At 71.4% G+C, this 191,471-nt stretch carries 165 protein-coding genes and 5 pseudogenes (1 of these 170 running past the window's edge); 82 read left to right on the top strand and 88 right to left on the bottom strand.

The annotated features are described in order from the left end of the window. Positions 1-231 carry the 3' portion of a selenide, water dikinase SelD gene (gene selD, locus IPJ59_RS34765; protein WP_463673388.1) on the top strand. Its footprint begins 864 nt before the window's first position, so only the last 231 of its 1,095 coding nucleotides appear in the window; its start codon lies off the left edge, out of view; it ends in the stop codon at positions 229-231. 59 nt (positions 232-290) lie between these two features. Here the strand turns inward: selD and IPJ59_RS34770 are convergent, their stop codons facing one another. Beyond that, positions 291-689 carry a PilZ domain-containing protein gene (locus IPJ59_RS34770; protein WP_293246842.1) on the bottom strand — a complete coding sequence of 133 codons (399 nt, stop codon included), beginning with the start codon at positions 687-689 and terminating at the stop codon, positions 291-293. A 19-nt stretch (positions 690-708) separates the two neighbouring features. Continuing rightward, positions 709-1,482 carry a Stp1/IreP family PP2C-type Ser/Thr phosphatase gene (locus IPJ59_RS34775; RefSeq protein WP_293246845.1) on the bottom strand — a complete coding sequence of 258 codons (774 nt, stop codon included), beginning with the start codon at positions 1,480-1,482 and terminating at the stop codon, positions 709-711. A 107-nt stretch (positions 1,483-1,589) separates the two neighbouring features. Here IPJ59_RS34775 and IPJ59_RS34780 point away from each other — a divergent pair, with 107 nt between their 5' ends. After that, positions 1,590-2,906: a CinA family nicotinamide mononucleotide deamidase-related protein gene (locus tag IPJ59_RS34780; protein WP_293246848.1), complete on the top strand. Its 1,317-nt coding sequence runs from the start codon at positions 1,590-1,592 to the stop codon at positions 2,904-2,906. 139 nt (positions 2,907-3,045) lie between these two features. Further along, positions 3,046-4,230 (top strand): recombinase RecA, encoded by a 1,185-nt coding sequence (gene recA, locus IPJ59_RS34785; RefSeq protein ID WP_463673389.1) that lies wholly within the window; start codon positions 3,046-3,048, stop codon positions 4,228-4,230. 111 nt (positions 4,231-4,341) lie between these two features. Here recA (IPJ59_RS34785) and IPJ59_RS34790 read toward each other — a convergent pair whose 3' ends face one another. Continuing rightward, positions 4,342-5,814, bottom strand: coding sequence for a carotenoid oxygenase family protein (locus IPJ59_RS34790; RefSeq protein ID WP_293246854.1), 1,473 nt, complete (start codon positions 5,812-5,814; stop codon positions 4,342-4,344). A gap of 150 nt (positions 5,815-5,964) precedes the next feature. Here IPJ59_RS34790 and IPJ59_RS34795 point away from each other — a divergent pair, with 150 nt between their 5' ends. Further along, positions 5,965-6,960: a hypothetical protein gene (locus tag IPJ59_RS34795; RefSeq protein WP_293246857.1), complete on the top strand. Its 996-nt coding sequence runs from the start codon at positions 5,965-5,967 to the stop codon at positions 6,958-6,960. Between the two features lie 16 nt (positions 6,961-6,976). Here IPJ59_RS34795 and radA read toward each other — a convergent pair whose 3' ends face one another. Further along, on the bottom strand, positions 6,977-8,395 hold the full coding sequence (gene radA, locus IPJ59_RS34800; RefSeq protein ID WP_293275550.1) for a DNA repair protein RadA: 1,419 nt from the start codon (positions 8,393-8,395) through the stop codon (positions 6,977-6,979). 30 nt (positions 8,396-8,425) lie between these two features. Beyond that, positions 8,426-10,558: a TIGR04551 family protein gene (locus IPJ59_RS34805; RefSeq protein ID WP_293275650.1), complete on the bottom strand. Its 2,133-nt coding sequence runs from the start codon at positions 10,556-10,558 to the stop codon at positions 8,426-8,428. Positions 10,559-10,674: 116 nt separating this feature from the next. Between IPJ59_RS34805 and nagZ the strand changes: the two genes are divergently transcribed. After that, the gene (nagZ, locus tag IPJ59_RS34810) at positions 10,675-11,811 is read left to right on the top strand and encodes a beta-N-acetylhexosaminidase (RefSeq protein ID WP_293246863.1); all 1,137 of its coding nucleotides are present in this window, start codon (positions 10,675-10,677) and stop codon (positions 11,809-11,811) included. 351 nt (positions 11,812-12,162) lie between these two features. Here nagZ and IPJ59_RS34815 read toward each other — a convergent pair whose 3' ends face one another. The 3 genes from IPJ59_RS34815 to IPJ59_RS34825 are packed head-to-tail and all read right to left on the bottom strand — an operon-like array spanning position 12,163 to position 14,173. Beyond that, positions 12,163-13,257 carry a hypothetical protein gene (locus tag IPJ59_RS34815; RefSeq protein WP_293275551.1) on the bottom strand — a complete coding sequence of 365 codons (1,095 nt, stop codon included), beginning with the start codon at positions 13,255-13,257 and terminating at the stop codon, positions 12,163-12,165. A gap of 50 nt (positions 13,258-13,307) precedes the next feature. Continuing rightward, entirely contained in the window at positions 13,308-13,817 is a 510-nt protein-coding gene (locus IPJ59_RS34820; RefSeq protein WP_293246869.1) for a hypothetical protein, read from the bottom strand. 20 nt (positions 13,818-13,837) lie between these two features. Continuing rightward, the gene (locus IPJ59_RS34825) at positions 13,838-14,173 is read right to left on the bottom strand and encodes a hypothetical protein (RefSeq protein WP_293246872.1); all 336 of its coding nucleotides are present in this window, start codon (positions 14,171-14,173) and stop codon (positions 13,838-13,840) included. A gap of 142 nt (positions 14,174-14,315) precedes the next feature. Here IPJ59_RS34825 and IPJ59_RS34830 point away from each other — a divergent pair, with 142 nt between their 5' ends. Together IPJ59_RS34830 and IPJ59_RS34835 are read left to right on the top strand one after the other, a co-directional pair. Continuing rightward, a complete protein-coding gene (locus IPJ59_RS34830; protein WP_293275552.1) occupies positions 14,316-16,001 on the top strand; it encodes a bifunctional metallophosphatase/5'-nucleotidase in 1,686 nt (561 codons plus the stop codon). Positions 16,002-16,059: 58 nt separating this feature from the next. Beyond that, positions 16,060-17,067, top strand: coding sequence for a hypothetical protein (locus IPJ59_RS34835; protein ID WP_293275553.1), 1,008 nt, complete (start codon positions 16,060-16,062; stop codon positions 17,065-17,067). On the opposite strand, the gene IPJ59_RS34840 is transcribed toward IPJ59_RS34835, so the two are convergent. Then, positions 17,034-17,540 (bottom strand): HIT family protein, encoded by a 507-nt coding sequence (locus IPJ59_RS34840; RefSeq protein ID WP_293275554.1) that lies wholly within the window; start codon positions 17,538-17,540, stop codon positions 17,034-17,036. The genes IPJ59_RS34835 and IPJ59_RS34840 overlap by 34 nt on opposite strands. Before the next feature lie 99 nt (positions 17,541-17,639). Between IPJ59_RS34840 and IPJ59_RS34845 the strand changes: the two genes are divergently transcribed. Both IPJ59_RS34845 and IPJ59_RS34850 read left to right on the top strand, forming a co-directional pair. Continuing rightward, entirely contained in the window at positions 17,640-19,787 is a 2,148-nt protein-coding gene (locus tag IPJ59_RS34845) for an SUMF1/EgtB/PvdO family nonheme iron enzyme (protein ID WP_293246884.1), read from the top strand. 1 nt (position 19,788) lies between these two features. After that, positions 19,789-20,541: a hypothetical protein gene (locus tag IPJ59_RS34850; protein WP_293246887.1), complete on the top strand. Its 753-nt coding sequence runs from the start codon at positions 19,789-19,791 to the stop codon at positions 20,539-20,541. A gap of 13 nt (positions 20,542-20,554) precedes the next feature. On the opposite strand, the gene IPJ59_RS34855 is transcribed toward IPJ59_RS34850, so the two are convergent. Further along, entirely contained in the window at positions 20,555-20,842 is a 288-nt protein-coding gene (locus IPJ59_RS34855; RefSeq protein WP_293275555.1) for a hypothetical protein, read from the bottom strand. 11 nt (positions 20,843-20,853) lie between these two features. Then, positions 20,854-22,458 carry an alkaline phosphatase family protein gene (locus tag IPJ59_RS34860; protein ID WP_293275556.1) on the bottom strand — a complete coding sequence of 535 codons (1,605 nt, stop codon included), beginning with the start codon at positions 22,456-22,458 and terminating at the stop codon, positions 20,854-20,856. A 65-nt stretch (positions 22,459-22,523) separates the two neighbouring features. Between IPJ59_RS34860 and IPJ59_RS34865 the strand changes: the two genes are divergently transcribed. Then, a complete protein-coding gene (locus IPJ59_RS34865; RefSeq protein WP_293275557.1) occupies positions 22,524-23,777 on the top strand; it encodes a DUF4056 domain-containing protein in 1,254 nt (417 codons plus the stop codon). Between the two features lie 42 nt (positions 23,778-23,819). Here the strand turns inward: IPJ59_RS34865 and IPJ59_RS34870 are convergent, their stop codons facing one another. Then, complete coding sequence (locus IPJ59_RS34870) at positions 23,820-25,469, bottom strand: hypothetical protein (protein ID WP_293275558.1); 1,650 nt, start codon at positions 25,467-25,469, stop codon at positions 23,820-23,822. A gap of 343 nt (positions 25,470-25,812) precedes the next feature. Between IPJ59_RS34870 and IPJ59_RS34875 the strand changes: the two genes are divergently transcribed. Further along, positions 25,813-27,999, top strand: coding sequence for a laminin G domain-containing metallophosphoesterase family protein (locus IPJ59_RS34875; protein WP_293246902.1), 2,187 nt, complete (start codon positions 25,813-25,815; stop codon positions 27,997-27,999). Between the two features lie 53 nt (positions 28,000-28,052). Here IPJ59_RS34875 and IPJ59_RS34880 read toward each other — a convergent pair whose 3' ends face one another. Together IPJ59_RS34880 and IPJ59_RS34885 are read right to left on the bottom strand one after the other, a co-directional pair. After that, positions 28,053-29,297 carry a DUF4215 domain-containing protein gene (locus tag IPJ59_RS34880; protein WP_293275559.1) on the bottom strand — a complete coding sequence of 415 codons (1,245 nt, stop codon included), beginning with the start codon at positions 29,295-29,297 and terminating at the stop codon, positions 28,053-28,055. Positions 29,298-29,304: 7 nt separating this feature from the next. Continuing rightward, positions 29,305-30,942, bottom strand: a complete 1,638-nt coding sequence (locus IPJ59_RS34885; RefSeq protein ID WP_293275560.1) for a serine/threonine-protein kinase — start codon at positions 30,940-30,942, stop codon at positions 29,305-29,307. 109 nt (positions 30,943-31,051) lie between these two features. Between IPJ59_RS34885 and IPJ59_RS34890 the strand changes: the two genes are divergently transcribed. The 4 genes from IPJ59_RS34890 to IPJ59_RS34905 all read left to right on the top strand — a co-directional run bounded on the left by IPJ59_RS34890 (position 31,052) and on the right by IPJ59_RS34905 (position 38,581). Beyond that, the gene (locus IPJ59_RS34890) at positions 31,052-32,098 is read left to right on the top strand and encodes a hypothetical protein (RefSeq protein WP_293275561.1); all 1,047 of its coding nucleotides are present in this window, start codon (positions 31,052-31,054) and stop codon (positions 32,096-32,098) included. Between the two features lie 171 nt (positions 32,099-32,269). Further along, positions 32,270-35,665 (top strand): WD40 repeat domain-containing serine/threonine protein kinase, encoded by a 3,396-nt coding sequence (locus tag IPJ59_RS34895; protein WP_293275562.1) that lies wholly within the window; start codon positions 32,270-32,272, stop codon positions 35,663-35,665. Between the two features lie 108 nt (positions 35,666-35,773). Continuing rightward, positions 35,774-36,907, top strand: a complete 1,134-nt coding sequence (locus tag IPJ59_RS34900) for a Type 1 glutamine amidotransferase-like domain-containing protein (protein ID WP_293275563.1) — start codon at positions 35,774-35,776, stop codon at positions 36,905-36,907. Positions 36,908-36,952: 45 nt separating this feature from the next. Then, entirely contained in the window at positions 36,953-38,581 is a 1,629-nt protein-coding gene (locus IPJ59_RS34905) for a hypothetical protein (protein ID WP_293275564.1), read from the top strand. 534 nt (positions 38,582-39,115) lie between these two features. Here the strand turns inward: IPJ59_RS34905 and IPJ59_RS34910 are convergent. Beyond that, on the bottom strand, positions 39,116-40,096 hold the full coding sequence (locus tag IPJ59_RS34910) for a hypothetical protein (RefSeq protein ID WP_293275565.1): 981 nt from the start codon (positions 40,094-40,096) through the stop codon (positions 39,116-39,118). 107 nt (positions 40,097-40,203) lie between these two features. Here IPJ59_RS34910 and IPJ59_RS34915 point away from each other — a divergent pair, with 107 nt between their 5' ends. Beyond that, on the top strand, positions 40,204-41,217 hold the full coding sequence (locus tag IPJ59_RS34915) for a metallophosphoesterase (protein WP_293275566.1): 1,014 nt from the start codon (positions 40,204-40,206) through the stop codon (positions 41,215-41,217). Positions 41,218-41,288: 71 nt separating this feature from the next. Here IPJ59_RS34915 and IPJ59_RS34920 read toward each other — a convergent pair whose 3' ends face one another. From IPJ59_RS34920 to sulP, 4 genes are all read right to left on the bottom strand, one after another. Beyond that, the gene (locus IPJ59_RS34920; RefSeq protein WP_293275567.1) at positions 41,289-42,449 is read right to left on the bottom strand and encodes a hypothetical protein; all 1,161 of its coding nucleotides are present in this window, start codon (positions 42,447-42,449) and stop codon (positions 41,289-41,291) included. Then, complete coding sequence (locus IPJ59_RS34925; protein WP_293246935.1) at positions 42,446-42,778, bottom strand: SEC-C metal-binding domain-containing protein; 333 nt, start codon at positions 42,776-42,778, stop codon at positions 42,446-42,448. The genes IPJ59_RS34920 and IPJ59_RS34925 overlap by 4 nt, the downstream gene beginning before the upstream one ends. A 29-nt stretch (positions 42,779-42,807) precedes the next feature. Continuing rightward, complete coding sequence (locus IPJ59_RS34930) at positions 42,808-44,538, bottom strand: AAA family ATPase (RefSeq protein ID WP_293275568.1); 1,731 nt, start codon at positions 44,536-44,538, stop codon at positions 42,808-42,810. A gap of 92 nt (positions 44,539-44,630) precedes the next feature. Next, positions 44,631-46,331 carry a sulfate permease gene (gene sulP / locus IPJ59_RS34935; protein WP_293275569.1) on the bottom strand — a complete coding sequence of 567 codons (1,701 nt, stop codon included), beginning with the start codon at positions 46,329-46,331 and terminating at the stop codon, positions 44,631-44,633. Positions 46,332-46,521: 190 nt separating this feature from the next. Between sulP and IPJ59_RS34940 the strand changes: the two genes are divergently transcribed. From IPJ59_RS34940 to IPJ59_RS34955, 4 genes are all read left to right on the top strand, one after another. Beyond that, complete coding sequence (locus IPJ59_RS34940; RefSeq protein ID WP_293275570.1) at positions 46,522-46,947, top strand: DUF302 domain-containing protein; 426 nt, start codon at positions 46,522-46,524, stop codon at positions 46,945-46,947. A 106-nt stretch (positions 46,948-47,053) separates the two neighbouring features. Continuing rightward, complete coding sequence (locus IPJ59_RS34945) at positions 47,054-47,482, top strand: YeeE/YedE family protein (RefSeq protein WP_293246947.1); 429 nt, start codon at positions 47,054-47,056, stop codon at positions 47,480-47,482. A gap of 17 nt (positions 47,483-47,499) precedes the next feature. Further along, on the top strand, positions 47,500-47,889 hold the full coding sequence (locus tag IPJ59_RS34950) for a DUF6691 family protein (RefSeq protein ID WP_293275571.1): 390 nt from the start codon (positions 47,500-47,502) through the stop codon (positions 47,887-47,889). Beyond that, a complete protein-coding gene (locus IPJ59_RS34955) occupies positions 47,886-48,773 on the top strand; it encodes an MBL fold metallo-hydrolase (protein WP_293275572.1) in 888 nt (295 codons plus the stop codon). Before IPJ59_RS34950 ends, IPJ59_RS34955 begins: the two co-directional genes overlap by 4 nt. Positions 48,774-48,787: 14 nt before the next feature. Here IPJ59_RS34955 and IPJ59_RS34960 read toward each other — a convergent pair whose 3' ends face one another. After that, positions 48,788-49,774: a sigma-54 interaction domain-containing protein gene (locus IPJ59_RS34960; protein ID WP_293246953.1), complete on the bottom strand. Its 987-nt coding sequence runs from the start codon at positions 49,772-49,774 to the stop codon at positions 48,788-48,790. Positions 49,775-49,841: 67 nt separating this feature from the next. Between IPJ59_RS34960 and IPJ59_RS34965 the strand changes: the two genes are divergently transcribed. Continuing rightward, positions 49,842-50,645, top strand: coding sequence for an MBL fold metallo-hydrolase (locus tag IPJ59_RS34965; RefSeq protein WP_293275573.1), 804 nt, complete (start codon positions 49,842-49,844; stop codon positions 50,643-50,645). A gap of 51 nt (positions 50,646-50,696) precedes the next feature. On the opposite strand, the gene IPJ59_RS34970 is transcribed toward IPJ59_RS34965, so the two are convergent. Then, positions 50,697-51,497, bottom strand: coding sequence for a ketopantoate reductase family protein (locus IPJ59_RS34970; RefSeq protein WP_293275574.1), 801 nt, complete (start codon positions 51,495-51,497; stop codon positions 50,697-50,699). Between the two features lie 70 nt (positions 51,498-51,567). Here IPJ59_RS34970 and IPJ59_RS34975 point away from each other — a divergent pair, with 70 nt between their 5' ends. Further along, positions 51,568-51,963 (top strand): hypothetical protein, encoded by a 396-nt coding sequence (locus IPJ59_RS34975; RefSeq protein ID WP_293246962.1) that lies wholly within the window; start codon positions 51,568-51,570, stop codon positions 51,961-51,963. An 81-nt stretch (positions 51,964-52,044) separates the two neighbouring features. Further along, entirely contained in the window at positions 52,045-52,914 is an 870-nt protein-coding gene (locus IPJ59_RS34980) for a hypothetical protein (RefSeq protein ID WP_293275575.1), read from the top strand. A 22-nt stretch (positions 52,915-52,936) separates the two neighbouring features. On the opposite strand, the gene IPJ59_RS34985 is transcribed toward IPJ59_RS34980, so the two are convergent. After that, positions 52,937-53,635, bottom strand: a complete 699-nt coding sequence (locus IPJ59_RS34985; protein WP_293246967.1) for a peptidoglycan recognition protein family protein — start codon at positions 53,633-53,635, stop codon at positions 52,937-52,939. Positions 53,636-53,959: 324 nt separating this feature from the next. Here IPJ59_RS34985 and IPJ59_RS34990 point away from each other — a divergent pair, with 324 nt between their 5' ends. The 4 genes from IPJ59_RS34990 (at position 53,960) to IPJ59_RS35005 (ending at position 57,965) form a co-directional block, all read left to right on the top strand. Beyond that, entirely contained in the window at positions 53,960-55,351 is a 1,392-nt protein-coding gene (locus IPJ59_RS34990; protein WP_293246970.1) for a hypothetical protein, read from the top strand. 96 nt (positions 55,352-55,447) lie between these two features. Further along, positions 55,448-56,809, top strand: coding sequence for a hypothetical protein (locus IPJ59_RS34995; RefSeq protein ID WP_293246973.1), 1,362 nt, complete (start codon positions 55,448-55,450; stop codon positions 56,807-56,809). A gap of 18 nt (positions 56,810-56,827) precedes the next feature. Further along, a complete protein-coding gene (locus IPJ59_RS35000) occupies positions 56,828-57,181 on the top strand; it encodes a hypothetical protein (protein ID WP_293246976.1) in 354 nt (117 codons plus the stop codon). A 58-nt stretch (positions 57,182-57,239) separates the two neighbouring features. Further along, complete coding sequence (locus tag IPJ59_RS35005) at positions 57,240-57,965, top strand: hypothetical protein (RefSeq protein WP_293275576.1); 726 nt, start codon at positions 57,240-57,242, stop codon at positions 57,963-57,965. Between the two features lie 10 nt (positions 57,966-57,975). Here IPJ59_RS35005 and omp85 read toward each other — a convergent pair whose 3' ends face one another. After that, positions 57,976-59,322 (bottom strand): Omp85 family outer membrane protein, encoded by a 1,347-nt coding sequence (omp85, locus tag IPJ59_RS35010; RefSeq protein ID WP_293275577.1) that lies wholly within the window; start codon positions 59,320-59,322, stop codon positions 57,976-57,978. Between the two features lie 60 nt (positions 59,323-59,382). On the opposite strand from omp85, the gene IPJ59_RS35015 reads away from it, so the two are divergent. After that, a complete protein-coding gene (locus tag IPJ59_RS35015) occupies positions 59,383-60,714 on the top strand; it encodes an MFS transporter (RefSeq protein ID WP_293275578.1) in 1,332 nt (443 codons plus the stop codon). Positions 60,715-60,754: 40 nt separating this feature from the next. After that, positions 60,755-62,251 (top strand): pyridoxal phosphate-dependent decarboxylase family protein, encoded by a 1,497-nt coding sequence (locus IPJ59_RS35020; RefSeq protein WP_293246988.1) that lies wholly within the window; start codon positions 60,755-60,757, stop codon positions 62,249-62,251. On the opposite strand, the gene IPJ59_RS35025 is transcribed toward IPJ59_RS35020, so the two are convergent. The 3 genes from IPJ59_RS35025 to IPJ59_RS35035 form a co-directional block, all read right to left on the bottom strand. After that, complete coding sequence (locus IPJ59_RS35025; protein ID WP_293275579.1) at positions 62,224-63,312, bottom strand: TauD/TfdA family dioxygenase; 1,089 nt, start codon at positions 63,310-63,312, stop codon at positions 62,224-62,226. The genes IPJ59_RS35020 and IPJ59_RS35025 overlap by 28 nt on opposite strands. Before the next feature lie 125 nt (positions 63,313-63,437). Continuing rightward, positions 63,438-63,884 carry an AAA family ATPase gene (locus IPJ59_RS35030; protein WP_293246994.1) on the bottom strand — a complete coding sequence of 149 codons (447 nt, stop codon included), beginning with the start codon at positions 63,882-63,884 and terminating at the stop codon, positions 63,438-63,440. A gap of 40 nt (positions 63,885-63,924) precedes the next feature. Next, entirely contained in the window at positions 63,925-64,845 is a 921-nt protein-coding gene (locus tag IPJ59_RS35035; protein ID WP_293275580.1) for a hypothetical protein, read from the bottom strand. Positions 64,846-64,972: 127 nt separating this feature from the next. Here IPJ59_RS35035 and IPJ59_RS35040 point away from each other — a divergent pair, with 127 nt between their 5' ends. After that, entirely contained in the window at positions 64,973-65,542 is a 570-nt protein-coding gene (locus IPJ59_RS35040; protein WP_293247000.1) for a protein kinase domain-containing protein, read from the top strand. Between the two features lie 18 nt (positions 65,543-65,560). Here IPJ59_RS35040 and proS read toward each other — a convergent pair whose 3' ends face one another. Continuing rightward, entirely contained in the window at positions 65,561-67,096 is a 1,536-nt protein-coding gene (gene proS, locus IPJ59_RS35045; protein ID WP_293275581.1) for a proline--tRNA ligase, read from the bottom strand. A 203-nt stretch (positions 67,097-67,299) separates the two neighbouring features. Between proS and IPJ59_RS35050 the strand changes: the two genes are divergently transcribed. Next, positions 67,300-67,893, top strand: coding sequence for a DUF4215 domain-containing protein (locus IPJ59_RS35050; protein WP_293275582.1), 594 nt, complete (start codon positions 67,300-67,302; stop codon positions 67,891-67,893). A gap of 156 nt (positions 67,894-68,049) precedes the next feature. Here IPJ59_RS35050 and IPJ59_RS35055 read toward each other — a convergent pair whose 3' ends face one another. The 4 genes from IPJ59_RS35055 to IPJ59_RS35070 form a co-directional block, all read right to left on the bottom strand. After that, positions 68,050-68,733 carry a carbonic anhydrase family protein gene (locus IPJ59_RS35055; protein ID WP_293247012.1) on the bottom strand — a complete coding sequence of 228 codons (684 nt, stop codon included), beginning with the start codon at positions 68,731-68,733 and terminating at the stop codon, positions 68,050-68,052. Between the two features lie 62 nt (positions 68,734-68,795). Beyond that, positions 68,796-69,437: a glutathione S-transferase family protein gene (locus IPJ59_RS35060; RefSeq protein ID WP_293275583.1), complete on the bottom strand. Its 642-nt coding sequence runs from the start codon at positions 69,435-69,437 to the stop codon at positions 68,796-68,798. A 192-nt stretch (positions 69,438-69,629) separates the two neighbouring features. Continuing rightward, positions 69,630-70,799, bottom strand: a complete 1,170-nt coding sequence (locus IPJ59_RS35065) for a metallophosphoesterase (RefSeq protein ID WP_293275584.1) — start codon at positions 70,797-70,799, stop codon at positions 69,630-69,632. A gap of 181 nt (positions 70,800-70,980) precedes the next feature. Further along, positions 70,981-72,147 (bottom strand): class I SAM-dependent rRNA methyltransferase, encoded by a 1,167-nt coding sequence (locus tag IPJ59_RS35070; RefSeq protein ID WP_293275585.1) that lies wholly within the window; start codon positions 72,145-72,147, stop codon positions 70,981-70,983. A gap of 207 nt (positions 72,148-72,354) precedes the next feature. Between IPJ59_RS35070 and IPJ59_RS35075 the strand changes: the two genes are divergently transcribed. Genes IPJ59_RS35075 through IPJ59_RS35085 form a run of 3 tightly spaced genes read left to right on the top strand, consistent with a single transcriptional unit; the run spans position 72,355 to position 76,432 of the window. Next, positions 72,355-75,306, top strand: a complete 2,952-nt coding sequence (locus tag IPJ59_RS35075) for a serine/threonine-protein kinase (RefSeq protein WP_293275586.1) — start codon at positions 72,355-72,357, stop codon at positions 75,304-75,306. Further along, on the top strand, positions 75,303-75,515 hold the full coding sequence (locus IPJ59_RS35080; protein ID WP_293247030.1) for a hypothetical protein: 213 nt from the start codon (positions 75,303-75,305) through the stop codon (positions 75,513-75,515). The genes IPJ59_RS35075 and IPJ59_RS35080 overlap by 4 nt, the downstream gene beginning before the upstream one ends. Next, on the top strand, positions 75,515-76,432 hold the full coding sequence (locus IPJ59_RS35085) for an FHA domain-containing protein (protein ID WP_293247033.1): 918 nt from the start codon (positions 75,515-75,517) through the stop codon (positions 76,430-76,432). Before IPJ59_RS35080 ends, IPJ59_RS35085 begins: the two co-directional genes overlap by 1 nt. 5 nt (positions 76,433-76,437) lie before the next feature. On the opposite strand, the gene IPJ59_RS35090 is transcribed toward IPJ59_RS35085, so the two are convergent. The 4 genes from IPJ59_RS35090 to IPJ59_RS35105 form a co-directional block, all read right to left on the bottom strand. Then, positions 76,438-76,926, bottom strand: a complete 489-nt coding sequence (locus IPJ59_RS35090) for a hypothetical protein (protein ID WP_293247036.1) — start codon at positions 76,924-76,926, stop codon at positions 76,438-76,440. Positions 76,927-77,195: 269 nt separating this feature from the next. Continuing rightward, entirely contained in the window at positions 77,196-77,696 is a 501-nt protein-coding gene (locus IPJ59_RS35095) for a hypothetical protein (protein WP_293247039.1), read from the bottom strand. Positions 77,697-77,909: 213 nt separating this feature from the next. Then, positions 77,910-78,860 (bottom strand): SMP-30/gluconolactonase/LRE family protein, encoded by a 951-nt coding sequence (locus IPJ59_RS35100; protein ID WP_293247042.1) that lies wholly within the window; start codon positions 78,858-78,860, stop codon positions 77,910-77,912. A 390-nt stretch (positions 78,861-79,250) separates the two neighbouring features. Further along, positions 79,251-80,030 carry an alpha/beta fold hydrolase gene (locus IPJ59_RS35105; protein WP_293247045.1) on the bottom strand — a complete coding sequence of 260 codons (780 nt, stop codon included), beginning with the start codon at positions 80,028-80,030 and terminating at the stop codon, positions 79,251-79,253. 57 nt (positions 80,031-80,087) lie between these two features. Between IPJ59_RS35105 and IPJ59_RS35110 the strand changes: the two genes are divergently transcribed. Beyond that, positions 80,088-85,175, top strand: a complete 5,088-nt coding sequence (locus tag IPJ59_RS35110; protein ID WP_293275587.1) for a sensor histidine kinase — start codon at positions 80,088-80,090, stop codon at positions 85,173-85,175. 34 nt (positions 85,176-85,209) lie between these two features. Here IPJ59_RS35110 and IPJ59_RS35115 read toward each other — a convergent pair whose 3' ends face one another. Together IPJ59_RS35115 and IPJ59_RS35120 are read right to left on the bottom strand one after the other, a co-directional pair. Further along, complete coding sequence (locus tag IPJ59_RS35115; protein ID WP_293247051.1) at positions 85,210-86,742, bottom strand: AMP-binding protein; 1,533 nt, start codon at positions 86,740-86,742, stop codon at positions 85,210-85,212. 79 nt (positions 86,743-86,821) lie between these two features. After that, the gene (locus IPJ59_RS35120; protein ID WP_293275588.1) at positions 86,822-88,717 is read right to left on the bottom strand and encodes a bifunctional metallophosphatase/5'-nucleotidase; all 1,896 of its coding nucleotides are present in this window, start codon (positions 88,715-88,717) and stop codon (positions 86,822-86,824) included. 265 nt (positions 88,718-88,982) lie between these two features. Between IPJ59_RS35120 and IPJ59_RS35125 the strand changes: the two genes are divergently transcribed. Both IPJ59_RS35125 and IPJ59_RS35130 read left to right on the top strand, forming a co-directional pair. Beyond that, complete coding sequence (locus IPJ59_RS35125; RefSeq protein ID WP_293275589.1) at positions 88,983-90,677, top strand: Ig-like domain-containing protein; 1,695 nt, start codon at positions 88,983-88,985, stop codon at positions 90,675-90,677. Next, positions 90,677-92,977: a c-type cytochrome gene (locus tag IPJ59_RS35130; protein ID WP_293275590.1), complete on the top strand. Its 2,301-nt coding sequence runs from the start codon at positions 90,677-90,679 to the stop codon at positions 92,975-92,977. The genes IPJ59_RS35125 and IPJ59_RS35130 overlap by 1 nt, the downstream gene beginning before the upstream one ends. A 47-nt stretch (positions 92,978-93,024) precedes the next feature. Here the strand turns inward: IPJ59_RS35130 and IPJ59_RS35135 are convergent, their stop codons facing one another. Then, positions 93,025-93,294: a hypothetical protein gene (locus IPJ59_RS35135; RefSeq protein WP_293247062.1), complete on the bottom strand. Its 270-nt coding sequence runs from the start codon at positions 93,292-93,294 to the stop codon at positions 93,025-93,027. A gap of 1,191 nt (positions 93,295-94,485) precedes the next feature. After that, the gene (locus IPJ59_RS35140; protein WP_293275591.1) at positions 94,486-95,178 is read right to left on the bottom strand and encodes a hypothetical protein; all 693 of its coding nucleotides are present in this window, start codon (positions 95,176-95,178) and stop codon (positions 94,486-94,488) included. An 87-nt stretch (positions 95,179-95,265) separates the two neighbouring features. Between IPJ59_RS35140 and IPJ59_RS35145 the strand changes: the two genes are divergently transcribed. Further along, positions 95,266-96,270 carry a lectin-like protein gene (locus IPJ59_RS35145; RefSeq protein ID WP_293275592.1) on the top strand — a complete coding sequence of 335 codons (1,005 nt, stop codon included), beginning with the start codon at positions 95,266-95,268 and terminating at the stop codon, positions 96,268-96,270. Between the two features lie 70 nt (positions 96,271-96,340). Here the strand turns inward: IPJ59_RS35145 and IPJ59_RS35150 are convergent, their stop codons facing one another. From IPJ59_RS35150 to IPJ59_RS35165, 4 genes are all read right to left on the bottom strand, one after another. Continuing rightward, on the bottom strand, positions 96,341-96,727 hold the full coding sequence (locus tag IPJ59_RS35150; RefSeq protein WP_293247069.1) for a hypothetical protein: 387 nt from the start codon (positions 96,725-96,727) through the stop codon (positions 96,341-96,343). 61 nt (positions 96,728-96,788) lie between these two features. Next, on the bottom strand, positions 96,789-98,279 hold the full coding sequence (locus tag IPJ59_RS35155; RefSeq protein ID WP_293275593.1) for a hypothetical protein: 1,491 nt from the start codon (positions 98,277-98,279) through the stop codon (positions 96,789-96,791). Positions 98,280-98,307: 28 nt separating this feature from the next. Next, entirely contained in the window at positions 98,308-98,673 is a 366-nt protein-coding gene (locus IPJ59_RS35160) for a VOC family protein (RefSeq protein WP_293275594.1), read from the bottom strand. Positions 98,674-98,687: 14 nt separating this feature from the next. Next, positions 98,688-100,538, bottom strand: coding sequence for a DUF2254 family protein (locus tag IPJ59_RS35165; protein WP_293247082.1), 1,851 nt, complete (start codon positions 100,536-100,538; stop codon positions 98,688-98,690). A gap of 114 nt (positions 100,539-100,652) precedes the next feature. On the opposite strand from IPJ59_RS35165, the gene IPJ59_RS35170 reads away from it, so the two are divergent. The 4 genes from IPJ59_RS35170 to IPJ59_RS35185 all read left to right on the top strand — a co-directional run bounded on the left by IPJ59_RS35170 (position 100,653) and on the right by IPJ59_RS35185 (position 104,730). Then, the gene (locus IPJ59_RS35170; RefSeq protein WP_293247085.1) at positions 100,653-102,131 is read left to right on the top strand and encodes a hypothetical protein; all 1,479 of its coding nucleotides are present in this window, start codon (positions 100,653-100,655) and stop codon (positions 102,129-102,131) included. A 351-nt stretch (positions 102,132-102,482) separates the two neighbouring features. Beyond that, the gene (locus IPJ59_RS35175) at positions 102,483-103,271 is read left to right on the top strand and encodes a TlpA family protein disulfide reductase (RefSeq protein ID WP_293275595.1); all 789 of its coding nucleotides are present in this window, start codon (positions 102,483-102,485) and stop codon (positions 103,269-103,271) included. Between the two features lie 125 nt (positions 103,272-103,396). After that, entirely contained in the window at positions 103,397-104,182 is a 786-nt protein-coding gene (locus IPJ59_RS35180; protein ID WP_463673390.1) for a cell surface protein, read from the top strand. Further along, on the top strand, positions 104,179-104,730 hold the full coding sequence (locus tag IPJ59_RS35185) for a DUF6939 family protein (RefSeq protein ID WP_293247094.1): 552 nt from the start codon (positions 104,179-104,181) through the stop codon (positions 104,728-104,730). The genes IPJ59_RS35180 and IPJ59_RS35185 overlap by 4 nt, the downstream gene beginning before the upstream one ends. Before the next feature lie 146 nt (positions 104,731-104,876). Here the strand turns inward: IPJ59_RS35185 and IPJ59_RS35190 are convergent, their stop codons facing one another. The 3 genes from IPJ59_RS35190 to IPJ59_RS35200 form a co-directional block, all read right to left on the bottom strand. After that, positions 104,877-105,092 carry a hypothetical protein gene (locus IPJ59_RS35190; RefSeq protein ID WP_293247097.1) on the bottom strand — a complete coding sequence of 72 codons (216 nt, stop codon included), beginning with the start codon at positions 105,090-105,092 and terminating at the stop codon, positions 104,877-104,879. A 138-nt stretch (positions 105,093-105,230) separates the two neighbouring features. After that, the gene (locus IPJ59_RS35195; protein ID WP_293275597.1) at positions 105,231-108,080 is read right to left on the bottom strand and encodes a serine/threonine-protein kinase; all 2,850 of its coding nucleotides are present in this window, start codon (positions 108,078-108,080) and stop codon (positions 105,231-105,233) included. A gap of 56 nt (positions 108,081-108,136) precedes the next feature. After that, positions 108,137-108,646: a hypothetical protein gene (locus IPJ59_RS35200; RefSeq protein WP_293275598.1), complete on the bottom strand. Its 510-nt coding sequence runs from the start codon at positions 108,644-108,646 to the stop codon at positions 108,137-108,139. 177 nt (positions 108,647-108,823) lie between these two features. Between IPJ59_RS35200 and IPJ59_RS35205 the strand changes: the two genes are divergently transcribed. Next, positions 108,824-109,813 (top strand): trypsin-like serine peptidase, encoded by a 990-nt coding sequence (locus IPJ59_RS35205; protein WP_293247104.1) that lies wholly within the window; start codon positions 108,824-108,826, stop codon positions 109,811-109,813. A 117-nt stretch (positions 109,814-109,930) separates the two neighbouring features. On the opposite strand, the gene IPJ59_RS35210 is transcribed toward IPJ59_RS35205, so the two are convergent. Continuing rightward, complete coding sequence (locus IPJ59_RS35210) at positions 109,931-111,262, bottom strand: restriction endonuclease subunit S (RefSeq protein ID WP_293247106.1); 1,332 nt, start codon at positions 111,260-111,262, stop codon at positions 109,931-109,933. A 58-nt stretch (positions 111,263-111,320) separates the two neighbouring features. After that, positions 111,321-113,303, bottom strand: a complete 1,983-nt coding sequence (locus IPJ59_RS35215; RefSeq protein ID WP_293275599.1) for a class I SAM-dependent DNA methyltransferase — start codon at positions 113,301-113,303, stop codon at positions 111,321-111,323. 241 nt (positions 113,304-113,544) lie between these two features. On the opposite strand from IPJ59_RS35215, the gene IPJ59_RS35220 reads away from it, so the two are divergent. Beyond that, positions 113,545-114,060: an RNA recognition motif domain-containing protein gene (locus tag IPJ59_RS35220; RefSeq protein WP_293247112.1), complete on the top strand. Its 516-nt coding sequence runs from the start codon at positions 113,545-113,547 to the stop codon at positions 114,058-114,060. A gap of 235 nt (positions 114,061-114,295) precedes the next feature. Here the strand turns inward: IPJ59_RS35220 and rpsI are convergent, their stop codons facing one another. Continuing rightward, complete coding sequence (gene rpsI / locus IPJ59_RS35225; RefSeq protein ID WP_463673391.1) at positions 114,296-114,694, bottom strand: 30S ribosomal protein S9; 399 nt, start codon at positions 114,692-114,694, stop codon at positions 114,296-114,298. 16 nt (positions 114,695-114,710) lie between these two features. Continuing rightward, complete coding sequence (rplM, locus tag IPJ59_RS35230) at positions 114,711-115,145, bottom strand: 50S ribosomal protein L13 (protein WP_293247118.1); 435 nt, start codon at positions 115,143-115,145, stop codon at positions 114,711-114,713. Positions 115,146-115,402: 257 nt separating this feature from the next. On the opposite strand from rplM, the gene IPJ59_RS35235 reads away from it, so the two are divergent. Both IPJ59_RS35235 and IPJ59_RS35240 read left to right on the top strand, forming a co-directional pair. Next, positions 115,403-116,323 carry a GGDEF domain-containing response regulator gene (locus IPJ59_RS35235; protein WP_293275600.1) on the top strand — a complete coding sequence of 307 codons (921 nt, stop codon included), beginning with the start codon at positions 115,403-115,405 and terminating at the stop codon, positions 116,321-116,323. Continuing rightward, positions 116,323-117,204, top strand: a complete 882-nt coding sequence (locus IPJ59_RS35240; RefSeq protein WP_293247124.1) for an NAD(+)/NADH kinase — start codon at positions 116,323-116,325, stop codon at positions 117,202-117,204. Before IPJ59_RS35235 ends, IPJ59_RS35240 begins: the two co-directional genes overlap by 1 nt. Positions 117,205-117,276: 72 nt before the next feature. Here IPJ59_RS35240 and IPJ59_RS35245 read toward each other — a convergent pair whose 3' ends face one another. Then, a complete protein-coding gene (locus tag IPJ59_RS35245) occupies positions 117,277-117,573 on the bottom strand; it encodes a hypothetical protein (RefSeq protein WP_293275601.1) in 297 nt (98 codons plus the stop codon). A 202-nt stretch (positions 117,574-117,775) separates the two neighbouring features. On the opposite strand from IPJ59_RS35245, the gene recN reads away from it, so the two are divergent. Further along, complete coding sequence (recN, locus tag IPJ59_RS35250; RefSeq protein ID WP_293247130.1) at positions 117,776-119,518, top strand: DNA repair protein RecN; 1,743 nt, start codon at positions 117,776-117,778, stop codon at positions 119,516-119,518. Here the strand turns inward: recN and IPJ59_RS35255 are convergent, their stop codons facing one another. Both IPJ59_RS35255 and IPJ59_RS35260 read right to left on the bottom strand, forming a co-directional pair. Beyond that, on the bottom strand, positions 119,519-120,025 hold the full coding sequence (locus IPJ59_RS35255; protein WP_293275602.1) for a hypothetical protein: 507 nt from the start codon (positions 120,023-120,025) through the stop codon (positions 119,519-119,521). 851 nt (positions 120,026-120,876) lie between these two features. Continuing rightward, a complete protein-coding gene (locus IPJ59_RS35260; RefSeq protein WP_293247136.1) occupies positions 120,877-121,428 on the bottom strand; it encodes a GNAT family N-acetyltransferase in 552 nt (183 codons plus the stop codon). Between the two features lie 157 nt (positions 121,429-121,585). On the opposite strand from IPJ59_RS35260, the gene IPJ59_RS35265 reads away from it, so the two are divergent. After that, positions 121,586-122,950 carry an MATE family efflux transporter gene (locus tag IPJ59_RS35265; protein WP_293275603.1) on the top strand — a complete coding sequence of 455 codons (1,365 nt, stop codon included), beginning with the start codon at positions 121,586-121,588 and terminating at the stop codon, positions 122,948-122,950. 17 nt (positions 122,951-122,967) lie between these two features. Further along, positions 122,968-124,572 carry an inositol monophosphatase family protein gene (locus IPJ59_RS35270; RefSeq protein WP_293247142.1) on the top strand — a complete coding sequence of 535 codons (1,605 nt, stop codon included), beginning with the start codon at positions 122,968-122,970 and terminating at the stop codon, positions 124,570-124,572. A 3-nt stretch (positions 124,573-124,575) separates the two neighbouring features. Here IPJ59_RS35270 and IPJ59_RS35275 read toward each other — a convergent pair whose 3' ends face one another. The 7 genes from IPJ59_RS35275 to IPJ59_RS35305 form a co-directional block, all read right to left on the bottom strand. Further along, positions 124,576-125,124, bottom strand: a complete 549-nt coding sequence (locus IPJ59_RS35275) for a non-canonical purine NTP pyrophosphatase (RefSeq protein WP_293247145.1) — start codon at positions 125,122-125,124, stop codon at positions 124,576-124,578. Then, positions 125,121-125,975 (bottom strand): SIR2 family protein, encoded by an 855-nt coding sequence (locus IPJ59_RS35280; RefSeq protein WP_293247148.1) that lies wholly within the window; start codon positions 125,973-125,975, stop codon positions 125,121-125,123. The genes IPJ59_RS35275 and IPJ59_RS35280 overlap by 4 nt, the downstream gene beginning before the upstream one ends. 109 nt (positions 125,976-126,084) lie before the next feature. Continuing rightward, entirely contained in the window at positions 126,085-127,485 is a 1,401-nt protein-coding gene (locus IPJ59_RS35285; protein WP_293275604.1) for a DUF4215 domain-containing protein, read from the bottom strand. A gap of 296 nt (positions 127,486-127,781) precedes the next feature. Beyond that, the gene (locus IPJ59_RS35290) at positions 127,782-130,706 is read right to left on the bottom strand and encodes an MYXO-CTERM sorting domain-containing protein (protein ID WP_293275605.1); all 2,925 of its coding nucleotides are present in this window, start codon (positions 130,704-130,706) and stop codon (positions 127,782-127,784) included. Positions 130,707-130,878: 172 nt separating this feature from the next. Further along, the gene (locus IPJ59_RS35295) at positions 130,879-132,375 is read right to left on the bottom strand and encodes a c-type cytochrome (RefSeq protein ID WP_293275606.1); all 1,497 of its coding nucleotides are present in this window, start codon (positions 132,373-132,375) and stop codon (positions 130,879-130,881) included. 29 nt (positions 132,376-132,404) lie between these two features. Further along, positions 132,405-132,776 carry a hypothetical protein gene (locus IPJ59_RS35300; RefSeq protein ID WP_293275607.1) on the bottom strand — a complete coding sequence of 124 codons (372 nt, stop codon included), beginning with the start codon at positions 132,774-132,776 and terminating at the stop codon, positions 132,405-132,407. 445 nt (positions 132,777-133,221) lie between these two features. Continuing rightward, positions 133,222-133,965: a hypothetical protein gene (locus IPJ59_RS35305; RefSeq protein ID WP_293275608.1), complete on the bottom strand. Its 744-nt coding sequence runs from the start codon at positions 133,963-133,965 to the stop codon at positions 133,222-133,224. A 37-nt stretch (positions 133,966-134,002) separates the two neighbouring features. Here IPJ59_RS35305 and IPJ59_RS35310 point away from each other — a divergent pair, with 37 nt between their 5' ends. After that, entirely contained in the window at positions 134,003-134,377 is a 375-nt protein-coding gene (locus tag IPJ59_RS35310) for a hypothetical protein (protein ID WP_293275609.1), read from the top strand. On the opposite strand, the gene IPJ59_RS35315 is transcribed toward IPJ59_RS35310, so the two are convergent. Then, positions 134,323-135,102: an NAD(P)-binding protein gene (locus tag IPJ59_RS35315; RefSeq protein ID WP_293275610.1), complete on the bottom strand. Its 780-nt coding sequence runs from the start codon at positions 135,100-135,102 to the stop codon at positions 134,323-134,325. The two genes, IPJ59_RS35310 and IPJ59_RS35315, sit on opposite strands and share 55 nt — an antisense overlap. A 138-nt stretch (positions 135,103-135,240) precedes the next feature. On the opposite strand from IPJ59_RS35315, the gene IPJ59_RS35320 reads away from it, so the two are divergent. Together IPJ59_RS35320 and IPJ59_RS35325 are read left to right on the top strand one after the other, a co-directional pair. Further along, entirely contained in the window at positions 135,241-136,182 is a 942-nt protein-coding gene (locus IPJ59_RS35320; RefSeq protein ID WP_293275611.1) for a hypothetical protein, read from the top strand. 345 nt (positions 136,183-136,527) lie between these two features. Beyond that, entirely contained in the window at positions 136,528-137,481 is a 954-nt protein-coding gene (locus IPJ59_RS35325) for a hypothetical protein (RefSeq protein WP_293275612.1), read from the top strand. Here the strand turns inward: IPJ59_RS35325 and IPJ59_RS35330 are convergent. Both IPJ59_RS35330 and IPJ59_RS35335 read right to left on the bottom strand, forming a co-directional pair. Continuing rightward, positions 137,430-137,990, bottom strand: coding sequence for a CAP domain-containing protein (locus IPJ59_RS35330; protein ID WP_293275613.1), 561 nt, complete (start codon positions 137,988-137,990; stop codon positions 137,430-137,432). The genes IPJ59_RS35325 and IPJ59_RS35330 overlap by 52 nt on opposite strands. Before the next feature lie 269 nt (positions 137,991-138,259). Further along, positions 138,260-139,669 carry a DUF4215 domain-containing protein gene (locus IPJ59_RS35335; RefSeq protein ID WP_293275614.1) on the bottom strand — a complete coding sequence of 470 codons (1,410 nt, stop codon included), beginning with the start codon at positions 139,667-139,669 and terminating at the stop codon, positions 138,260-138,262. A gap of 453 nt (positions 139,670-140,122) precedes the next feature. On the opposite strand from IPJ59_RS35335, the gene IPJ59_RS35340 reads away from it, so the two are divergent. The 4 genes and pseudogenes from IPJ59_RS35340 (at position 140,123) to IPJ59_RS35350 (ending at position 143,643) form a co-directional block, all read left to right on the top strand. Continuing rightward, on the top strand, positions 140,123-141,199 hold the full coding sequence (locus IPJ59_RS35340) for a toll/interleukin-1 receptor domain-containing protein (RefSeq protein ID WP_293275615.1): 1,077 nt from the start codon (positions 140,123-140,125) through the stop codon (positions 141,197-141,199). 27 nt (positions 141,200-141,226) lie between these two features. Beyond that, positions 141,227-142,531 (top strand): WD40 repeat domain-containing protein, encoded by a 1,305-nt coding sequence (locus IPJ59_RS35345; protein ID WP_293275616.1) that lies wholly within the window; start codon positions 141,227-141,229, stop codon positions 142,529-142,531. Further along, a pseudogene (locus IPJ59_RS38520) lies at positions 142,458-142,658 on the top strand (hypothetical protein); the annotation flags it as partial. The gene IPJ59_RS35345 and the pseudogene IPJ59_RS38520, both read left to right, overlap by 74 nt. 565 nt (positions 142,659-143,223) lie before the next feature. Further along, the gene (locus tag IPJ59_RS35350) at positions 143,224-143,643 is read left to right on the top strand and encodes a hypothetical protein (protein ID WP_293275617.1); all 420 of its coding nucleotides are present in this window, start codon (positions 143,224-143,226) and stop codon (positions 143,641-143,643) included. Positions 143,644-143,665: 22 nt separating this feature from the next. Here the strand turns inward: IPJ59_RS35350 and IPJ59_RS38525 are convergent, their stop codons facing one another. The 4 genes and pseudogenes from IPJ59_RS38525 to IPJ59_RS38530 all read right to left on the bottom strand — a co-directional run bounded on the left by IPJ59_RS38525 (position 143,666) and on the right by IPJ59_RS38530 (position 146,216). Next, a complete protein-coding gene (locus tag IPJ59_RS38525) occupies positions 143,666-143,992 on the bottom strand; it encodes a DUF1761 domain-containing protein (RefSeq protein ID WP_366524755.1) in 327 nt (108 codons plus the stop codon). A 377-nt stretch (positions 143,993-144,369) separates the two neighbouring features. Continuing rightward, complete coding sequence (locus IPJ59_RS35360) at positions 144,370-144,768, bottom strand: DUF6597 domain-containing transcriptional factor (RefSeq protein ID WP_366524761.1); 399 nt, start codon at positions 144,766-144,768, stop codon at positions 144,370-144,372. Between the two features lie 42 nt (positions 144,769-144,810). Beyond that, positions 144,811-145,569 carry a hypothetical protein gene (locus tag IPJ59_RS35365; protein WP_293275620.1) on the bottom strand — a complete coding sequence of 253 codons (759 nt, stop codon included), beginning with the start codon at positions 145,567-145,569 and terminating at the stop codon, positions 144,811-144,813. A gap of 60 nt (positions 145,570-145,629) precedes the next feature. After that, a pseudogene (locus IPJ59_RS38530) lies at positions 145,630-146,216 on the bottom strand (DinB family protein). An 82-nt stretch (positions 146,217-146,298) separates the two neighbouring features. On the opposite strand from IPJ59_RS38530, the gene IPJ59_RS35375 reads away from it, so the two are divergent. After that, positions 146,299-147,273, top strand: coding sequence for a hypothetical protein (locus IPJ59_RS35375; RefSeq protein WP_293275622.1), 975 nt, complete (start codon positions 146,299-146,301; stop codon positions 147,271-147,273). Between the two features lie 207 nt (positions 147,274-147,480). Then, positions 147,481-148,590, top strand: a complete 1,110-nt coding sequence (locus tag IPJ59_RS35380) for a serine/threonine-protein kinase (RefSeq protein WP_293247197.1) — start codon at positions 147,481-147,483, stop codon at positions 148,588-148,590. A 15-nt stretch (positions 148,591-148,605) separates the two neighbouring features. On the opposite strand, the gene IPJ59_RS35385 is transcribed toward IPJ59_RS35380, so the two are convergent. After that, positions 148,606-148,812 carry a hypothetical protein gene (locus IPJ59_RS35385; RefSeq protein WP_293275623.1) on the bottom strand — a complete coding sequence of 69 codons (207 nt, stop codon included), beginning with the start codon at positions 148,810-148,812 and terminating at the stop codon, positions 148,606-148,608. 205 nt (positions 148,813-149,017) lie between these two features. On the opposite strand from IPJ59_RS35385, the gene IPJ59_RS35390 reads away from it, so the two are divergent. The 5 genes from IPJ59_RS35390 to IPJ59_RS35410 all read left to right on the top strand — a co-directional run bounded on the left by IPJ59_RS35390 (position 149,018) and on the right by IPJ59_RS35410 (position 152,981). After that, positions 149,018-149,662, top strand: coding sequence for a TrmH family RNA methyltransferase (locus IPJ59_RS35390; RefSeq protein ID WP_293275624.1), 645 nt, complete (start codon positions 149,018-149,020; stop codon positions 149,660-149,662). Positions 149,663-149,743: 81 nt separating this feature from the next. Continuing rightward, complete coding sequence (locus IPJ59_RS35395) at positions 149,744-150,736, top strand: zinc-dependent alcohol dehydrogenase family protein (RefSeq protein WP_293275625.1); 993 nt, start codon at positions 149,744-149,746, stop codon at positions 150,734-150,736. Between the two features lie 17 nt (positions 150,737-150,753). Beyond that, positions 150,754-151,092: a PilZ domain-containing protein gene (locus IPJ59_RS35400; RefSeq protein ID WP_293247207.1), complete on the top strand. Its 339-nt coding sequence runs from the start codon at positions 150,754-150,756 to the stop codon at positions 151,090-151,092. Then, the gene (gene rpe, locus IPJ59_RS35405; RefSeq protein ID WP_293247210.1) at positions 151,089-151,796 is read left to right on the top strand and encodes a ribulose-phosphate 3-epimerase; all 708 of its coding nucleotides are present in this window, start codon (positions 151,089-151,091) and stop codon (positions 151,794-151,796) included. The genes IPJ59_RS35400 and rpe overlap by 4 nt, the downstream gene beginning before the upstream one ends. A 102-nt stretch (positions 151,797-151,898) precedes the next feature. Beyond that, entirely contained in the window at positions 151,899-152,981 is a 1,083-nt protein-coding gene (locus tag IPJ59_RS35410) for a DUF481 domain-containing protein (RefSeq protein ID WP_293247213.1), read from the top strand. Between the two features lie 13 nt (positions 152,982-152,994). Here IPJ59_RS35410 and IPJ59_RS35415 read toward each other — a convergent pair whose 3' ends face one another. Genes IPJ59_RS35415 through IPJ59_RS35425 form a run of 3 tightly spaced genes read right to left on the bottom strand, consistent with a single transcriptional unit; the run spans position 152,995 to position 155,853 of the window. After that, entirely contained in the window at positions 152,995-154,110 is a 1,116-nt protein-coding gene (locus IPJ59_RS35415; RefSeq protein WP_293275626.1) for a hypothetical protein, read from the bottom strand. 10 nt (positions 154,111-154,120) lie between these two features. Then, a complete protein-coding gene (locus tag IPJ59_RS35420) occupies positions 154,121-155,335 on the bottom strand; it encodes a hypothetical protein (protein ID WP_293247219.1) in 1,215 nt (404 codons plus the stop codon). A 32-nt stretch (positions 155,336-155,367) separates the two neighbouring features. Next, a complete protein-coding gene (locus IPJ59_RS35425) occupies positions 155,368-155,853 on the bottom strand; it encodes a tetratricopeptide repeat protein (protein WP_293275627.1) in 486 nt (161 codons plus the stop codon). Between the two features lie 396 nt (positions 155,854-156,249). On the opposite strand from IPJ59_RS35425, the gene IPJ59_RS35430 reads away from it, so the two are divergent. Beyond that, complete coding sequence (locus IPJ59_RS35430) at positions 156,250-158,505, top strand: NHL repeat-containing protein (RefSeq protein WP_293275628.1); 2,256 nt, start codon at positions 156,250-156,252, stop codon at positions 158,503-158,505. Between the two features lie 112 nt (positions 158,506-158,617). Here the strand turns inward: IPJ59_RS35430 and IPJ59_RS35435 are convergent, their stop codons facing one another. Together IPJ59_RS35435 and IPJ59_RS35440 are read right to left on the bottom strand one after the other, a co-directional pair. Beyond that, positions 158,618-162,529, bottom strand: coding sequence for a M36 family metallopeptidase (locus tag IPJ59_RS35435; RefSeq protein ID WP_293275629.1), 3,912 nt, complete (start codon positions 162,527-162,529; stop codon positions 158,618-158,620). A 158-nt stretch (positions 162,530-162,687) separates the two neighbouring features. Further along, on the bottom strand, positions 162,688-163,749 hold the full coding sequence (locus tag IPJ59_RS35440; protein ID WP_293275630.1) for an arginase family protein: 1,062 nt from the start codon (positions 163,747-163,749) through the stop codon (positions 162,688-162,690). A gap of 77 nt (positions 163,750-163,826) precedes the next feature. Here IPJ59_RS35440 and IPJ59_RS35445 point away from each other — a divergent pair, with 77 nt between their 5' ends. After that, positions 163,827-164,363, top strand: a complete 537-nt coding sequence (locus tag IPJ59_RS35445) for a hypothetical protein (protein WP_293275631.1) — start codon at positions 163,827-163,829, stop codon at positions 164,361-164,363. A 7-nt stretch (positions 164,364-164,370) separates the two neighbouring features. Here IPJ59_RS35445 and IPJ59_RS35450 read toward each other — a convergent pair whose 3' ends face one another. After that, complete coding sequence (locus IPJ59_RS35450) at positions 164,371-165,270, bottom strand: endonuclease/exonuclease/phosphatase family protein (RefSeq protein ID WP_293275632.1); 900 nt, start codon at positions 165,268-165,270, stop codon at positions 164,371-164,373. A gap of 188 nt (positions 165,271-165,458) precedes the next feature. On the opposite strand from IPJ59_RS35450, the gene IPJ59_RS38535 reads away from it, so the two are divergent. Next, positions 165,459-165,800: a DUF4258 domain-containing protein gene (locus tag IPJ59_RS38535; RefSeq protein ID WP_366524762.1), complete on the top strand. Its 342-nt coding sequence runs from the start codon at positions 165,459-165,461 to the stop codon at positions 165,798-165,800. Beyond that, positions 165,797-166,321 carry a type II TA system antitoxin MqsA family protein gene (locus IPJ59_RS35460; RefSeq protein WP_293247243.1) on the top strand — a complete coding sequence of 175 codons (525 nt, stop codon included), beginning with the start codon at positions 165,797-165,799 and terminating at the stop codon, positions 166,319-166,321. Before IPJ59_RS38535 ends, IPJ59_RS35460 begins: the two co-directional genes overlap by 4 nt. Positions 166,322-166,401: 80 nt before the next feature. Here the strand turns inward: IPJ59_RS35460 and IPJ59_RS35465 are convergent, their stop codons facing one another. Further along, the gene (locus IPJ59_RS35465; protein ID WP_293247246.1) at positions 166,402-167,313 is read right to left on the bottom strand and encodes a hypothetical protein; all 912 of its coding nucleotides are present in this window, start codon (positions 167,311-167,313) and stop codon (positions 166,402-166,404) included. A gap of 169 nt (positions 167,314-167,482) precedes the next feature. Here IPJ59_RS35465 and IPJ59_RS35470 point away from each other — a divergent pair, with 169 nt between their 5' ends. From IPJ59_RS35470 to IPJ59_RS35490, 5 genes are all read left to right on the top strand, one after another. Next, entirely contained in the window at positions 167,483-168,100 is a 618-nt protein-coding gene (locus IPJ59_RS35470) for a hypothetical protein (RefSeq protein WP_293275633.1), read from the top strand. Next, positions 168,097-168,993 carry a hypothetical protein gene (locus IPJ59_RS35475; protein WP_293275634.1) on the top strand — a complete coding sequence of 299 codons (897 nt, stop codon included), beginning with the start codon at positions 168,097-168,099 and terminating at the stop codon, positions 168,991-168,993. The genes IPJ59_RS35470 and IPJ59_RS35475 overlap by 4 nt, the downstream gene beginning before the upstream one ends. A gap of 44 nt (positions 168,994-169,037) precedes the next feature. Then, the gene (locus tag IPJ59_RS35480) at positions 169,038-169,745 is read left to right on the top strand and encodes a CoA transferase subunit A (protein WP_293247255.1); all 708 of its coding nucleotides are present in this window, start codon (positions 169,038-169,040) and stop codon (positions 169,743-169,745) included. Between the two features lie 108 nt (positions 169,746-169,853). Next, positions 169,854-170,642, top strand: coding sequence for a hypothetical protein (locus IPJ59_RS35485; RefSeq protein ID WP_293247258.1), 789 nt, complete (start codon positions 169,854-169,856; stop codon positions 170,640-170,642). A 22-nt stretch (positions 170,643-170,664) separates the two neighbouring features. Continuing rightward, positions 170,665-171,318 (top strand): CoA transferase subunit B, encoded by a 654-nt coding sequence (locus IPJ59_RS35490; RefSeq protein ID WP_293247261.1) that lies wholly within the window; start codon positions 170,665-170,667, stop codon positions 171,316-171,318. 176 nt (positions 171,319-171,494) lie between these two features. Here IPJ59_RS35490 and IPJ59_RS35495 read toward each other — a convergent pair whose 3' ends face one another. Both IPJ59_RS35495 and pyrF read right to left on the bottom strand, forming a co-directional pair. Next, the gene (locus IPJ59_RS35495; RefSeq protein WP_293275635.1) at positions 171,495-172,718 is read right to left on the bottom strand and encodes a hypothetical protein; all 1,224 of its coding nucleotides are present in this window, start codon (positions 172,716-172,718) and stop codon (positions 171,495-171,497) included. Between the two features lie 257 nt (positions 172,719-172,975). Further along, entirely contained in the window at positions 172,976-173,689 is a 714-nt protein-coding gene (pyrF, locus tag IPJ59_RS35500) for an orotidine-5'-phosphate decarboxylase (RefSeq protein ID WP_293247267.1), read from the bottom strand. Positions 173,690-173,737: 48 nt separating this feature from the next. Between pyrF and IPJ59_RS35505 the strand changes: the two genes are divergently transcribed. After that, the gene (locus IPJ59_RS35505; RefSeq protein ID WP_293275636.1) at positions 173,738-174,898 is read left to right on the top strand and encodes a serine hydrolase domain-containing protein; all 1,161 of its coding nucleotides are present in this window, start codon (positions 173,738-173,740) and stop codon (positions 174,896-174,898) included. 73 nt (positions 174,899-174,971) lie between these two features. On the opposite strand, the gene IPJ59_RS35510 is transcribed toward IPJ59_RS35505, so the two are convergent. After that, positions 174,972-175,280: a hypothetical protein gene (locus IPJ59_RS35510; protein ID WP_293247273.1), complete on the bottom strand. Its 309-nt coding sequence runs from the start codon at positions 175,278-175,280 to the stop codon at positions 174,972-174,974. 88 nt (positions 175,281-175,368) lie between these two features. Here IPJ59_RS35510 and IPJ59_RS35515 point away from each other — a divergent pair, with 88 nt between their 5' ends. Next, entirely contained in the window at positions 175,369-176,178 is an 810-nt protein-coding gene (locus IPJ59_RS35515) for a helix-turn-helix domain-containing protein (RefSeq protein ID WP_293275637.1), read from the top strand. 138 nt (positions 176,179-176,316) lie between these two features. On the opposite strand, the gene recA (IPJ59_RS35520) is transcribed toward IPJ59_RS35515, so the two are convergent. From recA (IPJ59_RS35520) to IPJ59_RS35530, 3 genes are all read right to left on the bottom strand, one after another. Further along, the gene (recA, locus tag IPJ59_RS35520; RefSeq protein WP_293275638.1) at positions 176,317-177,387 is read right to left on the bottom strand and encodes a recombinase RecA; all 1,071 of its coding nucleotides are present in this window, start codon (positions 177,385-177,387) and stop codon (positions 176,317-176,319) included. A 178-nt stretch (positions 177,388-177,565) separates the two neighbouring features. After that, complete coding sequence (locus IPJ59_RS35525) at positions 177,566-179,086, bottom strand: hypothetical protein (RefSeq protein ID WP_293275639.1); 1,521 nt, start codon at positions 179,084-179,086, stop codon at positions 177,566-177,568. Between the two features lie 154 nt (positions 179,087-179,240). After that, on the bottom strand, positions 179,241-180,338 hold the full coding sequence (locus IPJ59_RS35530) for a hypothetical protein (protein ID WP_293247285.1): 1,098 nt from the start codon (positions 180,336-180,338) through the stop codon (positions 179,241-179,243). Between the two features lie 69 nt (positions 180,339-180,407). Between IPJ59_RS35530 and IPJ59_RS35535 the strand changes: the two genes are divergently transcribed. Continuing rightward, a complete protein-coding gene (locus IPJ59_RS35535) occupies positions 180,408-181,409 on the top strand; it encodes a D-alanine--D-alanine ligase family protein (RefSeq protein ID WP_293247288.1) in 1,002 nt (333 codons plus the stop codon). 122 nt (positions 181,410-181,531) lie between these two features. Here the strand turns inward: IPJ59_RS35535 and IPJ59_RS35540 are convergent, their stop codons facing one another. Next, positions 181,532-182,134 carry a hypothetical protein gene (locus tag IPJ59_RS35540; protein ID WP_293247291.1) on the bottom strand — a complete coding sequence of 201 codons (603 nt, stop codon included), beginning with the start codon at positions 182,132-182,134 and terminating at the stop codon, positions 181,532-181,534. 130 nt (positions 182,135-182,264) lie between these two features. Between IPJ59_RS35540 and IPJ59_RS35545 the strand changes: the two genes are divergently transcribed. The 5 genes from IPJ59_RS35545 (at position 182,265) to IPJ59_RS38540 (ending at position 186,977) form a co-directional block, all read left to right on the top strand. After that, entirely contained in the window at positions 182,265-182,738 is a 474-nt protein-coding gene (locus tag IPJ59_RS35545; protein ID WP_293275640.1) for a hypothetical protein, read from the top strand. Then, on the top strand, positions 182,687-183,559 hold the full coding sequence (locus IPJ59_RS35550; protein WP_293275641.1) for a two-component system sensor histidine kinase NtrB: 873 nt from the start codon (positions 182,687-182,689) through the stop codon (positions 183,557-183,559). Before IPJ59_RS35545 ends, IPJ59_RS35550 begins: the two co-directional genes overlap by 52 nt. Beyond that, on the top strand, positions 183,534-184,850 hold the full coding sequence (locus IPJ59_RS35555) for a sigma-54-dependent transcriptional regulator (protein WP_293275642.1): 1,317 nt from the start codon (positions 183,534-183,536) through the stop codon (positions 184,848-184,850). Before IPJ59_RS35550 ends, IPJ59_RS35555 begins: the two co-directional genes overlap by 26 nt. Before the next feature lie 50 nt (positions 184,851-184,900). After that, positions 184,901-185,380, top strand: coding sequence for an acyl-CoA thioesterase (locus IPJ59_RS35560; RefSeq protein ID WP_293275643.1), 480 nt, complete (start codon positions 184,901-184,903; stop codon positions 185,378-185,380). 154 nt (positions 185,381-185,534) lie between these two features. After that, positions 185,535-186,977, top strand: a complete 1,443-nt coding sequence (locus tag IPJ59_RS38540) for a trypsin-like serine peptidase (RefSeq protein WP_366524756.1) — start codon at positions 185,535-185,537, stop codon at positions 186,975-186,977. Positions 186,978-187,074: 97 nt separating this feature from the next. Here IPJ59_RS38540 and IPJ59_RS35570 read toward each other — a convergent pair. Then, positions 187,075-188,034, bottom strand: a pseudogene (locus IPJ59_RS35570) (ferritin-like domain-containing protein); the annotation flags it as partial. Further along, positions 188,031-188,633 carry a TetR/AcrR family transcriptional regulator gene (locus tag IPJ59_RS35575; RefSeq protein WP_293275645.1) on the bottom strand — a complete coding sequence of 201 codons (603 nt, stop codon included), beginning with the start codon at positions 188,631-188,633 and terminating at the stop codon, positions 188,031-188,033. The gene IPJ59_RS35575 and the pseudogene IPJ59_RS35570, both read right to left, overlap by 4 nt. A gap of 101 nt (positions 188,634-188,734) precedes the next feature. Here IPJ59_RS35575 and IPJ59_RS35580 point away from each other — a divergent pair, with 101 nt between their 5' ends. After that, positions 188,735-189,148, top strand: a complete 414-nt coding sequence (locus IPJ59_RS35580; RefSeq protein WP_293275646.1) for a hypothetical protein — start codon at positions 188,735-188,737, stop codon at positions 189,146-189,148. Continuing rightward, positions 189,148-189,597 (top strand): DUF2062 domain-containing protein, encoded by a 450-nt coding sequence (locus IPJ59_RS35585; protein ID WP_293275647.1) that lies wholly within the window; start codon positions 189,148-189,150, stop codon positions 189,595-189,597. The genes IPJ59_RS35580 and IPJ59_RS35585 overlap by 1 nt, the downstream gene beginning before the upstream one ends. 1 nt (position 189,598) lies before the next feature. On the opposite strand, the gene IPJ59_RS35590 is transcribed toward IPJ59_RS35585, so the two are convergent. The 4 genes and pseudogenes from IPJ59_RS35590 to IPJ59_RS35600 form a co-directional block, all read right to left on the bottom strand. Continuing rightward, positions 189,599-190,006 (bottom strand): hypothetical protein, encoded by a 408-nt coding sequence (locus IPJ59_RS35590; protein ID WP_293275648.1) that lies wholly within the window; start codon positions 190,004-190,006, stop codon positions 189,599-189,601. A gap of 135 nt (positions 190,007-190,141) precedes the next feature. After that, positions 190,142-190,486 (bottom strand): annotated as a pseudogene (locus IPJ59_RS38545) (DUF4215 domain-containing protein); the annotation flags it as partial. 26 nt (positions 190,487-190,512) lie between these two features. Then, a pseudogene (locus IPJ59_RS38550) lies at positions 190,513-190,851 on the bottom strand (hypothetical protein); the annotation flags it as partial. 200 nt (positions 190,852-191,051) lie between these two features. Continuing rightward, the gene (locus tag IPJ59_RS35600) at positions 191,052-191,447 is read right to left on the bottom strand and encodes a DUF3817 domain-containing protein (protein WP_293275651.1); all 396 of its coding nucleotides are present in this window, start codon (positions 191,445-191,447) and stop codon (positions 191,052-191,054) included. Positions 191,448-191,471: the final 24 nt, after the last annotated feature.

Here is a 191,471-nt window from a genome sequence, read left to right on the forward strand (position 1 = left end):
GAGTTTGTGGCGGAGCAGCTGCGGGTGCGCGGGGTGGAAGATCGGCGGCGCTTGTTGCTGGCGGCGGACGCCCAGACCAGCGGCGGGTTGCTGCTCACGGTCGACGCGGAGCGGGCGGAGGGGCTGTGTCGGGAGCTCGAGTCACGCGGGCAGGTCGGCGTGGTCGTCGGCGAGTTGCTGGCGGCGGACGAGGCCTTGCCGGTCGGGACGACGATCGTCGACTACACGTAGCTCGCTGCCGACCGGACGGGGCGGACGACGATCGTCGACGACGCGTAGCGAGCCCGTAGCTAGGGCTTGTCGTTGCTGTCGAGGTAGGCGATCGCGCGGACGATCTCCAGCAGGCGCGAGCGGGTCTTGGGCGAGGTGTGGTGGAAGCGGACGCCCATGCCGGGGACGGCGTCGGGGCGGGCGCTGGTGTTCCACATGACCTCGCCGGTGAGCTCCAGGCGGCGGGGCGGCGGGTCGCCCTTGGTGTCGGTGGAGGAGATGGTCGCTGGCGGGGTGAAGCCCAGCTCGAGCATGGTGCCGACCGGCAGCGGGGAGTCGGTGCGGATGAAGATGCCCATCGACGAGATGTCGGTGATGTACGCGTAGAGGAAGGTGTCACCGGAGCCGCCGGCGCTGCAGTCGACCTCGAGGTGGACGGGGTGACGGGTCTCGCTGCGGCGGTTGGTGGGGTCGGTCATCGGCGCAGCACCGGCTCGCTCAGAGGTTGCACTGGATGAGCATGGCGGTGATGTTGTCGGTGCCGCCGGCGCGGTTGGCCTGCTCGATGAGCTCGGCGACGGCGTTCTCGAGGGTGCTGGCTTCGCGGACGATGCGGCCGATGGTCTTGTCGTCGAGCATGCCGCACAGGCCGTCGCTGCACAGCACGAACTGGTCGCCGTCGCGGATCTCGTGCTTTGAGATGTCGACGACGACCGTGTCGCGCATACCGAGCGCGCGGGTGATGACGTTCTTGTGGGGGAAGTTGCGAGCCTCCTCCTCGGACATGTCGGGGCGGGCGTCCTTGTAGTCCTCGAGCAGCGAGTGGTCGCGGGTGATCTGCTTGATGCCGTCCTGTGACACGCGATAGCAGCGCGAGTCGCCGACGTGGGCGACGTAGACGCAGTCGCCGACGAACATGCAGCCGACGAGCGTGGTGCCCATGCCGCGCAGGTTCGGGTTCTTCTGGGCGGCGTCGAAGATGCGCGCGTTGGCCAGGCGGACGGCCGCGACCATGCGGTTCTCCGGATAGGACAGGCCGGGGTCGTAGCGGTACGGCCAGGTCGCGTCCATGTCCTTGGAGTGTTGGTAGAACTCGCTGATCACGTCGCCGGACAGCTTGCTGGCCACCTCTCCGCAGGCGTGACCTCCCATGCCGTCAGCGACGAGGAAGACCTTCTCGTCCTCGATGAGGGAGAAGTAGTCCTCGTTGTGAGCCCGTTTCATGCCCACATCGGTTTTGGCGGCGTAGCGAAGTCGCACAATGGCTTTCATCCTAGCCCAGCGAGCGCTTCGCTGGAAGGGGGCTGCGCACGTTGCGCGAGATCGCGCGAGCGTGCAGCGGGCCTGAAATTGCGGGGAAGGTGTTAGCTTCGCGGGGCATGGTCACGGCACAGATCCTCACCATCGGCGACGAATTGCTGTCGGGCGACACGGTCAACTCGAACCTGGCCTACCTCGGGGAGCGCTGCCGGAGGCTGGGCATCGCGGTGATTCGTGCGCTTTCGGTCCGGGACCGGATCGATGAGATCGTGGCGGCGCTGGTGGAGGTCGGTGACTGGGCCGATCTCTGTCTGGTCTCCGGCGGTCTCGGGCCGACCTCGGACGATCTGACGGCCGAGGCGGTGGCGAGGGCCTGCGGTGTGCCCCTGGAGCGCAACGCCGAGGCCGAGGTGACGGTCGCGGCGATGTTCGCCCGCTTTGGTCGGCCGATGCCGGAGATCAACCGCAAGCAGGCCGATCTGCCGGCCGGGGCCGACATGCTGTTCAACCCGATCGGCACGGCGCCGGGCTTTGCCGTCCGCTTGCCGGAGTCGGCCGCGACTGGCCGACGCTGCTACGTGGCCTGTATGCCGGGTGTGCCGCGGGAGATGAAGCGGATGATGGCCGAGCAGATCGAGCCACGGCTGGCACGGGAGCTGACGCTGCAGACGACACCGCGGCGGGTGTACCGGGCGATCGGTCGCGGCGAGTCGGCCATCGCGGTGGACATCGAGCCGATCGTGGCGGCCGCCCGCGGCCGGTCGCCTGGGCTGACCAACCTCTACCTTCATTACCGGGCCGCGGCGCCGCAGGTGTTGATCATCGCCGAGGGCACGGCGGGCCCGGATGGGGCACGGGCCACGGCCGAGGAGCTGGCCGGGCTCGATGCGCCGTTCGTGGAGGCGCTGCAACCGGCGCTCTACGGGCTCGGTGAGGCCGATCTGCCGGCGCGGGTGGTGGCGGCGCTGAGGGCCGCCGGCAAGACGGTGGCCACGGCCGAGTCGTGCACTGGTGGCCGGGTCGGGGCGCTGCTCACCGAGGTGCCGGGGGCCTCGGCCTGTTATCAAGGCGGGGTGATCGCGTACGACAATCGGGTCAAGCAGGGGCTTTTAGGGGTCGCGGCGGCCGATCTGGCGGAGCACGGGGCGGTGTCCGAGCCAGTCGCGCGGGCGCTGGCCACGGGGGTCTTGCGGGCGCTCGGCACCGACTTCGCGGTGGCCACGACCGGCATCGCCGGGCCCGATGGCGGCAGCCCGGAGAAGCCGGTCGGCACCGTGGACATCGCGGTGGCCGACGCCGATGGCTGCAGCTACAAGCGTCTGCGCCTGCACGGCGAGCGGGGCCTGATCCAGCACATGGCGGCGTTGTGGGCGCTGAAGCTGCTGTGGGACCGTTTGGTTGAGCGGGGCCTGGCCCGGGTCGAGCTGCTCGACTGACTGAATTTTGGCGGACGCGCGGCGGCCGAGCGGGGCCGACGAGTCAAGCGCGGGGCGGGCTTTTACGCTCGACACGGAACACTTGTTCTCCTATAGATCATGCGCCGGCGCTAACTAGCGCGCGAGGACACCAAATTCCATGGCCAACGTACCGACCACTACCCCCCCTGTGAATCAGCGAGACTCCGCGATCGACCTGGCGCTGGCGACGATCGAGAAGCAGTTCGGCAAGGGATCGATCATGCGGCTCAGCAAGGACGGGAAGCTCCCGGCCGGCGATGTCAGCGTGATCCCGACCGGCGCCTTGCCGCTGGACATCGCGCTCGGCATCGGCGGGCTGCCGCGTGGGCGAATCGTGGAGATCTACGGGCCGGAGTCGTCTGGCAAGACCACGCTGACCCTGCACGCGATCGCCGAGGCCCAGCGGCGCGGAGGCGTGTGCGCCTTCATCGACGCGGAACACGCGCTCGACGTGGGCTACGCGAGAAAGATCGGTGTACGCACAGACGATCTCCTCGTCTCGCAGCCGGACTTCGGCGAGCAGGCGCTGGAGATCTGCGACACCCTGGTCCGCTCCGGGGCGATCGACATCATCGTCATCGACTCAGTCGCCGCCCTGACGCCGAAGGCCGAGCTCGAGGGTGAGATGGGCGACAGCCACGTCGGCCTGCAGGCGCGACTGATGAGCCAGGCGCTGCGCAAGCTGACGGGCTCGGTCGCCCGCACGCGCGCCATGGTGATCTTCATCAACCAGCTGCGCATGAAGATCGGTGTGATGTTCGGCAGCCCGGAGACGACCACCGGCGGCAACGCGCTGAAGTTCTACGCGTCGATCCGGCTCGACATCCGCCGCATCGGTGCGATCAAGGACGGCGAGCAGGTCGTCGGCAACCGCACGCGCGTGAAGGTCGTCAAGAACAAGCTGGCGCCGCCGTTCCGCGAGGTGGAATTCGACATCACCTACGGCGAGGGCGTGTCCCGCGAGGGCTCGGTGGTCGACCTGGGCGTTGAGCTCAAGGTGGTCGAGAAGTCGGGCGCGTGGCTGTCGTACAAGGGCGATCGCATCGGCCAGGGCCGCGAGAACGCCAAGAAGTTCCTCAAGGAGAACCCCGACATCTACGCGAAGATCGAGGCGGAGATCCTGGCCAAGAGCAACATCGTGGTGAACACGACGAACCTCGCCGGGGTGTCGGACAACCCGCTGGTCGAGGCGGCCCGGGTCGAGGCGGCGGCGGCGGCCAAGCCGGCGGGGTCGCCGGTGAAGGTCGTGCCCTCGCAGCCGGAGGAGGCCAAGCGCCCGCCGGCCAAGGCCGCGGGCAAGTAGGCGCTACCTGTCGTCCCGGGCAGCTGGTCGAGCTGTCCTGGGGGACAGGTGCGGGCGCTCACCGGCCGAGGCCGTCGAGCTGTCTTCAGGGACAGGTGAGCGCGTGCTGGCTCAGGCTGGGATCCACGTGCCGTGGAAGCCCAGCGGGCTGTGGTGCGGCATGTGGAGGCGGCAGATGGTTCGCAGGTCGGCGGCGTCGAGGACCAGCAGCTCGCCGGTGTGGTGGTGCGGGTCGTAGCCCATCGCCAGCAGCCAGCCGTCGTCCTCGGCGCGGCTGTGCGGGCGGGGCACGAAGATCGGCTCGCCCGTGAGGTGGGGGTCGAAGTCGCGAAACAGCGAGCTGCGGGTCTCGGCGTCGACCTTGAGCAGGCCGGTGCTGAAGGGGGCGCGGCGCTGGAGCGGGCTGCCGATCGACCAGCTGTAGCGGTGCGGGCGGGTCCAGTGGGCGGGGTTGATGGTCGCCAGCTCGCCGCCGTGGTCGCTGAGCTGGCGCTCCTCGACGCGCCCACTGCGGTTGTTGCGGGTGTCGAGGATGAAGCGGGTCAGGCGTGGGTTCGGGAGCTCGTCGGGCTTGCCCTGCAGCTGCTTGCTGACGACGCCGGCGCGGGGCAGACGGTCCATGCGGGCGGCGTCGACGATGATGTGCGGGCCGTCCTCGAAGGCGTTGGTGAAGTGGAAGATGAAGCAGGGGCGGGCGGTGAAGCTGCGGACCTGGGTGCCGCGGCGCGGGAGCACGAGGATCTGGGTCGGGCCGGGGCGCGTGTGGAGGGTGTCGGCGGGCGGGCGCAGGCCGAGCAGGAACTGCGGCAGGTCGAAGGCGGTGGGCGTCAGGAAGAAGACGCGGTGGTGGGCGGTGAGGGTGAAGTCGTGCATGAAGCCCATCGCGGGCAGGACGAGGCGCTCGCGCTGCACGCAGGCGCCGGCGCCGTCGAGGCGGTAGAGCATCAGGGCGGGCTGGCGGCCGGCGACGACGCCGAAGTTATAGAGGTCGCCGGTGTCGGGGTCCTTGCGGGGGTGGGCCGAGTAGGGCAGCTCGGGGGTCATCCAGCGCTCGAGCAGTGAACGGTCGTTGCGCAGGGCGCCGCCGAGGTCGTCGCGGGCGAGGGTGTCGAGGCTGTGCGGGTCGATGCGGTGGGGCAGGCCGCCCTCCCACAGCGCGTGCAGGCGGCCGGCGTGCATGACGACGGAGGTGTTGGCGGCGTTCTTGAAGCGCAAGCGCAGGAGGTTCTTGTGGAAGCCGCCGGGGATGTTGGTGCCGAAGTTGCGGAACAAGATCTTGCGGGCGGACTCCTCGGCGAGGAACTCCCGCGTGCGCACGTAACGGTTGCGATAGGCGACGCCGTGCGGCGAGAACTCGAAGCGGTTGAGGTGGCCGTCGCCGTCGAAGGGGTGGCCGTAGCGCTGGCCGTGGATCTCCATGCGGCCGGGGCCGTTGCGCACCAGCACGCCGCGCAGCTCCGGCGGCAGGGTGCCCTCGACCACGGGCAGCGTGGTGTCGACCTCGTCGAGGACGGGCTCGTTCGAACGGAGGTAGACCTCGGCGAGGTCGAGCGGCGTGTTCTCCTGTGCGCTGGCTGCGGACACGAGTTGGAGCCATAGTCCGTGGGCCGAGAAATTGCCAGGGCGTGGCCTGTGGGGCCGGAATTGGCTGTGCAGGCGAGGCGGCGTACGCGTTCGCGGGCCGGGTGGCTCAGGGCTCGCCGGCCCGGGGGTCTGTGGTAGCGTACGCGGCCGATGCGAGGGCTTCGAAAAGCGGTGTACTGGGGCGTGTTCGCGGTGCTCGCGGGCTGCAATTACGAGAACCCTGGTTTCAAGGTGAAGGGCTCGGACGACGGGGCGGGCGCGAGCGAGACCGGGGTCAGCGTGAGCGGCGCGAGCGAGGCCAGCGTGAGCGGCGTGCCGACCACGGGTGAGCCGCCGGACTCGACGACGGGGCCCGGGACTTCGGTGACGACGACGACCGGCGTGGCGGAGAGCAGCGGCGGCGAGGTCGGGAGCACCGGTGACCCGCCGCCGAAGTTTCCCGCGCAGTGTGGGGCTGACAACCGGGAGCGCGTCGATTTCGTCGTGGCCGCGGACACGTACTTCTACTTCAACGTCAACGACATCGGCCAGTGCGAGGACGTGCAATACCCATGCAAGGACACGAGCGCCGGGCTGTCCGGTTATCAGAACGTGTTCAACCGTGACGGCTACATGAGCTTCTTCGTCGTGCGCTTCGAGCCGCAGGCGGTCGAGTACATGGGCTACAAGGTGCCGGCGGATGTGGTGACCTTGACGCTCCAGATGTTCATCGAGAACCTTGACGATGGCATCCCCGGAGACGTGATTCTGATCCCGAAGCGACTGGCGCCGGAGGACAAGGGCTGGCCCGAGGGCGACAACTACGGGCTGGAGGAGTGCACGCTCGGCGACTCGTCGTACGCGTGCCGCAAGTGCAAGGCGAACACGAGCTGCGCCGAGGAGTGGGTCATGCCGATCGGGGATGTGGTTGCCAGTCCGATGGTCGTTGGCGACGCCCTCGCGGTCGAGACGCCGCTCGACGGCGCGATGAAGGACATGGCGATCAATGCGTCGACGGAGCTCGCCCTGCTGGCGAAGGGGCACCCGGGCTTCTTGATCATGGCCGAGGCTCCTGTGTACGAGGGGACGTTGATCATCAAGTCGAAGGACACGGGGGACGAGATGTACACGCCACGTCTGTTCGCCGAGTTCTGTCGGCCCGACTAGGGCGTGCGGGAGGCGCTCAGGCGAAGCCGAGCTCGATCGCCTCGGCGACGCTGCGGGCGAAGCGGAGCTCGACGGAGGCGCCGAGGTGGAGGCTGTCGAGGCTGTCCTTGAGGGCGCGGGCGGCCTGTTTGGGGGCGGCCGGGAGGATGACGCGCTTGAGGCCGAGGCGGGCGGCCTCCTGCACGCGGGTCTCGCTGCGGGGGACCGGGCGGAGCTCGCCGGTGAGGCCGATCTCGCCGAAGGCGATGGTGCCGGGGGCGAGTGGTTGGCGGCGGTGGCTCGAGGCGATCGCCAGGAGGACGGCGAGGTCGCTGGCTGGTTCCGACAGGCGCATGCCGCCGACGACGTTGACGAAGACGTCCTGGTCGAGGACGAAGAGGCCGGCGTGGCGGTCGAGCACGGCCATGAGCATGGCGAGGCGGATCGGGTCGACGCCGACGCAGGTGCGGCGCGGGTTGCCGAAGCTGGCGGCGAGGAGGGCCTGGACCTCGAGCAGCAGCGGGCGTGAGCCCTCGAGGGTGGCGGTGACGCAGGAGCCGATCGCGGGGGCTTCGCGGTGGGTGAGGAAGGCCTCGGAGGGGTTGGCGATCTCGCGGAGGCCGTCGCCGCGCATCTCGAAGACGCCGAGCTCCTGGGTGCTGCCGAAGCGGTTCTTGGTGGCGCGCAGCAGGCGAGTGGCGCGCTCCTCGTCGCCCTCGAAGGAGAGCACGGCGTCGACCAGGTGCTCGAGCAGGCGGGGGCCGGCGAGCTGGCCGTCCTTGGTGACGTGGCCGACGACGACGACGGGGACGCCGTGGTGCTTGGCGAAGGCGACGAGCTGGCTGGTGACGGCGCGGATCTGGGTGATGTTGCCGGGGAGGCCGTCCTGGGCGGTGCTGTAGACGGTCTGGACCGAGTCGACGATGACGGCGCCGAGTGGGGGTTGGCCAGCAGCCCCGCGTATGCGATCGGTGGCCTGGGCGAGCACCTCCTCGATGCGCTGCTCGGCCATCAGCAGGAGGTTCTTGTGGCTGGCCGCGAGTCGGGCGCAGCGCGAGCCGACCTGGGCGATCGACTCCTCGCCGCTGGCGTAGAGGACGATGCCAGTGCGGCGGGCGAGGCCGACGCTGGCTTGTAGGAGCAGGGTCGACTTGCCGATGCCCGGCGGGCCGCCGAGGAGGACGACGCTGCCGGGGACCAGGCCGCCGCCGAGGACGCGGTCGACCTCGGCGAGGCCGCAGGGGCGGCGGGGCTGGCTGTCGACCTGGGTCTGCGCGTCGGTGGAGGCGACGACGACGGAGCTGCCGGCGGGGCGCTCCCCGGGGTTTGGCGGCGGGAGCTCCTGCTCGATGCTGTTCCAGGCCTCGCAGCTCGGGCACTTGCCGAACCAGCCGGAGCTGACGGCCCCGCAGGCCTGGCAGACCCAGCGCTGCGCGGCTCGCTTCGGCTTGCTCATCGGCTCACCGGCGCATGCATCGGGCCATCGCTAGAACTTGATGCCGATCTGGGCCTGGATCGACTGGGCGGCCTTGGCGTCGCCGCCGTTTTGCGCGGACGGGTACGCGTTGGGGTCGCGGTTGAAGGCGCCGAACGGGAACATCACGCCGTATTGCAGCTGCACGAAGATCGGCTCCTGCTGGTCGTGGTAGCGGAAGGCGGCGTCGATCTCGAGGCCGTAGTTGTTCTTCTGGCCGAAGGTGGCGAGGCGCTGGTGGGCGATCGCGTATTCGATGTCGAGGCGGCCCGAGAAGTTGTTGTCGAAGAAGTAGAAGGCCAGCCAGGGCTTGAAGTAGGCGGCGTTGGAGGCGGTGCCGAGCAGCTCGCGGAACAGCAGGAGGTCCTGCATGTAGGCCGGGTTGAAGCGGAAGTTGGTGAAGCGGCTGTCGGCGCTGTCGGTGATCCGCGGGCTCTGCGGGTTGAAGCTGCCGCTCGGGTCGCCGCTGGCGAAGCCGTGGTCGAGGCCGAGGTGGAAGCGGTCCTTGAACAGGCCGTACTTGAACTCGAGGGCGTAGCCGAGCTGCAGGAAGCCGCGACGGGTGAGGTTGTTGCTGTTGATGCGGGCGTAGTCGAAGCCGGTCTCGCTGGGGCCGCGGGTGAGGTCGCGCTCGTACATGCGGCCGACGACGCCGGAGGCCTCGAGCTCGACGCGCAGGGTCTTCCAGTTGACGCGGGCCCAGATGTCCGGGGTGAGGATGAGGGCGCGGCGGCGCATCAGCAGGTTGGCGTAGTTCTGCAGGCCGCTGTCGCCGACCTCGTCGAGGTCGCCGTTGCCGAGGGCGGCGCCGTGGCGGCCGAGGCCGTCGTCGGTGTTGCTGTCGCCCCAGCTGGGGTTGGTGCCGAGGCCGTCGCCGATGCCCGGGCTGCCGGTGACGCGGTCGACGGCCTGGCTGCGCAGCCACACGATGGCGCCGTAGTTGACGACGGGGCGGCCGAGGGCGAGCTTGCGCTGCAGCATCGCCGGGTCGTCGCGGCGGAGGATCGAGGCGCGCCACTGGTAGACGTTGTCGTAGCGCTCGGCGCTGAAGTCCTGGCCGACCCGGTTGCCGGAGTTCCAGGCCGAGCCGAGCAGCTGCGAGGTGGTCGGGCCAGTGGCGGCCCAGTCCCACGAGAGCTCGAGGGTGTGGGTGTTGCGGCGGTCCTTGCCGAAGTCGAAGCCGAAGCGCAGCGAGTCGACGGAGTCGCCGTAGTCCATGTCGAGCTGGCGGACGATGTCGGACTTGTCGCCGCGGTAGTAGCCGTTGCCGTCGTTGGCGACCAGGCCCATGCCCCACATGTGCGGCATGCGGCCGAACTTGATGTCGAGGCCCCAGCCGAAGCGGATGTGGCCGTACGCGCGCTTGACGACGATGCTGTCGGTGAAGCCGTTCTGGCCGGCGGAGGGCGGGTTCTGGGTGCGGGAGAAGACGTCGAGGGGGGCGAAGGGGGAGTCGCCGAGGTAGGAGTCGGGGGTGGAGCCGAGGACGAGGTTGTCGAGGGCGTCGATGGTCGCGTGGACCTTGATGGTGTCGGTGATGTGGAGCGTGGGCTCCATGCGAAAGCGCATGTTGGCGCTGCCGAAGCCGTTGTGTCGGCCGCAGCGGCGGCCGGCCTTGACGACGTTGACGCCCTGGGCGACCAGGGCGCCGTAGCAGTTGGCGTCGTTGCCGGCGATGGTGGTGGTGGCGGCGGCGGGCTGGCCGTCGATGGTCTCGTTGGCGACGGCGGGGGGCGGGAAGAACTTGGTGCCGGTCGAATCGCTCTGGCTGTAGGTGCTGCCGATGGAGGAGCCGTTGCTCTTGCCGAGGCCGAGGTCGAGGCGGTGGAAGTAGTCGGCGCGCATACGCATGTAGCCGTGGACCTCGAACAGCTGCAGCTGACGCAGGCCGCGGGGCTGCGCCGGCACCGGCTCGATCGGCTGGAGCGCCTGCTTGTCCTTCGGCGCGGCCTCGGCGGGGCCTTCCTTCTTGTCCTTGCCGCCGCCGCCGGGGCCCTGCTGCATGCCGCCGCCGCCCATGCCACCCATGCCGCCGCCGCCCATGCCGCCCATCGGTCCCTGTGCGTACACCGAACGACCCGAGCAGAGGATGAGCGCGAGGAGGCCGAGCGACGGAGCGGCGGTGCGAGGCGTGAAGGTCGGCATCGGCAAGGCGCCGGACGCTAACAACCGCGCCCCAGGGCGTCAACCGCAGGCTTGGGCCTCGCGTGGGGCAGGACGGGAGTTTGCACGGGGCGACGCGATTCCCTACTGTGCCGGCCATGACGAGCCTGTGGCAGCCAGGTCAGCTCCTCTTCGCGGGATTTCAGGGCACCGAGTTGCCGCGTGAGCTGGCCGAATTGCTGGCCGCAGGGCGCATCGGCGGGGTGATCCTGTTTGCCAGGAATATCGGCGAGCCGACGCAAGTACGGGCCCTGACCGCGGCACTGCACGCGGCGGCGCCGCCCGAGGCGCCGCTGCTGCTGGCGATCGACCAGGAGGGCGGGCGGGTGCAGCGGCTGCGGCGGCCGTGGACCGAGTGGCCGCCGATGCGTGCGCTCGGCGAGCGCGACGAGCTAGCGACGACTGCCGCTGTCGCGGCGGCGATCGCCCGTGAGCTGGCCGACCTCGGGATCGGCCTGGACTTCGCGCCGGTGGTCGACGTCGACACCAACCCGAACAACCCGGTGATCGGCGACCGCAGCTTCGCACGTGCGCCCGAGCGGGTGGCTCGGCACGCGTCGGCGTTCATCACCGCGATGCAGGCGGCCGGCGTGGCCGCGTGCGCCAAGCACTTCCCGGGGCACGGCGACACGCTCACCGACAGCCACCTCGAGCTGCCGCGTCTCGAGCACGACCTGGACCGCCTCCGCGAGGTCGAGCTGCCGCCGTTTCGCGCCGCGGTGGCGGCCGGGGTCGCGTCGGTGATGACGGCGCACGTGCTGTTCCCCCGCCTCGACCGCGTCCGCCCGGCCACGCTGGCGCCCGAGGTGATGCAGCTGCTGCGCGGCGAGCTCGGCTACGACGGCGTGGTGTTCAGCGACGACCTCGAGATGAAGGCGGTCGCCGACCACTTCAAGCCGGAGCCGCTGGTGCGCGGCTGCCTCGAGGCGGGCTGCGACGGCGTGCTGGTGTGCAGCCGCATGGACCTGACGCTCGAGGTGCTGCGCCTGCTCGAGCGCACGCCGGACTCGCTGCTCGAGCAGCCGCTGCGGCGGATGGTGGCGATGAAGCAGCGCTACGCGCCGGCGCATCGCCGGCGGGCGCTCGGTCAGCCCGAGCCGACGGCCATAAAGCCGGGGCTGGTGGTCGACCTGTTCGCGGCGCCGGAGCTGCTGCGCACGCCGGAGCCGGTGGTCGAGACGCCGCCCTACGCGGAGCACGCGGAGCTGGCGGAGCGGCTGCGCCGCGATCGCTGATCGCAGCGCCCGCGGCCGGAACGACAGCGGCCAGGAGGCGCGATGCATGCCCCCTCTCGGGGCCGGAACGACAGCCTCCCCAGGAGGCGCGATGCGTGCCCGCATCCAGTTCGCCCCGTCGCCGAGGTTCGCCGTCTTGCTGGCCGTCCGCCCCTCGCCGGCCACCATCGCCACGAACTTCGGCCCGCAGTGTCCCGGCGCCGGTCCCCACTTCGCCCAACAACTGCCTGTCGTGGAGCGCCAAGGACCCCAACTTCGGCAACGTCGGCGAGTCGTCGCAGACGATGCTGGGCAAATATATCGGCGTGGGCGTGCCCCCGGGGGTCGGCGTTGCCGGGGCCCGGCGGGCCTTCAGTAGCTGGCGCCGTGGAGGGTGACGCGGAGGCGCTTGAGGGAGAGCGAGCCGCTGCCGCCGGAGGGCTGGACCTGGACGGCCTGGAAGTCGTCGCCGGGGAGGAAGCAGTCTTGCAGGTCGACGCCGGTGGCGTGGATGGACCAGTCGTTGGCCATCATGCCGTAATCACCGCACTTGGTCTTGGCCTCCTCGACGAAGAATTCGACGGAGGAGCCGACCGAGTAGCTGCGGCCCTCGACGCACACGGTCGCGTAGGTGTAGTTGAGGCCGACCAGGCCGAAGTAGACGCGGACGGCCTTGTTGGTGCCGTCGAGCAGGGCGACGGTGCCGATCTGGTCGTTGATGACCTTGGCGTTGTTGAACAGGTCGACGGCGTAGGGCCAGTTCTTGCCGGCGGGGGCCCACTGCGCCTCGCCCCAGCCGGGGGTCGGCGAATAGCTGTAGGTCGGGTTTGATACGGTGAATGCGTTGGAGTAGTCGATCTGGAACCACACGCCGTCGCCGTCGTTGCCGCAGGCGTCCTTCGGCTGGGCCGGGGTCTTGACGCAGTTGGCCTCGCAGCCGTCGCCGTTGACCTGGTTGCCGTCGTCGCACTGCTCGCCGGGGTCCTGCTTGCCGTCGCCGCACTTCGGCGCCGGCGGGCCGCACAGGCCCTGGGCGCACATGAGGCCGGGGTCGCAGCTGTCGCCCGGGCCGCAGGGGCAGCCGTCCTGTCCCTCGGGACAGGCGGGGCCGGTGCTGCCGCTGGTGCTGCCGTCGCTCGCGCTGCCGGCCCCGGTGCTGGTGCTGCCGTCGCTGGCGGCCGCGCTCGTGCTCGTGTCAGCGGCGCTGGGATCGCTGGTGTCGCTGGCGTCGCTGCTGGAGGTCGGCGTGCCGGTGGCCTCGGTCGCGCTGGCGCTGGCGGGGCCGGTGGTGGGCCCGGTGGTGGGCTGGGCGGTCGTGGTGGGCGTGGTGGCGTGGCCGGTGTCGGCGGCCTCGGTGGTGGCGGTGGGGTCCGAGGGCTGGCTGCTGAAGCTGGCGGAGCCGGTGTCGCTGGAGTCGCCGCAGGCGGGGATCGTGAGGAGTAAGAGCAGTGCGCGGGGGGCTCGCATGGCCGGGCTTATACGGCGCGGATCAGCGCGGCGCAAGCGGCGAACTCGGGCTAAACTACCATGAAAGGCTCGGTCTCGTAGGAGCTGCCGGCCAGGGTCAATTGTATCAAGTGCTCGCCGACATTGTTGGCATGCAGCTCACCGAAGGGGAAGCTCGATTCGCCGGGGGGGATCGACCAGGGCTCGTCCGGGCTGTAGGAATCGGCCGTATCACCGCCAGCGAACGCCTCCTGCAGGGTAAACAGCGACTCCAGGCGCACCGTCTTTTCGCCATTGTTCACGACCATGGTCTGGCCCGAGATCTCCTGCGTGCGCTGGTAGATGAGCTCCCCGACCTTGAACAGGGCGACGATGAGCGCGAGGTCGCGTTTCGCGGTCTGCGGGCTGCAGGCCGGGATCGGGAGCAGGGTGACGGCGATCAGGCCGCTGCCGAGGCGGATCAGCCCGCGCCGCGAGGGGCGCAGGTGGCGTCGTCCGGCCGCGTCGCAGGGAGCGAGGTCCCTCAGGAGGTTGTGTCGCAGCTGGGCTTGGTCGCCGGAGTGGAGGTCTCGCCGTTTCATGGGTCGCTTCGTCCTGGCAATCAAGGCCCCGTGCTCGAGCTCGACGGAGCTTCACATACGCCGGCGTGACAGACGGTGCCGGGCTCACATACGCAAGCGCCGTTGCAGCCGTCGGGGCCGCAGGGCTTCCCCTCGCATTCGGTGTCGCAATCTTCGCACATGTCCGTCTCCGGGTCGTACCGCCCGAACTCTGGATCGCAGACGCAGTAGCCGTCGATGTCGCGGTACTGCGTGTCTGGATCGGGGCAGGCCAGGTCCGAGACGTCGTGCTTCACGATCGTCTCGGAGCGGCAGCCGAGCAGGAGCAGGCAGGCGGCCAGGCGCAGCGCATGCATGCGTTGGGGAGCGGAGCGCATGGCGAGAGCCTGAGCGATGCTACGTTGGCACGGAGGAGGCGGTCAAGCGCGGCCCGGGGCGCGGGCGGCGTCGGCGGCGGTGATTCATGGCGGGTGCGCGTGTTAGGGTCGCGGTGTGCCAGGCCGTGCGCGAGCAGCAGCTGTGGACCGCGGGGCTTGGGCTTGGCTGCTGTCGGCGCTGCTCGGGGCCTGCGCCGGAGGCGAGGCGCCGGCGAGCGCGCGGGTCACGATCTCGATCGTCGGCACCAGCGACCTGCACGGGCACGTGCGGGCGCTGCCGCTGCTCGCGGGGCACCTCGCGGGGCTGCGCAGCGAGCGGGTGGCGGACGGTGGTGCGGTGCTGCTGGTCGACGCTGGGGACATGTTTCAGGGCACCCTCGAGTCCAACCTCGAGGAGGGGGCCAGCGTCGTCGCGGCCTACGCGGCGCTCGGCTACGACGCGGTCGCGGTCGGCAATCACGAGTTCGACTTCGGGCCGGTGGGGCCGCGTGCGACGGCCCGCGAGCCCGGTGACGACCCGCGCGGTGCGCTGCTCGCTCGCATGGCGGAGGCGCCGTTCCCGTTCCTGTCGGCGAACCTGCGGCGCGCGGGCGGCGAGGCGGCGGGGCTCGGCGTGCCGTCGGTGGTGATCGATCGCGCGGGGGTGCAGATCGGGGTGATCGGGGTGACGACCGAGGCGACGCCGCACACGACGATCGCGGCCAACTTCGTGGGGCTCGCGGTGACGCCGCTGGCCGCGGCGATCGCAGCGGAGGCGGCCTCGCTGCGGGCCCGCGGTGCGGCGCTGGTCGTGGTCGTCGCGCACGCGGGTGGTCGCTGCACGGAATTCGCGGACCCCGACGACCTCTCGAGCTGCGCGGAGGGCCAGGAGATCGTGGCGGTGGCGCGGGCGCTGGGGCCGGGTGTGGTCGACGTGATCGTCGCCGGGCACACGCATCAGGCGATGGCGCAGCGGATCTCCGGGATCGCGGTTGTGCAATCTTATGCTCTCGGGGTCGCGTACGGGCGCGTCGATATCACGGTCGATCGCGGCGTCGGCGTCGTCGGGGTGAAGATCCATCCGCCGCGTCGGCTGTGCACGGACCCGGCGGCGAGCCCGGAGGCGGGGTGCGTCTCGCTCGACGATCGCGGCCTCGCGGTCGCGCCAGATCCGTCGCTCGCGCGGGTCATCGCGCCGGCGCTGGCCCGCGCCGACGAGCTCCGCGGGGTCCCGCTCGGTCCGCGTCTGGCCCTGCCCTTCGTCGCGCGGCGTCGCGGTGAGAACCCGCTCGGCAACCTCTTCGTCGATCTGATGCTGCGGGCCAGGCCGGACGTCGACGCGGCGATCCTCAACGGCGGCGGGCTGCGTGCCGACCTGCCGGCGGGGCCGCTGCGCTACGGCTCGCTGTACGAGGCCTTCCCCTTCGACAATCGCTTCGCGCGCGTGCGCCTGCGGGCGGAGCAGCTGGCGGCGATGTTCGTGGTCGGCTTCACGGGCTGGCCCTTCCTGTCGCTCGGTGGTCTGACGGCGGAGGCCCGCTGCGAGGGCCCGAGGCTGGTGGTGACGCTGCTGCGCGATGGCCAGGCGCTCGCGCCGGAGACCGTGCTCGATGTGTTGATGAGCGACTTCCTGGCGACGGGCGGTGACCGGGTGTTCGCGGTGCTCGGTGAGTCGGGGCCGGCGGCGGTGCTGGAGGACGACCCGCCGCTGCGCGAGGCGATCGCCGAGCAGCTGCGGGCGATGGGGGCGGTCGAGCTGGGGCCGGCGAGCTTCCACGAGCCGGCGCGGCCGCGGCTGCGCGTGCCCGGCGAGCTGCCGCTGCGTTGCGGTGATTCGTCGGCGCAGTGAGCAGCGTGACCCGCCTGGGCGATTGACCATTCGTGGCCACTCGCGGCAGGCTCTCGCGGTGCGGGTCACGACGGCGGCGCTGGGGCTGATGATCGTGGCCTGCTCGCGGCCGTCGCCGCCGCTTGCGAGCCCGCCAGCGCCGCCGACGATCGTGGAGCCGCCGGTGGAGTCCGCGGAGCTGCGGGCGCCCGATGTGATCGAGGAGCTGGCGGCGCGCGGCGTGTATCACGACGACTTCGCCCGGGCCGAGCTCTATACGTGGACGACGGCGGAGCAGGTGACGGCGCTGCGGCGAGATCGGCGATTGTTGGTCGCGGAGGGCGGGGCGGGGATGGGGCCGTCGCCGTATCTGCGCGGGCTGACAGCGGTGGCCGAGCGGGGCGGGGCGGGGCGCGAGCTGGCGGCGCTGTTGCTCGAGCATCCGGCGCTGCGGCGGCGGCGATATGCGTGGACGAGCCCCTTTGCGACCACGATGGGGCTCGGGCCGGTGCGCTATGGCGACGCGCTGATCCGGGTCGAGCTCGCTCCGCGGGCGCTGCTGCTGCGCTTTCGCCCGGGCGACGCGGAGCCGTTCGTGGCCGTGGACCTGCGCGGGGCGGCGGTGCCGATCGCGGAGCTGCTGGCGGATCCCGGGCGGCTCGGGGCCGTATATCACGTGCGCGACGGGCCGCGCGACGAGTTGCCGTTTCGCGAATATGTGCTGTGCAACGAGGCGATGGTGCTCGCCTGGTCGGTGGCGACGCCGGAGATCCGGGCCCAGGTCGACGCGGACATCGATCTATTGACGCGGCTGGCCGCGGGCCCGCTGGCGGCGCTGCCGGAGTCGGCGCTGCGCTCGTCGTCGGCGCCCGCGTGGGTCAGCGCGCGCGCCGGGGCGCTGCCGCTCGATCACTGGCAGGCGAGCCTCGCGTTCGACAACCTGCGCTACCGCCCGAGCTCAGGGAACATCGCGGCGATCGTGGCGACGCTGCGGGGATATGACGGGCGCGGTGATCCGCTGACGCAGGGTGGCATGATTCCCGCGGCTGCAGATCAGGGGGCGCAGGCGTCCCAGACCTCGCGATAGCGCTGCTGCAGCTCGGCCCATTCGTGGGCCTCGCCGACCAGCACGCCCTCGGCCCAGCTGAACACGTCGGCGGGTCGGTCGTCGGCCTGGAACAGGGGGATCACGTGCATGTGCAGGTGCATCGAGGTCTGGACCAGCTCGCCGGCGCTGCTGCCGACGGAGGCCATGTAGCAGCGCAGGGGTCGCAGGGCGCGCTCGACCACGCGGGCGGCGTGGTGGGCGACGTGGGTGGTGCGCGACCAGACCCGGGCGTCGACGCCGGAGAAGGTGGTGACGTGGAGCTTCGGGATGACCATGACGTGGCCCCAGCGCCGCACGTAGCGGGGGAGCATCACGAGGATCTCGTCGTCCTCGTGGACGACATGGACCTCGCCGACGCGGCGCTGGAGGATCGCGCACATCAGGCAGGGCGGTCGACCGCCCTCGTCGACAATGCGCTGCAGCGCCTCTTCGCGGGAGATCAGGGTGGGCACGGGTCAGTCGCGGGGGACGCTGGCGCGGTGGATGATCGGGGGGTAGGGCGCCGGTGTCAATGTGGGGCTGGGCGGGCCGGGGCGTGATAATCTGCGCCGATGTTGCGTCTGCGTCCGGAGCTCGGGGTCTTGTGCGTGGGCCTGGCCTGCACGCCGCACGAGCGGCCGCAGGAGCCGAGCTCGCCGTGCGCGGCGGGTATGGTGTTGATCGATAGCGACGCGCTGGGGTCGTTGGGGGTGCCGCGCTTTTGCATGGACGTCATGGAGGTGACGACGGCGGCCTACGGGGCGTGCGTGCAGGCGGGCGTGTGCACGGCGGCGCTGGGGGGCGGCGTGGGCTGCAACCTGACGCGGGCCGATCGCGGCGATCATCCGATCAACTGCGCGAGCTGGGAGCAGGCGCAGAGCTTCTGCGCGTGGGCGGGGAAGCGGCTGCCGGACGACGCGGAGTGGATCGTGGCGGCCCGGGGCGGCTCGGGCAATCAGCTGTATCCGTGGGGCAGCGCGCCGCCGGACGCGACGCGGGCGTGCTGGGATCGCAAGCAGGCGGGGACCTGCGCGGTGGGCAGCGCGCCGGCGGGGGCGAGCCCGGCGGGGCTGCAGGACCTGATCGGCAACGTGGCGGAGTGGACCCGCGGGCGCGACCAGGACATCGGGCGGCGCGGGCAGCTGCGCGGCGGGAGCTGGCAAGATCGTACATATCAGCAGCCGATCGACGAGCGCTTCGCCGACTCGGCGCGCGACGAGCCGAGCGAGGCGGCGAGCGTGGCGAGCGGGCTGCGCTGCGTGACCTCGCCGCACACCGCGGTGCCAGAGATCGACGACAGCGCCTGGACGCCGCAGGCGTTGACGCCGACGCCGGACGGCGGCCTGCCGGTGCTGGCGGCGGCGCCCGTGCGCACGCCGCCGACGCGTCCGCTGGCCAACTTCACGGCGTTGCAGCGATCGCCGGGGGTGGCGGACAGCTTGTGGCCGATCGGTGAGGGATATGTCGCGCTCGACGTGGCGGTCGCCAGCGCGATCGGGCTCACGGACCCGCTGCATCGCCCGACCTTCCCGACCTCGCTGCAGACCTTCGAGGTGCTGCGCTCGCTCGGGGCGACGGTGCTGATGAGCCACGGCTCGTGGAACGAGCGCAAGTACCTCGCGCTCGAGCCGGGCAGCTTCAAGATCCGCTGGCAGGCCGATCTCAAGAGCCGCAGCTACGAGCAGGTGGTCGCGCCGCGCACTCTGGTGGTGCAGGCCTACGGGGCCGAGGTCGACGCGCTGGTGGCCTTCGCGCTCGACAGCGGGCGTGAAGTGTGGCGAATGCCGGGTGGAGCCGATGCGGCGTTCCTGCGGGTGCGGCGATTGTGGCTCGACGGGGAGCGCGGATATCTGCTGGGTGACCGCGGGCTCGCGGCCTTCGACACGGTGACGGGCGCGCTGCTGTGGAGCGGGGTGGCGGTGGCGACGGGCTGCGGGGTGGCGTCGGCGGAGGACCGGCTGGTGGTCGAGGACCCGGGCGCGGGTCACCGGCGGATCGACCCGCAGACCGGGGCGACGCTGTCGCATATCGTCGGGGCGCGCGGCGAGTGTCAGTGGGACACGGGCACGTGGAGCGGCACGGCGCCGGGGGTGATCGAGGGCGACCAATTGTTGGCCTTCGATCCGCCGAACGCAGACCAGGTGGCGACGCTGCGGGCCTTCGATCTCCAGACCGGGCTCGAGCGCTGGCGTCGCGCGCAGCTCGGGGTGGAGCTGTTGCTGGCGGATCACGACGCGGTGTACGTCGCGCGGGCGCCGGAGCTGCTCACGGCGCTGGACGCTGCCAGCGGAGCGACGCGCGCGGAGGTGTCGATCGGCTCGGGGTATACGGCGACGGTGGAGCCCGGGGGCGGGGCCGCGGGCCCGCTGGTGGTGGTGGAGGCCGAGCTCGCGGGTACGTGGATCCTCGGACGCGCGGAGCAGCCGGCGGTGCCCGAGGCGTACACGATCCGCGGGCGACTGGTGCCGCAGGGGATCTCGCGCAAGCGGGTCGCGAACGTGCCGGTGCGGGTCGGTGAGCGCAGGGTCCGGACCGACGTGACCGGCCGGTTCGAGGCGCGCGGCAAGGCGGTCGGTGCGGTCGGGGTGGCGCTCGGGACCAACGTCGGACCGGACCAGGGCGGGTCGCGGGTCCGCTTCGAGGCCAGCGCCGTGGTGCTGACGGGGCAGGGCCGCTACGAGCTGCCGGACATCGATCTGCGCGAGTGGGAGCTGTACTGAAATGTTGGCATCGCGACGTGGCTTCGTCGGGGGCTCGCTGGGCTCGCTGATGGCGTTCGGGCTGCTCGAGTCGCTGTGGTCGCGCGAGCTGCTGGCGGCGGGCGGGCGGGCGCGCTTGGGGCCGTGGTTCGCCGAGCTGGGGGCGCGGACGCGGGAGCTTCGTGGTCGACAGCTGCGCGACGTGGAGTTTCAGGAGCGGCTGGGGGCGCTGCTCGGTCGGGTCGATCTTGCGGAGCTCGAAGAATTGATCGACTTTGACGCGGTCGATCGCCGGCTGGGCGCGCCGGGGCGCGGGCGGGTGACGCAGGATGTCGACCTGCGGGCGGTGCCGGGCGTGCCGACGGCGACGGAGTTCGGGCGCCGGCTGTTCGCATGTCGGTCGGGGCGGGCGATCGTCCCGCACGGGCATCACGACATGTGCACGGGTTTCGTGGTGTTGCGCGGGCGCTGGCGCGGGCGGCACTATGATCGCGGTGAGACCACGCGCGAGCATTGTGTGCTGCAGCCGACGATCGACCGCAGCTTCGGGCCGGGCGAGGGGTCGACGATCTCCGACCATCGCGACAATGTGCACTGGTTCGTGGCGGAGACGGACACCGCGTATCTGTTCAATGTGCACGTGGCGGGTTACGATCCGGAGCTCGGCGGGGCGCCGGGTCGGATGTACGTCGATCCCGCGGGCGAGGTGCTGGCTGGCGGGGCGATCTGGGCGCCGCGCATGAGCTCGGCGGCGTGCCACGCGAAGTACGGCTGAGGCACGTGGGCCGTCAGGGCGGCGCTGTCGCGACCCCGGTGGCGGGGATCAGCGCCCCGCAGCCGGCGCAGGTCGGGGGATCGCGGATCACCGCCACCACCGGGCCGATGCCGAGCATGTAGGCCATCATCAACGGCAGCGAGACGACATAGTCCCCGGCGAGGAAGGGGACCGCCGGGAGCATGAGGATCGGGATGAAGAAGTAGGCCTTCCACCAGCGGCGCATGGCGGGCGAATGTTCGTACTCGACCTCCACGTCGCGGTCGCAGCGGACGCAGTGCTTGGCGGACGACCTTGCCATCGCTGGCGACGCTAGCACGGCGCGGGTGACGGGGGCGAGCGGCGGCGGGGGTGCGCCCGGACGACGCAGGCGAGGGCGATGAGGAGGCCGAGGCCGTTGGCGACGGGGAGGACCAGGGCGGCGAAGTAGGGGAAGAACAGGAGATTCGGCGGTGGCAGCGGGAAGCCGAGCTGCCAGCCGAACGCGGCCGGGTGGGCGAGGGTGAGGAGGGTGCCGGCGAGCGAGAGCACGCCGAGGTCGAGGAGGAGGGCCGATAGGTCGCGGCGTACCAGGAGGTGGAGGCCGACGGCGGCGGTGGTGCTGAGGATGGCGAAGGTGAGGGTGAAGCCGATGAAATCCTCGCGGTGGGCGATCGAGCTGAGGTCGAAGCTGCCGCGCAGGACGACCTGGATGCTGTACAGCGCGAGGTAGAAGAGGACCACGAAGGCGAGGCCGAACAGGGCGGGGCGTGGTCGGCGGTGGCTGCGGGCCTGGACGGCGAGCAGGACGGCGAGGGCGGTGAGGACGGGTGAGGCGTTGCGCAGCTGACGGGCGCGGTGGTGGGCGTAGAAGCGGTCCCAGCTGCCGTCGCTGGCGGGCAGCCAGCGGCGCAGCTGGGCCTGGTTGGCGGCGCGGAAGCGGTCGATGCTGCGTCGGCGGTCGTCGAGGTAATCCGGGGGGAAGGCGGCGGGGTCGACGATATCCCACAGGGTCTCGAGGTCGTCGTCGCCGGCGCGCATTTCGGCCGGGAAGGGCAGGGCGAGGAGGAGGGCGAGGGCCGGGGCGACGCTGGTGGCGTGGAGGGGGCCGGGGGTGTCGAGGTGGCGGACGCCCGGGCCGGCGAAGCAGGTGAGGACGTGGGCGACGCGGTCCTGGCGGCCGCCGTGGCCGCCGCGCAGGGTGTGGCCGTGGTCGGCGGTGACGATGACGAGGTCATGCTGGAGGTCGAGGGTGTCGAAGAATGTGTCGAGTTCGCGGTCGACCCGATCGACGGCGGCGTGATACTGCGGCGAGGCGGCGCCGAACTCGTGGCCGGTCTCGTCGACGTAGAGCGGATGGATCAGCCGCAGCTGCCGTGGTGAGGCGGGCGGTGCGAGGGTGAAGTAATTGCTGGCACGATCGGCGGTGACATAGCGATCGAAGCCGCGGACGAACAGCTCGCCCCACCACGGCAGCTCGCTGATCGCCGAGACCGACATGCCGGCCGCGCGCGCGAGCTCCCAGATCGATGGTGCTGCGACCGGACCGCTGTCGTCGGGGCCGCGGACGCCGTTGCGGTCCGCCTCGAGGCCGGTGGACAGCACGGCGTAGACCGGGCGCGAGAGGGGCAGGGAGCCGACGTCGGTGTCGCGGCACTGCCCGTGCGCCTGCAGGCGCGCGAGGGCGGACATGCTGCGGGCCTCCGCCAGGCCGAGGCCGTCGACGACGACCAGCGTTGCGCCGCGCGGCCGCCGCAGTGGCGGGGAGGCGAGGCTGTGCTGAGATATGGGGTCCGGGATGTGGTCGTCGACGTGGACGGTGTAGAGACCCGCGGGGGCGGAGAGGCGAGCGCCGTAGTTGAGGCCGAGCGCCAGCGGCAGGCCGATGCCGGGCGCGCAGCAGGCGAGGAGCAGCCAGATTCGCGGTCGCGGCGGCATCGCGGCGGCGAGCATAGACCGACCCGACGTGCGCATTGCGATAAATGAGGTAATTGCCGCCTCGCATGCCAGCCTGGTCGATCTGCCGCGGTACCGTTGCGCTCGCCTCGCTGCTGCTCGCGGGTCCGGGCTGCGCGCCGCACTGGAGCTCGGCGCTGCTGGCGAACAGCGAGCAGGTGGCGCGGGCGCTGGGAGATTCGGTGGAGCTGCGGGCGAGCTTCGACCCGGCGTCGGTGCCGGACATCGACCCGCCGACGCGGCTGCGGCCGTGCTGCGCCTTCGGCCAGGACCTGCGGGCCAAGCTCGGGCCGGTGCCGGTGCCCTTCTTCGAGCAGGAGAACATCCTGTCGCCGCGCGAGGTCGGGCCGCATGGCTACGACAAGGGCGACCTGAAGCGCGAGCACAACGGTCTCCTGTACACCTGCCGCGGCGGCTTCATCGACCTCGCGCACGTGCGCGACAACGCCGATCGTACGCTGTATTTGGCGATGCAGGTCGCGCGTGCGCTGCCCGGCGGGCTGACGCTCGAGCTGCCGGAGGAGGGGACGCTGCGGCGGCTCCGCTTGCAGGCGCTGCCCCCGGGGCTGCTGGCGCGGGAGGGGCGGTGGACCACGGCGACGGCGATCGCCAGCTGGGTGAACTATCAGCTGTCGATCTGGCACGAGGTGGTCACGTGGTACGGCTGGGAGAGCATCCCGGGCATCTCGGAGCGGGTGTCGGCATTCTCGCCGGAGGACATGTATTCGAACGTGCTCGGCACCAACCTGGCGGCGGGCATCATCACCAATCGTGAGGCGCGCTCCCGCGATCAATACGACGAATCCATGGAGGCGTGGATCGGCGAGGCGCTGCGGCGGCTGGGGGCGGTGGACAAGGCGCAGGCGCGGGCGGCGATGGCCGCGGTCGACGGGTTATGGTGGGACTCGAGCAAGCGCGTACCGGACTGGCAGCTGGTGACCCGCCGCTATGTGGACATCGATCCGCCGCTGTCGGGCTGGCTGGTGGCCAGGGCTCTGGCGCAGGACGGCGACTCGCGGGTCGCGCGGATGTGCCGCGGGCAGCCGCCGCCGCTGTCCCTGCGGGTGCCCCAGCGGATCGGCAATATCGACATCGCGGAGCTGGCCACGGTCGAGCTCGAGTTTGCGGGCTGGCTGCCCAAGCAATTCCCCCTGCCGGCGAAGCAGGGGGACCTGGTGACCCAGGCCGAATTCGCGGCGATCGTCGCGGACATCCGGCGCGCCGGGGCGGAGCAGCTCGGGCCGGGTTTCGACCGGCCGGGCGTGGTGAAGCAGGCCGGCGCCGGGCCGGCGAAGCGGTGAGGCGCCGCTCGGCCCGTATGGATGGGGGCGATCAGGCGGAGATCAGGGCTCGCAGCTGACGGTGAAGTCCGAGAAGCAGGCGCTGACCTGCGATTTGGTGTACATGGCGAACTCACCGCTCAAATAGGTGGTGTCCATGAAGGTCTTCTCGGCGATCAGCATGTTGTTGTTGGCCTGGGTGACCTTGATCGTGATCTCGCCGGTGTCCTTGTGGGTCAGCTGGAAGTCATAATTGGTGTTGTCGGCCCAGCCGGTGGTGGTGAAGTCGTCGACGGCGACCAGCAGCTTGGAGTTGGCGGTGTCGGCGGGCGCGTGGAGGTCGATGCAGGCGAGCGGGTTCATCATTGCGTCCTGCACGTCGACGACCTTGACCTGCATGCCGGCGGGCACGTCGATGTTGCCGCAGGTGGTGGCGACCTGGGGCAGCTGCTTCCAGGTGAACACGTAGAAGTGCGAGGTGTCCTGGATGCCCCACATAAAGCCGATCCAGTCGTCGTCGGAGGCGGTCTTGACCCCGAAGGTGCCGTTCAGGGTGGCGTTGTTGAGCTCCCAGCCGCAGAACAGGGCCGCGGCCTTGGCGTTCAGCGTCTCGCACAGCTCCTTGGTCTTGTTGTCCCACGCCCAGTTGGACACGGGGTCCATGTTCTCGGGGTTGACCTCGTGGGGGAAGTCGTAGACGGTGCAGATCTTGGGGTCGAGGGTGAGGCTCTGGCCCTTGACGAACACGGTGACCGAGTCCGAGGCCATGTTGCCCTCGCCGTCGTTGACGTCGACGGTGTATTCGGTGGCCCCCATGGGCGAGGCGTTGGGGTTCTGGATCGCCGGGTTGTCGAGGGTCGCCGCCGGGGTCCAGGCGTAGCCGTACATGCCGTCGCCGCCCGTCGCCACCGCGTTGAGGCCGACCGGCATGTTGGGGTCGATGCAGAGGCTCGGGCCGGCGTCGACCGTGAGCGCGTCCCAGCACTTGAGGCCGGTGTCGTCGCAGCCGAACTCGCAGGTCGTGATGTCGTCCATGGTGCCCTGGGCGTTGCACACGTGGAGGTCGTCGCCGTCGCAGCTGGCCGCGTCGGGGCTGCAGGCGCAGTCGACGTGGACCTCGGCGTTGGCGTCGGAGCAGTCGGTGCCGGGGTCGACCCCGGGTGGCGGGTTCATGTCGCCGTAGCCGTCGTCGTCGTCGTCCTTCTCGCAGGCGGTGTCGGAGTCGTTCTCGGCGGCGCCGGGGTAGGTGTTTGGGCCCTGGTCGTCGCAGTCGTCGTCGTTGGGGACCGCGCCAGGGAACATCTCGGGCATGCAGTTGGCCGGGTTGCCGTAGCCGTCGCCGTCGGCGTCCTCGCACCACATGCCGCCGCCGGTGTCCGAGTCGGTGACGGTGGCGGTGGCGGTGTCGGTGGCCGAGGCGGTGTCGGTGGCGGTGACGGTGTCGGTCGCCGAGACGGAGTTGGACTCGGAGTTGGAATTCGAGTTGGTCTCGGTGGCGGAGGCGCTGACCGACTCGGAGTTGGAGGCTTCGGTGGGCTGGCTCGCGGACTCGGTGGCGGACGCGGACTCGGTGGCGCTGGCGCTCTCTGCCTGGCAGGCGTCACCCTGCTGCCAGGCCCAGCCGTCGTCGACGCAGTTGCCGCCGCAGCCGGCGAGCGCCAGGACGCCGATCCCCGTTACACCGATAGTCGCGCTGAACCATGTTTTTATCATCCGACGATGGTCCGTGTTCGCGGCGCGGGAGGTCAAGCGGGAAAAAAGCGCGCAAGCGAACATTTTGAGCTGCGGCGCGGGGCGCTACCTCAGGCGGGGCGCGGGTGCGCGCGGCGCCACAGGCCGGGGAGAATGGCCGGTACGATTATCATCGTACTTTCGACGAATCGGCGGGTCAGGGAGCTACGGAAAGTGCGGGTATCGTGGGGCTGGCGCGGAGCGGTGATTCGGCGGCGATGCTGGTGGTTGCGGAACAGGCTTGTGGTCGACGCACACGAAGCGATGAAATCATGCCGGCGATCGGTGCTTGTACATCGCTCGCCGTTGGTCGCATCATCGCCGCGTGCTCCGCTCCGTTCGCCGCGTCGCCCCCATGTTGCTCCTCGCCGCACCGCTCGCCTGCGGTGACAGCTCCGTCGCCACCGTGAGCACCGGCGCCGAGGCGGGCACCACGGCGCAATCTTCCTCGGACGGCGGCACCGCGGCGCCGCTGCCCACGGGCACGGGCACGGGCGATCTCCCCGGGACGAGCACCGCGGGCGACCCCAGCGGCGATTCGAGCGGTGGCACCGGCCCGGCCCCCGACCTTTGTGCTGAGCTCCCGCCGCTCGCCACCAGCGGCCTCGTATTCTCGGGCGACAGCCGGGTCGCCATGGGCCTCGCGCCTGGACTCGGCCTCGAGCAATTCACCCTCGAGACCTGGGTCCGCCGCGATGGCCCGGGGAAGCTCGCCAGCACCGGCGTCGGCGGCCTCAAGCTGGTCCCGCTCATCACCAAGGGCCGCGGCGAGAGCGACGGCAGCGACGTCGACTGTAACTACGCCTTCGGCTTCCTCGGCGACGTGCTCGCCGCGGACTTCGAGGACATGGCGACCGGCGCCAACCACCCGGTGTACGGCAAGACGGCGGTCCCGCTCGGCAGCTGGCACCACGTCGCCGCCACGTATGACGGCAGCACCTGGCGCCTCTACCTCGACGGCCTGCTGGACGCCGAGCGGGCGGCCGACGCCGTGCCCCGCTTCGACTCGATCCAGCACTTCGGGCTCGGCGCCGCCTTCAACTCGACGGGCGTCCCCGCGGGCGGCCTGCACGGCGCCCTCGACGAGGTCCGCGTGTATCGCCGGGCCCTCGCCGCCGCCGAGATCGAGGCGACCATGAATTCCTCGAGCCCGGCGCCCCGCGACCTCGTCGCCCACTACCGCCTCGACGCCGCCGACAACGACGCCCGCGACCTCGTCGGCGACGCCCCGGGCACGATCGACGGCGCCAGCTTCGAGCTCCCCGGCGCCGTGCTCGACCGCGGCGGCGCGGCGGTCCTCGCCGATCCACGGACCATGGCTGCCGGCGGCGATACCTACACCCTGCTCGTCGATATCAGCGACCCCGAGGGCGACCCCGTGGAGGTCGAGTTCTTCGCCCGCGCGCTGACCCCCGCGGACGACTTCACCCTCGTCGCCCTGCCCGACACCCAATATTACACCCGCAACGCCGACCCGCCGGACCGCCCCGAGCCCGACGACCCCGAGCTGTTCAAGGCGCAGACGCGCTGGGCCTGGGACAACCGGGCGCTGCGCAACGTCGTCGGTTTGTTCCACCTCGGCGATATCATCAACAACTCCGACGAGGACGTGCAGTGGCAGCGGGCCAGCAAGGCCATGGCGATCCTCGAGGACACCAGCGATCCGCAGTACCCGTTCGGGCTGCCCCACGCGGTCAGCTTCGGCAACCACGACCTGTACCCCAAGGACGAGCCCGAGGCCACCGCCGTCGCCAACAGCCACTTCGGCGTCGACCGCTACAAGGACCGGCCATACTACGGCGGCAACTTCGACGGCGACAACGACGAGAATTTCGTCATCTTCCAGGCTGGCGGCCTGCAGATCGTCGTCGTCAGCATGCAGTTCAACCCGGCGCCGACCCCCGAGCTGCTGGCCTGGGTGCGGAGCGTCTTCGAGTCGCACCCGCGCGCGATCGGCATCATCGCCACCCACTATGTCGTGACCGGGGGGGGCAACTTCAGCCCGCAGGGTGCCGCGTTGTGGGACGCGCTGAAGGACATCGACAACCTGCAGCTGATGGCCTCGGGCCACGTCGCCCAGGCCGCGCGGCGCAGCGACGAGTTCGCGGGCAACGTGATCCACTCGATGCTGTCCGACTATCAGCGCAGCGCGCCCGACCCCAACAACCCCGAGCAGCCGATCGTCGTCGAGCAGTCGCTGACCAACGGCGGCCACGGCTACATGCGCATCTGGCAGTTCGAACCGTCGCGCCAGAAGCTCTACGTCGAGTCCTACAGCCCGAAGAACGACGCGGCCTACACGGACGAGCAGAACGAGTTCGAGCTCGACGTCGACATCCTCGGCGCGGGTGGCCCCTTCGTCTCGCTGGGTGTGGTTCCGGCCGTGAACGGCACCGCCAGCGTCGAGCTCCCCGGCGTGGCCGCGGGCAGCGTATTTGAGTGGTACGCCGTCGCCCGCGATTGCTCGCACAGCACGACGCTCGCGCTGCAGCAGATCGACCTCAGCCCCTGACGGGGGGCGCGGGCGCCAGGCCGCGTCTCACGATCGCACGCGCACTCGCGGTGTCACTTTGCGGCGACGAGGTCGAGGGTGAGGCTGCTCTTCTTGACCGCGTTGGCGGGGTCGTCGGGGCCGACCGGGTCGATGACACAGACGTACCACTGCCCTCCCGCGAGGGTGCCGATCACCGCGTTGGGATCGTAGGGGTCGGTGTTGCTGCCGGCGTCGGGGGTGATCTGGCAGGTGCCCTTGTCGCACACGAGGTTGGCGTTGGGCGCCACGCCCTCGCCGACGGATTCGGCGGGGCTCGGCATGTAGAGGCCGTCGGTGCGAAAGAGGAGGTGGGTGTTGGCGAGCAGCGAGGCGTCGTGGCCCCCGGGCGTGCTGTCGAAGGCCGACTGCTCGATGAAGCCGGGCCGGCTCATGAGCAGCACGGTCTGGGTCTGCTGGCCCCGGACGTGGGTGAGGAAGATCGCCAGGTGGCCGACGGTCGGGTGGACGATGGGGAGGTCGACGAGGATGTTGTAGACCACCAGCGGGTAGTCGTTGGCGAGCTGGGTTTCGAACCGGAGGCACTCCTGGGCGAGGCTGATGTCCTCCGGCTTGGTCGCCTTGAGGATCGGGCGCGTCACCTGCACGGCTTGCATCTGGAGGCGATTCAGGGTCTTGCAGGTATCGGTGCAGATCGGGTCGTCGAGGAGCTTGGGCTCGCAGTCCTCGAGCAGGCCGCGCTTCGGGTCGCCCTTGAGGTTCACGTCCTTGTCGCCGCAGACCGCGACGGCCATACAGTCGCTGCGGCAGTCGTCCCCCTTGCTGGTGTTTCCGTCGTCGCAGACCTCGGTCGCCGCGTGGACGAAGCCGTCACCGCAGGCCGGGGCGGCGCACACGGAGGTGCAGTCGTCGGTGTCGTCGGAGTTGCCGTCGTCGCAGGGCTCGACGCCGGTGCGGACGAAGCCGTCGCCGCAGATGGCGTCGAGGCAGAACGAGGTGCACGCGTCGGAGTTGTCGTCGTTGCCGTCGTCGCAGTCCTCACCGGGGTCGACGACGGCGTTGCCGCAGTTCGGGCCCGGTCCGCTCGATCCGCCGGTGCTCTCGGTCGTCAGGGTGGTGGTCGCCTGGGCGGTGGTCGGCTCGATGGTTGTCGGGTCGCCGGATGTGCTCGCGCTCGTCACCAGGCCGCTGCTGGCGGAGCCGACCTCCGTCGCCTCGCTGGTCGCCGCGGTGGTGGTGAGGTTGTCGCCGCCGAAGCCGGGGGTGTCGAAGCTGCAGCTGACGAGCAGGAGCGTGAAGAGGGTGAGTCGGCCGGTCATGGGGTGCTCACAGCGAGAACTCGGCGGAGCCGCGCAGGTCGGCGGTGGGGGGCGGACGGACCGGCGTGGTCTGAGCTGCCTGGACCACGCAGTCGCCGAGGACTGGTTTGTCGCGGTAGAAGCCGCGCGGGGTGGCCGTGCGCAGCAGGCCGGTGTTGGCCGCGACGACGACGTCGAAGCGGACGGTGTCGCCGACCATCGCGCCCTTGCGTGCGAGGCACTCGTGCACGCGCTTGCGGGCCTGCCGGAGCACGGCCTTGAGGTCGCGCGGGGGTGGGCCGCGCTTGGCGGACTTCGTGGTCGTCTTGGGGGTGGGCGGATCGGGTGGTTGCGGGTCGGCGGTGGGCTCGAGCGTGGCTGGTGTGTCGGCGGTGGGCTCGAGCGTGGCTGGTGTGTCGACGGGGATGTCGACGGGGGCAGCGATCGGGGCAGTGATCGGGGCAGCGAGCGGGGCAGCGAGCGGGGCAGCGAGCGGGGTAGCGAGCGGGGCCATGGCGGGCGTGGGGGCCGGCGCCGGGTTGTCCCATGGGAAGGCAAACGCGATGGCGACGGCGACCAGGGCGAGGCCGGCGGTGGCGAGGAGGCGGCCGCGGCGGCGCGGTCGTGCGGCCGGGGTTGCTTCGGCTGCGGCGCGCGCGAGCGGTACGTGGTGCGTGGTGGGCTCGGGGGCTGCGACGAGCTCGCTGAACTGGAGGTCCACGGAGGCGACGCTGGCGGGCAGCATGTCGTCCGAGGTGGCGGCGACCTCGTCGGTCTCGACGATCCGGCAGGCATCGTCGGGGAGCTGCATGAGCGCGGCGTGGAGCGCCTCCATGTCGGGGAAGCGCTCGTCGCGGTCGCGGTGCATGCACCGGCGCAGCAGGCCATCGAGCGCGGGGGATGCTCGCAGCGCGGGGTTGCGAGCGGCGAGCGTGGGTAGCTCGCTGGTGAGGATCGCGGTGAGCACCTGGCGCGGAGTCTTGCCGGGGAAGGGCAGGCGTCCGGTCAGCATCTGGAACAGGATCACGCCGGTCGCGTAGACGTCGATGCGATGATCGATCGCCTCACCGGCGGCCTGCTCGGGGGCCATGTAGGGGGTGGTGCCGATCACCTCGCCGAGGGCGGTGAGGGTGTCGGAGTCGTCCTCGCCGGCCGGGTCGGTGATCTTGGCGATGCCGAAGTCGAGGAGCTTGACGAAGTCGGGGGTGTCGCCGCGCTGGACCAGGAAGATGTTGCCGGGCTTGAGGTCGCGGTGGACGATGCCCTTGTCGTGGGCGGCCGCGAGGGCGCGGCAGATCTGCCTGGTGATCGTCCGTGCCCGGGGCCACGGCTGGGTCTTCTCTCGCCGCAGGCGCTGGTGGAGATCCTCCCCGCGCAGCTGCTCCATCACGTAATAGGTGAGGCCGGCCTCGGTGCTGCCCACGTCGATGCAATCGACGATGTTCTCGTGGTCGATCAAGGAGGCGGCCCGCGCCTCGCGTTTGAAGCGTTCGACCAGCGTGGGACGCAGCGTCACCTCCGGGCGCAGGACCTTGATGGCGAGCTTACGGCGCATCTCCACGTGCTCGCCGGCGTACACGGTGCCCATGCCGCCGCCGCCGATCCGCTCCGTGATGCGGTAGCGCCCGGCCAGCACGGTGCCGGTGAGATCGACCTCGTCTGCCATGCGCCGGGCCATCGTCGCCGATCGCGGCGCGCCTGACAACGCGATGCCTGCTGCAGACGCTGGCGCGCGCGAACGCCCGTCACTTCTTGGTACCTTCGGCGGGCGCCTGGTGTCACGTCGGTCTCACATCGATTCGCAGGTGGTCGCGCTAGCGATCGGGTTGACGATGCTGTTCTCGGGCCCGACGCGGGCCGCCGCGCCTGCGGCGACCTGTGGCGTGGGGCCGGCGGAGCGTACGCAGATCCGCGACCTGAATCGGCGGGCCAAGCAGGACTTCGAGGAGGAGAATTACCTCGGGGCGGCGCAGCAGTGGTTGCTCGCGCAGGCGGTCTTGCGCGGTGACGAGGAGGCCTGCTTCGTCCAGCGCTCGACGCGGGTCGATCTGGCGCTGCGAGCGTATCGCAGCTACCGCGAGGCTCGCAGCTTCAAGCCCGACGATCGCCCGCTGATGGCCGAGGCGGCGCAGCTGCTGGCGAGTTACCTCGAGGCGGAGCGGCGTCGCGGTCCGGACGACGATCGGCTGCGGCAGATCGATGCGAGCCGCGCGGAGCTCGAGTGTCTGGCGAGCGCGGAGCCGGAGGCGACGGCGACGTGTTTGGGAGAGGTGTCGGTCGAGGCGCCGCCGCCGGTTGTGTTTCTCCAGGCGCCCGCGCGAGCGCAGCCGGTGGAGGCGCCGCCGGTGGAAGCGCAGCCGAAGCCGGCGTCGCGCGGGCTGAAGGTCGGCCTAGCGATCGGGCTGGGTGTCGGTGTGGCGGCGACGGCCGCCGCGCTGGCGACCTGGTCGCAGGCTCGCAGCGGCGGGCCGATGCACCGGGGGATCCGCGACGCGGCGGAGGCGAGCCTCGCCGACGGGCGGCCCGACAATGACGTCTCGCCGAACCTGGCCGCGGATCAGGACTATTGCGTGGTCGCTCGTGCGGGCGATGGGGCGGCGCACAACGCCGAGATCGCGGGGCTGTGTGATCGCCACGATCGTATGCGCGACGCGTCGATCGCTATGATGGCGGTCGCCGGGGTGGGCGCGGCGGCCAGCGTGGTGTTCATGGCCTTGCTGCTGCGTCACCGCAAAGCGGCGCGCGCGAGCGCCCGGGCGACGACGCTGCACGCCCTGCCGCTGCGCGGCGGGTTCGTGGTCGGCGGCGGTCTGCGCTTCTGAGCGGTCCGTCGCGGCGATGGACGCGTGTATCCTGTCGGGGCGTGAGGGACGGCGAGGACAGTGGGCTGGACGCGGCGCCGGGGGGGCGGCTGCGGCGCCGGTGCGGCCGGGGCGAGTCCGGTCTCGTATCCGGTCTCGTATCCGGCGGCGCTTAACGAGGTGGCGGCGGGCGTGGAGGACACGCTGCTGGCGGGCGAGCGGCTGGCGTCGCGTGGCGCGGTGGCGGGGTCCGGGCGGACGCCGGCGGCGATCTCCGGGCAGGAGGTGACGCAGGCGGGGCCCGGTGAGGAGGCCGGGATCTCCGGGCAGGAGGCGACGCTGTTCGGGGCGGCGGGCGTGGTCCGGCGCAGTGACGCGGGTCGACGCGAGCTGCCGGCGCGGATCGGGCGCTATCTGGTGATCGAGGCGATCGGTGAGGGCGGGATGGGGGTGATCTTCGCGGCCTACGATCCGCAGCTCGACCGCAAGGTGGCGATCAAGCTGGTGCGGCCGGCGTACACCGAGACCAGCGGCGGCGAGGCGCAGGCGCGGTTGCTCCGCGAGGCGCAGGCGCTGGCCAAATTGCGGCACCCCAACATTGTCACGGTATATGAGGTCGGGGCCTTCGGCGACGAGGTGTACGTGGCGATGGAGTTCGTCGACGGGGTGACGCTGCGGGTCTGGCAATTCGAGGTCGCGCGCAGCTGGCGAGAGGTCGTGCGGGTGTATATCGCGGCCGGGCGCGGGCTGGCGGCGGCGCACCGGGCGGGGCTGGTGCACCGCGATTTCAAGCCCGACAACGTGCTGGTGACGCGGGAGGGTGAGGCGCGGGTGCTCGACTTCGGGCTGGCGTTTCGTGACGTGTCGTCGCCGGTGAAGCTGTTGGATGGGAGCGGGCTGGGAGATTCGTTGACCTTGACGGGGGCGCTGGTCGGGACGCCGGCCTACATGGCGCCGGAGCAGTTTCGCGGCGAGCAGGTCGACCTGCGCACGGACGTGTTCGCGTTCTGCGTGGCGCTGTACGAGGCGCTGTATGGACTGCGTCCATTCGCGGGGACGACGGTGCCGGAGATCTGCGTGGCATTGTTCGCGGGGCAGATCACGCCGCCCCCGCAATTCGTGAAGATCCCGGCGTGGCTGCGGCGGGTGGTGCTGCGCGGGCTGCGGATCGAGGCGAAGGACCGGCCGCGAGACATGGGCGAGGTGCTCGTGGCGCTGGGTCGCGACCCGGCGCGCTACCTGGTGGCGGCGAGCGTGATGCTGGTGGTCGCGGGGGTGATCGCGGGGCTGGTGCTGGCGCTGCGCAGCGCGGAGGGGCGCCAGAACCTGCGCGACCAGGGGGCGCGGGCGCGGGCCGACTTCGACGCGCGGCGGGCCGAGGCGCTGGCGTCGGAGCTGGCGAGCACGCAGCAGCGGGGGGCCCGGGAGCGCTTCAACGCGTGGGTGGTGGCGGCCGCGCGGGGGCGCCTGGAGGGGTCGCCGAGCTCGGCCCTGGCGGCGCTCAAGCATATGTTCGCAGATGGCGGGAGCTTCGCCGAGGCGCGCGGGCTGGCCTTCGAGGCGGTGGCGCAGGGGGTCCCGGCGGCGAGCTGGTCGACCACCGCGCCGCTGACGGCGATCGCGTTCTGCGGCGATGCGGAGTGGTTGGTGGTCGGGGACGGTCGTGGGCGCGTCGAGCTGCGGGGGCGGGCGGATGGTGCGGTGTGGCGGACGGCCGAGCTGGGGGTGGCGGTCGCGGGATTGTCGGTAGCCTCGCGGGGGGTCGCGGGTGACCCCGGGGCTGCGGCTGCGGGGGCCGGTGGCGCGTCGGGGCTGCGGGTGGCCGCGCTCGGGCAGGGTCGGCTGTTGTTGTGGGATCTGGCGAATGGTGAGCCGCGGGTGCAGGGCGACGATTCGGCCCCGATCTCCGCGGTCGCGCTGGCGCCGGGGGGCGAGCGGGTGGCCAGCGGCGGCGCGGACGGGCGCCTGCGGATCGCGGGCTGGGACGGCGAATCGTTGCACAGTTATGTGGGGCACACGGCGCCGATCAGCGCGATCCGCTGGGCCAGCGACGGCTCGCAGATCGCCACTGGTGATGATGACGGGCGCGTGATCGTGTGGGACCTGGCGGGTAACAGTCACCGCGAGGCCGGGGTGCTGGCGACGCGGGTGCGCGAGCTGCAGTTCGATCTCGCGGGGCAGCGTCTGCACGCGCTGGCGAGCGACCGCAGCGGGGCGGTGTACTCGCTCGACCGGGCGGTACCGACGGTCGAACTCCGCGACGTGGCGGCGCTGCGGGTGGTCGGATCGACGCGGCTGCGGCTGGACGGGCGCGGGGTGGCGACGCTGGGGTTTGACGGGGGCGAGGATCGCGGGCTACTCGGCGAGGGACCGGCGCTGGCGATCGACCTCGATATCACGGGGCGCTTCGCGGCGCTGGCTCGCGCGGACGGGGTGGAGATCTGGGACGCGCGGCCGCGGCTGGGGCGGACGCTGACGCAGGTCGGACATCGACTCGCGCGGCTGGAATTTTCGGGGAGCGGGCGCTGGCTGGCGGGGGCCAGCGACGACGGCGGGGTGCAGCTGTGGGCGCTGGCGAGTGAGGAGCGCACGATCGTTCGCGCGGCGGGGCCGACGATCGACGCGATGTTCTTCAGCGCCGACGAGGCCTCGCTGGTGATCGCGGATCAGCGGCCGCGGCTGCTGAGCTGGGACCTGGCGGCGAAGGTGGGACGCGAGCTGCCGCTGGTCGACGAGGCGGCGTGGCGGATCTCGGCGCGTCCGCTGGCGGATGGTGGGGTGCTTCAGTGGTACGGCAACGAGTTCGCGGCGGGGCTCCAGGGGCTGTCGCCGACGGGCGAGCGGCGGTTTGCGATGGCGCTTGATGGCGGCTTCACGCTGGCGGAGCTGGGCGGAGCTGGGCGTCACCTCGCGCTCGCGCCGTTGCGCGGGCGGCCGGAGTTCTGGCGCGTGGACGGCGAGCGAGCGACGCGCGAGGCGGTCGAGATCGGCGACGCGATGCATCGCTGGAAGGCGATCGCGCACAGCGCGGACGGGTCGCGCACCCGCCTGGCGGCGGCGATCGAGGCGGGCGACGAGGCGCGGGTGACGGGCTTTGTGGTGTGGGAGATCGCGTGGGAGGCGGACGGTGAGCCGCCGACGGCGCATCTGCTGCACGAGGAGGGGGAAGTGCGCGACGTGATCGCGGAGCGGGCGGGCGGGGCGGTGATCGTGGTGGGGGAGGCGCGGACAGATCTGTGGCAGCTGGCCAGCGGGGCGACCGATCGCGTGCCGGGCTGCGTCGCGGAGATCCACGGGTTTTCGCTGGCACCGGAGGGCCGGGCGGTGGTGCTGGTGGGCAATGACGGGGCGCGTTCGGTGAGCGAGACGGCCTGCTTCGTGGATCTCGAGAGCGGGGCGCTGCACCGATTACCGACGCGGGGCGACCCGTGGGCGTGGGACGGGCGCGGGACGCTGGCGAGCGTGCATCAGGGCGCGGAGGTCGACCTGTGGGAAGACCCGACGCCGGAGGAGCCGGACGCGTTTCTGCGCTGGCTGGGCGAGCAGACGCCGCGCGAACTATCGCTGGCGGCGCTGGCGGGGCGGTGAGCGGCGAGCTGTCGCTGGCGGCGCTGGAGGGGCGGTGAGCGGCGAGCTGTCGCTGGCGGCGCTGGCAGGGGCGGTGAGCGGCGCGAGCTTTGATATGCTCGCGCGGGCATGCGTGGCGCCATCCTGTTCAACGGCAACGCGGAGACGGTCGACGATCTGATCCAGGCTGCGGCGCCGCTGCTGCGCTCGTCGCGGCACGAGGATCCGGAGGTGGCCAGCTCGAAGCGGGTGCTGCTGGTGACGGCGGCGTGGGCGGAGCGCGAGCACGACGAGGCGCACGTGAAGCGCTCGCTCAACGCGATCGGGCTGCACTCGTACTTCGAGCACGGGTTTGACCGCAGCCTGGTGAATCTCTCGCTGATCCACGAGCTCGGGCTGCTGTCGCGGGCGTCGCCGCGGTTGATCGCGGCGTGGCACGAGCAGCGGCGCGTGGCCGAGATGGCGCGCAGCTTTTACCTCGAGCATAACGCCCACCTGATCCAGCTGTTTCGTCGCACTTTGGCGGTGGGCAAGCGGGCCGACCCGACATTGACGGTGGCGCGGCTGGCGGCGGACCCGGGGTACTACGGAATGAACGCGGGCGATACGGGGGAGCGCCTGCTGCGATATACGCTGTCACGCGAGCTGCGGCAGGCGCTGGCGACGCTCGAGGCGAATGACGATCACCTGATCGACCTGCTCAGCGAGATCGAGCAGCGGGCCTTTGACGCGGCGGGGCTGGCCTACGACGAGGCGTGGCGGGCCGGGCAGGCGCGGCTCGAGCAGCGGATCCTCGCGGCCAACACGATCGTGCTGTTCGGCGGGCGGCTGGACCTGCTGCTCGACGCGCTGCGGCTGTTTCGCCTGCGCGACGCGCTGGCGGAGGCGCTGCGGCGGGGGACGCAGATCGTCGCCATGTCGGCGGGGGCGATGGTGTTGTGTGAGCGGGTGATCATCTACGATGATATGGCGGCGACGCGGCGGGACTTCCAGCTGTACGACCGCGGGCTTTCGCTGGTGCGCGACATCCAGATGTTCCCGCACTGCACCGAGCGGATCCAGACCGAGGACCCCGATAACCTGGCATATCTGGCGCGGCGCTTTCGCCATCACGCCTGCGTCGGGCTTAATCAGCGGTCGTTCATGCTGTTCGAGCCGGGCCAGCGGCGGGCGACCAGCGTGGGCGAGGGGGATAGCGTGTTCGTGTTCGACCCGGAGGGGCGGAAGATCGGGTATCACCGGGGTGAGGTGATCCGAATGTGAGGCCGGGCGGTTCTCGGCGCGGTTGGCTTGCTGTACACTCGGGTAATGTACGCTCGTTCGCGCGCCCCTGCCCTGGTCCTGGGCCTCGCTCTCGTGACCAGCCCGGTGGTCGCGTGGACGGACGTGTTCCCGCCGGAGGAGCTGGACGGGGTGCAGATCGGTGTGTCGGTAGAGATCACGGGGCTGTCGCGCTTCCCGGACCACGTGTTCTATGCGTACCCGGTGTACTGCACGCGCGGGCTGGCGGCGATCTACGAGCAGCAGTTGCTGTGGGACGAGGAGGAGGACGGCGGGCGGCCGAATTATATCGAGCTGCGCGACGGGCCGGTGGCGTCGTGGCTCGGAGCGCGCAGCGAATGTCCAGAGTCGGTGTTGTATGCGCTGGCGCGGGACATCGCGGCCACGGTCGACCTCGCGGCCAAGTCGCCGGCGGCGCTCGACGAGTTCTTCACCACAGATCCGCGGCTGTTTCACGCCTCGTTTCACTTCGTCGACCGGCCGCTGTATGCGACGAAGGGGTCGCCGCTGAATCACGTGCATGAGGTAGTACGGGTGCTGAAGATCGATCCCTACGAGGTCTCGGCGGTGGTCGACGCGGCGACCTACAGCTTCGCCGACGGGACCGAGCAGACGCTGAAGCTCGGGCACACGAAGCGACCGCCGCTGCCGTTCCGGGCGCTCAAGCCGGAGAAGGTCGCGAAGTATGCGATGGTCAATGCGAAGTGGGAGGTGAGGCAGCCGGGGGGGCGGGCAGCGGCGCCGCGGCTGCCGGATGGGGGCTCGGCAGAGGCGGCGGGGGACGGGGCGGAGTCGGGGACGGCGGAGGGGAGCGGGAGCGGGGCGGCGGAGGTTGCGGTGAGCGGTGGGGCGGAGGTTGCGGTGAGCGGTGGGGCGGAGGTCGGGGTGAGCGGGGGGGCGGAGGTCGGGGTGAGCGGGGCGGCGGAGGTCCCGGTTATCGAGGCGCCGGTGGTCGCGGTTATCGAGGCGCCGGTGGTCGCGGTCGGCGGGGCGGTGCCTTTGGAGCCGGTGCGTGCGCTCCCGGTCGCGGTGGTGGCACCGGAGGCGGCGCGGCCCGTGGTGGAGGCCGAGGAGGAGGAGCTGGTGGCCGAGCCTGCGCCGGAGCTCGATCCATTGTCGTCGCGGCTGTGGCCGTTGGGGGTCCTGCTCGTGGGTGTGGTGGTGGTGATCGTCGGGGTCGGGCTGGCGCGGCGGGGGGGGGCGCGTGAGGGCGGCTTACCAGTCGCAGCCGTCCTTGTGCGCGTAGTCCTGCCATTTCCCGTCCGCGGCGAGGCGGGCCCAGGCGTCGGTCTTGGGGTCCCACCGCCAGCGCCGCTCCTCGACGACCGGCGGCTGCCCCTCGTCCTGGGTGCGATATTCGATCTTCAGATCGCGGTGGCCGTCACCGTCGAGGTCCTCGTGCATCACCTTCGTTTTGGTCTGGACGGCGCCGTTGCTGAGGGCGTGGTCGATCTCCGTCGTGAGCGCGATGCGGGGCGGCGTCTCGGCGAATTCGACGAGCATCAATGTGGTGACTTCGTTCTCGCCGCCGCCGCCGCACATGATCTGGTTGCGAACGCGGACCAGCAATTCGAGCTCGCCGTCGTCGTCGTGGTCGTCGACGGCGATGGTGGTGGGGATCGTTCCGGCCTCGGCGTCGTCGGCCCATTCGCGTGACCAGCGTAATAGCTCGATCGAGCTGGCGATGGTCCAGTCGGCGCCCTCGGTCGCGGGCAGGTTCAGGAGCAGTGCGTGCAGGCCGAAGTGGGGCGGGGCGGCGCCGGAGCGGGTGCGGACGATCGCTATATAGTGGCGCGGTCCGAAGGGCTCGGGCGTGGTCGCCGATGCCGGCGCCGCGAGCTTGGCCGCGCGGGCGAGGGCGAGGATCGTCTTGCTCGCGGGCGCGGGCACGCCGGCCTCGCGAATGGCCGGGGTTGAGGGTGGGGTGGGTGTCGGCGTTGCTGCGGTGGCGGGGATCGGCTCGGGCTGGGTTGGCGGGGCGGGCTGCGCTGGTGGGGCGGGCTTGCCTGGCGGCTCGGGTTGCGCTGGCGGCTCGGCCTGCCTGGTCGGCTCCGGTGTGGGGGTGCTGCAGCAGGCGAGCACGCAGCAGAACGAGAGCGCGACGGTGGTTCGCATCGAGCGAGGATACGGAAGCGCGGGCCGAGGCTCAAGCGGTGTTGCGGCGCGAATGAGGGTAGTTTGTCTGTTGTTTCAGCCGCGGTCGCGTTCGGAGGCGGCGCAGCGGGCGAGGAGGGTGGCGTCATCGAGGGCGCGGGCGATCGCGCTGGCGCGCTGACGGGCCTCGTCGCCCTCGGGGCTGCGTGGGCTGACGCGGGCGATCATCAGGAGGGCCATGGCTCGCAGGCGGACGTGGCCGGCGTCGCCGGCGTGACGGGCGGCGAGGCGGGCGTGGTGGAGCGCGGCCTCGCGGTCGCCGTGGCGGTGGCGGCCGTAGGCGATGCCGTTGGCGCGGCGGCTGCGGGCGAAGGGGTGGACCTCGGGGCCGTCGGGGAGGGCGCGGTGGAGGGCCTCGGCCTCGTCGACGGCGCCGGCGTGGTTGAGGGCGTGGCTGCGCTGGCCGATGTAGCGGGCGCGCAGGCAGTCGGCGTCGTCGCCGTGAAGCTGGGCGAGCCAGGCGGGGACCTCGGCGAGCACATCGGCGGCGACGTTCGGACGCTCGCGGCTGACGAGCAGCGATTCGCCGAGGGCGACCTCGACCTGGGCCGCGGGCTCGCCGGTGGCGCTGGCCTTCGCGGTGTGCAGGTGGACGCGGGCCTCCTCGGGTTGTTGTGCGCGCAATGCCAGGGTGGCGCGGGCGAGGGACAGCCACAGGCGGCCGGGACGGCTCTCGCTGGTGGGTGGTCGGTCCCACAGCTGGACGAGGTCGGAGCAGAGGGGGACGGGGAGGTCGACGAAGCGGGAGTGGTAGCTGCCCATGAAGCGGAGGCGGGCGTCGACGCTGTGTGGGAGGCCGAAGGTGCGGAGCAGGCGGTCGCCCCATTTGCCGCCGGGGAGGCTGCCGCGGTCCTTGAGGCGGCGGAGCGCGCGGGTGATGCTCTCGACCTCCTCGCGCCAGTTGTGGGTGGCGGCGAGGCGTTCGCTGACGGCGGCGAGGGAGCCGTGTTCGCCGACGAGGTCGTCGAGGTAGGCGCCCCAGGAGGGTTGTCCCGAATTCTGTCCGCGCGCCGACATCGAGAGATCGGTATACCGGATGCGGCTCGCGGCGGTGAAGCGGCGGGCGGGAGCCGGACGACGGCGCGGCGCACACGCGCGCGGTGTCGGCCGGGAGGAGCAGGGTCATGCGCAATACATTCATCATCGGTGATATCCACGGTTGTTACACGGAGCTGCTCGATCTGCTCGACAAGGCGGGGGTCGGCGACGACGACCTGGTGGTCAGCGTCGGCGACCTGGTCGACCGCGGGCCGGAGCCCGGGGAGGTGGTCGACCTGTTCCGGGCGCGGGCCAACAGCATGGTGATCATGGGGAATCACGAGCGCAAGCACGTGCGCGGGGTGCTGTCGTATTCGCAGCAGGTCACGCGGCTGCAGCTCGGCGATCGCTACGAGGAGCAGGTGCGCTGGATGGCGGAATTGCCGTACCACTGGGAGCGCGAGGATGTGCGCGTGGTCCACTGGGGGCTGTATCCGGGGGTACCGCTGGACGAGGTGCCCGAGGACGTGCGCGCCGGGACGACGTCGGGCGACGCGCGGCTCAAGGAGCGCTTCGGCGAGGGACCCTGGTACGATCATTACACCGATGACGTGCCGGTGGTGTTCGGGCACGCGGTGGTCGGGCCGGAGCCGCTGGTGATCCGCGACCGGATCTTCGGGATCGACACCGGGGCGTGCCACGGGATGCGCCTGACCGGGTTGCTGCTGCCGGCGCTGAAGCTGGTGTCGGTGCCGGCGCGCCGCGATCACTGGGCCGAGGTGCGCAACGCCTGGCAGGCGCCGGTGTTGCGGACATTGCCGTGGGCCGGGATGACCTTCGAGCAGATCGAGAAGAAGGTGCGATCGCTGCGCGACCCGGAGCTCGACGATTCGGTGCTGGCGCAGATCACCGCGTGGACCGCCGCGCTGCGGGCGGCGGTGCCGGGGCTGAACGAGCGGCTCGACGCGGAGGTGGCACGGATCGCGGAGGCGGCGGGGGCGGAGTTCGGCCGGGTGGCGGCGACGCATCCGGCGGCCTCGTGGCTGCAACGGCGACGGGCAGGGAAGCTGTCGCCGACGCACCTCGGGTGCGCGACGCCGCAGCAGCTCATCGAGCTGGGGCGGGCGCTCGGGGTGGATCTGGTGGCGACGCCGGTGTGATCAACGAGGGCCCAGGAGCTCGCCCGCGTATACGCGTATACGCGGGCGAGCTGGCGGGGACGCCGGTGTGATCAAAGGAGCTCGTCCGCGTATGCGCGGGCGAGCTGCCTGTGTTTGTCATTCTTTGCCTTGAGGAGCTTGTCGATCCACGCGCTTCGTTGGCGCCGCGGGAGCGTGCGGAGCAGGTCCTTGAGCTCGCCGGCGCGGAACGCCCGGAACGCTGCGGCCTCGAGGGCGCCCTTGAGCTCGAGATTCGCCGCGGCCACGTGAGGGACGATCGCCGGGAGCACGCGCTGCATCGCGTCGTGGCCGGCGTCGCCGTGGGCCTTGGCGAACGCGGCGATCGACTCGGCGAGGGCGATGCGATCGGCGAGTGGTTCGGGCCGCGCGAACAGGCGCGACAGGCTACGATGCTGGCGCTCGCCGGACTCGAGGCGATGCAGCGAGGTCGCCTCGACGTGCACGACGAGCTCGGGCCACGGGCGGGTCTCGATCGCGGGTGGGGTGCTGTCGCGATTGAACATCTCGCGCAGGCCCAGAGTGCCGTCCCAATTCATGGCCGACCACGCGGTGAACAGGGTGTCGACCTCCGCGGGCGTCAATCCCACGAGCGGATCTTCCTTGCCGATCGCCTCGTCGATGCGGTCGACGAAGCGGAGATCCTCGCCGGGGAGCACCGCTTCGAGGCCGCGGGGCGTCGTGCCGCGCAGGGCCATGAAGCGGACGCGCCGGAACATGAGGCGCAGCAGCGCCCCGACGCTGCTGGTGGCGAAGCGGTCGAGTTTGGCGAGCTCGGCGAGGGCGCGGTCGAATATTGCGACGGCGTATACACTACCGCCGAGGGCGTCCCGGAACATCGACGTGAGCGTATGATACGCGGTGTAGAAATTCTTGGTGCGCAGGGCCTCGCCGGCGTTGCGTACGATGTCCGCGATCCATTGCTCCTCGAAGGCTGGCTCGTGGACCCACTCGGCGAACGCGAGCTCGGTGCTGTCGGGGAGCTCCTTCTCGCGGGCGGTCAGGGCCTGCTGCAGCTGCTCGCTGAAGTGGGCGAAGCGCTCGGGCGGGAGGCGGTGCAGGGCAGCGTTGACCTCGGGGCGCAGGCCGTGGCGGTGACGGTAGTAATACAGCAGTTGCTCGTCGATGGTCTCGGGGACGGGCTGGTTGGCAGCGTCCGCGGCCAGGAGGATCGCCTCGACGGCTTCCAGGGATATTTCGGGCTTGTGGGTCATGGGCGGGATGACAGACTGGGGGCGTTGTCTTGATCGTGGCAGAACTTCTTGTATTTTCGTCCGCTGTCGCAGGGGCACGGCTCGTTCGGCCGTGCCTTCGGCGACGCTCTCTGACTCGATTGGGCGCGGGCGAGCAAGTTGGCCCGGGCGGGGTTTTGCGGGTCGTCCGTGATCTGCTTCCACATCGTGTAGTGGCGGACGAGTCGTGCGTGGTATTCGGGGTCCTCCCGCACCATCTGGCGGAACAGGCTAAAGAGCCCATTGGCGAGCGGAGACTGCAGATTGAGGGGGTCGAGGAAGACCTGGGGCTCGTCGTCGTAGGGCGACACGGGCGGCTCGAAGGCGTACGAGATCGTGGCTACCTGCTTGCGGGCCTCGACGTCGAAGACCTGCAGCAGGGTGCGGCGGCAGTCGCCTTGCCATCGAACGCGAACGCCAGCTTGTGGATCGGGCTCGCCCCCACCGCGCGCAGCTCGGCCGCGTAGTCCTGTGTCTCGATCTGCTGCAACGCCTTGGCGAGCGCCTGCTTCAGGGTCTCGCCCTTCTTCTTGACCTTGAGCTCCAGCACCACGCCGGGGCCGCCCGCGCTGCGCGGCACGATCATCACGTCGAAGCGGCCCTGCCCCGATTCGCGGTTCGACCGCACGAGATACTGCGGCTGCAGGTGGACCAGCAGGCCCAGCACAAACGCATGATAGACCTGCTCTGGCGGCATCTCCACAGCATTGCCGGCGGTATCGAAGTAGGAGGCGGACTCGGTGAGCAGCCGCGCCAAACGCTGCTCGACCGCCTCTGTGTCGCCGGCGAGCAGCGCCCGCGTCAGCCCTTCCACCTCGCGTTCGCCGCCGAGCCCGCGGCGGAGCCACGTACGAAACAAGCCATGAAAGACCTCGCGCACCTCGGAGTTGGGAATGGACAGCGTGGCGATCTCCCGGACCTCCTCCCGGCGGACCTCGCTGGCCTTGAGATATCCGCAGAACAGCAGGAAGCTCCACATCGCGTCCTCGTCGAGGTAGACGTCGCGCAGCACCGTGTTCTCCACGATCGGCTTGCGGATGCCCTCCCCTCGCAGCAGGCGCTCGATGTCCTCGTGCGGCGACGCGCCCTGACGCATCAGCAGCTCGTCGATCAAGTCGTTGGACCCGGTGTTCACCCAGTAGACCGAGCACCGGCCGTCGGCCAGCGCGTTGAGGATCGACCAGGGATTGTAGATCACTGTGTCCCCGAACAGGTAGCCATTGTACCAGTCCCGGAGCTCAGCGAGCTCCCCGCGGTAGCCAGCGCGCGCGGCGAGGTCCGCCACCTCGGCCTCGGTGAAGCCGAACGAATCACCGTAGCGCGGGTGCAGCAGCGAATAGACCCGCAAGTTGTTGAGCCCCGAGAAGATGCTCTCCTTGGCGATGCGGAGGATGCCGGTCAGCACTCCCTTAAAAAGGTCCTCATTGTCCTTGAGGGCGGCCCCGAGCAGCGTGCGAAAGAAGTCGATCGCCTGGTCGTAATAACCAGCGCTGAAGGCGGCGTGGATCGGCGTGTCGTACTCGTCGATCAGGATCACCACGGGTTGCCGGTGATGCCTCCGCAGGAAACGACACAGGTTGCGCAGCGCGAGCTCGCAATGCGACGGCGCGGCCCGCTGCGCGAGGAGCTCGCGGAAGATGGCGGCCTCGTCCGACGTCAGCAGCTCGTCGTCGAGCAGATATCGGTGCTGGGCGTAGAGCTCGCCGAGCAGCTCGCGCGTGAGGGCGAAGCAGGCGTCCCAGGTCGGCTTCTTCACGTCCTTGAAGGTCAGCCACAGGACCGGGTAACGCCCGAAGTGCTCGCGCAGCCGGGTCTCTCGCCAGACCGCCAGGTCGGCGAACAGCGGCGAGCGGTCGTCGTCGGCCTTCTCGAGGAAGTAGCGGAGCGTCGACAGGTTGGTCGTCTTGCCGAAGCGCCGCGGCCTCGGCAGCAGGATCACCGCGCCCGGATCGTCGAGCACGCGGGCGATGAACGCGGTCTTGTCGACGTAGAGGCGCCCCTGTTCGCGCAGCGTGCGGAAGTCGGACGCGCCGATCGAGAGGGCGAGCGACGGGCCGGAGGCGCCGGACATGGCTGCTCTATATCACCAAATCGCGCCCGCTGGAGGCCGAGTTGGCCCCGTCGATGCCGGGCACCGAGCTCTCGTACACGCTGCAGGGCGGCTCACCAATGTTGCAGGGCGCGGGGGTCATGCGGCACGGGCTCGCCCTGCGCGTGCTGGACGGCCTCGTGGACCGTGAAGCTGAAGTGGTCCTCGCCGAGCTCGTGCTGGAAGCCGGAGCGGGCGAGGGCGTCGCGGACGGGGCCCTTGACGTCGGCGAGGTGGAGGGCGATGCCGCGGGCGCGGAGGGTGCGGTGGACCTCGCGGAGGGAGGCGAGTGCGGAGATATCGATATCGTGGATGCTGCTGGCGTCGAGGATGACGGCGCGCGTGGGTGGGGGTGCCAGGTCGACGTGGCGGAGGATGGTCTCGCGGAGGAAGGCGGCGTTGGCGAAGTAGAGCTGGGCGTCGAGGCGGAGGATGAGGAGGCCGGGGATCGCCAGGGCCTCGGGGAAGCGGTCGCGGTTGCGGTAAATGGTGGTACCTGGGAGGCGGCCGAGCAGGGCGGTGTGCGGGCGGGTGGTGCGGAGGATGAAGAGGGCCAATGACAGCAGGACGCCGATGCCGAGGCCGGTGGTGATGCCGAGGGTGAGGGTGGCGATGAGGGTAACGAGCAGGGCCGGGAGCTCGCGTCGGCGCAGGCGCCAGAGCGTGCGTGGGAGCTTGTGGTCGACGAGGCCGGCGACGGCGACGATGACGATCGCGGCCAGGGCGGCGCGTGGGAGGTCGTGGAGGACCGGCGTGAGGAGCAGCAGGGTGGTGGCGACGAGCACGGCCGTGAACACGCCGGCGAGGCCGGTGCGGGCGCCGGCCTGGGCGTTGACGGCGGTGCGCGACAGGCCGCCGGCGATCGGGTAGCCGCGGGTGAAGCCGGTGGCGAGGTTGCACAGGCCGAGGGCGACGAGCTCGCGGTCGGCCTCGGGGCGGTCGTCGGGGCCGGCGACGGCGAGGGCGGAGGAGATGGCCTCCATAAACGACAGCAGGGCGATCGTGAGGGCGGCGGGGACGAGGGCGCCGAGCGTGGTGAGGGAGAGGAAGGGGACGGCGGGGGTGGGCAGGCCGGCGGGGACCTTGCCGAGGATCGCCACGCCGTGGTCGGCGAGGCCCAGGAGCGCCGAGGCCACGATCGCGGCGGCGACCACGACGAGGGCCTTGGCGCGGAAGCGGCCGAGCGTGATGAGGATGGCGACCGCGGCGAGGCCGACCGCGAGCGTGGGCAGGTGGACCTGGGCGCGCGCGGTCCACAGCTGGGCGAGGACGGTGTGCAGGCCGGTGCTGGCGGAGACGTGGAGGCCGAGCAGGGCGCCGAGCTGGCTGGCGGCGATGACGATCGCGGCGGCGGAGGTGAAGCCGCTGAGCACGGGCTGGGACAGGAAGTTGACGACGAAGCCGAGGCGGAGCGCGCCCATCGTCAGCTGGATCGCGCCGACCATGGCTGCGAGGGCGGCGGCGGCGAGCACCGGGGTCTCACCGGTGGCGAGGCTGAGGCTGCCGAGGGCGGCGGCGACGAGCAGGGAGTCCATCGCCACCGGGCCGACGGCGAGCTTGGGCGAGGTGCCGAAGATCGCGTAGACGAGGAGCGGCGGGATCGCGGCGTAGAGGCCGACGATCGGGGGCAGGCCGGCGAGCAGCGCGTAGGCCATCGCTTGTGGGATCAACATGACCGCGGTGGTGAGCCCGGCCGCGAGGTCGCCGCTGAGGTCGGCCCGGCGATAGCGCGGGAGCCAGGCGAGGATCGGCACGAGGCGGCGCAGGCGGTCCATCGTTCGGAGATTGTGCACGGATCGGGCCAGGTTTGGGTTGTGGGGATGCCGTGGTACGCGTGTCGCGACGGTGGCCGGGCGTCGCGACATCGCGGCGCGGCGAAATCTTGGCGGTTGCCAGGTGGCGCGACCTGAGCCACCGTGGGGCCGCACGCGGCGTCGCGTGCACGCGCATGAGAGGGCGATCGATATGACCACGACTGACTACGGGATCCGGACGGTGCTCGAGCTTCCCTTCACCGAGGCGGTGGAGCGCACGAAGGAGGCGCTCAAGGCGGAGGGCTTTGGGGTGTTATCGGAGATCGACCTGCAGGCGAAGCTGCGGGAGAAGCTGGGCGTCGAGCTGGCGCCGTACCTCATCCTCGGGGCCTGCAACCCGCCGCTGGCGTACAAGGCGCTGCAGGCGGAGCCGGAGGTCGGGCTGCTGCTCCCGTGCAACGTCATCGTCTACGGGATCGCGGGCGGGCGCACGGTGGTGGCGGCGGTCGACCCCGACGCGATGCTCGCGGTGGTCGGCGACAGCGCGGCGATCGCGGAGGTCGGGCGCGACGCGAAGCTGCGGTTGCAGCGGGCGATCGCGGCGTTGCAGGGGACATCGGTGGAGCGCCCGGGCTGAGCTCAGGGCGGACGAGACATGTCGCGACATGTCGCTACACCGGTCGGGCCAGCGCGGTGAAGGACTACAGGAAGCGCTGGCACGGCATCTGCACAGGGGACCTGATATGAGCCTCGACATCCTTCTCCCGCTGCTCGGCGGGCTTCTCATCGGCGCCAGCGCCTTGCTGCTGCTCGGGGTCAGCGGGCGGATCGCGGGCGTCAGCGGCATCGTCGGCGGGCTAATGTTGGCGCCGCGGGGCGACCGGAGCTGGCGGCTGGCCTTCCTCGGCGGGCTCATGGTCGGTGGGCTGCTGCTGCTGGGCATCGACCCGGCGGCGCTGCCGGACGGGCTGCCGGCGACGACGCCGATCGTGGTCCTGGCCGGGTTTCTCGTCGGTTACGGGGCGCGGGCGGCCAACGGCTGCACCAGCGGGCACGGGGTCTGCGGGCTCGGTCGTCGCTCGCGGCGCTCGCTGGTCGCGGTGCTGGTGTTCATGGGCGCCGGTGTGATCACGGCGCAACTCGTGCGACCCTTGCTTGGAGGTGCGCTGTGATTCACATGCTCGCGCCGGTGGTGTCCGGTCTGTTGTTCGCGCTCGGGCTCGGCCTCGCCGGGATGACGCGGCCGACGCAGGTGTTGGCCTTCCTCGAGTTTCGCGACCCCGCGCTGATGTTGACCATGGGCGCCGCGGTGGCGGTGACCGGGCTCGGCTTTCCGCTGCTGTTGCGGCGGTCGCGGCCGCTGCTGGGGCCGCGATTTCTGTTGCCGACGCGCAGCGACCTCGATCGTCCGTTGATCGTGGGTGCGGTGCTGTTCGGGGTCGGCTGGGGTCTGGTCGGGCTGTGCCCGGGGCCGGCGCTGACCGGGCTGGTCGCGGGCGACCCGCGGCAGTGGTTGTTCGTGGCCGCGATGCTGGCCGGCATGTTCATTCATCAACGTCTTGAGAGGAGCGCGTCATGAACATCGAGGCATTCTTCGATCCGCACACCTTCACGCTGACCTACGTGGTGTCCGATCCGGCCACGCGCGACGCGCTGGTGATCGATCCGGTGCTGGACTATGACCCGATCGGGTCGCTGGTCTCGAGCGAGTCGATCGATCGCGTGAGCGAGTTTCTCCGGCGCGAGGGGCTGGTGCTGCGGGCGGTGCTCGAGACGCACGCGCACGCCGATCACCTGTCGGGCTCGCAGGTGCTGCGGGCGCGCTTTCCGGGGGCCTTCGTGGCGATCGGGGAGCACATCCGCGAGGTCCAGGAGGTGTTCAAGGCGGTGTTCGACCTGGGCGCCGAGTTCACGGCGGACGGGCGTCAGTTCGACCGTCTGCTGGTGGACGGCGAGGTGTTCGCGGCGGGGAGCCTGCGGGTCGCGGTGATCGCGACGCCGGGGCACACGCCGGCCTGCGTCAGCTATCACATCGGCGACGCGGTGTTCACGGGTGATGCGCTGTTCATGCCGGACTACGGGACGGGCCGCTGCGACTTCCCGCGGGGCAGCGCGGAGGCGCTGTATCAGTCGGTGACGGGTCGCCTCTATACATTGCCGCCGGAGACGCGGGTGTTCGTGGGTCACGACTATATGCCGGGTGGGCGGGCGCTGGCGTATGAGTCGACGATCGCGGCCGAGCAGGCGGGCAACGTGCAATTGCCGGCGGGGCGGAGCGCGGCGGACTTCGTGGGCTTTCGTCAGGCCCGCGACGCGACCCTGGCGGCGCCGAAGCTGCTGTACCCGAGCTTGCAGGTGAACATTCGCGCGGGGCACTTGCCGGAGCCGGCGCACGCCGAGCGGCCGGCGCACTTCAAGATCCCATTTCGTCTGCGCGACGTGATCGACGGGCTGCAGGGTTAGTACCGGGCTGCGGGTCAGGCGAGGCGGAGCTCTCGCAGGCGGCGCCACAGGGTCGAGCGGGCGACGCCGAGGATGCGGGCCGCCTCGCCCTTGTGGCCGTTGCTGCGCTGCAGGGCCTCGGCGATGCGGGCCCGCTCGGCGGCGTCGACCAGGGTCGCGGCGGGGACGGGGACGGGTGGCGGGAGCACGCGGGGCGGTGGTTCGCCGCGCAGCTCGGGGGTGAGGTCGTCGAGGACATAGTCGGGGCCCTCGCCGATCGCGTGGGCGTACTCGATCGCGTTGCGCAGCTCGCGGACGTTGCCGGGCCAGGGGTAGGCGAGGAGGGCGTCCATCACGGTGCGATCGACCCGCTCGATGCGGCGGCGGCCCTGGGCGGCGTGCTGGTCGATGAAGTGCCAGGTGAGGGCCTCGACGTCGCCGCTGCGCTCGGCGAGCGGGGGGATGAAGAGGGGGACGACGCGCACGCGATACATGAGGTCCTCGCGGAATCGGTGCTCGCGCGACTCCTCGCGCAGCGAGCGGTGGGTGGCCGAGACGACGCGGACGTCGACCTCGACGGTGTCGGTGCCGCCCAGCGGGGTGAAGCTGCGCTCCTGCAGGACGCGGAGCAGGCGGGCCTGGATCTCGAGCGGCATCTCGGCGATCTCGTCGAGGAAGATGGTGCCGCGGTGGGCCTGGCGAAACAGGCCGGGGCGGTCGCGGATCGCCCCGGTGAAGGCGCCGCGGACGTGGCCGAACAGCTCGGAGGCGAGGAGCTCGGCGGTGAGGGTGGCGCAGTTGAGGGCCTGGAACGGGCCCTTCACGCGGGCGCTGAGGTCGTGCAGGGCCCGCGCGACCAGCTCCTTGCCGGTGCCGGTCTCGCCGCGGATGAGCACGCTGGCCTCCGACAGCGCGACCCGGGGCAGGCGCTCGAACAGGGCGAACATCTGTGGGGCGACCGAGTGGATGCCGTGGAAGTCGCGCAGGCGCTGGGTCGGTCGGGGGCTGGATCTGCCGCGCATGTCGCGACATGTTGCGACAGCAGCGCGGGGTCGGCAAGGCGGTGGGAAGGCGTGGTATAGGGGGGCGATGCGGACCGTCCTGCTCGCCAGCCTCACGCTCGTCGCCTGTGAACACGGGCCCGCTCCGGGGCCGCAGCAGCCTGTGCCGACCGTGACGGCGGCGACGACCGCGAGTTCAGGGGCAGTGGTGGCGGCGAGCGGGGCCGAGGTGGACACGCTGGCGAGCAGCGTCGGGGTGATCGAGATCCATCCGGTGCAACACGCGACGCTGTGGCTGCGGGTCGGCGATCAGGTGGTGTGGGTCGACCCGTGGTCGAAGGCCAAGCTCGAGGGGCCGAAGGCGGATCTGGTGCTGATCACCGATGTGCACCCGGATCACTTCGACCCCGAGGGGCTGGCGGCGGTGCGTGGGGCGAACGCGGTGGTGGTGGCGCCGAAGGTGGTCGCGGAGCAGGTGCCGGGGGCGATCGCGCTGGCCAACGGCGAGAGCCGGCAGGTCGGGGCGCTGCGCGTCGAGGCGGTCGCAATGTACAACCTCACCCGCGGGCCGGAGGCGGGCAAGCTCTACCACGACAAGGGACGCGGCAATGGTTACGTGATCAATGCCGGTGACGCGCGGCTGTACCTCTCGGGCGATACGGAGTGCACGCCGGAGATGAAGGCGCTGCAGGATATCGATGTCGCGTTCGTGTGCATGAACCTGCCGTATACGATGCCGCCGTCGGAGGCGGCGGCGTGCGTGGCGGTGTTCAAGCCGAAGGTGCTGTATCCGTACCACTACCGCGATTCGCCGCTGGGCGAGCTGCAGGCGGCGCTGGCGGGCACGGGGGTCCTGCTGCGTCTGCGCGAGTGGTATCCGGGCGGGCCGTGATCACGGGCCGCGTTGGAGCGCCGATACCATCGGTGGGGGGCGTTGGCAGGCTCAGGCCGGCGGGTGCGGGAGGGCGGCGACCAGAGCCGCGTGGGTGGGGAGGGCGAGCTCGCGGCGGTGGGCGGCGGCGATGAACCAGCCGCCGCGCCAGGGCCACTCTTTGAGGCCGGCGCGGGTGCGGGGGATGCTGCTGGCGTAGGCGCGGAGGTTGGCGAGGAGGGTGTCCTGGTCGAGGTCGATGCCGAGGGCGACGCGGCCGACGGTGCCGAGCTCGCGGGCGAGGGCGGCGAGCTCGTCGGAGTGGTCGTCGAGGACGGCGCGGACGTCGACCTGGTAGCGCTCGCACAGCAGGCCGAAGGCGGAGTTCCAGATCAGCTTCTCGAGCATCACGGCCGCGAAGGCGCGACGACCGATCGCCTCGCTGCGCAGGCCGAGCGACTCGAGCCAGAGGACCATCGCGTTGGCGTGCGGGCCGGTGAAGCGATTGACGCCGCCGGGCTCGACGGGGCCGCCGCGCTGGCTCACGGCGAAGAACAGGAGGCCGCGGGTGTTGCCCTCGAGGCCGTGGTCCTCGAGCCAGGGGTCGAGCATGCCGTTTTGCAGGAACACGAGGTCGGCGCGGCGGTGCGGCGGGACGGCGGCGAGCAGGGCGCCGAGGTCGTCGTTGCGGACGCACACGGCGATCGGGTCGCCAGCGGGCTCGTCGAGCTGATACCAGCCGCGGAAGCGGTCGATCACGGCGACGCCGCTGGCGCGGGCGAGGGCGGTGCCGACGCGGCCCGCGCCGAGGACGATGCGACGCGAGGGTCGGTCCTCGCCGCTGATGTCGATGTGCAGGTCGGGGCCGGACATGGTGGTGGCGCATGCTTGCCCGAGGCGGCGTCGCATGTCCAACTGTTGGCGCGGGGGCTACACTCGCGGGATGGCGATCGTCCCGACCAAGCGCAGCCCGTGGTGGATCCTCGTGTTCCTGACCGTCGCTGCTGCGCTGGCGGCCGGGGTGGTGGGCGTCGGGTGGAAGAACAGCGGCAAGCCGCCGGAGCTGAACACGCTGCTGTCGATCGTTGGGGTGTGCGCGGGGCTGTCGGCCGCGCTGACGCTGCCGGGGGCGCTGGGGGCCCGGGCGACCTTCGTGTGCGGGACCCTCGGGCTGCTGATCGGGCTGTTCCAGATGTTGAGCGTGGCGTTCACCGGCTCACACGACGGCATGGCCGACCTCGCGGCGGTGCTCAGCTTCCTGATGTTCGGGGCGATCGGCGTCGTTGTCGGCGCATTGATCGACCTCGTGATCTGGGCGGCCAGGCGGCGCCGCGGGTGAGCTGCGGTGCTCGCGGGCGCGCCCGTGGCTGCGCGGCGGCGGCATCTTGTCGGGTCGCGGGCGATCGCCGACGATGGCGGGATGCGGCGATCGTGGGCGGTGTCCGGGCTGATGTGCGGCGCGTTGGTGGGGGCCTGTGATCCGTCGACCAGCGGCGCCGGGGGGATCCTCGCGGGGCTGGCGAGCATCGCCGGCGCGGTCGCCTGCCCCGAGCTCACCGGCCGCGAGAGCGCGCTGCGGGCCTCGTTCTCGCCGGACCCGAAGATCAACCTGAAGGTCGCGGCCTTCGTGCAGGCGACGCGGCAGCTGGTGGCGGTGGCCTACAAGATGGAGGCGACGGTCGGCGCGACCTGTCGGGCGATCGGGGGCGACCTCGGGATCGACGCGGCGGAGATGGAGGCCCGCGACGACGCGGGCCCGACGCAAGCGGCGTGCGCGGCGGTGCGGGCCCGGATCGACGCGGCGCTGCAGGCTGGGGTCCGCTTCTCGGCCGAGTTCACGCCGCCCGTGTGCGAGGTCGACGCGAAGCGCGAGGCCAGCTGCGACGCGCGCTGCAAGCTGGCGGGCGCGGCGGGCGAGGTCGACGCGGACTGTCGCGGGAGCTGTCAGGCGGGGGTGCAGCTGGCGGCCCGCTGCAGCAAGCCGGCGCTGCGTCTGAGCGTGTCGAGCGAGCTGGCGGAGCTGCAGCGCCTGGCGGCCTCGCTGCAGCGGCGGCTGCCGGCGTTGATCGTGGCGGAGGTCAAGCTGGCGACCCGGGCCGTGGTGGCGCTCGAGCAGGTCGCGACGATCGGGGCCTCCCTCGAGGGCAAGCTCGACGACGCCAGCGCCCACGCGAAGGCGTGTGTCGCGGCGGCATCGGTGGCGGTGGCGACCGCGGGGCTGCGCATCGGCGTCAGCGTGAAGGCGGGGGCGTCGGTGCGTGCGGGCGCCGGGGTGAACACGGACGGTTAGGTGACCTGGCCTTCGGGTCAGGTCATTTGGGCTCGTCGGGCAGGCAGCAGTTCTCCTCGTCCGGGTCGGGGAACTCCTGGTCGAGCTCGCTGGCGCTGCAGCTGACGTCGAAGCTCGCGGCCGGGCCCTGGGCGCTTGGTGCCACCCCGTCCCACGCCGGCGGGATCGGGAGGCCGTCGCAGCGAGTGTAGCCGGGGCCGCCGCTGGACAGGTGCAGGGTCTCGCGCGCCCACACGCCGCCGGCGCGCCAGATCTGCTGGCCGGGGCACAGCGACTTGCCGCGGATCGCCTGGCGGTGGGCGAAGATATGCGAGATCGCTCCGCCGCCGCGCTGCGCCTCGTCGACGATGAAGCGGATCGCGCGGCGCAGGCCGGCGATCATCGCCTCACTGAGCTGCGAGGGCCCGCCGCCGCCGGCCCAGAACGAGGTCGGCACCGACTCGTCGCCGCGGAAGTTGCCGGCGACCTCGATCGCCACCGTGTCGCGATTGAAGGCGTCGGAGGCCCAGATCAGGCTGCGCAGCGGGTGCACCCAGTACACGCGGCCGTCGCTGTGGACGCCGAGGTGGCAGGTCGCGCGCGGCCAGGCGCTGGCGGCGAAGCCGTGAATGCCGGTCTGATGCAGGGTGATGCCGGTGATCTCTCGCCAGCTCCGCAGGCGCTTGCGCTTCTCGATCGGGCTCCTGTCGAGCACGTTGACATCGGGTTGCCATCCGTCCATTGGGGCAGGATAGACATATCGTCTGCGATCGCAACCTTCGTTTTATGCGCGCTTGCGAGCCATCGACCATCCGTGCATTTTCTGCAGCTTCGACGCAAATGGTTCATCGCTCTGCGAGGCCAAGCGCGGGAACTATGCGACCGGACGGCTGGCACGTGACTTGCTGGAGTGGCACCGTGAGGCGGCTTCACCACGATTCGCTGCGCGTGACGCCCGGGCGGGTACACGATTCCAGCGAGGCCAGGCACTACCGCTGCGCATGATTCGGCTGTGAGCGTCGCTCGCAGGGCACAGCGCGCGAACCCATTGGAAAGGTACGAGACGATGACGATCGACGAGGTTCAAAAGCTCATTCAGGGCATCTTCGACAACATCTTCAACTCGGTGACGAGCGCGGAGCCTGGCGGCAAGCCGGTGATGACGGCGGCGACGACCGTGCTGTCGCTGATGAAGCCGGGCATGGCGATCAACTCCGCGGACTTCCGCAATCCGTGGACCCCGGGGAACGTGAACGGCAGCCAGGACGCGGCGATCAACACGGCGCGGCTCGTGGATGTCGCGCCGAAGCTGTCGGCGATCTACACGGACAGCGGCAACACGATCAGCCAGGTCTACAAGCAGATCCTCGACGGCGTGTGCATCCCGGCGCAGGCGCCGAACCCGGCGATCGAGAAGCAGCTGACCGACGCCGACGCGGTGCTGTACCGCACGGTCGACATGATCGACCCGGACACCGGCGAATCGGTGCCCAAGCGCATCGAGACCCAGCTGTACCGCGATTACCTCGACAATTCGGCCGCGTACAACGCCGCGCGGATCGGCTACATCGGCGCGTATCTCGAGGCCCAGAAGACCACCAGCGGCAAGAACACCTGGCCGCTCATCGCCACCACGCTGCAGCTGCCGGTCCGGCAGGCCTACGACCGCTGGCGCTCCGGCGGGGCCGATCGGGTCGAGCAGGCGATGGCGATCATCAACACGTCCTCGCAGAACGCGCTGCAAAAGGCCTTCGATCAGGCCAAGAAGACCTTCGAGGGCTACGGCGTGGCGCTCGACGATTCGGGCACGGGATTGTCGACGCCGATCCAGCGCAGCTCGCTGCTGCCGTCGAATTGGCACAGCACCAGCTCGACCGGCTGGACCTCCTACGACTCGGCCGCGAGCACGGCGGCGACCAGCAACACCTCGGACTACAAGTCCTACGGCGGCTCGGCGGGCTTCAGCCTCGGGCTGTTTAGCATCGGCGGCTCGGCCGGGCACACCAGCCAGAGCCAGCACGCGAGCGCCGAGACCACGAACCTGCGCATCAGCTTCAGCTACACGCTGGTGACGATCCGCCGGCCGTGGTTGACCTTCAACCTGCTCGGGACCAAGGGCTGGAACCTCGGCAATCTGTACTCTCGGGGCCAGATCTCGAGCGGCGGCAAGGCCAACCAGGGGAGCTCGGTCATGCCGCTGCTGCCGACCTCGTTCGTCGTGGTGAAGGATGTCGTGATCTCGGCCTCGTGGTCCAAGTCGGACCTGGACATGATCAAGAGCAAGACCTCGGGCGGCGGCGGGTTTGCGATCGGGCCGTTCTCGATCGGGGGCACCTACGCGAGCTCGCACTCGAAGGAGACCTACACCTCGGCGTTCACCGGCGGGACCATCCGGGTCCCGGGGGTGCAGATCATCGGGGTCATCAGCCAGATCGTCCCGCTGGACCCGCCCGCCTGACGCGGGTGATGCAGCGAGGCAGCGTGCCGGCAGGCCTCATGGAGGGCTGCCGGCGCACCGGGAAGTGCTCTATTGCGATTGCGAGTGAGGCGCGCCATGGCGAACACGACAGACTTCATCAGCGCTGTATACGACCAGCTGGCCAAGTTTCTCAGCGTCGATGCGGGTTCCACGAATTTCTTGCAGATGGCGTGGCCCGGCTATTCGCTGAGCCCCACGGACTTCCGGCGGGCGGACGCCCCGAACGGGCCCTACGACCCCGACGTGGCCAAGGAGGCGCTCTCGCACCTGGCGAACATCGTGCCGGCGTTCAGCAAGGCGCGCTTCGAGAACTCGGGTTATGAGGTGGACGACCTGTACGAGATCGTGCTGACCAGCGCGATCCCGATGGGGGCCACCCAGGACACCGTCGCGGCCAACCCGATCTATCGCCTGTTCTCGGACGCCCAGTACGAGTTCACGACGGCCAGGCGCGGGGTCCACGACGACCCGAACGCATATTATTACCCGTGCTCGGCCACGCCGAGCAACTGGTACGATGAGTCCGCCGCGCAGGGCTGGACCACGATCAATCTCAGTCAGTCGGACGTGAAGCCGGCGAGCGACGCGGGGTCGTCGTTCGGGAAGTCGGGCGGCCTCGAGATGGCCCGCGCCGCGGTCTGGCGGCTGAAGCCGAGCGTCGCGGACAGCGTGGTGCTGCGCAAGAATCTGGACAGCGTGCTCGGCAAGGCCGGCGTATTCAGGCGCGGGGTGAAGGTGCCGGGGCCCGCAGCGGCGCCGGTGCCCGCCGCGGCGCCAGGGCCCGCCGCGCCGGTGATGCTGAAGCGGGGGCTCGATCCGGGCCTGGTGGGCGCGCTCAAGCGCGGCGCCCCCGGGGTCGCGGCGCCGACCTTGCACCCGGACCTCGCGCGCAGCCTGTTCACGCGGGCGAGCGGGCCGACGCCGGTGCTGAAGCGCGGCGCGGTCGACGTGGGCCGCGTCGACCTGCAGCGGCGCGACCTCGGTATCGCCGATCTGGCGAGTCGCTTCGCCCTGAAGGCCGCGCTCGACCGGCAATTGCCGAGCAAGCCGCCGTCGCCGGCGACGGACGGGTTTAGCATCTCGTTTCGCCTGTGCCGGGTGAACCTCGATCGCCCGTGGCTCAAGCTGGCGCTGCTCAGCACCAAGAACTGGTGGATGTTCGATACGCCGGGCGGCGAGTATTCGAGCGGGTCGGCCGACAGCAACCCGGGCATGTTCCCGATGCTGACGACCTCCTTCATCGTGATCCGCGACCTGAAGATCACCGCGAATTGGTCGCAGGAGGACCGGGCCAACCTCGGCAACGCGGCCGGGTTCGGGTGCTTCGACCTCCGCGACGGGACCGTGAACAACAACACGATCGAGGTGAAGGGGCTGCAGATCATCGCCTGGATCTCCAGGCTGATGCCGAAGCTCCCGCCCCTGTCGCCGCCGTGATCGCAGCGAGGGCTTGATATGCAGGATGAGGCGCAACGGGCCGCGGCGGAGGCGCTGCTGTATCGCACGGTCGAGACGGTCGACCCGGCGACGGGCGCGACGCTGCGGCGGCGGGTGCCGACCCCGCTCTACCGCGAGGTGCGCGAGCGACGTGCCGAGTACGAGGCCGCCAGGGCGGCCTATGAGGCGGCGCATCAGGAGGCGCAGAGGACCGCGAGCGGCCGCGGCAGCTGGCCGATGCTCGGTCCGGCGCTGCAGCTGCCGGTCAAGCAGGCGCACGACCGCTGGCGCGCCGCCGGGGCGGAGAAGATCGAGCGGGCCGAGGCGCTGCTGGGGCCGGGCCTGGACGCGGATCCGCAGGGATCGACGTGATGTGGCCATTTCGCCGGGGGATCGCATGAGATATCGACGACTCGCAATGTTGGTGGCCATGGGCACTATCCTCGGCGCATGCAACGGCTCTGGTTCGACCACCAGCGAGGGTTCGTCGAGCGGCGGTCCGGGCGGGACGACCGAGGTCGTGCCGACGAGCGGCGTCACGGAGGCCGCGACCACCGCGGAGCCGACGAGCGCCGGGTCGTCGACGAGCTCGGGGTCCGCGACGAGCGAGCCCGCGACCACGACCGGGGGCATGGCGGTGACGCGGCGGGTCTTCATCACCGCGGCGACCTTCCACGGCGACCTCAAGACGCAGGGTGCGGGCAGCGACGGCGTCGACGGTGCCGACCGCCTGTGCGCGGCCGCTGCGGCGGGGGCCGGCCTGGATGGCAGCTGGGTCGCGTGGGTCTCGTCGTCGAGCGTCGACGCATTGTCACGCCTCGCCGCCGATGGACGCTGGGTGTTGCTCGACGGGAGCACCGAGGTGTTCCCCGCGCGGGGGGCGATCCAGTTCGGGCCGGAGCACGCGATCGACATGGCCGAGACTGGCGCCACGCTGCCCGGCGGCGAGACGATATGGACCAACACCGATAGCTTCGGCAAGAACTCCACGGACGGGCAAAACAACGCCTGCGACGACTGGAGCGGGCAGACCGGGCTCGCCGCGGTGGGGGTGCTGTTCGACCCGGACTTCGGCGGCGCGGGGCTGTCGTGGACCGACACCAAGCAGCCCCAGGCCTGCGGCGGCGTGCACCACCTGTATTGTTTCGAGGGCTGAGGCGAGCGGCTTAGAACACCTGGCCGATGTCGACGTAGAAGCCGGGGGTGCGCTCGGTGGGCGAGTAGGCGCCATCGAAGCGGATGACCAGGGTCTCGCCCCAGCGCACGCGCAGGCCGCCGCCGGTGCCGACCTTGAAGGTGCCGCCGTCGACGCTCTGGCCGGCGAGCTCGGTGCCGCGGAGGTCGGCCCAGATCCGTGCGGCGTCGAGGAAGCCGACGGCGCCGACGAGGAAGCGGCTCTTGCCGACGTTGAAGCGCCAGAACATGCTGCGCAGCTCGAGGTTCTGGATGAGCTTGACCTTGCCGGAGTAGCGCTGGCGCGGGACGCCGCGCAGCGACCAGCCGCCGCCGGGGCCGTCGCGCGGCTGCAGGGCGCCGAAGCGGGTGAGCTCGTAGAAGGGCGCGTCGCCGAGGATCACGTCGGCGACGCCGCGGATCGCGAACGACAGGTACTCGCCGACGATCGCCTTGTACCACGCGGTGTTGAGGGCGAAGGCGGCGTAGCGCAGGTCCTGCTGGACGCCGGGCGAGCTGCGGACGGACAGCTCGGTGAAGGTGCCGCGGGTCGGGGTGAACTCGTGGTCGCGGGTGTCGAAGAGGAGGCCGAGGTTCAGGACCATGAGCAGCGCCGGGTCGGTGCCGCGCAGCAGCTTGCCGAGGGTCTGGGCGTCCTTGCTGCCGTCGTCCAGGGAGGCGATGTCTTGCTCGAGCTTGCTGCCGGGGTAGGGGCGGACGATGTTGTAGGTGGTGTTGAGGCCGACGAGGGCCTCGATGCGCTTGCGCTGCGCGGGGGTGGAGCGGTCCCACAGGCGGACGCGGGTGTTGACGAGGAGCAGCGGGTAGATGTGATCGAAGGAGTGGAAGCGGTGGGCGGCCTGGTAGGCGGCGAGGTCCTCGTCGGGGTCGATGCTCTCCCACGGCTTGTCGAACTTGGAGTCGTTGCCGAAGCCGTAGTAGCCGGTGTTGGCGAACTTGCGGAAGCCGACGCGGGCGGTGATCCGCAGGCGGTTCTCCAGCAGGCCGGGGAAGTCCATGTTGAGGTAGTCGTCGTGGAAGGGGAACTCGGCGCCCTTGCCGGGGGCGCGTTTGACGGTGGCGTAGGCTTGCAGCTCGAGGCGCCACTTGTAGGGGCGGTAGCCGGTGGCGAAGCGGGCCACGCTGGCGATCGCGCCGAAGCCGAAGCCGAGGTCGGTGTCGTAGTTGATCGCCGGCAGGGCGCCGAACTCGGTGCGGTTGGGGTTTTGCGGGCCGGTGTCCTTCTTCTTGCGCTTCGCCGCCGCGTCGCCGGCGAGCAGGCACAGGCAGGCGAGCACCAGCACGGCGAGCGCGCGGGTGGTCGATCGATGACGATGCACGGTGCGGGGAGGCATGGACGTCGCGGGTGACATGGGCGGCGGTCGTGGTAGGGTGGCGAGGTGTCGGTTCCGCCGCTGCGCCGCGCCCTCTGCCTCGCGTACGGGGCTGGTTCGATCGGCGCGGGGATCTTCAGCACGATCCCCGGGTTGTTGTTGCTGTTTTATCTCACCGACACCCTCGCGGTCCCGGCCGGACTCGCGGGGCTGGCGATCTTGATCCCGAAGCTGTGGGACATCGTCACCGACCCGATCGTCGGGGCGTGGTCGGACCGCACGCGCTCGCGCTGGGGTCGGCGGCGGCCCTTCCTGCTGGCGGGCGCGCTGCTGCTGCCGCCCTGCTTCATGGCCCTGTTCATGGCCCCGGTCGGCGACCCGGTGGTCAGCTTCTTTTGGGTGCTGCTGGCCTTCTGCGCGGCGGCGGGGGCCTTCACCCTGTTCCAGGTGCCGTACGCGACGATGCCGGCGGAGATGACGGCCGACTATCACGAGCGCACCACGCTGGTCGCGTATCGCATGGCCTTCGTCACGGTCGGGGTGCTCGCGGGTGGGGCCCTCGCGCCGGAGCTGATCGAGATGGGCGGCGGGGGTGCGGCCGGCTACGCGCAGATGGCGATCGTGCTCGCGCTGATCACCATGGTAGCGATGCTCACGGCCTTCTTCGGCACCCGCGGTGCGGTCCAGACCGAGGCGGTGGCCAGCAGCCTCGGGCTGCGCGCGCAGCTCGGAGTGGCCCTCGCGTATCTGCCGTTTCGCCGCCTGCTCACCGCCTACGCGCTGCAGTGCGTCGCGCTCGGGACGGTGCTCGCGGCGGTGCCCTACTTCGTGCGCTACACGCTGCAGGCCGGCAGCGGCGGCCTGACCCTGCTGTTCGTGTGCCTGGTCGCGCCGGCGATCGTGACGATGCCGGTGTGGACGGCGGTGTCGCGGCGGCACGGCAAGCGGGTCGCGTACATCGCGGCCGCGGTGATCTTCGCGGTGATGGCGGCGAGCCTGATGCTGGCCGGTCCCGGTCCGCTGTGGCGGGTCGGCGTGCAGGTCGGGCTGCTGGGGATCGGCTTCGCGGGGCTGCAGGTGTTCCCGTTCGCGATGCTGCCCGAGTTGATCGACGCCGATGCGCACGCGACCGGGCTGCGGCGCGAGGGCGTGTTCACGGCGCTGTGGTTCGTCGGCGAGAAGGGTGGCTTCGCCGCGGGCGCCTGGCTGGTCAGCGGGATCCTGGCGGCGACTGGCTTCATCGAGCGGCGGGCCGGCGAGCTGGTGGTCCAGCCCGAGGCCGCGCTGCTCGGGGTGCACCTGGCCACCGCGCTGGCGCCGGCGCTGCTCGCTGCGATCAGCGTGCCGCTCTTGCTTCGTCACCGCGAACCCGATCGCAAGCTGCCCACATTATCGTGATTGCCCCACCGTGATTGCCCCGAAACGAGACGAGCACAGCATGACATTGCCAGAGACAGGATGGTCCCGGGACCAGATCTTCGCCGCCCTCACCGAGATGAAGGCGCACGACCTCGCCACCGAGGGCGGGGCCGCGTTCGCGTACGTGTACGACTCGGGCGAGCGGGCGGCCGCCGCGTTGGCGTCGCAGGCGTACAGCATGTTCCTCGGGGCCAACGGGCTCGACCCGACGGCCTTCCCGAGCCTGCTGCGGATGGAGAACGAGATCGTGGGCTGGTGCGCGGCGCACCTCGGGGGCGGCCCGGAGGCGTCGGGGAGCTTCACCAGCGGAGGCACGGAGAGCCTGATCCTCGCGGTGAAGACGGCGCGCGACTGGGCCCGGGTGCACCGGCCGGAGATCACGAGGCCGGAGATGGTGGTGCCGGTGACGGCCCACGCGTCGCTGCACAAGGCGGCGCACTACCTGGGCGTCACGCTGGTCCCGTGCCCGGTCGACCCGCGCAGCTTCAAAGTGGACGTCGCGGCGATGCGGGCGGCGATCACGGCGAACACGATCCTGCTGACGGCGTCGGCGGCGAGCTACGCCCACGGGGTCATCGATCCGATCGCGGAGATCGGGGCGCTGGCGCTGGAGCGGGGGTTGTTGTTTCACGTCGATGGTTGCATCGGCGCTTTCCTGCTGCCGTACTTTCGCCGGCTCGGCGCGGCGGTGCCGGCCTTTGATCTGTCGGTCGCGGGGGTCAGCTCGATCTCGATGGACCTGCACAAATACGGCTATGCGCCGAAGGGTGCGTCGGTGATCGTGTACCGCGACAAGCAGCTGCGGCGGCACCAGCTGTATGCGTGCGCCGACTGGACCGGCTACGCGGTGATCAACTCGACGGTGCAGAGCACCAAGTCGGGCGGGCCGCTGGCGGCCGCGTGGACGCTGCTGCACGCGCTCGGCGACGCGGGGTATCTCGAGCTGGCGCGGCGCACTCTGGCGGCGACGCAGGCGATCGTCGCCGGGGTGCGGGCGATCCCCGGGCTGCGGGTGCTCGGCGAGCCGGAGATGAGCCTGCTCGCGTTCACCAGCGATTCGGGCGGGCTGTTCCTGTTCGCGGTGGCCGACGCGATGGCGCGGCGCGGCTGGCTGGTGCAGCCGCAGCTGCACGGGCACGGGGCGCCGGCGAGCCTGCACCTCACGATCTCGGCCGGGCACCTGGCGGTGGTCGATCGCTTTCTGGTCGACCTGCGGGCGTCGGTGGCGGAGGTCGAGGCGGCTGGCGCCGACCCGGCGACGGCGATGCTGCTGCAGGCGGCGGGCGGCCTCGACTTCGCCAGCCTCGGCGACGAGGGCTTCACGCAGGCGCTCGCGCTGGTCGGCGTGCAGGGTGGGCAGCTGCCCGAGCGCATGGCGCCGATCCACGCGCTGCTCGACGCCTTGCCGGCGGCGGTGCGCGAGGCGGCCTTGCTGGCCTTCCTGAACGACCTGTACACCGCGCATGCGCCGTCGGTCGCTCCGCCAGGTCACGCCGCTTCGGCGGGGTCGAAGTAGACGCCTCGCAGCCAGCGCGCGCCGGTGAAGCCGGTGCGCGCGTGGAGGGTGCGGTGATTGTCGTAGAGCAGCCAGTCGCCGGGCGCGAGCAGGGCCCGGTAGTGATGCTGTGGGTCGCGAAGCAGGCGGATGAAGTGGTCGTGGGCGCGATAGAAGTCGAGGGTACGGGCGAAGGGCAGGGCGTGTGGGGCGTAGGTGAAGTAGGAGCTGCGCACGAGGAAGTCGTCGTCGCCGCGGCGGGCGACCAGCGGGGTGACGAGCTCGCGCTGGAACTGTTGCTGCTTGCGTGAGATCTTGACCGGCACGGTGGCGAGGATGTCGGCGGCGTGGGCGTCGATCGACTCGAGGTGACGGAAGGCGGCGCGGGCGTCGGCGAGGAGGTTGACGCCGCCCTCGTCGGCGCAGCGGATGCCCTGCAGGAGCTGGTAGCGCGGCGGGTGCTCGAGGAAGGGCTGGTCGGTGTGCAGGCCGATCGGCGCGTCGGTGTAGCCGAGCTGGTCGGTGTTTTGGTTGGTGCTGTTGTCGGTGCGCAGGTCCTCGATACGGCCGAAGTGGGTGCCGATGACGCGGAGGCCGGCGGCCTCGAAGGCGGCGATCAGTGGTTCGGTGGCGTCCTCGGGGGCGCGGCGATCGTCGGGGTCGCGGCGCACGACGGCGGCGCCGTGCTGGCGCACGCGGGCGAGGGCGGCGTGGACCTGTTCGGTGAGGGAGAGGCCGTGGGCCGCGACGGAGATCTGGGCGAGGTCGGCGGCGGGCGGGGGGACCTCGACGCGGTTGCGGGCGTAGGCGTGGGCTCGCAGCCAGGCCAGCGGGTAGCGGCTGGCGTGGTCGTCCGACCACTCGATCTCGAGGGCGTCATCGACGATCGCGGCGCGGCGCGGAGCGATGTCGTCGGGGAGCTCGGAGGAGCAGCGGGTGCGCTCGCCGGTGATCGGGTGGCGCTCGCGGTCGCAGTGGTGGCGCAGCCAGCGGTGGTGGAAGTCGGCGTGCTCGCCGGCCCCGAGCGGCACGCGGAGCCACTCGCGGTGCAGCGCCAGGCCGGGCTCGGGGGTGTTCGGCATGATGGAGGGAGTGTCAGAATAATGAATGGCGGCGTCAAGAGGGTCGTTAGGGAGGCCGCCCGGGGGCCGGCGCCCCCCGCCCCCCCCCCGGGGGGGGGCGCCCCCCACGGTCGACGAGCGCCAGATCAGCCGTCGTCGCGCCAGGGCTGCACCTCGAAGCCCCCGGCGACCAGCCTGACGTAGTGGAGCTCGTCGAAGCCCTCGTCGAGGCGTGGCACTTCGAGGCGGGCGTAGGTGCCGTGGAGGCCGCGCTGCGGGACCTGCTCGTTGGCCTCGCGCGCCTCGTTGCGGACGATGGCGTCGGCGATCTTCGACTCGAAGTAATAGCCGATGACGCGAAAGCCGGCGCTGCGGGCCGCGACGATGTAGGGCTGACGGTCGCGCCGCGTCGGGCTGGTGTTGTCGACGACGAAGGGCTGCCCGGCCTCGAGGCAGGCGCGCAGGAGCAGGGCCTCGCGGTGGCGCGTGCCCAGCATGTCGAGGTTGATGCGGACGTGGGTGCCAAACAGGCGCTGCTTGCAAAAGCTGCTCTTGCCGGTGGCCTGGATGCCGCAGAGGAGGATCGCTTCCACCGGGGCACGATACCCTGCCCGGGCGGCGGGCGGGGCAGGTTCACGGGAGTGTGCACAAACCGAGGTCGGCGAGGCCGGGCGGGGCGTCGCGTGGGGCGGCGTAGTAGGGGACGCAGAGCTGGTCGCCGGGGCCGGGTGGGCAGCTGGCGGGGTCGCCGAGATCGCAGTAGGCCGCGCAGCAGCCGTTCGGGTGGTCGCAGCCGAACACGCGCTCGGTCGGTGCGCACAGGGCCGGACCGCTGCAGTCACGGTGGTCGTCGCAGGGCTCGCCCGGGGCGGCGGCGTCGAGGTTGCCGCGCAGGACGCAGCCGAAGCCGACGCTGGCCGGGGCGCAGGCCATCACGCTGACGCCGGCGCCCGCGTCGGGGCAGTCGTAGGCGAGGGGGTCGCAGGGCGGGACGCAGAGGGCGATCGGCCACAGGTGGTCGATGTTGGCGCAGACCAGGGCCGGGTCGGCGCAGGTCGGTGCATTCGCCGGGCCGGCGCAGAATGGGAGGCAGGCGCCCTCGCCGGTGCCGAATTGTACGCACATACTGGCGGGGTCGCAGGTGTCCTGGCCGTCCGCGCCGGTGAAGCACAGCGCGCCTGGCGGGGCGCCGGCGCCGGCGTTGTCGGGGACGCAGGCGGTGCCGATATAGGGGGTATCGAGGCCGGGCTTGATGCCGGTGCACTTCTGTCCCTTGGGACAGTTTTGTAGCCGGGTGTCGCAGATGGGCGGGCAGGTCTCGGGGTCCTGGCAGGGCGCGCCGGTGGTCTCGCTGGTGGCGGTGGTCGTGGCGGTGGTTTCCCCGGTGGCGGTGGTCGTGGGGGTGCTGGTGGCGGCTTCGCTGCTGGGGTCTGTCGCGCTGGTGGCGAGGCCCTGGGTGGTCGCGGCGCTGGACTCGCTGGTGGCGGTCTCGCTGGCGGCCTGGGGCGCGCAGGCGAGGGCCAGCAGGAGCAGTGGTGCGGCGGTGCGGGTCACGGGGCGAGTGTACATGGATACGGCTGGGCGCGTGGCGGGCTGTCGCAAGGGACAGGTGCTGTCGCAAACGCAAGGATCGACCGGGTTGGCGCGTGACAGGTGGCGCGGGGCGAGGGACAATGTGGGCATGATCGACGCCGACGAGACACTCGAGACCCTGGCGCGGCGGGCCGTGGTGCTGGGCCAGCGGGAGGCCCTGCTGTCGCGGGTGCTGTCGCTGGCGGAGGCGGTCGCGCGGGCGCACGCGCTGGGGCTGGTGCACGCCGAGCTGCGACCGGAGTTGGTGAGGGTCGGGGCCTTCGGGGTGGTGCTCGACTGGGGCTGCGCGCGCGAGCTCGGCGGGCTGTACGACGATCGGCCGTGGCCCGAGCTGCGGCGCGGGGAGCTCGCGCGGGACGTGGCCTTCATGGCGCCGGAGCAGGTCACGGGTGGTCGCATCGACGCGCGCGTCGACGTGTATGCGATCGCGGCGGTGGCCTATCGTGTGTTGGCCGGGGAGCCGCCCTACGCGCACGAAGCAGCAGTGACGCGGCGACACGCGCTGATGGCCGGGCCGCCGGTGCCGCTGGCGCGGCGGGTGCCCGGGCTCGCGCGGGTGACCGCGTTGATCGACCGGGCGATGGCGCGGTCACCCCACGAGCGCCCGCAGGACGCGGGCGTGCTGGTGTACGCGCTGCGTGAGGTCGGGATCGGGTGAACGCGAGGTGGCCCCGCCTCAGTAGGCCTTGGCGATGAGGACGCGCTGGGGGCTCGGCTTGCCGGTGAGGATGCACGCGCCGGGCTCGGGCGCGGGGCCCTGACCGGGGAGCGGGATGCAGCGGATCGTGGCCCGGGTCTGCTCCTTGATCTTCGCCTCGGTCTCGCGGGTGCCGTCCCAGTGACACCAGGCGAAGCTGCTCTGCTCGCCGGCGAAGGTGCGGAGGAACTCGTCCCAGGTGTTGAGCTCGACGCTGCGGGCGAGCGTGCGCTGGCGGGCGGCGGCGAGGAGGGCGTCCTGGAACTTGGTCAGGCGCTCGCGGACGGTGGCGAGGAACTGGGCGGTGGGGATGAATTCCTTGCCCTTCCCGGCCTCGCTGTCGACCCGCATCTTGACGCAGACTTGGTCCTTCTCGAGGTCCTTGGGGCCGAGCTCGACGCGGACGGGCACGCCCTTGCGCTCCCAGTCGTAGAACTTGGCGCCGGGCTTCATGTCGCGGTCGTCGACGACGACCTCGAGGAAGTCGCGGTAGCGGGCGCGGGGCGGGGCGATGTCGATGTCGACCAGCTGGTCGCGCAGCTTGGCGCAGGCGGCGAGCACGCGGCTGCGCTCGTCGTCGCCGCGGAAGATCGGGACGATGACGATGTGGATCGGTGCGAGGCGCGGGGGCAGGACCAGGCCGGCGTCGTCCGAGTGGGTCATGATGAGGCCGCCGATCAGGCGCGTGCTCACGCCCCACGAGGTCTGCCACACGTAGTCGCGGGCGCCGGACTGGGTCTGGAACATGACGTTGAAGGCGCGGCCGAAGTTCTGCCCGAGGTCGTGGCTGGTGCCGGCCTGCAGGGCCTTGCCGTCCTGCATCATCGCCTCGATGCAGGTGCTCTGGAGGGCGCCGGCGAACTTCTCGCTGTCCGTCTTCACGCCGCGGATCACCGGCATCGCCATGACCTCCTCGGCGAAGTCGCCGTAGACGCCGAGCATGCGCCGGACCTCCTCCTGCGCCTCCTCGTGGCTGGCGTGGGCGGTGTGCCCCTCCTGCCACAGGAACTCGGTGGTGCGCAGGAACATGCGGGTGCGCTTCTCCCAGCGCATCACGTTGGCCCACTGATTAATCAACAGCGGGAGGTCGCGGTAGCTGTCGACCCAGTGCGAGAAGAAGTAGCCGATGACGGTCTCGCTGGTCGGGCGGATGACGTAGGGCTCGTCGAGCGCCTCGCCGCCGGCGTGGGTGACGACGGCGAGCTCGGGGGCGAAGCCCTCGACGTGCTCGGCCTCCTTGGTGATGAAGCTCTGGGGGATGAGCAGCGGGAAGTAGGCGTTCTTGTGGCCGGTAGCCTTGAAGCGACCGTCGAGCTCGCGCTGGATCTTCTCCCACACGGCGTAGCCGTGCGGCTTGATGACCATGCAGCCCTTGACCACCTTGGCCGGCTCGGCCATCTCGGCCTCGCGGATGACGTCCTGGTACCACTGGGGGTAGTCGTCGGCCCGCAGGGTGATCTTTCCACCCGCCTTGCCGATGTGCTCCTCGTGCTCGCTGCTGGCCTTGGGCTTCATGCCGCGCGAGGATGCCGAGGCCGCGGCGGGCAGGCAAGGGCCGCCGGAGTGCGTGGACACAAGTCAGGCGGGCGGTGGTTGGGCCTGCCCACACGCCGATCGGAGTTGCCAGTCGTGGATCACGGTGGCGAAGAAACACCGTCCTTCAGGGAGTCCGTCGGCTTGCTTGACGTGGGGCTGGCAGCGAGCGGACAGTCGGTCGCGTGACGAAGACGCGGGCTGTGCTCTGGGCGCTGACCTTCTCGAGGTCTCTGATGCCATACCCCCGCTCCCTCTTCATCTCGCTCGGCTGGCTCCTGCTGACCATCGCCTGTCAGCAGGGCGGCGACGTCGGGACCGCGGAGCCGGCACCCGAGACGGCGAGCACCTCGTCGTCGAGCACCGGCATCGATGCGCCGGACATTCCGACCACTGGCGCATCGAGCCCCGTCACGACCGACTCGACGAGCACTACCATCGGAGACGCAAGCACCTCGACAGGCGTGTGCGGCGATGGAGTGGTCGAGGGTGACGAGACTTGCGATGACGGGAACGCGATGCCTGGCGATGGCTGCCAGGAGTGCGAGAGGGATTCCACTGTCTTCATTACCAGCGAGGTGTACCAGGGCTTCGCGCTGGGCGGACTCTATGGAGCCGATCAACGCTGTCAGAGCCTCGCCGCCAAGGCCGGACTTCAGCATTTTCTGACCTTCAAAGCGTGGTTGAGCACACCGAGCATGTCCGTCGCAGACCGCTTCCGGCACTCGCGCGGGCGCTACGTTCTGGTCAATGGGCTCGTGGTAGCGGGACTGGGCTGAGCGTGAATACTGACGCCGCGTGGTCATTCTTCGAGCATGGACCCTGTGGGTCCGAACTCCGGCTGTATTGCGTGGAGCAGTAGGGCAGATATCACGTGTGAGAAGCCAGCACGTTCCGACACCGCAGCTCGGCAGCGCGGCGCAGCCGCGCTGCGATCATTCGCCCGTCGCTCGCCGGTGCGGGTGATCGGCGAAGCTGCGCAGGACGAAGCGCCGCTGCAACGGCTGGGTCGGGCGCGCGGGGTGCCCGGCGCGCTTCCTGAGCGCCTCGAGCTCCGGGCGCAGCGCGGACAGCGGGGTGCGCAGGACGACCCAGCTGACCTGCTCGGCGAAGGCCGGCGTGGTCAGGGAGCCCTCATAACGGAAGAAGCCGCGGTCCTCCGGGATGCACAGGTTCGGGTCGAGCGCGACCGGCGAGCCCGGCCCGCTGTCGCGATGCTTCATGAAGTGCTGCAAGATCGGCGCGCTCGCGCTCGCGTGCTCCTGCACGAACACGGCGACCACCACCGCGGTCGAGCCCCACACCGGCCGGGAGATCTTGTGGACGAGGTGGAGCTCCATCGGGTAGCTGCTGCCGTCGATCTGATGCTCACTTGGCGCGTGCAGGTGGATCCTCAGCAGCGGGCAGCGCTGGTCGGCGAATTCGAGGTGAGCGACCGAGCCCGGCAGGAGATCGAAGCTGTGGCCCGGGTCGTGACCGGGGTCGCCGAAGACGCCGTGGACCTCGTCCGCGTAATCGAAGCGCAGCGGGCGTAGGCCCTTCGTATAGATTGAATCGTTGATGTCGATCGGCGATTGCTGGGCCCAGTAGGCGCCGCGTTGGGGCTCGGGATCTGTCATACACCTCCAACCCGGCAGGCTACCGCGCCGACGCTTTGTCCACAAGGGCGGCCCGGCTCCGCTCAGGCGGGCCGCCAGCCCGCGGCCTCGGCCTCGGCGAGCGCCGCCGCGGGGGTCGTGGCCGCGATCGCGGGTCGGTCCGCCCAGCGGGCCACCCGCGCCGCGACCCGCGGGTAGGCGTCCAGGCCGGTCACGAGCGCGTAGTGCTCGAGGTGCTGCCACAGGCAGATCGTGACGATATCGCCGTAGTCAAGCCCGTCCGCCTCCGGATCGGTGTGGGCCTCGAGCCAGGCCAGCCCCTGGTCGATCGCGGCCCGCAACTTGCGGAAGTAGGCCACGCCGTCCAGGTCCGCGAGCCCGCCCCGCCGCGCCAGCAGCAGCACGACCTCGTTGCTCATGACGCCGTTGACGACCGCGAGGCGGTTCAGGGCCAGGACGCGCTCGCTGCAGACGCCCAAACAATCCGCCGGGTCGTACTGGCGGACCAGGTACCGCGCGATATGGTCGGACTCGATCAACATGTGCGCCCCGTGGACCAGGGTCGGCACGCGCATCAGCGGGTTGCCGCCGTACACGGCCGTCGTCGTGGCGAGCACGCCGGGCCCGCGCACGAACTCATACGCGACCCCGAGCTCGGCGAGGACGATGCGGACCTTGCGCGTGAAGTGGGAGAGCGGCGTTCCGTGCAGTCGAGGCGTGTCCATGGCTCCCGCCACCATACCTCGAGCGCCGCCGCCGTGAACCGTGAGTTTTATGGCGCCCACTCGCCGCGGCGATATGCCAATCGCCGTACACAACGCATAATATATCATGCGTTTATATTGACAGCATCGCGGGCCCGGGCAAGGCTCGGGGGGTATCGGGGCGATGGAGCGGCCGGGTGAGCCGAGGAGGCATCACGCGGGGTGGAGCGTGATGTCGGTGATCTCGGCGGGCACGCCGAGGCGCATGGGTGGGCCCCAGTAGCCGGTGCCGGTGCTGACGTAGATGCTCATGTCGCGCAGGCGGTGGAGGCCGGCGACGTATGGTTGTTGGAGGCCGACGAGGAGGTTGAAGGGGAAGATCTGGCCGCCGTGGGTGTGGCCGGAGAGTTGGAGGTCGACGCCGTGGTCGGCGGCTGCGTCGGCGCCTCTGGGCTGGTGGGCGAGGAGGATGAGCGGGCGCTTGGGGTCGCGGCCGGCGAGGGCGCGCGGGAGGTCGCTGCCGTGCCCGGCGGCGAAGCTGCGGCCGGTGGGGTCGTCGATGCCGGCGAGGTCGATGTGGTGGCCGTCCTGCTCGAGGGTGACTCGCTCGTTGCGCAGGACGGTGACGCCGAGGCTGCGGAGGTGGGCGATCCACGCGTCGGCGCCGGAGAAGTATTCGTGGTTGCCGGTGACGAAGAAGACGCCGTGGCGGGCGCGGAGCTTGGCGAGCGGGGTGACGAAGTGGCCGAGCTTGGCGACGCTGCCGTCGACGAGGTCGCCGGTGATGGCGATGAGGTCGGGCTGCAGCGCGTTGGTGCGGGCGACCAGCTGGTCGATGAAGGCGCGGCCGATGGTGGGGCCGACGTGGATGTCGCTGAGCTGGACGATGCGAAAGCCGTGGAAGTTGGCGGGGAGGTCGGTGATGGCGATCTGCACCGGCTTGACGGCGACCGGGCGCATCGCGCTGTAGAAGCCCCAGGTGGCCATGCCGAGGCCGCCGAGGCCGACCGCGCCGGCGAACAGGCGGGCGATGAGGAGGCGGCGCGCGGGGTCCGGGGGTGCGCCGCCGATGTGGTCGATCAGCGAGGCCACGCCGCGCATGAGGTCGGCGGGGATCAGCAGCACGAACAGGAAGAACATCAGGCCCATCCAGCTAAACAGCACCCACATGATCGGGCTCGTGACGCGGTGCGGGAGCAGGCGGGTGAGCATGAGGCCAAGGGGCATGAGCACGGCGAGGGCGATGACGGCGACGCTGAGCCAGGTGTGCCACGGCGCAGGCCAGGCGACGTCGCGGACCAGGCGGGCCCACAGGTAGTAATGGATCCCCGCGGTGACGCTGAGGACGACGCTGAGGAAGATCGCCAGGCGGGTCACCGACATGCGGGCGCAGGTCTATCGCGTTTCGCGGTGCGGCTGACGGTTTGCGGGCGGGGAGGGGTGCGCGGGCGTGGCGATGCGGGGATCGGGTGCGGGACGGGTGACGCGGGCTCGTGGGTGCGCGGGCGTGGCGATGCGGGGATCGGGTGCGGGACGGGTGATGCTGGCTTGTGGGTGCGCGGGTTTATTCGGCGAGCGCGAGCACGAACTTGAGATAGCGGCCCTCGGGGAAGTGCAGCGGGGTCGGGTGGTCGGCGGGTTCCTGGCGGATCTCGAGGACCCGGAGGGCGCGGCGGGCTGTGCGGGCGGACTCGCGGAGGATCTGCAGGAAGAGGTCCATGGGCACGTGGCTCGAGCACGAGGCGCAGGCGACCAGGCCGCCGGGGCGGACCTGGCGGATCGCGGCGGCGTTGAGCTTGGTGTAGGCGGCCTCGGCGGCGCGCAGGGCCTGCTTGCGCGGGGCGAAGGAGGGCGGGTCGACGATCACGAGGTCGAACAGCTCGCGGGCGGCGGCGCAGGCGGCGAGGTGCTCGAAGGCGTCCGCGGTGACGAAGCTGTGGGCGGTGGGGTCGAGGTCGTTGGCGCTGAAGTTGTGGCGGGCGCCGTCGACGGCGCCGCGGGCGAGGTCGACGCTGGTGACCTGGGTGGCGCCGCCGAGGGCGGCGGCGAGGGAGAAGCCGCCGGTGTAGGAGAACAGGTTGAGGACGCGGCGGTCGCGGGCGACCTGGCGGACCAGGGCCCGGTTCTCGCGCTGGTCGAGGAAGAGGCCGGTTTTTTGGCCGCGGCGGACGTCGACCGCGAGGCGCATGCCGTGTTCGCGGACGAGGATGTGCTCGGGGGGGGCGTCGCCGCGGAGGTTGCGGGCGGGCTCGGGTTCGCCGCTGATGCCCTTGAAGAAGATGCCGCGGGGTCGGACGTGGTGTTCGAGGGCGTCGCAGAGCTGCTCGAGGTGGGGCAGCCAGGCGGGGGTGTCGAGCTTGAGGACGAGGAAGCCGGCGTAGTGGTCGACGACGACGCCGGGGAGGCGGTCGCCCTCGCCGTGGAGGAGGCGGAAGCAGTCGGTGTGGCGGAGGTCGAGGACGCTGCGGCGGAGGGACAGGGCCTGGTCGACGCGGCGGTGCCACAGGGCCGGGCCGGGGGTCTCGTCCTTGCGGGTGCTGAGGACGCGGAGGGCGATCGGTGAGTCGGCGTCGAACAGGGCCTGGCCGATCGGCCGGCGGCCCTGGCCCAGGAGGGTGACGAACTCGCCGGTGCGGGCGCCCGGGATCGCCGGGACCGCGTTGACGTACAGCCAGGGGTGGCCGGCGGCGACGTGGCTGGTCAGGCGGTCGGGGACGACGACGGTGGCCATGGCGGCGAGGTATACGCGATCGCGCGAGGTCCGGCGGGGGTTGGAGGCTCGCGGGTGGGGCTCGGGGTAGACATCCCGGAGCGGGGTTGGAGGGCTGGACAGATATCCGGAGGGGGGCCGTATTCCTGCCTGGTCCGATCGGCGTCGGATGTAGCTGCGCCAGCTTTTGTGTTAGCGTCGTGTTTAGATATGGAAGTTTCGGGAGATATGTTGGCGCGAAAGGGCGCTGACTCGGGTCCGGCGGCGGCGGACTTCGGGCGCATGTATCTCGATGAGCAGCAGCAGACCTTCGGCTATGCCCCCGCGGGGCCGCCGGTGGGGGCCGTCGCGCCGGGGGAGCCGTTCCGGGCCGGGCGCTACGTGATCCTGAACCACGTCGGGCACGGGGCGATGGGCAACGTGTACGCGGCCTACGACCCGGAGCTCGACCGCAAGGTGGCGGTGAAGGTGCTGCGCGACTCGACCCGCGGGCGGCCGCTGCCGGCCTCGCTGGCGCGCGAGGCCAAGGCGATGGCCAAGCTGACGCACGCGCACGTGGTGACGGTGTTCGACGTCGGCAGCTGCGAGCGCGGGGTGTTCGTGGCGATGGAGTTCGTCGAGGGGCTGACCCTTCGGACATGGCTCAAGGAGCAGGTGCGCGGCTGGCAGGAGGTCCTCGCGGCGTTCGTGCAGGCGGGGCAGGGGCTGGCCGCGGCGCACGCGGCCGGGGTGATCCACCACGACTTCAAGCCCGACAACGTGCTCGTCGGCGCCGACGGGGTGGTGAAGGTCGCGGACTTCGGGCTCGCGCGGGTGGCCGCTGGCACGATGGCGACGATCTCCGGGGAGCTCAGCGACGCGGCCGGGGCCACGCGCTCGCAGGCGGCGGCGGCGAGCGGGAGTGGATCGGCGACGCCGACCCAGGCTGATGAGCGCGGGCCGGTCGGTACGCTGGCTTACATGGCGCCGGAGCGGCACCTGCTGCGGCCGGCGGACGCGCGCAGCGATCAGTTCAGCTTCTGTGTCGCGCTGTACGAGGCGCTGTATCAGCAGCGGCCGTTCACCGGCGTCGATGTGGCGGGGCTGCGTCATGCCGTGCTGCACGACCCGCCGGCCGAGCCGCCGCGCGGGACCCCGGTGCCGGCGCGGGTGGCCGCGGTGCTGCGGCGGGGGCTGGCGCGGGCGCCCGAGGAGCGCTTCGCGACGATGCAGGAGTTGCTGGCGGCGCTGGTCGGGCCGGTGCAGCGGCGGCGCCACTGGACGCTGACCGCGGGGCTGCTGCTCGGGGCGGCCGGGGCGATGACGGCGGCGACCCGGAGCGAGGACCGCTGCGCGGCGGTCGGGCTCGCGGCGGACGGGCAGTGGCAGACGCGGGCCGGCGAGATCGGCTCGCGCTTCGCCGACGTGGCGGTGCGTGAGCAGCTGGCGCGGGTCAGCACGGTGCAGATGCACTGGCTGGCGCGCGTGCGCGACAACTGCGAGGCGGGCCAGAGCGGACGGCTCGCGCCCGACCTGCGCCGGGCTCGCGAGGCCTGCCTCGATCAGCGGGCGGCGCAGCTGGGCGCGGTCGGTGAGCAGGCTGTGGCGGCGCGGGACGCTGGCGAGGCGCTGTATTTGTTGGCGCAGGTGCCAGGGCGCGACGACTGCGACGACGCCGTGGCGCTCGGCGGGGTGAGTTTGCCGGCGCTGGCGGACGCGGCGGCGGTGCAGGCCGAGCGGCGGGCTCTGGCTGGGATCGCGGGGCTCGAGGTCGCGGGCGCGTACAGCGAGGCGATCGCCGCGTTGGAGCCGTTGCAGCGGCGGGCCGAGGCGCTGGGGTACGCGCCGCTGCTGGCGGAAGTGCTGTATCAGCGGGCGCGGCTCGAGCACTATCGCGGCGACCCGGCGCGGGCGCGCGAGACCTTGCTGCGGGCGATCGATCTGGCGGAGTCGCAGCGCCACGATCGCGTGGCTGCGGACGCGTGGGGCTTCCTCGTCGAGGTCGGCGCGCTGCCGCCTGCGGCGCCGGCGACGACGCTCGCGGGTTGGTACCGGCGGGCGCGCGCGGCCCAGGCTCGCCTGCGCGGCGATGCTCGTGGTCACGACCTCGCCCGCTTCCTCGACGAGCACGACTGGACCCCGTGGCGGAGCCCGCGGGGCGACGACCCGCAGCAGGTGCATCCGGCGCTGATGCGGGGGTTGGTCGAGTACAACGCTGGCGACGCAGCGGCGGCGGCTCGCAGCTTCGCCGGGGGGCTGGCCGAGCCTGGCTTGCACGCGTTGACGCGGGCCAAATTGACGCTCAACCGGGCGGTCGCGCTGCAGGAGCAGGTCGGCGAGGACGAGGCGATGCGGGCGTGGGACGAGGCCGTGGCGGCGTTTCGGGCGGCGACCTGGGCCGGCCATCCGATGCTCTCGGGGGCGCTGCTGCGGCGGGGCGAGTTCTCGCTGTCGCGCTGGCACGCGGCGGCGGCGGCTCGCGACTTCGCGGCGGCGCTGCCGGGGCTGGAGCGGGACGCGCCCAGTCATCGAGCTGGGTTGCGGAAGATCCACACCGGGCTGGCGATCGACGCCGTGACGCGGCTGCGGATCGCGGCGGCGACGGGCGAGGTCGAGGCCGCGATGGCGCTCGGGGGCAGCGACGACCCGCTGCTCGCCAGCGTCGGCTTCGAGGCTGCGCTCGTCGGCGGCGCGGTGCATGAGGCCCGCGCCTATGCGATTCATGAGCTCGGGCTGTTCGCCGCGGCCGACGACGCCACCTCGGCCGCGCGGGCCGGGGTTCACCTCGGCGAGGCGCTGGCGTACCTCGGCGACGCCCCGGCCGCGCGGGCGCACCTGGACGCGGCGCTGCGGCACTTCGCGACGCTCGGCGAGGACGCGGCGCAGGACACCGCCTACGCGCACCGGACGCTGGGTCTGCTGGCGCTGCGAGGCCGCCGCGAGGCCGAGGCCGAGGCCGCGCTGACGCGGGCGATCGGGCTGTGGGAGGCGCAGCCCTGCGACTGTCGCGACGCGGCCGAGGCGAAGCTCGGGCTCGCGGTGCTGCTGGCCCGCCGCGGCGACCCGCGAGCGCCGGCCTTGCGCTCGGCGGCCGACGCCTTCTTCAAACCGCTCGGCGCCGAGGCGATCGCTCACCGCGATCGCGTCGTCGCCTTCGTCGATGCTGTCCCCTTGCTTGCAGACCCGGAGGAATTGCCATGAACCACAACACCGTGAAGCTCCTGTTGACCGCGCTGTGCCTGACGGCAGCCTGTGATCCGCTGGCCCAGGTCCCGCAGCAGGCGCGTGGTGGATCCGAGGAGCTCGCGCCCGCGGCGGACGCCGCCCAGCAGAGCGAGTGTCCGACCTGCTTCAAGTGGACGGCTCGGCCGCCGGGGGGCGTCAACGGGCCGCCGTGGAGCGGGCAGTGATGACGGCGGGCAGCCACATCCCGTTCGTCCGCTTCCGCCTCGGGGACGGTCAGACCGCGCAGGTCTCGCCCGGCGGCCTCATCGGCCGGGCCGCGAGCGCCGAGCTGCGGATCGCCAACCCCGAGGTCTCGGAGGCGCACGCGTTGATCTCGCTGCGCGGCCACCAGCTGCACATGCTGTCGCTGCGGCGGTGGATCATCCTCGACGGCGAGCGCTGCTCGGCGATCGCGCTGCGCCCGGGGCAGCGCATCTTCCTGGCCCAGACGGTGGTGCTCGAGGTGGAGGCGGTCGAGCTGCCGGCGCACGTGCTGGTGCTCGGCTGCGACGACCGCGAGGTCTGCACATTGTCGGAATCGGTGTACTCGCTGATGCGCGGGGACCACGGCCTGAAGGTCCTGCCCGAGCACGTGCACGGCGCGGAGGCCTACCTGTGGGGCAACGGCGAGGGCTTTACGCTGCGCGTCGGCGATGCTCCGCCGGTCGAGGTCGAGGCCGGCACCGAATGGCGGATCGGCGAGCACCGCCTGCGGGTGACGGCCCGCCCGCTCGGCGACGGCGCGCTGTCCACCCGCAGCATCGGCCAGAACGACCCGCCGCTGACGATCGTCGCCCGTTACGATACCGTCTATATCCACACGCCCGGGCGCCCGTCGGCGGTGCTCTCGGGTCTGCTGGCCCGCATCGTCAGCGAGCTGGTGACGATCGGCAAGCTGGTCAGCTGGGAGGCGGTCGCCCGCGAGATCTGGGGCGACGAGAGCGACCGCAACGTGATGCGCCAGAACTGGGACCGCAACATGCGGCGTCTGCGGGCCCACCTGCGCGAGGCCGATGTGCGGGCCGACCTGGTCCGCCCGGACGGCCGCGGCAATGTGGAGATCTATCTGCTGCCGCAGGACCGCGTGGTCGACGAGACCTGAGGCTGCTACGAGCCGATCTTGTGCTCGGGGACCCGCTCGGTGTGCATCGTGGCGACGAAGCCCATGTTGGCGACGCGGCTGCCGACGACGCTCTCCATCGGGCCGGCGCTGTAGACGGACACCACGTCGAGGCGCACCTGCGCCTGGATGACCACGAAGCCCTTGGCGAAGCTGGCGAGCGTGATGTTGCCGTGTTTCGCGGCGAACAGCAGGAAGTCGGCGTCGAGCTCCATCGCTTGGTCGGGCTTGAGCACATACTTGAACCACGGGCTGATGCCGCCGCCGATGCTGGGGTTGGCGTAATCGGTGGCCTGCGGTGCGTGGGCGTACTTGACCCACAAAACCGTCTCCTTCAGGGACGGGTTATGAATGTTGACAGCGGTGGTGTAGTATCCGGGGACGCACGGCGGGATCGGCGGCGGGACCGGCTCCTTGGCGATGCTGCCGCAGGCCACCTTGGCGGCGTATTCGAAGACACAGTTCTGGGGAATCACGAGATCTGGCATAACTCAGGGTGTACGCCCGTTGGTCGCGATGCGACAGGTCGAAACGCCCCGACGATTGCGCAGCTAGTGCATGTGCTCCGGCGCCGGGCGCAGGAGTTTCTGGGGCGCGATTGTATAGATTCGCCGCCGCACAAACGCGCGGAGGTCCTGTCCCAAGGGACAGGACCTCGCGCGCCCGGGGTTCGCCGGGGGGTCAGCGCTGGTCAGGGGAGACCATGGCATGTTGCCGTGAGTGGCGTGAGCGCCGCGAGGCGCTGCTACGAGCCGATCTTGTGCTCGGGCACCCGCTCGGTGTGCATCGTGGCGACGTAGCCCATGTTGGCGATCTTGCTGCCGACGACGGTCTCCATCGGGCCGGCGCTGTAGACGGAGACCACGTCGAGGCGCAGCTGCGCCTGGATGATCACGAAGCCCTTGGCGAAGCTGGCGAGGGTGATGTTGCCGCTCTTCGCGGCGAACAGCAGGAAGTCGGCGTCCAGCTCCATCGCCTGGTCGGGCTTGAGCACATACTTGAACCACGGGCTGATGCCGCCGCCGATGCTGGGGTTGGCGTAATCGGTGGCCTGCGGTGCGTGGGCGAACTTGACCCACAGCGCCGTCTCCTTCAGGGACGGGTTATGAATGTTGACAGCGGTGGTGTAGTATCCGGGGACGCACGGCGGGATCGGCGGCGGGACCGGCTCCTTGGCGATGATGCCGCAGGCAACCTTGGCGGCGTATTCGAAGACACAGTGGCTGGGAATCACGAGTTCTGGCATGGTCCGGATGTACGCCCGTTGGTCGCGATGCGACAGGTCGAAACGCCCCGACGATTGCGCAGCTAGTGCATGTGCTCCGGGCGCCGGGCGCAGGAGTTTCTGGGGCGCGATTGTATAGATTCGCCGCCGCACAAACGCGCGGAGGTCCTGTCCAGAGGACAGGACCTCGCGCGCCCCGGGGTCCGCCGGGGGGTCAGCGCTGATCAGCGCTGATCAGGGCAGCTCGAGGCCCTGGTTCTGCACGCTCAGCTTGAGCAGGCCGGGCGTCGGCGGGCCGGGCTTGACGCCGAACACGGCGAGGATCGAGAAGTTCGAGATGTAGAGCGTCTTCTTGCTCGCGTTGGTCGCCCCGAACACCAGGCTCGAGGGCTGCTGCAGCGGCGAGCCGGTGTGGATGGTGGTCGCCTTGGCCTTCTTGTCGAGCGAGACGATGCGGTCCTGGCCGTGCACCGCGAGGAACAGGTTCTCCTTGTCGTCGAAGGCGATGCCGTCGACCCCGCCGGCCACGCCGATGTTCTCGTAGAACACACTGACGTCGTCGGGCTCGCCGTGCTTGACCTTGATCTTGACGATGCGGCCGTAGTCGAGGTTGCCGACGTAGAGGTTCTTGTGGTTCTTGTCGAAGGCGATGCCGTCGACGCCGAACGGGGCGATCACGAGGTAGGGGTTGGCGAAGTTCGCCTCGAGCAGCGGGTCGGCGAGCCACACCTCGGCCTCCTGGCTACATTCGTCGATCTTCCAGATGAGGCCGAGGAAGGGGTCGGTGACGTAGAGGTTGCCGTCGTCATCGAAGGCGAGGTCGTTGGGGAAGCCGGTCGGGTCGAGCGCGGCGTACTGGTCGACGTCGCTGCCATCCGGCGAGATGCGCCACACGAAGGCCGCCGACGGGTCGGGCGCGAAGCCGGCGGAGCCGGCGTAGAGGTCGCCGTCGTCGCCGAACTTGAGCCCGGTGACGAAGCTGCCGGCGGGGATCGGGATGTTGGCGAAGGTGCTGAACACGCCCGCAGGGGTGATCTTGCCGACCGTCGTTCCCATGGAGAGGTAGATGTTGCCGTTGTGATCGGTGGTGATCGACTCGGGCAGCTGCCCCAGCGCCGGATCGAGCGACTTGAAGACCGTGGGTGCCGCGGCCGAGGCCGTGTCCGGCACGAGGGAAAGCGTCAAGGCGAATACGACTCCGGCGAGAACCTTGGTGTTCGACATCATTCTACTCCTGTGCCACAGATCCAGCGATATCCGCAGCGCCTCCACCGGCGCTGCGAGCTCAACATATGCGTACGATACCCCCGCCGCGGATCACGTGTCAACGAGAGATTCTCGCCATGAGCGTGTAGGAGGCCGTATGGGGGCGTTTGGGGCCGGTCTGGCGCTCGCATGATTCCTTCATTGTCTGCATTGACGGCCAGTGTCAGATTTAGGCGCCCGGGGCCCACCCCGGTTCATGTGCCATTGCACCTGGGCCTGTGGCCTACATGCCCATAGGCGCGACAAAGGCCGCGAACCCGGGGGATCGCGGCCTCGATGCTTCGGCCCCTCGATCGCGGCGAGCTGCGACTATGCGCCGTCGATGAGGGCTCGCAGGCGCGCCGTGAGGTGCTCGGTGCACTCGAGCTGCGGATAGTGCGAGACGCCGGGCAGCAGCTCGAAGCGGGCGCCGGGGATCGGCGCGACCACGGCGGCCTGCAGGACCTCGGGGTTCAGCGGCTGCTCGCGCTCGCCGCCCAGGACGAGGGTCGGGGCGGTGATCTTGCCGACCTGGTCGGCGAAGTTGGCGGTGCGCCAGGCATCGAAGCCGCCGAAGAAGGCCTCGGATACGACGCTCGCCATGCCGAGCACGCCGCGCTCGAAGGCCGCTTGCGAGGGTCGGCTCGCCATCATCATGCCGAGGGTCTGTTCTGCGCCCGCCTGGCTGCCGCCGAGGCTGCGGAAGAACGCGATGTCCTCGTCCTTGAAGGGGACACCGGCGGCCGGCACCGGCGAGATCAGGACCAGGCGGCGCAGTTGTTGAGGTCGCGCGAGCGCGACCTTCATGGCGATCGTGCCCCCCATCGAGTGGCCGACCAGGACGAGGTCCCGGAGTCCCAGGGCGTCGATGAGGCCGACGATGTCCTCGGCGTAGGCGTCGAGGGTGTAGCCGCTCTGCGGCTTGCTGCTCCAGCCGGTGCCGCGCAGGTCCGGTGCGAGCAGGCGCGGGCCGTCGGCGGGCCAGGCGTTGAGGACGGGCGACCAGATGTCGCCGCTCACGGCCCAGCCGTGGATGAGCAGGGCCGTGTGTTCGCCGGCGCCGGCGCTGTGGACGTTGAGGTGAATTCCGCTGGGCAGATCGACACGCATGATCACGGACGATATCAGGCATCGACGCCGCCGTGGTCGTGATAGGGTGAGGAGGGTTTGTCCGAAGGCGGCGCGATACGGTTCGCGGGGTTCGACCTCCCGGAGGTCCTCCACGACGAGGGAGATGCCTTGCTGCTGCGTTGCGTGCGGCAGGGCGACGGCAGGCCCGTGCTGGTCTGGCTGGCGGCAATGGAGCGTCTGCAGCGGGAGCTCGCGGTGTTGCAGCACCTCGCGGCCGAGGCCGAGCTTCGGGGTGAGCCGCTGGCGGCTCCGCGAGCGCTCGGGCTCGAGCGCGACGGGGCCGCGCTCGCGCTCGTGCTGGACGACCCCGGGGGCGTCGCGCTCGAGCAGCTGCTCGGCGGGCAGGCCTTGCCGGTCGAGCTGGCGGTCGAGCTGGCGCTTGCGATCACCAGCGCGCTGGCCCGCGTGCACGCGGCCGGCGTGCTGCACCGGGATCTCCGGCCGGCGCACGTGCTCGTCGATCTCGCCCGCGGCAGCGCGGCGCTGGTCGGCTTCGCGGCGGCGGTGATCGCCGATGAGGCCGCGCCGGTGGCCCTGCCGGCGGGCGCGGCCGCCTATCAATCGCCGGAGATGACCGGCCGCACTGGCCGCACCAGCGATCACCGCAGTGATTACTACGCACTCGGCGCGTTGATCTATCACATGCTCACCGGGCGTCCGCCCTTCGACGAGAGCGACCCGCTGCGGTTGATCCACGCGCATATTGTCCGCTTGCCACCGGCGCCCGACGCGGTGCGACCGGCGGTGCCGCGCGGGCTCTCGCGGATCGTGCTCAAGCTGCTCGCCAAGACCCCGGAGGCCCGCTATCAGAGCACGCATGGCATTCGCGCCGACCTGCTGCGCTGCCGCGACGAGCTGCTGCCCGGGGTCGCGGCGGACTTTGAACCTGGCTCCGAGGACAGGTCCGAGCGCCTGCAGCTGCCCGACCTCTTGCTCGGTCGCGGCGAGCTGCTGACCGGGCTGCTCGCGGTCTATGAGGGCTGCGCCGCGGGTCCGGCCCGCCTGGTGCTGCTCACGGGTCCGACCGGCATCGGCAAGTCGGCGCTGCTGCGCGAGCTGCAGGCGCAGGTGGCCGCGCGCGGGGGTCAGCTCGCGCCGGGGGCCTGCCTGCGGCTCGACCAGGCGGCCCCTTACGCCGCGCTCGCGCAGGGGGTGCAGGCGCTGGCCCGGCAGGTGCTCGCCGGGTCCGGGCAGCCGCTCCAGGCCTGGCGCGAACGTCTGCTCGCGGCGCTCGCGGGCGAGGCTGGTCTGCTCTTTGATGTCCTCCCCGAGCTCGCGCTGGTGCTCGGCCCGCAGCCGCAGGTGCCGGCGTTGCCGCCGGTCGAGCGGGCCAATCGCTTCCGCCGGGTGTTTCGCCAGCTGCTGCGGGGCCTCGCGCGCCCGCAGCAGCCCTTGCTCGTCGTGCTCGAGGACGTGCAATGGTGTGACCAGGCCACGCTGCAGCTGCTGGGCGAGATCCTCGGCGCGGGTGACACGCGCCACCTGATGATCGTCGCCAGCCTCCGCGGTCACACGCCCGAGCCCGGCAGTCCGCTCGCCGCGACCCTGACGACGCTCGCGGGCCGGGACCTCGCGGCGGTGCTGGTGGAGCTGCGGCCGCTGCGGCGCGACGAGGTCGCGGCCTGGCTCGCCGAGGCGCTGCGCCCGTGCCCGCAGGACCTCGGCGCGCTGGTCGACCTGGCCCACGCCAGCAGCGCGGGCAACCCCTTCCTGCTGCGCCTGCTCGCCCAGTCCTTGCACGAGCAACGGGCGCTGCGCTTCAACGGTGAGCTCGGCGTGTGGGAGTGGCGGCCGCAGCAGGTCGCGCAGGCGCGGCTGCCCGACGACCTCGGCGTGCTGGTCACCGAGCGCCTGCGCGAGCTGTCGCCCGCGGCCCGCGAGGCGGTGAGCACCGCGGCCTGCGTCGGTCTGCGCTGCGAGCTGCCCCTGCTCGCGTCGCTGCTGCAACAGACGCCGGCCGAGGTCGCCGCGACGGTGCACGAGGCCACGGCGCGCGGCCTGGTGCTGGCAGTCGCGGGCGGCTATCAGTTCTTGCACGAGCGGGTGCAGCAGGCCGCGAGCGCCGAGCTGTCGCCGGCCCGCGCCCAGGCGCTACACCTCGCGATTGGCCGCGCCCTCGCGGGCAGCGACGTCGGCGACTTCGAGGTCGTCCACCACCTGAACCTCGGCGCCGCGCTGGTCGTCGACCCGGGCGAGCGCCGCGAGCTCGCGGCCCGCAACCTGGCGGCGGCCCAGCGTGCCCTCGCGGCCACGGCGGTCGCCTCGGCCGCCAGCTACGCGCGGGCCGGCGCCGCTGCGCTGGGCCCGGACCTGTGGGCCGACGCGCCTGGCCTGGCCTTCGCGCTCGCGCGGGCCGAGATGGAGGCGCTCTACCTGCTCGGTGAGGTCGAGGCCGGGCGAGCGCTGTACGACCCGCTGTTGGCCCGCGCGCTCGACGAGCTCGATCGCGCGGGGCTGTGTGAGCTCAAGGTCGGACTCGACATCTTCCACGGGCACCAGCACGACGCGCTCGCGTGCGGCCTCGCCGGCCTGGCCCGCCTCGGGGTCATGCTCCCCGCGCACCCGGACGCCGCCGCGGTCGCGGCCCGCTTCGCCGCGCTCGGGCCCGAGTTGGAGGCGCACGAGCTCGCGGCGCTGATCGAGCTGCCGGTCGCACGCGAGCCGCTGCCCGCGGCGGCGATGCGGATCTTGATGGCGATGGGCCCGGCCGCGATGTTCGTCGATGGTCGCCTCGCGTTCACGATCTTCATGGCGATCGTCGGCCTGTCGCTGCGCCACGGCGCCACCCGGGCCACCGGCTACGGCTTCGCCGGCCTCGGCATGTATCTCGCCGCCGCGCGCCAGCAGGTCGTCCGCGCCGACGCGCTCGGCCAGCTCGCGCTGCGCCTCAACGCTCGCGTCGGCGACGACTCCCTCACCGCCAAGATCCACCAGCTGGTCGGCGCCCTCATCGTCGGCTGGGTCCGCCCCTTCGCCGAGGCCCACGAGCTGCTGGTCCACGGCTACCGCCTCGGCCTGCGCACCGGCGACCTGATGACCGCCTGCTACAACGCGACCAGCATGATCCTCGTGCAGATCGCCCGCGGCGCCAGCGTCGGCGACGTGCGCGACGACATCGACATGCTGCAGCGCGAGTCGGGCCGCGTGCTCGACGTCTACGGCGGCGACGTGATCCGCAGCGCCGACCGCTGGTGCCGCGTGCTCGTCGGCGAACTGCCGGCGCCCACGCCCGCGGGCGCCGACGCCTGGATCGCCGAGGTCTTCGACGTCGGCATCGAGCAGCAGACCGCGCTCACCGAGCTCTACCTGCACATCTATCGCACCCACCTGCTGGTCCTGTTCGGCTGCCACGCCGCCGTCCGTCCGCTGCCGCCCCGCGCCCGCGAGCGCCTGCAGGCGCTCGCCTCACCGGTCGCCGTCGACGCCTTCTTCCTCCACGGCCTGGTCGCCGCGGCGCGCCTGGCTGCCCCCGGGCTCAGCGACGACGAACGCCGCGGCGCGCTCGCGGAGCTCGCCGACGCGGCCCGCCGCTTCACCGCCTGGGCCGCGGACTGCCCCGCCAACTTCGCCGCTCGCCACGCGATCCTCTGCGCCGAGCAGGCGCGCAGCGAGGGCCGCGACGACGCGGCCGCGGCCGCGTACAAGGAGGCGGTGCGGGTGGCCCGTCGCCACGGCGAGCTCGGCTCCGAGGCGCTGGCCTGCGAGCTCGCCGGGCGCCACGCGGCGGCCGTCGGCGATGATGTCCTTTCAGACATGTACTTACAGGCAGGCAGCCACGCCTACGCGCGCTGGGGCGCGGAGCTCAAGGCGCAGCAGCTTGCGCCTGAGCACGGCTTGCGCCCGCGGCGGGCCGCCAGCGAGGTCGAGCTCGCCAGCGCCTTCGACCTGAGCAGCCTGATCCGCGCCGCGCGGGCGCTCTCCGGCGAGATCCGCCTCGAGCGCCTGCTGCGGAGCTTGCTCGAGATCGCGATGGAGAACGCCGGGGCTCGCCGCGGCGTCGTCGTCCTCGCGGTCGGCGACGAGTGGCGCGTCGAGGCCGAGGGTGACGCCGACCCGCCGGACATCCGCGTCGGCCTCGCCACCTCGATCGACGCCCACGGCCGCATCCCGCTGTCGGTCGTCCGCTACGTCGCGCGCAGCCAGCAGGACGTCCTGCTCGCCCACGCCGCCCGCGACGGCGAGTTCCGGGGCGACCCGTACATCGCCGGTCACGGCGTGCGCTCGCTGCTGTGCACCCCGGTGGTCCATCACGGCCGCTGCACCGGCGTGCTCTACCTCGAACACTCGTTGTCGGAGGGCGTGTTCACGGCGGCCCGCCTCGAGCTGGTGAAGCAGCTCGCCGCCCAGCTGGCGGTGTCGGTGGAGAACGCCCGGCTGGTCGAGGACCTCCAGCGCGCGCGCAGCGAGGCGGTCGCGGCGGAGCGGGTCAAGGGCCGCTTCCTCCTCAACATGAGCCACGAGCTGCGCACGCCGCTCAACGCGGTGATCGGCTACGCCGAGCTGATGCAGGAGAGCCTCGCGCTCGGCCACCACGAGACCTTGGGCGGCGACCTCGTCCGCATCCGCCGCGCCGCCTACCACCTGCTGCGCACGCTGAGCGGTATCCTCGAGCTGTCGAAGCTGTCGACCGGCGCCGCGGCGCTCGAGACGGCCCGCGTCGACCTCGCGGGGCTGGTACGCGAGGTGGCCGCGGAGTGCAACGGCCTGGCCGTCGGCCGCGGCAACCTCATCGAGGTCAGCTGCCCGCCCGACATCGGCTCCGCCTACACCGACCGCGCGATGCTCCACTATTGCCTGCACAGCCTGGTCGAGAACGCCTGCAAGTTCACCCGCGGCGGGCGCGTCACGGTGGCGGTCGAGCGCATCGTCCAGGACGGCCGCGCATACCTGCTCTTCACCGTCTCGGACACTGGCATCGGCATCCCGGCCAGCCACCTCGAGGCGATCTTCAACGCGTTCACGCAGGTCGACGACGCGGCCAACCGCGCCTACGAGGGCGCCGGCGTCGGCCTCACCGTCACCCGCCAATTCGGCCGCATGCTGGGCGGCGAGGTCAGCGTGGTCAGCGAGGTCGGCCGCGGCTCGACCTTCACCCTGCGGGTGCCCGCCAGCTTCGCCGGCTGAGCGCGCTCAATTGGCCGCACTCAGTTCACAGCACTCAATTCACCGCTTTGGCGCGCCCCTGCCAGTACGGCGCGCGCAGCTTGAACTTCTGCAGCTTGCCGGTGGCGGTGCGGGCGAGCTCGTCGCGCAGCTCGACCGAGGTCGGGCACTTGTAGTGGGCGAGCCGCTCGCGGCAGTGGGCGATGAGCTCGGCCTCGCTGGCCTGCTGGCCCGGCGCCAGCACGACCAGCGCCTTGACGGTCTCGCCCCAGCGATCGTCGGGGACGCCGATGACGGCGACCTCGGCGACCGCGGGGTGCGAACACAGCACGTCCTCGACCTCGATCGACGAGATGTTCTCGCCGCCGCTGATGATCACGTCCTTCTTGCGGTCGGAGATCACGAGGTAGCCCTCGTCGTCGAGGTAGCCGCCGTCGCCGGTGTGGAACCAGTCGTCGGCGAGCGCCGCGGCGCTGGCCTCGGGCTCGCGCCAGTAGCCGGCGAGCACGACGTTGCTGCGCGCCAGCACCTCGCCGTGCTCGTCGACGCGGAGCTCGACGCCGAGGGCCGGCGCGCCCGCTCGGCCCAGCTTCTCGGCCCGCTCGCGGGGGTCGAGCGGGTCCCACTCGGCCCGGCGGCGGTTGATCGTCAGCAGCGGCGAGGTCTCGGTGAGGCCGTAGATCTGCATGAACTCCCAGCCGAGCTCGGCCTCGATGCGCTCGATCGTCCGGGTCGGCGGCGGCGCGCCGGCGCAGATCACCCGCACCCGCCCGCGCCCCGGCGGCGGTCCGGGCCAGCTCGCGGCGGCGGCGAGCACCGCGTTGCACACGGCCGGCGCGGCGCACATCAGCGTGATCCCGTGACGCTCGACGCGGCGCAGGATCTCCGCGCCGTCGATCTTGCGCAGGACGTGCTGGGCGGCGCCGAGGCCCGCGAGCGCGAAGGGCATGCCCCAGCCGTTGCAGTGGAACATCGGCAGGGTGTGGAGATAGACGTCGCGGTCGTTGACGCCGGCGTGCAGCGCGAAGGTGGTGGCATTGAGCCACAGGTTGCGGTGGGTCAGCTGCACGCCCTTGGGCCGCGCCGTGGTGCCGCTGGTGTAGTTAATCGTCGCGGTGGCGCCCTCGTCGGGAGTCCATGCGAGCGGCGCCTGGTCGCGGTAGAGGAGCGCGTCGGTCTCGGCCCCGAGGACCAGGCGGCGGGCGCACTTGACGTCGGCGAGCGCCGCGTCGAGCTCGGGGTCGACGAGCAGCAGCGAGGCGCCGGCGTGGCCGACGATGTAGTCGATCTCGTGCGGGCTCAGGCGAAAGTTGATCGGCACCAGCGTGCGTCCGTGGCCGGCGACGCCGAAGAACGAGACCAGCAGCCGCGCCGCGTTCTGCGAGACGATCGCCACGCGCTCGCCGAAGCCGATCCCCAGCGCGTCGAGCCCGGCCGCCTGGGCCCGCGCGAGCTCGCCGACGCGGGCGTAGGTCAGCGCGCCGAGCGACGGCGCCGGCTGCTGCGGCTCGTCAATGACCCCCACGCGCGCGCCGTAGACCCGCTCGGCGCGGTGGAGGAAGTCGAGGATCGTGAGGGGGACGAACACGCGGCGCTCCTTGGCGAGAGGCCGCGAGGATCGCACACGATCGCGGGCGACGGAACGCCGGCCGCGTCGCGCGGGCGGCTCAGGGCAGCTTGGTGATGCGGTCGAGCGCCGGGGGGGAGATCGGCGAGTTGGCGGCGAAGTAGTCCTCGAGCGCGTCCATGTCGTTGGCCCCGCCGAGTCGATCGCTGCCGTCCACCAGCACGGCGAAGCCGTCGCCGCCGGCGGCGAGGAAGCTGTTGACGGTCACGCGGTACTTCTTGGCCAGGTCGATCTTGACGCCGTTGAGCTTGGTGCTGGCGGGGTCGACCTTCGAGCCGATCGGCGCGCTCAGGCTGTAGGCGAAGGTGAAGCCCTCGGAGACCTGCAGGATGTAGGGGTCCTTGCCCATCACGAACTGTTGCTCGAGCAAGGTGTCGATCTGCGCGCCGGTGAGGGTCATGACCACCAGGCTGTTGCCGAAGGGCTGGACGGTGAAGCCCTCGCCGTAGGTGACGATGCCGTCCTTGGGCTCGCCGGGGGCGGCGGGGTAGAGCAGGTCGGCCCGCACGCCGCCGGGGTTCATGAACGCGATCTGGGCCCCGCCGAGCATCGCGGGCGCGGTGGCGGCGAGCTGGGCGTCGGCGATGACGGCCCCCATCGTCGACAGCCCGGGGACCATCATCGGCGGGTAGCGATCGAGGGTCGCGGTGATCGAGCCGATCTCCTTGTTGGCGAGCGGCGCCGCCAGGGTCTTGTACTCGGCCACGAAGGCGTCGACCTCGGGGTCGGCGGCCTCGCGGGTGACGACCACGTTGGTCGCCGTCACCGAGCTCACGTCGCCGGTGCTCGTGCTGATCTCGAGGTCGATGTCGGTGAGCACGCGCCCGAAGGAGGCCGCGCTGGTGACGAACTTGTCGGCGATCAGGCAATTGTAGGCCTGATGGGTGTGCCCGCTGATCACGACGTCGATCTCGTCGGCGAGGTTGTTGACGATGTCGACGATCGCCCCGGAGATCCCGTCGCACTGGTCGTAGTACCCGGCCTGGTACCCGCCCTCGTGGATCAGCACGACGATCGCCTCGACGCCCATCGCGGTCAGCTCGGGGACCAGCGCGTTGGCCCGCTCGGCCTCGTCGATGAAGGTGAGCCCGGCGATCCCGCTCGGGGTGACGATGTCCGGGGTGCCCTCGAGGGTCATGCCGATGAAGGCGATCTGCACGCCGTCGACCTCGTGGATCGCGTAGCTCGGGAACAAGGTCTTGACCGGCTTCTCGGAGACGAGCACGTTGGCCGCGAGGAACTGGAAGTCGGCGCCGGGGAACGGGGTCTGGTCGCCGCAGCCGTCCTGCGGGTGGCAGCCGCCGTTCTGCATGCGCAGCAGCTCGCTCGCGCCCTCGTCGAATTCGTGGTTGCCGACCGCGTTGTAGGCGAGGCCGATCTGGTTCATCAGCTCGATCGTCGGCTCGTCGTGGAACAGCGCGGAGGTCAGCGGCGAGGCGCCGATGAGGTCGCCCGCCGAGACGACGACGGTGTTCGGGTTGTCGGCCCGCAGCGCCGCGACGTGCGTGGCCAGGAACGCCGCGCCGCCGGCGTCGACCTTGGTGGTGTCGGGCAGGGTGATCTTGCCGCTGCTGCCCGCGGGTGGCTCGAGGTTGCCGTGGAAGTCGTTGAGCGCGATCAGCTGAACCTTGACGAATTCCTCGACGACACCGGTGTCGCCGGTGCTGTCCGTGCCGCCCGAGCTGTCGCCGGCGCCGGTGCTGTCGATGGCGCCTGTGCTGTCGACGGCGCCGGTGCTGTCGACAACGCCGGTGCTGTCGACAACGCCGGTGCTGTCGACAGCGCCGGTGCTGCCGACCGTGCCCGTCCCGGCGCTGGTGGGCTCGGTGGTCGGCGCGACCTCGGTGGCGCCGCTGGTGCTGGCCGAGCTCGTGCTCGCGCCGGAGCTGCTGTCATCGGTGGCGGTGCCGTCGTTGTTGCAGGCCGCGAGGGTCAACGTGAGCGCAAGGCAGCGAAATGTGTGCGAAGAGTGGGACGAGTGCATGAATCGGTGGCCTCGATGGGTTCGCGGCCATACCACACACGGGCGATTACGAGCGCGACGATTGTGGGCAATCTTCGTCACAGGTCCGACGATTGCTTCATTAGCACTGAGAAATTGGCGCTTCGCATTGAGGGGGCCCGCGCCCCCGTGTTCACCCCGGCATTCCGCGATCTCATGGGGATTGCCTCGCGGGCGACAAATGGGGTGTATTCGCGCCATGCTGCGCCCGTCGCTCTTCGTCCTCGGCCTCACGGTGGCCGCCTGCTCCTCCACACCTGGCGTCGGCGAGGGCTCGAGCGGCGGCGATGCCAGCAGCGGCACCGCGGTCGATCCCTCGGACCCGACCGGGACCGGGGTTGCGCCGACCTCCGGCACCGGCGGGACCGAGACGGGCGGGGCCGCCACCGGCGACGACGCGGGTAGCAGCGGCGACGGCTCCTCGAGCGGCGGCGGGCACCCGCCCGACCCGTACCCCGAGCCGGGCGACTTTCCGCCGAACAACGGCCCTGGTGGGCCGACGCAGGACTTCACGCCCGAGCAGGTCGGCATTGAGTGCGCCGCGCTCGACGGCGGCCTGCCGGGCGACCTCGGGGACGGCGAGGAGCACGACACCTTCGATCATCACAACCTCGTGCAGATGTTCGATGGATACCTCGTGCTGCCGTGGGCGCCGGAGTTTGGGCTCAACGCCGGGGTGACATGGTTCGACTTCAGCGACCCCTGCGCGCCGCTGGCGGTGGCCTCGGTGAAGTCGGACGAGATGCGCGAGAGCCACGCGCTCGGCTTCGCCAACCTGAACGAGCGCTGGTACATGGTCACCGACGAGATGACGGGGCTGCTCGGTGACGGCGGGGTGCTGTTCTGGGACGTCACCGATCCGAATGACATCAAGGTGGTGTCGAAGCTCGAGCTGCCGGGATTTCTCTACCCCGACGCGTATCAGCGAGTGACGCTCAGCGTGTTCTGGCAGGCGCCGTGGGTCTACGTCGGCGGGGCCGACAACGGCATCTACGTGATCGACGCCAGCGACCCGCTCAATCCGGTGCTGGCCCATCAATACAAGTTCGCGCCGATCCTCCGCGTCGGCCAGGTGCAGGTGGTCGGCAATCTGTTGATGGCGAGCGCGGCCGAGGGCAAGCGGACCGCGCTGCTCAACGTCGCCAAGCCGGACTTCCCGCAGCCGATCGCGGGCGGCGAGTTTGCCATCGAGCGCGAGTCTTACTTCAGCAACGTGGGCGGCGGCCACGCCTTCTACGCGCCCAAGGAGGGCGGCGGGGGGCTCATCATCTGGGACATCCGCGACCCGGGCAAGCCCAAGCCGGTCGCCGACTACAGCAGCGGGGGCAACGGCGGCTATGTGTTCGTCAAGGACGACCACGCCTTCGTCGGCGAGTCTAGCTTCGCCACGATCTACGATATCTCCGACATCACCGAGCCGGCGGAGATGATGAAGCTGAACCTCACCGGCGACCTCGACACGATCACACCGATCGGCAACGTCGTCGTGCTGAGCGTCGACGACAAGGCCGACAAGGATCGCGGCTCGATCGTCGTGCCCTGGCGCGAGGCCGCCGACACCGAGCCGCCGGTCGTCACCTGGGTGTACCCGCCGGACGGCGCCGAGGAGCTCGCCGTGTTCTCCCGCGTCGGCGTCACCTTCAACGAGTTCATCGACATCAAGAGCGCCTGGGCCGGCTCGGTCCGCGTCTACCAGACCGGCACCGACCCCGCGACCACTCGCGTCGACGGCCACGTCAGCACCCAGGAGAACATCGTCAATTTCAGCCCGAAGGAGATGTTGCGCCCGGGCGTCTCGTATACCCTCGAGATCCCCGCTGGCGGCGTCCGCGATTACAGCGGCAACCCGAGCGCCGTCGCGTTCACCAGCACCTTCAAGACGGCGGGCGGCTGATGCGAGCCTTCGTCCTCGCCTCTGTGCTTATCCTGGCGGCCTGCGGCGACGCTGGCGGCGGCGTCACCAGCGATGTCGGGCCCGACTCCGACGGGAGCAGCACCGGCGGGGCCACCCCGACAACTGGTGACATCGGCACTAGCGATACAGGTGGGAGCGACGACAGCGGCGCGAGCACGGGTCCGGCCGGTCCGCTCATGCCCGACCCGGGCGATCCGCGCTACGCGCTGGTCGACGAGTTGGTGCAGCTCGATGGCTCACAGTCCAGCGGGGCCGTGATGTACCAGTGGGACCCGGGTGACGGCTCCGGGCCCGGGCCGAAGGGTCCGTCACCTGTCCTCGAGGTCAGCTACGCCAAGCCCGGCCGCTACAAGCCGATCCTCACGGTATTCGACGAGCAGGGCGACTCGCTCGCGGCCGGCGTCACGATCACCGTCACGCACGCGCCGAGCTGGGTCCCGCGGCACAGCAGCAGCGTCGTCCGCGTCGGTGCGCGCGTCGCCGTGGTCAGCCCCGACTCGAATGAGGTGATGATCGCCAGCGGCGACGAGCGCGGCTTCGCGGTCGAGCGTCACGTCAAGGTCGGCGAGCGCCCGGTCACCGTCGCGGCGATCGACGCCGAGGTGCTCGCCGTCGTCGCCCAGGACGACGCCAGCCTGCAGTTCCTCCGCGCCGACGGCCAGGGCGGCGTGACCCAGCTGGCGCTGCCGCCCGCCTCGCGGCCGTACGGCGTGGTCGCTGACGGCGAGACCCTGTTCGTCGGTCTTCAGGCCACGGGTCAGCTCGCGCGCGTGGACTTCGCTGGCGGCAATCCTGTCCTCGAGGACATCCTCGACGTCGGCCCCGACGTGCGCGGCGTCAGCTTGTTGCCCGACGGTCGCGTCGCAGTCACGCGCTGGCGCTCACGGCCGGGCGGCGCGACGGTGTGGGCGGTCGATCCGCAGGGCGGCATGGTAGAGACCTGGTCGCTGGCCTTCGACCCGCAGGCCGCCTCCGACACCGAGGTCGGCGGCGTGCCGAGTTATCTCGGGCCCGTGGTGGTCGCGCCCACCGGCGACGCGGCCGTGGTGCCGGGTTTGCAGGCCAACGTCGGTCAGGGCCTCTACCTCAACGGCGAGCCGCTGGCGGCCGACCTGACCATGCGGGCGGTCGTCGCTTACCTCGATCCGCAGACCGGCGGCGAGTGGTTCGATCGGCGCAAGCAGTTCGATAACCGCGGCATGGCCAGCGCCGCCGTGCACAGCCGCTTCGGCGACTATCTGTATGTCGCCACCCGCGGGCCGCGCACGGTCGAGCGGGTCGACGTGTTCAGCGGTGACGTCGCCGGCAACACCTTCGACGCCGGCTACGCGCCGCAGGGCCTCGCGCTCTCGGAGGACGACCGCTTCCTCTTCATCGACGCGTACATGTCGCGCGAGCTGGTGGTCCACGACACGCGGGTGTTCGACGAGCCGACGCCGCCGCTGGCCCGGCTGCAGATCGCCAGCAAGGAGCCGCTCTCCCCGGAGGTGCTGCGCGGCAAGCAGATCTTCAACGACAGCGCCGACCCGCGGATCAGCAAGGACAGCTATATCGCCTGTGCCCATTGCCACCTCGAGGCCGAGTCGGATCTGCAGGTGTGGGACTTCACCGAGCGCGGCGAGGGCCTGCGCGACACCCACGCCCTGCGCGGCCACGCCGGTGTGGGCGACGGGCCGATCCACTGGTCGGCCAACTTTGACGAGGTCCAGGACTTCGAGAACGACATCCGCAACGCCTTCGGCGGCAGCGGCCTGCTCAGCGACGCCGACTGGAGCAGCGGCACCCGCAGCCAGACCCTCGGCGACCCCAAGGCTGGCCTCTCGCCCGACCTCGACGCCCTCGCCGCGTACCTCGCCACCCTCACGGACGAGCCACGCAGCCCCTTCCGCGCGCCCGGTGGCGGCCTCCCGCCGGCCGCCGAGGCCGGGCGTCTGCTGTTCCTCTCGCCCGCGCTCGGCTGCGTCAGCTGTCACAAGGGCCCGCGCCTGACCGACAGCGAGTTCGTCGACCCCGGGGTGCCCTTGTTGCACGACGTCGGCACCCTCGGCCCCGGCTCGGGCAAGCGCATGGGCAAGCCGCTCACCGGCCTCGACACGCCGACGCTGCACGGCGTGTGGCGGACCGCCCCGTATCTACACGATGGTTCGGCCGCCGACCTCGAGGCGGTGCTCACGGACAAGAACGCGAAGGACCTGCACGGCGTCACGAGTTCGCTGACGCCGGACGAGCGCGCGGACCTCGTCGCCTACCTGCTCTGCCTCGACGGCGAGGTCGACTGATCAGGCCGGCGATACGTCATCAGGTTCCGCCCGGGCAAGGGCTCGGATCAGAAACGCAGAGCCACGCCCACGGTCCAGGTCCCGTGTGGGGTTCGACCCGTGGTCGGTACGAAGGCCTGCCTGGGCTTCCCTCGCTTGTACTTCACGTTGCGGCGCGCGCCGATGGCCAGGAGGGTGATGCCCGCAACCGCGAACAGCCCACCGCAGGTGATGCTGGCCACCCTAAACGGGTCACCCGCGAAGGAGCCTGCCCCCGGCTGGCCAATGACGATGAAGGCCGCGGTCGGGCCGGCGAGCGAGGCGCCCGTGATCATCATGCCGATGCCCTTTTTCGGTGAGGGTGGCGAGAGCGAGGGTGGTGGGGGTGGTGGGGGTGGTGGCTGGCGAGCTTCCCACTTGCGCCACTCCTTGGCACGGAGCCCGCCGACTGTGAGGAGCGCGGCGCTGACGGCGAATGTGATTCCCGCGAGTGTGAAGGCCAACGCCCCTGAGTAAGGGTTGGGTTCATTCGCACGATCCTCGCACCCTTCAAAACACAACCAATCGGCGGGGAGTTGCCGCACTCTGAAGCCGATGACGGTCAACAGGGTACCTGGAACGATGAGCCCAGCGCCTGGGATGAGCAGGCCCAGGCCACGTTTGGGCTCCGACGGCTCCGACGGCGGTGGCGAAATCGCGGGTCGTGGCTCAAGGTGCCGCACTTGGGGATCGATGACAGGCGGGGGCGGTATCGGCGGGGCGGGCGGTGAAGGCACCGAGGTGGCGACCCCGGGATCGATCGCCCGCCCTGGCGGCGGCGCTCGCTCCTCGGGGGTGCTCGATAGCGCCTGTGGCTCGGCCAGCACCGGGGACAGGCGCAGGTAGCTTCGTGCCCTGGGGGCGAGCATTGAGACATTCGCTGTCGTCATCGCACGCGACAAGGTCGGCCTCGCCTCGGCCCGGCACGGCGCCACGGCCACGAGGAGGCCCAACAATGAGCAGATCGGCCTCACGGCTTGTATGGTGCTTGCCAAAGGGACAAGATACCCGACGCCGATGACGCCCGTATATAGGTAATTCACGTACGTGCGAACAGCCGTTTCTGGGCAGGACGCCGACGGGCCGAGTCGCGGTCAAGAAGTACCCGATGAGCTATCGTCCACGGATGTGGGCCTGGCTCGGGCAAGCGCCCCGGACCACGCGTTCATGCAGCGGGCGACGTCGTCCTGGACCCACCCGGCGAGCTTGCCCGGCGCCGTGTGAAGCGGGGAGACGGAGCCCGGCTTGCTGGCCTCCGTCAGCGCGACGCGCCAGACCCAGCGAGCCAGCAGCAGCCGTTCGGAGTCCAGCACTTCCGTGAGAGGGACGTGATTCGCGGTCTCCTGCGACCGGCGCGTGAGGCGGACAAATTGCTGGCGGGCGAGGTCGAAGTGGAGCGCCTCGATGCTGAGGGTGCGCAGCTCGGGGCGGGGACCTTGCTCGGGTCCTCGTTGACCGTCAAGCGTGAGCGTGGACGATCTTACGAGCTCTCACTGCGCGGCGGCCTTGAGCGCCGCGGCGATCGCTGCCTCCTGGGCGTCCATTGTCGTGAGCAGCGAGCTGCAGGGGATGTAGTCGGCGACGGTGATCTGCGATTCGGGCCACTCGCGAAAGCCCACGGTGTCGGCGCGCAGCTGGACCTTGCCGACCCACGGGACGATGCGGGTCGGTGAGGCGCCGGGGCGGGAGACGAGGGCGAGGACCAGGCAGCCCTGGCCCTGGCGCGAGAGCAGGAGGCCGACGGAGACGCCGGTGCAGCCGGCCTTGGGGCACACGCGCTCGGGCTCGGGGCGGAAGTCGATCGCGCGGCCGGGGAGGTGCTTCTCGACCATGAGCTTCATCTGCTGCTGGAGCGCGGCGGCGAGGCCACGGTTCTCGTCGACGATGTCCCGCGGGATGATCCGCGGCCACAGGATCGTCACTCCGCCGAGCACGCCCGGGGACTTCGAGACGTGGCGCTCCTCGAGGGTCTCGGCGGTGGGGGCGGGCGGCGGCGTCGTCGCTGCGGGACCGGGGGCCGTGGTCGCGGCGAGGGTCGGGCCGGTGGCGGGCGCGGAGCCGCCAGGACCGCCAGGCGCTCCGGGTCCGGGCTGGCCGCTGGTGACCGGAGCGCAGTGCACAAGGGCCAGCGCCATGGCCAGCGCCGCGGAGAGAGACAGTCCGTTGCGAATCGAGGTGCGCATGGCCGCAGTGTACTCCAGTTCGAGCCACAGCCAGAGGGCCGTGCGACGCTTGCCGCCGCGGCGACGCCGGGGTATCAGCGAGGGACCATGGCTTTTCTCCGCGAGGTCTCCGCCCTGTCGCTGGCGCCGATGCTGGCGTGTACTTTCAACGCGGGTGGGCTCGGTCAGAGCGGGGAGACCGCGGATGCGAGCCAGACCGGCGGGGCCTCGAGCTCTGGCGGGGCGAGCTCTGGCGGGCCGACCAGCGATTCGCCGACCACCGATGTACCGACCTCCGTGGGTCCGACCAGTGACGCCAGCGCGACCGGCAGCACTGGCCCGGTCGACCCGGACACTTCGGTCTCGGCGAGCGGCACGACCGTCGACCCGAGCGGCACGACCGGGCCGAATTCGACGACCACCGGCGACAGCACCAGCGGCGACGCGAGCTCGGGCGGCGGCGAAACAGGCTGCGTGGAGAAGATGTTCTACAAGGACGAGGACGACGATGGTTACGGCGACGCCAAGATGACGAAGCTGGCCTGCGTGGCCCCGCAGGGCTACGTCGACAACGGCGACGACTGTGACGACAAGAACGGCGCGAAGAACCCCGGCGCGCCCGAGGTGTGCGGCGGCGGCGACAACGACTGCGACAAGGTGATCGACGAGTTCGACCCGGAGAGCAACACCGATTGCGGCGGGTGCAAGATGTATCTCTACATCGCCAACAACCGCGTCTATTACTTCTGCTCGGGCGTGAAGAAGTGGGCCGCGGCCAAGGGCGAGTGCGAGAACCGCGGCGGTCTGCTGGCCAAGGACATCGACAATGCCCACCACGACTGGTTGGTCGCGCTGCTGCCCAACGGGAGCGGCCCGTGGTGGATCGGCGCGAGCTCGCCGAACAACAACATGTTCACCTGGATCGACGGCAGCGCCGTGCCGGTGCCCGACGGCCGCTGGAGCCCGGGCCACCCATGGCCCGGAGGCAACGACCATATCGTGCTGGTGTCCAACGGCAACCTCGATATCTGGGCCAACGACAACGGCCGCTGGTTCGACCGTGAGGACTTCGATAACCAGCCCTACATCTGCGAGAGCGCGTACCTGCCCTGAGTGACCCGCTGGGTGCTGGCGGCGGGGCTCAGCGGCTGAGCCCCGACCTGGCCCGAGGGCCAGGTTGGCTTCACTTCGGGTCGGGCTTGATCAGCCCGATGAGGCCGGCGATCACGGCGAGCACGCCGGAGCCCGCGGCGAGGTAGGTGCCCATGCCGGCCTGGACCATGCCGCTCTGCACGCGCTCGTCGCCGAGGATCAGCGAGCACATCAGCAGGCCGAGGACGCCGAAGATGAGGTGCAGGGTGCCGAGGCCGCGGCGGAAGGCCTTGCGCCCGAGCGTGGCGCCGAACAGCGCGGCGAAGGTCGGCGGTCCCATCAGCAGCGCGCCGGCGGGATTGCGCTCAGTGCCGGTGAGCACACCGACCGTGATGGCGCCGCCCAGACCCTGGGTGGTGGGGAGGAACAGCGAGGCGACGCCGAGGAGCAGTGCGAGGAGGGCGAGGTTCTTGGCCATGCCGCGCTGAGTAACACGAGGGCGCACCGCTTCGATAGCGCCACGTGCCTTGCGAACGCTGTTAAGGGCGGTCCAGGGCGAGCGAGCCGGTGTCGTAGACCTTGCCCTCCTGCATGCCCTGGCCGAGCCGCTCGCCGAGCGTGATCTGCCACTTGTCGCCCAGCTTCACGGCGATGCCGTAGGTGCCGAGCGGCAGCTCGGGGACGGTCCAGACGCCCTTGTCATTGGTCGTCACCGCGAACTTCACGGCCGAGTCGGCGCAGGGTGAGTCGCTGAACATCATGTCAGGGCTCGGGCACAGCTCGACGGGTACGTTGGCCTGTGGGGTGCCGTTGCTGAGCACCTTGCCGGTCAGTCCGCCCTTGCGCAGCGGGCCGGCTGCGGGGAGCTGCGCGGGACCGGAGCCGAGCACGAGGATCGCCTCGACCTCGCCGACCAGCTCCGGCACGGTGCCGCTCGGCCACTCCACCTTCGCGTCGCCGGGTCCGAGGATCGCCACGCCGAGCTCGGAGCTCACCCACAGGCGGCCGCTGTCGTCGGCCGCGACCGCCTTGATGTTGTCGGCGCGAAAGTCCTTGCCGTCGCGCGACTCGTAGACCCGCGGCTCGCCGCCCGCCGGCCAGTTGATCGCGCTGTCGCCGTCGCGCGCCGCCAGGCCGCCGCCGCTGGCCACCGTCAGCCGCCCGTACGACGCGATGCTGCGGCCGCCGAGCGCGACCTTGGTCGCCACCCCGGCGGGGCTCACGTGCAGCAGCGCCGTCGAGGCCAGCGCGTACACCGAGTCGTCCGGCGCCAGCGCCAGCGACTCGAAGAACAGCATCGACGACGCGCCCGCGCTGCTGACGTCGATGTCTCGCCAGGCGCCGTTCTCGAGCAGGTGCAGCTTGTGGGTCGACAGGGCCCACACGCGCCCGGCCTTGTCGACCACGATGCCGGCGAGCAGGTCATCGCCGGCGCCGATCTTGGCCTTCTCCTCGGTGGTCCAGGCCCGGTTGGCGAAGTGCGAGACGCCCTTGAAGGTGGCCGCCCACAGCTCGCCCTTGTCGGTGACCGCGAAGGCGTCGACCGAGCCGCCGATCTCGCTGTAGCCGGCCTCGGTGATCTTCTTGAACTTGTCGCCGTCGAGGCGCAGCACGTCCTGAAAGCCGACGACCCACACGGCCCCGTCGCCGCCGAGCTGGAGGCCCTTGATCAGGGTGGTGGGCGAGTTGGCGAGGAGGGTGAACTTGCCGTCGTCGAGGCGGACGATGCCGCGGTCGTCGAGCGCGAAGTAGGCGGGGCCCGCGGGGCCCGCCGGGCGCGTCGGCGGGGTGAAGGCGGGCGCCTGCGGGACCGGGGTCTCGGGCTTCGTGTCGGGCGCTGTGTCGGGCTTCGCGTCCGGCTTGGCGTCGGGCTTGGCGTCCGCCGGCTTATCACTCGGCGGGGTCGAGGGCGGCTGCTCGGCCTTCGTGTCGCGGGCGATCGGCTCGGGCGCTGCGCCGCGCTCGCAGGCGAGGCCGACGAGCAGGAGCGAGAGCGACAGGGAGAGGGGGAGGCGTGGCGAGGCTCGCATCGCGCGCGACGATGCCACGAGCCCGCGCTCAAGCGAAGCGATATGCGCTGAGGCCGACGCGGTGCCCGTCCGGGTCGTGGAAGTACAGCGTGAACTGCGTTCGATCGAGCACCGGGACCCCCGCGGCCGCCAGCCGCTGCTCCGCCGCCGCGAGGTCGTCGCAGGCGAGCACCAGCACGTGCGCCGAGCCGTCGGTCGCCCCCGGCGGGCGCAGCGAATGCTCGAGCATCAGCAGCGCCTCCTCGCCGAGCGCCAGCCACACTGCGCGCACCGCCCCCTGGGGACCGTGGTGGACCGCGAGCTCGCGCAGGCCGAGCAGGGCCCCGTAGAAGCGGGCCGAGCGGAGCGGGTCGGCCACGCGCAGGGCCACGTGATGCAGCCGGTTCGGGCTCACGGGCGGCACGGGGTTCACGGGCGCAGCTGCACCGACAGGTTGAGGCTGTCGTCCTCGGCGGGCTGGTCGAAGGTCAGGCCCTCGAACCAGGAGAAGAAGCGGGGCAGCACGGCCTTCTGCTCGGGTGGCAGGTACTCGAAGTTGACGCCGCGGTCGTTGACCTCCCAGAACTCGCGGTCATCGAGCTTGACCAGCTTCTGCCACATGTTGCGGAGGCGACGGTGGTCCTCGCCGGCCATGTCGTCGGCGACGCGCTTGGCGAGGGCCACGGCGCCCTGCACGAGGTAGATGGTGGCGAGCTTGATCTGGGCCAGGCGGACGCCGCCGAGGGCCTTCTGCTGGTCGCGCGACTCGGCGATGTCGTCGACCGCGAGGAAGTAGCGGAGGATCGCGTCGTGGCAGCCGCTCTCGGCGCGGAAGGCCTCGGCGCAGAGGGTGCCGATGTCGTGGGCGATGACCTCGGCGATGAAGACCATGCCGCGCTGGAACGCGACGCCGCTGTAGTAACGCATGAAGCGGGCGATGTCGACGGCGCGGCGCTCGAGGATCGAGGCCCGCTCGCGGGCCTCGCGTTGCTCGCGTTCAGAGCGGGAGGCGGCGACGCGGATCATCGCCCGGCCCTCGTGGACGATCATCTCGCCGAGCTGGCGGTACTGGTGGAGGATGTTGTACGAGGTGCGGATGTCGTTGGCGTTGAAGGTCGCGCGCAGGTAGGTGTTGAAGAACTTGATCGCCAGGTCGAGGGCCTGGAGGTCGCCGCGGCGGGCCGCGGCCTCGCCGAGCCGGCGGGTGTCGATCGCGATCAGGTAGCAGGCGTCCTTGATCTGGGTCAGGCCCTCGCCGAAGATCATCTGATACTGGCGCAGGATCTTCCACTCCAGCCAGGTGCCGCGCTCGGTCAGGTCGCCGATCGCCTCGGTGGACAGCGACACGAAGTCGGGGCTCTGACGGTTCCACTGCGAGACCTTGTGCCAGTCGCGGCGCATGCCGGCCTTGGTCTCGCCGTAGAGCACCGCGAACTTGCACAGCGCGTCGATCGCGTTCGAGGCGATGTTCTTGTCCTTCTGCTGCAGCGCGTTGAGGCCGATGTTGGTCAGGTGCTCGACCGCCTCGATCGCGTGCAGCTGGCGGCGGTCGACCGCCTCGCCGGCCTTGCCGCGGATCGGCGTGCACGCGTAGAGGCCGTTGGCGGTGATGCGGCCGACGATCTTCTCCGGGTCGAGGAAGTCGAACACGTAGGCGAAGTAGGGGAACAGCAGCAGCAGGCTGGCGGTCATCAGCAGCATCGAGAACAGCACGCCCCAGCGCGGCACGTAGCTGGGGCCGATCGAGAAGTTGACCCACACCACGAACACCGTCGCGGTCACGAAGAAGCCGAGCACCAGCAGGTTGGTGCGCGCCCGGAAGAACAGCGAGGTGATGTGCGGCGTGAAGCGGGTCGCCGCCAGCTGGACGATGATGCTGGAGACGGTCAGCGCGAGCCCGAGGACCGCGGCCATGACCTCGCCGAGCCCGCCGAGGGTGTTCTGCGCCTGGTCGACGTTCTGGTAGAGCAGCGCCTGGATCAGGCCGGAGCCGTCCTGGTGGGCGTCGCCCGGGCGCTCGGTGAGCACGTTGAGCCAGAAGGCGAGCACGAAGATCACCATCGCCAGGCCGAGGATCGCCAGCACCGGCACCGACCAGGTGCGCAGCGGCAGCTTGTACTGCTGCATCGCCTTCGGCAGGCCGTCGGTGGTCGCGCCGGCCACCTGCATCGCGCGCCGCATCTCCGGCGTCAGGCGCATCGCCATCAGCGAGCTGGCCGCGACCGGCAGCTGCTCCGCCGTCTCGCTCTCGTCGGCCCCGGGCTTCCTCGGCTCGTTCACGCGGGAGACGGTATCAGAGGACGCGCGGTCGCGGGACCGGGGCCGCAGGCGCAGGCGCGCCCGCCCGCAAGGCCGCGGATCTCGGCGCGGATCCGTGGTAGTGGTTGCGGCGCTGTGTTGCAGCACGCCGGCCTCGACGACGCCCAGCTCGGGCCGCGGCTCGCCCGGCTGCTGGCCGCCAATTCTCCGCTGCCGGCGCGCGAGATGGTCGCCCGCGGCCTCGCGCCGCTGGCCGGCAGCGAGGCGTGGTTGGCGCTTTACCAGCTGTGGGTGCGCGGCGGGCCGACCCTCGCCGAGCACGCGGGTCGCACCGCTGGCGAGCTGCCGCCGGCCGCCGTGATGACGGCCCTCGCCGATCCACACCTGCCGCCGGTGGTCCTCGACTTCATGGCACGCCGGCGGATCCGCAGCCCCGAGACCCTGCGACTGATCGTCCACCACCCGCGGGTCCACGACGCCACCCTCGCCGCGCTCGCCCGCTGCGCCCCCGACCTCGTGTGCAGCGCGATCGCCAGGAACCAGCGGCGCTGGCTCGCCTGCCCGGCGATCGCGGAGCAGCTGGTCCACAACCCCTGCTGCGAGCGGGCCGTCGCCCACGCCGTGCTCGAGCTCGGCGCCCGCGAGGCGATCGCCGTCCTCGCCCTGCTGCGCCGCCGCGCCCTGGCCGGCGTCGACCTCCAGGACAGCCCCGCGACCCACGCGCGCGCGACCGCCTGGATGCTCCGCTCGGGCCCCGCCGAGCCCTTCCCCGAGCTCGCCGCCGGGGCCTCGCTCGGGTCCGCGGCGCCGGCTCGCCCCGAGGCCGCTCGCTCGCCGCGGGCCGCGGATCGCGACAGATTGGGGGCGCCGGCGCGCCCGCAGCCTCCGCCTCGCGGCCCCGCCAATGACCTGTCCGTTCAGGCAGGTTCTTCCGACCTGTCGCTTAAGGCAGGCCATCCTGATCCGGCGCCTTGGCGCGGTCCTCCGCTCGGTGACCTGTCGCTTGGCGTCGACCTGGTCGCCCGGGGCAGCGAGTCGCTCGCGCCCGATCTGTCGCCTGCGCCGGGCATGGTCGCTCCGGCCGTGCGTGGTGACCTGTCCCCACGGCCAGGTCCCGAGCTGGCGGCCGCGAACGATCGCGGCGTGGGCCTGGCGGCGCGGCGTCTGGGCGTCCCGGGCGACGATCTCGACGATCTCGACGATCTCGACGACCTCGACGATCTCGACCTCCCGATCGGCGAGGACTGGGACGAGGACCCGGCCGAGGTCGACGTCCCGGCGCCGCGCGGGGCCGTGCCGCTGCCCGAGCTCGAGCTGCCGCCCCCGGGCGCGACGCGGCCGGAGCACGCGCGGGCCCTGGCTCGCCCGGGCCGCGACTTGGTGCCGGTCGCTCACCAGCTCGAGCTGCCGGGCCCCGCGGCGACCCGGGAGCGGCCGCCGTCGCCTGACTATCGCGAGTCGCTCGCGCGGGTGCTCGACCCGGGCACCCCGTTGCCGCTGGCGATGAGCCTGCTGCACCGCCTGCGCGCCCCGGACCTGCGCCGCGTCGCGGCCGCTCGCCGGCTCGCGCCGGCCCTGATCGCCGCGGCCCGGCGGCGCACGGGGGCCGCGTGATCGGCCTGCTGGGCCGCGTCGGCGTGCTGCGCACGGGGGTCGCGTGATCGGCCTGCTGGGCCGCGTCGGCGGCGTGCTGCTCGCCCCGCGGGCGCTGCTCGGGAGCCTGCCCGAAGGGACAGGCCGTAGCGACGGCGCCGCGCTGCTGCTCGCCTACCTGCTCGCGGTCGGCCTGCCTGGGATCGCCGCCGCCGTCGCCGACCTCATCGCGCTCGGCCCGCTCGCGGGCCTGTCCGGGCTGGCCCAGGGCCTGCTGCCGCTGCTCCCCTGGTTGCTGACCGCCAGCGCGGTCGAGTGGCGCCTCGGCGACGCCCGGGCCCACCGCGCGGGCTGTGCCTGTGCCCGCTGCTCGTGCTCGCCGCGCTCGCTCACCTCGCCGCGCTCTGCGGCCTCGAGCTGCCTGGCCCCGGCTACCTGCCGGCGCTGCTCGGGGGTCTCGCCTCGCTCGTCCTCGCCAGCGCCGTCCGCGGCGCGATCGTCCCGCGCCCGCTGGCGGACAAGCTGTCCGTTCAGACAGGCGCGAGCGAGCTGTCCCCCGGGCCAGGCATCGCCGACAAGCCGTCTGTTCGGACAGGCACGAGCGAGCTGTCCGCCGGGCCAGCTTCTACCCACAGCGCCGCCCTGGCGGCCTTGTTGGGCCTGATCGTCGCTGGCGTGGTCGGCGTCAACGCGGGCCTCGACGGCGCGCGGGCGCTGCGCGAGTGGTCGACGCTCGCGCCGGTCGCCGCGGGCGACCCGGTGCCTGACTTCGACGTCGCGCTGCTGGACGGCGGCCGCCTGCGCGCGGCGGACCTGCGCGGCGCGCCGCACCTGCTGATCTTCTGGACCACCTGGTGCGGCGTGTGCGAGGCCGAGATGCCGATGTACGCCGCGCTCGCGGCCCGCCACCCGCGGCTGCGCGTCGTCGCCGTCAACGCCGATCGCGACGGCGATGTGCCGGCGCTGGTCCGGGCCTACCGCGACGCGCACGCGCTGGCCTTCCCGATCGCCCTCGACCACGGCGCGCTGACCCGCGGCTTCCGCGTGCGGATGTTCCCGCATGTCGTGGTGCTCGACGCGGACGGGGCGATCGACGCGGTGTTCCGCGGCCGCAGCTTCGAGCGCAGCCTCGAGGCCGCGATCACAGCGGCCGGCGGGTGATCCCACCGTCCTCCGATCACCGGAGCGACGCCGCGGCCCGCCGCCGCGGCCCCGCAGCGGCCCCTTGCGACCCGCCACGGCCCCCTGTGTGCCCGCCGCCGCGGAGCGCTCGACGCCCATGTACCATGCCGCGCGTGCGACGGCTCCTGCTCCTGCTGCCCCCCCTCGCCTGCAACGCGGCCGACCCCGCCGAGGTGAGCGGTGAGCTCGAGCCTGGCGCGAGCAGCAGCGAGGCGGGCAACGACAGCGATGACGCCAGCAGCGACGGCACGAGCAGCGGCGACACCCACGACACCGACGAGAGCCCGGTCGGCTTCACCTGCGTCCCCGGGTCCGCGCCGAGCGACCGCTTCGTCGACTGCGTCGAGTCGTTCACGCCGGAGGGCGCGAGCTACGGCCAGGACCGCTTCCCCGCGGTCGTGTTCGGCCCGCCGATGGCCGGCGCGGCGGGCATGGGCAGCACCGACGTGCTCTCGCTCGGCTGCGGCGGCGAGATCACGCTGTACTTCGACGACCCGGCGATCGTCGACGGCCCCGGCCCCGACTTCATCGTGTTCGAGAACCCGCTGCCGGTCGGCGACCTGACCTTCGTCGAGCCCGCGCGCGTGCTCGTCAGCGCGGACGGCCTGCAGTGGCACGCCTTCCCCTGCGCGCCCGGGAACCAGCCGCCGCTCGGCTGCGCCGGCGTGGCCCAGGTGTTCGCCGGCCCCGACGCCGGCATCGACCCCACCGACCCCGCGCTCGCCGGCGGGGACGCCTTCGACCTCGCCGAGCTCGGGCTCGCCGAGGTCCGTTACCTCCGCCTCCTCGACGTCGGCGTCGCCCACTACGGCGACCGCAGGTGGTGCGGCGGCGGCGGCGGTGGCTTCGACCTCGACGCGGTCGCCGTGGTCCACGGAGACGCACCATGAAGATCGCCGTCCATCATCGCCGCGGCGCCGCGACCATCCGTCGCGAGCAGCCGGACGCCACCGTCCTCGAGCTCACCTCCCGCGCCCCCGCGCCGTGGGTCAAGTTCAGCCCCTTCTACCCGCACGGCGACATCCCGGTGCCCGGCGCCGCCGGCCGGGTCGCCGCCAGCGTCGAGGGCCTGTGGCAGGCGCTCAAGGTGTTCGAGCGGGCCGACGTCGACGAGGCCAAGCTGGCGATCACCAGCATGCGGGGCCTCAAGCGCAGCGCCTCGAGCTACGGCCGCGTGCTCGGGCACCGCCCCGGCCTCGGCAGCGAGCGCCTGCTCGGCTACGTCGCCGCCCGCCGAGCGATCTACCTGCCGGCCTACCGCCACGTGCTCGTGCAGCACCTCGCGACCGAGCTCGCCGAGCTGGCCCGCCTCGCCGAGACCCCCGGCGGCCTCGTGCTCCTCGACTTCGAGACCAACGCGGACGTCGACGACTCGTCGCGCCCGCTGTCGCACGCCGGCCTCGTCATGCACCACCTGCGCGGCACCTGGCCCGTCTGAGCTTCGGGACAGGCGACACCTGGCCACGTGCGCGGCACCGGGCCGGCGCGAGCTTCGGGGACAGGCGGCACCTGGCCACGTGCGCGGCACCTGGCTGGTGTGACCTTCGGGACATGTCTACGAGGACATGTCCCGAGCACCATGTCTCAACCCGGGTCGACGCGGCGGGTCGCGGCGAGCAGGGACTCGTAGGCGACCCGCTCCGCCTCGGCCCGCGGCAGCTGGCCGTCGATCTCGCAGATCGCCGCGCGCTCGTCGAAGCGCAGGCGCAGGTCGTCGCGCAGCGACTCGTCGCGCACCGCGGCGATCAGGGCCGCGGCCTGGCGGCTCCAGCGGGACTGCGTTGCTTCGCGTGCACCCATGCCGGGCGGTGATGCGTCAGCCGGCGACGCCCCGGCAAGGCGCAGCATCGCGCGGGACAATTCACGTCCAGGGGCCCGCTGCGGCCGCCAATTCTGGCGACGCGCGCTTGCACGCGCGGCGTGTCACAAGCGGTCCGCTCACGCCGGAGCCCCCGACACAGGCGATGCAGCCGATGCATCCGCGGCCCCCGCGATGGCGACGCGCAGGCGCTCGGCCTCGGCGAGCATCGCTCGCGTCCGCTGCGGCTGCTCGCCCAGCTGCCGCAGGCACTCCGCGATGTGGCGCGTGGTCTGCTCGGTCATGTGCAGCGTGGGCCGCGGCGTACGCTGAAGGATCGCCAGCGCCTGCTCGAAGTACAGCAGGGCCAGGCGCGGCTGGCCGGCGTCGAGGTGGGCCCGGCCGAGCCCCTGCAGCGGCAGCGCGGCGCCGCCAGGCGTGCGCTCGAGCCCGGGCAGCGCCATCAGTCGGGCATAGGGGACGACCGCCTCGGCGCAGCGGTCGAGCAGACACAGGTAGTCGCCGATGTTGACCAGCACGCTGGTGATGTCCAGGCGGGCGCCCGCGTCGTGCAGCGCCAGCAGCTCGCGGTTGACCGCCAGCGCCGCCTCGTGCTGCTCCGTCAGGTGCAGCAGATTGGCCAGCAGCTGCAGCGCGTAGCTCCGCTCCGAGTAGGCGGGCGGGCGCTCTGCCGTGAACACCGCGATGGCGCCGCGCAGCCGGTGGATCTTCGCGGCCGGGTCGGGGTCGATGTCCAGCTGCGCCAGCAGCACGTCGAGCGAGGCCACGCGGACGCTGGACGCCCCGTACAGCCGCACCGCCTCGGCGCGCGCCTGCGTCAGCGACGACTCGGCCCTGGCGTAGTCCTCGAGGTCGATGTGCGCGTACGCCAGGCTCAACTCGATCGCCAGCAGCGACGGGTGGGACGGGCCGAGCTGCTCGCGTTGCTCGGCCAGCAGCGAGAGCAGCAGCTCGCGCGTCTGCTCCGGCTTGCCCTGCTCGGCCAGCGCGTTGGCCACCAGCATCCGGGCGCGCGCCACCTCCGGGTGCGAGCGCGACTGGAGCCGCTCGCGCAGCTCGAGCGCGCGGCGCCGCAGCTGCAGGACCCGATCGAGGCGACCGGCGAGCAGCTCGATGTAGCTCTCGGTCTCGAGCTGCGCCGCCTGCAGCAGCGGCTCGGGGGGGTCGCCCGCGGCTCCCTGCGCGAGCTTCAGCCACATGCGAGCCTGCTTCGCGTCCTCCGTGACGTCGGCGGCGAGCAGCGCCAGCTCATTCCAGATCGCCGGGGCAGCCGGGCTCGGGCCGCGGTTGGCGACCAGCGCGGCCGCGTCGCCGAGGGTCTGGGTGGCGGCCACGTGGTCCCTGTGCTCGCGGGCCTCGATCGTGCCGCGCAGCAGCAGGACCTCGGCCTCGAGCTCGCGGTCGCCGAGTCGCCTGGCCGTGGCCCGCAGCCCGGCGATCTGCTGCCTCGCCTCCCCGGCGCGCCCGACCAGCTGCAGCGCGCGCGCGCGTCGGAGGTCGCGGTGGGCCGTCTCCTCGCGGCGCTCGATCGCCTGCACGTCGATGTTCGCGTCGCGCTGGCAGCGGTCGATCGGCTGCAGGCGGGCGATCAGCTCGAGCGCGCCGCCGGAGACCGCGAGGTCGCGGCGATCGATCAGCTCGACCAGGTCGGCCAGCTCCTGCCGCCGCTCCTCGAGGCAGAGGCGCCGGGCGAACAGCGAGCGCCCGGTCTGCTGACCGTGCAGCTGGGTGCGCTCGCAGGCCTCGCGGCTCGCCATGGCCCACTCACCGGCGTAGCGGTCGATCTGCCCGGCGAGGCGCTCCCACGCCGGTCTGGCGAGCTCGGCCGGCTGGGTCGCCTGGTACGCCCGCCGCACCTCGTCGCGCCGCTCCGGACTCCAGGTGTCGAGCAGCGCCTGGTTGGTGCCGGGACACAGCTCGCGGGCGCCGACACCCAGCTCGACGCTGACGAAGCCGGCCGCGAGGGCGAGGCCGGCCGCGCTCGCCAGCAGCAGCCGCCGGCGCTGGATCGGCCCGCGCTCGAGCGCGACCAGCAGCGCCTCCATGCTGGCGAAGCGGGCCTCCGAAGCGAAGGCCAGGCCGCGCACCAGGACCCGGCGGAGCCACCCCGACACGCGCCCGCGTCGGCCCGCGGGCGGTGGTCGTACGCCGCGGTTGTCGACCAGCGCCGCGAGCACGTCGTTGGCGAAGGGCCGGTGCCCGTAGAGCGCCTCGTGGAGCGCGACGCAGAACGAGAACTGATCGCTGCGCGCGTCGCAGCTGCGGCCGAGCGCCTGCTCCGGCGACATGTAGCCCGGGGTGCCGGCGCTCGGTTCGGTGGCGGGGCTCGGCGGGATGTCGACCGCCGTGGTGCTGGGCTGCGACGCGACGCTCGCGGGCTCGGGCCGCGGACGCGGTCCACGGGCGAGGCCGAAGTCGACGATGCGCACGCGGCCGTCCTCGCCGACCAGCACGTTGCTCGGCTTGAAGTCGCGGTGCACGAGCCCGGCCGCGTGGGCCGCCGCGAGGCCGCGCCCGGCGGCGATGAAGTGCGCCACGATCTCCGCCTCGCTGCGCGGCGCGTCGAGCCAGCGCAGCAGCGTGTGTCCGGGGACATACTCCATAGCGATGAAGATCTCGTCGCCGTGCTCGCCGACCTCGTAGATGTGGATGACATTCGGGTGCGACAGGCGGGCGAGCGCGCGGGCCTCGGCGAGCAGGCGCTGGTGCTCGGCGAGGCGCTGCTCCGTCGCGTCCGGGCGGATCACCTTGAGCGCGACGACGCGGCCCAGCGTGTCGTCCTCGGCGGCGTAGACGACCCCCATGCCGCCCTGGCCGAGCGATCGTTGCACGCGGAAGCGACCGATGCGCAGCGGCTCCGCGGGTACGCCGAACATGCGCGCGCCGAGCCGTCGGCGCATCGCCTCGGCCTCGAGCGAGCGCGCCAGGGGGCCCCCGAGCCCCGGGCTCGTCGTCTCCGGCTCCGACACGCGATCGTCCACCTTACGCCTATTACTTGCTCGCCCCGCGGATCACAAGCGCCGGGTCAGGGGCGCTTGACCCGGATCTTGATGTGCAGGGGCTCGGGCAGGTTCGGGTTGATGAACTCCCAGCCCCACTCGGTCACGCTGCTGCTCGGCACGGAGAAGGTGATCGTCGTGGTGCTGCCGGCCAGGGACCACGTGGCGGTGCCGGCGTGGCCCGAGGGCACCTTGATGATGGTCGTGTCGTTCTCGTCGAGCACGGGGACCGTCGCCGTCCGCGGCTCGAAGTAGATCGCCACGGAGGTGACCGCGCTGTCCGGCACGTCGACGCGGATCACGTCGATCTGCGAGCCCGTGCTGCCGCTGCCGGTGTAGCAGCGGCCGTCGGACTCGTGATAGACCGTCGGCGCGCTGGTGACGGTGGATAGGGTGTTCAAAAGGTGCCAGTTGGTAGCCATCTCGTCGCTCCCAGAGAAGTTGCGGTAGCGGGCTCGCGGCGGCGCCGCATTGGCCCGCCGCGCCCGTCGGGGGTTAGTGCCGCGGCGGCGAAGATCCGTCACGGCGAACTCCACGTTGCGATCATCGGCGCTGTAGCGAGCAGCCGCGGTCGAAGTCCGGGCTGATCGCGAGCTCGGCGACCACGCCGGCACGCTGCGCAGGCGCGCGACGAGGTGCCGCCGCACGGGTCGCGGCCATCGACCACGCCGATCGTCGTGACGGCTTGAGCGGGGCCCGACACTACCCGGCGCATGGCCTTGCTGTCGGTCCTCGCCGGTGTTCCGCCCTTCCTCATGGCTCGCGAGCTGCGCACGCGGGCGGGGGCCTTCGAGCCCGGAATGTCCCCCGGGCCCGAGCCCCCGCCCGCGCTGCGCGAGGCCGTGCGCCCGCTGTCCGACCAGGCGATCGCGGCCGCGTTGCTCGAGCAGCTGCGCAGCGCAGCGCTGGCGATCTATGGAGCCGACGATCGCATCGAGGCCTACGAGGTGCAGGGTAGCGAGCAGCGGCGGGCGCTGGACTGCACGGCCGCGGTGTTCTTCGACGCCGCGGTGCAGGACGCTGGCGACGACATGCGCTCGCTGTACACCCGGCCGTTCGGGCCGATGAAGCAGCTGTGCCCCGGGGAGCGCTTCTACAACCAGCCGTCGGGGGCCGCGGCGACCGGGGTGTTGGTCGGCCCGGACCTCGTGGTGACGGCGGCCCACGTGGCCCGGAGGATCCCCTGGCAGCGAATGTGCCTCGTGTTTGGCTTCGAGATGGAGGACCCCTTCGTCGCGCGCGAGCGGATCCCCGCTGGCGACGTGTACCGCGTGGCCGAGCTGGTCGCGCGTGGCGACTTCGGCGAGCCCCCGCGGGACTGGGTGGTGCTGCGCCTCGATCGCCGCGCCGAGGGTCGGCCCTTCGCGGCGATCAACCGCGACCGTCCGCTCGCCGTGGGCCAGGCGATCTACACCGTCGGGCACCCGATGGGGCTGCCGGTCAAGTTCGCCGGCAACGGCCGCGTGCTCGAGCGCGGCGACGACGACACCTTCACGGCCAACCTCGACGTCTTCCCGGTCTGCTCCGGCTCGCCGGTGTTCAACGCCGAGACCCACGCGCTCGAGGGCATCGTCCTCGCCGACCCGACGCTCGACCACTTCCTCCCGGTCGACGGCTGCTATGTGCAGGCGACCGTCCCCGAGGAGGACGGCGTCGGCAACGTGCACCTGCGCGCGCGCCACTTCGCGGGCGCCGTCGGGTAGCCAGGCGCGTGGGCCGCTGCGGTCCGGCGGTCGGCGACACCGACCGCGCCGGCCCTCGCTTCTCGACATGGCGGTAGGGACATGTCCCTTGCGCCATGCTCCGACTCGGCGGTCAGTTCACGGCAGGCGGGTGCCCGCGAGCTCGCCGCTGGTGAGCTTGACGAGGAGGGTCGCGCGGGCGCGGGCGAGGCTGTGCAGCAGCTGGCCGTGGCCGGCGATGCGGGCGAAGGCGGGCGCGGTGCGGCGCTCGAAGGCCTCGGCGAGGGCGTCGGGGGGGCGGGCGACCAGGATCTCGCGCATGTCCTTCTGGCTGACGTGGCCAAGGCCGGTGGTCTGGCGGCTGCGGGCGAGCTGGACGAAGCGGGGCTGGAGCTCGCGGAGCAGGCAGTAGGTGAAGGCGCGCCAGCGCGGCGCGGGCGGGACGACCTTGAAGATGTGCTGGTTCAGCCAGGCGGGTCCGCGCTGCCACAGGAAGGTGCCGATCGAGCTGTGGGGGTTGCCGGACCAGGCCATCAGGATGTCGCCGCTGGTGATCGCTCGCGCGTCGGGGCGGGCCGCGGCGAAGCGGGTCTGATCGGTGATGCCGCGCTTGATCTCGGCGATCTTGATCACGGGCAGGCCGCGGCCGTCGGGGCTGAAGTCGGCGGCGGTGAAGGGCGTGCCGTTCTGGAAGCTGGCGCACTCGGTCAGCGGCACGTTGCGCCAGCCGCGGGGCATCGGGGCGACGGGGCCGGGCTCGAGGGCGTCGGGGAACAGCGCGGCCTCGCCGGCGTCGGTGCTCGCGTGACGCTCGCCGCGGGCGCGGCTGTACGTCGGGTCATGTTCCAGGAACCATGACCGAAAGAGCAGGCGGACCAGGCGGTCGAGCTGGTCGTCGATGGCCTCGGCGAGCGCGGCGCGGGCGTCGATGCGGCCGAGGGCGCGGGCGATCGCGCGTTGCTCGGCGAGCGGTGGCAGGCGCACGGGGGTGGCGCGGAGGATCGCCAGGTTGGTGTGCGGGACGCCGGCGGTGATCGTGTGGCGGGCGACGTAGTCGCGGATCTCCGGGGTCAGCAGCCAGTAGTAGATGTACTCGGGGTCGACGCGGGCGGGGTCGCAGGTGATCTTCATCTGGCTCTGCGAGAGGATGAAGCGCGGCCACGGCGTGCCCTGCGGGACCAGGCCGACCTGATCGAGGGTGCCGCGCTGGGTGACGACGACGTCGCCGGGGCGGGCGGTGTGGCGGGCGAGCAGGTCGGCCTTGGCCTCGGCGATGAACACGAGGTCGTCGGTGTAGAAGCGGCGCTCGCCGGCGCCGAGGTTACTGCCGCGGATGACGGGCACGCCTGCGTCGACGTAGTCGGCGCGGCCGAGGTCCGAGCCGAAGGGGCCGCCGGCGATCGCGTGCGGCGCGGGGGCCTTGAGATCGTCGAGGGTGCAGGCGGTCCAGCCGGACGGGAGCGGGCTCATGACGGGCGAGTGGCGAGGACGACGAGCGCAGTGGCGCAGCGGAGTGTGTGGAGCGGGCTCATGACGGGCGGCGCAGGTGGTCGAGGAGCTGGGTGAGCTGGTCGTCGAGGCTGCGGGCCTCGGCGAGCTGGGTGCGCAGGGCCGCGTCGATCTCGGCGAGCTCGTCGGCGAAGGGGCGCAGCGGGGTCGGCGGGGCGGCGGGGGCGACGTAGCGGCCGGGGGCGAGGTTGTGGTCGTGGGCGGCGATCTCGGCGAGGCTTACGCTGCGGGCCAGGCCGGGGACGTCATTGAAGACGAGGCGCAGCCTGTCCCGAGGGCCAGGTTGCGGGTCGCCGCGCCAGCTGTGGTAGAGCTCGACGAGGCGGGTGAGCTCGTGCGCCTGGAGCTCGCGGTGGGTGCGGTCGGTCATGCTGCCGAGGTCGCGGGCGTCGAGCATGAGGACCTGGCCCCGGCGGTCGCGCAGGCGGGGGTCGGCCTTGTCGCGGGCGAGCAGCCACAGCGAGACGGGGATCTGGGTGCTGTAGAACAGCTGGGCCGGGAGGGCGACCATGCAGTCGACCAGGTCGGCCTCGACGATCGCCCGGCGGATCTCACCCTCGCCGCCGCTGCTGGTGGTCATCGCCCCGTTGGCGAGCACGAAGCCGGCGCGGCCGCGCGGGGCCATGTGGTGGATGATGTGCTGGACCCACGCGAAGTTGGCGTTCTGCGCGGGCGGGACCCCGAAGCGCCAGCGCGGGTCGTGTTGCAGGCGGGCGGCGCCCCAGTCCTTGGTGTTGAAGGGCGGGTTGGCGAGCACGTAGTCGGCGCGCAGGTCGGGGTGGAGGTCGCGGTGGAAGCTGTCCGCGTGCTCGTGGCCGAGGTCGCCGTCGATGCCGCGGAGGGCGAGGTTCATGCGAGCGAGGCGCCAGGTGGTCGGGTTGCTCTCCTGGCCGAACACGCGGAGGTCGCCGTGGCGGCCGCCGTGCTCGACGAGGAAGCGCTCGCTCTGGACGAACATGCCGCCGGAGCCGCAGGCGGGGTCGTAGACGGTGCCGCCGGTGGGGGCGAGCATGGCGACGAGCAGGTGGACGACGGAGCGGGGGGTGTAGAACTGGCCGCCGTTCTTCCCCTCGGCGGAGGCGAAGCGGGTGAGGAAGTACTCGTAGACGCGGCCGAGGACGTCGCGGCCGCGCTGCTCGGCGTGGCCGAGGGCGCCGAACAGGCGCACGAGCTCGGCGAGCAGCGGGCCCTCGAGGCCGGGGCGCTGGTAGATCTGGGGCAGGACGCCGTGCAGGGCCGGGTTGTCGGCCGCGATCGCGGCCATCGCCGCGTCGATGCTGCGGCCGAGCTCGGGCGCGGCGGCGTCGGCACGCACGGCGAGGGCGCGCCAGCGGGCCGCGGGCGGGACCCAGAACACGCGATCGTTGCGGTAGAGGGCCTTGTCCTCGCTGTCGCGGCCGGCCTGATGCAGCTGGTCGCGGTGGCGCTCGAAGGCGTCGGAGATGTACTTGAGGAAGAGCAGGCCGAGGACGACGTGCTTGTACTCGGCGGCGTCCATGTTGCTGCGGAGCTTGTCGGCGGCCTGCCAGAGGGTGGCCTCGAAGTCGAGGTCGCCGCGGCGGGTTTCGGGCTCGGCGGGCTGCTTGCGGCGCAGGCGGGTGACGTTGTGCGGGAGGTCGTCGTCGTTGTCGGGGATCGGTGTCAGCGGTGTCGGCTTGGGCTCGGGCTCGGGCGCAACTTCGGGGGCGCTGGGCCGCAGCTTCTTCGTGCGACGGGGCGGGTCTGGTGGGTCGCTCTCGTCGGGCGGGCCGAGGGCGATGCAGGCCGCGAGCGCGTCGCTGTCACGGAACTCGGGGAGGCGATGGGCGCGGGCGATGGTCCGCAGCTCAGGCGCGTCGAGGAGGCCGAGGAGCTCGCGGAAGCGGCGGTCGGGGAGCATGGCGAGCTGGACCAGGATCTCCCGGCGTGAGCGCGCCGGGGCGATCCCGAGGCTGCGGGCCAGCTCGGCGAGGCGAGGCCGCGCCAGCGCCTCGAGGACAGCGTGCTTCGGGATGAAGGTCATGGGCGCGGGGACGCGGTTTTACGATATTTGCGGCGCGCTCGCGCAGCGACTTGCACAGCGACGCTCGCCCGCTGGTGTGCACGTGATGCGGGGCGTGTGACCCGGTGGGGCGTCGGTTGACAGGGCCAGCGAAGGGGCGCATCGTCGACGGCGGCATGCCGCGACTCACGAGAGGGCGAGCACGCAGTGAGAATCCACGGCCCTACCGGGCCTGCGCACGAAAGTCGGAAGCGAAGCAGGAATGTCGAGAAAACTCTTTGTTGGTGGTCTGAGCTGGAACACGACGGATGATGGCCTGAAGGAGGCTTTCTCTCGGTTCGGCGCGGTGACAGAGGCCAAGGTCGTGACTGACCGCGAGACCGGTCGTTCCCGTGGATTCGGGTTCGTGACCTACCAGGAGGCCACAGACGGCGCCGCGGCCCAGCAAGCGATGGACGGCGCGTCGCTCGACGGCCGTGCGATCCGCGTCAATGCGGCTGAGGACAAGCCCCGCGGAGCCGGTGGCGGCGGCGGTGGTGGCGGCGGCGGCGGTCGTGGCTTCGGCGGCGGCGGCGGTGGCGGTGGCGGCGGTGGTCCCCGCGGCGGCGGTGGCGGTGGCGGCGGTTTCCGTGACCGCGACTCCGGCTTCGGCGGTGGCGGTGGCGGTGGACGTGGTGGTCGCGGCGGTGGCGGCGGCTACGACGACTTCGAGGGCGGCGGCGGCGGTCGCGGTGGTCGCGGCGGCGGCGGTGGCCGTGGCGGTCGCGGGCGCGGCTGAGCTGCCCGCTCGATCAACAAGGACCCGGTCGAGATGGCCGGGTTTTTTTTGCCTGCTCCTCGGCGAGGGAGCTGGCGAGCCGCTGCTGGCTCGGTGAGGGAGCTGGCTGCTGGCTCGGTGAGCTGGCGAGATGAGCGAGCTGCTGGTGTGCTCTCGCTGCTCCGTGGAATTGAGAAGAGACGCCGTCCCGGGCGGGAGGGCGTCTCTTGGGCGTCTCCTTGTGGGAGGCCTCTGACTAGCGCTTGCTGAACTGGAAGCGGGCGCGGGCGCCTGCGCGGCCGTACTTCTTGCGCTCGACCTTGCGGGAGTCGCGGGTGAGGTAACCGGAGCGCTTGAGGCTGTCGCGGTAGTCGCCGGCGATGCGGAGGAGGGCGCGGGCGATGCCGAGGCGGACGGCGCCGGCCTGGCCGGACAGGCCGCCGCCCTTGCAGGTGGCCCACACGTCGTACTTCTCGCGGGTGCCGGTCGCGTTGAGCGGCTGCTCGATCAACTTCATGTTGGTCGGCCTGGCCAGGTAGGCGTCGGCGTCGCGGTTGTTGATGATGATCTTGCCCTCACCCGGGAACAGCCAGACGCGGGCGATCGCGCACTTGCGGCGGCCGGTGGCGTAAAACTTCATGGTATCGGTGGCCATTGCGTAATCCGGGGACTCAGTAGGCGAGCGTGTGGGGCTTGGGCTGCTGGGCGCTGTGCGGGTGTTCGCCGCCGGCGTAGACCTTGAGCTTGCTGTACGTGTGGCGGCCCAGCGGGGAGCGGGGGAGCATGCGGCGCACGGCGATCATGATCAGCTCTTCGGGCTTCTTGGCCAGCATGTTGCGGGCGGTGCAGGACTTGAGTCCGCCCGGGAAGCCGGAGTTGAAGCGGTAGAGCTTGTCGTCCAGCTTCGTGCCGGTCAGCACGACCTTCTCCGCGTTGATGCAGACGACGAAGTCGCCGACATCCATGTGCGGAGTGAAGGTGGGCTTGTGCTTGCCACGAAGGATGTTGGCGATCTGGCTCGCTGCGCGGCCGACCGTCAGACCGTTGAGGTCGACGAGCAGCCAGTCACGACGAATATCTGCGGGGTTGGGGTAGTGGGTACCCATGGGAAGCGGATGGATACGCGAGCGATTCGGGGCTGTCAAGCGGCGGGCATGAGGCGCTGGCGCGGGCTGAGGGTGGGTTTGCTGGCGAAGGGGTGCCAGGTGGGCCAAGTGGGCCAGGTGTGTGAGCGAGGACGCGGGCGAGCGATCTCCTGGGAAGGGGGTGGTGCGGGTGTTGCTGAGGGCCCGGCGCCGAGTGGGCAGGAGGGTTGCCAGGCGGGCTGCTGGGAGCTCGGGAAGGGTGCCATACTGGGGCCGACGTGACCGCCCCCGGCGTCAAGATCCTCATCGCCGATGACTCGAGCAGCGACCGCGCGGCGGCTCGCGGCTTCCTCAGCGAGGCTGGGTACAGCGTGGTCGAGGCCAGCGACGGGCAGCAGGTGCTCGACGTGTTTCAGCGCGAGCGGCCGGCCCTGGTCATGCTCGACGTGGTGATGCCGAAGATCGGCGGGCTCGAGGTGTGCAGGATCTTGAAGGCCAAGGCGAGCGGCTACCTGCCGGTGTTGATGGTCAGCACCCGCAACTCGGTCAACGCCCGGGTCGAGGGGTTGCGCAGCGGGGCCGACGACTACCTCGGCAAGCCGTACAACGGCGAGGAGCTGTGCGCGCGGGTCGAGGTGCTGCTGCGGACGCGGGCGGCCTTCGATGAGCGCGGCGAGGGTGTGAGCGAGGCCCAGGCGGAGGCCGCCCGGGTGCCGCCGACCCCCGAGGCGCAGCGGCGGCGGATGCAGGAGGAGTTCGAGCGGGCCGAGCGCTACAGCGATCCGCTGGCGTGCCTGCGGATCGCGGTGGATGGGGCGGACGAGCGGGCGACCGAGCTGACGCCGACGCTGCGGGCCGTGATCGAGGCGCAGGTGCGGAAGATCGACCTGGTGATGCGGACCGACGAGCGCGGCTTCCTGCTGATGTTGCCCAACACCCACTTCCCGGGGGCCTTGACGGTGGCGGAGCGGATCTCCCGCGAGACCCGCAAGTCGCAGCGCGGCGTGGCCGGTGGGGACGGGGCGGTGACTGGCTTCACGGTGTCGATCGGGGTGTCCTTCTTCCCCAACAAGGACACGACCACGTTGCAGGACATGCTCGACCTGGTCGACGCGGCGCTCGAACGGGCCCGGCATGAGCAGGGCGGGAAGATCTGCCTGTTTCAGCACCAGGGCTACCTGTACGCGCCCGAGGACTGATGCTGCGCCGAACCGCGATCCCACCGGTGCGCTCTGTGCTGATCTATCCGCGGGAGGACGGGCACGCGCGCACGACCCTGCTCGACGCGGTCGAGTACCTGCGCGCGCAGGGGGTCACGGTGGTGGTGCCGTCGGAGGTCGACAAGGTCGAGGGCGCGGACGGGGTGGCCGCGCAGTCGCTCCGCGATGTCGACCTGATCATCGCTCTGGGCGGCGACGGGACGCTGCTGCGGGCCAGCCGCTGGGCGGCGCGGGCGGGCATCCCGGTGCTCGGCATCAACCTCGGGGAGCTCGGCTTCCTCACCGCGTATCACCGCGACGAGGCCCGGGTCGCGCTGGCGGCGGCGGTCCGCGGCGAGCTGGCCTGGGAGCCGCGCCTGCGCATGCGCGTGGAGGTGCGCCGCGGTGACGAGCTGCTGGCCAGCGAGACGGCGTGCAACGACGCGTACATCAAGCACGGCGACGTGCCGCGCCTGCTGCTGCTGGCCACCGAGGTGTCGGGCACGCACATGGCGACGTACAAGGCGGACGGGCTGATCGTCAGCACGCCGATGGGCTCGACGGCCTACAACCTGGCCGCGGGCGGGCCGATCGTGGCCCCGGGGACGCAGTGCCTGACGATCACGCCGATCTGCCCGCACAGCCTGACGCACCGGCCGGTGGTGGTGCCGGGTGACTCGGAGATCCGGATCACCTACGCCGGGCCGAACGACATCAGCGCGGCGTTCCTGACGGTCGACGGCCAGCGCAGCGTGGAGCTCAAGCTCGGCGACCTGGTGGTCGCCACGGTGGCGAGCGAGCCGCTGCAGCTGTGCCCGCCGGGGGTCAGCGTGTTCAAGGTGCTGGCGACCAAGCTCGGGTGGAACAGCGGCTCGGCGTAGCGGCTCTGGCTACCAGGCGAGGTTGCGGTCGATTAACTCCGCCGACTGGCCCCACTGGCGTAGCAGCGCTGGCTACCAGGCGAGGTTGCGGCGGGGGAAGAGGATGCGGTCGTGGTCGTCCTTGGCGGCGATCCAGTAGCCGCCCTCGCCCTCGTAGACGCCGACGATCGGGACGCCGAGCGGCTTGCTGTCGAGGAAGAGCTGGGCCTCGGGGCTGCGCGAGATGTCGGTGAGGCCGTCGACGCGGGCGGTGCGGCTCACGGGGTCCCAGGCCTCGCCGAGGACGCGGGCCTCGTCGGTGGCGTAGCGGGCGCTGTGCTTGCGGGGGAGGTCCTGGAGCTTCGGGAGGGGGGTCGCGGCTTCGGACATGATTTTCAGGGGACCACGGGGCGCGGCGGGGGTCAAGGCGGGGCGAGGGCAGGTATTCGCGGCGGCTAGGCGCCCGCGGCGGGTCCGGTCGGATGCCACTCGCTGGTGTGGCTGCGGAGCCGCAGGGGTCCGCGTGCTCTGGTCCAGAGCATGCGGGGGAGACGGGGGCGCGGGGCTGGGATGGTTGTGCTACAGGGGGTCCGTGCTCAGTTATCTGCACATCCGGGGTCTCGCCCTGCTCGACGACGTGGCGCTCGAGCTGGGGCGGGGGATGAACGTGCTCACCGGCGAGACGGGGGCGGGGAAGTCGATCATCGTCGACGCGCTGGCGCTGCTGCGTGGGGCTAGGGGGCGTTCGGAGCTGGTGCGGCAGGGGGCCGAGTCGGCGCGGGTGGAGGCGCAGTTCGAGCTCGACGGGCCGGCGCAGGGGCGGGTCGCGCCGATGCTGTGTGAGCTCGGGATCGAGGGGGGGGCGGGTGAGGGATTGGTGCTCGAGCGGGTTGTCGGTCGTTCGGGGCGGGGTCGTTCGGTGGTGCAGTCGATCCTCACCACCCAGGGGGTGCTCGAGCGGGTCGGCGAGCAGCTGATCGACATCTGCAGTCAGCACGAGCACCACTCGCTGACCCACGTGGCGCGCCACCTCGACCTGCTCGACGCGTTCGCGGGGCTCGACGCCGAGGCCCTGCGCTACGGCGTGGGCTATCAGAAGTGGCAGGCGGCGCTGGCGGCCGAGGCCGATCTGCGGCGGCGGGCGGCCGAGGGGGCGGCCCGGGCCGAGTTCCTGCGCTACCAGATCGAGGAGATCGAGCGGCTCGACCCGCAGCCGGGGGAGCTCGCGGGGCTGCGGGCGCGGGTCACCCTGCTGCGCGACGGGCAGCGCTGGGCGGCCTTCGCTCGCCAGGCCCACGACGCGCTCTACGAGGCCGACGACGCGATCGCGGGGCGGCTGGCGGCGCTGCTCGACGAGGCCCGTCGCGGGGCCGAGAGCTCGGCGCTGCTGGCCGAGATCCAGGAGCAGCTTGCGGCCGCGCAGATGGCCTGCGAGGAGGCGGCCTCGGCGGCGTCGCGCTTCGCCAATGAGCTGTCCTTTGAGCCAGGTGAGCTCGAGCTGGCGGAGGAGCGGGCGCACGAGCTCGAGGGGCTGCGGCGCAAGCACGGCGGCGAGCTCGACGAGCTGCAAGGCAAGCTCTTGGCGATGCGGGTCGAGCTCGGGGAGCTGGAGAACGCGGACTTTCACCTGGCGGCGCTGGCCGAGCGGGTGCGCGAGCTGCATGCCAGCTGCGCGGCCCAGGCGGAGAAGCTGCATGTGCGGCGGGTGGAGGCGGCGACCGGGCTGGCGCGGGCGGTGGAGGCGGAGCTGGCGGCGCTGCACATTCCGCGGGCGCGGCTGGAGGCGCGGGTCGAGCTGCTGGCGGGCGAGCAGGCCAGCCAGCAATTGGGGCCGCGGGGTGCGGACCGGGTGGAGTTCTTGTTCACGGCGAACCCGGGCGAGCCGCTGGCGCCGCTGACGAAGGTCGCGTCGGGCGGCGAGCTGTCGCGGGTGTTGTTGGCGGTGAAGGGCGTGCTGGCGACCGGGGACCACGTGACCACCTACGTGTTCGATGAGGTCGACGCGGGGGTCGGCGGTGCGGTGGCGGAGGCGATCGGTCGCCGCCTGTACGCGGCGTCGCAGCGGCGGCAGGTGCTGTGCATCACCCACCTGCCGCAGATCGCCGCTTTCGCGGACGCCCACTTCCGGGTCGAGAAGCACACCAAGGATGGGCGGACGATCACCCGCGTGGTGCGGCTCGACGAGGCGGCGCGGGTCGAGGAGATCGCGCGCATGCTCGGGGGCTCGCGGGTCTCGGGCACGGCGAGGGAGCACGCGAGTCAGCTGGTCGCCGAGGCCCATCGCGCGGCCCGCAAGGCCGGGGCGAAGAAGGGGCGCGCGGTGGTCCGGCCGTAGTCAGAAGCGGAAGCGCAGGTTGACGCTGAGGTTCCAGAACCGCGGCAGGCCGCCCTTCAGGGTGCCGTGGTCGCTGTTGAAGCCGGCGGCGGTGCTCTCGAGCGCCTGCAGCGGGGCGACGGCGTTGAGCAACGGGTGGCGGATGCCGCCGACGACGAAGGCGCTGAGCACGTAGCTGAACTCGCCGACGATCGCGATGTTGCGGTGGACGTACGCGCCGCCGCCGACGCGCAGCGGGGCGCTGACGCCGTGGAAGGTGAGGCGGAGGTCGCCGCTGGCGGTCGTGTAGCGGTTGCGCCACAGCTGGTAGTGGATGTCGGCGCCGATGTAGGCGATGCCGCGGCCCTTGCGGATGAAGTGCACACGCAGGGAGGGGCCGACGTTGAAGGCGCGGGAGCTGGCGGTCTGGACGGTGAGGCTCGAGAGGTCGATGGCCAGCGCCGGCACGCCCTGCTCCTTGGCGATCGCGGCCTCGACCTTCGCCGGGTCGAGGTCGTAGAGGGTCATGGCGTTCTCGCCGGTGACGCCGCGCGGGCGCAGGGTGTTCCAGCCGGCGGCGAGGCCGACCTCGAGGATGCCCCAGATGTTGCCGCCGACGAAGCCGCCGAGGCGCAGGCCGGGCGCGGCGTCGTGGCCCGAGCTGCTGCTGCAGAAGCGGCGGGTGCAGCCGCCGGTGCCGACCTGGAGGTCGAGGATGAAGCCGGCGTGGCGCCAGCGCTTGGGGTCGTCGCGCGGGGCGGGGCTGTCTGATGGGACAGGTTTGGCTTGGCTGTCCGAGGGGACAGGTTTGGTGGGGCTGTCCGATGGGACAGGTGAGGTTGGGGCTGGGGTTGGAGCCGGGAGATCGGAGGGACGGGCGTGGTGGGTGGCGGTGCGGGTGGCGGTTCGAGCTCAGGGCCGGGGTCGGCGGGCGGGAGCTCGGGAAGCAGAGTCCGGGGTTCGGCGGGCTCTTCGGCGGGCGGGCTGTCGGGCGGTGGGGGCTCTTCGGCGGGCGGGCTGGTGGGCGGCGGGGGCTCTTCGGCGGGCGGGCTGTCGGGAGGCGCTGTTGGGGGCCCCACGTCGGGGTCGTCGGGGCGGGGGAGGGGGGGCGTCTGGGCCGCGGTGCTCCCGGTCACGAGCGCAGGGACGGCGAGCGCCAGGCCGATGAGGGAGCGCGCGAGGCGACGACGGAGATGCACGTTAAGTGCTGAGTGTCGTCAGCCGCGACAAAGTTACAGTTCGCGCGGCCAGGATTCGTGGGTTGCGGCGATCGGGCGATCGGCGTGTGGGTGCAGCGGTCACCGCCTGGGCCCGGAGCTGGGCTGGCCGCGAGATCGACGAGACGCGCCCCGTCCCCCCCCACGTTGTGCCAGGCATGGTCAGCGGGCGAGCCACTCGTCGCCGAGGATCGCGTAGACGATGTCGTCGCACCAGGCGCCCTTGAACCACACGGAGCGGCGGAAGTGGGCCTCGCGGCGCAGGCCGAGGCGCTCGCAGAGGGCGATGGAGGCGAGGTTGTCGACGTCGATCGAGGCGCTGACGCGGTGCATGCCCAGCTCGCGGAAGGCGAGGTCGAGGACGGCGCGCACGGCCTCGCTGGCGAAGCCCTGACGCTGGTGGGCGCGACCGAGGGTGTAGCCGAGCTCGCCCAGGCGGGGGTCGTCGCAGGTCTTGAGGCCGCAGTCGCCGAGCAGGACCGCGTCGCTGCGGCGCTCGATGGCCCACTGAAACCACGCGCCGGCGGTGCCGGGTCGCTGACCGGCGAGGTTGTGGATCAGGGCGTCGGCGTCGGCCTCGCTGTAGCGCTGCCACGACTGGTGACGCGCGACCTCGGGGTCGTCGCGCAGGCGGGCCAGCGGGCGGGCGTCGGCGAGGAGGAGCGGGCGCAGGCGCAGGCGTGGGGTCGAGAGTTCGCGCGAGTCGGGCTGCACGCGGCGAGGATGCCACGCATGCGCTCGACCTCGTCGGCGAAGAACTCTGGGCGCGATGGGAGCCATCGGCGCCTCCGGACGCTGACGCGCGGGCCGTGTTAGCTCGCGCACGGGCCCGGCGTCGGCGGGGCGGCGGGGGCTTTGGTATGAGGCGCGGGTGTCCGAGGCGTCCGCGGAGCTGCGCCGGCTGAGCGTGCTGGCGACGCCGATCGTCGCGGCCCAGGTCGGGACGATGATGCTCGGCGTGGTCGACACGATCATGGTCGGGGGGATCGGCAGCGACGCGCTCGCGGCCGTGGCGCTCGGGACGGTGTGGGTGTTCGGGACCCTCGTGTTCGGGCTCGGGGTGACGTTGGGGATCGACCCGCTGCTGACGCAGGCGCACGGGGCGGGCGACGGTGCGGCGGTCGGGCTGACGATGCAGCGGGGGCTGGTGGTGGCGGCGCTGGCCAGCCTGCCGATCGCGATGCTGTGGCTGTGGACCGGGGACATGCTGCTGCTGGCCGGGCAGTCACCGGCGCTGGCGCGCATGGCCCACGATTATGTGCTCGTGCAGCTGCCGAGCGTGCCGGCCTTCCTCGGCTTCGTGGTGCTGCGCTCGTATCTTCAGGGGCGCAGCATCGTCGCGCCGACGCTGTGGGTGACGCTGATCGCCAACCTGCTAAACGTGGCCTTTAACTGGGTGCTGATCCACGGCGAGCTCGGGTTCCCGCGGCTCGGGCTCACGGGGGCGGGGATCGCCACCGGGGTGACGCGCACGCTGATGTTCGTGCTGCTGGCGCTGGTGATCTGGCGCCGCGGGCTGCACCGCGGGGCGTGGCAGCCGTGGAGCCGCGCGGCGCTCGAGCCGGCGGGGCTGCGGCAGATCGCCCGGCTCGGGCTGCCGGTGGGGCTGCAGCTCGGGCTCGAGATGTGGGCCTTTCAGGTGGCGACGCTGATGGCGGGCTGGCTCGGCAAGGCGGAGCTGGCGGCGCACACGGTGGTCCTGAACCTGGCGTCGATGGCGTTCATGCTGCCGCTCGGGATCTCGATGGCCGCGGTGACGCGGGTCGGCAACCTGCTCGGCGCGGGCCAGCCGCGGGCGGCCCAGCGGGCGGCGTGGGTGGCCCTGGCGATGGGCGCCGGGGTGATGTGCGGGTCGGCGCTCGGCTTCGTGGCGCTGCGCGGGTGGTTGCCGCGGGTGTACAGCGGCGACCCGCAGGTGCTGGCGCTGGCGGCGGTATTGCTACCGATCGCGGGGGCGTTCCAGCTGTTCGATGGGACCCAGGTGGTCGGCGGCGGCGTGCTGCGGGGGATGGGTCGCACCCGGCCGGCGGCGCTGTTCAACCTGCTCGGCTACTACGTGCTCGGACTGCCGGTGGCTTACTACCTGGCCTTTGAGGCAGGTATGGGCGTGGCCGGGATCTGGTGGGGGCTGACGGTCGGGCTGATGGCGGTCGCGCTGTTGCTGGTGGCGTGGGTCGGGGTGCGCGGGCCGGCGACGCTCGGGTCGGGCGGCGCCGCGGGTCCCGTCGCGCGTTGATGTGTTAGATCAGCGGTATGTCCAAGCCGATCATCGCGGTGTTGATCGCCACCGATTCTGAATTTTCGGCCTGTTATGGTGTGGCGCAGGGGATCTTCAAGAGCCGGGTGGCCTTCGCTTCGAAGCAGGAGATTCTCCTGGATTTTCCGTCCGCGTTCGTCTTTCTCCGGCAGATCGAGGCGATGGGGAATCTCGACGCGGCGGTCGAGGTCGAGGGGGTCCTGTCGCGCTATCATCCGCTGCTGGTGATCGGCGTCGGGATCTGCGCGACGCCGAAGAAGAGCTCATTCTCGGGGGCCCACTGCGATCTCATCGTCGGGACGGAGGTCGTCTATTACGAGCCGAAGAAGAAGCTCCCGCGGAACGAGGAGTGGCGGCCGCGATACTTCCGATCGTCCTTCCCCCCGGAGCTCGCGCAGCGGATCGTCGCTCCGCCGGCGAGCGATTATCAGGGGCTGGTCCCGCCGCGGCGGGCGAGCCCGAACCCGCGGGTGTTTCCTGGCCTCTACGCCTCCGGCGACGGCGTCATCTCGGATCCGCGGACGGTCGACAGGTTGCAGGCCAGCGTCCAGGAGCGCTACGGCCGCGAGATCGCGGCGATCGAGATGGAGGCGGCGGGCATCGCCAGGGCGTGTGAGACGCTGGGGACGCCGTTTCTCCTGGTGAAGGCCGTCTCTGATCATGCCACCAGCGAGAAGAACGACGACTGGCAGCGCTGCGCGGCGGGCATCTCGTTCGCGGCGGTGCTCCGGTGGGTCCAATCGATCTCCTTCGACGACCTCGACATGATGTCGCTCGCGCGCTTCGCCATGCTCCCGACCGACCCTTACGCGAAGGCGGTGCGGGTGGTGCGGGTCGCGGGTTCGATGCTGCCGATGCGCGGCGTGCTGCCGAGCCAGGTCATCGACCAGGGGATCGACGATCTCGTGACGCCGTGGGACACCCTCTCCGAGCGGCTCATCGCGGCCTGGCTGGAGACGGACGGGGTCGGGTTCTTCGCCGAGGAATTGCAGCAGCACCGCCGCGAGGACCGCGTGCTCGCCCGCGGCCGCTGGTGGGTCGTCGATCCGGTCGATGGCACGCAGAACCTCGTGGCGGGCCGCCCGGAGGTGGCGATCTCGGTCGCGCTGGTCGACGACGGCGAGGTCGAGTTCGGGATCGTGGGGATGCCGTTTCGCGGCATCGTCGTCGGCGCGTCGCGGCAGCCCGGCGTCGAGGTCGACGGGCTGGCGTGGTCGCGACGGCGACCCGTCCCGAGGCGCCTCGAGGAGGCGGTGATCGGGCTGCCGGGCGACCTGCGACGCCTGCGTACGACCGGCGTCGACCGCCTGTTCTCGGCGATCCTCCCGCGCGTCGCTGGCATCCGCGTCACCGGGGCGCTGGCCTACGATCTGGCCGCGCTGGCGATGGGCGAGATCGACGCCCGGATCTCGACCTCGGCGAAGACCGTCGACGTCGCTGCGGGGCTGTTCCTGGTCGAGCAGGCTGGGGGCATCGTGACCGACCTCCGGGGCGCGCCGTGGGTCCCGGGCGGCATCGGTTTGCTCGCGGCGGCGTCGATTCCACTGCACGCCGCGCTGCTGGAGATTGTCGCCGACCTGGGGCTCCCGCTGTGGGAGTAGCGGTCAGAGCCCCAGCGCGCGGCGGAGCTTGCCGAATGCGCCAGGATCGCCGTATGCGGCGAGGCGTCGCTCGTGTGGCATCTCGCCCATCGTCTCGGTCGCGCCGTCCGGGATGAAGAGTGGAGCCCAGTGGATGCCTCCGTCGCCGCGTGGCGCCGCAGCGATCGTGCCGCGAATGTTGCCCTCAAACAGTCGCAGGGACTTGCCGTCGCACAGACACACCAGCTGGCGGACCTCGGCCCGGCGGGAGGCGCCGGGGCCGATCAGGTTGCAGAATTCGACCAGGGTGAGGCGCTCGCAGAAGAGCCGCGCCAGCGGCCCGGGCAGGCCGCCCAGGGCGTCGACGTAGAGCCCGCCGTGCTCGACGAAGAGCGGCGCTGCGACGCGTCGGTAGGCGGCCATGGCCTTCTCCCGGACGATCTCCTCGAGGTCATACGATAACAGCTCGGGCACGGTCTGGCGCAGCGACTTCGGCGGGTGCGGGCTGTCGTGGAAGAACCGGGCGAGGTCCTCGTGCTTGCGCTCGTTGGAGGAGCTGAAATAGAGGATCATCGCGGATCTCCCGGCTGGAGCGCGCCCAGCAGCTGGGCGACGCTGCGGGTCTTGTCGCTGGGGTCGAGCGCGATGACGTCGATGTGCCAATCTTCCAACAGCCGGGGCTGGACCAGGCCGGCGCCGAAGGTCGCCCAGTAGCAGCGAAACTCCGGGGCGACGGCCTGCTGCTGCGGCTGACGCTCGCGGCGCATCTGGTTCATGCGATACCAGATATAGCGAATGTTGACGTCGCTAAAGCTATAGCCGAGAAACAGGAAGACGTTGCCGAGCATGTCCGAGCGCAGGCGCTGATCGGGGGCGGCCTCAAGGCGAAAGCGGTCGAAGTAGTGCGCCTCGGTGAGCACGACGGTCTCGGGGAACTCGAGGTCGCCGTGGAATTTGATCACCTGACAGGCGCTCGGGTCGACCGGTCGCATGAAGTCGGCGAGGCGGGCGAGGGTGACGGCCCGCTTGCCGGCGTCCGTCAGGGCGCCCTCGATGTGGCGCTCGAAGTTCGTGGTGTAGATCGTGCGAAAGCCGCAGCGCGCGAGCGCCTGGTGCTGCAGCGACCGTCGCCGCCGCTCGTCCGCGACCTCGTCGTGGAACCTCTCGCGCATGCGGGCGATGAACCAGGGCAGGCCGCCGTCGTGCTCGAGCGCGAAGAACCCCGCGAGCTGGGAGGAGAGGCCGTGGAGCTCGAACAGCGCCGGCTCGTAGCCGAGCGACGTGCCCATCCATCCCATGAGCTCGCTCCACAGCGGCAGCCCCAGCGGCGCGGAGAAGCCTGCGCCCAGGAAGGGGATCAGGCGGCCTTCTGCGTGGGCCGTTCGGAGGCGAGGGACGGCCTCTGCGAGCGTGAGTACGGGCATGAGGAGCCGCGACTATAGCGGACCCCCGTGCGCGGGACCTACACGTTTGCTTGCTGCGGATGGGCCGCGGCGACGGGCCACCCGGTGGCCCGTCCGCGGCGCCTCGGGGCTACTCGCAGGTGACGTTCATCGTCTGGCTCGGACCGTTGCAGGTGGCCGAGTTCATGCCGCCCCAGTTCGGGTTGTTCGGCTGGATGCACGGACGGACGGTGTGGCCGACGTTGCACTGGCAGATGCCCGCGGTGGTGGTGATCTCGACGCCGTTGCCGCAGTTCCCGATCCGCCAGGTGTCGCCGCCGCAGACGGTGTTCGACACGAGGCCGTTCTTGAGGTTCTGGCAGATCGTGTCCGCGGCGGCCCCCATGCACACCTTGCCGACCATGTCGTTGCTGCCGTTCATGGTGATCTTGGTGTACGGCCCGGTCAGCGTCGTGCGGAAGGTGTTCCACGCCGGGCACAGGGCCTCGGCGTCCTGACCCGTGTTGAACATGCCGGTGAAGGTCTTCTTGAGCGACTTGCAGGTGTTGCTGCAGCCGTCGTTGTCGACCATGTTGCCGTCGTCGCAGTCCTCGACGCCCATCTGGACCACCATGTCGCCGCACTTGGCCTTCTTGCAGGTGTTGAGGCAGGCGTCGGTGTTGACCATGTTGGCGTCGTCGCACTCGTCGACGCCCATCTGGACCAGGCCGTCGCCGCACTTGGCGTTCTTGCAGGTCTTGAGGCAGGCGTCGGTCTCGACCATGTTGCCGTCGTCGCACTCGTCGACGCCCATCTGAACCACCGCGTCGCCGCACTTGGCGGTCTTGCACATCGCCGTGCACTTGTCGGTGTCGACCATGTTGCCGTCGTCGCAGTCCTCGACGCCCATCTGGACGAAGGTGTCGCCGCACACCGCGTTCTTGCACGTCGACGTGCACATATCGGTGTCGACCATGTTGCCGTCGTCGCAGTCCTCGGTGCCGGCCTGGACGGCCATGTCGCCGCACTTCGCGGCGAGGCAGGTGGACAGGCACGCGTCGGTGTCGTCCATGTTGCCGTCGTCGCACTCCTCGGGCGCCTGCTTGATGCCGTCGCCGCAGGCCGCGGAGGCGCAGGTGTTGCTGCAGTCGTCGTCGTCGACCTGGTTGCCGTCGTCGCAGGCCTCGCCGGGTCCCACGAGGCTGTCGCCGCAGATCGCGGTCTTGCACATGGACGTGCAGGCCTGGTCGTCGGCGTTGCCGGCCCCGTCGTCGCACTCCTCGCCGCCGGCCAGGATGAAGCCGTCGCCGCAGGTGGGGTTCTTGCAGGTGCTGGTGCAGGCGTCGGTGTCGTCAGCGTTGCCGTCGTCACACTCCTCGCCGTCGTCGACCACGCTGTCGCCGCAGACCGGGTCGGCCGTCGAGGTGGACGACGGGTCGGTGGTCGGGGTGTCGGTCGTGGCTGACACGTCGGTGGTCGGCGTGTCGGTGGTCGGGGTGTCGGTCGTCGAGTCGCTGGTCGGCGAGCCCGTCGTCGAGATGTCCGTCGTCATCGGGAACGTGGACGAAATGGTGCTGGTCGACCCGCCCCCGTCGTCGCTACAGCCCGCGAGCATCACAGCCAAAGCACCCGACAACCCCACCCATTGCATGCGAATTTTCATGCCGCCATGAGACCCGAAGGGGCCGTGCGCCGCAAGCGTTGCGAGCGAGGCGCGGCGCTGGCATCGAGCGTGCGCGCTGCGGCGTGCTTCGCCTGCGATCATGTCGTCGCTTGCAGGGCGTGACCTCCTCGCAGAGGGCCTCATAGCGACCGTTGTGCGACGAGCGAATGTGCGGGGTTTGAGCCTCAGGCGCGCGAGGTAGCCCGCGGGCGGCGGCGGAACGCGAGGACGAGCAGGCCGAGGCCGAGAGCGGCGATCGGCGGGGCGTCGTCGTCGCTGCGGCAGCTGCAGCCGTCGTCGTCGAGCTGGCCACCGTCGCCGTCGTCGCCGACTTCGCCGCTGCTGCTGTCGCTGGCGCCGGAGGTCGGCTCGCCGGTGGTGGGCGGGTCCTCGCCCTCGCTGTTGCAGGTGGCGTCGCAGCCGTCGCCGGGCTGCTGGTTGCCGTCGTCGCAGGCCTCGCCGGGGTCCTGCTTGCCGTCGCCGCAGCTGGACTGTGCGAGCGGGTTGACGCCGACGACGCAGAACTCGTCGACGTTCCAGCCGGCGAGCTCGAGGCCCTCGTCGGAGCGGAGCTGGTAGGCGACCTGGACCGCGCCGTCGACGATGCCGGGGGTGATGTCGATGTCGTGGAAGCGCCACTCGAGGTCGCGGTGCTGCATGTTGCTGGCGTCGCCCATGTTGCTGTCGAGGTTGCGCCACGCGGCCAGGCCGTTGACGAGGATCGTGGCCTGGTCGAAGTGGGCGTCCTCGACGCCGAGCCAGCGGCGATACTGCAGGCGGACCTTCTTGAAGCCCTGGGTCTTGATGGGCGGGCTGGTGAGGGTGCTGCTGGACTTGGGCTTGTAGGTGCCGGCGAGGTTGATGCCGAAGACCTCGCTGCCGGCGTAGGCGGCCTTGGGATCGCCGCCTTGGCCGCCCGGGGGGCCCTGCTCGAAGCCACCCTTGATCTCCCAGCCGTCGCCGTCGGCGGGGCCCTCGAAGCCGCTGCAGTAGAGCGGGGTGACCTCGCCCTGATACAGCTGATACCAGGGGTCGGCGAGGTTGATCGGGAAACTGACAGTGGTCGCGTCGCTGAGCTCGGCGACGACCTGGTACTCGGTCACGGTGTCGGCGGCCGCGGTCGGGAGGAGGGCGGTGAACTTCTGGTCGGCGAGGTCCATAGCGACCTCCTTGACGTCGGGGTTGCCGAACAGCCGCCAGCGCAGGACGGCGCTCGTCGGCACGAGGTCGACGCAGGCCTTGGGCTGGCCGCCGATGGCGAGGGTGACGGGGATGCCCGCGGGCGTGGCGGCGGCGAGGGTCACGGTGGCGCCGATGTCGGCGGGGCCGAGCAGGCCGTGGGCGTAGAAGGCCCGGTTGATCTCGCACTCGTTGGGGGTGCCGTTGCTGAGGTCGCCGTCGTCGTCGTCGACCACCAGGGCCTCGGGGTACATGCTCGGGATGTCGACGGCGCGGCGGATCGACTCGAACCAGATCTTGTCGGTGAGGGCGGTGCCCTCGGCGGGGCCGAGCTTGTCGCGCAGGTCAGCGCGCAGGTCCCAGAGGGTGCCGGCGATGATGAGGCCGGTCGCGTGCGGGTCGGGCTCGATGTCCTCGGGCCAGCGCGCCTCCTGGCCCTGGGGGTTTAGCTCGCGCAGCGGGCCGCTCGGGGCGTCGACGAAGAAGCCGCGGCCGAGGCCGGAGTCGTCGGTGATGGTGGCGCTGAGGTAGTCGCTGATGCCCTCGGAGAGCGCGCCCTCGAAGGCGCCGACGCCGGGGATGAGGCCCTGCTGATGCACCGAGTGGCCAAACTCGTGATAGACGATGTCGGCGATCCGCCCGGTGTTCTCGCAGCCCATGCCGGCGGCGAAGAAGTTGATCGCGTCGCCCTCGGAGAAGGCGTTGCACACGTCGTTGATGTTGACGCGCACCGCGAGGTTCTGGTCGAGGTAGGCGAAGTCGGGGGCGATGCCCCGCACGTACTCCTTCACCCGGGCGGCGTGGATGTACGAGGCCAGCTGGGCGTCCTGCAGCTCGTCCTTGGCCGCGCTCCACACGGCGACGCCGCCGGGCTCGAGGACGAGGTCGGTCTTGGTGTTCATGCCGGCCTGGTTGCTGATGCTGACGAGCTCGCCGAGGACTCCGGTCGCGACCACCGCGTCCATGCCGTCGGCGATCGTCAGGACGCCGTCGGCGTCGGTGACGCCGGGGACGTCGGCGATGAAGATCTTGAGCCGCGGCGCGGGCAGGTCGGCGCGCTCGCCCTGCGGGCCGCGCTTCGGGACGTCGAACTTGAGGGTGCCGGTGGCGAAGCGCAGGGTCTGCTCGCGGGCGACGGGCTCGCCGGTGGCGGCGTCGACGTAGACGTCGAAGCGGCCGAGCGGGCGCTCGGCGGCGACCTGGACGCGCAGGACCTCGCGGTCGCTGCGGTGGCGGCCGGCGATCAGCGGGAGGATGAAGGGGCCGTCGACGGCGGTGACGGTTGCGCTGGCGGCCGCGTCGGCGCGGACCCAGGCGAGCGCGCGGGCGCGGGCGGTGGCGGGGTCGACGGGCGCATCGGTGAGCGCAGCGGCGACGCGGGGGAGCGCCTCGGAGCCGATCATGACGAGGCGGTCGGCCTTGAAGCGGAAGCTGAGCTGGCCGCCGAGGACCGGGCGGCCGCGGTGCTGCTGGCGGAAGCCGACGCTGCGGACACCGGCGCTGAGGTCGTTGCTGGCGAGGATGAAGTCGTCGACGCGGCTGCCGGGGGCGAGCAGGGCGAGGTGCTGGCTCAGGAGCTCGCGGGCGTGGCGGGCGGCGATCGCCGGGTCGGCGACGCTGCCGGGCGCGGGCGTGCCGGCGCCCCAGATGCGCAGGGGGACGTCACTGTCACTATCCCAGATCGTGTCCGTGGCGGCGATCGCCGCGGCGAGGGCGGCGTGCGGGCGCAGGGCGTGGGCCGGGGTCTGGTTCCAGGCGACGGCGCGCTGGGTCCGGACGCGGCCGTGGTCGGCGCGCTCGAGGCCGTGGACGGCGGGCCCGCCGACGCTCGCTGGCCGCGGCGCGAAGGCCGTGGCGGTGTCGCTGAGGAGGAGAGCGGCCAGCCCGAGGGCGTGGCTGCCGAGAAGGATTGGGTTCCTGGCAAAGCGCACATTACTGCCGTACGCGGTTCCAGGGCCACCGTCAAGTGCGCAGCGAATGGCTGCACAGCGGCTTTACGCACTCGCGCCGGGCTCGCGGTTGGCAGCTCCGACGGTGAGACGGGAGGCGTGCGACGGGCGGGCGGTGAGCTGGGAGAGCGGTGCGACGGGAGGGCGAGGCGAGCTACTTGAGCTTCTTGACGTGGGCGGCGACGGCGGCGATCTCGTCGGCGGAGAGCTTGTCGTCGAAGGCCTTCATCTTGGTGCCATAGACGCCGTTGGTGATCGCGGCGACGACCTTGGCCTTGCCGTGGCCCTTCTGCCAGGCGGGGTCGGTGAAGTCGGGGATGTTGCTGGCCTTCATCGCCGGGCTGCCCTTGCCGTCGAGGGCGTGGCAGGCCTTGCAGGACTTCTCGTAGAGCGGCTTGCCGTCGATCTTCGGGTCGGGCTTGGCGGGCTTGTCGGGCTTGTCGGCGGGCTTGGCTGGTTTGTCGGCGGGCTTGGCTGGTTTGTCGGCGGGCGTGGGCGCGGGCTCGCTGGGCTCGGTGGGCGCGGGCTCGGGCGCGGGCTCGACGGGGGCGGGCTTCGGCGCTGGCTTGGCGACCAGCACCTTGCCGCCGGCGAACTTCTTGACCATGTGGAGATACACGAGGTCGAGCTGCTCCTTGCTGGCCTCCATGCCGTTCTCGGAGAGCATGCGGATGATGACGTTCTTGACGTCCTCGGAGGTCTTCGGGGGCTTGGCCTCGACGTCGGCGAGGTCGTGGCACTGCGAGCAGAGGGCCTCGTAGGTCCTGGTGGCGACGGCGTCGTCGAAGGGCGGGAGGTCGCCGCTGCCGCTGTCGTCGCTGTTGACCACGCCCTTGATGTCCTGCTTGATGTCGGCGACGGCGACCTTGCGCTTGTCCTCCTCCTTGCGGCGCTCCTTGACGGACTTCTGGAGGTCGCTGGAGATGGCGATGAGGTAGGCGGTGACGACGTGGAGCTCGCGGTCCTCGAGGGGCTCGGCGAAGCTCGGCTTGCTGGCCATGCGCTCGACGGTGCTCCACCAGCCGGCGGGGCTGCGGGGCTGGCTGAGGATGGTCTTGAGGTCGTGGCAGACGACGCACTTGCTGGCGAGCACCTCGCGGCCGGCGGTGAGGGCCGCGGGGGTGGCGAGCTCGCCCAGCTTGACCTCGGGCGGGAGCTCGGCCTGGGGCAGGAGCTTGGCGACGCGCTCGAGGTTCTCGGCGCTGTAGACCCCGGCGCCGCCGGCCGAATTGGCGAGGCTCAGCTCGCGGAAGGCGAACGGCATCGACAGGGCGGACAGGAGGATCGTGCAGGCGAGCAGGAGGGCGCCGAGCACGGGCATCCACTCCTCGAGGTGACGAAAGAAGCGGAGGATCGAGATCTTCACCAGCAGCAGCACGCCGATGGTGATCGCGAGCAGCATGTGGACGACCGAGCGCGGCGGCAGCTCGACCTGGTACTCCCACAGGCGCGGGACCATCTTCCACATCATCACCAGATAGAGGGCGAGGTAGAGGTAGCCGAGGCCGCGGTGCAGCAGCATCAGCGAGCGCGGGGCGGCGCTCGTGCGCGTGGCCTTGTCGAAGGGATAACCCCACAGGTGGAACATCAAGAACACGGCCGCGAAGCCGACGACCAGGAACAGGAGGCCGAGGATCAGGGTGGGGGCCATGCTGCGAGGACCTTAGCAATGAATGCGGATCAGAAGCGACCGCTGAGGACCAGGCCGCCGAGGGTCGGGGCGACGCGGACGCGGGCAGTGCTGGCAGAACGTGTGGCCTTGCGGTCGCGCAGGCCGTCGACCAGCAGCGCGACGCCGAGGACCAGGCCGGAGAAGCCGGCGATCGCACCGGCGGCGACGATCGTGTTGGCGCGGTCGAGCTTGTCGGCTTTGGCGTTGGCCTTCGTCAGGACGCCGGCGGTCATCGCCCCGAGGCCCGCGACACCGACCCCCATCAGGACGCCGCCGGTGATGACCTCGCCGCGGGCGCGTCGCTCGGCCTGCTTGTGTCGCTCGAGGTCTCGCGGCGAGGCGGCGGGCGCTGGTTCGGGCTCGGGCGGCGTGGTGACCACGGGTGGCGGCGGCTCGGGCGGTGCCGCGGCGGGCTCGGGCGCCGGGGCGACGACAGGCTCGGGGGTGGGGCTCGGGGGTGGGCTCGGGGGTGGGCTCGGGGGCGGGCTCGGGGGCGGGCTCCGGGGTCGCTGCGGGCTTCTTGCCCTTCGGCTTCTTGCCCTTGCTCGGCTCGGGCTTCTTGGTCGCGGCGTCCCAATCCGGCAGCGGGGCGGGCTTCTTCTTCACGTCCCACTCGGGCAGCGGGGCAGGAGCCGCGGCGACCGGCAACGACTGCGCGAGCCAGGCGACGGCGACGAGGGCACCCACGAGGAGGCGAGGGCATCGAGCTGAGATCCGCATGTTCGGTCCGTGAGGCGCCACGAGGCACCACGAGACCACGATCGCGGTTCGCGGCGCAAGCGCGGCGCGGCGGGCTGAATTCGCGCGGTGCGAATGCTGGTGCTTTCAGGCGACCGCGACGCGGAGCGACTGCGAGGCGTCCGCGGGGGCCTGGTCGAGGTCGACACCGTCGCGCTCGCCGGGGATCTGCCGCGGATGGCCGCACAGGGCCCGCGACGCCTGCAGGCCGGCGATCACGGCCGACTCGGCGACGCCGAGGTCGAGGCCGCCGGTGAGCCAGTCGCCGGCGAGCACGAGGTTGTCGAGGCCGCTGTCGTCGGGGCGCAGGCGGTGACGCGCGGCGCCCGGGGGCGTGAGCGTGTGGCGGTCGCTCGGGCTGGTCAGCATCCACGTGTGCTGGGCGGCGAGGCGGTGCTCGCCGGTGCGACCGCCGGTGTCGTGGAGCAGCTCCCAGTTGAGCTCGCGCGAGCTGGCCAGCGAGGCCTCGGGCCACAGGCGGCGAGGATGGCTCTTGAGCCAGGTGTCGATGGTGTCGCGCAGCAGCTCGCGCGAGGGCGCGGGCTCGTGTGCGCCGGGGTCGCGCAGCGGTCCGTCGAGCGCGGCGAGGGTGGCGGGCTGGGCCTCGCGCGGCCAGCCCTCGAGGCTGAGCACGCTCGAGCGATCGGCCCAGCGCGGCAGGCTGACGCCGGGCAGGGTGCCGGCGCTGACGCTGGGGCGCGGGCCGCCGGAGTGGCCACTCGCGTGGCCAACGAGCTGGGCCCAGGTGGGGGTGAGCCACAGCTGGGCGCCGAGGGTGGCGCAGCTGTCGGCGTGCTCGAGGGCCTCCTGCCAGCGCGGCAGCTTGCGCATGAGGTCGCCGCAGATCCGCGGGAGCGCGGGGCCGGGGATGCCGAGGAGGCTCGTACTCGTCGACGCCGGGGTCGAGCTCGACCTGGCGACCGAGGCGGATCGAGACGACGCGCTCGTCGTCGACGCGCAGCTCCTTGACCTTGTGGAAGAAACGGAAGCGGACGCCGCGGCGGCGCAGGACCTGGTAGAGCGGGGCGAACACGGCCTCGCCGAGGTCTGCCTGCGGCGTGTAGTAGAGGGCGCCCTTGTGCGCGAGCAGGACCCGCAGCAGCAGGCGCAGGCCGGCGCCCGCGGCCAGGGCGGGGCGCTCGCGATCGCCGGCGCCGTAGGCCAGCAGCATGTCGTAGAAGCCGGCGATCACCGGCGACTCGAGCGCGCTGGCCTCTGCTCGGCGCCGACGACCAGCGGCTGAGCCCAGGCCCGGCGCTGACGCGAGCTCTGGTGGCCCTCGGGGACGGTGGTGCCGGCCTGGCGCAGGAGCGCGTCGTAGTCGGGCGCGGCGGGGTCGAAGGCGGCGAAGGCGACGACGCCCTGGTTGTGGGCGCGGCGCAGCAGCGCGGGCAGGAGGCTGCGGGCCTGGTCCTGCCACAGCGGGGCGATCGCGGCGTAGTTGGGGTAGAGCGGGTGGAGGCTCGGCAGGCAGTCGAGCACCCAGGGGAGCAAGATCCGGACGTACTCCCAGACGGTCGGCGGCGCGGCGCCCTCGCCCGGGCTGGCGTCGTTGCGCCCGAGCGTGAGCGGCCACAGGCGCGACTGATCGCCCTGACCTGTCCCGAAGAACAGGGTCTCGCTGGGCCGGAAGGCCTCGCGGAAGGTGGCCAGCGGCGCGCCGGCGGGCCGCGCGAGCTCCTTGTAGCAGCGGCGCATCAGGGCGAAGGCGTTGTCGTAGCAGCCCCACCAGAGGTGGTGGCCGAAGCCCTCGCTGCGCAGGTTGGCCTTGACGTTGCGCCCGCTGCGGCCCTTGCCGCCGAGCCGCCAGCCGATCTGGTAGACGGTGATCTCGTAGCGCTCGTGCCAGTCGGGGGCGTCGGTCAGCGCGTAGACAGCAGCGAGCGAGCCGAGCCCGCCACCGAGCACGGCGATCCTTCGCCGCGACCTCGGCCGCGGCGGGACGGAGGAAACAGGTCGGTCGGTCATGAGGGGTGCCGGAGTGTAGCTCGATTTCGAGCCGGCGTGTATAGGGGGCCAGGCGGGCGCTCAGGTGCGTCGGCCGCGCCGGGTCGGCTGTCCTGAGGGACAGGTCGTGCGGCGAGGCTGGCGTGATAGCCTGCGAAGATGCTGCGCGGGACGGTCCTGGCGGTCGCGCTGGTCGGATGTCGCGGGCCCGCGGCGGGCGGGGCGGTGGTTCATGCGCCCGGGGCGGTGACGGCGACGCCGGTGGTGGTCGAGACGCAGCCCGCGGCGCCAGCGACGGCGCCGGTCGAGGCGGCGCCAGTCGAGGTTCCGCCAGTCGAGCCAGCAGCTCCGGTCCCGCCGGTCGTGCCAGCAGCACCGGCGCAGCCGGTCGCGGTGACGGTGAGCTTCGTGCTCGCGCCCGAGGTCGGGCCGGGGCCGCCGACGCTGGCGATCACGGTGCGCAACCCGTCGACCCAGGCGGTGCCGCTGACGCGCTTCGCCGACCCGGCGTGCCTGGTGCGCCATTACCTCGACCTCCGCGTGGTCCGCCCGAACGGGCGCGACCAGGCCCTGGCGGGCTGCGCGGTGAAGGACTGGCCGGGCACCGACGAGTCGCTGGCGGCCGGCGGGGAGCAGCGATATGTGGTGCCCTTCGCGGAGCTGGCCGCAAAGTGGCCGCGCGGGACTTATCGCGTCGATGTCTCGTGGGACCCGGGCGAGCTGGCGCGGGCGCGCGGCGAGGCGGCGGCGGTGCGGGCCTCGCAGAGCTCGCTCAATCTCAGCGAATTCACGATCGCCCGGCCGCTGGCGACGGTCCGGGTCCGGCGCGGGGCGACGGTGACGCTGCCGGACGGGGCGCGCCTGCACTTCAGCGGGCACGGGCACAAGTCGGTGATGGCAGGCCAGAGCTCGCCGCTGATCTTGCGCGGGAGCTTCACGCCGCCGGGAAAGGACCGGGCGACGGAGTTCTCCGTCAATCTACACACCGAGGATACGCGGGTGTTTCGCCTGGCCGAGGTGCTGGTGTTCGAGCTGGTGGATTATGAGTACGACGGCTGGATGCGGCTGCGGTACTTTGGGCGGGTCGCGGCGCCGCGCTGATGAGCGACTGGCTTGGCCAGTCTGTGGCCTGGAATATGGAGTTTCAGGCGGGAATTTTGCTGGCAGGACGAGTACCCGGCGTGGCCATGGTCCACAGGTGAAGGCTGTGTGGTGAACCTGGGAGCGGCCGTCAACCTGCTTCGGTCGTCGAGATCTCGAGCATCTTGCGCCTCGGCCGAGCGAGCGACAGGCAGGGGTGAGCGCGACGCCGGAGCGCGCGGTCAGCTGGGGAACACCAAGACCCTGACCTACGGCCTCGGCGCGGTCTTCGGCGCGGCGCCGTGAGGAAGTGCGGTACCTTCGGGCGTGCGGAGCATCCCGGCATCACGACGATGGCTACTGGCGATGGCGCTGCTGACCGGCGCGTGTGCGCCGGTGGCACGCGCAACCCTGCCGACAACGCCGCCGCGCGGCGCGGTTCGGGTCGACCTCGAGGAGATGAAGGAGTGCCTGCAGTTCCAGCGTCGGGATGCGCCGCGCATCGCTTCGGTCGAGCGCCCGGAGCTCGCCGTGCGGCTGACCGAGCTGCCCCCCGAGGTGCTCCGTGTCGCACGCGCGGCCGAGGTCGACGCCCTGTTGTCGGCGCTCCTGGATTCGCGAGACAGCACGCGCGACCTGGCGATCGCGGCGAAGTTGCACCTGGTGATGCGGCTCTCGTCGCTGGAGATCGACGTCGCGTCGCTGCTCTTTCACACCCAGTGCATCGGCAACCAGATGGATTCGGTGCTGCGGGAGCTCGACCGCCGTCAGCGGTCGCGGGAGGTCGCGCTCACGGTGTCCTCGATCCTGATGGGCGCGGCGGCGGCGACCGCCGGCGGGGTCTGGGAGCTGCGCGGCGGCGGCGGTGATGGTCCGGCGGCGCTCGGCATCGTCGGCGGCGTGACGGCCGCGTCGCTGGGCCTCGCCGCCTTCATACCGGAGCGACGCGCCGTGGTCTTCCCGCACGAGCGCAATCTGTTGGCGCCGATCGCCCGCGGCGAGGACCCGCAGGGGCTCTACCCGAGCTTTGTGTTTCGCATGTTGACGACGTCGCCGGCATCCGGCGGCCCGAGCTCGCGCGAAGAGATCCTCGAGGATTGGCGGATCATCCTCCACGACGCGGTGCCGGTCGCGCAGCGGGGCCTGGCCGAATCGCTGCTGTTTGGCGACGGCGGCGTCTACGATCGGCGCCTGCTCGACGTCCGCGAGCGGATGTTCGACGTGCTCGAGTCGCACGTCAACGCGGTCGACCGCGACCTCGAGCTGCTCTATCGCTTCTCGTCGCGGCTCGTCGCGGTGACCGCGCCAGCCGGCCCCTGAAGCCGTCCGTCGGTCACTGCGGGGTATCGCAGGAGGCCCAGTTGATGATCTGCGTCTTCTCGGCGCCGCTGAGGCCGTCGCCCGATCAATATGGCTTCTCGCCGACCCAGTTCCCGGGCGGATCGTAGTTGCAGACCCAGATCTCCCACGCAGCTCCGCCGAACGGCGAGTTCTCGCTGCACTTCGCCACCCCGCAGCCGAGCCGCTGGCTGTTCGCACACGACCTGCGTGTAGTGCCCACAAACGCCGGAGCAGCCATTCGACGCATAATCGTAGTCCGCCACCTCGGATACCCATGAGCTCACGACATCCGCGGGCTTCGAGTCGCCCGTGCTGGCATACAGGTTCTCGCCGTAATCCCCGCCGCTGTGCTCGAATACGCACTTGTCTGCGTGGGCCTGCGCGACGCCGGCGACCTCGGCCGACCACACCAGCGGTGGGATCGGGCTCGCGGCCGGCGGATCGACGGCCGCGCGGCCGTCGTTGTGCAGCTTCGTGATCCCGGCCATGGCCGCGGGCTCGGCGTCGCCGTTCGGCCCGTCGCTCGTGGGCCCGCTCGCGGACGCGTCGCCCCCCGTCCCAGATCCATCATTGTCCGAGTCCCCCTGCTCGCCGCCACACCCGGCCAGCGCAGCGACGAACAGCACAAACCAGGCGCCGTGAGAACACATGCGCCGCAGCGTCGCACGCGAGACGACCCCGCGGCAAGCAGTCCTCACGCGTGACCCCGCCGCGTCCAGCGGGCCCGGGCCCTGCGCGACGCCGGAGCGCGCGGGTCTCAGGGCACGACCTTGCAGACCCACTGATCGAGGTTCACTGCCGCGTTGTAGCGCGAGCCCGCGGCCGCGACCGCGAGGCCGTCCGCGTACACCGCCACATCATTGAATGTGCTGGACTCCGCGCCGCCGCTGATGGCCGTCAGCAGCGTGTCCGTGCCGTCCGCGGCGACACGCGCGAGCAGGCCCGCGTACACGGTGTTCGGCGAGTACCCGCCGCCCGCCGCGAAGAACTGCGCCCCGTCGGCCGCGATCCCCCACGCGTGCGCTGTCTGCCACGAATCCGCGACGTGTCGCTGCCACGCGATCGTCCCGTCTTTGGCAAATCCGACGAGGTACCAGGTCGAGTTGTCTGAACCCATCTCGTACGTGCTGGCCGCCAGCACCAGCGTCCCGTCGTCCAGCGCTCCCACGGCGCGTCCGATCGTGCCGTCGCCCTCGGGCGCGGACCACGTCCAGGTCGAGACCAGCGTCCCGTCCGCGGTCCAGCGCTGGACCGTCGCCGCGAGGGATATCCCGCCTGCGCCCTGACTGCCCGCCACGATCAGATCGTCGCCGTCGAGCGCCGTCGCGTTCGCCGTCGCCGACATCCCGTTGTCGTACGCCTTCTGCCAGACCTCGGCCCCGGTGGTCGCGTCGAGCCGGCGCACCACCGCCTGGAGCAGCTGTGATGCGCCGATCTGGACGCCCACCACGTATACGGCGTCTCCGATGACCTCGAGGTCGTTGAGGCCGCCCGGCCCGGGCGGCCCCGCTTCTTCGAATGTCCACACCACCCCGCCCGCGTCGTCGTAGCGACGCGCCCAGGCGACCACCGTACCGTCGTTATCCATAGACCCGACGACCACCGCTCCGTCGGCGACCGCCGCCACCCCGTATGCGCTGTCATCCTTACCCATGGGCCCCGCGACGATCCGCTCCCACACCAGCGCGCCATCGGGGGCGAGCCTGCGCACCGCGATGTCCTCGAGCTTCATCGCGTCCTCGTCCGACCCCACCACGTACACGCCGCCGTCCGCCGCCGTGGCGACCCCGTACGCCCGGTCGTCGGCGTGCGCCTGCCCGTCGAACGACACGCACCACTCGGTCACCGGCCCCGGTATGCCGTCAAAGCACCCGTCCTCCGACACGAGGTTGCCGTCGTCGCACACCTCGTCGCCCTGGACCATCCCGTCGCCGCAGAGCGGCTTGAAGCTGGTCGTCTCGCCGCCGCTCGAGCTCTCCGCCGCCGCGCTGGTAGATCCCTCCGTGCTCGCCACGCCCGTCTCACTCGAGGTCGGCACGTCCGAGGTCGCGTCGCCGGTCGTCCCGCCGGTCGTCTCGTCGCCGGTGGTCGTCGACGGCTCGGCGATCTCGTCCGGGGTACACCCGAGGGACCACACGAATACGATGACACCGCGACGTTGCAGCATGGGACCAGCGTGCTCCGACCATCCGCCGATACAAGCAAAAAGCGGCGGCTTGATCGATTCTCTACAGGCCCCCCCGGGACCCGGAGCCGCGGGTCCCTCGTCGCCGCGCGGGATCGGCCGCAGTCGAGCTGGCCCAGGTCGACGAGGGTCGCCTCCTCGAGCGAGCCGACCTGTATCGCCCCAGGTGGGCAAGTGGGGGCGCCGAGGCCGCCTACGGCTCGCCTCCGGACCCTGAATTCGCGCTCGAGAGTATCTGTACAGTGGCCTGGAATATGACCTCGCTCCGACCGACTTCGAGTTTCCGCCGTGCACGTCGGCGGTTTCAGGTTTTGTGGATTGTCGGTCGGTGCGAGGTGAGATGAAGATACTCGCGGCCCGTGATCACCGGGAGATCATGCGGGGCGCCAGGGGCGCGCGTTTACGTGGATATCGGGCGCGGCTATACTCGGCGCGATGTCCGGGGCAAGCCCATCGTCGCCCGCAGCGCGGGTCGAACCGCCCCATCGCTACGCGGCCTTCATCTCGTACCGCCACGTCGAGCCGGACCGACGCTGGGCGCGGTGGTTGCACCGGGCGCTCGAGGCCTACCAAGTCCCACGCGCCCTCGGCCGGGCCCGCGAGCTGCCTCGGCGCATCGGTCGCGTCTTCCGCGACGAGGAGGAGCTCTCCGCTTCGGCTGACCTCAGCGCCGAGATCCGATCCGCGCTCGAGCAATCGCGCTTTCTCGTCGTCGTGTGCTCGCCGCGTACGCCCGCGAGCGTGTGGGTCAACCGGGAGGTCGAGCTGTTCCGCGAGCTCGGCCGACACGATCGCATCCTCGCATTGCTGGTCGAGGGTGAGCCCCGAGACTCGTTCCCCCGCGCGTTGTGTCAGATCCGTCGCGCGATCGTGGATCCAGCGGCGGGTGCGGTGGGGGAGCGCGTCGAGGATGTCGAGCCGCTGGCCGCCGATGTTCGCCCGGGCGCGGGCCGTCGTTCCCAGATCCGTCGTACTGCGGTCCTGCGCCTGATGGCCGCGATTCTTGGGGTTCCGTACGACGACCTGCGGAGGCGCGAGGGGGAACGCCGTGCTCGTCGCCTCACGGCGTTGACGGCGGTTGTCCTCGGCGTCGCGCTCGCCATGTCCGCTCTGGCGATATACGCCCGCGTGCAGCAGAGCCGGGCCGAGCTGAGCGCGCACGAGGCGGCCGTCCAGCGGGACCTGGCCAGGGACAATGCCGCCGAGGCGACGCGCCAGGGCGAACTCGCCAAGGCCAAAGAACGGGAGGCGATCGACCGCCTGTCCCGCTTCTACGAAGCGCAGGGGCGGCAGCTCTTGTTGGACCACTATCCTATCCGGGCGCTGCCTCTACTCGCCGAGGCCTATCAAACGGCTGGCACTGCGATGCCAGCGATCACGGCGCTCTCGGCCGCGCCCGCGGCCGCCCCGCGGCTCGGCCTCGCTATCAACCTCGGCGCCACCCTCGACACGGCGGTGGCGATCAAGCCGCCGCCGTTCACCACACCGGGGACGTCATGGCGACGCGGTTGAGCCCGGACGGACGTTCGGATGATCACGGTGACCGAGAACAACTTGCATTCGGCGTTCGACCTCGCCACCGGCCGCCTACTCGCCGCGGCCCAGGCGGCGCCCGGCCGTGACGACTTGCCGTCGGCGCTCTCGGCGGATGCTTCGCGCTGGATTCGCCTGACCCGCGGTGCGGCAAATCAAGCAGTGTTGACATATCACGTGCTCGCGTCTGAGCCGCGCGCAGTGGAGCTGAAGGTGCCGGTTCCCGACGAGGACTTCGATCCTGTGCAATGGGCTGTCATCAGTCCGGACGGCCGGAGTGTCGCAGCTCGCACGTGGCAGGCGTGTGGTGGTGTGGCGGGTTGGCGAGGACGGCCGCATCGTGGCGACCGGTATCCCGGTGCCGCTGGCGACGGTCGTCCATCGCCTGATCTTCGCCCCGGATCGGACCGGTTGATCGTCTTGCGCGGCGAACGCCCGGAGCCCGTCGTTCTCGAGCTGTGGGATACCTCCACGGCGGCCTCCGTGGCTTTGGTCGCCTCGCTTTCGCTTGCCGGAGCGGACGCGCTCAATGTCGGCGTGGATCCGCTGCCGGATGGTCGCCGATGGTTGGTGAGCAACGTGATCGGCGACGGCAAGCAACTCGCCCTGTCGCTGCGTTCTCTCGTGGATGCCTCGCAAATCGCCTCGCTGACGTTGCCCGGTGCGCTCGCAGGTCCACGTGTCCCCACGCCCGCGTTTGACGCCCGTGGGGACAATTTCGCGGTGTTTCTCAGCACGGGGGCCCACGTCGTCCGGGCCGATCCGGGGACCGGCTCGCTCACAGCGATGGCGCCGTTCGTGCCGCGAGATCGTCTTGCACACGACGTGGGCCTCTCGGCTGACGCCTCACGCCTGCTCGTGGGCGGCCACCTGGTGGCACTGCCCGAGGGTCGGGAGATCCTGGTTCAGGACTACAGCGCCCCGTTCGACAGTCGCGCAGCGGCGCTGGCACCGGACGGGTCGGCCGCGGCCTTTGTGTCGGGGCGCCGCCACATCAAGGTGGTCGAGGCGGCCGAGCCGGGGCGCGTCCGCCATCTCGATGCCCACGCCGCCGACATTCGCGCCATCACGTTCTCGCCAGATTCCAGGCTGCTGCTGTCGTCCGGGCGGGATGGTGTGGCCCTCGCCTGGGACTGGCGCGCGGCGGCGATGGATGCCGAGTTCAACGTCGAAGCGCGCCTGATGTCGAGCTTTCCGCAGGACGGTCTCATTACGACGGCGCCCCCACTGTTCATCCTTGCCGCGGGGCAGCCGCCGGCTCGTCCACGTCGGCTCGCGGTTCGTCGGCGGGAGCCAAGCGCCACAGCGTGAGCTCACCGTCTGGTCCACGCTCGAGGGGCGGTCCGTCGCTCATGCCGTCCACCCCGGCCACTACGTTTGCGGGGCGGCGTCTGCGGACGGCACGTTGCTCGCGACTGGCGCCAACGACGGGAAGCTCCGGATATGGAACCTTGCCGATGCGACGATCGTCGGCGAATTCGACCTGGCCGCCAGCCTCGAGGATGTCGGTCGTGTGGAGTTCCCGTGCCCCTGGGCGTTCCGCGGCACCACCGACCAGGTGCTGCTCACGGCCGCCGGGGTTGTCGTCCTGGTCAATGCGCGGACGGGGACGTGCTGGCATCGCGCTCCGAACTGCTCCCGGAGGGATCGCGTGATCAGCACTAGCGACGGGTCCAGGGCAGCGCACTTGACCACAGGGGCGATCGAGTTCCTCGGCATCACGGCGGATGGTCGGTTCGATCCCGGCGTGTCGAAGGTCGTCCGTGATCCCGACTTTTCGTCCATCATGCCGGCGGAATTCTCGCCCGACGGGCGTTCGCTCGCGGTTGCCACTGGAGCGGCGCTCCGGCTGTCCGACGCGGCAGGCGGCGCTCCCCGGCTGGCTTCGGGCGCCGACTTTGCAACCGTGAAGGCCATGTCCTTCGCGAGTGACTCCACGTGGATCGCCGTCGCCGGCAACGACGGCGTGGTCCCGCATCATCGCCGCCGCCGATGGCCGGGTCGTGGCGACGCTCGACCGACCGACGGAGCACCGCTCCAACAAGACTGCGATCGAGGAGATGCCCGGGTTCGATATCACGGGAGAAGAGGGCTATTCCCTCGAGGCGGTCCGCTTCGCAATGGGCGACCGGTTGATCGTCACCATCGACCACGACCGCGTCCTCCGCGTGTTCGAACTGGCGTCGCGATCGCTGATTCAGCAATCAGAGGTGATCGGCACCACAACGAACATGCCGATGGCGCTCGAGTGGATACCGGGCGACGCCTCCGATTCCGGCACACTCGTCGTTATGCGCTCGGAAGGCACACTGCAGACCCTCCGCCTCCGCGCCGAATCGCGTGGATCGGCGTCGCTTCAACGGTTTGTCCTCGACCATTCTCCGTATCGGCTCGACGACGGTCAGGTTGTCGAGTCGCGATGACGGCCGGCCTGCGACTGAAGTCTCAGGGCCAGGCGCCGAGGATCGCGCCCATGAGCGTGAATGTCACGACGTGATAGCCGGCGTCGATCGCCAGCAGTCGACGTGGTCGGCGCTCGAACAGAAAGGTGGTGGTGAGCGCCGGGGCGACCCAGCCAGCCCGATCAGCAGGCCGGCGACTGCGCCCGCGACCACGTCCGCGTGGGGGTCGACGAACATCGTCAGGACGAGGGCCTCGAGCATTGCGCAGGCGAAGGCGCCGGCGAACACCGGCCCGGCGCCGACCAGGTCGGTCTCGCGGAGCCGGCAATCTTGCAGCCACGGTCTCGCGAACAGGGCCGGCGAGTACCACAGGCCGCCGACGAAGAAGCTCGGACCGCGGCCGTGACGACTGCGAAGTGGTCGATCTGGGTCGGGGCCGTTGCGAGATCCATGGGTACCTCGCGGCTGTCCTAGCGCGGCGCGGCGCGGGCGTGCTTGGAGAATTTTACCCGGACACAAACAGATGATTCCGGATCGGGAGCGGGCGCGCCAGTAGCCGGAGGGCGTGTCGCCGGCGAAGGCGTGAAACTCGGCGATCAGGTGGGCCTGATCGCTGTAGCCAAGTCGTGGGCCAGATCGGCCCAGCGCGGGGCCGGCCCGCTGCAGCGCCTGGATGACGCCGTGGGAAGCGCAGCACACGGGACAGCAGCTTGGGGGCCAGCCCGACCTGCTGCTTGCACAGGTGGATCAGGTGCTTCTGCGACACGCCGAGGCCGCGGGCGAAGCCGGCGACGCTGACGTCGCCGGGGCCGCGGCGAGGCGCAGGGCCCACGCCTCGATCCGCGGGTCGCGGCCGGCGAGGTCGAGGCGTCGCAGCAGCAGGGCCTCGACGGCCTCCACCCGCGCGAGGCCCCAGGGCGCCGCGAGCAGGCGCTCGTGCAGCTCGAGCGCGAGGCCGGGGTCGACCTGGGCGAGCTCGACGACGAGGTCGGTGAATTCGCAGAGCGGGCGGCGCAGCAGCGCGTGGGCGCCACCCGGGCGGAAGCGGATGCCGACGAGGTCGGTGTCCTGCTCGCCGGCGATGACGAGGAAGGACCGCTGCATGCCGGCGATCCAGCTGGCGTGGTAGCGCGTGGCGGGTGGGATCGCCGGGGTCGATGACCCGGTGCGGGGCCCGGAGGTTGACGATCAGCTCGATGACGCCGTTGGGCAGCACCTTCTCGCCCGGGTGCTGCACGGCCCCCGCGTCAGCCAGATCAGGTCGACGCAGCGCGACACCGGGTCGCGCGGGGCCCAGCCGGTGAAGCAGGTCAGGCCGTCGTGGTAGACGACGACCGGGCGGCGGGCGCGCGGGGACGAGCATGCGCGGAGCATATCGGCTTTCGCGGCGAGCCTCAGCGCGGGCCGCGGCCGCCCGGCGGGGCGCCCGCGCGGCGCAGCTGCTGGGTGCCGCGGAGAACGGCGAGTGCTGCACGATGTCGACGCCGTGCTCGTGCCGGAGGGTGCTCTGCTGCATGCGCGTGCCGGAACCACCGTGAACTCGTAGGTCGCGCGCGTGGCGGTCTCGTCGACCTGGCCGTGGCCGGTGATGCTGCGTGAATGCCAGAGTCCGGTCGGCCAGTAGCGCTGGCTGCCGCGCAGGGTGAAGTCGCGGCCGTTGGGGTCGAGGGTGATGGTCTCCGCGCTGTGGAGGAAGGAGATCCCGAATTTACGCAGGCGGGTGGTGTGGAGGACCTCGCCGTGGGGCTTGCATTCGACGGTGGTGATAAAGTGAAAGGGGCCGGCCCAGCGGGCCCAGTTGACCACCGATTCGATCCGCTGGCGATCGATCCACGCCAGCGGGGCGGCGCGGAAGGCCGCCGGGTCGGTGATGGCGAAGTCGAAGTCGCAGCGCCAGCGGCCCTCGCAGGCCCGATAATATGCGTGGTTCGGCAGGTCGCTGAGCACGGGGAATGGACCGTAGCGTTTGTGGCGGATCGGGGCAAGCGGGGCGCTCGCGCGGGGCTATCAGGGGTTTTCCCAGATCTCCGCCTCGCTGTAGCCGAGCTCGGCCAGCTCCGCGGTGCGCAGCTCGGCCTCGTTGGCGCAGAAGAACTCGTCGAGCTGCGGCGGCGCGACCGAGCTGCCCGCGAGCATCGCGTGGACCTGGCCGCGGTGGTGGATCTGATGCTGGAACAGGTGGGCCAGCAGGCGGGTCGCGGGCTCGTGCTGCACGCCCGTGCGGCGCAGGACGGCGACCTCTCGCGATCCAGCAGGTCGTCGCGCAGCTCGCTACAGAGGGCGACCAGGCGGTGGTCGACGGCCTGCTGCGCGCCGGCCAGTGTGGCGCAGTCGCTGAAGGGCTCCTCGGGGTCGAAGTAGGCGCGTGCGGCCGGGTTGACTGGCGCCCCGGAGGCCGCGCTCGAGCGCGTCGACGTAGTACCAGTCGACGGTGACGTTATGGTTGAGGGTGGCCTTGATCGACGGGAAGAAGCTGGTTCGCGGGGCGAGGAACTCGGCCTGCGAGAGGCGGCGCAGCTGGTCAGCAGGCGGTGGTTGGACCAGGCGTTGTTGTAGGCCATCGTGGCGAGGTGATGGGCGAGGGGGGATCGCATGCCGGGACCATAGGTTGGCGGGGCACGCCGGCGCAAGCACACCGGGGCTGTGCTCGCGGCGGCAACGCGGTAGCATCGCGGAATGAACCCTCGCGTGCGCGCCCTGGCGGGCCTCGTGTGGCTGGCGCTCGTGCTTTGCCCGGTGGTCGCGCGCGGCGACGCCTTGCCCGACGGGGAGCTCGTGGGGCAGGTGACCATCACGGCCTCGGCGGAGATCCGCGGCCTGGCACGATTTCCGGAGCACGTATTTTATCTGTTCCCGGTGTATTGCACGACCCCGCTCGCGGCCCTCGACGGCGCCGCGCCGGTGATCCCCGGGCTCTTCACGGCGGACGAATATGCGGACAGGCCCAACTATCTCGAGCTGCACGACGGGCGGCTGGCCGCGTGGATCCCCGAGGAGAGCATCTGCCGGGGGTCGGTGATCTACGCGCTCGCGCGGGAGGTCGCCGCGGGGGTCGAGCTGGGCAAGCTGTCGCTGACGGCGCTGGCGGAGTTCTTCGCCGGCGATCCGCGGCTGCTCCGCGGTGAGTTTGTGTTTCTGGACGACCCTCTGGTCGCCGCGAGGGGCTCGCGGCTGCGCGGGGTTCACGAGGTGATCCGCGTCCTGGGGGTCGATTCGTCGGGGATCTCGATCGTGCTCGACGCCGCGACGTATCGCTTTGTCGACGGCAGCGAGCAGACGCTGAATCTCGGGCATACGCGGCGCCCCGACCTGCCCTTCAAGCCGCTGCGGCCGGAGAAGATCGCCAAGTATGCAGAATCCTATGCCCGGTGGGAGGCCCGGCATCCGCGGGATATGCCGGAGCCCGCGATCGCTTCGCCGCGTCCTCCGGAGATTCCCGTGTCGCCTGGACCTGCGCAGACCCCGGTCGCGAAGGTGGCGCCCGCGACGGTGCCCGCGGGCCCCGTGGGCCCCATGGGTGGGGACGGGGCCGGCGCGAGCGAGCCGTTCGGTCGCGCGTGGGTGCTGGGGATCGCGGTCGGAGTGGCGCTGCTCGGGGGCATCGCGCTTTTGCTGCGCCGGCGTGTCGGTGGTCGAGCCCGCAATGGTTGAGCGAGCGATGCTCGCGTGTGGAGAATATGGGGTCGCGCCGAAGTTGCATTGCAGCGTCTGCGTGATCGTGCAACGGTGGCGTTATGATGAGGGATGCCTCGTGGGTGGGTGACGTGGATACGTCGCTGACAGCGAGGAGGTATTCGCGGTCTGTACGCCGATGTCACCGTATTGCGTGTGCGGCGTAATCTATCTAAGCTTGCGAGCATGGCGGTAGATCTCGAAGAGACCGTGGCGGCGATCGGCTCGCGCTCGCCGCCGACGACCAGCTGCGCTGGGCCGGAGCCCAGCGGCGAGCTGCCGCGGCTGCTGCCGCAGATCGGCAAATACACGCTGCTCGGCGCGCTCGGGCGCGGCGGCATGGGACTGGTCCACAAGGGCTACGACGCGGATCTCGACCGGCCGGTGGCGATCAAGATGTTCCACCGCGACCCCGCCAGGAGCGCAGGTGACTCGCAGGAGACCCAGGCCCGGGCGATGCGTGAGGCCCAGGCGCTGGCCCGGCTGTCGCACCCCAACATCGTCGCGGTGCACGAGGTCGGCAGCCACGAGGGTCAGGTCTTCATCGTGATGGACTACGTCCTCGGCGCGACGCTGCGCGAGTGGCTGACCGCGCGGCCGCCCCTCGCCCGCGTGCTCGAGGTGTTCGTGCAGATCGGCCAGGCGCTGGCGGCGGCCCATCGCGCGGGCATCATCCATCGCGACCTCAAGCCGGACAACGTGGTGGTCGGCGAGGGTGGCCACGCGCAGGTGCTGGACTTCGGGCTGGCGCGCACGGCCGAGGTCATCGCGCTCGAGCACGACGCGAGCGGTCGCGCGGCGACGGGGCGCCACGACAGCACCGGGAGCATCACACTGACCTCGCCGGGCGACCTGGTCGGGACGCCGGCCTACATGGCGCCGGAGCAGCTGCTGCACGAGCGGGCCTGCGAGCGCAGCGACCAGTACGCGTTTTGTGTGTGCCTGCACGAGGCGCTCTACGGGGTCCGGCCCTTCGTCGCCAGCACGGTCGACGGCCTGCGTCTGGCGGTGCTGGCGGGGGAGATCCGGGCCGTCGATCGGCCGCACTACGCGGTGCCCTCGTATCTGCGCGCGGCGATCCTGCGCGGGCTGTGCTTCGAGCGGGAGGGTCGCTTCGCCAGCATGGAGGCGCTGCTGGCGGTGCTGATCGACGGCAAGCGGCGGCGACGACAGCGGCGTCTGCTGGTTGCCGGGCTCGCGCTCGCGGGGTGCGTCGGGGCCTCGGCGGGGGCGCTGTGGCTCGCGGAGGCGGGCGACGGCGGTGGCGAGGTGGCGCGGGTGCGCGGCGGGCCGTGACGGAGCTCGCGAATTCTAGGGCAGGGGGCCGCCCTTGGGGCTGATGTCGATGAAGTTGTGGATGAAGCCGCAGCTCGAGCAGGCGAGCGAATGGACCGGGGCGGCGTGGGTGAAGCCGCCGGCGGGCGAGGTGAAGCGCAGGGTGCTCATGCTGAGGGGGAGCGGCTGGCGGGTGTCGTGGCCGGCGAAGATCGCCACCGGGAGCAGGCTGCCGCCGCACATCACGCAGGCCTTGTGCGCGCCGCTGCGGCGCTGCTCGTGGCGATCGTCCTGGGCGTCGCGGGCCCGGTCCTCGGCGTGCTCGAGGGGCCTCGCGCAGGCGGGCGTTGTCCCGCTCGAGCTCGGCGATCTGCATGGCCATGGCGTCGCGGTCGTCGCGATAACCCATCCCCACGACGATACCAGGAAGTGTTAGGCCTCGCGCACCGTGTCCAGCTTCGTCACTCGCCAGTGCACCCGCGCGGACTGTCGCCTGCGCTTCCCGGTGGCCGCAGACTCGCCGCTCGGCGAGCGTTGCCCGCACTGCGGCGGCGAGACGGTGATCGATGTGCGCTACGACTCGCTCGACGCGCGCGTGCCGGAGACGGCAGCGGCCGCCCGCGGTGCGGGCCCCGCGGTGGCTGCGCTGCTCGACAATGTGCGCAGCCTGCCGAACGTCGGCTCGATGTTTCGCACCGCCGACGGGGCGGGCGTTTCACACATGCACCTGGCCGGCTTCACGCCGACGCCGGCGCACCCGAAGCTGGCCAAGACGGCGCTCGGGGCCGAGGCGACGGTGCCGTGGACGTTGCACCGCGACGGCGCGGCGGCGGCGGCGTGGCTGCGCGACGCGGGGCACCGTCTGTGGGCGCTCGAGGGCGGGCCGGGGGCCGAAGATTTCTTCCCGCGGGCCCTGTCCGAAAGGACAGGTCCACCGATCGTGCTGGTGCTGGGACACGAGGTCTCGGGGGTCGACCCGAAGATCCTCGGCTGCTGCGAGCGGGTGCTGCGGCTGCCGATGCTCGGGCTCAAGGGCTCGCTCAACGTCAGCGTGGCCTTCGGGATCGCCGTGTACGCGCTGCGCTTCGCGTAGTCCGGGCGGTGGCTCGGGCGTGAGGTGGCCGGCGAGATTTGTCGCAAGACCCGGGCCGCTTGTGGCAAGATCGCGCCCGACATGAAGGTCGTCCAGTTCGCCCAGTTCGGAGTCCCCCACGAGGTCGCCACCGTCGTTGATGTGCCCGAGCCGGGCGTGCCCGCGACGGGTGAGGTGGCGGTCGAGCTGCTGTGCAGCCCGATCAACCCGGCCGACCTGCTGCTGCTGGCGGGCAACTATGGCCATCGCCCGACCTTGCCGGCGCGTGGCGGGCTCGAGGGCGTCGGCCGGGTGACGGTGCTCGGCGCCGGGGTCTCGCAGCTCGCGGTCGGTGATCGCGTGCTGCTGCCCGGCGGCTGCTGGGCGGAGCGGATGGTCGCAGCCGCGGCGGGCATGTTCCCGCTGCCCGCGGACGCGCCGAGCGAGCAGCTGGCGATGCTCACCGTCAACCCGCCGACCGCGTGGGGCCTGTTGCACGACTACGTCACGCTGACGCCCGGCGAGTGGGTGATCCAGAACGCGGCCAACTCGGGGGTCGGCACCAACCTCGTCGTCCTCGCCCGCCGCCTCGGCCTGCGGACGATCTCGGTGGTCCGCCGCGAGGAGGCCGGCGCGTCGCTGCGGGCGCTCGGCGGCGATGTGGTGCTGGTCGACGGCCCCGACCTCGCCGAGCGCGCGCGCTTGGCCGTCGGCGCCGGCAAGCTGCGCCTCGGCGTCGACGCGGTCGGCGGCGAGGCCACGGCTCGCCTCGGCGCCGCGCTCGACAACCACGGCGTGGTCGTCAACTACGGCCTGCTGTCGGGGCAAAACCCGCAGCTCGCCGGCCGCGAGCTGGTGTTCCGCGGGGTCAGCCTGGCGGGCTTCTGGCTGGTCCACTGGTTCGGCCGCCACGATCGCGGAGAGATCGCCCGCGTCTACGGACGGCTGGCGGGGCTGCTCGCCGACGGCAGCATCGCCGTGCCGGTCGAGGCCCGCTACCCGCTGTCACGCGCGCGCGAGGCCCTGCTGCACGCCGCCCGCGAGGGCCGCGGCGGCAAGGTCCTGATCGTGCCGGACACCACCCCCGCCACCTGACCCGGAGGACAGACGCCGTGGAGACCGACGACCGCCGCAAACATGAGCGTGTTCCGATCGCGATCGTGGTCCGCTACGCCGACCACGAGGAGCAGGTCGCGGTGATGAGCCGTGACCTCAGCCTCGGGGGTCTGTTCCTCGGCACCGGCACGCCGGCTCCGGCGGCCGCGCTGCTCGACCTGCGCCTGTACTTGCCGGCGCCGCACGGCGAGGTGCTCGCGCAGGGGCGGGTGAAGCACTGCCTGCTCGGCATCGGCATGGGCGTCGAGTTCAGCAGCTTTCGCGGCGACGGTGAGGGGCGCCTGCGGAATTATCTGCAGGCGATCAGCAAGCTCGAGGGTCTGAGCCAGCCATGAGCTTGCCCGTCGTGATCGCCCCGTCGCTGCTGAGCGCCGACTTCGCCCGGCTCGGCGAGGAGGTCGCGGCGCTCGACGCCGCCGGGGCCGACTGGTTGCACGTCGACGTGATGGACGGCCGCTTCGTGCCCAACCTGACGATCGGCCCGCTGGTGGTCGAGGCCCTGCGCCCGCGCACGCGCCGGGTCCTCGACTGCCACCTGATGATCGAGGAGCCCGAGCGCTACGTCGTCGAGTTCGCCCGCGCCGGCGCCGACATCATCACCGTCCACGTCGAGGCGTGCCGTCACCTGCACCGCAACCTGCAGCAGATCCGCGGCCTCACCCACCATGGCGGCGGCCGGGTGCTGGCCGGCGTCAGCCTGAACCCACACACGCCGGTCAGCGCGGTCGCCCACGTGCTCGAGCTCTGCGACCTCGTGCTGGTGATGAGCGTCAACCCGGGCTTCGGCGGGCAGCGCTTCATCCCGCAGGTGCGCCCGAAGGTCCGCGAGCTGCGGGCCCAGATCGACGCTCTGGGCCTCGCCACGCGCCTGCAGGTCGACGGCGGCGTCACGGCCGACAACGTCCACGAGGTCGCGAGCGACGGCGCCGACGCGTTCGTCAGCGGCAGCGGTGTGCTGCGCAGCGAGCAGTTCGGCCGCGACTACCGGGCGGCGATCGCCGCGATGCGGTCCCGCGCCGAGGCGGCCCGGCGACGCTAAATTTGCGATGATGCGGGCAGGCTGACCTGCATCGCCAGCCCAGGCCAGCAGGTTTTGCTGGCATCTTGGCGAGGCGCAGCAACGGTGGCATAAGGGGCCGGCATGCTCAACCGCGCGAAGCTCCTGCCCCTATCCCTCGCCGGCCTCGTCGTCGGCGTAAATCCCGTAATGGCTCAAGACCCCGCGCCCGCGCCCGCGCCCGCGCCTGCGCCTGCGCCCGCGCCGGCAGCGGCTGCACCAGCGCCGGTGGTGGTCCCGAAGGGCACCGTCGGCGGGCAGGCGGCGGCGAGCACCGGCGCGGTCGACCTCGACGACGGCAAGGTCGCGACGGCGGTCGTGCCGGCCGCGGACGTGACCCACGCCACCGAGCTCGAGCTCAGCGCCGGCGGCCTGTTCAACTCCGGCAACGCCCGGTCGGTGGCGATGACCGGCGGCGGCCGCTTCCGCATTCGCCGCCAGAAGCACGAGTTCTCCGCGGGTCTGGTCGGCAACTACGGCCGCGCCTCGCTGCCCGAAGCCGACGGCACGAAGGTGTCGAAGCCGACGGCGACCAACGTGCAGGGCCGCCTGCGTTATGACTTCTTCTTCCACCCGCGGATCTCGTTCTTCGGGATGGCCACGATGCGCCACGACCCCTTCCTCGGCGTCGGAGCCCGTCTGCGCGTCGACCCCGGCTTCGCGTTCTACATCCTGCAGGAGGCCAAGCACCGCCTGTGGGGCGAGGTCGGCTACGACTTCCAGTACGACGTGCGCCGGGTCTATGACCACCGCCAGAACTGCTCCCGCGACGGCATGACCTACAGCTGCTACGCGCTCGCGGTGCAGAACGTCCCGCTCTCGCAGTCGGCGCTGATCGTCGACCGCGCGCTCGCGGTCCACTCGATGCGCCTGTTCGCGGGCTATGTGAACCAGCTCTCCGACGTCGTCACCTTCATGACCGGCCTCGAGTACATCCAGGCCCTCTCGCCGCTCAAGAGCAGCGACGTCGACCCGCCCAAGGTCGGCGACCCGGTGATCGCGCGCACCAAGCTGTGGGTCAACTGGGACGCCGCGCTCAGCGTCAACCTGCGCAAGAACCTGGCCTTCGCCACCACCTTCACGCTGCGCTACGACAACGCGCCGCTGCCCGGCGTGCGTCGCCTCGACACGATCACGGCGGTCAACCTGACCTACCGCTTCTTCTGAGCCAGTGCCTCCCTCAGGACCCCGGCACCGGGCACACCGGCGCCGGCGTGAGCTCCGGGAAGCTGCAGTGGCCCGCGATGCACTCGAGGTCGCCGAGGCAGGCGTCGTAGCTGTCGCACGAGTCGCCCTCGCCGCCGCGGCGGGTGCACGCCGCCAACGCGTCGCCGGTCGGCTCGCCGAACTCGTCGAAGCCGCCGCCGCCCTCGCAGTAGGTGTACGGGATGCAGGTGTAGCCGTTGAGGCAGGCCTGGCCGGGCCCCGGTAGCAGCGTGCACAGCAGCGAGGCCGGGTCGCAGTAGGTGTCGACGCGGTCGCAGGTGTCATTGTTGGGGTCGCAGGGCGCGCCGAGGGTCGGCGGCACGGCGCAGCGCGGCGGCTCGCCCTCGGCCTGGTAGGTGCAGCGGGCCGGCTCGACGCAGGTGGCGAAGGGCACGTCGCACACGTCGCCCTCCTTGAGCTGCTCGACCTCGCGGCACATCGACCCGTCACACTCCACGCCCTCGACGCAGACCTGCCCGAGCGAGCAGTCGCCGCCGGCCTTGACGCGCCTGGTGCAGACGGTGGCCAGGAAGGTGACCGGGTCGCTGGCGCAGAAGGCCTCGGGGACGCAGGCGACCCCGCCGAAGCTGCACGGCTCGCCGATCGCCACCGGGTCGGCGAACACCCGACAGGCGCCGACGCAGCACTGGTCGCTGCAGGTCGGGTCGAAGCCGCAGACGGCATTGCCGGCGCACTCGGCCGAGTTGAGGCAGGGCCCGTTGCGGCCGATCTTGCCGAGGAAGACGCGGTCGCACACCTCCGGCGGGGGCCCCTCGTCGTCGACGCAGCCGCGCTCGCTGATCGCGTGCAGGCAGTCCGCCGCGGCGTCGCGGTCGTAGGCCATGCTGCCGCCCGCCACCGCCCGCACGAGGTAGTCGTACTGCGGGTCGCTCTCGATCTGCTTGGAATCCACGCAGTCGCGCACGCGCTCGTACGCGTGGCACTCGTGCTGCCACTCGCAGAACGCCTCCTCGAGCTCGCGCGGGTAGTCCTCGATGCTCGGCGTGCAGGCCAGCTGCCCGCCCAGGGCCGTGAGCCCGCCGAATACCGAGGTGAAGGTCCACAGGAGGGTCGACTTGCGTTTCGTCATCACATTCCTCTCAAGCACCCGGGACCGGGTCGGCCGGCACCGGGCAGGCCGCGGCGCCGCCGGGCGCCAGGCAGGTGCCCATATTGAACTCGTCGCTGCAAAAATGGTCGCCCGAGCATGGCACCAATTCGAAGTTCGGGTCCGAGTAGCCGCAGGGCTCGCCCTCGTCGGCGACCGGGGTGCAGCGATAACCCTGTGACTCGGAGCAGAAGAAGTCGCCCTTGCACTGGCCGCTGCCCTGGCAGGACTCACCCTTGCCCGGCTTCTGCGCGCAGGTGTTGTTCGCCGCGCAGTAGTTGTCGAAGCGCAGGCACTGCACGCCGCCGCTGGCAGCGTCGCACGGTCCGCCCTCGGCCGAGGGCCGGAAGCACAGCGAGTCGCCGACGTTCTCGTTGTAGCGGCACACGCCCGGCTGCGCGCACTCGCTGTCGCCGTAGCAGCGCTTGCCGGGCGCCTTGGGCTTGACGCAGATCGCCGCGTCGCCGGTGTAGTCGCAGATCGCCCCGTCGGCGCACAGGCCCTGCGCGCACGCCTGGCCGAGCTTCGGCGCCGCCGTGCACACCGTCGGCATGCCGGTGTTCGGGTCGAAGTCGCAGAAAGAATCGGGCTCGCAGCCCGGGCTGGCGCCGGTGCAGGCCTCGCCGATCTTGAGCGGCTCGGGCAGCACCCGGCAGGCGCCCACGCAGCAGGCGTCGACGCAGGTGGGGTCGAAGCCGCAGATCGCCGCCCCGGCGCACTCGCTGGCCGCCAGACACGGCCCGTTGCGGCCCATGCGGCCCGTGAACACCGCGGCGCAGGCGGCCTGACCGGCCTGCTCCGCCTCGCTCAGCACGTGCAGCTGCGCCCACTCGCAGCTGCGGCCGCGCACGTAGTCGAGGCAGACCGCGGCCTGCTCCTCGTCGTAGCCGATGCGCCCGAGCTCGATCGCCTCGCGCATGTAGTCGAGCGGGACGTCGTCCGACGTGCCGACCCCGGAGATCCGCTGCATCGACAGCCTCAGCTCGAGATGGTTGACCGAGGCGCAGCGCTCCTCGACCCCGTACTGCCCGCACGCGACTTGCCACTCGCAGAAGGCCGCCTCGGCGCGCGCGTAGAAGTCGTCGAAGGGGACCTCGGCCAGCGGCTCACCCGTGCCGCCGCTGCTCCCCGTCTCGCCGCCTCCGCCACCCCCGCACGCCGCGAACATCAGCCCCGCCCACAGACCCAGACTCAGGCGCACGTTCATGGCCCCCACGCTACGCAGCCCGCCCGCGGCCGTCAATGCGCCCCGCTGGAGCGTGCCGGGCCACGGGCCACCGCGGCCGACACGTTGGCCGCAGAACGCTGCTCGGCGAGCATCCGCAGCACGCCGGCGTTGAAGCAGGCGGTCGCGTGGCCGAGGGTGCAGGCCTGGTCGAAGCGTTCGCCGGCCGCCTCGGGGCTGCGCGGGCCGCCGCGTCCGTCGCTGGCGAACATGCCGGCGGTGAAGCAGCCGTACGCGTCGCGCCGGGCGCAGGCCTGGTCGTACATCGTCCGCGCCTTGGCGAGGTCGAGCGGCACCAGCTTGCCCTCGGCGTAGATCGCCTCCGCGTTGCGTGCCAGCGACAGCGCCGCCATCCCGCGGGTGTTGCACTCGCCGGCGTCGCAGGTCGGTCCGGTGCTCGTCGTCGGCTGCGGTGGCTGCGAGGGCGCGCGCTCGCAGCCCGCGAGCGCCGTCAGAGCGACCATCCACGAAGCACAGATCGTCGATGGGGCAGGCTTCACGGCGCGTCCTCGCTGCTCGACAGTGCGCGCCTCCTGCGGCCGGCGTCAAGCCAGCGCCCGGGCGCGGCGAACATTCGCGCGACGCTCCCGCGATTGTGCGCGCCACGCCGCGGACAGCGCTCTCGACAACCACCTCCGCATCTGACTACCGTGAATCCATCATCTTGGCAGCGAGGTCATGCTCCGTCGTCGCGGAGCTTCGCAACCAACGATCCTCGCGCCAAGCTGTCACTTTGGCCATGTGCTCCCGCACGCATACGAGCGCGGGCGCCGAACCCTCCCACTGTCCCTGAAACCACCATCACGGTCCTTGATGGCCGTGATCATCACCACCTGGACGCCGCGATCCCGCGGCCGAAGCGGTGGCGTACCGGCGCTCCGGATCAAGCGATGACCATGCCATTCACGCATAGACGTACCCATTACACCCTCCTCCTCCCCGCTCTGGCCCTGACCCTCGCCGCCTGCGGCGATGACATCCAGGCCGTCACCGAGGGCTCCTCCGGCACCGCCGAGGGCACCACCGAGATCGACCCGACCAAGCCGCCGACGACGGTCGACCCGACCACCGGTGAGCCGCCCACCACCACCGAGCCGCCGACGACGACGATTGAGCCGACGAGCACCAGCTCGAGCACCGACCCGACCGCCTCGACCACCGAGCCCGTCACCAGCGGGCCGAGCACCGGCGACACGACCGGCAACACCACCAGCGGCGACACCACGAGCGGCACCGGCACCGGCGACACCACCGGCGGCAGCACCGGCGGCGACACCACCACCGGCGGCGTGGTCGGCCTGCCCGGCGTGTGGGCCACGCAGAACCCCGCGGGCCTCGCGACCGACGCGCTGGTCCGCTATCCCTTCGACCTCTCGGCCGCCGAGGTCACGCTGCTGGTCGAGGGCGAGGTCGTCAGCATCCAGAGCATCGGCGTCAACAGCAGCGGCGACGCCTTCATCAGCTTCGACGCCCCGGCCGGGGTCGGCGGCGTCATCTTCCGCGACAACCTGGCGATCAACCCGATGAACGGCCAGCTCGGGATGGGCGACCGCGTGATCGCCGGCCCGGCCACCGGCCTCATCGCGCCCAAGGGCGTCGAGGCGGCCGGCCCGACCGGCACCTTCGTCGTCGCCGACACCGGCGCCGCCGACTTCAAGGTCTTCGACTTCGACGACAACGGCGACGTGGCCCCGCTCTTCACCATCACCGACCTCGGCAGCTCGGCGGCGGTGTGGGACGTCCACTACGTCGCCAACGCCGACACCCTGTACGCCGCCGGCACCAACGGCGAGGTGCAGGTCTACGAGGACTTCAAGGACGCGATGGGCCAGGCCGGCCCCGACCGCACGATCGTCCCCGCCGACGCCGGCGTGAAGATCTCCGTCAACCTCCACGGCATCGCCGTCGACAGCAACGTCCTCTACCTCAGCGACGTCGGCGACGCGATGAACACGACCGACGGTCAGCTCTTCGTCATCGAGTCGGCCAACACCGCCGCCGCGCTCAAGCAGGTCAAGCAGCGCATCCAGGGCGGTCAGCTCGGCAACCCGGTCGACATCGAGCTGCGCCCGGGTCTGATCACCAACCTCTACGTCGCCGAGAAGGCGAACGACGCGGTGATCGTGTACACGCGCAACCTGATGACCGGCATGTTCGAGCTCGGCAAGAACCTCGCCGTGACCAAGCCCGAGTCGGTCGCCGTGGTCGCCGCCAGCAACCTGATCGTCAGCTCCAACCCGCCCGGCTTCGACGCCGATATGGCGCTGGCGCTCGCCGCCCCGATGGTCGACATCAACCCGCTGGCGACCTTCGACAAGCTCGGCACCGTCAACTCGATCCAGAGCCTCGTCATCGCCCCGTCCGGCGACGGCCACGTCAGCTTCGACGGGCCCGCCTTCTCGGGGGGCGGCGGCGCCTTCACCATCGACGCCCTCAGCGCGACCGCGGCGGACGGCAGCACCAGCGCCGTCGCCAGCCGCCTGTGGGGCGTCAACCCCAAGATCGTCGCCCCCAAGGCGCTGCACCTCGCCGACGCCGACCGCCTCTTTGTCGTCGACTTCGGCGCCGTGGACATCAAGGTATTCGACTCGACGCTGCTCGGCGACGACGTCCCGCTCGCCAGCTTCGTCGAGATCGGCGGCGTGGCGGCCTGGGACGTCGACTACGACGACGCCACTGACCGCCTCTACGTCGCCAGCACCGACGGCAAGCTGCGCGTGTTCGACGACGCCCTGCTGAACCTCGGCGTCGGCGGCCCGACCCGCACGATCACCCCGACCGACGACCAGAACGCGCCGATCGGCGTCAACCTGCACGGCATCCACTACGACGCCGGCAGCAACACGGTGATCGTCTCGGACGTCGGCAGCGTCCAGAGCACCACCGACGGCGCCATCTTCGTCATCGCCGGCGCCGACGCGGCCGACGGCGATGTCGCGGTCCAGGCGGTCATCCGCGGCGACCAGACCAAGCTCGGCAACCCGGTCGACATCGCCTTCGACGGCGCCAACCTCTACGTCGCCGAGAAGGCCAACTCGCTGGTGCAGCGCTACGACGGCGTGCTCGCGCTGATCGGCGAGCAGAACATCGCCGCCTCCGCCGAGATCGCGTCGGCCAACCCCGAATCGGTGCAGATCGTCGCCGCGCCCTGAGGCGCGCGCCCTCCCACATTCGTGGCACTTCGCGCCCGGCCCCCGTCACTGGACGGGCGCCGGGCGCTCGCGCGAGCGGTCCCGCATTCGTGGCACTTCGCGCTCGGCCGCGTCACTGGACGGGCGCCGGGCGCTCGCGCCGGCGCCGACGCAGGCCGAGCAGGCCCAGCCACGGCGCGAGCTGCCAGACCAGCCTGCCTCCATCACGCTCGTCGAGCCTGCAGCCGCAGCCGCTGTCCTGCGCCAGCTCGCCGCCGCCGTCCGAGCCGCCGGAGCTGTCCGAGCTGCCGGTGGCGGCCGGGCCCGCGGTGGTGGTCGGGGTCGACCCCGATTCGTCGCCCGGGCCAGTGCCACCCGAGCCAGTGCCACCCGAGCCGGTGCCGCCCGAGCCAGTACCACCCGTGCCAGTACCACTCGTGCTCGCGCCACCCGTGGTGGTCCCGCCCGTCGCGCCGCTCGTGTCGCTGCTCGTCGCGCCGGTGGCATCACCCGAGCTGCTCGCGGTCACGCCGTCGGTGCCAGTGCTCGCCCCGCCGCCGCTGCTGTCGCCGCCGCTGCTCGTACCCTCTTCGGCGCAGATCGCCGCGTCGGCGATCCAGCTGGCGAAGGGCGAGTTGGTGATGCCCTCGACCACGATGTTATCGATGTCCCAGCCGGCCGCGCCGGCGGCCGCGTCGGTGCCGATGCGGAAGCGGAACTTGATCTCCGCGCCCGCGAGCGCGTCGCCGATATCGATGACCTGGGTGTCGCTGTCGGGGTAAGACGGGTTTTTATCGACGTAGGCCTGGCGCTTGTCGAGCGGGTTGGCCTCGCTGTTGATCGGGGCGTCGTAGCCGGCCTGCGCGGTGAAGTCGAGGACGTCCTGCCAGCTCTTGCCGCCGTCGGGCGAGATCTCGAACACGCCGCCGTCCCAGTAGGTGTTGTCGGAGAACTCGAAGCTGTACGCGTGGTCCCACGAGATGACCAGCGGCTCGTCGGCGGACACGAGCATCCACGGCGACTCGAGCCAGGTGTCGCTGGCGCGACCGATGTCGGCGCCGTGCCAGTGGAAGCCGTCGACCGCGGCCGCGCGGCCCCAGACGGTGCCCTCGGGCTCCGTGCCGCCGATGCTCCACGCGCTCGCGGGCGTCTCGACGTCCTCGACCTGCGAAGACTCCGGCAGCACGTCGCCGTTGAGGTCCGCCCGCAGGAAGGTCTCCACGGTCTCCGTGCACCCGCCCGGGGTCGTGAGGCGCACGCTGATCGCGAGCGGCAGGTGCACGGCGAGGCCGTCGTCGACCGCGAGCTGCAGCAGGGCGGTGGTCTGCTCGAGCGGCCCCAGCGCGGACAGCTCGGTGACGCTGCCCAGCGGGAAGACCAGCGCGGGATCGGGGTTGATGACCTCGACCGTCGAGCCCTTCGCCATCGCCGCCGCGCCGATGTTGACGATGTCGACCTTGAGGGTGCCCAGCTCGCCGACGTCGACGTACCCGTCGTCATCGCAGGACAGCAGATCGTCGGCCAGGCTGACCCCGACGATGGTCGCGTTGGCCCGCAATTCGCTGGACTCCTTGACCCCGATGAAGTCCGTGGAGTCGCGCGGCGGCGATACGGCGCAGCTGCCGGCGCCGCGGGTAGCGAAGGCCCCGGCGACGGTCAGGAAGTCCGCGGCGTCGGCGGCCTTGATCGCCAGCAGCAGCGCGTCGCGCTGCTCGGTGTAGGTCGGGTCGACCGGCGTCAGCATCATGCCAGCGACCACGTAGTCGCTCATTAGCCGCCGGGCCTCGTCGAAGCTGAGCTTGGGGTTGGCCTTGATCAGCGCGATGTAGGCCTCCCACAGCATCGTCGCCCAGATCTCGCCGGCGTTGTGGACCTCGCTGTTGGGCCCGCCGGTGGCGCCGAGCGGGTGGTTCTGCGGCAGCTGCTGACCGTCGGCGATGTGGCGGAAGCTGAGGGCGTTCTTGTCCGTGTCGACCGAGTACGGCACGCGGCGGATGCCGAAGTAGCCGCTGACGTCGAAGTTGGCGTAGGTGGTGCCGGCGTAGACGCCGTCGAGCTCGTCGCCCTCGCGCAGCATCATGAGCAGCGCGTTGAAGTCGCCCCAGCCCTCGCTCTGGGCCCGGCATTGGTTGTTCCCGCAGTCGACCAGGCGGTGGTGGATAAAGTGGCCCCATTCGTGGGCGACGATCATGTTGTCGATCGTCCCGTCGCGCTCGACCACGGTGGAGAGGCCGGTCATGTGGGCGGACTGCGGGTCGACGAGCGCGGCCTTGAGGGTCGCGCCGTCGGCCTTGGTGATGCCCTGGCTGGGGATCGTGGGGTCGGGGATGTTGTTGTCGACGCCCGGCGTGAACGGCCCGTTGGCGTTGTTGGCGATCAGCACACCGATCGCCCCGGAGGCCTGGGCCTTCGAGACCTTGGTCTCGAAGCTGCAGGTGCCGCGATCGACGAGCACGATCTTGCCGGCGATGTCGTTGACCGCCGGCTCACAGCCGTCGGTCACGCTCATGCCGCCGCCGTCCTGCATCAGCACCAGCGTCGCGGTCTTGTCGTAGTTCTTCGGGCCGAAGTTCGAGCTGTTGACCGCGAAGCTCTTGGCCAGCGGGTCGACCGTCAGGCCGGCCGTGACCAGCGGCGACCACAGGTACATCTGCATCACCGGCGAGGCGCCGTCGGCCGGGGTCGCCATGTTGGCGTTGTTGCGAGTGCCGACCAGGGCGGCGTCCTGCGCCTCGGCCAGGAGCGGGTCGTGCTCGGCGCCGCCGCGGCCATAGTTGTCCTCCTGGGCGTTGCCGGTGGCCTCGTTGAAGCCCGAGTCGTACCACCAGTCGTGCATCCAGTTGTTGACATAGAAGAGCTGGGTGATCGCGGCCATCGATTGATCGACGCTCGCCAGCGGCTCGGCCTTGACGTCGTAGACCCGGTCGAACACGCCTGGCGCGGTGGTCGCCCCCAGGAACTCGCCCTGATCGATCTGCAGGCCGGTCGGGTTCTTGTGATCGACGTAGGCGTGGACGTTGTTGCCGCGGGTCGTGGTCGCAAGCGGGGCCAGCCAGGGGTCGGCGAGGTCGTCCGGGTTGGTGTTGAAGCCGTCCATCGTGATGAGATTCGGCGCGGTCGCATCCGTCGGACCCTTGCCCGGAATGCCGGTCGGGTGCGGCGTGAAGTCGGTCAGCGGTCCGTCAGCGGGCCGGTGGTCGCCGTCGGCGTCGGCCCAGACGCGGTACTTGAACGCCTCGCTCGCGGTGGCGTCGTGGCGGTGGAGGACGCGGCCGTCGTCGGCGGCGATGACGTACTGGAAGACCTCGAGCGCGCCGCCGCGGACCTGGACCTGCAGCTCGACGAAGTGGCCGGGCACCAGGGCGTCGCCGACCGGGAAGTAGACCGGCTTCACGCGCGCGGGCTGACGAAATTGCAGGTCGGCGGTCGGCGCCAGTCGCAGCCGCGTCCAGCCGTCGCGCGTGCCGGCGGCGAGCAGACGCGGGGCCGGCAGCTCGGCGTGGAGGTCGGCGAGGGCCCGCACGACGGCCGCGTCGGGGCCGAGCGTGAAGGGCCGGGCGCTGCCGGCGTGGGCGGCCGGATGCGGCGCGCCGGAGATGGCGAGCAGGCGCATCTGGCGGTCGAGCAGGAGCTTCACGTCACCGCGGAAGACCTCGACCCCGGCCACGCTCGGCCGCAGCGCGACGATGATGCCGCCGCGACCGGTGTCGTGCACGAAGCGCAGCTGCAGCCCGGCCAGCGCCGCCCGCCCGACCCGGTACAGCCGCGCGTGGCGGCCGAGGTGCTGCCGCGCGGCGGCTGCGATCGGCAGGCCTCCTCGCGGGACGGCAGCCGGCTCAGGGGAGGGCGCCCACAGCAGCGAGGGCACGCCGCGCCCGGGGTCGTGGGCCAGCACGGCGACGTGGCCAGAGGCCAACGGTGGGGCCAGCGGTGGGGTCGGCGCCGCGGCAGGCGACGGGCCGTTGACCGGCCGCGTGCTCGCGTGCACGTCACCGGCAACGAGGAGAAGGAGAGCGGCCGCGCTGATGGAGCGAAACGTGAGCACGGTCCATCCTACCGGGGGGAGCACCGAGGACGCGAGCGATTTCGCCACATGAATACCCGCGTAAATTGCGGGGATTATTCGTCCAGGGAGGATGGATCGGTGCCGGTCGTGGTCGCGTCAAGGACGCGTATTCGTGGCACTTCGTGCCGGGCCCGCGCTTATAGCAGTCTGGCCCGTCCCTGGCTGGCCAGGGTGAATCCCACCAATTTATACAGCAGTCGCGCGCCGACGTTGCCGTCCCATTCGTCGCCTGGATCGGGCCCGGGGGCGACCTCGTTGAGGTCGAAGCCGACGATCGTCCGACCGGCGCGGACGACCTCCCGGAGCACGAACACGGCCTCGTGAAAGTCGAGCCCGCCCGGGACCGGCGTGCCGGTATGTGGGCACAGGCGCGGGTCGAGGCCGTCGATGTCGAACGACACCCAGACCCGCTGGGGCAGCGCCGCGACGATCTCCGCGACGATATCGGCGAACGATCCGCCGGACAGCCGGCGGCGGGCGATGTCGCGGTCGAAGAACACCCGCACCCGCTCGCCGTGGCGGCGCATCGTCTCCACCTCCTCCTCGCAGACGTCGCGGATGCCCACCTGCACCAATCTGCTGACCCCGGGCACGCGCTCCAGCACGTTGTCCATGATCGACGCGTGCGAGCAATGAAAGCCCTCGTACGCCCGGCGAAGGTCGGCGTGGGCGTCGAAGTGGAGCACGCCGATCCCCTCACGCCGGGCTAGCTGCGCCCGGGCCACCGCCGCGATCGCGCCGAGCGGCACCGAATGGTCTCCGCCGACGATGCCCGCGATCTTCCCGGCCGCGAGCAGCCGTTCGGTCTCCCCCGCGACCCAGTCATTGAGCGCCTCGCCGAGCGCGTTGACCCGCGCCAGCGCGGCCAGGAGCGCGGGGTCCCCGTGGGCTCCCCCGGCCGCGATCACCCGCTGCGCGAGCGCCCGGCCCTCGCTGTTCCACGCGCTCACGCTCGCCGACTCGGCGAGCATGTGCACGCCCGCGGCGTAGGGCCGCTCGACGTCGAGGTCGTACAGGTCGACCTGACGGCTCGCCGCGAGGATCGCCGCGGGCCCGCCCGCCGTCCCGCCGCCGTACGAGGTCGTCACCTCCCACGGCACCGGCACCAGCACGATCGCCGCCTCGGCCTCGCCGTGGGGCAGGCCGAAGACGCCGGAGTCGGGGGACGAGGGGGCGTTCGGGTCGAAGTCGGGAGCCATGGCGCGCACCTCTACCACAGGTTTTCGAGCGCGCCGCGCCGCGCGACACTCGCGGCGCCTTGGCGGTATCGTGGGGCATGCAGTGGCGCTATTCGGTCGTACAGAACGTCGCGGTGTTCGCCTCCGTGTTGCCGGTGATCGCCGCCTGGCAGCTGGTCGACACCCTCGACTGGTACCCGTACTTTCTGTCGGCCGCCGCTGGTGTGGCCCTGGCGCTGGCCCTGCGCGGCGCCCTCGCGGTCGTGCACGCGCGGCTCCTGCGTCGCTCGGCCGCCTTCGTCGCCGGCGAGGTCGAGGCGAACGACGCGCCCGGCGGGCTGCTGCTGTGGCTGGCCCCGCCGCTGTGGGGCATCGCGCTCGGGCTGTTCGCCAACGCCTACCTCGATCCCTCGCCGGCGAGCGAGCACGCCTCCGAGGTGCTCCGGCGCAGCCACGCGGCGAAGGGGCCCGGGCAGGTGGTCCTGCGCGGCTACCGTCCCGGCGAGGCCGAGCTGGCGATCCACGGCAACAGCCGCCTGGTGATGCGCCTCTCGGAGGGCGAGGCCGTGACGATCGTCGCCCGCGCGGGGCTGTTCGGGTGGGACCGCATCGAGGCGATCACGCCGCGCCGGTGAGATAGCCTCACTCGCCCAGCGTGACGCGCACCGGGCAATGATCGGAGACGGCGTCGAAGCCCGGCGGCGCCGTCGACTGCGGCGCGCACTGCAGCGCCGCGCACATCCCCAGCACCTCGGTCGCGGTGAATGGCAGCTGGGCCGGGGCCAGCACGTGATCGAGGAGGCTCACCGCGTATTGTTTGCTGCCCTTCGGCAGCCAGTACTCCGAGCAATCCAGCGCGCCGGTGGGCAGCTGGAGCCCGTGGCTTGCGACCGCGTGGTCGATGAATCGCCGCTCGTCGCTGCCCTGCCGCAGATACCCCGTACTGTTAAAATCACCCGCGATCACCACCGGCGCGTCGAACAATCGGCGCAGTCCCGGCAGCGCCGCGAGCAGCCAGGTCCACTGCCGCCGCCGCGCCGCGAGGTCACTCGGGTCGCCGCCCGCCTTCATGTGCACTGATGCGAGCGCGAGGGGCTTGCCGTCGCGCTCGCGCAGCAGCGCGACCATCCCGTGCGGCTGGTCTCTCGCGCACTTGCCGGCGCCCGCGAGCGGGCGCTGCGAGATCAGGGTGAAGCGGCGCGCGTCGTACACCACACCGAGCGAGAGCGCCCGCGTGAACTCGCTGCGCGGGCAGTACGGCACCATCACCGCCGCATACTCGCGGCCGGTGCCTGCACCCACGTTGCGCAGCAGCTCGGTGAACAGCTCGACGTCGCGGATCTCCTGGACCGCGAAGGCGTCGACGTCGAGCTCCGCGAGCGCCGCCGCGACCGCCTCGGGGCGGGTCTGCGTGTCGGGGAACACGCGGATGTTGAAGGTCCCCAGGGTCAGCGGGGCTGGCCGCCCGCACCACCATACGAGCACCACGACGGCGAGCAGGGCGAACAACGCGAGGCGGCGACGACGGCGACGATTCGGCATGGCGACGCCGCGAGGATAACGCCGGAGTGTGTCCGTCGCGGATGGGTGACGACGGACAGGCTCGCTGACATGAGTTGATAGGTAGCTCACAACCGCGCTGGACACGGGAGTCTCTCGGGCTATAACAAGCGCGCGCCAATGGCGCCGCAGGAGGAAAAAACTTGACGAAGAATCAAGACCGGCCCAAGATGGCCCAGGAGTCGGGACCTGCGAAGCAGGCCAGGCAGGGGAAAGAGCCAAAGGAGCCTTTTACATCCGGGGAGGTACGGAGACGTGTAAAGCGCTTCCTAGCGACCCCCGATACCATCATCTTCCCTACCCACACGCTCGATCGCATGGCAGACCACGCGATGGAGACCACGGATGTACTCAACGTCTTTCGTGGCGGCGCTGTTTGGGAGCAGTATCAAGAGTTCAAGGCGGGGAAGTGGCGATACTGCATGGGGACCAGCAAGTTCCGCATCGTGTTCGTCTTTGAAGAAGGTGCGGTCTGTCTCATCACCGCCATCAGACTGGAGTCAAGAGCATGACGACGACCTGCCCGTTCTGCGGAACCGCCCTGGAGAAGAGGGTGGGGACCTATCATTACAAGGCGAGCGGCCTTCCTTACGTATGGCTAGAGGAGGTCGTGATCCGCACATGTCCCGGTTGCGAGGAGGGCGGAGGCGTGGAGATCCCAGATTTGGCGGGGCTTCATACGGTTCTGGCGGACTACCTCATCCATCAAAAAACTCGATTCGAGAGCTTTGAGATCCGTTTCCTCCGTAAGACGCTGAGCTGGTCGTCCAAGGACTTCGCCAAGAAGATGGGAGTGGCGCCGGAGACCGTATCGCGGTGGGAGGCAGGCACCCTCAACATGGCAGAATCTCACGACCGTCTCCTGCGGATGTACGTGGCCGAAGAAAAACCGATCGAGAACTACTCGATCCACGACACCGAAGGGTTGGAGGAAGGGCGCACGAAGCCCCATCCCCCTGTGAAGGTGCAGCATCACAGGGACCACTGGAGCCGCCCGATGACTCCTGGTATGGCCGCTCCGGCTTGTTGTTGATCGCGAGCGCACCGATACCTCCACCTTGAGATAGACAGGTATCGGAGATTCGCGGGTTGCGCCCTTGCGGATCACTCGGCTCAGCAGAACGGGCACTCGCAGTCGATGTCCGGCTGCGCGTCGTGGCAGACCGTGTGGGGCGGGGAGGCGTCGCAGATCTGCTGGCCGCAGGTGCAGTCGATGTCGGTCTGGCCGTCGCACTCGGCGGGCTTGGGCTCGCAGAGGTGGTAGGCGCCCTTCTGCAGCTTGCCGACGCAGACCAGCTCCTCGTTGTCGCAGTAGGTGCAGTCGGGGACCCAGTCGCAGGCCTCGGCGGGGACGCAGTAGCCGGTCCAGCACTTGCCGCCGTTGGTCTCCTCGACCTCGGCGACCTGGCCTTTGGGACAGTCTGGCTTCGCCTTCTTGCAGTTGACGCCGAGCGGGTTGCACTGGACCTTGGCGAAGGTGCAGCGGCCGAAGCGGCACTCGACCGCGGCGCCCTCGAGGCCGTGGCCGGCGCAGGTGGTGAGCAGGCACTCGGGGATGTTGCAGACCGGTGGGGTCTGGTTGATGTTGATCGGGTCGCAGTCGCAGCAGCCGTCGGCGAGCACGCAGTCCTTGTCGGTCTCGCAGGGGATGAAGTCGCCGCCGCCGCCCGTGGTGCTGCCGCCGGTCTCGCCGCCGCCGCTGCTCTCGGCGGTGCCGGGCCCGGTGCTCGCGCTGCTGCTGGCGTCGCTGGTGCTGCCGGTCGCGCTGGTGCCCGGGCCCGTGCTCGCGCCGCTGTCGGTCTGGCCGACGCTGCCCCCGGAGGTGGTCGGCTCGGAGCTGACGGTGGCGGTGCCCTCGGTGGCGGTGCCGGTCGCGGTGCCGGTCGCGGTGGCGGTGTCGGTCGCGGCGGTGGTCGGGCCGGCGGTGGTCTCACCGTTGCCCGCGTCGCCGCAGGCCGGGAGCGCGGTGAAGGTGATACAGAACGCGAATCCAAGGCCAAGGTGCAGGGGCTTGCGCAAGTTCATGCGCGAGGTCTACCAGACTTTCGCGGGGCGGCGGGACGCGCTGCAGCGAATACGCAGCTGCAGCGCCAGACCTTGGCGGTCGGCGGGACGGGATGCAGCGAGCGCGCCGCTGCGTCCGGGTTTGCACCGGCTTGCCGGCGGTCCCGCGTCGGGCGTAGGCTTTGCACGCATGCATCCTCACAGCCGCGGCCTGGCCCTCCTCCTCTCGATCGGGAGCCTGCCGATCGCCTGCAACAAGGACAGCGAGGAGAGCGACAGCAAGGACAGCGACTCGACCGGCACCAGCAGCACGGGCGGCGGCTCGGGCACCGGCAGCGGCACGACCGGAGGCGCGCCGACCACCAGCGGCGACAGCGTCGGTGGCACGACCAGCACCTCGGGCGAGCCGACCACCGCCGCGAGCATGGGCTTCATCACCACCAACACGACCTCGAGCACCGGCGGCGATACCGAGATGCTGCCGCCCGTCACCGACCCGACCTGCATCGCCTACGGCGACCATCTGACCCAGTGTTATCCGCGCTATGAGCAATACTTCAAGTACTACGCGTACTACTGCCAGTACATCAAGATGTACGCGGCGCGCACCGACGGACAGGCCTGCGTCGACGCCCTCGAGGCGCAGTTTGTGTGCCTGACCAAGGTCGCCTGCGGCGACTTCATGAAGGACCCGCCGCCCTGCGCTGCCGAGATCGCGGCGGTCGATCCGGCCTGCCCGAGTCTGGTCGAAACGGGGACGAGCAGCGGCGGCAGCAGCGACGGCGGCGGCGGATCGTCCGGTCCATGATGATCTTCGTCTCCGGCACCAAGCGCAGCGGCACTTCGATGTGGATGCAGGTGCTGCGCGCGGCGGGGCGGCCCGTGCTCGGCGAGGCGTTCCCGCCGACCTTCGCGGGCGCGCTGCGGGCCGCCAACCAAGGCGGCTTCTACGAGTCGATCCTGCGCAACGGCATCTACTTCGCGACCAACCCGCACCCGGTCAGCGGCCGCTACTTCCTGCCGGAGCACGTCGCCGGCCACGCGGTCAAGGTGTTCGTCCCCGGGGTGATCCGCAGCGAGCGCGCGTACATCGGCCGGCTGATCGCCAACGTCCGGCCCTGGCAGGAGTACGAGGCCTCGATCGCGCGGCTCTACGCGCTCGAGGACGCGGCGATGCGGGCCCGCGGACAGCCTGTCCCCGAGGACAGGTACATGATGCCGCCGGCCTACGAGTGGTGGCTCGAGAACTTCTCGCTGGTCCGCGACATCACCCTGCGTCGCTACCCCGCGCGGCTGATGAGCTACGCGCAGGTGCTCGCCGACCCGGCGGGCAGCGTCGCCGCGGTGTTGCGCTTCATCGCCGACGCGCCGGTGGCGGCGGGCCAGGTCGACGACCTGGCCGCAGCGCTGGCGGCGGTGAAGCCCGATCACCGCACCCAGGACCGGCCCGCGAGCGCGACGGTCCTGCCGCCCGAGGACGCCCAGGCCTTCGACGACCTGCACGCCGCGGTCGTCGACGGCAGCCTGTTCACCCGGCCCGCGCTGCTGCGCCAGCTGAGCGCGCACAACCTCCGCCTGCTGCCGGAGCTCACGGCCCTGCAGTCGCGCGCGCTGGAGTCGGAGCTGCGCCAGGCCCGGAGCCAGCAGCCGCAGCCCGCGGCGATCGCCGGGCTGCCGGAGAAGCTCGCCGGCTTCGAGTGAGCCGCCTTGCCCAGGGCCCGGGCCCGCGGGCGACACTCCCGCGCATGGACAAGACCTACGCGAGCGCCGACGCGGCCGTCGCCGACCTGAAGGACGGCATCACCCTGATGAGCGGCGGCTTCGGCCTGTGCGGCAACCCGGAGCAGCTCATCGCGGCGATCTTGCGCCGGAACCTGCGCGAGCTCGACATCATCTCGAACAACTGCGGCGTCGACGGGGCCGGGCTCGGGCTGCTGCTGGCCAACGGCCAGGTGCGCAGCATGACCTCGTCGTACGTCGGCGAGAACAAGACCTTCGAGCGGCTCTACCTCTCGGGTCAGCTCAAGGTCACGCTCGTACCGCAGGGCACGCTGGCCGAGCGCATCCGGGCCGGCGGCGCGGGCATCGGCGGCTTTTACACGCCGACGGGCTTCGGCACGCCGATCGCCGAGGGCAAGGAGGTGCGGGAGATCGACGGCCGCTGGTACGTGCTCGAGCTGCCGCTGCGCGCCGACGTGGCGATCGTCAAGGCGTGGAAGGGCGACACCCACGGCAACCTCGTCTACCGCCGCACCGCCAACAACTTCAATCAGGCGATGGCGACCGCGGCCCGCCTGACGATCGCGGAGGTCGAGGAATTGGTGCCCGCCGGTGCGCTGGACCCCGACCAGATCCACACGCCCGGGATCTACGTCCAGCGGATCTTGCAGGGCGAACATTATGCGAAGCCGATCGAGTTTCGCACGACCTCCGCCGCGCGCGCGGCCACCTGACCCGAAGGACAGGTCCTGGCGCGCGTCGACATCGAGTGGCTGGCCCTGCGCGCCGGGCTCAAGCCGGGGCTGCGCCTCAGCGCCGACCCAAGCGAGGGCGCGGCGATCGTGGAGAGGTACCGCAGCTTCGGCTGCGGGGTGGCGGTCGCCCACGGCCCCGTCGGGCCCGAGCGTCGCCGACAGCTGCTGATCTACGTCGCCGCGACGGCGCAGGCGGCCGCGGGCCTGCGCGCCGCCGAGAAGCCGATGCTTGAGCCCGCGGTCACGCCGCGCGACCAGGCCTTCTACACCCGCGAGCTCGGCCTGCGCCTCGGCTACCCCGAATGCTGCGTCGCCGCCTTCGCCGCCCAGGTCCGGGCCGGGCACCCGCGCAGCGCGGCCAGGCAGCCGCACCCGGACTACCTGCACGCGCGCCTGGCCTGGACGCCGCGGCCCGACTGGCGCCTCAACTGCCTGCTGCTGCGCCAGCACGCGCGCCTGGTCAGCTTCGCCGCCTGTCGCTTCGACTGTCCGGCGGCGCTGGCCCAGGCCGAGGCGCTGCGGGCCCTGCTCGCCCAGCACGCGCCCGCGGAGCTACCTGTCCTCGAGGCCATGTTGCGGCGGCCGCTGGCGATCGAGCGCGACGGCGGGCGGGCGTGGGTGGTGGTGGAGGACGGGCGAGTGAGCCAGGCCGAGGCGCCTTGCGAGGCGGAGGCGGGCCCGGCTCCGGGCGGGCGCGTGAGCCAGGCCGAGGCGCCGGGTGAGCCGCGATCGGGCGCGGCGCAGGCCGCCGATGAGCTCGCCGCGCGCAGCTTCCTCGCGGCGGAGCTGGCCGCGGACGGCAGCCTGCGGGGCCGAGGTGCACCCCCCCCGATCTGCATCGACTTCTCGGGCGGGAGTGCTGCGGGCGGGCCCTGAGCTGTACTAGACTGCCGCCACCATGCCCCTGTCCCGCGAGCAGATCGTCCAGCGCGTCGCCCAGGAGCTGCGCGACGGCTTCTACGTCAACCTCGGCATCGGCATGCCGACGCTGGTCGCCAACTACATCCCGGCCGGGGTCGACGTGGTGTTGCAGAGCGAGAACGGCATGCTCGGGCTCGGGCCCTTCCCGCGCGAGGACGAGGTCGACCCGGACCTCATCAACGCCGGCAAGCAGACGGTCACCTTCGTGCCGGGCGCGTCGTTCTTCGGCAGCCACGAGAGCTTCGCCATGATCCGCGGCGGCCACATCGATCTGTGCATCCTCGGGGCGATGGAGGTCAGCGAGCACGGCGACCTCGCCAACTGGATGATCCCCGGCAAGAAGGTCAAGGGCATGGGCGGCGCGATGGACCTCGTCGCCGGCGCCCGGCGGGTCATCGTCTGCATGGAGCACAACAACAAGGACGGCGAGCCCAAGCTGGTGCGCAGCTGCAGCCTGCCGCTCACCGGCAAGGGCGTGGTCCACGAGATCGCCACCGACCTCGGCTACTTCCGCGTCACCCCCCAGGGCCTGGAGCTGGCGGAGATCGCCGCGGACATGACCGTCGACGAGGTCCGCGCGCGCACCGGCTGCCCGCTCCGCGTGGCCGAGCCGCTGAAGACGATCGGGTGAGCGGCTCAGGTCGGGTAGCTAACGGGCAAGTGAGGCCCAAAGTAGCCTATCAGCACCACCGATTCCGTCGGTGTTCGCGCTGGTCGAGGTAGAGACGGGCTCCTGGCCGCCAACTCGGGCGGGCCGGCGTCGCGTCGTAGTCGGCCGCGTAGGTTCTTGCCCGCGAATCTTGAGGCCTACGGAAGGCAGCCGCTGCAGACCGTGATATGACCGTGGGTCTCGGTCCTGGGCTTGCTGAGGGCCGGGTCCTCGTTCCAGTCGTCGATGGCGTCGAAGTATGTGACGGGGTTGCAGCCGGCGGACGTGGCCGTGACGTTGAAGCCGGCGCCGGAGGCCGCGGCCGGACTCGGATAGTTGAACTCGCCGGAGACGCTGTAATCGTCGAGCGCGACCGGGGTGCAGATATCGCCGATGCAGGCGGGGAAGTCCGGCTTGCACTCGTGCGGCTTGTCGGTCTCAAGGTTGGCAAGGTTGGCGTTGAGCCAGGTGGTGGTGGGGATATCGACGGTGATATCGCCGGCCCAGGGCTTGGCGGCCTCGATCCGGAGCTGGCCGAAGTTCTCGGCCGGGCACGGGCAAAGGTTGGACCACGCGGCCGGCTGCATGGTCCCCGGGTCGACGAATTCCTCGCAGGCCTTGATCTGCTCCGCGGAGCACGTGGGCGCCGGGGTGAGGTCGCGGCACATGTTGACCGTGGCGGTGCCCTGCATGAACTGGACGGTGCCGCTGCTGCACAGGCCCTCGACCGTGACGTTGCCGACCCGCGGGAAGCTGGACTCTCCGTAATTGTCCTCGGTCGTGATGTTGAGCTCGCCGCGGTACTTTTTGGGCAGGTGGACGCGGATATCGGCGCCGCTTCGGATCGGCTGGCCCTTGCCGTCGTAATAGACGTAGATCGCGCAGCCGGACTTCCAGGTACCGACGGTGCAGTTATCCTCGGGGGGCATCAGCGCGGGCTTCGCGGGGTTACCGGCGCTGACGAAGGCCCAAAGCGACATGCGACCCAACGTGCCCTGCATCTCCTCCGGGGTGGGGGCGTTGGGGTCGCCCTGGGCGTTGAGGTCGGTGGCGAAGTCGTAGTAGCGCATTTCGATGCTGATGACCTCGACGTCTTGATCGAGGTAGACCTCGACGTCGCCGCGGTTGGCGAAGTTGTGGTCATACTCGAGGCGGCCTACCCGGAGCTCGGTGATGGCGCCGTCGCCCGACAGCGGGAAGGGCAGGTGGTCGACCACCTGCTTCCACTCGCTCTCCTGCGGCCGGGCGCCGCCCTCCTCACCGGAGTCGCCGCCAGAATCGCTCGTGGGGGTGCTGCTCGTGCCGCTCCCGCTCGTGCCGCTCCCGCTCGTGCCGCTCCCGCTCGTGTTGTCCAGGGATTCGGAGCCGGGGCCGCAACTCACGAGGCCGAGCGCGCAAACCGTGGTTATCGTCGTGTGATGAAACATGGAGGCCCTCGGGGGGAGCATAACCCCTCGTTGCACGCACGACGCTCCCGGTGCACAGACTGCGTCCGCATCTTTGGCGCGAGCATCGATGTCTGGGCGGCGAAGCGTTACTGAGCAGCTTGAAGCTTGCTGAAGCAGTTGCGGCTGGCGAATCAGGGGACGGCGATGGGCCGTGTCACCGAGGCGTGCGCCGGTTCACCGGGGCCGATGATTCAGCCCGCGATCTCGGCCGTGATCGCGTCCGCGGCCGCCGCGGGGTCCTTCGCGCCGAGGATCGGTCGGCCGACCACCAGGTAGGTGGCGCCGGCGCGGATCGCCTCGCTCGGGGTCATGACGCGCTTCTGGTCGCCGACGTCGCCGCCCGCGGGGCGGATGCCGGGGACGACGCAGGCGAGGCCGGGTGCGGCCTCGCGGACGCGGGCGAGCTCCTGGCCGCTGCACACCACGCCGGCGCAGCCAGCTGCGTGGGCCGCCGCGGCGCGCAGGGCGACGATCTCGGCGGGGCTGCGGGTGTGGCCGGCCTCGGCGCAGGCGGTGGCGTCCTGGCTGGTGAGCACGGTGACGGCGAGGATGCCGAGCTGCGGGCCGGCCGCGTCGACGCAGGCACGCAGGTGGGCGACGCCGGAGCCGGCGTGCACGGTGATGAAGCGGGCCCCGAGGGCGCGGGCGCTGCGGATGGCGCCGACCATGGTGTTGGGGATGTCGTGCAGCTTGAGGTCGAGGAAGATCTCCAGATCGGGGAGGGCGCGGCGGAGCTGGCGGACGACCTCGGGGCCCTCGGCGACGAACAGCTCGAGGCCCACCTTGAGCATGCCGACGTGGCCGGCGAGCAGGCGCGCGGCGGTCATGGCGGCGGCCGCGTCGGGGACATCGAGGGCGACGATCAGGCGGCGACGGGCCGCGTCGAGGGAGGAGGCACCGTGCATGGCGGCGGGGCATAGCAAGCTTCGCGGCGCTCGGGCAAGCTCGCCCGCGTGACCTCGCGCGATCCCCAGCAGGGCCTGTTCACGCTGCTCGAGGCGGCGGTCGCCGCGGGCACCTTCCCGGGCTGCGTGGCGCTGGTGTGGCGCGACGGGGCGCTGCTCTACCACGAGGCGCACGGGCACTTCGCAACCCATCCAGACGGGCCGGAGCGCTTCCGCGGGGTCACGCGCGAGGCGGTGTACGACCTGGCCTCGCTGACCAAGGTGCTGTGCACCACGACGCTCGCGGCGATCGCCGTGTCGGAGCGGCGGGTGGGGCTCGATGACCTTGTGCCGGCGCCGTGGTCGGCGGCGTGTCCGGGGGCGACGCTCGGGCAGCTGCTCACGCACAGCGGCGGGCTGGCGGCGCACCGCGAGTACTTCGCGGAGCTCGGGCGGCGCGGGCCGGGCGAGCGGGTGCTGGGGCTGGTGTGCGCGACGCCGCCGGTCCACGCCGCGGGCACGCACACGATCTACAGCGACCTCGGGTTGATGATCGTCGGCGCGTGGCTCGAGCGGCTGTTCGATGCGCCGCTCGACCGGGTGTTCGCCGACCGCGTGGCGTGGCCGCTCGGGCTCGACGCGGGGGTGGTGCCGCGGCTCGGCTTTCATCGCCTCCAGGGCGCGCGCGGGGCGGCGCCGGCCGAGCAGGGGCTGGTCGTGCCGACGGAGGTGTACGACCCGTCGTTGCATCCGCACGGGGTGCCGAGCTGGTTCGCTTGCCGGGCGCCGCTGCGGGCGGCGCATTATGAGGTGCACGACGACAACGCCTTCGTGATGAACGGGGTGGCCGGGCACGCGGGGCTGTTCGGCGACGCCGGGGCGGTGCTCGAGCTCGGGCGGGCGTGGTTGCAGGGCGGGCTGCCGGGGCTGGACGACCGCTCGCGCCTGGGCTTCCTCGAGCATCGCTCGCCGGTCCCGGGTTCGACGCGGCGGCTCGGTTGGGACAGCCCGAGCCCGGACGGCAGCGGGAGCACGGGGGTGGCGCTGTCGCAGGAGGCTTCCGGGCATCTGGGCTACACCGGGACGAGCTTGTGGATCGACCCGCACCCGCCGGACGGGCGCGGGCCGGTGATCGTCGTGTTGCTCAGCAATCGGGTGCACCCGACCCGCGACAACCCTGCGATTGTGCAGCTGCGGCCGAGCTTTCATCGCGCGGCCGTGCTGCTGTGAATGGCGATCATGCGTGGCGGTCGTGCCGCTGCGAGCCGCGGTCCTGCGTTGCCCCGGTTGCTGTGAATGGCGATCACCCGTGGGTCGGGCGGCGCAGCTCGCCGAGCTGACGGCGCACGAAGTAGGCGAGCATCCCGATCGACCCGAGCAGCAGCGTCGCGGCGATGAAGGGCCGGATGTCGATCCCGCGTCGGCGCGCGTCGGGGACGGCGAGCACCAGGAAGCCGATCAGCGCGAGCACGAGGTCGAGGAACACCTGCAGGGCCCAGCCGCCCACCATGTGCGCCGGGATGAAGCCCAGCAGCCCATGCTCGATGACCACGAGCGCGGTGTAGACGGTGAAGGCGACGAGGGCGACCAGCGGGAGCGCGAGCTTTTTCATGGCCCGAGGGTGCACGCCTGATGGCAGCCGGACCATGACCTCCGAGGTAATGCCGGCCTTCCCCGGGTCTTGGTATCCTGGGGCTGCGATGGCCGACCTGAGCCACACGAGCCGCTTTGGTCCGCTGTTGCGCGAGTGGCGGCTCGCCCGACGACTCACGCAGGAGGCGCTCGCCGAGCAGGCCGAGGTCTCGACGCGGCACCTCAGCTTCCTCGAGACCGGTCGATCGCAGGCCAGCCGGGAGATGGCGCTGGTCCTCGGCAACGCCCTCGATCTGCCGCTGCGCGAGCGCAACGCCCTGCTCGTGGCGGCCGGCTTCGCGGCGGTGTACCGCGAGACCTCGCTCGACGCGGAGCCGATGCTGCATGTACGTCGCGCGCTCGACCGCATGCTCGCGCAGCAGGAGCCGTATCCCGCGCTGGTCCTCGATCGCATGTGGAACCTGCTGCGCATGAACGAGGGCGGCGCCCGCCTGTTCGCCCGCCTGTTCGGCGCTCGCATGCCCGGGCCCGAGGTGATCGGCAACCTCGCGCACGCCCTCTTCCACCCAGAGGGGCTGCGCGAGAGGATCGTCGACTGGCCGGCGTTCGCGGCCTTGATGGCCGAGCGGCTGCACCGCGACGCCGCCAGCGACCCGAGCCCCGACGGGCTACGGGCGCTGCGGGACGCCGTGCTCGCCTACCCGGGCGTGCCAGCGGCGCTGCGAGTGCCGGTGATCGATCGCGTGCCGCCGATCGCGGTGGCGGTGCATGTGCGGGCGCCCGACGGCGGCGAGGCCCGCATCTTCACCATGCTCGCCACCCTCGGCACGCCGCTGGACGTGACCGCCGAGGAGCTGCGGGTCGAGCTGTACTTCCCGCTCGACGACGCGAGCGACGCGTTCTTGCGGGCGTGTTGAGCCCGGTCCGCGGCGGGGGCCCGTACGTGTGAGCGGGCCCGAGCGTGCGAACGGGCCCGCGGCGGGCCGCGCGTGCGAACGGGTCCGCGTGTGTGAGGGCCCGAGCGTGTGAGGGGGCCCGTGGGGCCCGTGGCTGGCTCAGGCGGCCTGGGCTGGCTCGCCGGCGCTGGTGCCGGTGACGCTGAGGTCGGCCATGGCGCGGGCGAGCAGGGCGTCGCGCTCGGGGATGTGCTGGGCCAGCCACTCGAGCAAGTTGGCGCGGCCCTGGCCGATGCGCTGGTCGCCGAGGGAGAACCAGCTGCCGGCCTTGACGATCACGTCGCGCTCGAGGGCCCAGTCGAGGACCTCGGCGTTGCGGTTGATGCCGGTGCCGAAGGCGATCTCGAACTGGGCCTCGGTGAAGGGCGGGGCGCACTTGTTCTTGACGACCTTGACGCGGGCGCGGGTGGCGACGGCGTCCTCGCCATCCTTGACGGTGGCGATCCTGCGGATGTCGAGGCGGACGCTGGCGAAGTACTTGAGGGCGTTGCCGCCGGTGGTCGTCTCCGGGGAGCCGAAGGTGACGCCGATCTTGTGGCGCAGCTGGTTGATGAAGACCACGAGGGTGTTGGTCTGATGGGCGATGCCGGAGACCTTGCGCATCGCCTGGCTCATCAGGCGGGCCTGGAGGCCGAGGTGCTGGTCGCCCATGTCGCCCTCGAGCTCGGCGCGGGGGATGAGGGCGGCGACCGAGTCGACGACGATGAGGCCGACGCCGCCGGTGCGCGCGAGGGTGTCGACGATGTCGAGGGCCTGCTCGCCGCAGTCGGGCTGGGAGACCAGGAGGTCCTCGAGCTTGACGCCGAGGCGGGCGGCGTACTTGACGTCGAGCGCGTGCTCGGCGTCGATGAAGGCGCAGACGAGGCCGGCGCGCTGGGCCTCGGCGATCGCGTGCAGCGTGAGGGTGGTCTTGCCGGAGGACTCGGGGCCGTAGATCTCGACGATGCGGCCGCGCGGGAGGCCGCCGACGCCGAGCGCCTTGTCGAGGTTGAGCGAGCCGGTCGAGACGACCTCGATGTTGGGGCGCTCGCCGGGGTCGCCGCCCAGCGCCATGATCGCGCCCTTGCCGAAGCGCTGGACGATCGCGTCGATCGCCTTGCCGATGATCGAGCGGACCTCGCCGCCGGTGTGAGAGTCAGAGGATTTGGAGGTGGAACGAAGGACTGCCATGCCGGCCGCGATTGCGCGGGGCGTGCCGGCACGGCGGGCTGTCTTTTCGGACAGTTAGGCGCGGCGTGACGCGGCGTCTGGCCAGCGGGCGGGCCGGGTGGCCCGCCCGCTGGCCAGACGACGAAGGCGCGGGGACCCGGAGGTCGCCCGCGCCTGGTTCACGCTGGAGGGGCCGGGCTCAGCCGCACAGGCCGCTGCACTCGGTCGTGCAGGCGTTGTCGCAGATGCAGGAGATCTGCGCGTTGTAGAGGTCGATGGTCTCCTGGGTCACGCCCTCGAGGCAGGCGTCCTGGCAGGCCTGGGTGCCGCAGGCGGTGAAGCACTTCTCGAAGGCCTTGCACGCGGGGTCGGCGGCGCAGGCATCGTTCGCGCCCTTGCAGACGCCGAGCTCCGCGTCGGCGGCGCAGGCGTTGCAGGCGTTGGCGCCGATGCAGGCGCCCTCCTCGCAGGTGTCGTCGCCCACACAGGCCTTGTTGCAGCCGCCGCAGTTGGCGTTGTCGTACTGCACGTCGACGCACTGCTCGTTGCACACCGCCTCACCAAAGTCGCAGCCCTGGAAGGCGTGGTACTCGGTGGAGCTGGTGATGATCTGCAGGAAGCCGATCGGCTGGACGGTGATGCCGGTGAGCTGGCCCTTGGTGGTCAGGTCCTTGTAGAGGTCGGTGCGCTGGCGCTGGACCGAGAGGGTGAGGGCCGAGATGTCCTCGCCGTCGATCGCGGCCTTGAGCGCCTCGCGCGGGACGTCGAACTTGCCGCTGGCGTCGTCGGCCTTGCAGGTGATCGTGCCGGTCGTGAAGTTGGGGCTGGTGACGGAGGCGGTGATGGTGACGCTGCCGCTGCCAGGGGTCCACTTGACCGGGAGGGGGCCGTTGCCGAACACGGCGGAGAAGCCGAGGGTGTCGAGCTTGGGGCTGGTCTGGATGAAGTCGGTGCCGGTGAACTCCTTCTCGAACTTCTCAAAGCCGGCGTTGCTGGCCCCGCTGGCCTGGACCTTGGCGGAGGCGCCGGGGGCGAAGGGCGAGGCGTTGTCGTCGCTCATGAACCCGTAGGGCGGGAACAGGGTGATCGGGATCGGGGTGCCGAGGAAGGTGAGGGCGCCGGCGTCGAAGCTCTCGAGCTTCTTGCAGCCGGCGTTGCCCGGCGAGGGGAAGTAACAGACCTCGCCGTCGCCGCACTGGGCGTCGCAGATCGGCTGGCAGACGGACTTGCAGCTGTCGTTGAAGCCGCAGTACTCGTCGGGGTTGCAGCCGCCGCCGCCACAGTCGGGGAGGAGGTTGATCTGGCAGCCGGCGACGGTCTTGGTGCAGGCCCCGCCCGCGCCGCCGCCGTCGACGTCGGGGATGAAGAAGGCGCTGACGGCCGGGGCCGTGACGCCGCCGGCGGCCGGGTGGCTCTCGCCGAGGAAGATCGTGCCGAGCGCGTGCGGGCCGTCGTCGACGCCGGTGTCGGTGGTGGGGTCGCCAGTCGGGTCGCCAGTCGGGTCGCCAGTGGGATCACCGGTGGGGTCGCCAGTCGGGTCGCCAGTTGGGTTGCCAGTCGGGCTGCCGCTGGTCGGGGTGCTGTCAGTGCCAGCGTCGGTGGCGCTGCCCTCGGTGGCGGTGTCGGTATCAGCGGAGCCGCCGTCCTTGCAGGCCGGGAGGGTGAAGAGGCTGGCCGCGACGAGGGCGGCGGAGGAGAGCGAGAGGTGCTTGTAAATCACGGTACGTTCCTGAGGTTCGATGCGTCGACACGCGGGCACGCGCGGTGCCTGCCGGCGCAAGGGGGGGAGCGCCGTCGACGTTGAGGCGGGCGAAACTACGCAGATGGAAGGGGGCCGTCCACCCCGCGGGCTGCGCGTTATCGCGTGAGGATCTTCATTTGGCTCGGCCGCCGGCGAAGCTGCTGACCATGTGGAGATAGACGAGGTCGAGCTCGGCGCGGCTGGCCTCCATGCCGTTCTCGGCGATCATGCGGAGGATGAGGTTCTTGACCTCGTCAGCGCTGGTGGGTGGCTGGGCGTCGATATCGCCGAGTTCGTGGCACTGCGAGCAGACCGTCTCGTAGGTCTTTTTGGCCTCGGCGGGGTCGAATGGCGGCAGCTCGAGCGGGCCCGCGGGGGCGCCGCTGGGGCTCGCTGGGGCGACGGCGTTGGCCTCCTGACGCACGTCGGCGAGGGCGGCGACCTTCTTCTGATCCTGCGTGCGCTTGTCCCGGACTGACTTCTGGAGGTCGCCGCTGATGGCGATGAGGTAGCCGGTGACGAGGTAGAGCTCGCCGAGCGCCATGGGCTCGCTGAAGCTCGGCTTCTGGGCCATGCGCTCGACGGTCTTCCACCAGCCGGAGGGGCTGCGGGGCTGGACGAGGATCGTCTTGAGGTCGTGGCAGACGACACACTTGGTGACGAGCACGTCGCGACCCTCGCGCAGACCGTAGGGGCTCGCGATCTCGGCGAGGTCGGCGTTGTCGGGGAGCTCGGCGAGCGGGAGCAGGGTCGCGAGGCGGGCGCGGCTGGCCTCGCTGTACACGCCGGCGCCGGCGGCCGAGCGGGCCAGGCTGAACTCGCGCAGACCGAAGGGGATCGAGAGGCCGCAGAGCAGGACGGTGCAGGTCAGGAGCAGCACGCCGAGGATGGGCATCCACTCCTCGAGGTGGCGGAAGAAGCGGATGATCGAGATCTTGACCAGCAAGATGACGCCGATCGTCAGGCCGAGGCACATGTGGACGACGGTGCGGGGCGGCAGCTCGACCTGGTAATTCCACAGGCGAGGGATCATCTCCCACATCATCACCACGTAGATGATCGTGTACGCCCAGCCGAGGACCCGGTGCAGGCGCATCAGGGCCGGCGGGGCGGCGCTGGTGCGGGTCGCCTTGTCGAAGGGATAGCCCCACAGGTGGAACATCAGGAACACCGCCGCGAAGGCGGTGATCAGGAAGAGGAGGCCGAGGGTGACGCTGAGGGCGATGTCCATGGCGAGGGCCGGGAACTTACACCGCGTCCACCCTTGACGTCCGTGGCGCGCCGGGCGTAGAGACTTTTTGTGCGTATCTGCGTGCTCTACTCGGAGGCGGATCCCGAAGACGGTGAGGACTACGGCTGTGATCCGTCGATCTACATGCCAGAGCACAGCTGGGAGAGCCACGCGCTGCGGCGCGACAGCTCGGTGCGCGAGGTGAAGGCGCTGGCGAAGCGGGGCTTCGACGTGTTCCTGAACCTCTGCGACGGGGCCAGGGGCCAGGACCGGGCCGGCATCGAGGTGGTGCAGACGCTGCACCAGCTCGGCGTGGCGTACACCGGCGCCGACGAGGCGTTCTTCGAGCCGACCCGCGAGGCGATGAAGGCGGCCTGCAAGACGCACGGGGTGGCCGTGCCAGGCACGGTGTTCGCCAGCGACCTGGCGACCGCGGCGACCGCGGCGGAGCTGCTGCGCTTCCCGATGATCGTCAAGCACCCGTGCAGCTACGCGAGCGTCGGCCTGACCCGCGAGTCGCGGGTCGTGGACCGCGAGCAGCTGCTGAAGCAGGCCGCCCGCAACATCGAACAATACGGGCGCGCGCTGATCGAGGAGTTCATCGATGGGCGCGAGTTCACGGTGCTGGTCGCGGAGAACCCGGGCAACCCGCGCGAGCCGGTCGCGTTCGTGCCGGCCGAGTTCGGCTTCCCGCCGGGCGAGTGCTTCAAGCACTACGATATGAAGTGGGTCGACTATCACCAGATGACGTGGTCGCCGGTCGCCGATGAGCTGCTGGCGGCCCGCCTGAAGGACATGTCGCGCAAGCAATTCGTCGGCCTCGGGGGCTGCAGCTACGGCCGCTGCGACATCCGCATGGACGCCCGCGGCGACCTCTACATGCTGGAGATCAACCCCAACTGCGGGGTGTTCTATCCGCCCGAGGACCCGGGCAGCGCCGACGTGATCCTCGCGGCCGACCCGGCCGGGCATCGCGGCTTCCTCGAGCTGATCTTCGCGTCGGCGGCCCGGCGTCAGCGCGTCCGGCCGCGTCGTCGCGCGGCGATGGTGGCGGACGCCGGTCTGTCCTGAGGGACAGCTTAGGATCTTCGGCGGGCGGTGATGGTGGCTGAGGTCGGTCTGTCCTGAGGGACAGCTTAGGATCTCCGGCGGGCGGCGACGGTGGCTGAGGTCGGTCTGTCCTGAGGGACAGGTTACGATTGCACGCCGCGCAGGCGGGCGAACACCGCGAGGTGGGCGAGGATCACGGTCGGCACCACGAAGAGCGGGAGCAGGGCCATGCCCGGCAGCGCGAAGGCGGCGAACATGTCGCGGCGCCCGAGCCCGAGGATGAGCCACTGGGCGGTGGCCACGACGAGCAGGATGTCGAGCAGGGCGAGGCCGTTCCATAGCAGGACCAGGCGGCGGCGCAGGGGCGTGCGTGCGGGGAGGCAGGCGATCGCCGCGAGGGCGCCGAGGCCCGCGGCGAGGTCGCCCCAGCCGGCGAGGTCGGCGAACTCGTGCGGCAGGCGGCCCTGCCCGGCGAGCACGAGGAAGGCGGCGCCGATCGGGGCGCGCAGGGCCTGATAGAAGATCAGGCCGCGCAGCGGGAGGGCCTGCGTCCAGGCGCGCAGGCCGGGCGAGCGGGCGTGGGCGAGGAGGCCGAGGCCGACGCCGCCGACGATCCCGAGGATCGCCAGCGGCGGGCCGACGCGGGGGATGGCGCCGGCGAGGGCGAGGACGACGGCGAGGGCGAACCAGGCGAGCAGGGCGAGGGCCGGGCTGACGAGGGGGCGGAGAGCGGCGATCGTGGTCATGCGGTGTCGCCTTCCAAGGTCTGTGCCAGCGGGATGACGTGGTGTGGCGGGGCCCGGGTGTCGTGGTTCCGACGATCGCTGTCGGATCTCCGACAGCGCGGCGGTGCGAGGCGCTTGCTACCATCGCGGCGTGGTCGGGCATGACGCGGTCCGCTCGTCGCAGGTCCGGGCCGTGGGCGCGGCCTTCCTGCGGGCGCGTCCGTGGGTGGTGGCGCCGGTGGCGATCGTCAACCTGCTGTGCCTGGTCCGCGCGGACGCGCCGGTGCTGCAGATGCGCGTGCTCGGGGTCGGGATCGCGGCGCTGCTGGGGTTCTTTGTGTATGAGGCGATCCGGTTCCGCCGCGAGGTGGTGCGCGAGGCCCAGCTGCGGCGCTCGCTGTGGATCACGGCGGCGGCGCTGCTGCTGGCCTGCGCGGCGAGCGGGGGGCCGCGCAGCCCGATGGTGACGCTGCTGGTGGCGCCGGTGGGCGTGGCCTTCGCGGCCTTCGGGCGCGGGCGGGGCAACACGGCGCTGTTGTTGAGGTGTTGGCGGGGCTCGGCGGGCTGGCGCTGTTGCCCGCAGATACACCCTTCCCGGCGATCGCGGCGCGGCAGGCCGCGGTGATGACGGTGGCGAGCGCGGCGGCCTCGCTGGTGCTGCTGTGGATCGGTGTGACTGGTTTGACGACGGCGTACCTGGACGGCGGGGCGGCGCTGGCCCGCACCCGCGACGCGATGCTCGACGCGATGAACGACCGCATGCGCGGCGCGGAGGCCCTCGGGGCCAGGGTGGCGCACGAGATCCGCAACCCGCTGACGGCGATCAAGGGGCTCGTGCAGCTGCTGGCCCGCGGGGCGCACGAGGAACGCGACCAGCGACGTCTCGAGGTCGTGCTCGCAGAGGTGGGCCGGGTCGAGGAGACGCTGGCGGCGTACCTCAGCTTCGCGCGGCCGCTGGCCGAGCTGTGCCCGGGGCCGGTGCAGCTGGCGACGCTGCTGCAGGAGCTGGCGCTGCTGCTCGAGGCCCGCGCTGGCGCGCTGGGCCTGCAGGTGCTGCTGCGGGTCGAGGAGGTGGAGATCGTCGGCGACCGCCGCCGCCTGCAGGAGGCGCTGCTCAACCTCGCGAGCAACGCGCTCGAGGCGACCCCGCCGGGCGGCACGCTGACGCTCACGCTGGGCCCTGTCGGCGGCGGGGCGCGCATCGAGGTGATCGACGACGGCCAGGGCATGACGGCGGAGCAGCTCGCGCGGCTGGGCACGCCCTTCGTCACCGGACGTCCAGGCGGCACCGGGCTCGGGGTGACGCTGGCCCGCGCGGTGGTGCTGCAACACGGCGGCCGCATGAACCACCGCAGCGCGCCGGGCCAGGGCACCCGCGTGACCCTCACGTTGCCCGGGGAGCCGGGCGGAGCGCTCCCCGATGGCGAAGATCCTGATCGTCGATGACGAGGCCCATGTCCGCTTCACGCTCGCCGAGGTGCTCAGCGACGCGGGCCACCAGGTGATCGCGGCCAGCGGCGGCGCCGAGGCGCTGCGCCTCGCGGACGACGAGCTCGACGCGGTGATCAGCGACCTGGCGATGCCGGGGATGGACGGGCTCGAGCTGCTGGCTGCGCTGCGCCAGCGCGACGCGTCGCTGCCGGTGCTGCTGCTGACGGCCCGCGGCTCGGAGCGGGTCGCCGTGCAGGCGATGAAGGCGGGGGCCTATGACTACTTGGTCAAGCCATTCGATATCGATGAGATCGTGCACGCGCTCGGGCGCGCGGTGGAGGCCCGGCTGCTGCGACGCGAGCAGCGGCGGCGGCTGGCCGAGCGTGGGCTCGATCGGCCGATCGTGGGCGACGCGCCGGCGCTGCGCCGGGTCCTCGATATGGCGGCGAGGATCGCCGACCGTGAATTGCCGGTGCTCGTGCTCGGCGAGACGGGCACCGGCAAGGAGCTGATCGCGGGGCTGCTGCACGCGGGCAGCCGGCGCGCCCGCGGGCCGCTGGTGCGCTTCAACTGCGCGGCGATCCCCGAGCAGCTCGCGGACTCGGAGCTGTTCGGCCACGCCCGCGGCGCCTTCACCGGCGCGAGCGCGGCCCGTCGCGGCTACTTTGCGCAGGCCGACGGCGGCACCCTGGTGCTCGACGAGATCGCCGAGCTGCCCCTGGCGATCCAGGCCAAGCTGCTGCGCGCGCTGCAGTCGGGGGAGATCCAGCCGCTCGGGGCGCGGGTCGAGAAGGTCGACGTGCGGGTGGTGGCCTGCACCCACCGCGACCTGCGGGCCGAGGTCGCGGCCGGCCGCTTCCGCGAGGACCTGTATTATCGCCTCGCCGTGCTCGAGCTGCGGGTGCCGCCGCTGCGCGAGCGCCGGGAGGACATACCTGTCCTCGCGGACAGCTTCGCCCGCCGCTACGCCGCGCGCTTCGGCCTTGAATCGGTGCAGCTGGCGCCCGAGCTGGTGGCGTCACTGGTGGCGAGGCCGTGGCCCGGCAACGTGCGCGAGCTGGAGAACTGCATGGCGCGCCTGGTCGCGCTCAGCAGCGACGGTCGCATCGGCAGCGAGGCGCTGGCAGAGTCGGCGACGGTGGGCCCCGGGAATTTGCGAGCGCAGGTCGAGGCCTTCGAGCGCGGGCTGATCGAGCAGGCGCTGCGGGCCGCGGGCGGGAATCACTCCGAGGCGGCGCGCAGGCTCGCGACCTCGCGGGTGACCTTGCTCGACAAGCTCAAGAAGCACGGGCTGCAGGGCGTTTGACGGCCCTCGGCGCCGCGGGCTACCGTGGCGGCATGGACCGACGGCGAGAGATGACATTGCGATTCCTGGCCCAGCCGTCCGCGGTCAACTTCGGCGGCAAGGTGCACGGCGGGGCCGTGATGACCTGGATCGACGAGGCGGGCTACGCCTGCGCGGTCGGCTGGAGCGGTCGCTACTGCGTGACCCTGTACGTCGGCGGGATCCGGTTTTATCGACCGATCGTCATCGGCCACATCGTCGAGCTCCAGGCGCGCGTGATCTACACCGGCACGACCAGCATGCATATCGCGGTCGATGTGCGCTCGGCCGATCCACGCGAGGGGCACTATACGCAGACGACCCACTGCGTGATCATCTTTGTCGCGGTCGACGACGCCGGCAAGCCGGCCCCGGTGCCAGCCTGGGAGCCCCAGACGGAGGCGGACCGGGCCCAGACGGCCTACGCGAGGCGCCTCATGGAGCTGCGCAAGGGCATCGAGGAGGAGATGGACGCGGTCCGCCTGCGGGACGAGGGCGCCGCGAGTTCGTGAGCGGCCCGGCGGTGGCGTGTGGGAGATGGGGCGCCAGATAATTCGGCGCCGCAATCGTTCCGGAGGTACCCGGGCGCTGTCGCCGTGTAGGATATGGGGCGCCAGATAATTTCAGCCGCGCAATTGTTCTGGGGGCACCCGTCACTCCCCGGGCATGAAGCGCATCCACGACATCTCCGGGCTTTCCCACGGCATTCTCACCCACAAGCCCGCCCACGAGTCTTCCACGACGATCTGCTCCTCGCGCCTGATCGCGGCTGCCCTGTGCGCCCTGATCGTACCTGCGACCGCCTGTGACGCTGAGGTCGATCCGGCCGAGGCCGCCGAGGTCTCCGAGGAGCTGCGGGTCCTGCCCGAGTGGCACTTTGTCGGGCCGGTCGAGGTCGTCACCGTGCCGGAGGACTACGAGAACAACCCGGTGTACAGCGCCGACGCGGCGCAGCCGGGCGAGCGCGACGCGCTGCTGGTGAACCACGAAGCTGGCGCGGACGGGCGCTTCGGCGTCATCTACGTGGATTACGAGGAGAGCGCGGAGTATCTCGCGTCCTACGACGGGGCGGCGGTGGCGGCGGCGGCGGGCGAGCTTGCCCGCCTCGGATATGCCGACGCGAGCCCGGACCCGGACGAGATGGTTGTGCCGCGCGGTCTATCCAACAACATCGACAATCGGATCTCGTTCGAGGACTACTCGCTCACGCACTCGACGCTGCGCAAGGTCGGGCGGGTCGGCGGCGGCTGCACGGGGGCGCTGTTCGGCAACCGGCTGGTGCTGACGGCCGCGCACTGCATCTTCGACGACAACGGTGATTACCACGCGAACAACACCTTCCAGGCGCGCCGCAACGGCAACGAGCTGCCCTACGGTTCGGTCACCTCGCAGGGCGCGGTGTATCCGATCTCGTTCAAGAACGACGGTTGCCACACCAACTACACCGCCGCGTGCGTCAAGAACGACTGGGCGATCCTCGTGCTGCCGCCGAACCCGTGGGCGGCGAGCCCGAACGGCGCGCCGGGCTACTTCGGCGTCGCCTGGGCCGGCGACGGGGCGGTGGGCGACTGGGCCGTGCGCAACATCGGCTATGCGTCGTGCAGCAACACGATGGCGCCGTCGCCGTGCACGAGCAACGTGGCCTACGGCGACCTGTCGTGCGCCAACGTCGACCCGGCGCTGTCGGACCCAGACTCGCGCTGGCCGCTCTACGGCACCAACGGCAAGATGCGGACCGGCTGCGACACCAACGGCGGCCACAGCGGCGGGCCGATCTACAGCTACAGCCCCGGCGACAACGGCCCGTACCTGGTCGGCAATACGGTGTGGAATCAGTGCAACTCGAGCAGCTGCGACGCGCTCACGCAGTACTCGTCGGCGGGGATCCGGATCTCCGAGACGCTGTTCGACTATATGTTGAACCTGCGCGCGTCGTACCCGGGAGGGGTTCGCGGCGGAGTCCTGCGCGCCGCCGCAAGTTCGCGGCGGCTGACGCCAGGGGGTCAGTGGAGCTGGATCGGTGCGTCGGAGTCGCGGATGAGGTCGGTGGCGTTGAGCTCGGGGGCGGCCTTCTCGTGCTCCCACTCGAGCAGGCCGAGGGCGGCGTAGTGGGGCGGATGCGGTCGGACATGAGGTTGATGCGCTTGAGGTTGGGGACCAGCCGGCGAAACATGGTCTGCCGGAAGTTGCGCATGTAGGCCGAGTTGAGGATGAGCTCGTCCCACTGCTTGCGGCTCATGGTCTGGCCGTAGAACTCATCATAAAACTCGTGGGCGAAGAAGCGGTTGCGCATGAGGACGGCGACCTCGAAGGCCCAGTCCTCGCGCTCGCGGCGGTCCTTCTCGGGGAGGGTGTGGTAGTGCTCGCGGAGGGCGACGACGCCGTAGTGGACGTGGCGGGCCTCGTCGGTGATGACGTATTTGAGCAGCTCGCGGAGGAGGGGCTCGCGGCTGGTCTGGCGCATGGTGCCGAAGGCGCCGAGGGCGAGGCCCTCGATCATGATCTGCATCCCGAGGAACTTGAGGTCCCAGCGGCCGTCGGTCATGAGCGCGTCGATGAGGGTGTAGAGATTGTCGTTGACGGTGTAGAGCTTGCCGAGTTTTTCGTTGAGGTAGCGGTAGAAGACTTCGACGTGGCGGCCCTCGTCGACGACCTGGGTCGAGCCGTAGAGCTTGCCGTCGAGCCACTGGATCGCCTCGGTGACCTGGCAGGCGGCGAACAGGGCGCCCTGCTCGCCGTGGAGGAACTGTGAGAGCATCCACGAGACGAGGCCGTGGCGGTGGGTCTGCTTCTCGCGCTCGCTGAGGCCGCGGTAGGCCGGGATGTCGGGCAGCGGGCTCATGCGCTCGGGGAACAGGTCGAAGCGGCTGTCGTAGGGGTCGACGTTGATCGACCAGTCGAGGTCCGTGGTGGCGTTCCACTGCGAGACCTTGGCGAGCTCGTAGAGCTTGCGCAGCTCGGGTTGGTCGCGCTGGTAGGTCCAGTCGAAGTGGACCATGTGGCTGGCCTGCATGTCGCTCGCGGACTGCTTGCCGTTGTGCATGACGAGGCCGCGCATGGCCGGGCCGAGCAGGTTGAGGGCGACCCGCACGTTGCCGGTGCGGAGCACCTTCTGCAGCAGGTGGGAGGGGCTGTACTCGCTGGCGCGTTCGAGGAGGCTGGTCATGGCGTGGCTTTCGTGGACGGGAAGAACAACAGGCGCGCGAGGGCCCGCGCGTGGTCGATCGGGCCCCACAGCGGGACTCGCAGGGAGCCCGCGGCGGAGCGCAGGAGGATGCCGCTCGCGACCTGAAGGATCGCCGCGCGCACCGGGAGGCCGGGGCGGATGAGGGCGTGGCCCTCGACCCGCACGAAGCGCTCGACCACGTCGAGCAGGGGGACGACGGCGGCGAGCAGGATCTCGTGGCCGGGGCCGTCCCCGCCCAGCAGCTCGCGCACGACGATCTGCGCGGGGGCCGGGTTGTCGGCCAGGAATTGCGCGTAGGTGTCGACGACGCCGTCGACGCGCTCGGGGAAGCTGACCTGGCGGGCCATCGCGGCCATCAATGCGGCGCCGAGGCGATTGAAGCTGCGGTGCACGACGGCGGCGTAGAGCTCGTCCTTCGACGGGTAGTGGTAGAGCAGCGAGGGCCGGCGGATGCCGGCGACGGCGGCGATGTCCTCGAGTCGGGTGGCGCCGAAGCCGGTGCGCGCGAAGCCCTGCTCGGCGGCGTCGAGCAGGCGCTCCGGGGTGGCCGCGGCGGCGCTGGCGAGGGGGCGACCCATGCCCGCGGACCATATCTACTCGTGAGTAGATATGTCAACGGAAAATATCGCGCGGGGTGTGGTGCTTGCCAGGCTGGCGGGTGGGGGTCAGCATTGCCGCCATGTTCAAGACCGTCCTGATGTTCGTGATGCTCGGGGTGCTCGGTAGCTGCGGTGATTCGCCGGAGGCGAAGAAGGCGAGGGAGGAGGCGGCGCGGACGGCCGAGCAGGCCGGGAAGGCGGCGCGGGCGGCCGGGGACGCGGCGGCGGGGGCGGTGAAGGCCGGGGCGGACAAGGCCGAGGTGGCGGCCGGGGTCGCGGCGGACAAGGCGGCGGAGCTGGGTGCGGCGGGCAAGGCCGAGGCCGAGGCGGTGGCTGCGAAGGCGGCCGAGGTCGCGGCGGCGGGCAAGGAGAAGGCCGCGGGTGTGGTGGAGACGGTGAAGGCCGAGGGCAAGGAGGTGATCGAGGCGGGCAAGGAGAAGGTGAAGAGCGCGAGCGATCAGGTGGTTGGGAAGGCCGAGCCGAAGGCGCCGTGATGGAGCGCCTGCGGGCGTGGGTGCGCGGGCTGCTGGCCCTGAACGGCACGGCGCGGGGGATCGCCGGGGGCTTCGCGCTCGGGGTCGGGCTCTCGCTGATCCCCGTGCCGTTTCTCGGGATGGTGCTCGCATTGGCTGCGGCGCCGCTGCTGCGGGCCAATGTGCCGGCCACCTATCTCGGCACCGCGGTGATCAACCCGGTGACGGGCACGCTGTTCTACTTCGGCGAGCTGTGGCTCGGGTGCTGGTTGTGGGGGCTGCCGCTGCCGCGCTGGGGCGAGCTGGTGCTGCTCGATGGGGCCGGCTGGTGGGGCCTGTTCAAGGCGCTGCTGGGGCCCTTCTTGCTCGGGGCGGCGGTGGCGATCCCGGTGTTGGCGGGGCTGTCTTATGTCGTGGTGTTCGCGCTGGTGCGGGCGTGGCAGCGGCGGCCGATGACGCCCGCGGGCTGACTCAGCAGCCCTGGGCCTCGGGGGCCGAGGCGGTCATGCAGTTGTTGAGGCAGGCGTCGTTCTCGAGCTTGTTGCCGTCGTCGCACTGCTCCTCGGGGTGGTCGAGCTTGCCGTTGCCGCAGCTGGGCAGGGGGGCGCAGCAGAGGGCGTGGTTGTTCTTGTCGTCGCAGCCGAACAGGCCGGCGCACTGCGGGCGCGAGCTGCTGTAGAGGCAGTTATCGGCGTGGTCGACGGCCATGCCGCTCTTGAAGCCGTACTGGCCGGCGCTGTCGTCCGCTCGGCAGCGGATCGCGCCGAGGCTGCGCTTGGTCGGGCTGTAGTTCCAGTCGCTGTTGCGGGCGTTGAACTCGCTGGCGCTGCACAGGTGCCAGTTCTTCGGGCACAGGATCGCGTAGTCCTGCTCGCACACCTCCGGGCGCTGGCACAGCGCGGCGCGGTTGCTCGGGGCGATGCTGACGACGCGGTGGCCTGGTTCTGACAGCTGACGGGCTCCTTCTTGCAGGCGGCGTCGCAGCCCGTCGCCGGGGAGCTTGTTGCCGTCGTCGCAGGCCTCGCCGGGCTGGAGGAAGCCGTCGCCGCAGGCGGCGGGCTTGCACGCGGTGGTGCAGGCGTCGCTGTCGAGGTCGTTGCCGTCGTCGCAGAGCTCGCCGGCGGCCGCGTTGACGTCGCCGTCGCCGCATTCGGGGGCGCTGCAGTCGAGGTCGCAGGTGGCGGTGGCCCCGGCCTCGTCGCAGAGCTCGACGCCGGTGTAGAGGAGGCCGTCGCCGCAGGTGTTGAGGGCGCAGGCGGCGGTGCAGGCGTCGAGGTCGGAGAGGTTCTTGTCGTCACACAGCTCGCCGGGCTGGATGAAGCCGTCGCCGCAGGCGGCGGGCTGGCACTGGCGGTGCAGGCGTCGCTGCTCCCGAGGTTACCGTCGTCGCAGAGCTCGCCGGGGCCGAGCAGGCCGTCGCCGCAGGCCTGCGGGGTGCAGTCGAGCTTGCAGGCGGCGTGGTCGCTGTTGTTCGGGCCGTCGTCGCAGAGCTCGCCGGGGTCCTGCGCGCCGTCGCCGCAGAGCGGGCCGCCGCTGCTCGAGCTGGTGGTGTCGCTGGTGCTGGTGGTGGTCGGGGAGCGGGGTGCTGGCGGCGCTGCTCGAGCTGGCGGCGGTGGTGCTGGTGGTGGTGCTCGGTCGGTGGTGCCCGGAGTCGTCGAGGCCGCCGTCGCCGCGGAGGCAGGCCGTGATGAGGAGCAGCAGCGGCGCGAGGCGGAGAGAAGCATGACGAGGCGCGAGCGACAGCCGTGGTGGGCCGCGGAACGCAGTCTCGCATGATCTTTCGCGGGGGGTATATGGGGCTGGGGGCGCCTCCGGCGGGCGTGCTCGCATGCGCGCGGTTGCGCGCGGTTGCGCGCGGGAAGGCGCGCGGCTGCGCGGTGGGAAGCGAGGGACCGGACGCCGGCCCAGGTGGGCTAGGAGGGGCTCAGGCGGGCGGGCCAAGAGGGCCTGCTCGTCGGAGGCTGCGGTGGTCCAGGCGGAGTGGGGGACGCGGGCTCGTCCTGTCGGACTTGAGCTGTCTGTCGAGGATGAAGGTGCCGAAGGGATGACCGAGGCGATGCGAAGGCGGCGGCGATCTTCTGAGGCCCCAGTCGGTCTCGCCGATGAGCTGCAAAGGCGCGGCCAGGTAGAGCATGAACAGGCCGCCGGGGCCAGCCGACGTACTCACGGCCTGGGGCATGCCGGCGGCGTACTTGAGCGGCATGGCGATGCCGAGCAGGACAGGACGGAGACGCCTCGATGAGGCCGATGAGACGCAGACGACCGATCGGGTTGCTGAGCATGGCGGGCGGACGCTAACAGGTGGGTGGGTGGGCGCCAAGCGGGCGGCGTGGCGCGCGGTCGC

The organism is Nannocystis sp. (genome assembly GCF_016714285.1).
Classification (GTDB): Bacteria; Myxococcota_A; Polyangia; order Nannocystales; family Nannocystaceae; genus Nannocystis.

Excerpts from the sequence above, each read along its gene's own strand:
- rplM (WP_293247118.1), bottom strand. The coding sequence starts at position 115,145 with ATGGGTACCCACTACCCCAACCCCGCAGATATTCGTCGTGACTGGCTG.
- IPJ59_RS34995 (WP_293246973.1), top strand. The coding sequence starts at position 55,448 with ATGGCGAACACGACAGACTTCATCAGCGCTGTATACGACCAGCTGGCC.
- IPJ59_RS34815 (WP_293275551.1), bottom strand. The coding sequence starts at position 13,257 with ATGCGAGCCCCCCGCGCACTGCTCTTACTCCTCACGATCCCCGCCTGC.
- IPJ59_RS35475 (WP_293275634.1), top strand. The coding sequence starts at position 168,097 with ATGATGATCTTCGTCTCCGGCACCAAGCGCAGCGGCACTTCGATGTGG.
- IPJ59_RS35305 (WP_293275608.1), bottom strand. The coding sequence starts at position 133,965 with ATGCGCAAGCTGCCGCGCTGGCAGGAGGCCCTCGAGCACGCCGACAGC.
- IPJ59_RS34775 (WP_293246845.1), bottom strand. The coding sequence starts at position 1,482 with ATGAAAGCCATTGTGCGACTTCGCTACGCCGCCAAAACCGATGTGGGC.
- IPJ59_RS35480 (WP_293247255.1), top strand. The coding sequence starts at position 169,038 with ATGGACAAGACCTACGCGAGCGCCGACGCGGCCGTCGCCGACCTGAAG.
- IPJ59_RS34940 (WP_293275570.1), top strand. The coding sequence starts at position 46,522 with ATGACCACGACTGACTACGGGATCCGGACGGTGCTCGAGCTTCCCTTC.
- IPJ59_RS35275 (WP_293247145.1), bottom strand. The coding sequence starts at position 125,124 with ATGATCCTCTATTTCAGCTCCTCCAACGAGCGCAAGCACGAGGACCTC.
- IPJ59_RS34915 (WP_293275566.1), top strand. The coding sequence starts at position 40,204 with ATGCGCAATACATTCATCATCGGTGATATCCACGGTTGTTACACGGAG.
- IPJ59_RS34980 (WP_293275575.1), top strand. The coding sequence starts at position 52,045 with ATGCGGCGATCGTGGGCGGTGTCCGGGCTGATGTGCGGCGCGTTGGTG.
- IPJ59_RS35440 (WP_293275630.1), bottom strand. The coding sequence starts at position 163,749 with ATGGCTCCCGACTTCGACCCGAACGCCCCCTCGTCCCCCGACTCCGGC.
- IPJ59_RS34805 (WP_293275650.1), bottom strand. The coding sequence starts at position 10,558 with ATGCCGACCTTCACGCCTCGCACCGCCGCTCCGTCGCTCGGCCTCCTC.
- IPJ59_RS35385 (WP_293275623.1), bottom strand. The coding sequence starts at position 148,812 with ATGTGCGGCGGCAGCCTGCTCCCGGTGGCGATCTTCGCCGGCCACGAC.
- IPJ59_RS35210 (WP_293247106.1), bottom strand. The coding sequence starts at position 111,262 with ATGAGCCCGCTCCCGTCCGGCTGGACCGCCTGCACCCTCGACGATCTC.
- IPJ59_RS35430 (WP_293275628.1), top strand. The coding sequence starts at position 156,250 with ATGCCATTCACGCATAGACGTACCCATTACACCCTCCTCCTCCCCGCT.
- sulP (WP_293275569.1), bottom strand. The coding sequence starts at position 46,331 with ATGGACCGCCTGCGCCGCCTCGTGCCGATCCTCGCCTGGCTCCCGCGC.
- IPJ59_RS35555 (WP_293275642.1), top strand. The coding sequence starts at position 183,534 with ATGGCGAAGATCCTGATCGTCGATGACGAGGCCCATGTCCGCTTCACG.
- IPJ59_RS34905 (WP_293275564.1), top strand. The coding sequence starts at position 36,953 with ATGTACGCTCGTTCGCGCGCCCCTGCCCTGGTCCTGGGCCTCGCTCTC.
- IPJ59_RS35150 (WP_293247069.1), bottom strand. The coding sequence starts at position 96,727 with ATGGCCAAGAACCTCGCCCTCCTCGCACTGCTCCTCGGCGTCGCCTCG.
- IPJ59_RS35095 (WP_293247039.1), bottom strand. The coding sequence starts at position 77,696 with ATGCCAGAACTCGTGATTCCCAGCCACTGTGTCTTCGAATACGCCGCC.
- IPJ59_RS35000 (WP_293246976.1), top strand. The coding sequence starts at position 56,828 with ATGCAGGATGAGGCGCAACGGGCCGCGGCGGAGGCGCTGCTGTATCGC.
- IPJ59_RS35450 (WP_293275632.1), bottom strand. The coding sequence starts at position 165,270 with ATGCCGAATCGTCGCCGTCGTCGCCGCCTCGCGTTGTTCGCCCTGCTC.
- IPJ59_RS34990 (WP_293246970.1), top strand. The coding sequence starts at position 53,960 with ATGACGATCGACGAGGTTCAAAAGCTCATTCAGGGCATCTTCGACAAC.
- IPJ59_RS35320 (WP_293275611.1), top strand. The coding sequence starts at position 135,241 with ATGCTGCGCGGGACGGTCCTGGCGGTCGCGCTGGTCGGATGTCGCGGG.
- IPJ59_RS35020 (WP_293246988.1), top strand. The coding sequence starts at position 60,755 with ATGACATTGCCAGAGACAGGATGGTCCCGGGACCAGATCTTCGCCGCC.
- IPJ59_RS35465 (WP_293247246.1), bottom strand. The coding sequence starts at position 167,313 with ATGAACTTGCGCAAGCCCCTGCACCTTGGCCTTGGATTCGCGTTCTGT.
- IPJ59_RS35490 (WP_293247261.1), top strand. The coding sequence starts at position 170,665 with ATGCCCCTGTCCCGCGAGCAGATCGTCCAGCGCGTCGCCCAGGAGCTG.
- IPJ59_RS34865 (WP_293275557.1), top strand. The coding sequence starts at position 22,524 with ATGCCAGCCTGGTCGATCTGCCGCGGTACCGTTGCGCTCGCCTCGCTG.
- IPJ59_RS35335 (WP_293275614.1), bottom strand. The coding sequence starts at position 139,669 with ATGCTGCAACGTCGCGGTGTCATCGTATTCGTGTGGTCCCTCGGGTGT.
- IPJ59_RS35540 (WP_293247291.1), bottom strand. The coding sequence starts at position 182,134 with ATGACCACGATCGCCGCTCTCCGCCCCCTCGTCAGCCCGGCCCTCGCC.
- IPJ59_RS35025 (WP_293275579.1), bottom strand. The coding sequence starts at position 63,312 with ATGCCGAACACCCCCGAGCCCGGCCTGGCGCTGCACCGCGAGTGGCTC.
- IPJ59_RS35420 (WP_293247219.1), bottom strand. The coding sequence starts at position 155,335 with ATGAACGTGCGCCTGAGTCTGGGTCTGTGGGCGGGGCTGATGTTCGCG.
- IPJ59_RS34825 (WP_293246872.1), bottom strand. The coding sequence starts at position 14,173 with ATGCGCTCCGCTCCCCAACGCATGCATGCGCTGCGCCTGGCCGCCTGC.
- IPJ59_RS35255 (WP_293275602.1), bottom strand. The coding sequence starts at position 120,025 with ATGACCCTCTACGACCTCGACCCGGCGAAGGTCGAGGCCGCGATCGCC.
- IPJ59_RS35585 (WP_293275647.1), top strand. The coding sequence starts at position 189,148 with ATGGAGCGCCTGCGGGCGTGGGTGCGCGGGCTGCTGGCCCTGAACGGC.
- IPJ59_RS34880 (WP_293275559.1), bottom strand. The coding sequence starts at position 29,297 with ATGACCGGCCGACTCACCCTCTTCACGCTCCTGCTCGTCAGCTGCAGC.
- recA (WP_293275638.1), bottom strand. The coding sequence starts at position 177,387 with ATGGCAGTCCTTCGTTCCACCTCCAAATCCTCTGACTCTCACACCGGC.
- IPJ59_RS35005 (WP_293275576.1), top strand. The coding sequence starts at position 57,240 with ATGGGCACTATCCTCGGCGCATGCAACGGCTCTGGTTCGACCACCAGC.
- IPJ59_RS35065 (WP_293275584.1), bottom strand. The coding sequence starts at position 70,799 with ATGTCGGTGACCCGCCTGGCGATCTTCCTCAGCGTCGTCCTCAGCGTC.
- nagZ (WP_293246863.1), top strand. The coding sequence starts at position 10,675 with ATGACGAGCCTGTGGCAGCCAGGTCAGCTCCTCTTCGCGGGATTTCAG.
- IPJ59_RS35185 (WP_293247094.1), top strand. The coding sequence starts at position 104,179 with ATGAAGATCGCCGTCCATCATCGCCGCGGCGCCGCGACCATCCGTCGC.
- IPJ59_RS35380 (WP_293247197.1), top strand. The coding sequence starts at position 147,481 with ATGGCGGTAGATCTCGAAGAGACCGTGGCGGCGATCGGCTCGCGCTCG.
- IPJ59_RS34860 (WP_293275556.1), bottom strand. The coding sequence starts at position 22,458 with ATGCCGCCGCGACCGCGAATCTGGCTGCTCCTCGCCTGCTGCGCGCCC.
- IPJ59_RS34945 (WP_293246947.1), top strand. The coding sequence starts at position 47,054 with ATGAGCCTCGACATCCTTCTCCCGCTGCTCGGCGGGCTTCTCATCGGC.
- IPJ59_RS35395 (WP_293275625.1), top strand. The coding sequence starts at position 149,744 with ATGAAGGTCGTCCAGTTCGCCCAGTTCGGAGTCCCCCACGAGGTCGCC.
- IPJ59_RS35240 (WP_293247124.1), top strand. The coding sequence starts at position 116,323 with ATGCTGCGCCGAACCGCGATCCCACCGGTGCGCTCTGTGCTGATCTAT.
- IPJ59_RS35310 (WP_293275609.1), top strand. The coding sequence starts at position 134,003 with ATGCCGAGGAGGCTCGTACTCGTCGACGCCGGGGTCGAGCTCGACCTG.
- IPJ59_RS35105 (WP_293247045.1), bottom strand. The coding sequence starts at position 80,030 with ATGCGTGTCGATCTGCCCAGCGGAATTCACCTCAACGTCCACAGCGCC.
- IPJ59_RS34955 (WP_293275572.1), top strand. The coding sequence starts at position 47,886 with ATGAACATCGAGGCATTCTTCGATCCGCACACCTTCACGCTGACCTAC.
- IPJ59_RS34930 (WP_293275568.1), bottom strand. The coding sequence starts at position 44,538 with ATGTCCGGCGCCTCCGGCCCGTCGCTCGCCCTCTCGATCGGCGCGTCC.
- IPJ59_RS35515 (WP_293275637.1), top strand. The coding sequence starts at position 175,369 with ATGGCCGACCTGAGCCACACGAGCCGCTTTGGTCCGCTGTTGCGCGAG.
- IPJ59_RS35125 (WP_293275589.1), top strand. The coding sequence starts at position 88,983 with ATGCTGCGCCCGTCGCTCTTCGTCCTCGGCCTCACGGTGGCCGCCTGC.
- IPJ59_RS35190 (WP_293247097.1), bottom strand. The coding sequence starts at position 105,092 with ATGGGTGCACGCGAAGCAACGCAGTCCCGCTGGAGCCGCCAGGCCGCG.
- IPJ59_RS35220 (WP_293247112.1), top strand. The coding sequence starts at position 113,545 with ATGTCGAGAAAACTCTTTGTTGGTGGTCTGAGCTGGAACACGACGGAT.
- IPJ59_RS34965 (WP_293275573.1), top strand. The coding sequence starts at position 49,842 with ATGCGGACCGTCCTGCTCGCCAGCCTCACGCTCGTCGCCTGTGAACAC.
- IPJ59_RS35270 (WP_293247142.1), top strand. The coding sequence starts at position 122,968 with ATGTCCAAGCCGATCATCGCGGTGTTGATCGCCACCGATTCTGAATTT.
- radA (WP_293275550.1), bottom strand. The coding sequence starts at position 8,395 with ATGAGCAAGCCGAAGCGAGCCGCGCAGCGCTGGGTCTGCCAGGCCTGC.
- IPJ59_RS35445 (WP_293275631.1), top strand. The coding sequence starts at position 163,827 with ATGCAGTGGCGCTATTCGGTCGTACAGAACGTCGCGGTGTTCGCCTCC.
- IPJ59_RS38535 (WP_366524762.1), top strand. The coding sequence starts at position 165,459 with ATGGCCCAGGAGTCGGGACCTGCGAAGCAGGCCAGGCAGGGGAAAGAG.
- IPJ59_RS35040 (WP_293247000.1), top strand. The coding sequence starts at position 64,973 with ATGATCGACGCCGACGAGACACTCGAGACCCTGGCGCGGCGGGCCGTG.
- IPJ59_RS35315 (WP_293275610.1), bottom strand. The coding sequence starts at position 135,102 with ATGACCGACCGACCTGTTTCCTCCGTCCCGCCGCGGCCGAGGTCGCGG.
- recA (WP_463673389.1), top strand. The coding sequence starts at position 3,046 with ATGGCCAACGTACCGACCACTACCCCCCCTGTGAATCAGCGAGACTCC.
- IPJ59_RS34985 (WP_293246967.1), bottom strand. The coding sequence starts at position 53,635 with ATGGACGGATGGCAACCCGATGTCAACGTGCTCGACAGGAGCCCGATC.
- IPJ59_RS35575 (WP_293275645.1), bottom strand. The coding sequence starts at position 188,633 with ATGGGTCGCCCCCTCGCCAGCGCCGCCGCGGCCACCCCGGAGCGCCTG.
- IPJ59_RS35085 (WP_293247033.1), top strand. The coding sequence starts at position 75,515 with ATGACGGCGGGCAGCCACATCCCGTTCGTCCGCTTCCGCCTCGGGGAC.
- IPJ59_RS34900 (WP_293275563.1), top strand. The coding sequence starts at position 35,774 with ATGCGTGGCGCCATCCTGTTCAACGGCAACGCGGAGACGGTCGACGAT.
- IPJ59_RS34845 (WP_293246884.1), top strand. The coding sequence starts at position 17,640 with ATGTTGCGTCTGCGTCCGGAGCTCGGGGTCTTGTGCGTGGGCCTGGCC.
- IPJ59_RS35180 (WP_463673390.1), top strand. The coding sequence starts at position 103,397 with ATGCCGCGCGTGCGACGGCTCCTGCTCCTGCTGCCCCCCCTCGCCTGC.
- IPJ59_RS35205 (WP_293247104.1), top strand. The coding sequence starts at position 108,824 with ATGGCCTTGCTGTCGGTCCTCGCCGGTGTTCCGCCCTTCCTCATGGCT.
- IPJ59_RS35060 (WP_293275583.1), bottom strand. The coding sequence starts at position 69,437 with ATGGACACGCCTCGACTGCACGGAACGCCGCTCTCCCACTTCACGCGC.
- IPJ59_RS35055 (WP_293247012.1), bottom strand. The coding sequence starts at position 68,733 with ATGACAGATCCCGAGCCCCAACGCGGCGCCTACTGGGCCCAGCAATCG.
- IPJ59_RS35285 (WP_293275604.1), bottom strand. The coding sequence starts at position 127,485 with ATGACGACGGACATCTCGACGACGGGCTCGCCGACCAGCGACTCGACG.
- IPJ59_RS35530 (WP_293247285.1), bottom strand. The coding sequence starts at position 180,338 with ATGGACATCGCCCTCAGCGTCACCCTCGGCCTCCTCTTCCTGATCACC.
- IPJ59_RS34870 (WP_293275558.1), bottom strand. The coding sequence starts at position 25,469 with ATGATAAAAACATGGTTCAGCGCGACTATCGGTGTAACGGGGATCGGC.
- rpe (WP_293247210.1), top strand. The coding sequence starts at position 151,089 with ATGAGCTTGCCCGTCGTGATCGCCCCGTCGCTGCTGAGCGCCGACTTC.
- IPJ59_RS35245 (WP_293275601.1), bottom strand. The coding sequence starts at position 117,573 with ATGTCCGAAGCCGCGACCCCCCTCCCGAAGCTCCAGGACCTCCCCCGC.
- IPJ59_RS34975 (WP_293246962.1), top strand. The coding sequence starts at position 51,568 with ATGGCGATCGTCCCGACCAAGCGCAGCCCGTGGTGGATCCTCGTGTTC.
- IPJ59_RS34850 (WP_293246887.1), top strand. The coding sequence starts at position 19,789 with ATGTTGGCATCGCGACGTGGCTTCGTCGGGGGCTCGCTGGGCTCGCTG.
- IPJ59_RS35070 (WP_293275585.1), bottom strand. The coding sequence starts at position 72,147 with ATGGCCACCGTCGTCGTCCCCGACCGCCTGACCAGCCACGTCGCCGCC.
- IPJ59_RS35510 (WP_293247273.1), bottom strand. The coding sequence starts at position 175,280 with ATGAAAAAGCTCGCGCTCCCGCTGGTCGCCCTCGTCGCCTTCACCGTC.
- IPJ59_RS35280 (WP_293247148.1), bottom strand. The coding sequence starts at position 125,975 with ATGCCCGTACTCACGCTCGCAGAGGCCGTCCCTCGCCTCCGAACGGCC.
- proS (WP_293275581.1), bottom strand. The coding sequence starts at position 67,096 with ATGAAGCCCAAGGCCAGCAGCGAGCACGAGGAGCACATCGGCAAGGCG.
- IPJ59_RS35130 (WP_293275590.1), top strand. The coding sequence starts at position 90,677 with ATGCGAGCCTTCGTCCTCGCCTCTGTGCTTATCCTGGCGGCCTGCGGC.
- IPJ59_RS34795 (WP_293246857.1), top strand. The coding sequence starts at position 5,965 with ATGCGAGGGCTTCGAAAAGCGGTGTACTGGGGCGTGTTCGCGGTGCTC.
- IPJ59_RS35580 (WP_293275646.1), top strand. The coding sequence starts at position 188,735 with ATGTTCAAGACCGTCCTGATGTTCGTGATGCTCGGGGTGCTCGGTAGC.
- rpsI (WP_463673391.1), bottom strand. The coding sequence starts at position 114,694 with ATGGCCACCGATACCATGAAGTTTTACGCCACCGGCCGCCGCAAGTGC.
- IPJ59_RS35080 (WP_293247030.1), top strand. The coding sequence starts at position 75,303 with ATGAACCACAACACCGTGAAGCTCCTGTTGACCGCGCTGTGCCTGACG.
- IPJ59_RS35295 (WP_293275606.1), bottom strand. The coding sequence starts at position 132,375 with ATGGCCCCCACCCTGATCCTCGGCCTCCTGTTCCTGGTCGTCGGCTTC.
- pyrF (WP_293247267.1), bottom strand. The coding sequence starts at position 173,689 with ATGCACGGTGCCTCCTCCCTCGACGCGGCCCGTCGCCGCCTGATCGTC.
- IPJ59_RS35410 (WP_293247213.1), top strand. The coding sequence starts at position 151,899 with ATGCTCAACCGCGCGAAGCTCCTGCCCCTATCCCTCGCCGGCCTCGTC.
- IPJ59_RS34770 (WP_293246842.1), bottom strand. The coding sequence starts at position 689 with ATGACCGACCCCACCAACCGCCGCAGCGAGACCCGTCACCCCGTCCAC.
- IPJ59_RS35325 (WP_293275612.1), top strand. The coding sequence starts at position 136,528 with ATGGCGCTGCTGACCGGCGCGTGTGCGCCGGTGGCACGCGCAACCCTG.
- IPJ59_RS34885 (WP_293275560.1), bottom strand. The coding sequence starts at position 30,942 with ATGGCAGACGAGGTCGATCTCACCGGCACCGTGCTGGCCGGGCGCTAC.
- IPJ59_RS35460 (WP_293247243.1), top strand. The coding sequence starts at position 165,797 with ATGACGACGACCTGCCCGTTCTGCGGAACCGCCCTGGAGAAGAGGGTG.
- IPJ59_RS35470 (WP_293275633.1), top strand. The coding sequence starts at position 167,483 with ATGCATCCTCACAGCCGCGGCCTGGCCCTCCTCCTCTCGATCGGGAGC.
- IPJ59_RS38540 (WP_366524756.1), top strand. The coding sequence starts at position 185,535 with ATGAAGCGCATCCACGACATCTCCGGGCTTTCCCACGGCATTCTCACC.
- IPJ59_RS35135 (WP_293247062.1), bottom strand. The coding sequence starts at position 93,294 with ATGATGATCACGGGCGCCTCGCTCGCCGGCCCGACCGCGGCCTTCATC.
- IPJ59_RS34910 (WP_293275565.1), bottom strand. The coding sequence starts at position 40,096 with ATGTCGGCGCGCGGACAGAATTCGGGACAACCCTCCTGGGGCGCCTAC.
- IPJ59_RS34780 (WP_293246848.1), top strand. The coding sequence starts at position 1,590 with ATGGTCACGGCACAGATCCTCACCATCGGCGACGAATTGCTGTCGGGC.
- IPJ59_RS35560 (WP_293275643.1), top strand. The coding sequence starts at position 184,901 with ATGACATTGCGATTCCTGGCCCAGCCGTCCGCGGTCAACTTCGGCGGC.
- IPJ59_RS34960 (WP_293246953.1), bottom strand. The coding sequence starts at position 49,774 with ATGCGCGGCAGATCCAGCCCCCGACCGACCCAGCGCCTGCGCGACTTC.
- IPJ59_RS35375 (WP_293275622.1), top strand. The coding sequence starts at position 146,299 with ATGAACCCTCGCGTGCGCGCCCTGGCGGGCCTCGTGTGGCTGGCGCTC.
- IPJ59_RS35215 (WP_293275599.1), bottom strand. The coding sequence starts at position 113,303 with ATGACCTTCATCCCGAAGCACGCTGTCCTCGAGGCGCTGGCGCGGCCT.
- IPJ59_RS35075 (WP_293275586.1), top strand. The coding sequence starts at position 72,355 with ATGTTGGCGCGAAAGGGCGCTGACTCGGGTCCGGCGGCGGCGGACTTC.
- IPJ59_RS34820 (WP_293246869.1), bottom strand. The coding sequence starts at position 13,817 with ATGAAACGGCGAGACCTCCACTCCGGCGACCAAGCCCAGCTGCGACAC.
- IPJ59_RS35330 (WP_293275613.1), bottom strand. The coding sequence starts at position 137,990 with ATGGCCGGGATCACGAAGCTGCACAACGACGGCCGCGCGGCCGTCGAT.
- IPJ59_RS35155 (WP_293275593.1), bottom strand. The coding sequence starts at position 98,279 with ATGCGAGCCTCGCCACGCCTCCCCCTCTCCCTGTCGCTCTCGCTCCTG.
- IPJ59_RS34855 (WP_293275555.1), bottom strand. The coding sequence starts at position 20,842 with ATGGCAAGGTCGTCCGCCAAGCACTGCGTCCGCTGCGACCGCGACGTG.
- IPJ59_RS35340 (WP_293275615.1), top strand. The coding sequence starts at position 140,123 with ATGTCCGGGGCAAGCCCATCGTCGCCCGCAGCGCGGGTCGAACCGCCC.
- IPJ59_RS35415 (WP_293275626.1), bottom strand. The coding sequence starts at position 154,110 with ATGACGAAACGCAAGTCGACCCTCCTGTGGACCTTCACCTCGGTATTC.
- IPJ59_RS35145 (WP_293275592.1), top strand. The coding sequence starts at position 95,266 with ATGGCTTTTCTCCGCGAGGTCTCCGCCCTGTCGCTGGCGCCGATGCTG.
- IPJ59_RS34920 (WP_293275567.1), bottom strand. The coding sequence starts at position 42,449 with ATGACCCACAAGCCCGAAATATCCCTGGAAGCCGTCGAGGCGATCCTC.
- IPJ59_RS34970 (WP_293275574.1), bottom strand. The coding sequence starts at position 51,497 with ATGTCCGGCCCCGACCTGCACATCGACATCAGCGGCGAGGACCGACCC.
- IPJ59_RS35140 (WP_293275591.1), bottom strand. The coding sequence starts at position 95,178 with ATGCGCACCTCGATTCGCAACGGACTGTCTCTCTCCGCGGCGCTGGCC.